This window comes from Arthrobacter sp. Y81, from assembly GCF_002929335.1.
In the GTDB taxonomy this organism is placed as follows: Bacteria; Actinomycetota; Actinomycetes; order Actinomycetales; family Micrococcaceae; genus Arthrobacter.
Genome location: NZ_PJIL01000008.1, coordinates 1 through 228,754, shown reverse-complemented (window position 1 = coordinate 228,754; position 228,754 = coordinate 1). Strand labels below are relative to the sequence as shown.

Sequence of the window (228,754 nt, the reverse complement as noted above, 5' to 3'; positions counted from 1 at the left end):
AGCGGAGAACTCGTCGATGTTGTGAACAGTCCGTGCAGTGCCGCATGCAGTACCCGGGCTCACCCCCGTACCAGTGAGGACGTCGCTTGAGATGTCCATTCGTTCCTTTCCCGTTCGGGCGCCAGATGTAACTTCCATGTCAGCCGGCCGCTTCCGCACCGCAGTCTACCCAGCCTCGACGTCAGGCCACGCTGCTGTAGGCAAAGAATTTTCCGGGCCGGTGTCGATCGGCCCTCGCGCCGTTCGACCTATGGGTGAGAAGGTCGAAGGGCGACCTTCCAAAACCTAGGAGATTGAAATGGCAAAGTACATGTTGATCATGCGTGGAACCGACGAGTCGTACGCCAACCTTGAGAAGGCCGACTTCAACGAAATGCTCGAGACCATGGGTAAGTTCAATGATGAACTCATCCGCGCCGGAGTCCTCCTGGCAGCCGAGGGCCTTGACGATCCGAAAGAGGGCGTCGTAGTGGACTTCACCGGCGAAACCCCGGTGGTCACCGACGGGCCCTACGGCGAAACCAAGGAGCTGTTCGGCGGCTACTACATCCTGGATGTCGCCTCGAAGCAGGAAGCCATCGAGTGGGCCAAACGCGCACCCATGACGGCTGGAACCAAAACGGAAATCCGCCGGGTACCTTCGATCGACGAGTTCCCGCAGGACAACGAATGGATCCAGAAGGAACGCGCCTGGCGCGAGCAGACCGGCCAGCTCTGAACCGGCCGGCTTAGATCCGCCAGTGAGCAGCAACGAGGCAAGGGCCGCCGTCGAAGCGGTGTGGCGCATTGAGTCCGCCCGCATCGTCGGCGCCCTTGCCCGCTATACGGGCGATTTCCCGCTGGCCGAGGACCTCGCACAGGAAGCGTTGGCCGAGGCCCTGGTCTCCTGGTCGGTGAACGGCGTCCCCGCCGAACCGGTGGGTTGGCTGCTGACCACCGGCCGGCGTCGTGCGATCGATACGTTCCGGCGCCGTGCCGCCCGGGACGAAAAGTACGCGCTCCTGGCCGCGGACCTCGCCGAGGACGCGCCGGGCGCGGATTCCCTGTTCGATCCCGCCGCGATCGACGACGACGTGCTGGCCCTGATGTTCATCTCCTGCCATCCGGTGCTGTCCAAGGAAGCGCGGATCGCGCTGACGCTGCGCGTTGTGGGCGGCATGGGCACCGACGAGATCGCCAAGGCGTTTCTGGTCCCCGTGCCCACCATCCAGGCACGCATCACCCGTGCCAAGAAGACACTGGCCGCCGCCCACGTTCCCTTCGCCGTCCCTGAACCGCACGAGAGACCGGAAAGGCTCGGCTCCGTCCTCCAGGTGGTCTATCTGATCTTCACGGAAGGCTCCTTCGCGTCCGGCGGCGACTCCTGGATGCGAACGGACCTGGCCAGCGAAGCCCGCCGTCTTGCCCGTGTGCTGGTGCGGCTGGCCCCCGAGCCTGAGGTTTTTGGCCTGCTGGCCCTGATGGAATTCACTGCGGCGCGTTTCCCGGCAAGGCTCGATTCGGCCGGACGGCCTGTCCTTCTGGAGGACCAGGACCGACGGCGGTGGGACCAGTCCGCGATTCGGCGCGGCCGCGGGGCGCTTTCGACGGCGGCAGCGGCCGGCCGCGGGCTGGGAGCCTACGGGCTGCAGGCTTCCATCGCCGAATGCCACGCGGTGGCACGGTCGGTTGCGGAAACGGACTGGCAGCGGATCGTCATCCTCTACGAGGCGCTGGGCCGGTTGTCGCCGTCGCCAATTGTCGAACTGAACCGCGCGGTGGCGGTGGCCATGGCCTCGGGTCCGGCAGCAGGGCTGGAACTGGTTGACGCGATCGTGTCCAGCGGCGAACTCAACGGCTCGCACCTGTTGCCGGCCGTGAGGGGCGAGATGCTGAGCAGGCTCGGCCGGCGTGATGAGGCGACATCGGCTCTACAGGAGGCAGTCGGCCTTTGCACGAATGCGGCCGAGCGGGCAGCACTGGAACGCAAGATCGACGGGCTTCAGAAGCCGGCGTAGGGTTTTCGTAGGGGGCGGACAAACCTGTCATCCCGTCCATGCGGGCCTGAAACGGCAGGCAACAACCTGGGTCAGTGCGCTGGCCGTGTTGGGCGCATGGCTCCCCGGAGCAATACCAATGATCCAGGTGGCCCGCACGTGCCCGGCTTCCGGACGGTGCGACATCGGAGCGCTTCCCGGAAGGTCAGTTCTGAGCCCGCTGGCGGTAGTTTCGGGGAGTTTCACCGGTGTCGTTGAGGAAGTGCCGGTTGAAATTGGACAGGTTCGAGAAGCCGACTTCGTAGCAGATGTCGGAAATGGCTTTGTCGCTGCTCTCGAGTAAACGCCGGGCGTGGGCCAGGCGGAGTTTGCGGACGAGGTCGCTGAAGTTCTGGCCGGTGGCCCGCTTGAAGTACTTCGAGAAGGTGGGTTCCGCCATTCCCACCAGGGCTGCGGCCTCGGACATCTTGATATTCCCGGCGTGGTTGCTGAAGACGTACTCCAGGATGATGTCGACCACGGCGGCGGCCTGGCCGTCCAACTGCGGCCTGAACCATTCCTCGGCTAGGAAGCGCCGTTCTTCCTGCGGCGCCTTGGCCAGGATTCCAAAGAGCTCAAACAGGTGTTGGAGCCGCTCCAGCCCGGTGGTGGTGCCCATCGCCTCAATGGATGCAGCTGCCGTCCGGGCTGAACGGCCCAGGAATTCGATACCGCGTGCCGACTGTTCCAGCAGGGGCTTAACCTCGGCCATCTCGGGGACGAGGGCTGCGGTCTGCTCGACCCATTTGCCGTCGAACTGGATGACGGCGTCCCGGTTCTTCAGTACTTCGCCGGGTTCAAGGTCGCTGACCCAGTCGTGGGGGAGGCCCGAACCGACGATGGACACGTGGCCGGCCTCAAAAGTGCCGATGTGGTCTCCGACGATGAATTTCCCGGTGCCCTTCCGAATGAGGTGGATCTCGTACTCGGGATGATAGTTCCACCGTGCCACCGGGCTGGGGTAGTCGTGTTGGTTCCACCGGACTGAGTGGTTGGGGTCGGGGGGGATGACCTCCCGGTTCGCGCGCATCCCCAGCAGTCTTTCGGCCAGTCTGGCGGTTGCTCCGTCGATGGGGTCCGCGGCAGTCATGGTGGTTCTCTCTGGATCGGTGTTATGACATATGGACAGCGCCCACGGCGCTTTACCCCAGAATAGCGCCTGTCGCAGGCAACGCGTGCGGAAAATAAGTATCAGAAATTGGCAACCACGGCGCTAGTTGTGACCTATGCCTCCCGCCTAATCTTGAGGAACATCAACGGAGCAACATCGGAAATTCCCGGTCACTTGCCTCACCCCAGTCCGGTAAGTCGACGCAGCAGTCGAAATCCGGTGACCGTGCACCCCTGAAGAACAAAGGAGTCCTTAATGCGCCCAAAAATGCGTGCTGCGACCCTGGCCGCCGGCGCTTTGTGCGTCGCGCTGAGCGCCTCGGCCTGTGCAGGTGCCGGCGGAGGCAATTCCGCCGGAGACCCGAAAAGCATCAATGTCCTGATGGTGAACAAACCCCCAGATGGAGGACCTGCAGCGGCTCACCGCGGATAATTTCACCAAGGAGACCGGCATCAGGGTCAACTACACGATCCTGCCGGAGAACGACGTCCGGGCAAAGATCAGCCAGGAGTTCTCCAGCCAGGCCGGCCAGTACGACGTCGCGTCGCTGTCCAACTACGAGATCCCCTTCTATTCCGCGAACGGCTGGCTCGCTCCGCTGGATAACGTGGCCCAGGACCCCTCGTTCGATCAGGACGACATCCTGCCCGCCTACACGGCATCCCTCACCGGTGCGGACGGCAAGCTTTACGGCGAACCGTTCTACGGCGAGTCCTCGTTCCTGATGTACCGCAAGGACATCCTGGAAGCCAAGGGCCTGACCATGCCGGCGAAGCCCACCTGGGATGAGGTGGCTGAGATTGCCGCCAAGGTCGACGGCGCAGCTCCGGGCATGAAGGGCATCTGCCTCCGCGGCCAGCCGGGCTGGGGCCAGGTCTTCGCGCCGCTGACCACCGTGGTGAACACGTACGGCGGGACCTGGTTCGACAAGGACTGGAACGCCCAGGTCAACTCCCCGGAGTTCACCGCAGCTGTCGAGTTCTACACCAAACTGGTCCGCGAGCACGGTGAAGCAGGCGCCGCGCAGGCCGGGTTCACCGAGTGCCTGAACAACATGAGCCAGAGCAAGGTGGCCATGTGGTACGACGCCACCTCGGCGGCCGGCGCCCTCGAAGCCGAAGCGTCCCCGGTGAAGGGGAAGATCGGCTATGCCCAGGCACCGGTCAAGGAAACCAAGTCCTCCGGCTGGCTGTGGACCTGGTCCTGGGCCTTGCAGGCCGCCTCCAAGAAGCAGGACGCAGCTGGAAAATTCATCGCCTGGGCGAGCTCGAGCGAATACGAGCAACTCGTGGCGTCAAAGCTGGGCTGGGCGAAGGTTCCCTCCGGCAAGCGCATCTCGACCTACGAGAACACGGAATTCCAGAAGGCCGCACCGTTTTTCGAGGCCGAACGCTTCGCCATCGAGAACGCCGACCCGAAGAATCCGGGCGCGCAGGAACGACCCGCCGTCGGAATCCAGTTTGTGGGCATCCCCGAGTTCGCTGCCTTGGGCACCAACGTCTCCCAGGGCGTCAGCGCCGCCATTGCCGGCCAGGGCACCGTGGCTGACGCTCTGGCCAAGGGCCAGGAAGCCGCCCAAAAAATCGGCAATAAGTACAAGTAGCAATGACCGAACCGCAGGAGAACATCATGACTACCGCAACGGCGCGCATCTCCCGCCCGGGACGCAGTGCAGCCAAACCTTCACGAGACAACCGGTCGCGGGAACGCGCCCTGGCCTGGGCGCGGCGTGCACCGCTGCTTCCTGCCCTGATCTTCCTTATCGTCGTCACCCAGCTCCCGTTCGTGGTGACGCTGATCATCTCGTTCCTGAACTGGAACAGCCTGAGCCCTGACAGGACCGCCTTCGCCGGCCTGGAGAACTACCTCACGGTCCTCACGGACCCGGACCTGCGCCAGGCGATCTTCACCACCATCCTCCTCACCGTCTCCGTGGTGCTGGCCAGCCTGCTGATCGGCCTGGGCCTGGCCCTGCTGCTGGACAAGAAGTTCATCGGCCGAGGACTGGCCCGGACCCTGCTGATCGCGCCATTCCTGGTGGTGCCCGTGGCCGCGGCCCTCATCTGGAAGCACGCACTGCTCAACCCCACGTACGGGCTGATCAACGGCATCCTGACCTGGGTCTGGTCCCTCTTCGGCAGCGCTACGGCGCCCCAGCTGGACCTGTTGTCCCAGGCACCGATGATGGCCGTCATCGTTTCGCTGGTCTGGCAGTGGACGCCGTTTATGATGCTCATCCTCCTAGCGGGCCTGCAGTCCCGCCCGATGGACACCGTGGAAGCGGCCCAGATGGACGGCGCCACGCCTTGGGCGATCTTCCGCCACCTGACGCTGCCGCACCTGCGCCAGTACCTGGAGCTGGGCGGCCTGCTCGGAGCCATCTACATCGTGCAGAACTTCGACGCCGTCTTCACCCTTACCGCCGGCGGACTGGGCACGGCCAACCTGCCGTACGCCATCTACCAGACGTTCTACTTCGCCAATGAATACGGCCTGGCGTCCGCCGCCGGCGTCGTGGTGGTCATCGGCACGATCATCGTGGCCACGTTCGCACTCCGCACCGTCTTTTCGCTCTTCAAGAAGGAGGCAGCACGATGAGCACGCTCACTCCTGCCGCACCACGCAAGTCGGGCCATGCCCGTTCAACATCACGTGCCAGTTCGACAACCGGACCACTCCGGCGCGGCAAGTCACGCATGGACCCCACGCGCAACAACACCGCCGCCGGACTCGCCGCCTGGCTGCTGGCCCTGCTGTTCGCCGCACCCGTCGTGTGGATGATCCTGACCTCCTTCCACTCGGAAACCGACGCAGCAACGAACCCGCCGTCCATCGCCGCGAACCTCACCCTAGACGCGTACAGGGAGTTCTTCGGGGAAACGTCCGGCGTGAGCCCGTGGCCGTCGATGATCAACTCCGCCACCGCTTCGATCCTGTCCACGGTCCTGGTGCTGGTCCTGGCCATCCCCGCTACGTACGCCCTTTCCATCCGGCCGGTGAAGAAGTGGACGGACGTGATGTTCTTCTTCCTCTCCACCAAGATGATGCCGGTGGTGGCTGCGATCCTGCCGCTCTACCTCTTTGCCAGGACCGTCGGAGCCCTGGACAACATCTGGTTCCTGATCCTGATGTACACGTCCATGAACCTCCCGATCGCGGTCTGGATGATGCGGTCATTCCTCGCCGAAGTACCGGTCGAAATGCTGGAAGCCGCCCAGATCGACGGCGCCAACCTCCTCCTGACGCTCCGCAAGATCATCGCCCCCGTCGCGATGCCCGGCATCGCCGCGACCGCCCTGATCTGCTTCATCTTCAGCTGGAACGAACTGCTCCTGGCCCGTGTCCTCACGGGCGTGGTGGCAGGCACCGCCCCGGTCTTCCTGACGGGCTTCGTCTCGGGCCAGGGCCTCTTCCTCGCCAAAGTCTGCGCGGCCGCCGTCGTGATCTCCCTCCCCGTCCTCTTTGCCGGCTTCGCTGCCCAGGACAAGCTCGTCCAGGGCCTCTCCCTTGGCGCCGTGAAGTAACCATGCCCGCTGCTTTCGAAAGGTTCGCTCCGATGACAACACCCACCACCCAGTCCACACCCCTGGCCACCGCCGACCTGCCAACCACCATGCGCGCCTCCATCCTGAAACGCCAGGGTGACATGGTTATGGAGACCCTGCCCCTGCCGCAGCTCGACGCCGACCAGGTCCTGATCCAGGTCGCCGCCGTCGGCGTCTGCGGCAGTGACGTCCACTATTACGAGCACGGCCGGATCGGCGACTACGTGGTGGACCACCCGCTGATCCTCGGCCACGAACTCTCCGGCCGGATCGCCGCCGTCGGAAGCGCCGTTGACCCTGCCCGCATCGGCAACCGGGTCGCCGTCGAACCCCAGCGTCCCTGCCGCACCTGCAAGCAGTGCAAGGCCGGCCGCTACAATCTGTGCCCGGACATCGAGTTCTACGCCACCCCGCCGATCGACGGCGCCTTCGCCGAATACGTCACCATCCAGAGCGACTTCGCCTACGAGATTCCCGACAGCGTCAGCGACGAGGCCGCCGCCCTCATCGAACCGCTCTCCGTCGGTCTCTGGGCCTGCGAGCGCGCCGACATCAAGCCCGGCAGCAGGGTCCTGATCGCAGGGGCCGGGCCCATCGGCATCATCGCCGCCCAAGCAGCGCGTGCCTTCGGCGCCACCGAAATTTACATCACGGACATCGCCGAGGACCGGCTCGCGTTCGCCCTGGAACACGGAGCCACACACGCGCTCAACGCCAGGACGGACAGTGCGGAAGGGCTCGACGTCGATGCGTTCATTGACGCCTCCGGCGCCCCTCAGGCGGTCCGTTCCGGGATCAAGGCCGTCGGACCCGCCGGCAGGGTCATCCTCGTGGGACTGGGCGCGGACGACGTCGAACTCCCCGTCTCCTTCATCCAGAACCGGGAGATCTGGCTCTCCGGCGTGTTCCGCTACACGAACACCTGGCCGCTGGCCATCCAGCTCATCGCGGACGGGAAGGTGGACCTGGACATCCTGGTGACCGGCAAGTTCGCCCTCGCCGAGTCCGAAGAAGCACTCAAAGCCGGCAAGCAGGCCGGGCAGCTGAAAGCAGTGGTCTACCCGGGCCGCTGAAAAGCGAGTGAAGTATTAGTACTGCAAGGAAGCAGCCATGCCATCAAAAGACGCCTCATCCGCCTCCGTCCAGGCTGTCGGGAACTCTGGAGCTGAAGCGCTGGAGGGTCAAGCCGGCCAAAGCAGCCTGCGCCACTCGGCTTGTTAGGCGTGGCGGCCCTGGGCGCCAACGAATGACGTGAGTGCCTCCACGACGAACTCGTGATCGGCCTTCTGCGGCAACCCGGAAACTGTCACGGTTGCTACTTGCCCGGTGCCTTTTACGTATACCGGGAAGGCACCGCCATGGGGCGCATAGCGTGTCTGGTCGAACCAGCCGTTGTCCTCCAAGGTTCCCCCGCCGAGCCTGCCTTTGAGACCGACCAGAAGCGACGGTTCGGCATACCGCTCCGCCGTCCTGCTCTTTTTCGCCACCCAGATTTCGTTGTCCGGTGTCGCGCCGGGCAGGGAGACGTGGAAGAGGATGTGCTCGTTCCGGCGGATGTCGATGGCGACCGGGAGCTTCCGCACTGTGGCCATCTCCACCAGCAACAGGCCAAGAGCGAGGGCGTCGGATTGGCTGAAACTGCCCAACTGTAAAGTGCGGACTTCACCTTCGATGCGTGCGATCAGCGACCGTAGCGCCGGCTCGGACTGCTTATCGGGGGAGTCCGGGTCGAATTCTGTCTCTGCTGTGGCCGAAGGAGCGGCGGGTTCGGGGACCATATGGATCATTTCCTGTCTGTTGGCCGTCCGGTCGGTTTCCGAAGGGGAATACCGCACGGCGTGGTTACGTCCGGGGCCGCCAGGTGGCCGTGGACGACCGGATCTTGAGCTGGGGCTGGATGAGAGTCTGTTGCGTTGGCATGTCTGCGTTCCCGTCGGAGAGGCGGGTCATCAGCATTTCGGTGCCTTTCGCCCCGATCTCCTGGGGGAATCCTGCCACGGATGTCATGGGCGGAACCTGGCTTGCGGCGATACGGGTGTCATCGAAGGATGCCACCGCGAGGTCTCGGCCGGGCTCCAGCCCGCGACGCCGCATCTCGTCGTAGACGCCTTGGGCGACGGCGTCGTTATAGGCGATGATCGCGTCGGGGAGTTTTCCCTGGTCGAAGAGCCGGCCCACGGCGGCGGCGCCCCCTTCGGGGGTGATGGGGCTGCGGAACTCGTCCGTGCTCCACACTTCGCAGCCATTGGGTTCAAGCGACGCCCGCAGGCCTTCCTCCCGTTCCGCGAGGGATGATGCCGCCAGGCCACCGAGGAATGCCACGCTCCGGCAGCCCAACGCCGAGAGGTGACCTCCGAGCATGGATGCCCCCTTGACGTTCTCACTGCCGACGTAATCGAAGCCGGCGAACCGGCGTGCGAGCAGCACCACCGGGACATTGGCGGCATTGACCTGCTTGGCGAGCTTTTCCGGGTCAGTGTCCGGCGCCGGCAGCAGGAGGATCCCGTCGACCTGGCGTTCGATCATGGACGAGATGATTTCATGCTGGCGGTCAGCGTGGTCACGGCTGTAACCGATGAAGATGGTGTAGCCGGAGTCATGGGTGATCTGGTCGACGGCCATCGCCAGCTCGGCGAAGTAGGGGTTGATGATCTCGGTGACGATGAGCCCGATGGTCATCGACCGGCTCTGCCGCAGGTTGGCGGCCTGCCGGTTGTACACGTAGCCCAGCTCGTTCATGGCTTCGCGTACCTTGGCGGCTGTGGACTCCGGGATGCGGGAGCTGCCGCGAACGACGAGGGAAGCCGTGGAACGGGAGACGCCGGCAGCCTTGCTCACGTCTTCGAGGGTGATGCGCGGGGCCATGCTGTAATCCTGCCGGTGGGTCGATAGGCGGAGAAGCGGCGCTCCCCGCGTCTCGACTTTATCAATCCTTTCCCGCGGAGAGCCGCTGGACGCCCGGGTCGCGGGTGGCGAGGATGGTGTCCGCGACCCGGAGGGCATTGGCCGCGATGGTCAGGGCCGGATTGAGGGCAGCGGATGAGGGGAAGAAGGAGCTGTCCACGATCCAGAGGTTGTCCAGATCATGGGCGCGGCAGTCCGGCCGGAGAACGCTGCTGGCGGGATCGTGTCCTGCCACGGCCGTTCCGCATTGGTGGGAGTTGGTTTCGATGCCCATGCGCTCACTGAAGATGACCGGATACCCGGCCTTCCGGACGGCCTTGCCGATCCGGCGGACCAGTTCCTTGTGGGGCCCGAGGTTGTTCGGCTCCCACCAGACGTGGATGTTTCCGTTGACCAGGCTGATGCCGTTGTTCTTTCGCGGCAGGTCCTCGGTGGTCAGGTAGATGTCGATGCTGCGGTCGGACAGGGCTTTCAGCAGCCAGGATGGCGCCCAGGGTCTGGCCATCTTGAGCATGCTGGCGCGCAGCTTTCCGAGCATCTGCAGGTTTCCCAGCGGGTATTTGTTGGTGGGTCCGGCTTCATACCAGTCATTGAGGCCCAGGGTTTTCTGCCACAGCGTCGGGTTGACCCTGAACGGGTTGATGCCGATGAAAAAGGTGCTGTTGTGCACCATGTAATTCCGGCCCACGAGTCCGGAGGAGTTGGCCAGGCCGCGGGGAAACTCAGGAGTGGCCGAGCCCAGCAGGAGCGCTGCCGAGTTCACGGCGCCTGCGGCGAGGATGAACTTGTCGGCTTCGATACGGATGACCTGGTCGTCGCGTTCAGCCAGGGCTGCGACGATGGTCCGCCCGTCAGGTCCGGGGATGAGGCGGAAGACCTTGGTGCCCGTCATGAGACCTACCCCAGCAGCAAGGGCCGGGTCAATGGCGATCTTTTCGGCGTCGGACTTCAGTCCGGCTTCGTTCGGGGCGCCGTCGCTGGTGGCGCAGAGGGCGCGCTTCTCAGGAGTGTCGGCGTCGAGGCCGTTGGCCATCCGGAACGGGTGCAGGCCTTGCCGGCGGAAGGAGCCGGCGAGGTCCTGGATGACCGGTTCGTGGTCCAGGGCCGGGAATGGGTAAGCCTCGGAATGGGCCGGCTCGGTTGGGTCTTCGCCGATCTGGCCACGGACCCGGAACAGCTTCTCGGCCCGCGCGTAGTAGGGCTCGAGGTCCTCGTAGCTGAACGGCCATGCCGGCGAGGTCCCGTCCTGGTGTGTCGTTTCTTCGAAGTCGCTGGCGCGGAAGCGCGGCAGGCAGGCGCCGTAGACCTTGGTGCAGCCTCCCACCCAGTAGTAGACGCCGGGCTTGAAGGCTTCGCCGGTGCGGCCGTTGTACCAGGTGTCGGCATTCTTGTACCGGCCTTTGAGGTACACCTCGTCCAGGTCGGAGTTCTGCGGCTCCGCAGGCAGGCGGTGGCCGCGTTCGATGATCAGGACCTTGGCGCCGGAGTCCTTGAGGGCGTACGCCATGGTGCCGCCGCTCATGCCTGATCCGATGATGGCGATGTCAGTCCGTATCACCTCGTCCGGAAGCACCGGTTCTGCCGGCGCTTCCGGACGGGGTGCCTCGTCGATGGTTGTCCGCGACACGGTGTTCACTGGCCCCTCCGGGCTTCGTCGAACTGCTGGATCTGGTCGATGGTGTCCAGGAACCAGTAGTCGCCCCACATCACGGATTCGTCGACGCCCAGGTCCTTGCCTTCATGGTAGCTGCCGTGCTTGAGCACGCCCTCCCAGTCCTCGCCCGGGCTGGCCAGGAAGTCGCCCCCGGTGAGGCGGCGCAGGATGTCCACCGCGTAGTCGGCGTAGATTTTGGCCTTGGTCCGGTCCTGGACGAGGCCGGCGAGCTGCCAGAAGCCTCCGGCTGCGGCTGCAGCTGCGGACGTTTCGTAGGCGCGGGCGGGGTTGGGTTCGTCCCAGTCGTTGGGCGGGACGAGGCGGTCGCCGGTTTTTTCGATGTAGAAGTCGGCGGCGGCAATGGCTGTTTCGAGGAAGCGCCGTTCACCGGTGAAGCGGTAGACGGTGCCGAAGCCGTAGAGGGCCCAGGCCTGTCCGCGGGCCCAGGATCCTTCGTCGGAGAATCCCTGCTGCGTGGTCTGCTTCAGGAAGGCGCCGGTTTCCAGGTCGAACATGCCTTCGTGGGAGGCGGAGCCGTCGCCGCGCATGAGGAAGCGGCGGGTGGTCAGGCAGTGGTCCACGGCTTTGCGGGCCATGTCCTGGTCACCGGTCTGCTGCGCGGCGTAGAGGGCCATGTGGATGTTCATCATGATGTCGATGAACAGGCTGTCGGGCTGGCGGAAACTGGGCATGTACCGGCCGGTTTCCCGGTAGCGGCTGGCGGTGGTGCGTCCGGCCTCGATGACGACGTCGCGCTTGGTGGTGTCGCCCGTGGCTTCGTACCAGCGCCGGTAGGTGGACCAGAAAAGGAAGCCCAGATCATGGACTGTGTCGTCGCTCTTCCGTTCTTCAATGAGCTCCGAGTAGTGTTCGGCGGCGCTGCGGAAGCGGGCGCGGTCGGCGTCACCGGCCCGGCGGGAGAGCATCCAGAGCTGGCCGCCGAGGAAGCCTTCGCACCAGTTGGTCCATGCCTCGCCGTCGACCACCCATTTGCCTTCCCCGGTGTACAGCGGGAACCGGTCCGGGTGCCGGGTGATCAGTCCGTCCAGTTTCGCTGAGGCGGTTTTCCAAGCCTTGGCGGCTGCCTCACGGAACGCTGCCGGCACTTCATACCCGGCAGGGAGGGTGAGGGGGAGCATGGTCGGCAGCACTTCCGCGGTGGCGTTCGCGGGGGCTGCGGTGGTTGTGGTTGTCATCTTCGTTTCTTTCAGGGGTTTGGGGTCTTAGCGGCGGGCGGCGTCGGGGGCATCGACCCAGCGGTTTTCGCGGATGCCGACCTGGAGCTGGATGGTTTTCAGTTCGCTGAACTCTGCGAGGGCCTGGCGCCCCAGTTCGCGGCCGATGCCGCTGTGTCCGTAGCCGCCGAACGGCACTTCGGGGTAGCCGTCCATCCAGCGGTTGACCCAGACGGTCCCGGCGCGCAGATCGCGGGCAGCGGTCAGGGCTTCGTTGATGTCGTTGCTCCAGATCCCCGCGGACAGGCCGAACGAGGTGGAGTTTGCGATCCCGATGGCCTCCTCCAGGGTGTCGTAGGGCAGGACGGACAGGACGGGTCCGAAGATCTCCTCGGTGGCGATGGACATCCGGGCGGTCACGTCCGTGAAGACGGTGGGCTGGAAGAAGCGGCCGTTGAGCCCGGTATCGAGGCGGTCGCCGCCGGTGAGCAGGTGGGCCCCGGCGTCGCGGCCTTCGGCCACGTAGCGTTCGACGACGGCGAGCTGGGCGTCGTTGACAAGGGAACCGACGAGGGTGTCTGCCTTGAGCGGGTCGCCCACGCGCATGTGCTTGGCCCGCTCGACGACGGCGGCGGCGAATTCGTCGGCCATGGAACGATGCACGATGAGGCGGCTGCCGGAATTGCAGCACTGGCCGACGTTGAAGTAGCCGCCGAAGACGCCGGCGTCGACTGCGGCGGTGAAGTCAGCGTTGGGCGTGATGATCTGCGGGTTCTTCCCGCCGAGTTCGAGTTCCACCTTCTTCAGGTCCCGGCCCGCCGCGGCGGCAATGCCCTTGCCCACACCGGTGGAGCCGGTAAAGCTGATCATGTCGATGCCGGGGTGATCCGCGATGGCCGCCCCGACCACGCGGTCGCCGGTGACAATGTTGACGACGCCGGCTGGGAAGCCCGCTTCGCGGATAAGCTGGCCCAGCATGACGGTGGTGGCTGACGTACTTTCACTGGGTTTGATCACGGCAGTGTTGCCCGCGGCCAGGGCGAACGGCAGTTTCTGGCTGATGATCAGCAGCGGGAAGTTCCACGGCGTGATCATGCCGACCACGCCAAGGGGTTCGTGGACCACCATGGCCAGCGTGTCCCGTCCGAGGGCGTTGTGGGCGTCGCCCTGGGTGTTGCGGGCCAGACTGGCGGCGTATTCCCACAGCTCGGCGGTGCCGGCGACTTCATTGCGGGACTGTGTGATCGGTTTGCCGGTCTCCAGGGTTTCGGCCAGCGCCAGCGCTTCGGCGTCGCGGCGGACGAGGTCGGCGACTTTCAGGAGCAGCTTGGACCTCTCGGATCCGCTGGACTGGCGCCAGCCGCGGTCCAGGGCTGTGCGGGCGGCGATGACCGCACGGTCAACGTCCTCCTGGCCGCCGCGCGGGAAGGAGGTGACCTCGACTTCATGGGCCGGGCTCAGCCGGGTGAAGGTCCGGCCGCTTTGTGCCTGGGCGTCTTCGCCGTCGATGATCATCGGGCGGTAGGTGGGCTCGACGTCGTCGAGAGTGTAGCTCTTGGTTTCCATGTCTGGTGTCCTTAGAAAGAGTTCTGTGTGCCGGGCTGCGTCAGTTGTCCGTGAAGTGCGCCGGGCGCTTTTCCCGGAAGGCCGCGACGCCCTCGGCGAGGTCGTCGGTGGCGGCGGCGAGGCCGCCGGCCAGGGCTTCGAGTACCCGGGACGGGGCGCCGTCGGCGGCTGCGTCGATCAGTTGCTTGCCCAGCTGCACCGCCAGCGGCGCCCCCGCCAGCAGGTCGGCGCTGAGCCGCGCCACCGCGCCTTCCAGCTCGTCTTTGGGTGCGACGGCGGTGGCCAGTCCCCAGGCGACGGCTTCCTCGCCGGAGAGCTGACGGCGGGTCAGGACGAGTTCCTTGGCCCGCGCCCTGCCGACAAGTTCAGTGGCCCGTTCGGTGCCGCCCCACCCCGGAACCGTGCCCAGGCCCGTTTCGGGCAGTGCCACCCGTGCGTCGGCGGCGATGACGCGGAAGTCGCAAGCCAAGGCAAGCTCCAGCCCGCCACCGAAGGCGAGGCCGTCGATCACGGCGATGCTGGGCTGCCGCAGCCCGGCGAGGGCATCGAAGGCGCGGTGCCCGGTGGCGATCCAGTCCCGCCACATCCCTGCCGCACCGAGACCTGCGAAGTGGTTGATGTCCGCACCGACGCAAAAGACCTTCTTACCCCCAGTGCGGACGACGACCAGCCGGGCCGACGACGCGGCAACCTCCCGGGCGGCAGCGGCAAGGTCGTCGAGGAGTTTAAGGGTCAGGGCGTTCAGCTTCGATGACCTGTCGATCACGATGATGGCCGTGTGGCCGTCTGCGGAGTAGCCGACGGTGACCTGTTCGGTGGCCTCACTGATGAGCTGTTCTGTCATGGGGGTGGTTTCGGTGCTCATGGCTGGTCCTTTCGGTGTCCGCCGAGTTCGCCGGCGAGGTGTTCGGCGGCGCGCATGACGATGGCCCAGATGGTCAGGGTGGGGTTGATGCCGGGGCAGCTGGGAAAAGCGGCACCGGAGTACATGTACAGGTTGCGGGTGTCGTGCACGGCGAGGTGCTCGTCCAGCACCGTGGCCTTCGGGTCGTGGCCGAAGCGTGCGCCGCCAAGGTCGTGGCTGGAGCCGACGCCGGTGAAGTACGGGCCCTGCCAGGTCTTGGTGGCACCCATGTCCCGGAGCAGGCCTGTTGCCTTGTCCGCCATCCAGGACGCCAGCCGCCGCTCGTTGTCGCGGAGCCGGTAGGTCACACGGACCAGCGGCATGCCAAGCCCGGAGGAGTCGCGGTGCCGGGGGTCGATCTCCAGCCGGTGCGAAGCATAGGGCAGCGCGTCGGGCTGGATTCGGATGACGCCCTGCTGGGACCAGAGCTTCAGGTGGTCGCGGTAGCCGGCACCCCAGCGGCGGACGTCCCTGGGCAGGGTTTCGCGGGCGATCTGCAGCGGCAAGGCCTGTTGTTCGGCGCCAAGGGTGGCGCCGCCGATGAAGCCGTGGTCCAGGGAGCGGAACCCGGGTGAGAGGAAGTCGTCCAGGACGACGCCCTGCGCGGCGGGGCCGGTGTGGCGGTTGAACTCAGTGCCGGGAAAGAGGGCGTCGACGTGGCCGAACATCTTGGTCATGTAGTGCATGCCCAGCTGGCCGGTGTTGTTACCGAGCCCGTTCTCGTGACGGGAGTCAGCCGAGAGGTACATCAGTCGCAGGTTCTCGTAGGTATAGGCCGACAGGATGACGGCGCGGGCGTACTGGCGGCGGACGCGGCCGAGGGGATCGACCCATTCGACGCCGCGGGCGGCACCGGAGTCGTCCATGATGATCCGGGTGACGCGGGAGTGGGTGCGCAGCTCAAAGTTCCCGGTTTCGATGGCGGCCGGCACCGGCCCCAGGCCCGGGTGCCAGCGGTCTCCCCGGAAGGAACCGAGGCCGTTGTTCCAGGCGCTGTAGCCGGTGGCGGGACGCCCGCCGTAGGATTCCGTCGTAAAGCCCACGGGCACGGGGTGCGGGTGCAGCCCGGCAGCTTTGGTCGTCTCGGTAAATTTGTTGCCCAGGATGAACGGGCGGGTCGGCGGCAGCGGGAGCGGCTTGCTGCGCTTGACGAACGGGTTGGACTCGTCCCCGGCAATGCCGATCAGGTGCTCGAGCCTGGTGTAGAACGGCTCCAGTTCCTCATAGGTGACAGGCCAGTCCGCCAGGGTGCAGTCCTCGGGCAGCGCGTCCGGTCCGTACAGCCCGTCGTAGTGGCTCTTCGGGGCGAACTGCCACGGGTGGAAGCGGCGCAGCCACGAACCGTAATGTCCCGCGGAACCGCCGACGCCGTTAACCATGCGGCCCAGCGAGAAGGTTGCCTCCCGGCTGTCCTCCTCGTCCGCGGTTTCGCGCCAGCGCGGGGTCTCCTGCTGGAACTTCGGGCCAAGCCCGCCCCGGGTGTAGTAGGCGTGTTCGAGTTCGTCGGGGAGGAACTCATCGAGGGGACGGAAGGGGCCCGCTTCGAGGCCGACGACACTCAGGCCGGCCTCGGCGAAGACCTGGGCGCTGAGTCCGCCCATGGCGCCCACCCCGACGAGCAGGACGTCCACTTCATCGGTCATTTGGGGGTTGACGGCGTTTTCGTAGCCGAGCTGCTTGAGCCGGTGGCCGTCGGCGTCGCGGGGGATTTCCTGCATCGCGTCGGCAAGGGTCTTGATGACCCCGCCCTTGGTCACATGCTCGGCGCTGAGGTTTTCTTCGGCCGAGTTTTCCAGCCAGACGCCGGGGTGCTTGAGGAACTTCCAGCCGACAGTGTCCTTGTTCCCGCCGTGGGCAGGGTCCGCGAAGAGACCTTCCTGCAGATGGGAGACAACCAGCCCGAAGAGATCCCGCTGTTCCGCCGCGGGGAGTTGTTCGGTCAGTTCCCCCTGCTCGAGCAGGATGAGCGTGTCCGTTCGTTCGTCAAGGGTGAGGGCCGCGAAGTTCCTGCCGTATTTGTTGTCCGCGTAGCGGTCCAGGGCGCCGAACAGCCACTGGTAGCGGGGGAGGTCCTTGCGTCCGTAGCCCTCCAGGGTGAGGTCCAGATATTCGGTGACTCCCGCGTCGCGGACGTCGGGGCTGTCACCGTTGGTGGGGAACATCGCCTCAAACAGGGCATCGGCGAGTTCGGATTCGTAGGGCGTGAGGATGCGGAGGCTGCTCATTGGAGGGTCCTTTCAGGCGTTTCGGCCGCGCGTCAGTGCGCGGCCAGCGAGGCGGTGCGCTGTTCGATCCGCTCGTGCAGCGGCAGCGTCGGAAGGTGGAGGCCGACGGGGGCGTCGGCGAACAGGGCGAGGTCCATGGTTCGCAGGTCCGCGGAGACGATGAGCGGGAATTCACAGCGGTCCAGGACGTCCTTTTGCAGGTCGACGCCGGGGGCAATTTCAGTGACGACGAGGCCGTCGGCGGTCAGTTCCAACACCGCGCGTTCGGTGATGTATTTGATCTTCTGGCCGCGGGCCAGGGCCCGGGGTCCCGAGAATGTCACGGCCGAGACATCGTTGACAAGCTTTGTGAAGGGCCCGTCGGCCCGGATGTCCAGGCCGTTCGCGCCGGCGGCTATGTCCCGGCGTCCGGCAGTGAAGGCGCCCATAAAGATGATCTCCGGGGCCGACGACGTGATGTCGGCGAAGCCGCCGACGCCCGCGGTGACGTGGCGCTTTTTGGGCAGGTGATGGACGTTGACGTTGCCGTGCCGGTCGATTTCCAGGAAGGAAAGCAGCGAACGGTGGAAGCCGCCGCCCTGCAGGAGGGTGAACTGGTCGATGCTGGGCATGATCGCGTCGGGGTTCTGGGCGCAGCCGAACGCGAAGTCCAGCAGCGGAACGCCGCCGACGGCGCCCTGTTCGATGACCCAGCTGACTTCCCGTCCCTGGTTTTCTTCGACCAGGACGTGCGGGACGAGGGCGGAAACGCCGAAGCCGAGGTTCACGATTTCGCCTGCTTTGAGCTCCTGGGCGGCGCGGCGGGCAGTGATTTTCTCCAGGGAGAAGCCGATGTGGGGGAGCGAGCTCAGGGGCCTGCGCAGCTGACCCGAGATCGCGGGATCGTTGGGGGTCAGGGTGGTCTGCAGCTGGTCTACGGCGATCACAATGGCGTCTACGAGGATGCCGGGAACCTTCACATGCTGCGGGTGGAGGCTGCCGGCCTCAGCCAGGCGCTTGACCTGGGCGATGACGACGCCGCCGTTGTTGTGCGCGGCGTAGGCCAGGTCCAGAGCACCGAGCGGGGATCCTTCGTCCTCGAAAGTCAGGTTGCCGTATTCATCGGCGGTGGTGGCGCGGATGATCGCGACGTTGGGGATGATGGACGGGAAGAACAGCCATTCCTTCCCGGCCAGAGCGGCGGTTTCCACCAGGCCTGCGGGTGTGGTGCCGTTCATCCGTCCGCCCTGGAGGCGCGGGTCGATAAAGGTATCCAGGCCCACTTGGGTGAAGACGCCAGGCTGCTTGGCCGCCGCGGTGCGGTGCATCTGGTAGATGACGCCGGACGGGAAGTTGTACGCCTCCACTTCGTCGCGCTCGATCATCTGCCAGATCAGCGGCGGCTCCGCGCTCGAGGGTCCGGAGGGGTAGGACCCGGCGATGACCTTGCGGAGCAGCCCCGGCCGGGCGATGTGGTCGATGCCCTTGACGCCGTACATGTCGCCGGCGGCGATCGGGTGCACGGAAGTCAGGTTGACCGGGTGGGAGGTTTCCTCGAACCGCTGGCCGATTCCAGCCAGGACGCTGTCCGGACAACCGAGGGCGCTGGAGGAGCTGACGGTGATGACGTCGTCGTCGTTGATGAGGTCCGCTGCTTCGCGGGCGGTGAGGATCTGTACCTTCTGCATGGTGTTCTTTCTGGCTGTTAGTTGATGTGGACGGTGCGTCCGGAGTTTGCGGATTCCTGGGCGGCGAGGGCGACCTTGAGGGCCATCAGGCCGTCCCGGCCGGTCGCCGCAGGGCGGCCCGTGCCATCCACTGCTGCGATGAAGGCTCGCAGGCCGATGACGTAGAGGTCTTCTGAGCAGTCGACGTCGACCGCCCGGCTGCCTGACCCGGTGGTCAGGATGACCTGGCCCGGGGTGTCCTGCGTCATGGCGTCGGTGACCCGGATGGTGCCTTCCGTTCCGTGGACTTCCAGGGAGGTCCCGGCGTATCCGACGGTGAACGAGTCATGGGTCTGGGCCAGAACCGGTGGCAGGTCGTCCCGCTCGTAGCGGATGACGGTCATGGCGGCATCTTCCTGTCCTCCGGTGTTCCAGCCGGCCTGTTGGACGGCCAAGGCGGTGACTGCCACCGGCGTGCCCAGCAGCGGGTTCAGCACCGAAGCGTCGTGGCAGGTGATGTCCAGGATCACTCCGCTCCCGGGGGTGCCTTTCCCGAGCCGCCAGCCGCGGAGCCGTTCCGGCAGGAGCACCGCGTGGGCGATCTTGGCCGAGAGGACTGTGCCGATGGCGCCGGCCGCGACGAGATCGCGCACTGTGGCGTGCAGGGGGCTGCCGGGAAGGTGGTGGTTGGCGGCGAGCACCAAGCCCCTCTCCTCTGCCAGTTCCACCATGGCCTCGGCCTGGCCGGCTTCAAGGGCGAGTGGCTTCTCGCAGAGGACATGCTTTCCGGCGGTGAGCGCGCTGGTTGCCTGCTCGAAGTGCAAGGCGTTCGTGGAGGAGATGTAGACGGCGTCGATGTCCCAGCCCAGCAGACCGTCCAGTTCTGTGGTGAAGTTGGGCAGCCCGTGGACCGCGGCGAAGTCCCTGGCCCGGTCTGCCGACCCGCTGAAGACGCCAACCGTGTCACCGCCGCTGGCCCGGATAGCGCCGATGACCCGGGTGGCAGCGATGTCGCTGGCGCCGATCAGGCCCCATTTCAGTGCTGGCATTCTGTTCTCCTACGTTCGGGGTCGCCATTGGGCGGTGGAGGCTCTGACTTTCAGGGCCGGTTCAATGAGGGAACGCTGTGGTTGCAGCGCCGGGTCGCGGATACGGTTCAGCAGCAGCTCGGCTGCCCTGCGTCCGATCAGTTCGGGGTAGGTGGACACCGAAGTCAGCGGCGGCAGCAGCAGTTCGGCCATGGTGATGTCGTCGAAGCTGGCCACCGAGACGTCGCGGCCCGGGTCGAGGTTTCGCCGGCGCAGTTCGGCGTAGATTCCAAGGGCGACCGCGTCACTGTAGGCGACGATGCAGTCAGGCCAGATCCCCTGGTCAAGGACGCGGGCCACGCCTTCGGACCCGCCCGCAGCGTTGTTCGTTGTCGCGGCCGACAGGGAAGCATCGAACGCCACGCCACTTCCCGTAAACCCGGTTTCCAGGCCCTTGATCCGTTCGGTACGTGCCGAAGAATGCTCCGGGCCGCCGACCAACACCGCCGTTGACGCCCCCAGGGAGGACACGTGCTGTGCCAGTTGCTGGCCGGCAGCGACGTTGTCGGGGCCCACATAGTCCAGTTCCTCCGAGAAGTACCGGGCCAGCTGGACAACCGGCACGGAGGAACGGTCAATGATGCCGCAGACCGGGGCCAGCTCGGACCCTGTGGCCGGAAGCAGGAAAATGCCGTCGACCTGCTGTTGGACCATGGTCTCCAGCTGCAGGTACTGCCGCTCCACATCGTCCCTGCTGTACCCGACGAAGAGGGTGTATCCGGCGTCGTGCGCGGCCTCCTCGATGGTCATGGTCAGGCCCGCAAAATAGGGGTTGCGGATGTCCGTCACGATCAGTCCCAGGGTCATGGATTCGCTGCGGCGCATGTTCGCGGCCTGCCGGTTGTAGACATAGCCGAGTTCGGCCATGGCCAGCCGCACGCGGTCTGACGTTGCCTCCGGAATCCGCGGGTTTCCCCGCAGCACGAGCGATGCAGTAGATCGCGATACTCCAGCGGCCCTGCTGACATCATTCAGAGTCACTTTCTTCATTGCCTGTCCACCTCCCTTCAGGCTCGGTCTAATATTTCTACCACGTTTCTGATGTAGTTGGTAGACCGATCTAATAGAAATCCACCAGGGTAAAACCCCGATATAGGAGGATGTGAAGCTCGTCGGGTTCACATTGCATTGGAATCCACGGAGTTCCTCAGGGCAGACATGAGATATGTATTGCATCGATCTACTTAACTATGTAATCTGAATCACAACGCAGGCTCCAGCCGGGCCTTATCCGGCGTCTGACAACCCAAAGGAGAGTAGTCATGCGTGCACCTAACAAGCTCAGGATTTCGCTGGTCGCAACGGCAGCAGCAAGCCTCATTGCAGTAACCGGATGTTCCGCCAACGCCCCCGCCGGAAGCTCCACCGGGGGAGGCTCGGACAAACTCGAAATCACGTCCTGGTGGACCTCCGGTTCAGAGGCGGATGCGCTCAACGTGCTGATCGACGGCGTGAAGAAGTCCTCACCCGGGTTGTCCGTGGACAATGCGGCGGTCTCCGGCGGTGGCGGCGCCAACGCGCGACAGGCCCTGGCCGCGAGGCTGCAGGCCGGCAGCCCGCCGGATGCCTGGCAGGTACATCCCGCCGGGCAGCTGAAGAGTTACGTCGACGGCGGGCAGGTCGCTGACCTGACGGATTTGTGGACCGAGGGCAACTGGGCGTCCCAGATGCCCAAGGACGTGGCCGAAGCCCAGCAGGTCGACGGCAAGTATTACACCGTTCCGATCGGTGTCCACCGCGGCAACGTCTTGTGGACCAACCCGTCCGTGCTGGCCAAGGCCAACGTCAGGATCGACGCCGCTGCCGGCGTCGACGGACTCATCAGCAGCCTCAAGCAGGTCCAGGCCAGCGGAACCACGCCGGTCTGCCTCGGAGACAAGGACATCTTCGCCTCGGCCCAGCTGCTGGAGTCCCTCATCATGTCCCGGGCGGGTGCAGACAACTGGACGAAGCTGTTCACCGACGAGTATTCCTTCAACGCCCCCGAAGTGAAGCAGGCTCTGGAGGACTACAAGGCCATCCTGGCCCTTGCCAACAAGGATCACTCGGCCATCACCTGGGATGAAGCCGCCAAGAAGATGGCCGACGGCGACTGCGCCGTCAACCTGATGGGGGACTGGGCGTACGGTGAGCTGCTCAACGCCGGAAAGAAGCCCGGCCAGGACTTCGCCTGGGTGAGCTTCCCCGGCAAGGAGGACATCTTCGACTACGTCGGTGACGGTTTCTCCATCCCGGCCAACAATATTCCGCATGCCGAAGCCGCCCGGACGTGGCTGAAGACCCTGATGGACCCGAAGATCCAGACGGAATTCGCCGCCAAGAAGGGGTCAATCCCGGCGGTGACCTCCGCCGACATCTCCGGGCTGTCCGCATACCAGCAGGAAGCTGCCAAGAGCCTGGCCTCAGGGGCAGTGGTGTCTTCCCTGGCACACGCCCAGGCCGCCGGAGCCGAATTCGCCCAGACGTACGCAGACGCAGTTTCCACCTTCAACGGCAGCAGCAACATCGATGCCTTCATCGCCAGCATGACGCAGGCCCAGAAGACCCAGCTGTAACAGCCGGTCAGCCAACCAAGTCGGAAAGGGTGTGGCTGCAGGTCACTGCAGCCACACCCCCGGACAGGAAACAGTTCACTCATGACAACCTCAACAGCTCTGCCACCGGCACCGCCCGGCCCCCGGCCGAAGAAGCAAGTGCCCCACAACGTCAAGACATCCCGCCGGGCGGCCTGGATCTTCGCACCCAGCCTGCTCGTCAGCTTCCTCTTCGTCTACGTCTTCATCGGCATCACGGTCTACATCTCCCTGTCGAACTGGAAGATCGGAACCAGCCCGAACCTGACACTGCGCCAGCCGTTCGGAGGGACCTACGCCGAAATCGTCCAGGAACAGCGGTTCCAGGCAGATATCCGCAATGTGGTGATTTTCACGATCATCTTCCTGGTCCTGGCCATCCTCGGCGGACTGATCGCCGCCTTGTTCATCCACCACGTCTCGGTCGGCAAGGGCCTGTTCCGGACAGTCTTCCTCCTGCCGTACGCGCTGTCCTTCATCGTCACCGGTGTTGCCTGGCGCTGGATCTTTGCTCCCTCCACCGGAGTCAACGAAATCCTGCGGAGCATGGGAATCGAGAATCCTCCGGGATGGACCACCGACACCACGATCCTCGGAGCCCTGAACCACCCCTCAGGAACGGACTTCCTCAAAGTCCAGTTCGGTATTCCGGTGGCGCTGCTGCCCATTATCTTCGCGGCCGCATGGCAGCTCGTCGGCTTCGCCATGGCCATGTACCTTGCCGGGCTGGCCTCCATCCCGGAAGAACACCTCGAAGCCGCAAACGTTGATGGAGCAAACGTGTGGCAGCGCCTCCGCTACATCGTGCTTCCCCAGCTATGGCCCTCCACCATCACCTGTTTTGTACTCCTGCTTCACGTGGCCCTGAAAATCTTCGACCTCGTCGTCGCCATGTCAGGCTCCGGCCCCGGATTCGTCACCGACGTGCCCGGCATTTACATCTACAACTACCTCACCAGCCGTTACGACAAAGCCTCGGCAATGGCGATCATCCTGCTCCTGCTGACCCTCGTGGTGATCGTCCCCTACCTCGTACGCGGATACCGGAAAGAGCGAAAGGCATAGAAATGGCCGTCGAAACACTCGAACCGACACCGTCCCGAACAGCCCAGGCACCACGCCGGCGCCCCGGCAAGCTGGCCCCCAAGCCGCGCTCCTGGAGCATCCCCAAGACCCCGGGCGGCTGGATTGTCCTGGCTTTCTGTACCCTCGCGACGCTCGGCATGCTCGTGCCTGTCTACGTCATCATCACCACGGCACTTTCAGGAAGCACCGGGGCGCCGAACTTCTTCCTCGCCTTCCCGGATGCACCGAGCCTTGATGCCTTCAAAGGCGCCTGGACAAAGCTTCATGGGTCGCTCGTGAATTCTTTGCAGATCACTGTCCCTGCTGCACTGATCTCCTGCCTTCTGGGCTCGATCAACGGCTACGTCCTGTCCAAGTTCCCGTTCCGGGGATCCAACGCCCTCTTCACGGTTCTGCTCGTGGGCATGTTCATCCCATTCCAGGCCGTGATCATCCCCGTCTTCCAGTTCCTGAACATGCTGCATCTCCAAGGAAGCATCATCGGCCTGATCCTGGTCCACATCATCTACGGCATCCCGATCACCACCCTGATCTTCCGCAACTACTACGAGGGCATCCCCAGCGCCATCATCGAGGCTGCCTCCATCGACGGGGCAGGGATCTGGAAGACCTACATCCGGGTGATGCTCCCGCTCTCCGTGCCGGGCTTCGTCGTCGCGGGAATCTTCCAGTGCACCAACATCTGGAACGACTTCCTGTTCGGCTTCATCCTGGCCTCGCCGGCAGCGTGGCCCGCCACTGTGACCCTGAACAACCTCATTGGAACCACCACCGTTGACTACTCCGAGCTGATGGCCGGTGCAGTGCTCGTCGCCGCGCCAACCGTCCTGCTCTACCTTGTCCTGGGCAGGTTCTTTGTCAGCGGCCTCACTGCAGGAGCCGTGAAATGACCTTCCTGGACGTGCTCTGCGTTGGTGAAACCATGGCTGTGGTCACCCCCGCCAGGTCCGAGTCACTCAGCGAGGCTGATGAATGCCTGCTGGGCTTCGGGGGAGCCGAATCCAACGTCGCGGCCCATCTGGCCGAATTCGGCTACCGGACCGGCTGGGCCAGCCGCGTCGGCGAGGACCCGTTCGGCCAACGCATCCTGGGAGGCCTGGCCGCCCGCGGAGTGGACGTCAGCTTCGTCACCCGTGACAGTACATGCCCCACCGGAGTGTATTTCAAGGAGCCGGATCTGGGCCACGGAGCCAGGACGCTGTACTACCGGGCCGGGTCCGCGGCCTCCCGCATGGCGCCGGCCGATTCCGACGCCTGGCAACTGGAACAAACCGGCTGGATCCATACCAGCGGCATCAACGCCGCGCTGTCAGCCGGCTGCTCGGCGCTGGCAGAGCATCTTCTCGTGGAGGCACAGGCGAAGGGATACAAGGTCTCCTTCGACGTCAACTACCGACCCGCGTTATGGAGTGCTGACGTTGCGGGCCCGCGACTTCTGGAGCTGGCCGGCATGTCCTCCGTCGTCCTCGTGGGCCTGGATGAAGCTGAAACGTTGTGGGGCTGCACTGCGGCGGAACAGGTATCGGATCTCCTGCCCGGCCCGCGGCACCTGGTAATCAAGGACTCGGCAACGGAAGCAGTGGAGTTCGTCCGGGAAGAAAACCGCGAGGAACGTGTCCACCGGATGCCCGCCCACCGCGTCGACGTGGTCGAGCCTGTCGGCGCGGGCGATGCGTTCGCGGCCGGCTTCCTTGCCGGGCTGCTTCGCGGAGACAAGCCCGCGGACCGGCTCGCCCTGGGCCACTCATTTGCCGCTTGGACACTGGGGACGCGAGCCGACTTCCGCCCCGGACACGGCACCAAACCACGCGTCTACGAACACGGCAACCACCGGGCGGCGTACAGCTGACAGCACTATCTGCAGAACACCGACCCGCGGCACAACCCCTGAAAGAGAACACCTTGGTACACACATTGCTCAATGACTGGTTCGATGACGGCTTCTTCCGGGTCCCCGTCATCGCCGTGCTCCGCGGCCTTACCCCCGGGGAAGCGGTGCGGTCCGCCACGAGGGCCTGGGACGCTGGCGTCCAGCACGTCGAAGTCACCATCGAAACCCCGGACGCCGTCAGGACGCTGGCCGCCGTGGCCGGCGCCGCCTCAGAACGAGGTGTTGCGGTCGGCGCAGGCACCATCATCAGAATCGAGCAACTGGACGCGGCAGAGTCGGCCAATGCGTCATTTACAGTTTCTCCGGGCCTGGATGATGGCGTCATCCGGGAAAGCATCCGGCGCGGCATTCCGCACCTCCCCGGCGTGGCCACCCCCAGTGAAATTCTCCGTGCCAAGGCCTTTGGCCTCACCTGGCTCAAGGCGTTTCCTGCTTCCCTTCTCGGCCCCGGGTGGGTCACAGCCATGAAAGGCCCCTTCCCCGACATGCAGTTCATCGCCACGGGCGGCATGAAAGCGGCCAGCGCCCGGGACTACCTGTCGGCAGGTGTCAGCGTCGTTGGCCTGAGTTCGGACTTCTCCTCCGACGCGGGGTCCGCAGCCGTCCGTGAACTGCTTGCCTCAGTCACCGTCTCCGCCGCAGAACTCCTCTATCAGTCAGCCCGCCCGGCAAGAGACCTTGCCATTCACGATAGGTAATTCATAGTGTCAATCTACGACGACGCCAACGCCCCCGCTGGTGGCACGCCGGTGACCCGTACAGATCTGCTCCGTGCAGCCTGGGCAAGTTCCTTGGGCAGCGCCCTCGAGTACTACGACTTTGCCCTCTACAGCCTGGCTTCTGCGCTCGTCTTCGGCCCGCTCTTCTTCCCCGGCAGCAACCCGTCAACAGGGCTGATCCTTAGCTTCGGCACGTATTTCCTCGGGTTCGCGGTACGCCCACTCGGTGGAATCATCTTCGGCCGCCTCGGGGACCGGGTCGGACGGAAGTTCGTGCTCCTTGCCACCGTCACACTGATGGGCGGCGCCAGCACCCTCATCGGCGTCCTCCCGACCTATAACGGGTCCGCCGGCGACTGGTACGGCGGGGGAGTGGGGATCATCGCCCCGATCCTGCTTATCGCGCTCCGGCTTCTTCAGGGGCTCGGTGCAGGCGCGGAGATGGCCGGAGCGTCGATTCTCATGACCGAGTACGCTCCCCGGAAGGAGCGCGGGTTCTACGCCTCCCTTCCGTTCCTGGGCGTGCAGGTCGGAACGGTCACCGCTGCCCTGGTGTACTTCGTCCTGCTCAATGCCAACCAGGCTGTCAGGATCACCGACACCTGGCTGTGGCGGATTCCGTTCCTTGCGAGCGTGGTCATTCTGTTTGTCGCCATCTTTATCCGCCTGAAGCTCAAGGAATCGCCGACCTTCTCCACGCTTGAGGCCCACGAAATGATCGTGGAGAAGCCACTCCGCACACTGGTCAAAACTTCCCACAGGACACTCCTGCGCGGCATCGGGCTGCGGCTTGCGGAAAATGGCTCATCCTCCATGTACCAGGCCCTCGCCATCGGCTACGTCACCAGCGCGGCAGTAGGAGTGACGGGACCCATCGGCGCCTTGTCCTTGGTCTTCGCCGCCAGCCTGGGCGCCATTGTTGTCCCCATCGCCGGCAAGCTCTCCGACCACTTCGGACGGGTCAAGACCTACCGCGGATTCGCCGTATTCCAGCTCATCGCTGCGTTTCCCATCTGGTACGTCCTGAGCCTCGGAGATACCATCCTGACCATTGTGGTTCTCTCCCTCGGCCTCGGAATCGGCACCTGGGGCATGTTCGGCTCGCAGTGCGCCTTTATGTCCGAACTCTTCGGCTCCCGCCAGCGGTACCTCGGAGTCTCCGTCGCACGCGAGATCTCCGCCGTTATCTCAGGAGGCGTCGCGCCTCTCATCGGTGCCTGGATCATCTCCCTGGTCGTTGCGTCCAACGGCGGACCCGACGCCGCTGAAGCCGGACTGGGAGCATGGCTGCCGATAGCCGGATACCTCGCTCTGCTGACCGCCATCACCATCGTCGCCACGTTCTTCACCCCGGAAACGATCGGCCGCGACCTGGATGGCAGCCGGGACGCTATTGACGACCCGTCAACAATCGAGGCACACCGAATTGCAGATTACGCCGGCCGGATCACAGCCTAGGGGGGGCTCAACGTGGCCTGTCCGTCACCGTGACTGTCCGCGGGGCCTGGAAGGACAGCAGCCGGATCCGTTCGGGCTTGTGGTCCCGCAGCCGGATTCCGGGCAGTGCTGCAGCGGTTTCCTGGATGGTGACGGCTGCCTCCAGTTCCGCGAGCTTGGCCCCGAGGCACCGGTGGATGCCGGAGCCGAACACCAGGCCGTAGGCCGTTGATTGTCCGTTCCCGTCGGGTGAAGTAATGGGATTGCCGCTCAGTTCGAGGAGGATTTCGGCGCCGGCAGGGATCGGGGCGTCACCGAGGTTGGTGTCGTGGGCTGCCACGCGGCGCCAGGTGGGGACGGACGATTCGGTGGTGAGTACGTGCCGGACCATGGTCCTGGAGCCTGTTTCGGTGGCGGCCTCGTTCCAGCCGACGGGCGCGGATCCTTCGAGGAGCCGGAACAGGGTGGTGCTGATCAGCTGGGTGGTGGTTTCCTGTCCGGCGATCAGCAGGAAGTAGCCCAGCGAGCACATCTCCGGCGTGGACAGCCCGTGGTCGGCCAGGGATTTGAACAGGTTGCGTCCGGGGGCCGTCAGGGATTCCTGAACGAGCTTCCGCAGCCAGACGTAGAAGCCTGCGGCGCTGTGGGCCAGTTCGAGTTGCCGGTCCTCGTCGGGCCAGCCCCAGAACAGCTCCATGGAGTCAAGGCCCCACCGCTTGAGGTCCGCAAGATCCCGGACGGGCAGTCCGAGGAGTTCGAGCATGACGACTGCCGGTGGAAACGCCGCGACCGTGTGCACGAGGTCCACGTGGCCGGAGGAGTCGAGCCGGTCCGCAGCGTTCCGTGCTGCTTCCCGGGCCAGTTCCCGGATCCGCGGCTCCATGGCGGCGACTGTGGCGGGGGTGAAATAGCCCGCCACGACCTTGCGGATCCCGGCGTGCGTGGCCGTGTCGTTGCTCGCCAGCACAGGCGGCAACGCAAAGCCCACGCGCTGCAGCACTCGCAGGGCCGGTCCTTCCAGTGGCGTGACCGCGACCAGGGCATTGCCGGGGCTGAAGTCGGCAGGACGGTGCAGCACCTCACGGACCGCGTCCGGGTCACGCACCACGAGGTACGGGCACCGCGCCTGGCCGGCGCCGGCAGTCTGTCCCGGGGCCTCCGTCACTGCCGGTCCCGCCGGCACCGGCGTCTCCGCGGGGCGGGCGGTCATCATCGCCGCGTTCATGCGGGCAGGCCGTTCAGCCAGGCAGCTGCGCCGGCGCGGAAATCCGCCGGGGACAGTCCCGAGGCCTGCTCGGGAAGGGCGCCGAGGAAGGGCACCCGCAGCGATCCGAGCACCTGCCGGTTGCTGTGGTGCACAACATCCGGAAAGGGCGGCCAGCTTCCGAGCACCACCCCAACGACCTGCAGGTCCCGGGCGTCCAGCGCCTCGAGGGTCAGGGCCGTGTGGTTCAGGGTGCCGAGGGCAGGCCGCGCGACGAGCACGAACGCGGCTGCCAGGAGCGATCCGAGGTCCGCCAGGGTGCCGCCGTCGGAATCCAGTTCCACCAGCAGGCCGCCTGCGCCCTCAACCAGGACGTGGTCGTGGGACGCGGCCAGCGCGCGGACCTTCGCGGCGTGGGCAGCCACGCTGGGGAGCGGTGTTCGTTCGACGGCGGCCGCCGCGACGGGCGCCAGGGGTTGCTGCAGGACGATCCCGGTTTCTGCTGTCACGGCCCCGGCGAGCCGGACAATTTCGGCCGCGTCGGAATCGCCGTCGGCGGCTCCTGACTGGCACGGTTTGTACACTGCGACGCTGTGCCCCGTTCCGTGGAGGACGGCGGCGAGGGCCGCCGTCGTCATCGTTTTACCGACGCCGGTGTCCGTTCCGGTGACCAGGATGATGCCGGGCAGGTTCATGGAAGTTCCTCCAAAATGCCGCGCAGCACTGCGCAGCTGTCTTCGATTTCCTCGGGTGTAAGGGTAGCGCGGGCGGTGAGCCGCAGCCGTGAAATTCCGTCGGGAACGGACAGCGGGCGGAAGCAGCCAACCCGGACGCCGGACGCACGTGCGGCACCGGCAGCCGCCAGCGCTGCTTCGGCGGACGGCATGGCAATGGACTGGACGGCCCCCGATGATTGCTCGACGGCGGCCCGGTCGACGGCAGTGCCGCTGGCCGCAAGGGCAGGGGCGAGCCCGGCGGCCAGCGCCGCAGCGTTGCTACGGACGGCTCCCGCCCGCCAGGGCTCGTCCCGGATGATCCGGACTGCGGCGAGGGCCGCTGCGGCAGCGGCGGGCGCCAGGCCGGTGTCGAAGATGAAGCTCCGGGCCCGGTTAACGAGGTGTTCCCGCAGGAGGGGGGATCCCAGGACCGCGCCGCCCTGGCTGCCCAAGGCCTTGGACAGCGTCGCCGTCACGATCACGTTCGGATGCCCGGCAAGGTCTGTCCCGGCCACCGAGCCGCGGCCCTGGAAGGTGCCGGTGCCGGTGACGCCGAGGCTGTGCGCTTCGTCGATGAGCAGCACGGCGTCGTGATCCTCGGCCAGGGCCAGCAGGGCGGCGAGCGGGGCTTCGTCGCCCAGGACGCTGTAGAGGGATTCGACGGCGATCAGTGCGCGCGGTTCCGGCCGGCCGGCAAGCAGCCGGCCGGCCTCCTCCACGCTGTTGTGGGTGAACGATTCGGTGCGGGAGCGGCTGAGCCTGAATCCGTCGATCATCGAGGCGTGGCAGTGTTCGTCCGCGACGATCAGGGTCCCGGGGCCCCCGAGCGCCGTGATCACGCCGATGTTGGCCAGATAGCCGGAGGAGAACACCAGCGCCGTCTCCATCCCGGCCAGCATGGCCAGTTCCTGCTCGAGGTCCAGATGCAGCCGCGTGGTTCCGGCCACCAGGCGCGAGGACGTGGCGCCCGCACCCCACTGCAGCACGGCCGCCGCCGCGGCCCCGGTGACCCGAGGGTCCGCGGCGAGTCCCAGATAGTCGTTGCTGGCCAGGTCGATGAACTCTTCGTCCGCCGCGCGGACGAGCGGGCGGCGAACCAGGCCCCTGCGATCGCGGACCGCGGCCTGCCGCTCCAGCCACTTGATCATCGACGCGCTCATCCCAGGCCCCTTGACTGCGCCGGGACGCGCTCATGGACTTCGGCGACGGCCGCCGTCATGCCTGCGGTGATCTGCTCAATGTCCGCTGCGGTGCTGACGTACGGGGGCATGGTGTAGACGAGGTTCCGGAACGGCCGGACCCAGACCCCGTGCCCGATGGCTGCGGCAGTGACCGCCGTGACGTCGACGGCGTCGTGCAGCTCGATGACTCCGACGGCACCGATGGTGCGGACCTCCCGGACAGCCTCAAGTTCCAGGGCGGAGGATAGCCCCGATTCGAGGCCGGCGCCGATCCGCGCGACGTCGGCCCGCCAGCCGCCGTCGTCAATGATGCCAAGGCTGGCATTGGCCACCGCACACGCCAGCGGGTTCCCCATAAAGGTGGGACCGTGCAGCAGCGCCCCGGCCTCGCCGTTGGAAACCGTCGACGCAATCTCCCCGGTGCAGAGCATGGCGGCCAGCGTCAGGTACCCGCCGGTCAGGGCCTTGCCGACGCACATGATGTCCGGCACCACGCCGGCATGATCGGCCGCGAACAGCTCCCCGGTACGCCCGAAGCCCGTTGCGATCTCATCGAAGATGAGGAGCAGCCCGTGCCGGTCCGCCACCTCCCGCAGTACTGTCAGGCATACGGCCGGGTAGGCGTGCATCCCGCCGGCACCCTGCAGGACCGGTTCGACGATGATCGCTGCCAGCTCCCCGGAATGCGCAGCCGCAATGTCCGCGAGGTCGGATGCCCACGCCTGCACGGTTTCCGGGGTCGCGGAAGCAGCGGCCGGGGGACGCGGAGCAAAGACATTGCCGGCCAGCAGCCCCGGGAACGCGGAGTGCATGCCGTCCACAGGATCGCAGACCCCCATCGCCGCGAAAGTGTCGCCGTGGTACCCGCCACGGATGCTCAGGAACCGCTGCCTGGTTGGCCTGCCTGACGCGGTCTGGAACTGCACCGCCAGCTTCAGCGCCACCTCAACGGCTACCGAGCCCGAGTCCGCAAGGAACACCCGCTCCAAACCCGGCCTCCCTGGCACAATCGGTGCCATACCCACGAGCCGCTCGGCCAATTCCACCGCCGGAGCGTGCGTGAGCCCGCCGAACATCACATGGCTGAAACTCTCCAGCTGCCGCCGCGCGGCGGCGTCGAGCACCGGGTGGCGGTAGCCGTGGATCACCGACCACCACGAGGACATCGCATCAACCGCCTCGTGGCGTGCGCCGTCCTCGCCCCTAAGCTGCAGCCGGACGCCGTCGGCTCCCTCGACCTCCCAGAGCGGTAGCTCCGGGGACGCCGGTGCGTACGGGTGCCACAACCGCGCGCGGTCCCGCTGGATCAGGCCCGGCATTTCCGAATCCTGCCTCATGGTGCAAGCACCCCGTGGCGGGAGCATTCCGCTGACCAACCTGTTGGTGTGACCTGGACTTTCATGCGCCGCCGGCAGGCGGCGCAGTACCGCGGCGGCTCCATCGCGAGATGCTCGCCGCAGCGGCGGTGAACGTCCGACGTCGGGCTGGCGCCGCCGTCGGACGGTTCCCCGCAGTGCCCGCAGAACTCGGTGGTTGAGTTCGTCGAAACCTGGTTCATAGTGTCTTCTGGAGTTCCTTGATGGGCATGTTCAGCTCGACGAGCAGGTTCAGGTCCGCGGTTGCCGGGCGGCCCAGGGTGGTGAGGTAGTTCCCGACGATGACGGCGTTGATGCCGCCCATGAGGCCTTCGCGGGTGCCGAGGTCCCCGAGGGTCAGTTCCCGGCCGCCGGCGTAGCGCAGCACGGTGCGGGGCATGGCCAGGCGGAACGCGGCGATCGCGCGGAGGGCGTCCTTGCCGTCCATGATGCCCTGGTTTTCCAGCGGGGTGCCGGGGCGGGGGTTGAGGAAGTTCAGCGGGACTTCGTGCGGTTCCAGGGCTGCGAGCTGGACGGCGAGTTCCGCGCGCTGCTCCAGGGATTCGCCCATCCCGATCAGGGCGCCGCAGCACAGTTCCATGCCGGCGGCCTTGACCATGTTGCAGGTCTCCAGGCGTTCTTCGTAGCTGTGCGTGGTGACGACGTCGGGGAAGTAGCTGCGGGCGGTTTCGAGGTTGTGGTTGTAGCGGTGCACGCCCCATTCGGCGAGCTGGTCCACCTGCCGCTGGGTGAGCATGCCCAGGGAACAGGCGATGTTGATCTCCACGGCTTCGTTGATGCGGTCGATCGCGAACTTGATCTGGTTCATCAGCTTGATGTCCGGTCCGCGGACCGCGGCGACGATGCAGAACTCGGTGGCGCCGGTGGCGGCCGTTTCCTTCGCGGCTTTGACAAGTTCGGGGATGTCCAGCCAGACGCCGCGGACGGGGGAGTCGAACAGGCCGGACTGGCTGCAGAAGTGGCAGTCCTCGGGGCAGCCGCCGGTCTTGATGGAGATGATGCCCTCGACTTCGACGTCCTCGCCGCAGTGCTTGAGCCGGACTTCGTGGGCCAGCTGCAGGGTCGCAGGCAGGGCGTCGTCCGGGAGCCGGAGCACTTCCTCGAGCTGCGCCTGGGTCAGGCCGATGCCGTCGTCGAGGACCTGCCGGCGGGCGGTTTCCAGGATCTCGTAGGTTGTGGGGAGGTTTGCCTGAATCGTCATTGACGGGTCCTTTGCGTTCGGGAAGTTGCGGATATTCCTCCGAACCGACGCTAGTTCCCCGTTGGAGGCAAGATTTTGTTGGGTCCCGACAATGAGGGGAACGTGACTTTAGACGGACCATCCTGCGGCCCGCCCGTGTGCGCCCGTCGGAGCCCTCCACCGGCCGAAGGTCAGGATTCGTCCAGCCAGGCAGGGAATACTGGGAGAAGTCGCGTGGTCTGGGGCCCGGACTCACAATTCATGTCAACAGGCAAGTGCCGGTTCTTGCCCTGATTCAGCTGACGTTGGAACCGGCCAGAGATAGCCACGGAGGCATATGACGTTGCTGGTTGGTGGAACCGTCGAGACGGCCGCCCGTAAGGGCGCAGGACAGAGCACCGGACAGAGCGCCGGACAAGCTCCGGTGCGGCAAAGGCTGGACGGCCTCGATGTCCTTCGCGGCGCTGCCGTCGGTGCGGTTCTGATGGGACATTCATGGCCGGGGGTATTTCAAGGAGCCGGCATCGTCGGCGTGATTGTCTTCTTCGTGCTGAGCGGTTACCTGATCACAGGTGTGCTGATCAGGGACGTCGAACAACATCGCAAAGTCCGTTACGGCCGCTTTTACGCGCACCGGGCCTTCCGCCTGTTGCCGGCACTTATGGCCTTCCTTGGTGTCTACGCCATCGTGGAACTGACGGCCGATGTGCTCGGGGACCGTTCCAAGGGAATCATCGGCTACACGCTCCTCGCCGGTTTCGGCTACCTCAAAGACCTGCCGCTGCCCTTCGACGTCAGCATGGCCATCGGACCGCTCTGGACGCTGGCGGTGGAAGAACAGTTCTACCTGATCTGGCCGGCGTTGCTGGTCATCGCCCTGCGGAGGAACCGCCAGGGACGGCTGATCGGCTGGTCCGCCGCCGTCGTCCTTTCACTGATGACTGCCAGTGTGCTGGCGATGCTGATCCTGGCACCGAACCTTCATTCCCTGGTCTACGCGCTTCCGACGACGTGGGGTCTGGGGCTGATCATCGGTTCGGCGCTGCGCCTCTACAGGGTCCGGATGTTCAGCTGGTTCTCCGGCCGCCGGCGCAGGGGGGTGGCCCTGCTGGGCTCGGTCCTTGTCCTGGCCGCGTTGGTGTTCTTCCCCAAGGCCAACGAATCGCCGGCCTTCTTCTTCGTTGGCGGCCCGCTGGCCATGGCTGCGGCCGCCGTCCTGGTGGTACTGGCCGCGTCCCGGACGCGCATCATGCCCAGGTGGACGCGTGCGTTGCAGCTCCTGGGCATGGTCTCCTACGCGGCGTACCTCTGGAACTACATCGTGATCCTTTGGCTCAATGGCGGATCAACGGCCGACCTGCCGCCCCTCGTGGCCGTGACGGCAATCCTGCTGACCCTGCTGCTGGCCGTCGTCAGCTGGCACACCGTCGAAAAGCTGGGACGCATCGGGCGCGACCGCTTCGACAAGTACTACGAGGCAAGGGCCGACGCCACTACTTTTCGTGGCTCGTAGCGATGTCGTGCGAGGCGGCCCATTCGCTGACGTCCCGGCGTTCGATCGCGGCGGCCATCAGCTCGGGAAACAGATCCGGGGTGCAGGCGAAGGCCGGGACGCCGATTCCGGCAAGGGCCGCGGCATGGTTGGAGTCGAACGAGGGATGACCGCTGTCACTCAGGGCCAGTAGGGCAATCAAAGTGGCTCCCGATCCGACGATTGCGCCGGCACGCCGCAGCATCTCCTCAACAATTCCGCCCTCGTAGAGATCGCTGATCAAGACCAGAATCGTCTCTGTCGGTTGGGTGATCTGAGACTGGCAGTAGGCGAGCGCCCGGTTGATGTCCGTGCCGCCGCCGAGTTGCACGCCGAAGAGCACATCCACCGGATCATCCATGTCGTCAGTCAGGTCCACCACCTCGGTGTCAAAGACCACCAGCCGGGTGCGCACGGACCGCAGCGAGCTGAGCACCGCCCCGAACACGCTGGAATACACCACAGATTCGGCCATCGAACCGGACTGGTCGATGCACAGGATGATCTCGCGCTGCACCTCGGTGCTGCGCCGGGCATAGCCGACCAGCCGCTCGGGCACCACGGTGCGATAGTCGGGCTGGTAGTTCTTAAGGTTCGCGCCGATGGTGCGGTTCCAGTCGATATCCCGATGCCGGGGCCGCCGGGTGCGTGCCGCACGGTTCAATGCCCCGGAGACGGCCTGAACCGTCTTGGCGCGCAGGCGATCCTCCAATTCGATGGTCACCTGCCGGACCACCGCCCTGGCGGTCTCGCGGGAATGCTCGGGGATAACACGGCCGAGACCGACGAGGGTGCTGACCAGGCCGATATCAGGCTGCACCGTGCGGAGCATCTCCGGTTCGAGGAGGAGCTGCCGCAAGCCGAGCCGGTCCATGGCGTCGGCCTGCATCACCTGGACCACCGTGGACGGGAAATAGCCGCGAATGTCCCCGAGCCATCGGGCCACCCGCGGGCTGGACGCGCCGAGGCCGCCCGGCCTCGATTTCGGGGCCCCGTATAGGTCCTCCAGCGCCTTGTCACGGCGGGCGTCAGCGGCCGAGAGCTCCACGCTTTGACCACCGTCCGTGACGACGCCGTCGGCTTCGTGCCCGCCGAGCACCAGCCGCCAGCGGCTGAGCCGGTCGCGGCCGTCACCTCGATCCGGGTTCGCGTCGGTCACGCTATCGCCTCCCATCCCAGATACCTGGCCATCGTGCGGATCGCAGGGCCCGCGCCCCTTATCTCAAGCGCGGCGGTGTCGGGGCTTTGCGCGGGCCCGCGTCCTCGGCTCACCTGCTCGCCGATCTCCCGCCGCTCCGGACGGCTGAAGGCGGAGAATGTCCTGCGCAGCAGGGGCAGGACGTCGTCGAAGACCTCGTCCCGCACACCGGCGACCCAGTCGTCGACGAGCTCCAGGAGGTGCTGATCATGAATCAGCAGCACTGCGTCGCCGGACAGCAGTCCGTCCAGCCAGGCGGCGGCCTCGGGCGCCGGCGTGGCGACCGAGAGCCGGCGGCTGAGCCGGGCCGCGACCTCATCCCGCTCCACCAGGCCCGCGTCCATCAGCAGGCGCGTGGCCCGTCCGGCGACGGACCCGTGGATCCGGTCTGAACCGGCGACGGCGGCCAAGGCCCGGTGCCAGTCGTCCAGGGGCAGCTCCGGCAGCAATGACAAGCCGTACTGCGCCGAGTCGATGGCGCGCCGCATGGCTGTCGCGGCGGCATCGTCCAGCCCGGCGCAGGCGGTAGGCAGGCCGACGCATGCCCGCACCACCGTCGCGTCGAGGATCCGCTGTACGCCGGTGACGTCCACACCGCGCACATTGCCATACCGGCAGGTCCGGGCGAGCGGGGCTATCGTTTCCAGCAGCGGGACCACATCCTGCTGCACGGCGGTTCGCTCGGCCAGTACCGACACCACGGCGCTGATTCCGTCCGGCAGGTCCGCGAGCAGGCAATTGGCAAGCAGTTCGCTGAGGTCGGCCAGGCTGCTTCCCGGGCCCTGGGCGTGTTCCGCCACCCACGTCGCCGCCGCCGTAGCGATGGTGGTGCCGTAGCGGCTGGCGTCCACCACTGCGACGGCGAGTTCCGGCTGCCAGAGGAGGGTCCATGCCTCCTTGAACGTGCCAGTGGTACGGCCGGTGTCGGCGGGTGTGCCCCAATCAACACCGAGCAGTGCCAGCCGGTGCAGCAGGACCGAACGGGCCAGCTGGTTCGGTTTGCGGAGGTCGATTGTCAGGAACTCTTCCAGCACGCTGGGCTGCAGGCGCAGGCGACGCTGGGTCGCGGCGAGGTCAGCGGCCAGCGGGACGGTGGGCGCTGACTCCGGCACGCTTCCCAGTTCGTTGCCGACGGTGAGCTCGCGGTGCACGAGTGCCAGTGGGAGCGGTGAACCGTCACAGAGAACAGCTTGCGCGGCATCGTCCAGCTCCGTCAGGCCCGGGCTGGGGCGGCCGCGGACGGCGGCCAGGGCGCTGGCCAGCCGGCTGGCCTCCACCACGGAAGCCGTCGAGGCGTCGAGGTTTTCCCGGCGCAGGGTTTGCGCGACCCGGACCAGCCACGTGGTGGCCACATCAGCCGTGGAGTCCCGGGCAGTCCAGTGGGCGAAGAGGTGCTGGTACCAGCCAGGCGCCGTGACGCCCGCCCCGTATCCGGTTTGCAGGCTGAGCCGACCCGACGTCCACGGCACCCACGTGACGGCGACCCTGATCTTGGGCAAACCGGCCAGCACCTTGTTGTCCGCCGCCGCCGGAGGAAAGTTCGCCGGAACCAGCGCGGGGGCGTGATAAGCCCCGCACACCACGGCGATCCGCGCGTGCCCGTCGCGGATGGCGGCACGCAGCAGCCGCCGCATCGCAGCTTCGCGCCGATTGTTCTCGGCGACGTCCGCGTGGTCGGCCGGCCGGTTGTCAACGGCGCGGATCTCCGCGATGGCTTCGGTAATGGCCGCGAACCTGTTGAGTGGGTCGGCAATGCGGTGCTCGACGGCGTCCTCCCACCAGCGCTCCGCGTCGCTGTACCCGGCTGCCTGGGCCAGCATCGCAATGGCATCCGGCCGGTAGGGCTGTTGCGGCGGAGCAGCGGGTTCGGCGTCGTCCACTGCTGTGTGCAGCGCGAAGCTGTTTGCTGCCGGCAGGTCAATCGTCCGCACAGGGGTTCCCGTCGACGCAGCCCAGCGGAACGCCACCCACTCCGGGGAAAATTCGGCCAAAGGGTAGAACGAGGCCAGCCTGGGCTGATCGGCCGCGTAGATGAGTGCCGCCACAGGCGGAACCATCGCCGGATCGGAGACCAGCGGGACTACCAGGTCGAGTTCGGGCGGGCCCTCGATCAGCACCAGGTCAGGCCGGAGGGTCGCCAGGGCCTCGGCCACCGAGCGCGCCGAACCGGGCCCATGGTGCCGGATCCCCAGGACGTGGACGTCTGTCATTGATCAGTTCGTGGACTCTAGGTCGCGGCAGGCCCGGTAGAGGTCCTTCCATTCCGGCCGGTTGCGGACCACGGTTTCCAGGTACTCCTGCCAGATCACCCGGTCCTGGACCGGATCCTTGACCACCGCGCCGACCAGGCTCGCCGCTACGTCCGCGGCGCGGACGCTGCCGTCACCGAAGTGGGCTGCCAGGGACAGGCCATTCGTCATGACAGAGATCGCTTCTGCCGTGGACAGGGTTGCCGATGGCGATTTGAGGGTGGTCCGCTGATCCTGGGTGAGGCCGGCGCGCAGTTCCCGCATCACCGTGACCACCCGGCGGATCTCAGAGAGTGCCGCAAGGTCGGCCGGGAGCTCTAGTGCTGCCCCAAGGCTCCGCACGCGGGTGGTGACGATCTCGACTTCCTGGTCGAGGCTGTCGGGCAGCGGCAGCACCACAGTGTTGAACCGGCGGCGCAGCGCCGATGACAGATCGTTGACGCCCTTGTCGCGGTTGTTCGCTGTGGCAATGACGTTGAATCCCTTGATCGCCTGCACCTCCGCGTTGAGTTCGGGGATGGGCAGGGTCTTCTCGCTCATGATCGTGATGAGGGAATCCTGCACGTCAGACGGGATCCGGGTGAGTTCTTCCACCCGCACCAGGCTGCCTGACTCCATGGCCCGCATCACCGGCCCGGCCACCAGGGCCGCCCGGGAAGGGCCGTCGGCGAGCAGCCGCGCGTAGTTCCAGCCGTACCGCAATGCCTCTTCCGGAGTGCCTGCGGTGCCCTGCACCACCAACGTGGAGGTGCCCGAGATCGCCGCCGCCAGATGCTCGCCCATCCAGGTCTTGGCAGTCCCCGGAACGCCGAGCAGCAACAGTCCCCGGTCAGTGGCAAGTGACGCCACGGCGATTTCCACCAGCCGGGACGATCCCAGGTACTTCGGGCTGACCTGCGTGCCGTCCGGCAGCGTGCCGCCAAGGATGTAAGTGGCGACCGCCCAGGGGGACAGCCGCCAGCTGGGCGGCCGGGGTCGATCGTCGACGGCGGCCAGGGCCTGGAGTTCGTCGGCGTAGGCGGTTTCCGCGTGGGCGCGGAGAATCTCCGGGGCAGCAGTCTGGGCATCGGTCATTGGAAGGCCTCCGTCAGCGATTGTCGGAACGATTGGTATTGCACGACGTCACGAAACACGCGGCGCCGAGGGGCGTCGTCGTCGGAACGTTGCAGCAGGCGGCGGCACTGATCTGCCGTGCCGGGCGGCAGGGCCATCGGCAGGAATCCCGACACCATTGCGGTGAGCTGGCCGCCGTTCTTTGCCGTGAGCAGCTCGAGAACTGCGGCGGCCAAGGGCGCGCCCCACGGCCTCGGCAGCTCGCGCAGCAAGGGGACCAGCGCCGTAGACTGTGCCGTGCCGCTACGGATGTGGCGCAGGACTGCGTCCTCCCGTGCGGCTGCCGGCAGGCAGCCCAGGAGCCGCGTATCGGTGCGGAGATCGAGCAGTGCGCGCACCCACTCGGTGTCGGTCCGGAGGGCGGCGGCGACGACTAGTGCGTCGATCACACGTGGTTCGCCGTCAAGCATTGCCAGAGTTGCTGCCGGGCTGCGGCCGGAGACAGTTGTCCAGACGTCGAGCGGGGCACCGCGGATGATCGTGTCCAGCCGGCCCAGCCGGTCGGGTTCGGCGGCGCGCGGGGCCTGGGCAATCCCGTCGCGCAGGGCTGCGGCGTCCGGATCCGGTGGCAGGTCAATCTCGAACTGCTTGCGCAGTAGCCCCTTGACGCGCAGCAGGGGCCTCAGGCGCGTTGCCATGCGGTTGGCGCGGGCGCTCGTGGGGAGCCGGCCAAGGAGGTCGGCGGCGAGGTCCCGCACGCTCTTTGCTTTGTCGTCCAGGGCATTTTCCAGCAGGTCTTCGTCGGCGGGTTCGAGGTTGATCGCGAACGCGGCCACATGGGCGGCGCGTTCCCGGGCACTGAGGGTGTCCCAGTGCGCGTGTAGCAGCTCGCGTGCGGTGGCCGGGTCGCTGCGCCGGAGCCGTTCCAGTTCGGCTGTGGCGCCAGCCGTCGTCAGCTCGGCCCAGTCGTACGTCGTCGCGGCGCGCTGTCCGGTATCCTGCGGACCGGATCCCTTGGGAGCGTGCCCCCTCGGCCCGGAACCCTGTTGCCTGAGGCCCTGAAGCCAGCGGCCCCGGGTTCCGATGACAAGTTGCATGTGCTCCGCCACGGCTGGCTTGGTGTCAGCCAGGGCGAGCAGTGCCGGGAGCAACCGGTGCGGAACCCGCCGTCCGGACGCAGCCGCGAACTGCAGCCAGTCTGTGACCAGCTGCGTCCGTAGTTCCGGGCCAACCGGAGGCTGGTTGAGTAGGAGGTCCAACAGCCGCACGGCGTCAGCGGAGGCCTGCGGGGCATCGTCCGGTGGAGCCGGATCAGGCAGTTGGGCAGTGTCCACGATGCCGGGGCGGCGGGCAGCCCGGGTGACGACATCGGCCACCGCCGCCTGGTCGAGCAGCAATTCCTCGCGCGACAGGCCATCGGGTGGGCGGAACTTCAACTCGGCAGCTGGAACGGGTACCGCGTGCCGCCCCGTGCCGACGAGCGCTGAGCTGCGGAGCTCCGCCAGCCACGTCATGGCGTGACCACCGCTCCATCGACGACGACGGACAGCGGCCGTACGCGGCCGTCCTCCAGTTCTCCAAACACGTGGATCGGATGGCTGCCGGTCAGCGCCAGCAGGGAGTCCGCGGGCGCGCCGACCAAAGGGAGGGCGTCGCCGGCACTGTCCAGCAGCCAGCCAGGCTCACCCGGACAGACACGCACCCCGGCGAAGAGCACGGGGTGGCGCCCGCGCCACGGCGAGAGCGCCACCGCAGCCGATTCCAAGTCCAACGCCTGGGCAATGCTGCAGCCCTCACCGAGGCCGTCGGCCAATCCCCGCGGGGCTATCGGACTGGTGAACATCGCCCGCTGCGGTGCGGAGCCGGGATACCGTGCGACGGCGACGTCCAACAGGGCGCCCGCGAGCTGGGGTGTCGCGAGGACTTCACCCTGGGCGGCAAAATCGAGCACCAGCACCACCGTTCCGTCGGGTCCGCGCAGCCAGGTACGTTGCTGCTGGAGCCGACCGTCATCACTGCGGTGGGCACCGAGCACCAGCCACGGACCGGGGAGGGCCTCCGAGGACTGGACCTCGGCCGACGCAGTTGCCCACCCTACTGCCACCCGAAGGTCGGCAAACTCAGCGGGAGTCAGTTCGTCCCGTATGCTCCAGGCTTTGGTCATGGCCCACCAGCGGCCGGATCGCAGGAGCAGGTGGTCAGCCCAATCGGCCCGGGCATGGACATCCGAACCCATTGCCCGCACTTGCTCGGCCAGACCCGGCAGCTGCGCGTCGACCAAGCGTCCTGCCACACCGTCCCACCAGGAATACGGTTGGTTGCGGGCGGAGGCCAGGCCGGTCCGTACAAGGTCCGTCAGCCAGCGGGCGAAGTCGGCGATCCCCGCATCCATCAGCGCCAGCCTGTCAGCGAGCCGCTTCGCCTGTGCTGCCGGATCCGTCTGCTGCTCCGACTGGCGGCGCTCCCGGGCGACCGCCCGGTCCGCCCGCTGGGCGGCCCATTCCTCAGCGAAGCCGGCAGTCTCCGAGCCGCCGTCGGCCAATTCCTCCCGGGCCCATAGAAGAAGCAGCGCCAGCGCGTGCTTGCACGGGAACTTCCGGCTCGGACACGAGCACCGGTATGCGGGAGCGGCGATGTCCACGCTCACCTGATAGGGAGTCTGTCCGCTGCCCTGGCACTTGCCCCAGACCAGGACGTCGTTGCTGCCTGTTTCGGACCATGGACCCGGACGGGTCAGCTTTCGGGCGGCTGCCAGGGAAGATGGGTCGGGCGCGGCGCTGATCACTTTCTCCTCGCTCCAACGCCCCATGTGGCACATTCTGCCTGACGTCCCCGGCTCCGCAACAGATGCACGGCGGTGTGGCGGCCGGGAGAAGCCGCGGCTGACCTGCACATGCCCGGTACGGCCCCGGCGTCGAACACAAAACCGCTGGGATCCAACGCGATCCGGTGCGGCCGTGTCAGGATCAGTTATGCCTCATCGCCTGATGCTTCTCGACACTGCGTCGCTGTACTTCCGCGCCTTCTATGGCGTGCCCGACACGATCCGCCGCGCCGACGGAACGCCGGTGAACGCCGTCCGCGGCCTGCTCGACATGATTGCGCGGCTCACGACCGATTACGAGGCGACGCATCTCATTGCGTGCTGGGACGATGATTGGCGTCCGCAATGGCGGGTGGACCTGATCCCCAGCTACAAGTCGCACCGGGTCGCCACGGTGGTGGCCGGTGCCGCCGATGTGGAAGTCGTGCCGGATGCGCTCGAGGTGCAGATTCCGATGATCCGACGCGTGCTCGACCTCGCCGGCATCGCCGTCGTGGGGGCCGCGGAGCATGAGGCCGACGACGTCGTCGGCACCTACGCCAGCCACGCCGGGCTTCCGGTCGACGTGGTGACGGGCGACCGCGACCTTTTCCAGATCGTCAGCGACGCCCGTCAGGTACGGGTGATCTACACCGCGCGCGGAATGAAGAATCTCGAAGTCGTGACCGACGTCGTTGTCGTCGGCAAGTACCGTGTGCTGCCTGAACAGTATGCCGATTACGCGACCCTCCGCGGCGATGCCTCCGACGGGTTGCCGGGCGTCGCCGGAATCGGCGAGAAGACTGCCGCGTCGCTGCTCGGCGAGCACGGCACCCTCGACCGGCTGCTCGCGGCGGCAGCGGATGCCGAAAGCGGGGTGCCCGCCTCCGTGCGGTCGAAGCTGGACGCGGCTGCGGACTACCTCGAGGTCGCGCCCAGGGTCGTGAAGGTCGTCCGCGACCTCGAGCTGCCGTCGCTCGACGAGGCAGGCGCGCAGCTGCACTCCGTGGTCGGCGAGTCGCGCGCCGAACTCGAACGTCTTGCCACCGAGTGGAACCTCGGCGGCTCGGTCAGGCGACTCCTTGACGCCCTTGACCATCGGGATCCATAGTCGTGAGGCGCAGCCGGAGCCAGGTTTCGGCGATGAACACCGCGATATTCAGAAGGCTCAGCGGGACCCGGCAGCCTCGAACAGCCCGGCGGGAGATGCGCTCAGGAAGCTACATCGAGCTTCTCAGCTGATGACCTTCGTAGCGTTCCCTGGATGGCATCCAGGGAGAGGGCCAGTTCGTCGGCGAGGGCAGCCACAATCATGAATGACGGTGTTGCGATCCGACCCGTCTCGATTTTCCGGAGTGTCTCAGGGGATATACCTGCACCAAGAGCGACTTGGACCAGTGTCCGTTCCCCCCGGGCGTGACGCAGCATCTCGCCGAGGAGCTGCCCTGCTCGGATGTCTTCTGGGCTTAGCGGGACTCTAACCATCCTCCAAGAGTAGTACCGTTATAATAATAACGGTACTACTTGGAGGAATCATTGATTGAGCTACTCACGCCTCGAGAAGTTGACGCGGCACGTCTCTCCGGCCAGTTCGTGGCGAAGACTCTGTCGGACTTGAGGGAGAGAATCGGGCCCGGGACGAATCTCCTGGAAATAAATGATTGGGCAGCTTCGATGATTCGGATGGCTGGAGCCCGCTCGTGTTATGTCAACTACGCCCCTTCATTTGGGCGCGGCCCCTTCGGAAAAGTCATCTGCACCTCCGTTAACGATGCCGTTTTGCACGGACTTCCTTATGACTACGTTCTGAGGGATGGGGATCTACTGACCCTTGATTTCGCAGCAAGCGTTAACGGGTGGGTCACTGATTCCGCCATCAGCTTCGTTGTGGGGGAGTCCCACGCGCCTGTGGACGGGCACATGATTGAAACCACGGAGAAGGCGCTTCTGGCCGGTATCCATGCCGCCCAGTCCGGAGCGCGTCTTGGAAATATTTCCCATGCGATTGGCTCAGTGCTCGAATCAGCAGGCTTTGAGGTCAACACCGAATTTGGCGGGCACGGTGTTGGAAGCACCATGCATCAGGACCCGCATATACCGAACATCGGTGCACCCGGACGCGGATACGTGCTTCGCCCCGGACTGCTTTTGGCAGTAGAACCCTGGGTCATGGACGGCACCAGCAAACTCGTTACAGCTCCTGACGGGTGGACCTTGCGCAGTTCCAATGGCCGCCGGACTGCGCACTCCGAGCACACGATCGCCATCACGGAATCCGGACCCGTCATTCTCACACAACTGGCCTGAAGAGCGAGCCTTAGACCGCAGGGGAGTGGCCCGCACCCGCGGCGTCCCACGCGCCGACTTCAGCGTCCGGGTACCCGCACACGGGGAAGCAGTATCACTGAGTCCCGTTCTGCAGAGCCAGCAGTCGAATTAGTTCTACTGGCACCTCTGCGTATCAGGTTCGGGTGTATTCGTTTGAGTATTTCCAGATGCTCCGTAGGATTGCCAACGTGTCACCAGCAACTTTGGACGGTCCGCCGCGCCCCCTGAGCGTCGGGGACGTCGTCGTCTGCCCGAACGACCTTCTTGGTGAGTGGGTCGCTGCCCAGGTCACGAACATCGACCCCGATTGGAAGAAGGTCGGCGTGCTCGAACTCGATTGGTCGGGTCCCGAGCCGTCCACAACGGATGACTTGGGTGAAGTTGAGCCGCTCCGGCTCACCCACCATTCCTGGAACGGGAGTTTGTCCCACGCCAACTGCGACTGGGTGCTCCCTCGGGGTTATCGAGTCCTCGGCAGGCTGCCACTGGTGCACGATCAGCGGTCGAATAGCTACACCAGCCGCTGGCGCGTGGGTGACCAACTTGCCCGACAACGCGCGTGGGACCGGGGCGAACGTGACTGGCAAGAAACAGGCGCGCTCGAACTGACCCCTGCGGAACTTGAGCAGGCCCTCGCCGATGGCGCACCATCCCAAAACGCGGTACGCAGCCTCAAGGCGACGGGTCTGTCCGAAGTAGACGGCGGCCGGCTCACAGCCATCTTCCCCAACCTGACAAGTCTGACGCTCGGCGGAAGCCTCGGGCAGTTCGCGAACGCGGGCAAACTCAACCGGCTCAGCTCGCTCAAGGGCCTTTTCATCTCCGACTTATTCGGCATGACGAAGGCGGACTGCGTGCTCCCGGCCGAAGTTCCCGATCTGGAATACCTCGACTTACATAGCGTGCCTCACGAGTATGCCCTTGCGATGCGGGCCCGGTGGCGGTCAGAGGTGGTTAACGGCACGAGCGTCAACATCTCGAAGGCACGCAAACCCGAGTGGGTGCAAGAGAATCTTGAGAACCCGCTTCGCGACTGGGACGGGCGCGAGCACATTACGGCAGCCCGCTTCAAGAAAGCTGTCGAACAATTCAAGAAGACGCGGCGCGAAGTTCTCGCTATGGTCGGCCCTCAGCCAGATGAGTCCACCTTGGCCCGTTTGATGGACCTCGGGCGCGAATATGCGCTAGCGTTCAATCGCCTCGATGGGCGGTCCCCGTTCATCGAGACGGAGGAGCGCGAGGAGTTGTTCGCCGCACTCAACACGGTTATAACTGAGCGGGAAGTGGAGCTGGGCCGTTCTCTCGTGGCCGAGCGATCGGCTCTTCTCTCCGGAGTTGAAGGCGCGCGGGACTGGTGAACCACCTTGGCTTCCAAATGCTCGCATTTTCGGTGCAATGAGCGTATTCGTGGGGGCAAAGTTCATTTACGGGTTCTTCGCGTCCGATTTCCGCCTCGGTTGAAAATCGGGTTGCTCGGTTCATTCGGGGTTCAGTCCGCTGGTCGACGTAGCGGGACCATGCGTCGCCGGCGGCGTCGGCGTGGAGGAACGCGACCTGGTAGCTGTAGCCGAGTGCGTCGGCGACCAGTGGTGCCGGTGTTACGGCGAGATGCTCGTCCAGGGCCGTGTTTCGTGCGCCGAGCAGTTCAATTCCGAGGCCGCGGAGCCGGAGCATGATGGTGTTCGGGTGGAGGTGCTGCCCTGCCCTGGTTCCGGGGAAGAGCCAGTGGCTTTCCGTGCCTGATGCTGTTCGGAGGTTGGGGCGGTTCCGGAGGTGCTGTCTGAGGAGTTCCGCGAAAGGCTGTGGGACGGCCACCGGATGCGTGCCAAGGGCGATAGTGATCGCGCCCGCGTCGATGATGACCGCGTCTGTGCGGAGCGCGGCCACCCGGACCAGTGGTTGGGCATAGAGGAGGAGCAGTGTCCCGGCGACTCTGTAGGGCAGGGACTCGCTCGTTCCGGTGAGCAGTTCCTTTAGCCAGGCAAGGTGTTGTTCCTGCGGGATGGCCGGCCGGCCTTTGGCGGAGTAGTGCCCGATTTCGACGCGCATGTTCGTGCCGGTCTTTTTCGCGAAGATGAAGAAGGTCCGGATGGCTTTTCTGGTGGTCGGTCCGGTCGTGAGCCAGGTGTCCACGTCCTGCTGGGTGCAGGTGGCGGCGGTGCGATGGTGGGTCTTCCAGAGCCAGTCGAGGAACTTGATGGTCTCAGTGATCTCCTGTTTGGCCGCGTGCACCGGGCTTTGGACCGTTTTGTCCGGCGTTGCCATGGCGCGGATGCGTCGGAGATGGTGCCATTTGGCGAAGTGCTCGACGGGTTTGGCAACTTCGGCCGGCAGGGGGCGCAGCTTGTCATCGATCCAGGCTTCGAAGCGGTTCAGGTAGGGGTCCTGGTGGGGGAGGAGCCCGTGATGCACGAGTCGCGCCCGGAGATGGTCGGCTGCCCGTCCTGCCGTTTCGCGGTGACTGTCGAGGCCGTCGTGGGTCAGGGGAGTCTTGCCGCTCGAGATGGAGGTCAGGAGCGTCTGGACTTTGGCGGAGCGTTTCCAGGTAATGATGCTTTCCGGTCGATCGGCCTGGCAGAGGACATCGATCAGGCGGTTGGCGGTTGTCGGATCGGCCGGGTTCGTGAGCAGCAAGGCGGTGAGGTCGTCCCGGAGTGCGCAGCGGGCGCAGATGCCGCGGCGGTAGAACTCACCTTCCTGGTTGCAGCGGGCGCAGTGGAAGTCGTGAAGGATGCCGGCGCACGGTGCGCACCGCGGTCCTCCATCCTGTGCGGGTGGGCCGGGGAGCAGCCTGTGCTGCCCGCATCCGGGGCAGGTGCCGTGGGTGCGGGTCGCCACGGTAAAGCAGGGACCGCAGATCTTGCCTTCCGGCCAGGTTGCCCTGGTCCTGCCGGCGTTGCGGCCGCAACGGGCGCACTGGACGGTTCCGGTTGTGCGGGGCCGGCCGCGGACGGTGTTGCGCGGGGTGAGTCCTTCCGGGTGTTCAGTGGTCATCGTCGATGATGCGGGCGCGGCGCGGGCGGACGCTGCGGTTGAGGTCCACGACATTGGGGGAGTTGGCGGTTCCGGTCTTGCGGGCGCGGACGTCGGCTGCGGTGACGGTGATGAGGTCTTCGGGGCCGCAGGAGAAGATGTCGCAGATCGCTGCGATGACCTGCAGGGCGACTCGTTCGGGCTTCTGGTTGACGATGCGGTAGACCTGGGGCCGGGACAGGATGATTCCGCGCTCGGCGAGCAGCGGGATGAGGTCGGTGGTGTTGTGAAGGCCCCGGGCCGCCATCAGCTCGGAGAGCCGCCACGTGTATTCGACTTCGCGCTTCATCGATGACCTCCCGCGTGTTTGCCGAGTGCCTGGTTCATCGTGCGGTCCAGGGACGCCCGCAGCGTGGTGCTGCGGAAGTCGTCGCTGACGAATTGGTAGATGCCGGTGGTGGAGGCGTACTCGTGACCCATTTGGTGTTGCACGAATCTAGGATCCCATCCGGCCTCCAACAGGTGCGTGGCATAGGAGCACCGCAGGGAATGCAGGTCGAGCCCGTCCGAAGGCATCCCCAGCTCGTTTAGATACCGGCGGAGGCGCCGCAGGAGCGTGGACTCGACGATCAGTCCGCCGCGTTCGCTGGGGAAGAGTACGAGGCTGTGAAGGGTTCCTCGGCCGTTGGCGAGCCAATCCTCGAGGACGCCGGCGGTCCAGTCGAAGACTGTCAGGACGCTGCGGGGCTTGGGCGGTGATGCTTTGCGGGACTTGCCGAACCGGACTTTGCAGACCCCGAACTTCCCGAACTTGCGCGCGTGCGGGTTGGTTGCGAAGTCGACGGTCTGCAGGTGCCGCAGCTCATTGAACCGAAGCCCGTAGGAGTAGGCCAATTTGAGCATGACCGCGTCGCGGTAGGCCGCCTGCCAACCGTTCTTGCCGGTGGCCTCAATGAGTTCGACCTCGTCGTCGGCGCGGTCGAAGAGCTTCTGGAGCTCCTCTTTGGTGAAGGGGCGCTTGGACGGGCGGCCTTCGAATTCCTGCACGTGCGGTGCGGTGTTCCACTCGTAGAAAACCTGGGCCGGATGGGTACCAAAGCGCTGTTCGCAGACCCGGTCCCAGCCATAATCAGGGTTGGCGACATAGGACGTGAAGTGACGCAGCGCGGACTGGTGGGCGCGCAAAGTCGAGTGACTCAAGTGTCGGATCGAGCGCAGATCCCCGAAATACTCCTCAACATGGGCCGGCGTCCAATGCCACGGAAATTCATTCACATGATCCATGAACCTGCGAACGTAACGGATGTGCTGGTCAATCGTGTCGAACTTCAGGTTGCGCGAGAGCTGCTGGTTGCGCCAGCCATCCAGCATCTGATCGAAGGTCTGCTGTTCGGGATGAAGCAGTTGGACGGAACCCAGAAGGTGCACCCGTCCTGATCCATCGACTGCCATTCCGCCTCCCAAACCTGTTCCAAAATCTGAATCAATGATTCATTAAATGCATCATCTCAGCAAATCCGCAGGTCAGGGGCGTCTTTTCTGTCATTCGGGGCTCAAGCTAGGCGCGCCCGGTCATGGCTGGGAACATCGATTGGACTCGGACAAAACCCCTGAACGCCGCGGCGCAGAGGGGCCTCGAACGCCTGACGAGGAACTCCGCGGGAGAGGGCCTGAATGATTCATCTGATGAGATACGCAGAGTACTACTTTACATAATGTAGATTATCGGCGTTCTAGGAATACCTGGAGAGGGCGGCGATAAATGTCATTCGAACCCCTCTGAAAACGCCAAGACGATCCGTGTTTTCCGCGGACTCCTCCCAGTCCATGTTCGTGCGGTTGAACTTGTTGTCGACAACCCGGAGTTCCCGGGCGACGCCAATAGTCGTGCGAACAGGCAGCGAGCCGCCCAGGCCAAGAAGGCTGAGCACGCTCCGCAGCCGAACTTAGTTGACATAACTCGGCGCGGTTTGGTCCCAGCCACCCCCATTTAGCCCACGCCTAGCCGCCGACGTAGGCCGCGAGGTGCTCGCCGGTCAGCGTGGAGCGTCCGGCCACAAGGTCCGCCGGTGTGCCCTCGAACACGATCCGTCCGCCGTCGTGGCCGGCGCCGGGGCCGAGGTCGATGATCCAGTCGGCGTGTGCCATCACTGCCTGGTGGTGCTCGATAACGATGACAGATTTTCCGGACTCCACGAGGCGGTCGAGAAGGCCCAGCAGGTTCTGGACATCGGCAAGGTGGAGGCCGGTGGTTGGTTCGTCGAGAACGTAGACGTCGCCTTTCTCGGCCATCTGGGTGGCGAGCTTGACGCGCTGACGCTCGCCGCCGGACAGCGTCGTGAGCGGCTGCCCAAGGGTGAGGTAGCCGAGTCCGACGTCCACGAGCCGGTCGAGGATCTTGTGGGCCGCCGGCGTGCGTGCCTCTCCTTCCCCGAAAAATCCCTCCGCTTCGGTCATCGACATGGCCAGCACTTCGGCGATGTTGCGGCCACCCAGCCTGTATTCCAGGACTGACGCCTGGAACCTCCTGCCCTCGCAGTCCTCGCAGGTGGACTCAACGGTGGCCATGACACCCAGTTCAGTGAAGATGACGCCCGCGCCGTTGCAGGTGGGACAGGCGCCTTCCGAGTTGGAGCTGAACAGCGCCGGCTTGACCCCGTTGGCCTTCGCGAACGCCTTGCGGATCGGCTCCAGCAGGCCGGTGTACGTCGCCGGGTTGCTGCGCCGGGACCCCTTGATGGCACCCTGGTCGACCACCACAACACCGTCGCGGCCGGCCACTGAACCGTGGATCAGGGAGCTCTTGCCCGAACCGGCGACACCGGTGACCACACAAAGCACGCCCAGCGGAACGTCGACGTCGACGTCCTTAAGGTTGTGCGTCGAGGCACCGCGCACGTCGAGGGTGCCGGACGGGGTACGCACGGATTCCTTGACCCTGGCCCGGTCGTCGAGGTGGCGGCCGGTGATGGTGTCGCTCCCCCGCAGCCCCTCGACGCTTCCCTCGAAGCAGACTCTGCCGCCCTCGGTGCCGGCCCCGGGGCCGAGGTCAACGACGTGGTCAGCGATGGCGATGGTCTCCGGCTTGTGCTCGACCACGAGCACGGTGTTGCCCTTGTCGCGCAACTGCAGCAACAGCTGGTTCATCCGTTCGATGTCATGCGGATGCAGGCCGATTGTCGGCTCGTCAAAGACGTAGGTGACGTCCGTGAGGGAAGAGCCGAGGTGCCTGATCATCTTCGTACGCTGGGCCTCTCCCCCGGACAGTGTGCCGGCCGGCCGGTCCAGTGAGAGGTAACCCAGCCCGATTTCGGCGAAGGAGTCGAGGAGGTGCCGCAGGCCCCTGAGAAGCGGCGCGACCGACGGCTCGTCGAGCACCCTGACCCAGTCAGCCAGGTCGCTGATCTGCATTTCGCACAGTTCGGCGATGTTTTTGCCCTGGATCCTGGAGGACCTGGCCTCCGGGCTGAGCCGCGTGCCGTCACACTCGGGGCAGGCCTGGAAGGTGATGGCGCGCTCAACGAAGGCCCGGATGTGGGGCTGCATCGCGTCGACGTCCTTGGAGAGCATCGACTTCTGGATCTTCGGGATCAGGCCCTCGTAGGTGAGGTTGATGCCCTCGACCTTGATCTTGGTCGGCTCCTTGTAGAGAAGGTCGTCCAACTCCCTCTTGGTGAACTTCGCGATCGGCTTGTCCATGTCGAAGCCGGCGCCGCTGAAGATGCGGCCGTACCAGCCGTCCATGCTGTAACCGGGAACGGTCAGGGCACCCTCGCCCAGCGACTTGCTGTCGTCGTAGAGCGCAGTGAGGTCGAAGTCGGAAACCGAGCCCATGCCTTCGCAGCGCGGACACATCCCGCCCAGGTACACAGCGCCGTGCACCACACTCTTCTCGACCCGGCCGCCTGCCTTCTCGGTGCTCATCACCCCGCTGGCCTTGCGCGTCGGGACGTTGAAGGAGAACGCCGTGGGCGGACCGACGTACGGCGTGCCGAGCCGGCTGAAGAGGATGCGGAGCATGGCGTTGGCGTCGGTGGCAGTGCCGACCGTGGAGCGGGGGTTCGCGCCCATCCGCTCCTGGTCCACGATGATCGCCGTCGTCAGCCCCTCAAGGAAGTCCACGTCAGGCCGCGCCAGATTCGGCATGAAGCCCTGCACGAAGGCGCTGTACGTTTCGTTGATCATCCGCTGCGACTCGGCGGCGATCGTGCTGAACACCAGCGAGCTCTTGCCGGAGCCGGAGACGCCGGTGAACACCGTCAGCCGGCGCTTCGGGATCTCCAAGCTGACGTCCTTGAGGTTGTTCTCGCGGGCGCCCTGCACGCGGATCAGGTCGTGGCTGTCGGCGATGTGCTCCGCGTGCAATTGCGAGTCCGCCTGGGTGGCCATGCTCATCGTGTCTCCATCCGTTATTCGGGGGCCGCCTTCCTGGCATGCGCCGGCGTCGCCTGCCCCAATCTAACCAGCATTGTCTTAACAGCAAAGCTCGCTGAGAATGAACCATGACGGTCTACATGAGGTCCCTGGAAACTGCTGTCCCGCCCACCGTACTCATTCAGTCTGAAGCCCGCGATGTATTTGCCGCCCAACCCGGCCTCACCAGGCTGGGTTCCCGGCTGGTGAGCACGTGCTTTGATTCCGCCGCCATCGACACCCGGTACACAGCTGTCACTGAACTTACCAAGGACAGCCGCGCGGACGAGCCGAAGTTCTTTGACCCGGACACCGGCCTGGTGCTGAGCCCCAGCACCAAGGTCCGGAACGACATCTTCGGCCGCGAAGCCACCAAGCTCTTCGTGCAATCCGCCCAGGCCGCGCTGGATGCCTGCCCCGGAATCGGTGCTCAGGACATCACCCATCTCGTGACGGTCTCGTGCACAGGCTTCTTCAACCCGGGCCCGGACTACAAAATTGTCCGCGCCCTCGGCCTGAATCCGGCAGTGCAGCGCTACCACCTTGGCTTCATGGGCTGCTACGCGGCTTTTCCGGCGCTGCGTGCCGCCAAGTCCTTCTGCGAGGCAGATCCCGACGCCGTTGTCCTGGTGGTCTGCGCCGAGCTCTGCTCGCTCCATGTCCGCACCTCCAACGATCCCGACACGATCATGGGCTCGGCATTGTTTGCCGACGGTGCAGCGGCGGCCATCATTTCCGCCAGGGACATTCCGGACGGAAACCCCCTGCTGCGGCTGGACCACTTCGAAACCGTACTCACTCCTGTCGGTGAGGAATCCATGGCGTGGAACATCGGCGACGAAGGCTTCGAAATGGTGCTGGGGAACTATGTTCCGCACATTATTGACGACCACATCATCGGCGCGCTTGAACCCCTGCTTTCCCGCGATGAATCCCTGCGCGGACTCCCCTACCGGGATATCACCCACTGGGCCATCCACCCCGGCGGCCGGAGCATCCTGGACAAGGTGCAGTCCAGGCTCGAACTCACGGACGAGCAACTGGTGCCCGCCCGGGAAACCCTCCGCAACTACGGAAACATGAGCAGCGCCACGGTGCTCTTTGTCCTCAAGCACATCGCCGGGCTCCCGCCGCAGGATGGCGATGAACGTATCTGTTCGATGGCGTTCGGACCAGGCCTGACAGTGGAATCGGCGATGTTCACCAAAGTGCGCGCACCGCTGACGGGAGGTTCGCCTGGGGCAGCCGCCCGGGACGCCTCCGCCGTGGCGGACGCCATACCGGACGCCACAGCGCGGACTGAGCCGTCACTGATTTGATGGCCAACCGGGGCCCGCTGCGCGACCGTGACGTCCATGCGGTGGAGGAGATGGACCGCCCCGGCTGCGACCCTGCACGCCTGAACCGCACGTACGCGCAGTTTGCCGTGGTCAACAGGGCCGTTGCCGGATGGCGCGGAATCTACCGGACGCACATCCGGCCCGTCCTGTCAGCCACCGCGGTGACAACCCTGTTGGACATCGGGTGCGGCGGCGGGGACGTGCCTGTCCTGCTGGCTGCGTGGGCGGCCCGCGACCGGCTGAAGCTGGAGGTCACAGCCATTGATCCGGACCGGCGTGCCTTCGACTTCGCCCGGCGCCGTAGGCACACCCCCGGGGTCACGTTCCGGCAGGCGTCCACGGCCGAACTGGCCGAACTGGCCGAGGAAGGGCAACGCTACGACGTCGTCGTGTCCAATCATGTCCTGCACCATCTGGGCACAGCTGAGTTGCCGCAATTCCTCGCCGAATCGGCGCTGCTGTCCCGCGGCACCGTCATCCACAACGACATCCGCCGCAGCCCCGCCGCGTACGCGCTGTTCTATGCGGCCTCGTGGCCGTTCCCCGGTTCCTTCATCAGGGAGGACGGGCTTACCTCGATCCGCCGGAGCTACACAACCTCGGAACTCCAGGCTGCCGCTCCCCCGGGCTGGACCGTGCTGGCCCGCCCGCCCTTCCGCAACCTGCTGACACTGAGCCGGAACACTCGCGGTGATTGACGTCGTCGTGGTGGGCGGCGGACCGGTGGGACTGTACCTGGCAGCCCGGCTGCTGCAGCAGGGTGTGTCAGTCCGCATCCTGGAGCAGCGCGCCGAGCCGAACACCCACTCCCGCGCCATCGGCATCCACCCCCCGTCGCTGGAAGCACTCGACGGCATTGGCGTCGCGTCCGGACTGGTGTCGGAGGGCGTGCAGATCCGACGCGGCGTTGCCATCGGGGGCGGCGTGGAAGTGGCGGGGATGTCCTTCCGCGCTGTTTCCCGCCGCTACCCGTTCGTGTTGTCGGTCCCGCAGGCGCGCACGGAAGCCGCCCTGGAACGGCGCGTCAGGGAGCTGGACGGCGGGTCGATGCTGCGCGGAGCTACCGTGACGGGACTGCACGACGACGGCGCGAGGGTTGCGTTGGACGTCGTCACGGCGGACGGGGAGTCCCGGATTCACGCCTCCCTGGCCGTGGCCGCGGACGGTGTCCGCTCCACGGTCCGGCAGCTGCTGGGCATTCCGGTGCGGCTCAAGGAGTACCCCGATTCCTACCTGATGGGAGACTTCGCCGACAGTACCGCGTTCGGCCCGGATGCGGCCCTGTTCCTGGAAGCCGCAGGGATCGTGGAGTCCTTTCCGCTGCCGGGACGCGTGCGACGCTGGGTGGCGAGAATGCCTGCATCCGGCGCAGACGCACCCACCGCCCGGTCCCTGGCCCGGATCGTGCAGGACCGAACCGGCGTAGCCGTCGAACCGGGCACCAATTCCATGCTGAGCAGTTTCGGGGTCCGTTCGCGCCTGGCGAAGAGTATGATCCACGGCCGCACGGCGCTCATCGGAGACGCCGCCCATGAAATCAGCCCGATCGGCGGCCAGGGAATGAACCTGGGCTGGCTGGATGCTGCTGAGCTGGTACCGCTGCTACTCAGCCGGCTTGCGCACGCGGAACTGGAGGGGGAACTGCAATGCTTTGAACGTCACCGGCTGCAGGCGGCCGCGAGGGCTGCCCGGCAGTCCGAAATCAACATGGCCCTTGGCCGGCCGCTGCCCCTTCCGCTGTGGCGTGCCCGGAACCTGCTGATCGGCTATGCAGCAAGCGTGCCGGCCATCAATTCACGCGTGGCCGCCCGGTTCACCATGCACTAAAGCACCGGCGTACCCCGCCCCTGTCTATTCCGCGTCCGCGTCATCGGTGAAGTAGCAGTCGTAACTGTCCTGGCTGGTAATCCGGCCGTCCCGGACCTCGAAGACCGACGTGGTCCGCGCCCGGATGGTCTCGCCGGCATCCCAGTAGCGGAGGTCCATCAGCAGCGTGGCCGACCAGTCGACTTCCAGCACCACACGGCTTCCTTCGCATGTGGTCCGCCGAACGTCGAAACGCTGGCCGGACACCACGTGGCGGCTCTGGTCAGCACCGGCGAGCACCTGGTCGCGGCTGCGGGTGGAACCTTCAGGCGCAAGAATGTGGGGCGCTTCGACCAGGGTGAAGTCTTCCGCAAGGAAGGTGTCCACCTCCGCCGCGCCGCCCCCGGCCTCAATGGCTCGTACAAATCCAAGGACACAATTGAGCGGCGTCTGTTCAGTCATGCACCGAGGGTAGCCCATCACCCGGCGACGCCGCGGAGCCCTGGCCTTAGACTGCTGGCATGAACGGCGTCCTGCAGGCGCGACGACGGCGGCACGCGGCGGCCGCCGTCGTTCTTGCTGTCCTGATGGCCGCTCCCGCCATGCAGGGCTGCAGCCCGGGAACGCCGGTCCCCGCGCCGCGCGGGCCGCTTGCTGCCGGGCTCAACCAGTTCCGGGACAACTACGGCACGCAGATCATCGAGATCCAGCTCAGCAACACATCGTCCGTGCGCGTGACGGTCCTTGCCGCCGACGTGTCGAGCACCCTGTTCCCCGCGGGGGCCGCCTGGCAGGCCGGGCCGGAAGGTACCGAAGTGCCGCCGGGCCAAACCAAGAGCCTGCCGGCCAGGCTCCCGGCCCCCTCCTGCCAAAGTCCTGCCGAGGACGCCGGCGCCCGCACGGTTCCGGCCGAGGCGACGGTCTCCGTCCGGCAGGGATCCAAAACCAGCACGGTGCAAATGGTGGCGGCGGATCCCTTCGGTGTCCTCGCACGGAACTATGAGGAGCTGTGCCTTGCCCGGGACGCCGGGAGTGTGGCCGTGTTCAGGCTGGCCCCGGATCTGGAGGTTGCGGCGGACGCCCGTACCGCCGTCGTCCGCCTGACGGTCACACCGAACGAAGCCGGAACCGGAACAATCCGCGAACTGACCATCGAACGCATTGATGGAACCACCCTCCTGGCCGCCCCGCCTGACAGCCCGTGGCCGAGCGGCGTGAGGGTTGCTGCCGGTACGGGTCCGGCGGAGTTCCGCCTCCGGGTCCGCCCCGCCCGCTGCGACCCCCACGCCGTCGCCGAGGACAAGGTGGGAACGCTGCTGCCCCTGCTCGTGAACGTCGGCGGCAGGGAAGGCACCCTGAAGGTTGCCGCCGGCCCCGCACTCAAAGGGCAGATCCACGACTTCGTCACCGCCGCCTGCGGGGCGCACTAGGCTTTTCCCATGCTTCAAGTCGCGAACCCCACGCCGTTCAGCACCGCACAGATCCACGAGACAGTTCAGGAGATCCTCGCCGCGGGCGTTCTTCCGCCCATTGTCCAGGCCGGCCATCCCGTGCTCCGGCAGCAGGCGGCCGTCTTCGACGGCCAGCTGGACAGCTCTGAACTCGCGGCGCTGATCGCACTGATGCGTGAGGTGATGCATGACGCACCCGGTGTCGGCCTCGCGGCGCCGCAACTGGGCATCCCCCTGCAGCTTGCGGTCCTCGAGGACCAGTACGACGTCGACGCCGAAACCTCCGCCGTCCGCGGCCGGTTACCGCTGGCGTTCTTCACGGTCATCAACCCGTCGTACCGCGCGGTGGGCACCGGCAGCGCGGCGTTTTACGAAGGCTGCCTCTCACTCCAGGGTCTGCAGGCCGTGGTGCCGCGCCACGAGTCCGTGCGCCTCGATTTCACCGATCCGTACGGAACAGCCCGGCAGCAGGAGTTTTCCGGCTGGCAGGCACGGATCGTGCAGCACGAAACCGACCACCTGCAGGGAATCCTGTACATCGACCGGGCGGAATTGCGCTCACTCAGCAACAACGCCGAATATGCTGCCCGCTGGGCGCATCCGGATATCGGCCTGGCCCGGCAGGAATTGGGCTTCCTGCCGGGCGCCGCCACGGACTAGCTGGGCGCCCCAGGGTTGGCCTTGGTGGGCACGTAGCGGGCCCACCACCGCAGGATCTCCTCGAAGCGCTGTTTCCGGTGGTGCGGGGTGCCCGACCGGGAAAGCTCGTGGTTTTCCCCTGGGAACACGAGGAACGCGGCGTCCACACCCTGCTGCTTCAGCGCGGTGAAGTAACGCTGGCCCTGTTCCACCGGGCAACGGAGGTCCTCTTCGCTGTGGATCACCAGCGAGGGCGTGCGCACGTTCCGGACCCTGGCCATGGGGCTTTGGGCTGCCATCTGCTCCGCTGAGCTGCCGGTGTACTCGCCGCCGAAGAACCAGCCGATATCGGAGGAGCCGACGAAGCTGACGGGATCCAGGAAGCCGCGCTCCACGATGGCCGCCCTGAAGCGGTGGTCCTGACTGATGGTCCACGCCGTGAGGTAGCCTCCGTAGGAGCCTCCCATGATCCCGAGGGCACCGCCGTCGAGCTCCTGGAACTTTGCCAGGGCGCCGTCAAGGAAGGACAGCACGTCCTGCATGTCCACCGTCCCCATCTTCTCCTTGATGGACCGCCCGTGGGCCTGGCCGTAGCCGGCGGAGCCCCGGGGGTTGCACATGAGTACCGCGTAGCCGGCGGCGGCGTAGACCTGGGCCTCGTCGAACAGGGCTGCCGTGTACTGCGAGAAGGGTCCGCCGTGGATGTTGAGCAGGACGGGGTGCGGCCCTTTACCGGGCGGCAGCACCAGCCAGCCGTGGACCGGATACCCGTCCGCCGCATCGAAGGTCAGCTCCTGCGGCTCGATGATTTCGGCTTGAAGCCGGAGTTCCGCCGAGAAATCGGTCAACAGCCTCAGCTGGCCGTCCTCCAGCGCGGCCAGGTCCCCGGCGGTAGCTGCATCGGAGAAGCTGACGAACATGGCACCGCCTGCCGACGCGGCACCGGTGACAACCCGGTCTCCGTGAACCAGCAATGAGTGGTTCCCCGTGGCTCCGAACTCCAGCAGCTCCACAGTGCCCTGGGCATTGTTCAGCAGCAGCACGGAATCGGGGCCGCCCAGCTCGAGGCCGGCCGCGGTACCGGAAACGTCCATGGTTTCCACGTCACTCAGAACAATGGCGTCGCCACCGTCCGAAGGCATCACGTAGAGGGCGGTGTTCCGCGCCACGAAGTCCTGGCCCGACTCGCCAAGCTCCTGGGCCGTGAAGAACAGCCATTTGCCGTTCCTGGACTGGCGTGCCGCCCCGACAGTCTGTCGGCCGCAATTGGCAGCATTGACGGGTTCGGGCTCTCCGCCGGCGACGGCCACACGGTACACGCCGGTCTCAAGATCCAGGTCGCGGCCCTCATGAAGCGCGGCCACGAAGTACACGAACCGCCCGTCCATGCTGAACGATTCACCGCTGTGGTCCGTCGCGGCAAACGTGAGCTGCCGTGCCGACGGAAGCAGGGCTTCGGCGGCCAGCGTGTCAGTGTCGGTTTCCGCCGCAGCACTCTCCGCGGCGGCCTTGAGGGCCTTGAGCGCGCGGCCCGCGGGCGCCACCCGCGGTTCGTCGTCCAGCCCGGGTACGTCCACGGTGTAGAGCTGGAGAGGTTTGTCGGCCGTGTAGCCGACGCCGTTCATCCTGTACTGGTAGTCGGTGATGAGCCGCGCATCCTCGGCCCCGGCGGACACGCCGTCAAGTGTGCCGTAGCGGCCGTCGTCGGGCGTTCTGGCGCCGAAGACAATGCTGTGCGAATCGGGCGACCATGCAAAAGACGAGACGCCGAGTTTGGCGTTGGTCAGGACCTGCGGTTCGCCGCCCGAGGCCTCCACAACATGAAGCTGGGGCTTGCCGTCGGCAGTTGCGCGGAGAAAAGCCAGCACCAGCCCGTCGGGCGAGAATGCCGGGGCCGTGTCGCGGAACCCGCGGGTCAGCCGGCGTGGCAGCTTTTCCGGGTCCAGCGGCACCGTCCACAACTGCCCCACATAGGTGTCGGCGTCGAAGTCGGGACGGATGACCGAGACCACCGCCCGGCTACCGTCCGGGCGGACGGCCGGGGCGGAAACGGACTTCAGCAGGGGCAGATGTTCTGGTTTCACGAGTGTGAGCCTAACGGCTCGCGCACGGCCTGTGAAATAACTCACTCGTCCCGCAGGGATCCCGGGGAAGCATCAGCGGGAGGGCAGCCGCCATGCCGGCCCTAGGATTGGATTTATGCTTCCCGACGCTGTCCGCTCCCTGCTGTGCCCCGTCTGCCGGAACGGCCTGATGCCGGGCGGCGGCCACCGGCTGGCCTGCCCTGGGGGTCATAGCTTTGACGCGGCCAGGCAGGGTTACTTCAATTTCCTGGTGGGCAAGGGAACCGTCTTCGAGGCCGATACTGCCGCCATGGTGGCTGCCCGGTTCGATTTTCTGTCCCGGGGCCACTACCAGCCCCTTGCCGACGGGATCGCCGAGCTTGCGGCGCCCGCGTTGCAAGGGCCGGAGGCCGCGGTGCTCGACGCCGGCACGGGAACCGGACATTACCTGCAGAGGCTGCTGGCGGCGGTTCCCGCGTCCGCCATCGGACTGGATATTTCCAAGTTCGCGTTGCGCCGCGCGGCCCGGTTGAATCCCGACGCCGTCAACCTGGTCAGCGACGTCTGGCAGCCGCTTCCCGTCAGGGACAACGCCGTCGACGTCGTCACGGTGGTCTTCGCGCCACGGAATGCCGCGGAGTTCGCCAGGGTGCTCCGCCCCGGCGGACGGCTGATCGTGGTGACGCCGCGGACCGGGCACCTTGCGGAGGTTGCGGGGCAGACCGGCATGCTCGGCATCGAGCCTGCAAAGGAGGAGCGGCTGGCCACTTCCCTCGACGCCCACTTTGAGTCCCATTCGGTCCGGGAGCTCGATCTGGAGCTGGGGCTTGAGCCCGCCGACGTCGGCAACCTGGCCCTGATGGGGCCGGCCGGCCACCACCTGGACCGTTCCGCGCTGGACGCCATCGTAGCCGGCCTGCCGCCGGTCACGAAGGTTTCGGCGCGGTTCCGAATCAGCGTGTTTGAACCCCGGAAGCAGCCGTCCGCATAACGACTTGGCTACTTTCGGAACGTGCCTGACTGCCCCCTCCTGCGTCCCTCGGCTTCGGTCTAGGATGGAAGGACAGTTACTGAGGGCCTGCTGCCGCAGCTCCGGGGACGAAGGGGGAACGCATGTTTGAATGGCTTGGCGAGAACTGGTGGGCATTGTGGCTCACTGTATTCCTGGCGTTTGCAGTGGTGGAGATGCTGACGCTGGACCTCTTTTTCATCATGCTCGGAGGCGGCGCGCTGGCCGGGCTGCTGGCTGATTTCGCCGGCGCCGATTTCTGGCTGCAGATCGTGGTCTTCTGTGTGGTTTCGCTCCTGATGGTCGTCTTCGTCCGGCCCGTTGCGCTGAAGCACCTGAAGAAGGGCCCCGCGGAGCAGCGGACCAACATCGACCGCCTGATTGGCGAATCCGCCCTTGTCATGGAGACCGTCAGCACGTCCTCCGGCCTGGTCAAGATCGGCGGTGACGTCTGGAGCGCCCGCTCGGAGCAGGGTGTGCTGAACGCCGGACAGCGCGTGGTGGTTTCGGCCATCGAAGGCGCAACCGCCGTCGTGGCGCCACAGCCCGAAACAGCCGTGCAGTAAGTCCAGCGACAATCAATTTTTCCGGCAGCCGCCACCGGCGCCGGGCTCGCGGCGGGACACCGCCGCAAAACATAGCAAGACCACAAAACTGGGGAATAGGTGATGTATGGATATCGCAGTCGCAATTGTGCTGCTGGTTCTCGTTGCGTTCGTAATTATCGTGCTGGTGCGTTCGGTGCGGATCGTGCCGCAGGCCCGTGCCGGCGTCGTGGAGCGGCTCGGGAAGTACCAGCGGACGCTGCTGCCCGGCCTTACCATCCTGATCCCGTTCGTTGACCGGCTCCTGCCGCTCCTGGACCTTCGCGAACAGGTGGTCTCGTTCCCGCCGCAGCCCGTCATCACCGAGGACAACCTCGTCGTCTCGATCGACACGGTGGTCTACTTCCAGGTCACTGACGCCAGGGCAGCCACCTACGAGATTGCCAACTACATCCAGGCAGTTGAACAGCTCACCACCACCACGCTCCGAAACGTCGTCGGCGGGCTGAACCTCGAAGAGGCCCTGACCTCCCGCGACCAGATCAACGGCCAGCTCCGCGGCGTACTGGACGAAGCCACGGGCCGCTGGGGCATCCGTGTCTCCCGCGTGGAGCTGAAGGCCATCGATCCGCCCCACTCCATCCAGGACTCGATGGAGAAGCAGATGCGCGCAGAGCGGGACCGCCGCGCTGCCATCCTCACCGCCGAGGGAACCAAGCAGTCGGCCATCCTCACTGCGGAGGGCCAGCGTCAGTCCTCGATCCTTAAGGCCGAAGGTGACGCCAAGGCAGCCATCCTCCGCGCTGACGGTGAGGCCCAGGCAATCCAGAAAGTGTTCGACGCAATCCATAAGGGCAACCCGGACCAGAAGCTCCTGGCTTACCAGTACCTGCAGACGCTCCCGAAGCTGGCCGAGGGTTCCTCCAACAAGCTCTGGATCATCCCGAGCGAAGTCGGTGAGGCCCTGAAGGGCATCGGGAACGCCCTGGGCGGAACCAATCCGGATCCCCGCACGGGTGGTCTGTTCGACGGCGACAAGGACTCCAAGCCGGCGGAAACCCAGCCGAACGACTCGAAGCAGCCGCTGTAGGACTGCACGGCTCAGCGGCTGGCAGGGGAGGTGTCCGCTATGCGGGTGCCTCCCCTGCTTTTGACCGCTTTTGCCCCCGGCTTTACGCGCCGGGAAGCTAACCCGTATAATGGGATATTTGTCCGGCTGGTTCAGACCGACTGGAACATAAAGGCTTAGCAAAGCGTTGCATCTATTGATGCAGGGCAATGCAAACAGTAGTCCGTGGCGTGAGCTGCCCCGGCTAGCGCGGAGCCTGACTCCGTGAACCGACCAAAGGGAGAAATCATGAGCGATCGCAGCCTCCGGGGCATGCGTCTTGGCGCACAGAGCATGGAGACCGAATCCGGTGTTGAGCCGGCTCCACGCCAGCGGGTTGAGTACCGTTGCGAGGACGGCGAGCAGGTCTTCGTAACCTTCTCCTCCGAAGCCGAGATTCCCCCGGTGTGGGTTTCGAAGACCGGCAAGGAAGCCTTGCTTGTTGACGGCGAACGCCCCATCAACAGCAACGAGAAGGCAGTGCGCACGCACTGGGACATGCTCCTGGAACGCCGCTCGCTGCCCGAGCTCGAGCAGATCCTCGAAGACCGTCTGACCATTCTGCGCGAACGGCGCGGCGAACGGCGTTCGGCTTAGTCCGAAAGCGTCGGCGGCACGAGTCGGCCCAACGGCCACGTGCCAGTCTGACAGCACAAAGGGCCGGGCCCGTAACCTCAATTCAAGGTTGCGGGCCCGGCCCTTTGCTGCCTCTGCCTAGGACGCGGCTGATCCCCGGCGCGTGAGCTTATTCCAGCGGGCGGTGAGCCCCCACTTGGTGACGTTGATCATGGCTTCCAGCACGATGTTGCCGCTCATTTTGGAGGCTCCGAGTTCGCGCTCCACGAAGGTGATGGGGCGTTCCACAATTTTCAGGCCCATCTTTGCCACCCGCCAGGCGAGGTCCACCTGGAATCCGTAGCCCACGGAGTCCACCTGGTCGAGGTTGATCTTCTCCAGGGTTGTGCGGCGGAAGGCGCGGTAGCCGCCGGTGACATCCTTGATCCTGACACCCAGCATGATCCGTGCGTAGGTGCTGCCGATCCGTGAGATTGCCTGCCGGTACAGCGGCCAGTTGACCACGCTGCCGCCGGGAACCCAGCGCGATCCCATGGCCAGGTCTGCGCCCTCCTCAACGGCATCCAGGAGCTGCTGCAGCTGCTCAGGCTTGTGTGAACCGTCGGCATCCATTTCCACCAGGACGTCGTATCCGGCTTCCAGGCCCCATTTGAAACCGGCGATGTAGGCGGCCCCCAGTCCGGCCTTGCCTTCGCGGTGCAGCACGTGCACCTGGCTGTCCTGTGCAGCGATGCCGTCCACCAGCTGTCCGGTGCCGTCCGGGCTGTTGTCGTCCACCACCAGCACATCGGAAGCCGGGACGGCTGCACGCAGGCGTGCGAGTGTCTTGGGCAACGATTCGAGCTCGTTGTAGGTGGGGATGATGGTGAGGACACGCACAGCGAGGCCCTTTCCTTGATGGGAGCGGTCAACGCGCCATGAAGCTGAGCATAGGTGCCGGCTTTAAGGCGCAAGTCACCATTATAGGGAGTTCAGGTGTGCCGGGCGCGTCACACGGGCAAGCCGCGGGCAGGTCCACATGCCTCGGGCCAGTTTCAGCCAGATGCGATGTGCACCGGCGGAACTGTTTTCTGCTGCGAAGTGGACCTGCCCCTGGGACTGCCACGGCCTGCCCGCCAGCAGGGCCGGGCTGGGGCAACCTGCTGGAGAGTGACGTGGCCAGACGGAGTCCCTTGAAGATGGATTCCGTCCGTTGCCACAATGGTACGGACAGCCTCTACAGTGTCAACCCGCGTTTGACGTGCGGTTTTAGCCATTACCGCAGGTCAGGAGCATACGGCGCGCCGGTGGCTTTCCGGACTATGACCGCAGGGAGCCGTTTGTGAACAGCTCCCGCCCATCGCGGACAGTCAGCAGGCAGACAGGATCGCTTCCCGTGTCCAGCGCCGGGAGCAGGGGGGTGCGGGCCCGGGGATCCGTGCTCCAGGACTGCACCCGTCCGTCCGCAACCTGGACCATGAGTTCCTCCACCTCCCAGACCGCAAAGCTGGCGGGCGCTCCCGGCACCAGCTGGCCCGCCATCGGATTGCTGTACTTGGCTGCGCGCCAGCCGGCCCTTGTGTGGCCGAGGAACGCGGCCCGCGCCGAGATGCGCTGGTCCGGGTTGCTGTGCTCGAGGCAGGCACGCACGCTCGCCCATGGGTTCAGCGGTGTCACCGGGCTGTCGCTGCCAAAGCAGATAGGAACGCCTGCGGCGTAGAAGGAGGCGAAGGCGTTCATCGCACGCTCCCGGTGCCCCAGCCGCTCCTGGTACAGGTGCCCCGGGCCGCCCCAGGCGGCGTCGAATACGGGCTGCATACTGACTGTTACCGAGTACTTGGCCAGCCGGCCGATGGCATCGGCATCGGCCATTTCAACATGTTCGAACCGGTGCCCGGCTGCCCTGACCCGCTGCTCCCCCACTTCCGCGGCTGCCCGGTCCAGCGCATCCAGCGCTGCGTCGAGTCCGGCGTCGCCGATGATGTGGAACCCGGCCTGGATTCCCAGCACTGAACAGGCAGCCAAGTGGGCCGCCGCTTCGTCCACGGACAGGTAGAGCCTGCCGCGCTCCCCCGGGGCGTCGCTGTAGTCCTCCCTCAGGGCCGCGGTGCGGGAGCCTATGGACCCGTCAATGTTCAGGTCGCCCGCGAGGCCCCGCACGCTGGCTCCAAGGCCATCGAGGATGCTCCGGGCATCGTCCGCGGACCCGGCCAGCTGGCCCCAATACGGAAGGACCTCAGGCACGTGCTTCGCGGAAGGATCCTGGCTGTTCCACCCTGCTGCGATCCGCAGGTCGGTGGTGCTGCCGATGTGCGGTGCCGCCATCTCGGCCACGGCCACGTACCCGTTTGCGGCCGATTCAGCCAGGGCGCGGCCCTGGTAGCTTCGCAGCACGCTGTCCGGCAGCTGCCTCGCGGCAAGCCTCGCCGACGTGTGCGCATGCCGTTTGACCTGGCCGCCGGACGAGAAGCCGTCCAGGCCTGCCAGGCCTGCCGCTTCGGCCAGTGAGGACGACACGAGGGCGGAGTGGGCGTCCACGCGCGAAAGATACACCCGCCTGCCGCCGGAGGCACGCTCCAGTTCCTCGCGGCCGGGCAGGGCCTGGTCATCCCAGCGGCTTTCGTCCCAGCCATGGCCAAGGACGGTGGCGTCAGCGTCCGAACCGGCAACGGCGGCGGCAACCGCGTCCAGGATTCCGGCCGCTGAACGCACGCCGCCCAGTTGCAGCGCGTCCAAGGCAATGCCCGTTTCGGTCAGGTGAACGTGTGAATCAACAAAACCGGGCGCCACCAGGGCGCCGTGCAGGTCGATGACCTCCATGGAGGCATCTGCGATCGACGTTGCCGCCTGCTCCGAACCGACCCAGGCCACGGTGTCCCCGTCCACCAGCATGGCAGTGGCAAACGGGTCGGCAGCGGTATAGACCGAACCGTTGCGGTACAGCGTCACTTTGCGTTCTCCGGCCGGCAGGTCCGCCCGTGCATCAGTCATGTTGTGTGGTGCTCCTAAGCAGCCTTGAAGGTTATGGATGGTGTGCTGTGGTGTGCAGAGCGTCGCGGGACCGGCGTGCGGTCACACCACCGTGGAGTATGCGACCACGCCGCGGCGCACCAGGATGATGGCCTCCGAGCACAGCCGTGAAAGCCGGGGATCCAGGCCGGGGATCTTCGCCAGCTGGTCGAGGAGGTCAATGACCTGTTTGACCCACCGGACGAAGTCGCCCGCTGCGAGGTCTGTCCCGCTCAGGACTTCCTGGAGGTGCCGGCCCTTGGCCCACTTGAATATCGGCCAGACGAGTCCGAGTTCCGGCTCCCCGGTCAACGGCAGTTTGTTCTCCTCCTCGGCGTCTTCCAGGACGGACCACTCACGGACGACAATATCGACGGCGGTCTCAAGCGACACGCTGGGCATCCTCGGCCGTAGCCCGCGTTCTTCCCGCTTGGCCTGGTAGACCAGCACGCTCGCGAGTGCGGCGACTTCCGTGGCGTCAAGGTCGCTGAATGCGCCCTGCCGGAGGGACTGGGAGATGAGGAGGTCTTTTTCACCGTAAATCCGGCGCAGCTTCTGGCCGTCGGCGTTGATGGTCACCTTCCCCGATTCTGAGGTTTCGAGGTAGCCGTAGCTGGAGAGGAGATCGCAGACCCTGTCGAATGTCTTGGCGATGGTGTTGGTCCGCCCCTGGATCTCACGGACCAGCACGTCGGTTTCGCGGCGCAGCTTCCACCAGCGCTCGGACCAGCGGGCGTGGTCCTCGCGTTCGCTGCAGCCGTGGCAGGGATGGGACCGCAGCGCCAGCCGAAGTTCGGTGATCTTCTTTTCCTGGTCCGGCAAGGCAGCGGACCGGCCGAAATCCGTGTTCCGGTTGCTGGCCGGCGACGGCGGCCGGTTTTCCCGGATCGCGTTCCGGACCGAGGATGCCAGGTCCTTGCGTGACTTGGGCACCTTCGCGTTGAACGACTTGGGTATCCGGACCCGGGTGACCGGGGTGATGGGCCCTTCGAGGTCCTGGATGCCAAGCCTGCGCAGCTGGTTGTCGAGGGTCAGCACGGCAGGCCGCGGCTCGCGTGAGTTATGGTCGGACCCCAGCACGACGGCGAAGCCAGGCGCCCTGCCCGTCGGCACGTCCACAACGTCCCCCGGCAGCAACCTGCTCAGCGAGTCCTCGGTAATGGACTTGCGCGCCCGTGAGGTGCTGCGGGAGGCGAGGTTTTCCGCGTCCGAGAGTTCCCGCCGCAGCCGTGAGTACTCGGTGAAGTCGCCCAGGTGGCACGTCATGGATTTCTGGAAACCGGCCAGGGATTCCTCCCTGCTGCGGACCTGTTTGGCAATGCCCACAACAGAACGGTCGGCCTGGAACTGGGCAAAGGAGGATTCGAGGATTTCCCGGGCACGCGGCCTGCCGAACTGGGCCAGCAGGTTGATGCTCATGTTGTACGTGGGACGGAAGCTGGAGTTCAACGGGTAGGTACGCCGTGAAGCGAGGCCAGCCACGGCGGTCGGGTCGGTTCCCGGCTGCCACAGGACCACTGCGTGGCCCTCGACATCGATGCCGCGGCGGCCTGCCCGGCCCGTGAGCTGGGTGTACTCGCCGGCGGTGATGCCAACGTGGGCTTCTCCGTTGAACTTGTCCAGCTTTTCGAGCACCACCGAGCGTGCCGGCATGTTGACGCCCAGCGCCAGGGTTTCGGTGGCGAACACCGCCTTGACCAGGCCCTCGACAAAGAGTTTCTCCACGACTTCCTTGAACGTGGGAAGCATCCCGGCGTGGTGGGCAGCCAGGCCCCGCAGGAGGCCATCCCGCCAGCTCCAGAAGCCGAGCACGTCAAGATCATCTGACGGAATGTCCTGGGCCGCTTCGTCAACACGGCGTGCGATGACCTGTTGTTCCCGTTCCGTGGTCAGCCATAATCCGGCCGAGACGCACTGTGCCACTGCTGCGTCGCAACCGGCCCGGGAAAAGATGAACGTGATGGACGGCAGGAGGTCCTGCCTGTCCAGGCTGGCGATGACCTGCGGGCGGCTGGCCTTGCGGACGGGGCTCTGCTGGCCTCCCTGGGAGCCGCGGGTGTCCCCGCCGCGCTGGCCCTGCTGGCGGCGCTGGCTGCGTCCGCCGTGCCCGAAGCGGGCCCGCGAATTCATCTGGCTTTCGGTGCGCGCCATTGCCAGGAGGTCGGGGTTTACCTCGAAGCCCCGTTCCAGTGCGATGTTGACTTTTACCGCAGTCGCGGCGGGATCCGATTCCCCGGCCGGGGCGATTTCGTCAAAGGTCGTTTCGCCGGCGAAGAGGTCGACGATTTCGCGTCCCACCATGACATGCTGCCAGAGCGGGACCGGACGGTGCTCGGAAACGATCACGTCCGTGTGGCCACGGACCGTGTCCAGCCAGGCACCGAATTCCTCGGCGTTGGAAACGGTGGCGCTCAGTGACGCCACCTGGACTTCGCTGGGCAGGTGGATGATCACTTCCTCCCAGACCGCGCCGCGGAAACGGTCAGCGAGGTAATGGACTTCATCCATGACCACGAAGCCAAGGTCGTCCAGGGTGTCCGAATCCGCGTAGAGCATGTTCCGCAGGACTTCGGTTGTCATCACTACCACCGGGGCTTCGCCGTTGATGCTGGTGTCCCCCGTGAGGAGCCCCACGTTCTCCGGGCCGTACTTGCCGGCCAGCTCCGCGTACTTCTGGTTGCTCAGGGCCTTGATGGGGGTCGTGTAGAAAGCTTTGAGGCCCCGTTGGAGGGCCAGGTAGATAGCGAACTCCCCCACGATGGTCTTCCCGGCTCCGGTGGGCGCCGCGACCAGGACTCCCTTCCCCTGCTGCAGGGAGCTGCAGGCCTGGCGCTGGAAATCGTCAAGTTCGAAATCCAGCGTCCGGACAAATGCGCCGAGGTAAGTGTTTGCTTCTGCGGTCCGTTCGGCACTGGCCCGATAAAGCTCGGACGGCGACTGTGGCCCGGTTGTGGAGGACATACTTCCAGCCTAGTGGGCTTGGGACTACAGTTTCCCCAGTTCGGAGCCGGGCGTTGCGACGTCGGCGGTCGCTTCAGTTTCGGCGGCGATCTTCGCGGCCTTCCGGTCCCGGCGCCGGTCATTGAAGATACAGAGGCCGATGGCGGCGAAAAAGAGTGCAAGCAGCGGGCCTGCGAGCAGGAACATGGACAGGGCATCCGCACCCGGCGCGGCGACGGCGGCAAGCACGAACACGAGGAAGACCGTGATGCGCCATGCCTTCAGGATGGTTTCACCCCTGATGATGCCGGCCATGTTGACCCCCACCAGGACCACCGGGACCAGGAAGGCGAGGCCAAGGAACAGGACCATGCGGGTGACGAAGTCGACGTAGTCACGGGCATCGATGAGGTTGGAAAACCCTGCAGGCGTGAACTGCGTCAGCGCCCGCACCACCTGCGGCGTCACCATCCATCCCACCCACACCCCGGCAAGGAACAGCGGCACGGCTGCGGCCATGTAGCCGAGCGTGTAGTGCCGCTCCTTCTTGGTGAGCCCGGGGGTGATGAAGGCCCACAGCTGGTAGATCCAGATGGGGCTCGAGATCACGGCGCCGATCAGCAGCGACAGCTGCAGTTTGAAGTCAAACGGCGAGGCGATGCTCGAGAAGTTGACTGAAGACGTGCCGCCGGTGTGCTCGGCGATCCGGTCGACAGGTTCCTTGAGGGCGCTCAATACGGGGTCGTAGAGGATCCAGCCACCGATCCCGCCGATGACAAGGCCAATGGCTGACTTAATGAGCCGGTTCTTGAGCTCCTTAAGGTGGTCCATCAGGGCCATCCGACCCTCGGGGTTGGATTTACGGCCCTTCGTCAGTGCCACTTCAGGTCAAACGCGGTTCGACGGCGGAACGTCGGTGCCGTCTGCGCTGCCCGTGCCGCTGGTTGAGTCACCGTTTTGCGGCCTGGACTGCGGGTGGTTGACGATCTTGCCCTCGACCGGGTCCGTGCCGTCCTTGGTCTCGGGTTTGCCGTCGTTCTTCATTTCCTTGACCTCGGATTTGATGATCCGCATGGACTGGCCGAGGCTGCGGGCCATGGCCGGAAGTTTGGGCGCGGCAAAAAGCAGCAGAGCCACGATGATAATAATCACGATGGGCCAAGGGCCCTCAAAGAGTCGTCCCACTGGAAGTCCTTTCCTCGAAATACATCCTACGTCTAACTGAATTCGATGTCGCGCAGCGCCTGTGGCTGGCCACGGTCCGCTTTGCGCTGAACGCGCCGCCGGCGGCGCTCTTCCCTGCGGGAGGATTTGGACGTGAGGTAATCATGTCTCATCTGCATCGGCGAGGCAAAAACTGCAGAACCTGGCACGGCGCGCTGCCCTTCCGGGGCCGTCCCCGGCTGCGGGGCCGGGTCGGTGATATCGGCGAGGGGTGCCCCGAACCGCTCGCCGGCAGCGCCCAGGTCCTTCATCGTGGCCATGAACTGGCGGAAAAGCCTGATCCCCAACAGCACATAAAAGAGCAGGGAAACGGCTACGAGCGCTATCCAAATCAGGATCCAAGACCACCAAGGCATGCTGAGAAGTCTAACCGCCGTAACGGGACAGTGCTGCGATGATCCATTCCTGCGCCGCGTCGGCCAGTTCCGCCGGCTCCAGGATACGGACGGCGCCGCCATGTTGGGCAACAAACATGGGCAGCCAGCTGGTGCTGCCGAACCTGATCTCGGCAATGAGTCCGCCGCCCGGTAGCGGTGCGGTCCGTTCGGCGTAATAGTCGTCTGCGAGGCCGGCGCCTTGGGGTGCCAGTTGCACCGTTACCAGGGTGTCGTCGTCGTTCGGGGTGAACAGCTTGACGGGGAAACCCTCGGCGGGTCTCGCCGCCTCCGTCACTGCCTGTCCGTTCGGCGCCAGCCCCTCGATGCGGTCCAGCCGGAAGTTCCGGAGGCCGCCGGCGCTGTGGCAGTACGCCTCGAAGTACCAGGTGTTGTCCAGGGAGTAGAGCCGCAAGGGATCGACGTCCCGCTCGGACATGGAGTCGCGCTGCGCTGAAAAGTAGGTGAGGTGCAGCTGGCGGCCGTCGGCAATGGCTTGCCGTATCGTCGCCAGATGCGCCGAGTTCGCCGGGCCGACTTGGGGGCCGGCAATAGAGCCGGCCTTCAGGCCTTCCTCCCCCGCGGCGGCCATCAGCTTCACCGTTACGGACTCCAGCGCGCTCCCCTCGGCGAGCTCAGGGAGCCCGTTGAGGGTCTCCAGCCCGGTCAGCAGGGCGCACGCCTCGTCCACTGTGAAACGGACGGGACGATTGAGGTCCAGGTCCTGCGTGATGAAGACGTGGTCGTCTTCCCACTGGATGTCCAGGAGATCATCCGGGTAGCCCTCGGGCAGGCCGGAACATATCAGGATCCGCAGGTCGTCCTCCAGCTCTTTCCGCGTCACGCCGAAACTGGAGGCGACCTCGCTGATATGCAGGCCCTGATTGTGGACCAGGAACGGGACGAGCTGAAGCATCCTCTTGAGCTGGTCCTCGGACGTTCGTTTGCGCGGACGCTTCGCCGGCACGGTGTCCGGAAAGGCGACGGCGGGAGCCGGGGAGGCGGAGAAATCAGCGGCGGCCTTCAGCCGTCTGCGGACAGCGGCTGCCAGCTCCGCCGGCGCAGAGACCACCACGTTCGGACCGTAGGAGGCCAGCTCCTCACCCAGTACCTCAGCGTCGCGGTACGGAACGCTGAGCCGGTCCCATCCGCCGTCGGGCATGCTGCCAGGCGCTTCGGGTGTGGGGGTTTCAGTGGCGCGCTTGCGCAGTCCCAGCAACTTGCCTGCAGCCACGTCCACCAGGGCGGACTGCACTGGCAGCTCAGGAAGCGAATCCAGTTCGCTGCGGACGTTGAAGCCGGCCGGGGGCGTGTAGCTGTCCTTGTCGAGGACCGTCACGGCCGACGTGAAGCGGGACAGCCGGAAGAAGCGCTTCGCGGCCCGGTCCCGGTCAAAACCCACCAGGTACCACTGGCCAAAGCGGCTGCCCAGGCCCCACGGTTCAACGGTACGGTTCTCCTCACGGCCGGTAGTGCCGGCAAGGTATGTGAAGCTAACGGGATGCTGGGCGTGCATCCCCGTGATCAGGTCCTCAAAGGCCTGCCCGGCCGGTTTGATCCGCGGCTGCACTCCGGCCGGCAGTTCAGCCTCAGCGAGCCCGCCGGCTGCCTGCAGCTTGCGCATGGCGTCCTGCGCCGCCGACCCCAGGGCGGCCCGCTCCCACAGCTGTGCCGCCAGGATGAGGACGGTGCATTCGGCGGAAGTGAGGCTTACATCCGGGAGCCGGTTGGACTCTTTGCCGATCCGGTAGCGCGTGGTGGCCGGGTCGTCGGAACTCCAGCCGTGGTCCATGACCGTCTCGACGTCAAAGCCGAACTGGCGGAGGTCGCTCTTGTCCCGCTCGAACATGCGTCCGAAGGCAGCCTCGGTGCTGCTCGTGTCGTGGTAGACCTTTGCGCGCAGATCACTGCGCCGCAGCCCGTAGCGGGTGTTGAGCAGCGCGATGAGCAGGTTCAGGAGGCGTTCTGTACGTAAGGCGGACACCTTGGCTACGTTACTAAAGCCGCTGAGGCTTAATGCCGAAAGCGCGGCAACAAACGGAAATTTCCTTCCGATTGTTACCGCGCTCCCTGTGGCTTGCCCGGCGGGCGCCGGGCATTCCTCCGCTTAGCGGACTCCGACGAGGTCCACTACGAAGATCAGCGCTTCGTTGGGGCCGATCGCTCCGCCGGCACCGCGGGATCCGTAGGCGAGTTCCGAGGGGATTTCGAGACGGCGTCGGCCGCCGACCTTCATGCCCAGCAGGCCCTGGTCCCAGCCCTGGATGACCTGGCCCACGCCGACCCGGAAGTCCAGGGGAGCTCCGCGGCCCCACGAGGCGTCGAACTCCTCGCCCGTGGACCAGGCGACTCCGACGTAGTGGGTGGAAACGGTGTCGCCCGGCTTGGCCTCGGCGCCGTCGCCCTCGATGAGGTCGGTGATGACCAGGTCGGTGGGGACGTCCCCCTCCGGGAAGTCAATTTCCGGCTTCTGGCGGTCGAAATTGCGCTGTCCAAATGACATGTTTGCTCCTTTTTCTTGGATTGGGATGGCTTACTTGACGCCGAGGATATCGACGACGAACACCAGATCGCCCTTGGCCTCGCCCTGGCCGGCATCACCGTAGGCAAGGTCCTTCGGGACGACCAGGAGGACACGCGAGCCCACGTTCTTGCCGGCAAGGCCCTGCGTCCAGCCCTTGATGACGCCGGTGAGCGGGAAGCTGGCCTTTTCGCCGCGGTCGAAGCTGGAGTCAAACTTGGTGCCACCGTTGAGGGTGACGCCGACGTAGTTGACGGTCAGCGTGTCGGTTTCCTTGACGGCCGGGCCGGTGCCCTTGATCAGGTCCTGCGAGACGAGGGCTGTCGGTGCCTTGACACCTTCGACGGAGATTTCCGGGATTCCCTTGTCGTTTTCCTTGACGGTCGGCAGTCCGGCGGGCGGCGTGACCGTTTCGCCTTCCGGCTTGTCGAGGACCTTCGGGGCGTCCTTGGCGGCCAGTACCTTAACCACCAGAAGCTGCGTGGGGCCAGCCTCGGCGCCTTCCTGGGCAGCCTGGCCTGGGACTGCAAGCGCAAGCTCCGAGCCGATCTTGGCGCCTACGAAGGCGTTGTAGATCACGGCGTTGCCGGTCTTGAGCGCATCGTTCAGCTCAAGGGGCTCGGGGTCCTTCGCGAAGGTGTCTTCGAGCGTGGTGCCGTCCTTGCCACTGACGGCGAGGATCGAGATGTCGGCGATCTGGTTCGCCTTGAGGCGCTCTCCGTCGCCCTCGTTAACCACCTTGACGGTGGGTTCCTTCACATCAAGGGGCTTATCGAATTCGACTCCGGGTGCCTTCTTGTCACCGTTGTCCGTAAGCTTCAGAGAGTCGAGCTTGGCGGTCTCGCCAGCAGACTGGCTGGTGGGCTCCGGGGCTGCAGGCGAGCCGCCGCAGGCGGTGATCAGCAGCAGTCCGGGAATGAGAATTGCTAGTAGTCGGCGCACGTAAGAACTTTCGTCGGGGCAAGATGGATGCGTTGCCGCCGATGAAGCGCGGCAACGCAGTCTGTGGCCGCGTAAACGGCCCCATCCAGAATAGCCCCTGAAGCTGGGTATCAGCCCATAGAGTCCAGGAGCGCATCGACGCGCTCGTCCACGTTCCGGAACGGATCCTTGCACAGGATCGTCTGGTGGGCGCGGTCGTTCAGCTTCAGGTGCACCCAGTCCACCGTATAGTCACGGCCCAGTTCCTGCGCGCGGCGGACGAAATCCCCGCGGAGTTTTGCCCGGGTTGTCTGCGGTGGCGCATCAACGGCGTCCTTGACTGCCGTGTCGTCCACCACGCGGCGCACGGCTCCCCTGGCTTGCAGCAGGTAGTAGAGACCGCGGGTCCGCGAGATGTCGTGGTACGTGAGGTCAAGCTGGGCAATACGCGGCGCATCCAGCCCGAGTCCGTGCCGGCTCCGGTAGCTGTCCATCAGTTTCTTCTTGATGGCCCAGTCGATCTCAGTGTCGATCGTGCTGGTGTCTCCGCTCTCAATGGCGGAAAGCGTCCGTTCCCACAGGTCCAGGATGAGGGGCACATGCTGGTTGTGCGCGCCGTGTTCGGCAATGAACGAGGTGACCTTGTTCAGGTACTCGCGCTGGATCTCCAGCGCCGTCAGCTGCCGGCCGTTGGCCAGACGGATGAGCGCCCTGCCACTGAGGTCGTGGGAGACCTCCCGGATGCTGCGGATGGGGTTCTCCATCCGCATGTCCCGCATGATCACGCCGGCCTCGATCATCCGGAGGATCAGGTCCACGGTGCCCACCTTCATCAGGGCCGTGGTTTCAGACATGTTGGAGTCACCCACGATCACGTGGAGACGGCGGTAGAACTCGGCGTCGGCGTGGGGTTCGTCCCGGGTGTTGATGATGGGCCGGGACCTGGTCGTGGCGGAGGAAACGCCTTCCCAGATGTGGTCCGCGCGCTGGGAGAATGCGAACGTGGCCCCGTGCGGGGTCTTCAGGATTTTCCCGGCACCGGCGATGAGCTGACGGGTCACCAGGAAGGGAATCAGGATTTCCGCCAGCCTGGAGAATTCGCCGCGACGGGGAATGAGGTAGTTTTCGTGGCTGCCGTAGGAATTGCCTGCGGAGTCCGTGTTGTTCTTGAAAAGATATACGGTGCCGTTGAACCCCTCGGCGGCCAGCCGTTCCTGCGCCTCGTCGACGAGGTCGTCCAGGATCAGCTCGCCCGCGCGGTCATGGGCGATCAGCTGTCCCAGATCATCGCATTCGGCGGTCGCATACTCGGGGTGGGAGCCCACGTCGAGGTAGAGCCGGGAACCGTTGGTCAGGAACACATTCGACGAGCGTCCCCAGCTGACCACTTTGCGGAAGAGGTAGCGTGCCACCTCCTCCGGGGCGAGCGGACGCGAGTCCGGGCTCGAGTAAGAGATGCCGAACTCGGTTTCGATGCCGAAAATGCGCTTGTCCATTTCAGTTCTCCTCAGACAGCAGGGCGGCGATTTCGTCGTCGCCAAGGCGTCGGAAAGCCCGCCGGGATCCCCGGGTGCCCTCCGAATTGCGGTCCAGTACGGCCACCTCAAGGGCTGTCGCGGGCAACTCGCCCGCTTCCTTGTCAGTGACCAGTCCCTTCATGGCGAGCCTGATTGCACCGGCGAAGTTCAGTTCCCGCTGCCACCCGCCGTCCACGGTCTCGGCCACTTTGTCTGCCTGCCCGCCCATCACAATGAAGCCCTTTTCGTCAGCGATCGAACCGTCGAACGTCAGCCGGTAAAGGTGGTCGTCGGCCGGGCTGCCGCCAACTTCCACCACTGCGAGTTCCACTTCGAACGGCTTCTGCTCGGCGGTAAATACGGCACCGAGGCTCTGCGCGTAGACGCTGGCCAATCCCCTGGCCGTGACGTCTTCCCGGTCGTAGGAGTACCCGCGGACGTCCGCGTACCGCACCCCCGCCTGCCGGAGACTTTCGAATTCGTTGTACTTGCCGACGGCGGCGAAGGCGATCTTGTCGTAGATCTCGCCGATCTTGTGCAATGACGGCGACGGATTCTCCGCGACGAGGGCGATTCCCTCCTCGCAGCTGACCACCACGACGGACCGGCCCCGGGCAATTCCCTTCCGTGCGAAATCCGCACGGTCCTTCATCAGCTGTTCGGGCGACACATAAAACTGTTGAGTCATATCAGGCCTCCCGCCGTGCTGCGGTTCTGGCCTCGATGATGGATGCGGCCACGGCAGCGAGATCATGGTCGGGGATGCGCCTGGCGCCGCTGCGGCCCACGGTGTAGACAACCGGCCACAACTGCCGGACCGGGTCCGGTCCGCCGGTTGCCGAGTCGTCATCCGCCGCATCATAAAGGGCTTCGACGGCGACGGCCACCGCCTCCTCTTCGTTAAGTCCCGGCCGCCAGAGCTTCTTGAGGGCTCCGCGGGCAAACATGGAACCCGAACCTACTGCGTGGTGTTCCTGCTCCTCGTACCGTCCGCCGGTGACATCGTACGAGAACAGGCGGCCGATGCCGGCAGGGAGGTCGAACCCGGCGAAGAGGGGCACAACGGCTAGGCCCTGCATGGCCATGGGCAGGTTACCGCGGATCATTGCGCCGAGCCGGTTGGCCTTGCCTTCGAGGCTCAGCAGCGTTCCCTCGATCTTTTCGTAGTGTTCCAGCTCCACCTGGAACAGCCGCGTGAGGTCGATGGCGATGCCCGCGGTGCCCGCGATTCCCAGGACCGAATAGCGGTCGGCCGGAAAGACCTTTTCAATGTGCCTGCTCGCGATGATGTTCCCCATCGTGGCGCGGCGGTCGCCGGCCATCAGCACTCCCCCGCCATAAGTCAGCGAGACGATGGTGGTGGCATGCGGCACCTGCAGCGGCTGAGAACCGGGGCCGGTGGGCGCCGTGGGGAACGGCTGATTGTATGGAAGTAGGCCGGGCCTGTTGCGTTGAAGGTGTTCAGTGAATGATGACGTCGCGTTGGCAGCTACCTGGTTGGCTGTTGTGTCCTGCACTGATGCACTCCTTCAACGTGGTGGGTCAACGTCTCTTCGACCGTCCGGGCTGCCGTCCTCCAATCAGGCGCTGGCAGCGTGAATCCTACTGGCCGCCTTTTTGAACGAAGGCCCGGACGAATTCTTCGGCGTTGGATTCGAGGACGCCGTCGATTTCGTCCAGGAGATCGTCCACGCCCTGGGTGGCTGCCGATGCCTGGGCATCCCCGGCTGCTGGTGGCGTTGCGGGGGCGTCGTCTTCGATTTCGCTTTCCCGCGACTGCGGCTGCTGTTGCTCCTGGCCTGCCATTTCCTTCTCCTTCTATCCGTCCCCGATGAGAGGGGACATCCTGTAAGCCCATATTGCCACGGCTTAAGCCGCGGTGGGGTGCTTTATGCCGGTGGCGGAGGCGGAGTTTGTCCGAGCAGTTCGGCCAGGAAGGATCCGGCGTCTTTGTGCCTGGCAAACAGGCCTCCTGTGAGGGCTTCGGTTCCCCTCAAAGGCTCACGGGTAGGCACCCGTTGCAGCCTTCCGTGGCCGGGGACGTCGAAGATGACCGAGTCCCAGCTGGCGCCCACCACATCCTTGCTGAAGCTGCTGACGCAGTGGCCGCGGAAAAAGGCGCGCGTGTCCGACGGCGGCTCCGTCATCGCCCGGGCGATTGTTTCGTCGTCGACGATCCTCTCCATCCGGCCGCGGGCAAGCATCCGGTGGTACAGCCCCTTTTCCGGCCGCACGTCCGCCCACTGGAGGTCCACGAGGCCCAGCCGGGCGTCGTTCCACTCCAGTCCGTCCCGCTGCCGGTAGCCTTCCAGCAGCGAGAGCTTGGCCAGCCACTCCACGGAGGATGCAGCGGCCGTGCGGTTACTGTCCAGGTCCGTCAGCGTCGCCGCCCAGCGGTCCAGGAGGGCGTGGGTGTGTCCGTCACCGTCCACGGCGTCGCCCACCCCGGTGTCCTGGGCCAGTTTGGCGGCGGCTTCGTGGTAAATCCACTGCAGGTCCAGGGCCGTGACCCGGCGCCCGTCGAGGAGCCGGAGCGTGGCGGTCAGCGAGGTGTCGTGGCTGACGGCCTGCAGGGCTGCCACGGGCTCGTGGACCTCCACTCGGGGAGCCAGGCCCGCCTCAATCAGGCTGAGCACGATTGCCGTTGTCCCGAACTTGAGGTAATTGGCGGCCTGGCTGAGGTTCGCGTCCCCGATGATCACGTGCAGCCGGCGGTATTTGTCCGCCGTGGCGTGAGGCTCGTCGCGCGTGTTGATGATCGGCCGCCGGATGGTCGTTTCCAGGCCCACCTCCGCCTCGAAGAAATCCGCGCGCTGGCTGATCTGGTACCCCGGCCGGGAGCTGTCCTGCCCAAGGCCCACCCGCCCGGCGCCGCACATGATCTGGCGGGTGATGAAAAACGGGGTCAGGCCCCGGACTATGTCGCCGAAGGGCACCGCACGGGGCATCAGGTAGTTCTCGTGCGAACCGTACGACACCGATTTGTTGTCCGTGTTGTTCTTGTAGAGGTTCACTGGCGGCAGCTGCGGATCCGCGGCCATGCGGCGGACCGCCGAAAGCGCCACGACGTCGCCCGCGGCGTCCCAGGCGACGGCGTCGCGCGGATTGGTGACTTCCGGGCTTGAGTACTCCGGATGCGCATGGTCCACGTAAAGGCGTGCGCCGTTACCCAGGACCATGTTCATGAGGAGCGACCCTGATTCGTCCTCGCCGTCCTGCTCCAGCTCTTCGCGTCCGTAGGCCAGCGCCACGGCTTCGGCGTCAAGCACCGGCGGCTGGTCGGTCAGCTGGCTGGGGTCTGCCTGGTTCCGTTCCAGGGTCCAGCCCCGCGCATCGTGCAGCGGTTCTTCATCCGTGTAATCCCAGCGCGTTTCCGCTCCGCCGGCGGCACGCTGTCGCGTCAGCTGGGCGTACGCCTGGATGACCCGGGCGGACATCATGGTCGCGTTCGCACCCGGAGCCGACGGCGCGTGGATGCCGTATTCGGTCTCCGATCCCATCACCCGCATAACGCCGCCGACCGGCAGCGGACCTCCTGGTACCGCTCCGCTGCGCGGCGTCACAGGTACTGGCCCGTGTTGGGCATTGTCTCGATGGATTTCCCAGGTTCCTGTCCTGCCTTGCCCTGGACGATGGTGCGGATGTATGTGATTCGCTCACCCTTCTTGCCGGAGATACGGGCCCAGTCATCCGGGTTGGTGGTGTTGGGCATATCCTCGTGTTCGCGGAACTCGTCGACGACGGCGCGCAGCAGATGGTCTATGCGAAGACCCTTCTGCTGCGTAGTCAGCAGGTCCTTGATGGCGTACTTCTTGGCACGGTCCACCACGTTCTGGACGACGGCACCGGAGTTGAAGTCCTTGAAGTACAGCATCTCGGTGTCCCCGTTGGCATAGGTCACCTCAAGGTATTCGTTGGACTTTTCGGTGGAGTACATTGCTTCGACGGTGCGCTGGATCATGGCATCGACGGTCGCCTGGACGTCGCCGCCGTGCTCCGCGAGGTCGGATTCGTGGAACGGCAGGTCCGTGGTGACGTACTTGTAGAAAATATCGGCGGCGGCCTCTGCGTCCGGCCGCTGGATCTTGACCTTGACGTCCAGCCGGCCCGGGCGAAGGATGGCCGGGTCAATCATGTCCTCACGGTTCGACGCACCGATGACAATGACGTTGTCCAGGCGTTCGACGCCGTCGATCTCGCTGAGGAGCTGGGGCACGATCGTTGTTTCGACGTCGGAGGAGATGCCGGTGCCGCGGGTGCGGAACAGCGAATCCATCTCGTCGAAGAACACCACCACGGGGCTGCCGTCCGAGGCCTTCTCCCGTGCACGGGAGAAGATCAGGCGGATGTGCCGTTCCGTTTCGCCGACGTACTTGTCCAGGAGTTCCGGGCCCTTGATGTTGAGGAAGTAGCTCTTCAGGTCAACGTTCCCGGTGCGCTCGGCAGCCCTGGCGGCCAGGGAATTCGCCACAGCCTTGGCGATCAGTGTCTTGCCGCATCCCGGAGGGCCGTACAGGAGGATGCCCTTGGGAGCCTTGAGGCCGTGTTCACGATAAAGGTCGGGGTGCAGGAAAGGCAGCTCCACGGCATCCCGGATCTGCTCAATCTGCGGCCCCAGGCCGCCGATGTCCTCGTAGGTGATGTCCGGAACCTCTTCAAGCACAAGGTTCTCCACTTCGGAGCGCGGAACCTTCTCCAGGGCGTAGCCCGTCCGGGAGTCGATGGAGAGGGCGTCGCCGACGCGAAGCTTTTCCGACATCAGGGCCCCGGAAAGGCGGATGACGCGTTCCTCATCCGCGCGTCCCACCACGAGGGCGCGGTCCGTGCCCAGCATTTCCTTGAGCGTGACCAGTTCGCCGGCGCGTTCATAGCCGAGGCCGGCCACCACCAGGAGTGCTTCGTTAAGAAGGACTTCCTGGCCGACGGCGAGCTGGTTCATGTTCACCAGCGGGCTCACCCCGACGCGCATCTTCCGGCCGGCGTTGAAGATGTCCACGGATTCCTCCGTGGCCGCCTGCCCGCTGTTACCGGCGGTGGGCTGCCGTTTGGGGTTCAACTGCAGAATGGTGCCAAAGCTGTAGGGTGGCTGGCCCTCCTGGTCCAGGGCGTTCTTGAGCCGCAGGATTTCCGCTTTCGCGGTTTCCAGCATGCCTACCAGCTTTGAATTGTTCTGCGTCGCGGCCGCAAGCTGGCGGTCGATGTGCCGCAGTTTGTCCCGGAGGATGTTCACCTGCCGGTCCGCAACTGAGAGTTCGTTGGCCACATAGCGGGCGTTCTCAGGTTCCACTGCCCCCGTGGTTTCGTCCGGTGTCCGTGAGGAGTCGTTGTTCGGAGTCTCCATCATGCATCAGCCCCTTCCTGCGCTTCTATTAAGACCTTAGCCCCAAGAAGCCGGGTACTGCTGGAGACATCCGAAATACGGACTAGTTCGTGACCTCCGGGTCATCCTTCACGTTGGTTCCGGCGATGGCATCGCGTGCGGCGCGGCGGAGTTTCTTATCGGATACGAGGCGCTCACCCACGGCGCCGGGCGTCCAGGCGTTGACGTCCTCTTCGTTGAAGTCAGTCTTGGAGGGACGGCGCTTCACGGAGATGCCGGTGACCCCGTCCGCGAGCCTGCGCGTGACCAGCAGGAAGCCCGTGTGGGCGACCATGCGGTGGTCCGGACGCACGGCCAGTCCTTCCAGGTGCCAGCCGCGGACCATGGATTCCCAGGCATCGGGCTCGGTAAAGCGGCCGTCGGCCCGGATGGCCTCCGCCGTCCGGGACAGCTGGGTCACGGTGGCCACGTAGTTGATCCACACGCCGCCGGGGGCAAGCACGGTGGCTACAGCGTCGAGGCATTCCCACGGTGCGAGCATGTCCAGGACCACGCGGTCCACGGAACCGGGAGCCTCGCTGCGGACCACTTCCTCCTGGAAGTCGCCGAGGGAAATCTTCCATGCAGGGTGCGGACCGCCGAAAATGGTTTCCACGTTGCCGCGGGCAATGTCCGCGAATTCCTCGCGCCGTTCAAAGGAGTGCAGGTAGCCGTTGTCTCCGACTGCACGCAGCAGCGAGATCGACAATGCACCCGAACCCACGCCGGCCTCCACCACGCGGGCGCCGGGGAAGATGTCCGCCATGGTGACGATCTGGCCGGCGTCCTTGGGGTAAACCACAGCCGCGCCTCGGGGCATGGACAGGACGAAGTCCGAGAGCAGCGGACGGAGGGTCTGGTACTGCTGGCCCACGTTGTTGATGACAACGGACCCGTCCACCTTGCCGATGATTTCGTCATGGTTCAGGAAACCGCGGTGGGTATGGAATGCTCCGCCGACCTCCAGGGTGATCGTGTTCATCCGGCCGCGCTCGTCAGTCAGCTGTACCCGCTCGCCTTCCCGGAACGGACCTCGACGACGGGCGGCGCCGACCGGCAAAGCGCCGGTGGTGCCGGCGATGTCGGCGGTGTCGCCAGGCGTGATGTTGTTGGCGGCAGTTTCGCTGCTCATGGAATATTCCTCGCTTTTGTAAACCTGTGTGGCCGTGCATCAAGACGGCCGGGCACCAGTCGCCGGCCCGGGCGCCGATATTTCACGACCGGCAGGTAACTCTACCGGTTCCGGACCTTCGCGCGCCCGCTGCGGCGCATTTCCTTGCCTGTAATGGCCGTCACCACGGCGGACTGCCGGAGAAGGCCGGTCACTTTCCCGTGGTGATCTACCACTGCGTACTCGCGGCCTTCGAGCTGGGCCAGGTACTGCACCAGCTCCTGGCCCTGGGACCATTCCGGCACGTAGGCTCCGGCGCTGAGGGCGTGCGAAACCGCAGTGGCCGGCGTTGCTGCTGCGGCCTCGGCCGGAACGGAAGCGACGGCGGCGTCGTCCACGATTCCTGCGGGCCGGCCGTCCGGTCCGCACAGAATGATGGCCGTTGCGCCGTCCGCAGCGTGCCGGCGGACATCGGCCACCGTGGAGGATTCCGGTATTCCAACGGCGGGTTCAGCCAGTGCCGCGGCGTTGACGAGGTGCAGCCGACTGCGGAGGCGCCCGTGCTGGATGGAGGCGGAAGCCCCCATCCAGAGGAAGCTGCCTACCAGCACTGTGATGAGCATGAGCGAAACGTCCGGGCGGTCACCCCGCAACAGCGGAAGCAGGACGAACCAGGCGGCCAAGGCGATGACGATGATCCGGCCGGCCCAGCCTGCTGCCACCGTGCCCTTTTCCTGGCTGCCGGTGGCCTTCCAGACGGCGGATTCCACGAGGCGGCCGCCGTCCAGGGGAAGGCCCGGAAGGACGTTGAAGATACCGATCAGCAAGTTCGCCCAGACAAAAATGTTGGACAGGATCCCCGCCACGCCGGAAGGGTCCGTTGCCAGGATGAGCAACCAGCCCGCACCGGCCAGGAGGAAATTGGCTGCCGGACCGGCCAGGGCAACCAGGACGGAGCGGCCCGGCGTGGCGGTAAACCCCTCGAACTGGGTGTGCCCGCCCCACAGGTTCAAAACGATCTTCTCCGTGGGCCAGTGGAAAATCTTGGCCGTCAGGGCGTGAGCGAGCTCGTGAACCAGCACTGAGATGAGCAGCAGCAACGCGTAGGCGAAGGCCACGTAGTAGGCGGCAACGCCCATGTCCGGGTACTGGCCCTCCAGTACGGGTCCGTACACGATCACCGTGAACGCTGCAATGATGAACCACGAATACGCCAGCACAACCCGGATGCCGGCGATGCGGCCCAGCGAGATGCCTTCCCGGCGGCCGTTGGCGGCCTTCTGGTCCCCGCCGCTTGCTGGCTCAGTCAAGGCTGTGGCTCCGAACCGCTGCTTCTTCCAGCCCGAAGTCCCCCGCCGGGGATTCGTTGCGCCGGACCACCAGTTCGTGCAGGTCCGCCACGGTGCGTCCATCGAGGGAATGCCACGTAGCCCGGGCCGGATCGTGGGGCAGCGGGACGATGTGCGGGATAGCCACGGTCACCACTCCGGACGCCATCGCGGCAGCGACGCCCGGCGCCGAGTCCTCAAGGGCAACGCATTCGTGGATGCTGAGGTGTGGGTCCTCCTGCCGCAGCAGGGCGACCGCCTTGAGGTACGCCTCGGGGTGGGGCTTGCCGTTGGTGACGGTGTCCCCGGTGACCAGGAACTCGAAGTAGGGTCTTGGAAGGCTCGCCACGATTTCGCGCGCCAGCGGCGCCTCGGACATTGTCACCAGGGCGCACCGGACGCCTGCCTCGTGGAGCTGGTCCAGCAGTTCGCGCGCACCAGGCCGCCACGGAACGGAGGTGCGGACCTTACTGATGACCTGGGCCGTGAGTGTGTCGATGATTTCCCGTGACTCCAGCTTCACGCCGGCCTGCTGGAGAATGCCGGCCGAGAACACCAGGGACTGCCCCACCAGCTGCATGGCCTGGGCGTGGGACCACTGGCCGCCGTGGGCAGCAACGAGCGCGTGCTCGGCTTCGATCCAATACGGTTCGGTATCGACGATGGTGCCATCCATATCCCATAAAGCGGCTTTGAGAAGTGGCTGGGAGGCTGAGGATCGCATGGATCCAAGTCTACGGTGCAGCAATCGGGCGCAGGCCTGCACTACGCCCTTGGCGAATATCCTCCAGGATGCTGCGGAGTTGTCGCGGCGTCGCCGCAGTGTGGAAGCGGAATCGCTGCGGCTCGGCCAAGATTAGTGGCGCTTCATTTCATGCAACCGGCGGGGTCTTGGACGTAGGGTGAAGAAATGAATAGCTTCGAGGGAGACACCAGCGAACCGGGTGCCACGCCCGAGCCGGAGCGGCTGCTGCAGCCCGTGCCCGAAGGCCAGCGCATCACAGTGATGCTCGCCGCTTTTGAAGGCTGGAACGATGCCGGCGAAGCAGCGAGCGATGCCCTCCGGTACCTGAACAAACTTTGGGGCGGCAAGAAAGTGGCCTCGATTGACGCCGACGAATACTACGACTTCCAGTTCACCAGGCCCACCATCCGCCGGACGTCGTCCGGGGAACGCAAAATCAAATGGCCGTCCACGCGCATCTATAAGGCCAGTGCCCCGGAGGCGAATGTCGATGTGATCTTCGTCCAGGGCACGGAGCCGTCCTACAAGTGGCGGGCCTACACCGCTGAGTTGCTGGTCCACGCCGAGGCCCTGCACGTTGACTACGTCATCCTCGTGGGTGCGCTGCTGGCGGACGTGCCCCATAGCCGGCCCATTCCGGTGAGCACATCGACGGACGACAGCGCCCTGCGGGAACGGATGAACCTGGAGGCGTCACAGTACGAGGGGCCGGTGGGAATCGTCGGCGTGCTGTCTGAAGTGGCGCTACTGGCAGGCCTGCCCACCGTGTCCCTCTGGGCGGCCGTCCCGCACTACGTGGCCCAGGCCCCCTCGCCTAAGGCCCAGCTCGCCCTCCTGCACAGGATTGAGGAGCTGCTCCAGGTCCCGCTGGACACGCACGATCTGGCGGAAGAAGCGGATGCCTGGGAGCGGGGAGTGGATGAGCTCGCCACCGAGGACCCTGAGATTGCTGCCTATGTCCGGCAGCTGGAAGAAGCGAAGGACACCGCCGATCTTCCCGAAGCAAGCGGCGAGTCCATTGCCCGCGAGTTCGAGCGCTACCTCAAGCGCCGCGGCAAGGATAAGCAGTAAGGCGCAGGGCGTACAAGGAAAGCTCCGGAGTCCGGCGAAGATCGCCGGACTCCGGAGCTTTTTCCGAAAAAGGCTAGAGTTCGACGCCGAGCAGGGAGTTCACGGCGTCACTGACCAGTGCCTCGTCCATGGCCGACGCGGCCACCGCCTGCTTCCGTGCCTCGGCGGCCCAGCGGTCCACGGCCGCGAGGGCGCCGGGGGCATTGAGGTCGTCTGCCAGTTCGGTCCGCATTTCGGCGACAAGGGCGGCTGCCGAGCCTTCCGGGGCCATGGCAAGCGCGCTGCGCCAGTCTTCGAGCCTGGCTTTGGCCTCGGCGAAGCCAGCGTCCGTCCAGGACCAGTCACTGCGGTAGTGGTGGGCGAGGATAGCCAGGCGGATGGCTGCAGGGTCCTCGCCGTCGGCCCGCAGTTTGGACACGAGCACCAGGTTTCCCTTGGACTTGCTCATTTTTTCGCCGTCGAGCCCCACCATCCCGGCGTGGGCAAAGTGCCGGGCCAATGGAACGCCGGACAGTGAATACGCGTGACCGGCACCCATCTCATGATGCGGGAAAACCAGGTCGGAACCGCCACCCTGGAGGGTAAACGGTGCCGGCAGGTACTTCTGCGCGATCACCGTGCACTCAATGTGCCAGCCGGGCCGGCCCTCCCCCAGTTCCCCGCCGGGCCAGCTGGGTTCACCATCGCGGGCAACACGCCAAAGAAGCGGGTCCAGCGCCTGGCGTTTGCCGCCGCGGCCCGGGTCGCCGCCGCGTTCCGCAAAGAGTTCGAGCATTTCGGTTTCGGAAAGCCCGGACACCGAGCCCAGGGTCCACGCCCCGGCGTCGGTTGATTGCTTGCTGGCGGCTTCGACGTCGTAGTAGACGTCGCCGTCGGGCTCACCGGCAGTTCCGGCGACACGGTAGGCCAGGCCGAGCTGCAGGAGCCGCTCGATTGCGGGAACAATTTCCGGGATGGATTCGACCGCCCCGACGTAGTGGTCGGGCGCCAGGACATTGAGTGCTGCCATGTCGGTTTGGAAGAGTTCGATTTGGCTTGCCGCGAGCTCGCGCCAGTCCACGCCTGTGGCCGTGGCCCGCTCGAGGAGGGGATCATCGATGTCGGTCACGTTCTGCACGTAGGCAACGCGCTGGCCGCCGTCACGCCACGCACGGTTCAAAAGGTCGAACGCTACATAGCTCGCGGCGTGGCCCATATGCGTGGCGTCGTACGGGGTGATTCCGCAGACGTACAGTGATTGTTCGCCCGCGGCCTCAAGGGTGCTGTAGGCCCCCTCGACGGTGTCGAAAATTCGAACGGCGGGCATGCGGCCCGGGAGCTGAGGAACAGGGCGGGAGATCCAGGATTTCACAGGCCAAGCCTAGTGCTAGGCGCTGATGACATTGAAACCGAGCAGCAAATACAACGCCATGCCGAGGAAAATGCGGTACCAGACGAAGAGCCGGTAGCTGCGCGTGGAGACGAACTTCAGGAACCATCCGATGATGACGTAGCCCACCACGAAGGCGATCACCGTGGCCATTGCCGTTTCCGGCAGGCCGTACGGACCGGTGATGCCGTCCTTGGAGACCACTTTGTACAGCTGGTAGAGCCCGCTGCCGAATACTGCAGGAATGGCCAGCAGGAAGGAATACCGGGCTGCGGCTTCCCGGGTGTAACCCATCAGCAGGCCGGCCGTGATGGTTCCCCCGGACCGCGACACGCCGGGAATGAGGGCCATGGCCTGCGCCAGGCCGTACAGGATGCCGTGCTTGTAGGTGAGGTTGGTAAGTTCCCGTTCCTGGCGGCCCACCGTGTCCGCCACGGCGAGGATCAGGCCGAAGACGATCAGCGTGGTGGCCACGATCCACAGGCTGCGCAGCACGGACTCGATCTGGTCCTGGAAGATCAGGCCGAGAACGATGATGGGAAGGCTGCCCAGGATCACCAGCCAGCCCATGCGGGCGTCGGGGTCGTTCGACGGCACGCGACGCGTCATTGAACCGGACCATGCCTTGATGATGCGCACAATGTCCCGCCAGAAGTAGACGATGACTGCTGTCTCGGTTCCGAGCTGGGTGATGGCGGTAAACGCCGCCCCCGGGTCCGCCGCATTCGGCAGGAACGAACCGACGATGCGCAGGTGGGCGCTTGAGGAAATCGGGAGGAATTCAGTCAGCCCTTGTACAAGACCCAGCAGGGCCGCTTCAAACCAGTTCACGTTTATAGACCCTACGTCATGAAGCAGGGTGAATCCCCGTAAGCTAACAGCTATGCAGCAGCGTTATGTCGGCAACAGTGGGTTGCGCGTGTCCTCACTCTCCCTAGGCACCATGTCGTGGGCACGGGAGACCGATGAGCAGGACGCATCGGAACTGCTGCGCACGTTCGTCGACGCAGGCGGAACCCTGATCGATACCGCCGCCTCCTATGCCGACGGCCAGGCGGAGGCCCTCCTGGGAGCCATGCTGGGTGACGTCGTCTCCCGCTCCGAAGTCGTGATTTCCACGAAAGCGGGGATCTCGACGTCGGACGGCCGGCGGAGCGTCGATACCTCGCGGAACGGCATGTTGTCCGGCTTGGACGCCAGCCTCGCCCGGCTCGGCACGGACTATGTCGATATCTGGTTTGCGCAGGCATGGGATGCCAATGTCCCACTGGAGGAGACGCTGTCCTCCCTTGAGTTTGCAGTGCGCACAGGCCGCGCCCGGTATGCGGGTGTGTCGAACTTCACAGGCTGGCAGACCGCCAAGGCCGCGGCGATAGCCGGCTTCCCCCTGGTCGCCAGCCAGTCGGAGTACTCGCTGCTGCAGCGCAGGCCGGAAGCCGAGGTCATCCCGGCTGTCGAAGACGCCGGGCTTGGCCTGTTTGCCTGGGCACCGTTGGGCCGCGGTGTGCTGACCGGCAAGTACCGCGGGCACATTCCGGCGGATTCGAGGGCGGCGCAGAAGAGGCTTGCCAGCTATGTGGAGCCCTACCTGGAGCAGCCCGCGTCCCGGATCGTGGAGGCGGTTGCGATGGCCGCGCGCGGACTCGGGCGGTCATCGATCGATGTTGCCCTGAGCTGGCTGCTGTCTCAGCACGGTGTGGCCACGGCGATTGTGGGCGCCAGGTCCCCCGTGCAGCTCAAGGAGATTTTGGATTCGCAGCTGGCGCCGGTGCCGGCGGAAATCGCGCGGGCACTGGAAGACGTTTCTGCGGTGGAGTAGGGGCCCGGCCGGCGCCGGGACCCCGGTCAGTCCTGGACGATTTCCAGGTCCTCGTCGTCTTCGGCGTCCTCTTCATCGTCGTCGTCATCCACGTCGTCGATGACCTCCAGCGGAGTAACCTCCCCGTAGGCCTCGTAGAGGGAATCGTCATAGACTTCGAAGGCATCAGCTACGGCAAAGAACGCCGCTTCGACCGTTGGGTCTCCCTCGCCCCGGCGTGCGGAGGCAGCGATCAGGTGTTCTTCCAGGGCTGTGGTCAGGGACTGAAGCGCGACACGCGGATCGATGCTCATGACTTCACGTTAGTCGGAAATGGACGAAAATGGAGAGCAATGAAAGAACATTTTCTGAGCAGTTCAGTCCAGCGGGAGCGGGACTACGCGAGGCAGTACGAGTACCTGGTACTGACGGTCGGCCCTGAGGATTCGCTGCCGGAGGCGCGCCGGCGCCTTGTTGAACACTCCGAATACGGCAAGTGGGAGCTGGAGCGCAGCCGTCTCTACGTGGGCGGCGGCAGGCGCTTCTGGCTCCGCCGCAAAGTCATCCAAGTCCAGCGGACTGTTTAGCGGCGCCCGGCGGACCGTTTAGCGAAGCCCCGGGGAAGGTGCAGCCTCCCCCTGCCCAGCGGCTGCTACGGCGTCTCCAGCGGCCCCAGCCAGGCGTTGGCCACGGTGTTGTGCGCTGACTCGTCATCGGAGGGGTGGAACATCCCGGCGAGCACGTCACGGTAGAGGCGTTCCAGTTCGGTTCCCCGGAAATAGCTTGATCCCCCAGATACGCGGATTGCCAGGTCGACCACTGTCCGCGCCGTTTCAGTGGCCCGGACCTTGAGGCCCACGAGCCTGGGAAACCACTGGCTGCCGTGGTCCACCAGCGCGTCAATGTCACGCGACAGCTCGGCAAGCTGCGGGTACAGGGCGTCCATTGCCATGGCGGCCTCCGCCACCTTCCACCGGATATCGGGGTCCTGGGCGTAGCTGCGCCCCTCGTTTTTGAAGGATGTACGCCGTTTGGCCGCCTCCACTCCCAAAGCCAGTGCCCGTTCGCCGATGCCGGTGTAGACAGCGGCCAGCAATGTCTCGAAGCAGGCAAAGATCGCGAAGATCAGCGGATCGGCGTTCGGCCCTACCGGGAGCTTTCGGAAGATGCGGTCAGCGGGCACAACGGTGCCGTCCAGCACGGTGGTGTTCGACTGGCTGGCCCGCATGCCCAGGGTGTCCCAATCGTTGAGGATTTCATAGCCGGCAGCGTCCCTGGTGATGAAACCGTGAATCAGTTCGCCTTCGCCGTGCCGGGCGGAGCTGTCCTTGCCGAAAATCCCGAGCCTGGTCCAGGCAGGAGACAGGCTGGTGAAGATCTTCCGTCCCGTGAAGCCGTAACTGCCGTCAGCGTGCGGTGTGGCAACGGTCCGCGAATCGAAAAGCACGGAGTCGTTGCCGGCCTCCGAGTTTCCGAACGCGAAAATTTCCCCCTGCGCCGCCTCCCGGAGGACGAAGTCGAGCGAGGAATCACCGCGCGCGGCCAGGACCTGCGCGACGCCGGTCCACACCAGGTGCATGTTGATCGCCAGCGCGGTGGCCGGGGCCGCCGTCGCCAGCCTCCTTTGCAGCTGAGCTGCCGCTGCAAGGCCCAGCCCCAGTCCGCCGTCGGACGCCGGCACAAAGATCTTGAGGTAGCCCGCCGCGGCAAGTTCCTCCAGATCTTCGGTGAAGAAGCTGTTCTCCTGGTCGTAGCGGCCGGCACGGCCGCGGATCCGCTCCAGCAGCGGCTCGGTGAGGATCTGGTCCGGCGTCATGGTCTGGCTTTCATGGGCTTCGGCGACGGGGGGCTCAGTAGTTGGTCAGCAGCCTGTCCAGCACCCTGGCCCCGAACTTGAGGGAATCTGCCGGTACGCGCTCATCCACGCCGTGGAACATCCCGGTGAAATCCAGTTCATCCGGGAGCTGGAGCGGGGCGAAGCCGTAGCCGGTAATGCCGAGCCGGCTGAGGGACTTGTTGTCCGTGCCGCCGGACAGGGTGTACGGAAGCACCTTGGCGCCGGGGTCTTCGGAATGCAAGGCATCGATCATGGAGTCCACCAGGTTTCCGGCAAACGGGACCTCGAGTGAGACGTCGTTGTGGACGTAGGAAACATCGACGCCGGTACCCGCGAGTTCCCTGACGATTTCCAGGACCTGCTGCTCCTGGCCTGGCAGCGTCCGGCAATCGACCAACGCCTCGGCGGATTCGGGGATGACGTTGTGCTTGTACCCGCCTTTGAGGAGGGTCGGGTTGGTGGTGTTCTGCAGCGTGGCGCCAACGAACCGCGCCACGGTTCCCAGCTCCTTGAGGAGCGTGTCCGGATCGTCCGGATCGAATTCGACGCCTGTGAGTTCCGTCACGCCGTCCAGGAACTGCCGGGTGGTGGGTGTCAGCTCCACCGGCCACTGGTACTCGCCGATGCGGGAGACCGCGCTGGCGAGGCGGGTGACGGCATTGTCAGTGTTGATCTGCGACCCGTGGCCTGCGCGGCCGTGGGCCACCAGCCGCAGCCAGGAGAGTCCCTTTTCCGCGGTCTGCAGGAGATAGGTGCGCTGGCCGCCGATGGTGGCCGAGAAGCCGCCCACCTCGGAGATCGCTTCGGTGGCTCCGTCGAAGAGTTCCCGCCGGTTTTCGACGGCGTAACGGGCGCCGTAGGTGCCCCCCGCCTCTTCGTCGGCGAAGAATGCGAAAATCAGGTCGCGCTTGGGTTTACGCCCCGTCCGGGCAAAGTTCCGCATGACGGAGAGGATCATGGCGTCCATGTCCTTCATGTCTACGGCTCCGCGGCCCCAGATGAGGCCGTCCTTGAGCTCTGCGCCGAAGGGGTCAACTGACCACTGCTCCCGGACGGCGGGCACAACGTCCAGGTGCCCGTGCACCACCAGGGCGCTGGCCGAGGGGTCCTCCCCCGCAATTCGGGTGACGACGTTGGCACGGCCCGGCGCTGATTCGAAAATCTCTGCCTCGAGACCCACTTCGGTGATGAGCCCGGCCGTGTATTCCGCCGCCGCACGTTCCCCTGGTCCTGTTCCGTCACCGTAGTTCGAAGTGTCGATCCGGATCAGTTCCTGGCAGATCCTGACAACTTCATCCTCGGGGCGTACTTCAGTCATGTTTCACTCCTCGTGGGGGCGGCTTGATTGCTGGTTTCAGCCTACCCACAAGCCCCCTGCAACCCCCGATTATTTGTTTCCGGAAAAGTCGTGCTAGAGTCTTTCTCGCTGCTTCGGAGAAATCCAAAACGCTGAAAGGCGGAACGGATCCCCGAAATACCACCTGCGCGGGTGGCGGAATGGCAGACGCGCTAGCTTGAGGTGCTAGTCCTCGAAAGGGGGTGGGGGTTCAAGTCCCCCTCCGCGCACAAGGGAAAACCCCTGGAATCCACGGATTCCAGGGGTTTTTTTCTGTCTCCACGCATGCGGCGGCAGGTTCCAAATTCGCAGGTACTGACGTTACCGTCCGGTGACGAGCCGGCGCCGGCCCCGCAAGCTGGTCTCCGCGGTGGAGGACCGCCACTTGGCGGTTAGACACGAGTCCTTTGCGAGTTGCTGGCGGTTCACGCCGTATCCCACCAGGAGCGGACAATCCCTGGCCCTGACGGCGCTCCGGACCTCATTGTTTCATCTTCACCAGGACCGATCGTGTCCCCGGCGGACCGGGGATCTATCACACGCATGGCGGTGGCATGGTAATCGGCGGCCGCTTCCTCGGGGCGGACATGCTCATTGAGTGGTAGAGCTCATGGACGCCGTTGCGGTGTCGGCTGAGTACCGTCTGGCCCCCGAAAATCCCGACCCTGCACCTGTGGAGGATTGCTATGCGGGCCTCGTCTGGACGGCCGGGCATGCGGAAGAGCTCGGCTTCGACCCGGAGCGCCTGATCATCGCCGGCGCGAGTGCCGGCGGTGGGCTCGCCGCCGGGGTGGCCCTCTTGGCGCGGGACAGAGGCGGGCCGACCCTGGCAGGCCAGGTTCTGATCTGCCCCATGCTCGACGACCGCAACGAAACGGTCTCCAGCTACCAGATTGATGGCTTCGGGTTGTGGGACCGTACCACGTCTTGACGATCTCATGGAGTTGGTAGAGCCGCTCCTTCCACGGGCGTTTAACGAACTGGGCGAACCGGCGAAGGCCAAGTTCTTGGAGCTGCGCGAGAGATACTGGGAGCTGGGAGCCACTGCGATGATGTTTACGACGTACTTCAAAATGATTCATCCTGACGTCCCTGACCTTCCTCTACGAGATCGGGTGAGCTCCGATGCCACCGGGATGCCGGATGCGCTACTCGATGCCACGGCTTATGGAGACTTTTTGGACACCCTTATACCGTTCGGAGAGCAGGCGGCCGCGGAGCTCAGAGCAGCTCTGCATCCTGAAGCAACACCTTTTTCAGATTCCGAATAGACGTCCGAATGGACAGGATGATGCGGACCGAACCGTTCCCGGTGAGGGATCCTTTCCGTACGGAGCATTTGCTTGGCGTTGTAATCAACTGGCTCTCGGTGTGGCCTGAGCGGTGACTCCTCCGCGCCGTGCTGGTCTGTACAACGAATTCCGACCCACGGGAGACTGACACCATGCGCAATCTGACCTTCGGCATTAATCTGAGCGTGGACGGCTACATCCCCGCGCCCGACGACGACCTCGGCTGGAGTGTACCGAGCGATGAGCTGTTCCAGTGGTGGTCCGACCGGGTGGGGGCGACGGGTCTTCCGTCTGCGATGCAACCAACGGGTGTAGCGATTCGAGCGAAGGTGCCGGATGACGCACGCGCTCATATAGTCTGAAAACATGTCGCCCGGTCCGCTGAGAATCGTTGTCCTCCTTTTCCCAAGGGTCACCCAGCTTGATTTCACCGGGCCCGCTCAGGTTTTCTCCAAGTTCCCGGACACCGAAGTTTACCTAGCTTGGCATGACCTGGATCCCGTCGCCACCGACGCCGGATGGTGCATTGTGCCGACTACGACCCTTGACGACTGCCCCCAGGCGGACGTCCTCTTTGTTCCCGGAGGCGCAGGGGCATTCGACATGTTTGACGACCCTGAGGCTCTGGAGTTTCTCCGGGTGCAGGCAAGGAACGCCCGTTGGATCACCTCCGTTTGCACAGGATCATTCACCCTTGCTGCGGCGGGTCTCCTCACCGGCTATAGAGCCACCAGCCACTGGGCCTCCCTGCAGATGCTCGAACACTTCGGCGTCGAACCGACGTCTGAAAGAGTCGTCCGCGACAGAAACCGGATTACAGGTGCTGGCGTAACCTCGGGGATTGATTTTGCATTCACGCTGGCGGCGGAACTCTTCGGTGACGATGAAGCCCGGAAGATTCAGCTGGCCATCGAATACGACCCGGAGCCCCCGTTCGACCACGGCTCGCCAAGCAAAGCAGATCCCGAAACAGTAAAGAGCATCATCGCCGCCACCGAGAACCTCCGCATGGCCGGGGTCCGAACCTCTGCCAGCGCCCTGGCGACCGCGCAGCGCTCCGCGTAACCGAAGCTTTGCGGAAGGTCCACAAACACGCCGTCATCTCGGTGCAAATCGGGCGCAGTCAATGCCCGTCTTGGACGTTGTCCAGGACGCATACGCCCCGGCATCTAGACATTGAACGCGATGGACTAGAGATATCGGTCGTTTTTGCGGCTAACGGACGGCATCGCCTTTGCGCACGCTCCAGGTCGGCCTTCCAAGCGATGTCGGCGTAACAAGGCAAGAGGCTCGTATGAGCAAGTTGAACCATGAATGGGCGATCAAAGAGATTGACCAGTTCCTACGCGTCACCGACCAAGTCGGCTACGACAATAGCGGCGGTGGAGTCGTAGTGCTTGGAACACACATGCGCGGGTCACAGACTGAAGCATCACAGCGTGCCCACGTGGTGGAGCAGATTCTTGATCGTGTTCTGCCTGGTTGGAGACAGGATCGGCCAGAGAAGGATACGAAATTTGTTTGGCTTCGGGACCAAGCTTCAAGAGCCAAGGCTGCGATGCAAAGGGCGGCGGAGCTTGCTGAGAATCTAGGGGATAACGCCCCAGATATGGATGCGGCCAATCTTCACCCATGGGTTTGGGAAAACGGGCGATCCTACTGGAACACAGGGCATTATCACCAGGCCGTGATGCAGGCCGCTATCCGCGTCAACGCCGAGACGCAAGCGAAGCTGGAGCGCATGGATGTATCTGAGACAGCGCTTTTCAATGAGGCGTTCTCAATGGATGCGCCAAAGGAAGGTGCGCCGCGACTCAGGCTGACAGAAGATGACGGGGGCAAAACATATCAGAACCTTCACCGGGGCGCTCGATCCTTTGCGGATGGGCTTTACACAGCGATCCGTAATCCTGGCATGCATAAGCCGCAGGAAAGTCGCGGAGGCGAGGAGCAGCTTGCCCTAGAACAACTGGCAGCCTTCAGCTTGCTGGCCCGTTGGATCGACCAGGCCAAAGTCCACCGGATATGAGTTTCAGATCGCGATCGGCTATCGGGCAGCGGGATATCGCGGCAAACTTCGCCTGACATGCTCCTGGCGTGCCGCCGGATCAATCACGGACATTGAGCGGTAGAGCAAGTTCATCGGAAAGGTGATCCAACTCGGCGAGACCAGGTGTGTCGACTCGAAGCGACTCGAGCACCCACGAGGCGAACATCGTCGCCATCGCTGTGAAATGCGCCGTTTGGCGCTCATAAGGGTCAGTTGCCTCGCTCAGGACTATGAACTGCTTTTCGTCGTCCAGGTCTAAGAAGGCGGTTACCGTCTCGCCTGTTACATGAATGATCTGCGACTGCTGCATGTACGCGGGCCTGAACGTTGCGTTGAAGTCGATCTGATTAATCATGTCTGTGACGCGGAGCAGCCGTTTTCCCTTGCTCGTCATCGAGTCGAGCGCCGCGTCGATCTCATCCTGTGGCGTGTTGAGGTACTCCGTGACAGCTAGGAACGCGCGTTGACGGGAATGGTGGTAGCCCTCAATCAGCTGGTCAGGGCCGCTTTCGTCGAAGTGTGCCCATTGTGCCGTCAAGGCATGCTCAAGGGCCTGCCGGGCGACGGCCACAGCCTCGCGAGAGCGCCCGGCGCGGTACAGGACCACGTATGCGCCCGCATAGCGTATCGCCTGCGCACAGATGCCGTACACAGTTTGGAACTCCACTTGGTGTTCTACAGCGACCTCGAATGAGTCTGCATCATGCAGCCGTCGCTCATGCTCTTCAATGAATTCCAGCCACGCCTCGATGGTGGGCGGAGTCGAGTGTGGTGTGGTCACCAACCAAGTATGCGGCTTGTGGGGTTTCTCAGCGCAGCCAGCCTCTGAGAGTCCTCAGTTGGAGGTTGTGCGCCGGTAAAGGACGCTTGCGTGCTGCACTAAGCGCCAAATAGCGCCGTGAAAAAACCGCCATTTATCGCCAAAAGTCACAGAGATGCGGCCACGAAAGCCTTGTCTGGGTGCGCAAGGACCAGTAGCGTTCTGCACAGTGAGCCTGCGGACCGCTGGCCCCCTTCGAGAGGACGCGCCATGCCAACCGTGATCGGCCACCACGATGTGAAGGACAAGGATCATTGGCTTGCCTCACCGAAACGCGAAGAGGTCTTCGGACCCCTCGGCGTCACCAACATCCGGACGTTCGTCAACCCACAGAACCCGACGCAAGTGGCGGTGCTGATGGACGTTCCCGACATGGAAGCCGTCATGGCCCTGATGCAATCCGAGGCAGGGGCCGAGGCGATGGCGTATGACGGCGTGCTGCCCGAGACCTTGGTGATTCTCGTCGAGGCGTAGTTTCTTTTCTCGGAAGGGCGGGTTCGCGAAAACTGCTTATCGGCCGTGAACGGCCTCACGTCGTGTCGCGACGGACGATCGGCGTCAGGTCGAATCGCGTGGAATCAGAGGTGCCAGCGATGGTGCTTTCCCCGGGCTGCGAAAGCGCTCGGGCACCGTGTCGTTCAGTGAGAAAGGGCCCCACGCGTCGCTCTTAGGCAGGGTCTCGTCGATTTCATGCCACCGCTCCCATGCCGCTTGGCGCGTGACCCCGAGAGCGGTGGCGATCTCTGCCCAGGACAGGCCCGCCTTCCGTGCGTACTTCACGGTCGTGAGTTCGGTTTGGTCGCACGTCTGGCGGACCTGCTGGATAGCCCTCAGCGTGGCGGTTACCTCTGCCGTCCAGCTCTGGGGGCTCGACATCGACGCTCCCGTCGATCGTGGCCCCTTCATCGCCCTATGGACGGTTGGCCCGCCGCTGTATCTCGCCATAACGTCAGCGTGTCCTTACGACGGCGCCCTGTCAAGGCACCTTGGCAACAAAGTCCCATAAGGTCCGGCACCGCCCGTGTCTGGAGCGCCCGGTAAGGATGCGCTTGTGGGGGTACCTTCGGTCCAATCGCCCCCGGCGCTGGGTGCCGGCCAGGAAGATGCAGCCGGCTAGAGGTTACTGTCGGGCCGGGAAGTGTTCCCTGCGTCTAGTTCTGACTCAGTCTGTTGGATGCCAACCCCTCTCGCAGGTCCCGCTTCCGCAACAGTTCAACGCCTTGCTCCTCGCTCGCATCGATGAATGGAACGACACGGCACGCGCGGAAAGGTGTCCTGGAAGTCTGATGCCGTGGCCCTGGACTCAGTTACGTCGTTCCGGAGATGCATATGTCTAGCGTGAGCGGGGTGAGTAGTCCGGGACGGAGCGCTCCATGGCGGTGACGGCCGACGGCTTCCCTTGCGAGTCTTGCCCCGCCGGTGCCCTTGGCGCTGGCCACGGCCGTTCCCCGAATCCCCTCCGGCGCCCTGCCTTCACTCGGGCCTGCTGGTGGCCCGATGAAGTCATCCTTAGACCTGAGAATGGCGTCGTCGATCACGTGGCCGGCCGTGCGCACCACGAAGACGTCGCCGAGGCCGACGTCGAAGATGATCTCCGCGGCGAGACGGGAGTCCGCGCAGCCAAAGATGACGGCGAACGGATTCTGGGTGTTCACCAGTTCGCTCCGCCGGGAGGCGTTCTGGTTCGGGTGCAGCGAATCTCCCGAGACGAAACGCTCGTTGCCGTCAAGCAGGCGGTGCCATGCCTCGTACGTGCTGATTCTGCTGCTCACCCTCCTTACTGTAAGGGAGCGTACCGTCGCCCATAGGGAGATATCGCTATCCATCCGCCGTCGACGTCGACGTGCCGGCACGCGTAGTCGGCACTGGTGGTTGGCACTCCGTCCGCCCCTGCGCATTGCTCGAGCTGGCCACGACGCGTACCTCCGGAATTCCGGCGTGAAACTAAGTTTCACTTGACCTGACACTGAGTTTCACTGTAGAACGGTGTTATGGTTCCTGACACTGTCGTAGAAACTAGCCAAACCGCCATTCAACCGGCCAGCGCATATGCCGCCGCGCTCCTGGACGCTGAACGGCGCCGGCCGGCGGGGGCTCGCGGAGTAGATCCCCGCCCCGTCCGCAGCGTTGGAGTGATCGGCGCTGGGCTCATGGCCAGCCAGCTCGCCCTGGTTTTTGCCAAACAGCTTGGCGTTCCGGTCCTGATCACGGATCTTTCCCAGGCAAAGGTGGATGGCGCGCTCGGCTGGATCGCCGCGCACCTGGAGAAGCTCGTGAACCGGGGGCAACTCAGCGAAACGGCGGCCCGGGACCTGGGCAATCTTGTCCGCGGCACGGTGGATAAGCGCGAGTACCGGGACTGCGATGTGGTCATCGAGGCGGTGTTCGAGGAGTTGGCCGTCAAACGCGCCGTTTTCGCGGAAATCGAGCCCCTGCTGCGCACTGATGCGCTGCTCCTGACGAATACGTCGTCCCTTTCCGTGACGGCGATGGGCCACGGCCTGGCCCATCCGGAACGCCTGATGGGACTGCATTTCTTCAATCCCGTGGCCGTGCTGCCGCTCGTGGAAATCATCAGCACTGAAAACAACGACGACGTCACCGTCGCCACCGCTTGTTCGCTTGCCCGGCTTCTGGGCAAGACTGCGGTTCTGGTAACGGACACGCCGGGCTTTGTGGTGAACCGGATCCTGACCCGGCTGTTCTGCGAACTGCTGCAGGTCATTGATGACGGGACGGACATCGAACTGGCGGACCATGCCCTGGACCCGCTGGGGCTACCCATGACCCCGCTGACGCTGCTGGGTTTCATCGGACCCGCAGTCCAGCTGCACATCTGCGAGACCATGCACGCCGCCTACCCCGACCGGTTCTATGTCAGCACCAGCCTGACCGCCATTGCGGATGCACGGCTGCGCGGCTACCTGGCTAAGTCCGGCACGGTACTTCCCGAGGCGGCCGCCCTGCTGCCGGCTGCCGACGCCGGAGCTTCGGTGCCGGCACCGGACGCGGGGGCCATCAGGGCAGGGATACTTGACGCCCTGGCCGAGGAGGTGGGCCTGATGCTCGCCGAAAAGGTGGTGGCCGGTCCCGCGGAAGTGGATTTGTGCATGATGCTGGGCGCCAACTTCCCCCAGCATCAGGGGGGCCTCACCCCGCTGCTAGACCAAAGCGGCGCCTCCCGGCGGGTGTGGGGTAGGGATTTCCACCCCGGGTCCGGCTTCGCAGCATAGCCAGGGGCGCGCGGCCCGCCCAAACAAGCGCCGCTACCTCCGCGCCATTCTTCAATTCCTCCCCAAAAAAGGATGCAAGCCCATGCCCGACTACGACGTCGCCGAACCGCTGGACACGGACTACTACTCCGTCTTCGCCAACATCTCCGCACCCGACCGCGAAGCATGGAGGCGTGCCCGGGATTTCACCGCGGAGGCCCTGCCGCAGATGAACGACTACTGGGAACGGGCCGAGTTCCCCGCCCACCTGGCCAAGCGGATGGGCACCATGAACCTGCTGACCGATGGCATTGACGTACAGGGCCTGGAGCCCATGTCCGCGCTGGCCGCCGGCCTGGTCAACATGGAGGTCTCCCGCGGGGACGGTTCCCTGGGCACGGTGATCGCAGTCCAGGGCGGCCTGGTACTGCGGACGATTGCCCTTTTTGGCTCCGACGCCCAGCGCAGGACCTGGCTGGGTCCGCTGGCCCGCGGCGAAAAGCTCGGCGCCTTCGCCCTGACGGAACCGGACCACGGCTCCGATTCCGTGGCTTTGGAAACCACCGCCTCGCTCGACGGGGAGGACTACGTCCTCAATGGCGAGAAGAAGTGGATCGGCAACGGCTCCGTAGGCGATGTCACGGTTGTCTGGGCACGCGATGACGACGGCGACGTCCGTGGTTTCCTGGTGGAACAGGACCGAGAGGGTTACGAGGCTGAGACAATCACCGGAAAGGCCTCGCTGCGCGCAATACACCAAGCCCGAATCAAGCTCAATAACGTCCGCGTTCCAAAAGCCAATCTTCTTCCCGGTGCCCGCACTTTCAAGGACACGTCCGAAGTCCTTGTTGCGACCCGCCTGGGGGTGGCCTGGTCCGCCCTCGGCCACGCCACCGCCGTCTACGAGGCCGCGTTGAACTATGCCACGCAGCGGACACAGTTCGGCAAGCCTCTGGCAAAGTTCCAACTTGTCCAGGAGCGACTGGCATACATGCTCTCGGAGCTGACCAGCATGCAGCTGCACTGTATCCACCTCGCGGGGCTTGATGCGGCCGGCCAGATGCGCCCCACCCAGGCCTCGATGGCGAAGTACCACAACACCCGCAAGGCCCGCGAGCTGGCATCCATTGCCCGCGACATGTTGGGCGGCAATGGCATCCTGCTGGAAAACCACGTGATCCGGCACCTTCTGGACATCGAATCCATCCATACCTACGAAGGCACGCAAAGCATTCAGACCCTATTGATCGGCCGCGATGTCACCGGACAAAGCGCCTTCGCCTAAGGATTCGCCATGACCACAATTGAACTTCCCAATGAAACCGCGCTGAGCCCCCTGCGGTTCCTGCAGCGCTCCGCGGAGGTGTTCGGGCAGAAGACGGCGATCATCCACGGTGACCGCTCCTATACTTACCGGGACTTCGCTGACGAAGCCCAGGGGCTGGCCAAAGCGATCAAGGGCAGGATCCAGCCCGGCGACCGGGTGGCCTTCCTGTGTCCTAATGTGCCGGAGCTGCTGATTGCCCATTACGCCGTCCCCCTGGCCGGGGGCGTCCTGGTTGCCCTGAACTCGCGGATGTCCGCCCGGGAACTCCAATTCATCCTGGAGCATTCCGAAGCCAGGCTGCTGTTTGCCGATTCGGAACTGCTGGCCACGGTGGCGGACATGGACCTGGGCCTGACACAGGTGGCTGAGGTGATCGAAGTGCCTGACAGCACCATCCCGTATCCGGAAGTCCCGGCAGGCATGGGAACGACGCAGTACGCGGACTTCCTCGCCGCATCCGGACACCAGGACGCAGATCTTCCGTGGAGTGTAGAGGACGAACGCGCCCCGATCACCCTGAACTACACCTCCGGCACCACGGGCAAGCCCAAGGGCGTGCTGTATTCGCATCGCGGTGCTTACCTGAACTCGCTCGGGGAAACCTTCCACAATCACTTCACCGGCGAAACACGCTACCTCTGGACCCTTCCGATGTTCCACTGCAATGGCTGGTGCACCACTTGGGCCGTGACGGCGGCCGCAGGCGTCCACATCTGCCTGCGGGCTGTGCGCGCGGACGCCGTCTGGGACGCCATCGACACTCTCGGCGTCACCAACCTCTGCGGCGCCCCCACGGTGTGCAGCATTATTGCCGAGGCGCCCCAGGCCCACAAGCTGAAGGGGCCGCTGCGGATCACGACGGCAGGCGCGCCGCCGTCGCCCGCGATCATCACGTCCCTGGAGTCAATCGGGATCAGTGTGGTCCACGTTTATGGGTTGACCGAGGTGTATGGCCCGTACACGATCTGTGAGCATCAACCCGAGTGGGATGATCTTTCCACCCAGGACAGGGCCGTCAAGATCTCCCGCCAGGGAGTGGGAATGCTGCAGGCCGAGACGGCGCGCATCGTGGACCTGGACATGCTCGATGTCCCGGCCGACGGCGCAACGCTGGGCGAAATCGTGCTGCGTGGCAACAACGTGATGCTCGGCTATTTCAAGGATCCCGAGGCCACGGCCGACGCCTTCCGCGGGGGCTGGTTCCATACCGGAGACCTCGGCGTCATGCATCCCGACGGCTACATCCAGCTCAAGGACCGGGCCAAGGACATCATCATCTCCGGCGGAGAAAACATCTCCACCATTGAGGTGGAGCAGGCCATTAGCAGCCACCCGGCCGTGCTGAACGTGGCCGTGATCGGCGTCCCGCACGAGAAATGGGGCGAACGCCCGGTGGCCTTTGTCATCCGCAGCAGCCCCAGCTCGGTCACGGCCGAGCAGATCCGCTCGCACGTCAAGGGCCTGCTCTCAGGATTCAAGGTTCCGGACAGGATCCTTTTCCCCGAAGTGCTCCCCCACAACTCCACCGGCAAGGTCCTGAAGTCGCGGTTACGTGCCCTGGACCTCAGCGCCCCAGCCCCCAGCAAGGAACCCACCAAATGAGCAGCAAGGACATAGTCGTTGTGGGCGCGGCCCGCACCCCTCAGGGAAAGCTGGTGGGCCAGCTGGCTTCACAAAGCGCTGTGCAGCTTGGCGCCGCGGCCATCGCCGCGGCCCTGGAACGCTCAGGGGTTGGGCCGGCCGCCGTCGATGCGGTCATCGTGGGCCAGGTCCTGACGGCCGGCGCCGGCCAGAACCCCGCGCGCCAAAGCGCCGTCGCGGCAGGAATACCGCTCAGAGCCCCCGCCGTCACCGTCAATAAGGTCTGCCTCTCCGGGCTGAGTGCCATCATCCAGGGCGTCAGGCTGCTCAAACTGGGCGAGGCGGATGTGGTGGTCGCCGGCGGCCAGGAATCCATGAGCCAGGCGCCGCACCTGCTCACCGGCTCGCGCGCCGGCTACCTCTACGGCGGCATCACGGCCGTGGACTCGGCTGGCCATGATGGGCTCACGGATGCCTTTGACCAGGAACTCATGGGTATTGCCACAGACCGCGCCAACGCGGACCTTCAGGTCTCCCGCGAAGCGCAGGACAATATCGCGGCGCTGTCCCACCAGCGGGCGGCCGCGGCCCGGGCCGAGGGAAGATTCAGCTCCGAAATCACCCCTGTTTCGGTGCCGCAGAAACGTGGCGCGCCCGTGCTGGTGAGCGATGACGAGGGCGTACGCCCGCAATCCACGCAGGAGGTGCTGGCGGGGCTGAAGCCGGCCTTCACCGCGGAGGGTACAGTCACCGCCGGAAATGCTTCGCCGCTGAGCGACGGCGCCGCCGCCGTCGTGCTGGTGACCCGCGCGTACGCCGATGCCCACGGGCTCGAGGTGCTGGCCGTCGTCGGGCCCGCCGGGCAGATCGCCGGGCCGGACACAACACTTCCGGACAAGCCGGCACAGGCAATCACGGCTGCCCTGGCCCGCGCCGGCTGGACGGCCGGAGACCTTGACTTCGTGGAGATCAACGAGGCCTTCGCCTCGGTGGTGGTGCACTCCGCAGCGGCCCTGGGCCTCGGTTTGGACAAGGTTAACGTCAACGGCGGTGCCATCGCCATCGGACATCCGATCGGCGCCTCCGGAGCGCGGCTGGTGGTCTCGGCCGTCCACGAGCTGATGCGGCGCGGAAGCGGCAAATCCGCTGTCGCGCTTTGTGGCGGCGGCGGACAGGGTGACGCGCTGCTACTGTACCGGGATGGCATCAGTGGCTAATTTCCGTTCCGGCGTGGCCGAAGCCGCGCTGGATCTGTTCACCGACAATGGCTACGACCCGACCAGCGTGGACGATATTGCCCTGGCTGCCGGAATCTCCCGCAGCACCTTCTTCCGTCAGTTCCGCGCCAAGGAAGACGTGATCTTTGCGGACCACGAAGCCCTGCTCGCTGAGCTGACCGTCTACCTGGCAGCCAGCCATCCCGATCCGTGGGAGGCTGTGTGCCAGGCCGCAGAGCAGGTCTTCGTGAAATTTTCCGAACGCCGCAAATTATCCCAAAAACGCTACCACGTGGTGCAGGCGGTCCCCGCGCTGCGGGACCGGGAAACGATCATGGTCTCCCGATATGAACGGCTTTTCTCGGACTACCTCCGCCAGGCACTGCCGGGTATATCAACGCTTGATGCAATCCGGTTCGCCGCTGCCGTCACCTCAACCCATAACTATGTGCTGCGCGAAATGATGCTGGACTCCTCCCGCGGTTCCCTCCAGAACCTGGAACACGAGCTGTTGGCGGTGCGCCGTATGTTCGGGGTACTGCCGCAGGGTGACCCCGCATCCCTCCCGGCCGGGGACGACCTGGTCGTGGCCGTTTTTCCCCGCTCTACACCCACTGCTGAGCTGGCGCGGCGCATCCAGGACAAGCTCGACGGCCGCTCCGTCTGACTGGGGAAGGGCCCCATGACCGCGCGTTACAACGACGTCTACCGTCCGAGCGACCGCGACCTGTTGAAGCGGACGATCCGGGAAACCGCAGCCCGGACTGGCTCAGCTGTGTTCTTCGCAGGCCTCGTAAACCGCACCGAGCTCACCATCACCGAGTTCTTCGGCACGACGACGCACGGCCTGAAGAACCTCAGCGTGCAGCCCGGTGAGGGGGTGGGCGGGCGGGCCCTCTCCCAGGCGCGTACCGTCGGGGTGGCCGATTACTTTGACTCGGACAGCATCACCCATCATCACGACGACGCCGTGCGCATCGAGGGGCTACGGACGATGGTGGCGCTCCCCATCCTCGTGGACGGCCGTGCCCGGTGCATCCTCTACGCGGCAACGCGGGAGCGCACATCGATCGGCGAGTGCGTGGTGACCGAACTCAGCGCCGGCGCCTCGAGGATCTCGCGGGAACTGGCCATTCGGGACGAGGTGGACCACCGGGTCTCGATTCTCCGGGTCGTCCAAAGCCTGGCCGCGGAGCCACCGGACCGGAACCTCATCGAGACCGTCCGGCTTGCGCATGCCGAGCTCCTCTCGGTGGCCAGCACCACGACTGATCCCGAACTCGCCCAGCGCATCCTTGCCGTGACCGCGCGGTTGGAGGGCTCCGAGGCTGCGTCAGCCGGCGCCCCGCACCTCACCCGTCGGGAGACGGATGTGCTCGCCCAAGTGGCGCTCGGCTGTTCCTATGCCGAAACCGGTAAACGGCTCTCGCTCAAGGCAGTTACCGTGAAGAGCTACATGCAGTCGATCATGGTGAAACTGGACGTGCACAGCCGTGCGGAGGCCGTAGTGGCCGCGCGCAGGCTCCGCCTTTTGCCCTGACCGGTGGCGCGAAAACACCTCCATCGGGAGGTGGTGGCGCACGCACGGCGCTGGCACGATGACATCTTCGCGTCGAAGCAATCATCGTTTCGACGACCGATGTCAAAGGAGATATCGCATGCTCGAAAGCCTCGCACCGGTTGCCAACCGGTCCGGTCCGCGCCCCACCTCGATGGCCAGGGTCGCCGTCGCCAGCTCGATGGGCAGCATCATCGAGTTCTACGACTTCCTCATCTACGGTACGGCTGCGGCCCTCGTCTTCCCCCAGGTCTTCTTCCCGGCGCTCGGCCCGGCCGCCGGAACTCTCGCCTCATTCGGAACCTTTGCCGTGGCCTTCGTCTCGCGCCCCCTCGGTGCTGTCCTCTTCGGCCACTTTGGTGACAGGCTGGGGCGCAAGAAGACGCTCGTCAGCACACTGCTCATCATGGGCATCGCGACCGTCACCATCGGACTGCTGCCCGACGCCAGCGTCATCGGGATCGCCGCGCCGATCATCCTCGTTGTCCTTCGCTTTCTTCAGGGATTCGCTGTCGGCGGCGAATGGGCCGGTGCGGCACTGATGGCCGCAGAGTACGCCCCGCCCAAACACCGGGGTCTCTTCGCAGCCTTCCCCCAGCTGGGCCCGTCGATTGGCTTCGCCCTCGCGAGTGCAACCTTCCTCATCATCAACCTGTCACTCGGCGACAAGTCGGAGGCCTTCCTCACGTACGGGTGGCGCATTCCGTTCATCGGAAGTGCCGTGCTCGTTATGATCGGTCTCTACATCCGCCTCAGGATCGAAGAGACTCCCGTCTTCAAGCAGGCCAGCGACGAGAGCGCCGTCCCGACGGGGCCGCGCAAGCTGCCCGTGTGGGAGTCGGTGCGAAACCAGCCACGCCAGATCCTCCTGGGCGGCGCCTCCACCATGATGCTCTTCGCCTTCTTCTACATCGGCACAGCCTTTCTCAGCAGCTATGGCACAAGTGCCGAGGGCCTTGGCCACAGCCGGCCCACCATCCTCTCGCTGGGAATCGTCGGCGCGATGTTCTTCGCTGCCGGAACTATTGGCAGCGCAATGCTCTCCGACCGGATCGGCCGCCGAGCCGTGATCGTCGGCTCGTGCGTCGTGGCGATCCCCTGGTCGCTCCTGCTCTTCCCAATCCTCGACTTCGGCACCACCTGGTCGTTTGCCATCGGGCTCTCCGGCACGCTGCTGATCGTCGCCGGAATCTACGGTCCGGTGGGCGCCTTCCTGCCGGAGCTCTTCGCCACCCGCTACCGCTACACCGGTGCCGGAATGGCCTACAACCTCGGAGCGCTCGTCGGCGGCGGCATCACGCCGCTGGTGGCGGCATCGCTCGGCGCCAGCCTGGGGAGTCCGGCCATCGGCCTGCTTCTGGCCGGCGTGAGCCTGGTGAGCTTATTCGCCACCTTCGGCCTCCCGGAGACCCGCGGCATCGACCTCGCAACCTCCGGGAACACAGCCGCTCGGTGACTCTCCAGTCCGTCACCCGGGCCGCTGGCCGAGTGAATGCTGCCGGCACGCCAGAAGGGCCCGTTCAGGAACGGGCCCTTCTGCGTTGGTGATTCAGCCAGATGCTGGCCAGGGTTTTGCGCCCTAGGCGCTGGCTGGCTGGTCGAACCGCTGGCCGGCCGGGTTTGAGCCCAGGATCATGAACACCAGCAGTGCCAGGGCACCCAGGAACGGAACCAGGACGATGAGCACCAGCCAGCCGCTGAAGTTGCCGTCGTGCAGGCGGCGGACTACGAGGGCAAGCGACGGAACGATAGTGGCCAGCGCCCAGATGGCGAGCAGGATGTAACCGACAACGGCACCAGGACCGGGAGCTGTCTGGCTCGTGAGCGTGGATGCCGAAGTCGTTGCGGCGGCCCCGGCTCCGATGATGATGTTCAGGATGGTGCTCACAGCAACGGAGACGAGTGTCCACCACCAGTATTCGCTGCGGCTGGCCCGCCCGGAGAACGTGGCGTACTTCTTGAAGAACCGTTTGACCGCTGCCGGGAACGGGGCACCGTAATACGGCGCCCAGAGCGGCGGTTCGCCGCCCTGCCAGGTCTGCTGCGGCATCTGCTGTTGCGGGTACTGCGAATAGCTCAAGGTGTTCCCCCATGGTTTTGGATTGACGAGACGAGCCCATCGTACGGGCCAGCGGGGGCCGATTAGCCATTCGATGGATAAAATTTACTTCGATTTACGGCAGGTTGCGCTCTCGTCGATGGAGAACCGCTTCGCGGTTCCCTCCATCGCGCGGACGCTGTCCCACCGATGAACGTGGCGAACTCGTCATTGAGACTGCCTGAACACGCGCCGGCGCCTACGTGCAGGAGGTCAGGATGCCTTCGATCGCATCGTGTTCCGGCCGGGTGACCCACAGCTTGTACTTGGCCTTCACCGCCGTCATACGGGCAGCGTACTCGCACCGGAAGGCCTTGTTCGGTGGCAGCCAAGTGGCGGCGTCCTTGTCGGACTTAGCCATATTGGAAGGACCGTCGGCGGCCATGAGGTTCAGAGGATCATTGGCGAATTGCTTACGGTTGTCTTCGCTTATTAGCTGGGCACCGGTCTGCCACGCCAGTGACAACGGAACGATGTGGTCTATCTGGACCGCCGAGCTTGTGTCCGCGCCGCGGACGAACTTGATTGTTTTACCGGTGTATTTGTCAGCCAGCGTACCGGCAGCCACCACGCAGTCGTGCGTGCCGGGTTTGAAGGTCTCCCCTGTCAGGTCGCGGGCCAAAATGTCATTCCGTGTGTCGCAGCCGTTGTGGTCCACGTCCGCCCAGGCGGCGCCGAACTGATCGCGGCTATAGCCGGTCTTCGGCGCACGGCCCTTCACCGGAATACTGGCGAGCCGGGCAATTGCGGCGGCCACTTCATCCGGGTTCGCTGCCGGATCTTCCGCGGGCGTGGACGGCGCTGCGCCGCGGGCGGCCTTCGCGATCGCCGTGCCCGGGGAGGCTGCGGCGTCACAGCCTGCCAGACCTCCAAGCAGCAGAGCGGCGGTCAGGAGGGTCAGTGCTTTGGAACGGCGGCGTGAGATCGTCTTGTCCTTCATTGATACGGCGGTCCCGCTCAGGCTATCCTCGTCGCGGGTCCGGGCCTTGCAGGCCAAACGATGGCGCCGGTCACAGTGGTGCCCGCCGGCGCACGGGCCGCCACAACCCGCACGCCTCGAAATGAGCCTAGAGCGTTTCCTTCCCGGCGCGGGCACCGTAAAGGTAGGCGAGGTCATTGAGTGTCTGCAGGGTCAGCTCCTGCGCTTGGGCAATCCTTGACCACCGTCCCGGAGAACCGGCAGGGTCATCCTGCCCGGACGGCAGCGGCTCTACGGAAACCGGTTCAGCGCCGTAAAGCGCCTTGAGGTACTCAAACTGCAGGCGGCCGCGGACGCCGTCGGCTTTTGACTGGACGTCAGCCACCGCCATGAGCGCAAAGGCGACGTGCCGGCGCTCGCCCCACAGCCCAGCCCTCAGTGCCAGCCCGAAGAGTCCATCCAGTTCCTGCCCGGCGGACGCCTTTGCCCTGCCGACGAAGATTTCTGCTGCCGCGCCGGACTTTGACTCCGTCCACCGGTAACCCACGGGCACACGGCGTCCTCTTTTGGACAGGTAGAAGGCCGAGGCCGTCAGGAGCATCTGCCCGCCGCCCAGCACCGTATAGCCCAGCGTGATGTCGCTCAGCTTCTCGTGCCGGCAGGCAATGATGAACTCCTGCACGTCCTTGTCCCACAGCCGGTCCGTTACGCCGCTTTCCATTTCCATGCACCCCCGAAATAACGGTACCGGTCAAGGGCGCGCCGGGTCAGGAGACTCGCTGCTGCGGCTCCCTAAATGCCGTACCTGCAAGCAGGCAACGCCTAGTCTTGGTCTGTGACGTTGTCCCCTGGCCCTTTTGAACTTGCTGTTGCTGCCCCTGCCGAATGGTGGCAGATCGTGGCTGCGCTGGGGCCGCTTGCGGTTCTGGCCGGCGCTGTCCTCGCTGCATTCATCGGGTGGCGGACTCTGCGGCAAAAAGCAGTGGCGGACGCCCAGGCACTGAAGCAAAGAACCCGGGCTGATGACCGCGCCGAATGGTGGAAGCGCACACAGTGGGCCCTCGACAAAGCCCTGGACGCCGACGGGGACGCCAAGGCCCTTGGGCTGGCATCCCTGGCAGTCCTGGCGCGGAGCGACCTTGCCCGCGAAGAGGAACTGGAACTGCTGGACATTGCGTGGCAATCGGTGACGGAGGCCAACGGCGACGAGGGTACCTGGGACGAGGACGTCGAAGCCGTGGACTCCGGGGAACCAATCGGCGACAATGGAACCACGAGCACCGACGGTACGGAGGAGGGAAAGCCATGAGCACCAGCACACCGGAACAGAAAAAGTCCCGGACGCCCCGTCACGTCTCCACTTCCCGCGGCAGGCAGCTGACCCCCTCAGAACACAGAGTCCAGGTTGCGGCAGCCAGGCTCCGTGTGGCCCTCGACGAACGTTTGGGCCGCCCTACCCCGGCAGAGACCAAGGCGCTGTCCAAGGAAGATCTCTAACGCAATCCAGATACTCATGGCAAAGGCCCCGCACTGCGGGGCCTTTGCCATGATTCGTTATCGGAGTTCCCTTAGACCTTCTCGGGCGTGCGGTCCACAACCGGTTCCGAACCCGTGAACTTCCGTTCCCGGCGGGGGAAGGCCCAGAACTTGAAGTCCTTTGCTTCCACACGGGGTTCCGGCTGCTTTTCAGGTTCCCGCGACTCCTCTTTCCGAATGTCCCTCCGGTAATCCTTGTTATACGGATAGCACATCACTGACCTCCTCATAGTGAATGCCCCTTAATCCTCCTCCCAATTCCCCCGGCGGTCGACACGTTTTTTGGGACGGCAGGTCCGGGGTGTCGTTCGGCCCAAGACACAGGCGGGGGTTGCACCATAGATTGAACAACTACAGGTGCGTGGGCACGGGCAGAGCGCACCCGCAGCAATGAGATGAGGATCTGGCAGGCAGCAGGATCAGTTGGACGAAAGGCAGTGCACATGACGAAGACAACAGGTGTGGCACCAAGGCTGGCGGAAGCGCTTGCCATCGTTTTGGGCACCAAAGGGATCCCGCTCCGGCTTCGCGCCTGGGACGGCTCGGAAGCAGGTCCGGAAGGCGCACCGGTTCTCGAGTTCCACTCCCGGCGCGCACTGCGGCGCATGCTTTGGTCGCCCGGGCAGCTGGGCATCAGCCGGGCTTATGTATCCGGGGAAATCGATGCCCCCGGCGATGTATTCGCCAGCTTCGCCGCGCTCAGCTCGGCGGGAAAGTTCGCCGAGCCCGGGCCGTTCCCGCCGCTCACCGCGCGGGAAGCATGGACTCTGCTCAAGACCGCGGTCCGGGTCGGCGCAATCGGTCCGAACCCTGCTCCCCCGCCGGAGGAATCAAAGGTGCACCGGATCGGCGGCCGCCATTCCAAGACCCGGGATGCCGCGGCGATCTCGCATCACTACGACGTCGGCAACGACTTCTACGCCATGGTCCTTGGTCCATCGATGGTCTACTCCTGCGCTGTCTGGAACCACCACGGGGACGGGAACGGCGGACCAGACAGCCTGGAGGCCGCCCAGACGGCCAAAATCGACCTGGTCTGCCGCAAGCTGGGGCTCCAGCCGGGCATGCGGGTACTGGACGTCGGCTGCGGCTGGGGCAGCTTCGCCCTGCACGCCGCCCAGCGTTACGGCGTCGACGTCGTCGGGGTCACGCTCTCAAACGAGCAGGCGGGACTGGCCCGCAAACGCGTGGCCGAAGCCGGTCTGACCGATCGCGTCGACATCCGGGTCCAGGACTACCGCGACGTGGACGACGGGCCGTTCGATGCGATCAGCTCCATCGGCATGTCCGAGCACGTGGGCCGCGAGCAGATTTCACGCTACGTCTCCCAGCTGCACGGCCTGCTGCGTCCCGGCGGCAGGCTACTCAACCACGCAATTTCCTGGAACGCGGGACCGACCAAAGAAGACCCCGACTCCTTCATTCCCCGCTACGTCTTCCCGGACGGCGAAATGCTTAGCCTCGCCGACATGGTCGGGGCGCTTGAGTCCGGCGGGTTCGAAGTGCTCGACGTCGAAGCGCTGCGGCGGCACTATGCGCTGACGCTCCGCGCCTGGGTGCGCAACCTGGAGCAGCACTGGGATGATGCAGTCAGCGCCAGCAGCCCCGGACGGGCCCGCGTCTGGCGGATCTACATGGCCGCCAGCGCACTGGGCTTCGAGGACGGACTCACGGGCGTCAACCAGGTGCTCGTGCAACGCTCCGGCGGAACCGAACCGCCGCTACGGCGGACCGCATGGATTTGATGGCCCGCGAATCATCGGCAAGCAGGCAGGGGCGCCCGGGGCGATGGCTGAGCGCATAGGCATCATTGGCGGCGGCATCGTCGGAATCGCAGTGGCGCGAGCCCTTAGCACCCGCGGACTTGCGGACGTCACTGTCCTGGAAAAGGAACAGCGTGTTGCCATGCACCAGACGGGGCACAATTCCGGGGTGGTGCACGCGGGGCTTTACTATGCGCCGGCCTCGCTGAAGGCCCGGCTGTGCCAAAGGGGCCGGGTACTCACGCGTGACTACTGCCGGGAGCGGAATCTGCCGTACCGGGAACTGGGCAAGCTCGTCGTTGCCCTCACGGACGATGAACTCCCAGCCCTGGCAAACATTGAAAGCCGCTCCGTCGCGAATCGCGTGCCCGGGCTGCGCCGGCTCAATGCCGGCGCGATGCGCGAGGTCGAACCGCACGTCGCAGGGGTGGCGGCGCTTCATTCGCCGCATACCGCCGTCGTGGATTTTGTGGCCATCACAGAAGCCATGGCCGAGGATATCCGGTCCGCGGGCGGGCAGATCCTGTTCGGGCATGAAGCCGTTGCCATCACCACCGAGCGCGGTAAGGTCCGTGTCACCACCAGCCACGCGGGGTTCATGTTCGATCGCCTGATCGTCTGCGCCGGCCTGCAGTCCGACGTCGTTGCCGGACTTGTGGGCGCTTCCGCGGCTCCCAAAATCCTTCCCTTCCGCGGCGAATACTGGGGCTTGTCCGCAGCGAAGCAACATTTCGTCAAAGGCATGATTTATCCGGTTCCGGATCCGCGTTTCCCTTTCCTGGGAGTGCACTTCACCCGCGGCGTGTACGACACTATCCACGTAGGACCGAATGCGGTTCCTGCCCTGGCCCGGGAGGGCTACAGCTGGGGCAACGTGTCTGTCAAGGACACTGCCGCGTCGATCATGTGGCCGGGTGCCGGCGCCCTGGCCAGGAAACATTGGCGGATGGGCGCGAAGGAGATCGCGGCATCGCTGGTCAAGCCCCTGTATTTCCAGCAGGCCCGCAGGTTCATCCCTGAGCTGCAGATGGACGACCTAACGGCGAAGACTGCCGCCGGCGTCCGGGCCCAGGCATGGTCCCTGGACGGTAGCCTCCTCGATGACTTCGCAATCGAGAAGATGGGGCCGGTGACGCTCCTGCGGAACGCACCCTCCCCGGCGGCAACCTCCGCAATGGCCATTGCCGAGCATCTCCTGGAGCACCATGTCCTCCCCCGCAATTGAGGGGCAGCTCATGCTGCGTGGTTGATGGACAACGGTGGTCCGTCCCGTTAGATTGACGCCGGGGCAGGTTTCCCGGCCGGGAAACGCCGGGGGAAGATTGCAGCCGTCCGGCTGCGCCGAGTACTGTCCCTTGGGGGAGCCAATGACAAACAACACGGAGGCCAACGTCTGTGTGGTCCGCGTACGCCAAGGAATATCGCGCATTACCTTGCGGCCCAGCGCCCGGATCACGGAGGAGGACGGGGTCCGCACCCGGGAACAGCTGCTGGCTCTGACCGGGGGCTCCCGCGGTGGCGTGTTGCTGGAAATCACAGGAGTGGGCTCAGTCAGCAGGGAAGCGATCGGCGTCTACAGCTCGGCCGTGACAGTCAGCGCCTTCGCCATCCTTGGCAGCACTCCCGTGGACCGCGTCATCGCCCACGGTTTGCTGGGGCTCCCGCTGCCGGCCTGTCCGAGCGAATACTTCACCGACGAGGACGAAGCGCTGAACTGGCTCCAAACCGTCAGCGAATGAATTTCCCCACCGCACGGACCCGCGTGTCCGACGGACTGAAGCACTGAAAGAATGGGCACATGACAGCCATCTTCCTGGTGTGGAACCCGGACCGCTGGAATGACTGGAACTACACGTCCGTCGTCGAACAGGTTCGCGAGACCGGGCAGTTCCACGGCCGGTGGGATGTTGCCCGCCCCGCAGGCATCCCGGCCGGCGGGGATGCCTGGCTGCTGTTGCGGGGCAAGCATGGGAGGGGCCTGCTCGGACACGGCACGGTGATCCCGCTGCAGCCCTGCGCAGGGGCGCCCGCCGCGGCTGCCGGTACGGCATCCACTCAGTTGATCGTCGCCTTCGATTCACTCCTTCCCCTCGGCGACCAGGTGGCGACCGAGGTTCTGATGGACAACGTTCCGGAGGTGCATTGGAACGTTGTCCGCAGCGGCCAGGCCATAGCGCCGTCCGCGGAGGCCAGCATCCGTGACTTATGGCAGGTGGAAGGCCCGGCGCCAATCCCGGAGTCCGCGTTGCCGGTGCCCGGGACCTACCCCGCCTGGGCGGTCAGCACAGTTGGAATGAACCGCTATGAACGGAACCCGGAGGCGCGGCGTGCCTGCATCGCTCACTACGGAACCACCTGTGCTGCCTGCGGTTTTTCCTTCGAAATCGCCTACGGTGAAACCGGCAGGGACTTCATCGATGTGCACCACACGGTGCCGGCTTCGCAGCTCGACAGCAACTACCGGCTGGATCCGGTCACGGATCTGGTGCCGCTCTGTGCGAACTGCCACGCCATGGCCCACATCGGTGCGACCACGCCGCGGTCCCTCTCCGAACTGCGCCAGCTCCTGGCCGGCGCCGGCTTCATGCGCGGGCGCACGCTTAGCCCCGGGGAACTGGAGTCCCAACACGAGGCCCAGCGGATCCTCGGCCCTGCTCAGGCTGAGCCCGGGTATCCGCCGGTTCCCGGGCGGTAAAGATCGCGCAGCGGGGCAACGCCGCTTCAGCTTGAGGCCTTCAGCGCGTCGCGGACTACCCCGACCAGGGAATTGAATCTGTCGTTCGCCGGCAGGTCGTCAATGAGGACGGGCCCCTCGGGGCCCGCAAGCGGGATGCGCCAGTTAGGGTGTTCCGCGTCCGTTCCGGGCTGGTTTTGGGTGCGCGTTTCCCCCACGGCGTCAACGAGGGCGACGCCCAGCAGGGCGGACGGCGTCAGGGCAGTGAAGGCATAGAGCGCCTCCACTGTGCGCTGAACGTCACCTGGCGCGTCGGTCAGCAGACCCCGTTCACGCACCAGGGCAAGCACGGCCTCCTGCTCGGCCGCCGCTTCGGCCCGTTCCTCCTCGACGGGACGCAGCAGCAGTCCCAGTGATTCGCGGAGGGTGACGTGCTCCCCTGCGAGATACCCCGCCGTCGGGGGAAGGTCGTGGGTGTTGACGCTGGTCAGGCACTGTTGCCGGTATTCCTCGGGCGAAAGGGGTCCGGCTTCCCCGTGTTCGAACCACAGGATGGAGGTGCCAAGGATGCCCCGCTCCGTCAGGTAGTCACGGACCCAGGGCTCGAACACGCCAAGGTCTTCCCCGACCACTGTTGCGCCCGCCCGCTGGGCCTCCAGGGCGAGGATGCCGATCAGGGCTTCATGGTCGTAGTAGACATACGTGCCTTCAGCCGGTCCGGCGCCTTCCGGAATCCACCACAGGCGGAAAAGACCCAGGATATGGTCGACCCTGACGCCGCCTGCATGACGGAGTATGGTCCGGAGCATGTCTCGGTAAGGCCTGTACCCTGAAGCCGCCAGGCGGCCAGGATGCCACGGCGGCTGGGTCCAGTTCTGTCCCTGCTGGTTAAAAACGTCGGGCGGGGCGCCGACCGTGACGCCCGGGGCGAGCACGCCGTGGAGCATCCAGGCGTCCGCGCCGTCCGTCTTGACGCCAACTGCAAGATCATGGACGATCCCGATGGCCATCCCGCACGCCTTGGCCGCCCGCTGCGCTGTGGCCAGTTGTTCGTCGCAGATCCACTGCATCCATCGATAGAACTCCAGCCGGTCCGCCAATGCCTCCCGCATGGTGTCGCAGTACGGCGTGTCCGGTGACGACGCCTCGCCGCGCCATTCGGGTGCGGTGGACGGAAGCCGCTCCGCGAGGGCGCACCACAGCGCGAAGTCATCCAGTCCCTTACCTTCCGCCGCGCAAAAATTCTTGAACATGAGGGCCCGGCCGGGGCTGCGGCGGACCTTGAAAATGAGCTCGAGCGCGGCGAGTTTGGCTTCGTAGCTGGAATTTCGGTCCAACAGGCCGTCGGCCGTATTGGCGGAGTGCAGGCCCACCGCGCTGTTCCCGATCGCGGCCCTGGACGCAGGATCGAGGTAACTGTACTCCGGCACGTCCTCAACGCGGATATAGAGCGGATTGAAGAAACGGCGCGTCGTGGGCAGGTACGGTGAATCTTCAATGGGCGGCCGGGGCTCCCCCGCATGCAGTGGATTGACCAGGACGAAACCTGCACCGTCGTTGCCTGCAATCGCGGCAAGGTCAACAAGGTCTGAAAAGTCGCCGATGCCCCACGACCGAGACGACCGCACCGAATACAACTGGGCGGTAAGGCCCCAATGGCGCTCGGACGCCAAGCGCCGGGTAGTCTCCAGCCGTTCGGGTGTGATGATCAGCGCACACTCTGCCCGCTCCCCGTCGGCGTCGGCATGCAGGGTGTGCCAGCCCAGGGGCAATCCGCCAGGAATGGCGAAAGCAGCCCTCCCTGTAAGGACGCCGCGCACGTCCCTCGGCGCCTGCCAGTGTTCACGCTGCTCCGCGTCCACGCGGTTCCCGTCCTCAGTCACTGCCCACACATTGACGCCGGTACCGTGCGGCACATGAACGGCAACATGGATTTCCCTGCCTTCCCTGGCAACGAGCGACGGCGGCAGCACGCGCGTCCACGGCTCCAGTTCCGCTTCATGCAGGGCGCCTTGAAGGTCCTCCAACGTCTCGGTCCGATCCCCCAAAGCGGTCAGCACGCTGCGCAGCGTGCTGGCCGCAACGGGATGTGCAACGCCGTCCCAGCCGCGGAAGGAGGTGCTCACGCCGCGGGCTGCCGCCAGTTTCCGGAGCAGTTCGTCGTCAATTTCCATGTGGTCCTGTGCCGTTACATCCGCCATGGCCCTACTCTATGGGCTTGCCGGGCCGCTTTCGACTCGCTGCCTGGACCGGGCTAGCCTTGGACACTATGATCGACGTCGAGAAGTTCAGGATGCTGCTGGAAGAGGAGCGTGCCCGGAAGGCTCTTTTGCTGCCGGCCCTCCGTGCGGACATTAGCTCCGCCAACGCTGCACGCCAGGACTCAAACGTCGACGACGAACATGATCCCGAGGGCTCCACCATCGCCTTTGAGCTCTCCCAGGCCGCCGCACTGATGCAGCAAAGCAGCGCCACGCTCGTGCAGGTCGAAGCGGCATTGGGACGGATCGCAGACGGCAGCTACGGCTACTGCGAAATCTGCGGGGCACCCATAGCCGAAGGCAGGCTCGAAGCCCGCCCCTGGACGCCGTACTGCATCGACCATGCCGGCGGAACGTTGGGCCGGAAAGCATGACGGACGTTGCCGGTTCGCTGTGGCAGCGGATTCTGTCGGGATTTTCGCAGTCCCCGTCCCCCCAGGTGACGGCCATGGAACTGATGCTGGTCATCCTGGTTGCCACGGCCTTATCCCTCCCCAAGGGGTCCTGGCGGTACTTCGGGCTGCTGGCCACCGTCACCCATGAACTCGGCCATGCCTTCGCCGCCCTCATGACCGGGCAACGCCTGGGAGGCATCAGGCTGAGCCTGGACCACTCCGGGACAACCACCACGTACAGCAGGGGCCGCTTCCCGGCCGTCTGGTCGACGTTCTGGGGATATCCGGTGCCCGGAGTCGTGGGAGCCGCCATGGTGTGGTCTGGTTTCAACGGCTGGGGACCGGCGGCGATGTCTGTCGGCACCCTGATCCTGCTGGGCTCCTTCCTGTTCATCCGCAACGCCATGGGACTCCTGATCACGTCTGCGGCCGTCCTTGGCTCAGCGCTCCTGGTGCTGTTCGTTCCGCCTGAATTCACCGCCCACGTGGTAATCTCCCTGGGGCTCGCCCTGCTCGTGGCCGCCGTCCGTGACCTCGCCAAACTCTCCAACGTCCATCTGCGGCGCCGGGACAGGCTGCCCACGTCAGACGCCCACCTCCTCTACCGTGCCACGTCCGTGCCCTCAGCCATCTGGATTCTGCTCTTCGCCGCTGTCGTTGCCGGTTCCTGGTGGGTGGCCTGGCAGCCGATGGCCCAAGTGCTGACGGCACTGCCGGGGCCGGCGCGGCAATAGGGTGGAAGCATGACTTCCGATTCCCGCGCTGCAGCCGAACATCGATCCGACCCCGGGTCCAGCACCAGAGGGTCCTACGTCACCGGCGGAGAAGAATTCACCCGGGACACCAACTACATCGAGGACCGGATAACCCGCCACGGCACCCCCGGCCCCAACGGCGAACCCGGCTGGCCGGTGGAGGCGGGCAGGTACCGCCTCATCGCAGCCCGTGCCTGCCCGTGGGCGAACAGGACGGTAATCGTCCGGCGGCTGCTGGGGCTCGAGGACGCCATTTCCCTCGGGCAGCCCGGTCCCACTCATGACGCACGGTCGTGGACATTCGACCTGGACCCGGACGGCGTCGACCCGGTGCTGGGGATCCAGCGGATCCAGGACGCCTACCTCCGGAGGTTCCCCGATTACCCCCGCGGAATCACCGTGCCCGCGATCGTGGATGTCCGGTCAGGTGAGGTGGTCACCAACAACTTCCCCCAGATCACCCTCGACTTCGCCACGGAGTGGACAGCCTTCCACCGTCCCGGGGCCCCCGATCTCTACCCGGAGCATCTGCGCCCGGAAATCGACGAAGTCAACAGAAGAGTGTTTACCGAAATCAACAACGGCGTGTACCGGTGCGGCTTCGCCGGTTCCCAGCACGCCTACGCCGCCGCCTACGCACGCCTCTGGACTGCCCTGGACTGGGCCGAAGAGCGGCTTGCCGGGCAACGCTACCTAGTGGGCGACACGATCACCGAAGCGGACGTCCGCCTGTTCACAACCCTCGTCCGGTTCGATGCCGTTTACCATGGCCACTTCAAGTGCAACCGCCAGAAGCTAAGCGAGATGCCGGTCCTGTGGGGTTACGCCCGGGACCTGTTCCAAACGCCGGGTTTTGGCGACACCATCGATTTTGTCCAGATCAAACAGCATTACTACATCGTTCACGAGGACATCAACCCCACCGGGATCGTGCCGCAGGGACCAGATCTTTCCGGCTGGCTGACCCGGCACGGCCGGGAGGCGCTTGGCGGCCGTCCCTTCGGAGACGGCACCGCGCCCGGCGCCGTCCGCAGCGGCGAAGCAGTTGCCGCGGGACACGGCGCACGCTGATCGCCGCCGTCCTCCGCACGCCCCGCTAATGTTGAGCCATGCCACTCTCGTCAGGATTTGCCGCGCCCGAATACCAAGCGGTCCGGGCCCTTTTTGAATCGTTCCTCGGGGATGATCCGGAATACAGTGCCCAGCTTGCCGTCTACCAGTCAGGAAGCAAGGTGCTGGACCTCAGCGGCGGCCCGCACCTGGCTTCAGATTCCATCACGGGAGCCTATTCCTGCACCAAGGGTGTGGCTGCGTTCGTCATCGGCCTCCTGGTCCAGGACGGACTACTTGACCTTGACCGCCCGGTGGCGCACTACTGGCCGGAGTTCGCGGCCCACGGAAAAGGAGCAATCACCGTCCGGCATGCGCTCTCCCACCGCGCAGGGCTGCTTGGCGTGGAAGGCGGATTCGCACTCAGTGAATTCACGACGGCGGACGCGGCCCGCAGGCTCGCGGCAACCGCTCCCCTGTGGCGTCCCGGTGCCACATTCGGTTACCACGCCCTGACCATTGGGATTCTCATGGAGGAGCTCTGCCGCCGCGTCACCGGCAGAACACTGCAGGAACTGTACGATGCCCGCATCCGCGTGCCCTTCGGCGTCGACTTCTTCCTGGGACTGCCGGAGGACCAGGAACCCCGCTACCGGGACGTGCTGTACGACGTCGACCCCCTCCAGCCGTGGCTGGATCCGCTGGGACTCGATGGCCTGAATGGCAACGCCGCTGTCAGCACGGTCATGGAACTCCCCAACCACAGGGTCATCCGCGAGCACGGCATGAGCAGCGCCGGAGGCGTGGGATCCGCCGACGGCCTCGCACGCCTGTATGCTGCCGCCACAACCGGCCTCGACGGCGGCGACGCCTTCCTTTCGGCAGAAACCGTCCGGACAATGTCCGAGGAACAGGTGTGGGGCCTGGACCGTGCGTCGGGCCTCGACAACGCTTTTGCCATTGTGTTTATGAAGCCGCATCCCAGCCGGAATTTCGGCAGCCACCGTGCGTTCGGCCATGAAGGCGCCAACGCCGCGCTTGGCTTCGCCGACCCCGCCTACGGTCTCGCTTACGGCTACATTCCCGGAAGGCAGGAGGAAGGCCGCACCCCGGGCCGGGCACACCGTTTGGCCCACGCGGTGCGGCAGGCAGCAGGCACGGCCCGGCACGTGCCGGCGGCCGGCACATACTCGTGAGTAGGTTTGTCCACTTGTAGCACCATCAGGACCCGCTTAGGGTGAGGCCAAATGGAAATCGCAAAACGGCAGGATGAGGCCGCCCCATCGCGGGCTGGCAGGATATGGCAGTCCGTGCGGGACAGCGTGGCCGCTGCCCTCTCAGGCCCTCGGCTGCAGCTGGCATCCAAGGCAGGCCTCGCGGCGGGCCTGGCGTTCCTCATTGCACCGCTGATGCCCGGAGCCGCAGCCCAGTACCCGTACTACGCCCCGCTGGGCGCCCTCGTGGCGATGTACGAGAACGTTTCCGGCTCCATGAAGCAGGGTGTGCAGACGCTGGTGGGGCTGGGGCTCGGAATTGGCCTGGCCTTCATGCTGGTCAGCGTCAGCGACCCCTCCCCGGTGACGGTGGCCGTCGTTATGGGGCTGGGGGTCCTGCTGGCCGGTTTGCCGCGCCTCGGAGTTGGCCGCGACTGGATTCCGACGGCGGCACTGCTGGTCCTCCTGGTGGGGGGAGACAACCCGGATGATTTCTCCTTCGGCTACCTCCTGCAGATGGGCGTGGGAGTGGTAGTGGGCATCGCCGTCAACATGTTGGTCTTCCCCCCTCTCCACTTCAAGGCGGCAGCGCTCAGCCTCGCTGAACTCCGGTGGGCGCTGGCCAAGCAGCTCTCGGACATGGGGGCGGCCATGCGCGAAACCTGGCCGCCCGAACACGAGGACTGGGCGGTGCGTTCGGAGGCGCTCGCCCAATCGGCGCGGGCCGTCAGGGCTGCCGTCCAGAAGGCTGATGCCAGCCGGCAGGCCAATCCCCGCCGCCGTCTCCACGCCCACAACCTGGACCGGGACTACAACGACCTTCGCGGCCTCGAGAGCGTGACCTTCCATATCCAGGACATGACGGAGGTCCTGTCGGATGTCATATGGGAAAAGGATGCGCCCTTTGTGATCCCCCTCCCGTACAGCGAACCGCTGGCCGAGGCACTGGTTGCGGTCAGCGAGGTTCTGCGGTCCATGGAGGACGAGCATCCCGACAAGCAGAACGAGCTGATTGCCGCGGCCAAAGCCGCCGTGGACGCACTGGCCGATCGGATGGCTTCCGATGACGTCAACCCGCATGCCCCGAGCGCGGCCGAATCGATTGTCCTGAACCTGCACCGTATCCTCCGCGTGGTCAGGGCCGGGCAGCCCTGAGTCGCGGCGGTAGGGATCTTCAGGATTAGCCACCGCGTTAATTACGACGCCGGAGGTCACCGTGCGAGGTGACCACCGGCGTCGTGATTTCGGCGGTGTTGCCGGACCGTGGCGCTACAGCGCCGCCACGGAACCGCTGAAGTGCCGCCGGCCTGACCGCGGATTCCACGCAACGTACTCGGAGTGCTGCCAGGCGCCGGCCGGAGCATGGACCGAACTGATGTCCAATGCCACGCGGGCCGGCAGGAACACCGGCGCTTCAAAGGCAACATCCCAGCGGAAGGAATCCCCCTTCACGGCCCCGACGTCGGCGAGTGCCCGCGAGGCCAGATACATGCCATGCGCGATGGAGCGCCGCATGCCCAGGGCCTTGGCCGAGAGCACACTCAGGTGGATGGGGTTGAAGTCGCCGGACACCGCAGCATAAGCCCTGCCGGTGTCGACGCCCAGCTGCCAGAGTGCCGTCGGGTCGGGCGCCGCGAACATTGTCGACGTGGCGGGTGCCGAGGGCTTGTCGATCCCGGGGAGGAAGATGCCTTTTGCCAGGTAGGTGGAGGTTCCCTTCCAGCGGACCTGGGCTTCCCCCGTGCGGCGGACCTCCGCAACGATGTCCACCTGAGTGCCGGCACGGTGTCCGCGCAAGTTCTCGGCCCAGGATGTGATGTCCAATGCCTCAGTGAACAGGACCGTTTCGTGTTGCTCCACGCTGTTGTAGAGGTGCACCATTCCCAGCAACGGCAGCGGGAAATCGTCACGGTTCATCACGCTCATTGACACAGGGAACGTAAGGGCATGAATGAATCCGGCCGGCAGGACGTCGCTTGCGGTCTCGCCCACAAGGTGCTGGTAGGCGGTGAGGTTACCCACTTGCGCTTTTACGCCCCTGACCTCATGCCCGCAGGGGGGCAGTGCGATCCCCGCATCGGTACCAAGGATGCGGCGCCTTGCCGCAGTGGCGGCCGCATTGACGTACAGCTTGGACAGGGACGGCATGTCCCCGAGGATTACGGGCTGGGCACCGGTCATGCGCCCACCATGTTCTGTCCGCACACCCGCAGCACCTCGCCTGTGATGCCGCCGGCGGCGTCGCTGGCCAGGAACGCAATGGCCTCGGCGACGTCACCGGGCTGCCCGCCCTGCTGCAGGGAGTTGAGGCGCCGTGCTATTTCACGCGTCGCAAACGGAATCCGTGCAGTCATTTCAGTTTCGATGAAGCCCGGGGCAACTGCGTTGATGGAACCGTGGCGTTCCGCCAGGAGCGGTGCCGTGGCGCGCACCATGCCCATCACGCCGCCCTTGGACGCCGCGTAGTTCGTCTGCCCGCGGTTGCCGGCAATGCCGCTGGTGGACGCGACCGACACAATCCGCGGTGCGTTCCGGAAGTGTTCGGACGCCAGCAGCGCCTCATTGATGCGAAGCTGCGCCGCGATGTTGACGGCAATCACCGAATTCCAGCGGCCCTGGTCCATGTTGGCCAGCAGTTTGTCCCGGGTGATGCCTGCGTTGTGGATGACGATGTCCAGCCGGCCGTGCCTTCCCACCGCATGGTCGATGATCCGCTGGCCGGCGTCTTCCCGGCTGATGTCCAGCTGCAGGGCAGTCCCCCGGACTTCGTTTGCCACCGCTGCCAGGTGGTCTCCGGCGGCAGGGATGTCGACGACCACCAGGGTGGCGCCGTCCCGGTGGAGCGTGCGGGCAATTGCCGCGCCGATTCCCCGGGCGGCGCCGGTCACGACTGCGACTTTGCCGGCGAGCGGCTTTTCCGGATCGGCGGGGAGCTGCCCTTCCCCTGTTGCGACGGTGAGGAGCTGCCCGTCGACAAAGGCGGAGCGGCCGGACAGGAAGAAGCGCAGGGCGCCGAGAGCGCTGGGGCTCGCGGTGGTTACCCCCTCGGCCAGTACGATGCCGTTTGCCGTGGCGCCGGCGCGCAACTCCTTGGCGAGGGAGCGCAGCAGGCCGTCCACGCCTTGGCGCGCGGCAGCGGCCGCCGGGCCCTGCGCGCTCGCCGGGGTGCGGGACAACGTGACGACGCGGCCGTTGGGCGCCAGATCCCTGACGGACGATGCCGCCGAGAGAACCGGCTTTTCAAGGTCCTCCGGGCGATCGAGTTCGTCCAGGACCAGGACGATCGCGCCCAGCTTCTCCCGTGGCACTGCATGCCGGCGGACGTCCAGGTCCCAGGACAGGAGGGTGGCGGCCAGTTCGTCAGCGCCCCCGCTGGATCCCTGGACCAGGATCGGGCCGGGAACGAGGGACTGTCCCGGCTGGTAGCGCCTGAGCACTACCGGCTGCGGCAGGCCAAGCTTCCTGGCAACATCCTTGCCGATTCCGCGGCTTACGAATTGTGTGTACTTGTCTGTCACGCCGGCCTCCCTAGAGTGCTTCCAGAATGGCGACGACCCCTTGGCCGCCGGCAGCGCAGATGGAAATCAGGCCCCGGGCCGGACGGCCGTCCACCTGGCCCTTTTCGTGAAGCATCTTGGCCAGTGAGGCCACAATCCGGCCACCGGTGGCGGCAAAGGGGTGCCCCGACGCCAACGAGGAGCCGTTGATATTCAGCTTGGAACGGTCAATGCTGCCCAATGCGCCGTCCAGGCCCAGCCGCGTGCGCCCGAACTCTTCGTCCTCCCACGCGGCCAGGGTGCTGAGGACCGTTCCGGCGAACGCCTCGTGGATCTCGAAGAGATCGATGTCATCAAGTGTCAGGCCGTTGCGGGCCAGCAGCCGGGGCACCGCGAAGGCGGGCGCCATCAGCAGGCCGTCCTTGCCATGGACGAAGTCGACCGCGGCCGCCTCGCCGTCCACGACGGCTGCAAGCTTCGGCAGCTCGTGCGCGTCCGCCCATTCCTCCGAGGCCAGCAGCACGGTGGACGCGCCATCGGTCAGCGGCGTGGAGTTGCCGGCGGTCATGGTTGCCTCAGCGCCGAGGTTCTTACCGAAGACGGGCTTCAGCGTGGCCAGCTTTTCCAGGGTTGTGTCAGGGCGGAGGTTCGAATCCCGGTTCAGGCCGCGGTAGGGCGTGAGCAGGTCGTCGAAGAACCCGGCATCATAGGCGGCTGCAAGATTGCGGTGGCTGTTGTAGGCCAGCTCGTCCTGCGCTTCGCGTGCGATCTTCCACTGTGCCGTGGTGAGAGCCTGGTGTTCGCCCATGGAAAGGCCCGTCCGGGGCTCCCCCGTGTTCGGTGCGTCGGGTGCCAGGTCTTTCGGCCGGAGGCGGCTCAGGACCTGAAGCCGCTGGGGCAGGGACTTGGCACGGTTGAGGTCCAGCAACACCTCCCGCAGGCCCTCGCTCACGGCGATCGGCGCATCGGAGGCGGAATCGACGCCGCCCGCAATGGCCGAATCGATCTGGCCCAGCTTGATCTTGTTAGCCAGGCCGAGGACCGTTTCGAGCCCTGTGGCACAGGCCTGCTGCAGGTCGTAGGCGGGCGTTTCGGCGGAGAGGGCCGAGCCCAGCACCGCCTCGCGGGTGAGGTTGAAGTCGCGGGAGTGCTTAAGGACTGCGCCTGCGGCAACCTCGCCGATCCGCTCGTCCTGAAGGCCGAAGCGGGCAATCAGGCCGTCCAGGGCGGCCGTCAGCATGTCCTGGTTGGAAGACCTCGTGTAGGCCCCGCCTGTCCGCGCGAACGGAATCCGGTTGCCGCCTACCACCACGGCTTTGCGCACCAAGCCCGCAGCAGGTGTTGATGAGCGGGTGGTGGATGATTCGTCTGGTCCGGTTGCGGACTGTCCGGTAAAGGACATGTGATGTCTCCTCTTGATCAACGCTGGTTACCGATACCCAGCGTACCTGATACGCTGGGTATCGTGAACATCCTCCACGTTGAACTTCCCGCGCCTTCAGGCGGTAGCGCTTCCGGCGGCACCGCGGCGGGCGGGGCCGCTTCAGGCAGTGACCCCTCGAGCGGCACTGTCGACGGGCGCGCCGCCCGCTGGCAGTCACACCGGGAGGAACGCCGGCGTGAACTCATCAAGTCCGCGCGGAAAGCCGTCCACGCGCTGGGCAGCGATGCTTCCATGGAGGACATTGCCGCCGCCGCAGGAACGTCAAAGTCCGTGTTTTACCGCTATTTTGGCGACAAAGCCGGACTGCAGCAGGCAGTGGGCGAAGTGGTGCTCAGCCAGATGCAGCGCCGCATCCAGGAGGCTGCCCAGAGCGCACAGACACCCCGGGAGGGGCTCCTCGCCATGGTTTCGGCCTATCTCCAAATGGCCGAAACCAGCCCTAACGTCTATACGTTCGTCACCACCTACTCTTCGGGCGAGCCAGGGGCAGCTAACGCGGGCATGGCAGTAGCCGGAGCCCTCGGCCACTTCTTCGAAGAAGTGCGCGACATGATTGCCCGGCCCATGCGCGCCCACCTGGGCACCGGCAAGGAAGCCGTGATCGGTTACTGGCCCACTGCGGCGATCGGGCTAGTGCGGAACGCCGGGGAGCAGTGGCTGGGCACTCCCGAGTCCGCTGCCAAACCGTCGCAGGAAGCCATGGCCCGCCAGATCACTGCCTGGCTGTGCGTCGGGATAGCCCCGGAACTGGAAACTGTGGACCCCCAGACCCCAAACCCTTAGTGAATTGTCAGAACCAAAGAAGGAATCGACATGACTGACGTAGTTGACCGACCCTCCGGCCAGGCCAGCCGACCCGCCGGCCGTACAAAACAACCTGCCGACGGGCAGCCCGCCGTCGACGTCGCCGCCCTGGGCGAGCAGCTCCTGGGCAAGTGGGCGCACATCCGCCGGCACTCGCGCGAGCTTTCGGGCCGTCCCGAACTGCATAAGACCGAGGGCCTCACCCACACCGAGCACCGGACGCGCACGTTCGGCCAGCTGAAATACCTGGTCGAGAACAAGGCCGTCCACCGGGCTTTTCCCGCAGCACTGGGCGGTTCCGACGATCACGGCGGCAACATCGCCGGGTTCGAGGAACTGGTCACGGCCGATCCGTCGCTCCAGATCAAGGCAGGGGTCCAATGGGGGCTCTTCGGCTCAGCCGTGATGCACCTGGGCACCGAGGAGCACCACGCCAAGTGGCTGCCCGGCATCATGAACCTGGACATCCCCGGCTGCTTCGCCATGACGGAAACCGGGCACGGCTCCGATGTGGCCAGCATTGCCACCACGGCCACGTTCGACCCTGCCACACAGGAGTTCGTGATCCACACACCCTTCCGCGCCGCCTGGAAGGACTACATCGGCAACGCCGCAATTGACGGGCTCGGCGCCGTGGTCTTCGCCCAGCTCGTGACGAACGGCGTAAATCACGGAGTGCACGCGTTCTACGTTGACCTGCGGGATCCGGAGACCAAGGAATTCCTGCCGGGCATCGGCGGTGAGGATGACGGCGTCAAGGGTGGGCTCAATGGCATCGACAACGGCCGGCTGCACTTCAGCAATGTCCGCATCCCGCGCACCAACCTGCTCAACCGCTACGGCAATGTTGATGCCGGCGGCGCCTACACCTCCCCCATCGCCAGCCCGGGCCGCCGCTTCTTCACCATGCTGGGCACCCTGGTCCAGGGCCGCGTGTCACTGGACGGTGCCGCAGTGGCGGCCAGCAAGCTCGCCCTCAAGACCGCCATCCAGTACGCCGCCGAGCGCCGCCAGTTCAATGCTTCCTCTCACACTGACGAGGAAGTACTGCTTGACTACCAGCGCCACCAACGGCGGCTGTTTACCCGGCTCGCCACAACCTATGCCGCCGGCTTCGCCCACGAGCAGCTCCTGCAGAAGTTCGACGACGTCTTCTCCGGCGCACACGATACGGACGAGGACCGCCAGGACCTGGAGACCCTCGCCGCCGCACTCAAGCCGCTGAGCACATGGCACGCCCTGGATACCCTCCAGGAATGCCGGGAAGCCTGCGGCGGTGCCGGGTTCCTGATTGAGAACCGCTTCGCATCACTGCGCGCAGACCTGGATGTGTACGTCACCTTCGAGGGCGACAACACCGTGCTGCTCCAGCTGGTGGCCAAACGCCTCCTCGCCGACTACGCCAAGGAGTTCCGCACCGTCGGCGTCGGCGTGCTGGCACGCTACGTCGTGAGCCAGGCCGCCGGAGTCGCAGTGCACCGGACGGGCCTGCGCCAAGTCGCCCAGTTCGTTGCCGACACGGGGTCGGTGCAGAAGGCGGCAATCGCGCTCAGGGACGAAGACACCCAGCGGCTGCTGCTGACCGACCGGGTACAGACCATGGTGGCCGAGGTCGGAGCCGAGCTGAAGGGCACCAACAAGATGCCCCAGCACCAGGCGGCCGCCGTCTTCAACGAGCACCAGCATGAACTGATCGAGGCAGCGCAGGCCCATGCGGAGCTCCTGCAGTGGGAGGCCTTCACGGAGGCGCTGGCCAATGTGGCTGACCCGGGTACCCGGCGCGTGCTGACCTGGCTCCGGGATCTGTTCGGGCTCTCGCTCATCGAGAAAAACCTGTCCTGGTACCTCATGAACGGGCGGCTTTCGATGCAGCGCGGACGTACTGTGGGTGACTACATCAACCGGCTGCTGGCCAAGATCCGCCCGCATGCCCTGGACCTCGTGGATGCCTTCGGGTACGGGCCGGAGCACCTTCGTGCGGCCATCGCCACCGGGGCCGAGCAGATCCGCCAGGACGAGGCACGTGCGTACTTCCGGGCGCAGCGCGCCGACGGACAGGCGCCGGTGGATGAAAAGGTCCTGCTGGCCCGCCAGGTCCGGGCAGCCAAGGCTCCCCGGCGCTAGCTTCGCCGGATTTCCGTAGGAAACTGCGGAAACCACGACGGCGCCGCCCCTTAACTGGAGGCGGCGCCGTCGTCTTTTGCCCGCTACCGATTACCCGTGGCGATTGGCAGCGGCCGTCTGTTCCGGTTCAGGCAAGGACCGAGCGGTAAACCTCAAGTGTCGTTTCCGTGATGGACTCCCACGAGAAGTGCTCCTCCGCTCGGCGCCGGCCTGCCTGCCCCATGGCGCGGGCCCGCTCGGGATCTGACACCACTTCGGTCAGGGCAGCCGCAAATTCGGTGACGAACTTCTCGGGATCAAGCGGAGTGCCCGTCCCGTCGGTGACCTGTTCGATGTCCACAAGCAGACCGGTTTCGCCATGCTGGACAACTTCGGGAATGCCGCCGGTGGCGCTGGCCACTACGGCAGCGCCGCAGGCCATGGCTTCCAGGTTCACGATGCCGAGCGGCTCGTAGATGGACGGGCAGGCAAAGGCGGTGGCGTGGCTGAGCACCTGAATGAGTTCATTGCGGGGCAGCATCCGCTCAATGAGGATCACGCCGCTGCGCTGGCTCTGAAGTTCCTCGATCAGCCGTGCGGTTTCCGCAGCGAGTTCGGGCGTGTCCGCTGCGCCGAGGCACAGCACCACCTGGACGTCTGCCGGCAGCTTTGCCGCTGCACGGAGCAGGTACGGGACACCCTTCTGGCGGGTGTTCCGGCCTACGAAGACCACGCTGGGAAGTTCCGGGTCGATGCCCAGCGCCCTAATGGCGTCATCGCCCTCGTCACGCGTCCAGAGTTCGACGTCGATGCCGTTGTGCACCACGCGGACCTTGGCGGGGTCGACGTCCGGGTAGCTGCGCAGAATGTCCTGCCGCATCCCCTCGGAGACGGCGATGATTGCTGCGGCGGCCTCGTAGGCGGTCTTCTCCACCCAGGAGGACAGCGCGTAGCCGCCACCAAGCTGTTCGGCCTTCCACGGGCGCAGCGGCTCGAGGCTGTGGGCGCTCAGCACGTGCGGGATGCCGTGGAGCAGCGACGCCAGGTGGCCGGCCATGTTGGCATACCACGTGTGCGAATGGACCAGGTCCGCTCCTGCAATGTCCGGAACGATCCGCAGGTCCACGCCCAGGGTCTGGACGGCGGCATTGGCCGCACCCAGGTCCTCCGGAACCGAGTAGGACGTCACTTTGGCCCCGTGATAGTCGGGATCCCGGGGCGCACCGAAGGCGCGCACCTGCAAATCCACATGTTTGGCCAGGACGCGGCTTAATTCAGCCACGTGGACGCCGGCGCCACCGTAGATCTCGGGCGGGAACTCTTTAGTCACAATGTCTATTCGCACGTTACCCAAGGTAGTCCTTCCGGCGTATCTGTTCTAGTGTGAAGGGGTCCGGGCATGCCGGACTTTTTGGGGTAGTTACGAAGGCGTACAGGAGCGACCATAATGCCGTTGAATAAGAAAGTCCTGGCTATTGTCCTCGCCGGAGGCGAGGGAAACCGTCTTATGCCATTGACGGCTGACAGGGCTAAACCCGGCGTGCCGTTTGCCGGGAGTTACCGGCTAATCGACTTCGCGCTGTCAAATCTCGTAAATTCGCGCTATCTCCAGATAGTTGTCCTCACGCAATATAAATCGCATAGCCTGGACCGCCATATTTCCGAGACGTGGCGGATGTCCACGCAGCTTGGCAATTATGTTGCATCGGTTCCGGCGCAGCAGCGTGTCGGCAAGAGCTGGTTCCTTGGCAGCGCCAACGCCATCTATCAGTCCCTGAACCTGATCCACGATGCCAACCCGGACATTGTGGTGGTGGTTGGCGCGGACCACGTTTACCGGATGGACTTCGCCCAGATGGTGGAACAGCATGTGGCCAGCGGGGCGAAGGCAACCGTGGCTGCAGTGCGGCAGCCCCTGAGCATGGCCGACCAGTTCGGTGTCATCGAAGTGGACCAGAACGATCCGCAGAAGATCGCCGCTTTCGTGGAGAAGCCTTCCTCGACGCCGGGCCTGGCAGCCGATCCCACACAGTTCCTGGCGTCCATGGGGAACTATGTCTTCAACGCCGACGCCCTGGTGGAGGCCCTGCACGTCGACGCCGAACGCCTCGACACCAAGCACGACATGGGCGGGGACATCATCCCTTACTTTGTCAGCCAGGGCGAAGCGGGCGTTTATGACTTCACGCTGAACGATATTCCGGGTTCCACCGAGCGGGACCGCACGTACTGGCGCGACGTCGGCACGATCGACTCCTTCTACGACGCCCACATGGACCTGATCTCGCCGCTTCCGGTGTTCAACCTGTACAACTCCGAATGGCCCATCTACACGCGCCAGAGCATTTCTCCGCCGGCCAAATTCGTCCGCGGCGACCACAACACCGTGGGAACCGCCCTGGATTCCATCGTGGCGAGCGGCGTTGTCATCTCCGGCGGCATCGTGGAAGGTTCCGTCCTGTCCAACGACGTCTACGTGGGTACGGCCAGCCGCGTGGTGGATTCCGTGCTGATGGACAAGGTGCAGATCGGCGAGGGTGCCGTGGTCAACCGCGCCATCATCGACAAGAACGTCAAGGTGCCCGCGGGGGCCGCGATCGGCCTCGATCCGGAACGCGACCGCGCCCGCGGATTCAAGGTGACGGACTCCGGCATCACGGTACTGTCCAAGGGCCAGCACGTCCCTGAGCCGGACGCAGCGGAACGGGAGCTTTCAGCGGCCAACCTGCACCTCGTTCCCAACGCGGTGAAGGCAGCAACGCAGAATTCCCCGTTTGCCAGGGACTCCGTGGAGAAGGCCGGGGAGGCCCACTCCGCGGCCGTCCGCGTGCCTGCCACCGACTAGGAGACGATCAGCAACAATCCCTTAACCCTGACGGCAGGCCGGACGCCTCCCAGGCTGTAAAATCGGAACAATGAACTCCCCCGATTTGACGCCTGAGGACATCCAGGCCTGCCTCAAGGTTTTAAGCACCATCCATGCCTACGACGAGGAACACCCTGACTACGTCTCGGTTCGCCGCGCCACCGGCAAGATGTTCAAGGCTGTCAAACGCCACCGCCGGGTCACCAAACGCGACCTGATCGCCGAATCGGACCGCGCCGTCATCGCGCAGACGGCCACCGCGGCGCCGGACCGGATCGATGACGAGACCCGCGGGAACAAGCTGGAACCCTCGGCGACCGGCAAAGTGGCAGGGCACCTCATCAGGTCCCGCCCCTGCTACATCTGCAAGAAGCACTACACGCAGGTTGATGCCTTCTACCATCAGCTGTGCCCTGAGTGTGCCGCGTTCAGCCACAGCAAGCGCGATGCACGCACAGACCTTACGGGCCGGCGCGCACTGCTTACTGGCGGGCGCGCCAAAATCGGCATGTACATCGCGCTCCGGCTGCTTCGGGACGGCGCCCACACCACCATCACCACGCGCTTCCCGAAGGACGCAGCTCGTCGTTTCGCGGCGATGGAGGACAGCGGGGACTGGCTCCACCGGCTGAGGATTGTGGGCATCGACCTCCGCGATCCCTCCCAGGTGATGGCCCTGACCGATTCGCTCGACGCGGCAGGCCCGCTGGACATCATCATCAACAACGCAGCCCAGACCGTCCGCCGGTCCGGCAACGCGTACAAACCGCTGGTTGATGCCGAGGGCGAGCCCCTGCCGGCAGCACTCGAACCCGCCAATGGGGGTCCCGAACTGGTGACGTTCGGCCACGCCCACGACAAGCACCCCCTGGCCCTCGCCAGCAGCGTCACGGAGCATCCCGTCCTCGCCGGAGATGCCATCACGTCGCTCGCCCTCTCCACGGGGTCGGCATCGCTGGAACGGATTGCGTCCGGAACGGCCATCGACGCCGGCGGGCTGGTCCCGGATTTGGCCGCGATCAACAGCTGGACCCAGGTGGTGGATGAAGTGGACCCCCTGGAAATGCTCGAGGTTCAGCTCTGCAACGTGACTGCACCGTTCTTGCTGGTGAGCCGGCTGCGCGGGGCCATGAAACGCTCCACCGCGCACCGGAAGTACATCGTGAACGTCTCCGCCATGGAGGGGCAGTTCTCACGCGCCTATAAGGGCCCGGGCCACCCCCATACGAACATGGCCAAAGCGGCGCTGAACATGATGACGCGCACCAGTGCGCAGGAAATGCTGGATTCCGACGGAATCCTGATGACGGCGGTGGACACCGGTTGGATCACGGATGAGCGCCCCCACTACACCAAAGTCCGGCTCATGGAGGAAGGCTTCCACGCACCGCTGGACCTGGTTGACGGCGCCGCGAGGGTCTACGATCCCATCGTCATGGGTGAAAGCGGCGAAGACCAGTACGGCGTCTTCCTCAAGGACTACAAACCTAGCCCGTGGTAGCAGGAACTCCGCAACCACTCGCATAGCAGCGGCTGCCGGAGCGCCGGGCAAGGGCCATATGGCCCTAATGGGCGTGCCGGCGGGACCGTAACGTTGGTCAACATGAACACGACGACGCCGCCCGAGGGCCAGCTGTCCATTGACCAGTGCTGGGTTATGCTCGACACCGAGACGGTCGGGAGGATCGCGCTCATTGTCGATGGCCATCCGGAGATCTTCCCGGTGAATTTCGTTCTCCAACGCCGGAACATCGTCTTCCGGACAGCCGGCGGAACCAAACTCTGGGCGGCCATGACGTCCAAACCGGTGGCTTTCGAAATTGACGGCTATGACGCCCATGAAGAGATGGCCTGGAGCGTGGTTGCCCGCGGCGAATCCGAACTGATTGAGAGCCAGGAAGAGAAGGAGCAGGTGGACGCCCTGTTCCTGGAGCCATGGCAGCCCGGTGAGAAGGACTACTACGTCCGGCTCGCGCCCAAGGCGCTGACCGGTCGGCGCTTCAAGGTCAAGAAGCCGGACCTGTGGAACACCCGGCTGTCCGATCCCCGGCGCGCCGCATTCGAGTAGGGATCCGTTTACTTTTCAGGCGTGTGGACTACAAGAACAGGGCAATGAGCGTGGGCAACGCAGGCTGAACTCACGGAGCCCAGCAGCAGCCCTCCGAAGCCGCCGTGGCCGCGTCTTCCGACCACCAGCATGTCGGCGGTCCGGCTGGCATCAATGAGGGTGTGCCGTGGGCGCCCCTGGACCAGCCGGGTCTCAATGTTAGCGGGCGTTTCCGACCCAAAGGCCTTGGCTACTGACTCCTGGAGGATCTCCCCGGCACGCACGTCGAAGTCGTTGATCCCCATGGCCACATAGCCGTCGTACACCGGCGGGTAATCCCAGCATGCCAGCGCCACAACGTGTGCGCCGAGGCCCACCGCGAGACCCTGGGCGTGTTTCAGCGCTTCCACCGAAGCTTCGGAGCCGTCCACTCCGACAACTATCGTACGGACGTCCCTGGCCTCGTTCATTTATTCCTCTTTCGCATCCGGCTCCCGCCGGCCGGAGCCCGGTGGGATCCGGCGGGTGTTCTTCAAGGATGTGTGCCGGCAGCGCGGGCAGGTAGGGCCTAAAGTCATGCCCCGGGGGTCCAAGGACCCTTGTCGCACTTATGGCCGTGAACGAGAATGGCAGAGCCGGATGACCGAAACCGGGTCCGGACAGACATAATGGGACTTGCACCGTACCGGCACGCCGGTTGCGGACCGACAGTGGCAGCTCCGGCCGCCGGACAGGAGGACCATGATTCCCAGGGCAGACCAGGGTCCCTCCGCGCAGGAAATGCATACTGACCTGATCCGCGTGTTCATCCTCGATGACCACGAACTTGTCAGGCGGGGGTTGCAGGAGCTTCTCGAAGGCGAGGGCTTCCACGTTGTGGGCAGTTCGGGTTCCGCGGTTGAGGCGACGCGGCGCATTCCCGCCCTGCACCCGGACGTAAGCGTGCTCGACGCCCGCCTTCCCGACGGAACGGGCATCGAAGTCTGCAGGGATGTCCGGTCGGTGGATCCGAACCTGAATTGCCTCATCCTGACGAGTTTTGACGATGAGCAGGCCTTGCGGGGGGCGGTACTCGCCGGTGCCCGCGGATACGTCCTGAAGGAGATTGGCGGCACGGACCTGATCGGCGCAATGCGCCGTGCCGCTGCAGGAGAGTCACTGTTCGACGACGGCGTGGCGGCAAGCATCGTCGAAAGCCTCGTCGCTCCCCAGCAGGTGGATCCAAGGATTGCGGGGCTTACCCCACAGGAACGGCGGGTGCTGGAACTCGTAGGCGGTGGCCTCACCAACCGGCAGATCGCGGCTGAAATGTTCCTGGCGGAGAAGACCGTGAAGAACTATGTGTCCTCGCTCCTGGCGAAGCTGGGCTTCGAACGGCGCACGCAGGCTGCGGTGTACATCGCCAACAACGCAAAGCCGGCCCCGTTCGCCTCGGGGCACTCCGGTCCGGCCCATTCCACCGCCGCCCACTCCCCGGGCACCGATTCTGACGGCCACCGGCGCTAAAGCGGGACTGACCACTCCAGGCTGGTTCCGGCGTCGGGGGCGCTGGTGATGGTGCAGGTGCCTTCAAGTATCCTGGCGCGCTCCTCCATGTTGTTGAGCCCGTTGCGCTTCGCCGAGTCCCTGAACCCGCGGCCGTTGTCGGTGACCAGGACGGTCATCCTGCCCTTCAGCGCCGAAACGGATACCTCGATCAAGTCTGCGCCCGAGTGGCGGATGGCGTTGCTCAGGCCTTCGGAAACAACAGCCACCACGTGGTTGGCCGTGTCCGGCAGGACGGAGTCGACAGGGCCTTCCAGGTTCAGCCCCGGCGTGAAGGCCATGGACTTGGATGCGCTGCGCGTGACACGCCGCAGCCTTCCGCTGAGAAGCTCGGTGCCCCCGTTGCCGGTCCGGAGCGAGTAGATGGTGTCCCGCAGGCTGCGGATTGCCTCATCCAGTTCCCCGGTGATCGCGCCGATCCGTTCCAGCGCCAGCCCCTCCTTGGTGAAGCGGGTCAGGCTCTGGACGCTCAGGCCCGCGGCGAATAGCCGCTGGATCACGAGGTCGTGAAGGTCGCGGGCAATGCGGTCCCGGTCGGTGAAGACCAGCAGTTCTTCCCGCAGGCGGTGGACCCTGGCTAGTTCAAGCGCCAAAGCGACGTGGGACCCAAAAACAGCCCCCATCTCCACGTCCGTGCGGCCGTAGGCGCCTACCCCGGCGTCACGGACCAGAAGGAGCAGTCCGTGATGGGCGCCCTGGGTGCTGAGAGCCACCGCGAGGAGCGGACCGGCCACGGTCCCCTCCAGCATGCCCAGAACATCCGCGGCATTGTCCACGAGAAGCGGCTCACCTCCGGCGAGAACCGCCTGCAGGGATTCCGACTCCAGGGAGAGCGGCAGGCCCGAGAACAAGTCCGCGTCTTTGCCGGCGGCCCCGGCCACAACGTAGCCGATGCCATCCGCAGACGGTGCCACGATCAGGGCCAGCCTGGACCCGGATTCCCGCAGCGCCCTTCCGGCAATGGGATCAAGGCCCTCTGACGAGGATGCTGGATCACTCCCCAGCATCAGCCCGGAGACATCCATGCAGGCCTCAAGCCACTGTGCGCGGCGCCGGGCGTCGTCGTACAGCCGCGCGTTCTCAATGGCTACACCTGCCGCCGCAGCCAGGGCAACGGCAAGCTCCTCGTCCTCGACGGTGAAATCGCCGCCGCCCTCCTTTTCCGTCAGGTACAGGTTGCCAAAAACGACATCGCGGACCCGCACCGGAACACCGAGGAATGACTGCATGGGCGGGTGGTGTTTGGGAAAGCCGTAGGCCTCAGGGTGGCGACGAAGGTCATGGAGCCGCAGCGGCCTGGGATCGGAGATCAGCAATCCCAAGACGCCATGGCCGGTTGGGAGGGGGCCAATCCGCTTGGCCAGTTCGCCGTCGATCCCGACGGTGATGAAGTGGCTAAGGGCGCGGTCATCACCAATAACACCCAAGGCTCCGTAGCGGGCGTGCAGCAGCTGGCAGGCGGACTGGACAACACGCTCCAGGACGGCGTCCAGGCTCAAATCCTCCGCGACCGCCACGACGGCTTCGAGCAGGCCGCCCATGCGCTCCTGGAATTGGAGGAGTTCACCGGCCCGTGAAACGAAATCCTTGAGCAGGTCTTCGATCCTCAGGCTGCCCGCTGTTGTATACCGTTCGGGACCGTCGCCATTGGCATGCATATCCACAACCCGACTCCTGACTGTGTCCGTTCGCTCCGGCGGCGTGAGGCCAGAATACCGTTAACCCTCAATTCCCGGGGGCGGACAGTGCGTTGCGGCGGCATGGGGCCATTGTGCCCTAGCTTGCCTGGTGTTTCTTGCCTAGGCTCAGCGTCATGAGCACAGATCCTAAACCGGGCGCTGACCATCCGCACGAAGTCGAAAACCTTGACAATCACGAATGCTGGCGCTTGCTGCGGAGCGTCTCAGTGGGCCGGCTGGCAGTCTGGGTCGACGACCACCCGGACATCTTCCCCATCAACTACAAGGTGGACCACGGAACTCTCGTCTTCCGTACGGCCGATGGCACCAAGCTGCAGGCAGCCACCGGCGACACTCCTGTTGCCGTGGAGGCAGACGGCGTGGATGCGGACAATGGCATCGCCTGGAGCGTGGTGATCAAGGGGCAGGCCGCCCCGGTCAAGAACCAGCAGGAGGTTCTGGACACTGTGGGACTGCTGCTTTTCCCCTGGCAGGCCGGCAAGAAAGAGCACTTCGTCCGGATTACGCCGGACACAGTCACGGGCCGGCGTTTCAAGGTCACTCCCCCGTTGACCTGGTGGACGCCGCTCGATGACGCCACCCGGTCCGGGTACGAATAGGCCTGCCAAGGCCGCCTGCCTACGCCAGGCGTGTGATTTCCACGCTGACGTTCAGCGCGGAACCACCGCCGCCCGACAGGATGCCCTTGAGCGGCGGCACATCGCGGTAGTCGCGGCCACGGGCCACCGTGACATGGAAGTCACCGGCCGGTTTGTGGTTGGTCGGATCCCAGCTGCGCCATTCACCGTCCCACCACTCCAGCCACGCGTGGGACTGGCCGGCCACCGTCTCGCCGATGTCCGCCGTCGAACGCGGGTGAAGGTAACCGGAAACGTACCGGGCGGGAATCCCGCAGCTGCGCAGCGCTCCGACAGCGAGATGCGCCAGGTCCTGGCAGACGCCCTGGCGCTGGCCCCAGGCCTGCGCCGCGTTGGTGGTGACCCCGGTGGAGCCCTTCATGTAGGTCATCTCCCCGCGCATCCATTCGAAGATGGCCATTGCGGCCCCGTGCGGGTTCCGGCCTTCAACGATACCCGGAATGATGCCGAGGACCTCGTCTCCCGGACCACTCAGGCGGGACTGCGGGATCCAGTCGCTGAACTGGTTGAGCGTCTCGGACGCCTGCAGCACGTCCCAGGAGACGATGTCGGCTTCAGCGGGGACGCGTTCACCGCGGTGGACTTCAACCGTGGTGGTGGCGACTACCTCAAGGTACTCATGCGGCATCTGCATGTCGAAGGCAGTAACACGCGTACCCCAGTAGTCGCGGTAGCTGCTAACGGCGGCCTGCGACGGCGCAACTTTCATGGACGATTCCAGCACCACCTGCTGCGGATCCGTCAGCGGCGTCATGCGGGCTTCGTTGTACGAGAGCGTGACGCGCTTGTTGTACTTGTAGCCGGTCTTGTGAATGATGCTCAGCCGGGTCATGAAACTTCTCCCACCCAGGCCAGTTCGTCCGCCTGATTGAAGTACTTACGGGAAATTGCGTCGGAAGCCTGCGACACAGCCTTCTGGACGCGCTCCATGTGCTCCGGCAGTTCGGACATGAGGTCGTCCGTGCGGTGGAACTCAAGGAAGGTGCGGGCCTGGCCCACGATCCGGCGGGCGTCGTTGATGAAGCCGACGCGCTGCGCGGACGGATCGAGCTTGGCCAGGCAGTCGTCCGCATCCCGCAGGGCATAGACGATGGAGCGCGGGAACAGCCGGTCCAGCAGCAGGAACTCGGCGGCATGCTGGTCACCGAACGCCGCACGCCGGGTCCGCAGGAAGGACTCATAGGCCCCGGCGCAACGGAGCATGTTCACCCACGACATGCCGGCGGAGAGCACATCGCGGGTCGACAGCATGCGGGCCGTCATATCGGCACGCTCCAGGGAGCGTCCCAGGGCCAGGAACAGCCAGCTGTCGTCGTGGCTGACGGTGGTGTCCGCCAGCCCGCTCACCATGGCCGTGCGTTCCAGCACCCAGTGGCAGAACCGGTAGGTGCCCACCACGTCCTTGCGGTGCTGGTTCAGCCCGTAGTACGTGGTGTTCAGGCTCTCCCAGAGCCCGGACGAAACCGTTTCGCGGGCACGGCGGGCGTTCTCGCGGGCAGCGCCCAACGAACCCGCAATGGACGTGGCGCTCTGCTTGTCGTAGGCGAGGGCGTGCAGCAGCTCCTCGAGGCCGAACTCGTCGCTCTCGGGCCGGGCCCCCATGACGGCCAGGAGTTCCCGCGCAACGTTGTCCCGCTCCTCCGTGGGCAGGTGGTTGAGCCGCTCCAGGTGGACATCCAGGATGCGGGCGGTGCCATCCGCCCGCTCCACATAGCGGCCGATCCAGAATAGGGACTCGGCAATACGGCTAAGCATTTGCGGCTACCTCCTGCGGGTCCGAAATCTGCATGAACATGAACTGTGAAAATGGGGCGGGCTGCACCGGACGGCGGCGGCTCACTGCTGCTGCTCCGTCTGGCGGTCGCGCCAGTTGCTTTCGACCGGCCACACCGAAACCCGCTCGCGGACGGTGATGGACGGCCTTGGCAGGAGTTCCACTGGAACCTCGGGAGAGTCAGACAGCACCCAGGTGTCCTTGGACCCGCCGCCCTGGCTGGAATTGACGATCAGCGAGCCCTCCTTGAGGGCCACACGGGTCAGTCCGCCGGGGAGCACCCACACGTCGTCGCCGTCGTTGACGGCAAACGGCCGCAGGTCGACGTGCCGAGGGCCAAACTTATCACCGCTGAGGGTAGGAACCGTAGACAGCTGCAGGACCGGCTGCGCAATCCAGCCGCGGGGATCGGCGATGACGCGCTTGCGCAGCGCCTCGAGTTCGTCCTTGGTCGCGTCGGGCCCGATGACCAGGCCCTTCCCGCCCGAGCCGTCCACCGGTTTGACCACCAGTTCATCCAGCCTGTCCAGGACGTGCTCGCGCGCCTCCTTTTCCTCCAGCCGGAACGTGTCAACATTCGCAATCACGGGCTCTTCGCTGAGGTAATAGCGGATGAGGTCGGGCACGTAGCTGTACACGAGCTTGTCGTCAGCCACGCCGTTGCCCACGGCATTGGCGATGGTTACGCCGCCGGCGCGGGCGGCGTTCACCAGGCCGGGGCAGCCCAGCATGGAATCGGCACGGAACTGCAGCGGATCGAGGAAGTCGTCGTCAATCCGCTTGTAGATGACATCGACGCGCTGCTCGCCGGCGGTGGTCCGCATGTACACGCGGTTGCCGCGGCAGATGAGGTCACGGCCCTCCACGAGCTCCACGCCCATCAGGCCCGCCAGCAGGGTGTGCTCGAAGTACGCGCTGTTGAACACGCCGGGGGTAAGGACCACCACTGTGGGGTCGTCGACGCCGGAGGGTGCCGTCTTGCGGAGCGCGGACAGCAGCCGGCGCGGGTACTCTTCGACCGGACGGATCAGTTGCTGGCCGAAAGCTTCGGGCAGGCCCTTGGCCATGGCCCGGCGGTTTTCCAGTACGTAACTGACGCCCGATGGCACCCGCACGTTGTCTTCCAGCACCCGGAAGGTTCCCGCCGCGTCACGAACGACGTCGATCCCGGAAATGTGAACGCGGACTCCGCCGGCCGGCTCAAAGCCGTGGACCTGGCGGTGAAAGTGGGCGCTCGTGGTGACAAGCTGGCGCGGAATGACGCCGTCGGCAACGACGGTCATCTTGTCGTAGACGTCGTTGAGGAAGGCTTCCAGCGCCCGGACCCGCTGCGCAACTCCCCTTTCGAGGACGCTCCATTCGTCGGCCGGGATCACCCGGGGCACGATGTCCAGCGGAAACGGCCGTTCCTCCCCTGCGAAGTCGAAGGTGACGCCGCGGTCCAGGAACGTCCGCGCCATCGAGTCGGCACGGGCGGTGACGTCGGCGAGGGAAAGCTCACGGAGAGCCCCTGCGACCTGCCCGTAGGACTTCCTGGCTTGTTGGCCGGGGGTAAACATCTCGTCGTAGGCACCGGTGCGGCCGGCAGCCTCGGAGTAATCCTGGAATAGGTCAGACATGGTCATTAGCCAACCACCTTTTTGTTTCGAATTCATTACTGGTGCCCATTGTGGCGTGTTGGAGCCACCCCCTCCGGTTCGTGTTTTTCCGCACATGTCCGGCAAGGTAGGTGAGTGCCACTGCCCAGATTCCCCGCCGCCCCCCTGGGGCGGATCTCCGCACGGATCCCACCCATCGTGCCGGGACTTCTCACTGCCGTTTTCGCCGTCGGGGTGGCCTTTACCGTACACGCAATGGTGCCGGTCCTGCCTGCCATGACCGTCGCCGTGGTGCTGGGACTGCTTGCCGCCAACCTGCCGGGCACCGGAACGTGGGTTGCAGGCGGGGCACGCAGCGGGCTCGACTTCGCCGGGAAGCACCTGATGAGGGCCGGCATTGTGGTCCTCGGCCTGAAAGTCAGCGTCATGGACGTCCTTGGGCTCGGCTGGCAGTCGCTGCTGCTCATCACCGGGGTGGTCCTGGTGAGTTTCGCAGGGACCTACGGGATATCGCGGATGTTCCGGCTGACCCGTGACGCGTCGCTGCTGATTGCCACGGGCTTCTCCATCTGTGGCGCCTCGGCCATCGGTGCCATGGCCGCGGTCCGCCGGATCCGGCATGTGGACACCGTCCTGCCGGTGGCGCTGGTAACCCTGTGCGGCACGCTGGCCATCGGCGTCCTGCCGCTCCTCCTGCACCCGCTGCAGCTCACGCCCGAGGTGTTCGGCGCATGGACCGGCGCATCGGTGCACGACGTCGGCCAGGTGGTGGCCACAGCGCAGACCGCAGGAACCGGAGCCCTGGCGATCGCCGTCGTCGTCAAGCTGACCAGGGTGATCCTGCTTGCCCCCATAGTGGCCGCCGCCGGCGTCCACCAGCGGACGATCATCAGCCGGGACGCGCGTAACGGGGCAGCGCTGACGGGAACCGTTGAAAACGGGGCCGGCCTGGGCCGGACCGCCGGAGGCGTGGCAGGCGATCCGGACACCGACGGCGCGGAACTCCGGCTGCCGCCGGTTGTTCCCCTGTTTGTCATCGGCTTTGTGGCCATGGTGGGCCTGCGCTCCACGGGCTGGCTGTCCCCCGGGTTGCTGGAGTCGGCGGCCGCAATACAGGACCTGCTGCTGGGCACGGCGCTGTTCGGCCTGGGCTCGGCGGTCCGCGTGCAGACCCTGCTGCATACCGGGGCGAGGGCGCTGCTGGCCGCCCTCGCGGCGTGGCTGCTGATCGCGCTCCTGGGCCTCGGGGCCGCAGTGCTGATCGTCCAGCCCTACTGACTGCCCGCGTTGACTGCCCGCGCGCGGATGCCGGGGCAGGGCTCGTGATTCAATAGCTTGGTGTCGAATGAGAACCTGCACCGCGATGAAGCGGCAATACGCTCAGCCCTGATCACCACCCACAGCTACGACGTTTCGCTTGACGTCCGCCTGGCGCAGGATCCGGAGGTCCGCGGATACACCAGCCGCAGCGTCATCAACTTTTCGGCGCAGGAACCGGGCGCGTCCACCTTCCTGGACTTCATCAGCAGCGACGTGCACAGCGTTTTCCTGAACGGAAAAGGGCTCGCCGTCAAGGACGTAGTGGACGGATCCCGCATCCGGCTGGACAACCTCCAGGCGGACAACCAGGTAACCGTCACCGGCACGGCGCTCTACAGCACCTCCGGCGAGGGCATGCACCGCTTCTTCGATCCGGCGGACGGCCAGTGCTACCTCTACACCCAATACGAGCCTGCCGATGCCCGCCGCGTGTTTGCGAACTTTGAGCAGCCGGACCTCAAGGCGGAGTTCACCTTCCACGTGATGGCGCCGTCGGACTGGCAGGTCGCCTCCAACGGTGCCGAAGCCGGCCGCACCCAGCTCACCAGCGATCCGGCAACCAGCCGGTGGGACTTCGCGCCCACGGGGCGGATGTCCACCTACATCACCACCGTCCTGGCCGGGCCGTACTTCAGGGCGGAGGACCACTGGAGCGGAACCCTCGACGACGGGACCGCCCTGGAGGTCCCCCTGGCGCTGTACTGCCGCGCATCCATGGCCGGGTCCTTCGACACCGACCACCTGTTTCAGCTCACCAAGCAGGGACTCGGGTTCTTCAACAACCTGTTCGACTATCCGTATCCCTGGGGCAAGTACGACCAGGCCTTCGTGCCCGAATACAACCTCGGTGCCATGGAAAACCCCGGGCTGGTCACCTTCACCGAAAACTACGTCTTTACGTCGCGGGCGGCCGACTCCCAGTACCAGGGACGGGCGAACACCCTCATGCACGAAATGGCGCACATGTGGTTCGGCGACCTCGTGACCATGCAATGGTGGGACGACCTCTGGCTCAAGGAATCCTTTGCCGACTACATGGGCACACTGGGCGTGGACCGCGCCACGGACTGGGATACGGCGTGGGTGAACTTCGCCAACAACCGCAAGGCCTGGGCCTATGTCCAGGACCAGCTGCCCACCACCCACCCGATTGTTGCCGACATTCCGGACCTGGAGGCAGCCAAGCAGAATTTCGACGGCATCACGTATGCCAAGGGCGCGTCCGTGCTGAAGCAACTCGTGTCCTATGTCGGTTTTGAGGCGTTCATCGCCGGTTCGCGCCGGTATTTCCGGGACCACGCCTACGGCAACACCACCCTGGCTGACCTGCTGGCCGCCCTGGGCGAGGCGTCGGGCCGGGACCTGACCCTGTGGGCCCGCCAATGGCTGCAGACCTCGGGGATCTCCACCGTCACTGCCGAAATCGAAGAGCACGACGGCGTGCTCGGCAGCGTTGCCCTCGTCCAGGACGCGGTGGACCCCACCACGGGACGCCAGGAACTGCGGCCGCACCGGCTTCGGATCGGGCTCTACGATTTCAAGGCCGACGGCGCGCTGGTCAGGGTGGACAGCGTGGAGACGGACCTGACCGGCGGCCGCACTGTCGTGACGGAGCTCGCGGGCAGGCCGGTACCGGCGCTCCTCCTGGTCAACGACGACGACCTCAGCTACGTGAAGGTCCGCTTTGATCCCCGCTCGGAAGCGACCGCGCGGGCGTCCCTTGGCGCCCTGCAGGATCCGATGGCACGGGCGCTCTGCTGGACGGCCCTCTGGGACGCAGCGCGTGACGCCGTGGCACCCGCGGACCGCTATGTTGCGGCGGTGGAAAAATTCGGCCCTGCCGAACAGGGCATCGGCGTGCTGCTGAATGTCCTGGGCAACGCGACCACTGCCATCGACCGCTATGTCCCTGCTCCGGAACGGGCTGCGGCACGGAACAGTTTCCTCGACGCTGCTGCCCGCGAACTCGTGGCGGCCGAACCCGGGTCGGACCACCAGCTGGCCTGGGCGAGGGCACTCGCCACCACAAGCAGGCAGGCCACGGGCAGGCTGGACCTCGTGCGGGGGATTTTGGACGGGACAACGGTGGTCGAAGGCCTGGCCGTTGACCCGGAGCTCCGCTGGAGCCTGTGGCACGCCCTGGCAGCCAACGGGCAGGCGTCCGAGGCCGAGTTGGCTGCCGAACTGGCCCGCGACACCACAGCGTCTGGCCGGGCCGGCCACGCCACGGCGCTGGCTGCCCGGCCGGACGCCGCCGTCAAAACCGCTGCGTGGGACGCGGCCGTCAACGGCACCGCTCTCTCCAACCAGCTCCTCAGCGCCACGATTGCCGGCTTCAACACCGCGCCGGACACGCTGCTGGACCCGTTCGTTGAGCCGTACTTCGATTGCCTGGAGAAAGTCTGGGCGGAGCGCAGCATCGAGATTGCCAGCCGGATCGTTCGCGGCCTGTTCCCCGCAGGGCAGGACCTCGCCGGCGGACTGCCCGAGGAGCACCCGGTCCTGGTCCGCGCCGATGACTGGCTCGCACAGCATCCCGCGGCACCGCGGGCGCTGCGCCGCATCATCATCGAGCAGCGGAGCCACCTGCACCGTGCCCTCAAAGCCCAGGCCGCAGCGCTGCAGGCCGCCGTGTCCTAGGAGACCCGGTTCACTCAGGGCACCCGGTGTAGCCATTCCTCGGTTCCGAACTTGGTTGCGACACGGTCCCTGGCGGCGGCAAGCTCCGCATCGCTCAGGACCGACGGTGTTGCCCCGTACCGGCCGCTGAAGACATCCATCATGGCCTCGACGATTTCCGCCCGGGCAAGGCCCGTCTGCCGGCGCAGCGGATCCACCCGCTTCTTCGCGCTGGTGGTGCCCTTGTCCGAGAGCTTTTCCTTGCCGATCCTCAGGACCTCCACCATCTTGTCGGCGTCGATGTCGTAGCTCATGGTCACGTGGTGCAGCATGCCGCCGTTGGCCAGGCGCTTCTGCGCCGCACCGCCGATCTTGCCCTGTTCCGTGGCGATGTCGTTGAGGGGCACATAGAAGGCGCTGATGCCCAGTTTCTCCAGTGCGGCCATGACCCAGGCGTCAAGGAACGCGTAGGAGTCGGCGAAGCTGATGCCGTCCACGAGGGTCTGGGGCAGGTACAGCGAATAGGTGATGCAGTTGCCCGCTTCCATGAACATCGCTCCCCCGCCGCTGATCCGGCGCACCACGGTGATGCCGTGGCGGGCGACGCCGTCGGGATGGATCTCGTTGCGCACGGACTGGAAGCTGCCGATCACCACGGAGGGCTCCTCCCAGTCCCAGAACCTGAGCGTGGGATTGCGGCGTCCGGCACCCACCTCCTCGGTGAGGACCTCGTCCAGGGCGACGTTGACGTGCGTCGGCAGCACCGACGGGGCTATGACATTCCAGTGGTGGTCCGCCCAGCCGGTGGCTTTCGCCAGCGCCCTGCGGACCGCGACGGATACGGCGTCGGCGGAGAACCCGAACAGGACGGCATCGTCGGGGAGCGCGGCGGTGACGGCCGCGGAGATGTCCGCCGCAGCCGTTGTCTCCGGGAGCCCGGTCAGGGCGCGGTTGATGTCCAGGAGCGCTTCGTCGGGTTCCAGGAAGAAGTCACCGCTGACGGAGACATGCGCGAGGTGCCCGCCGACGACGTCGAAATCCACCATAACCAGCTTGCCGCCCGGGACCTTGTACTCACCGTGGCGCCGGCCGCCGTCGTCGTGCGTGCCGTCCGCCGGGCCGGTCTCAAAAGGAGGGAATGTCATGCATTCCATCCTGCCCCACGAACGCAAAAGCCCGCACCGTTGCCGGTGCGGGCTTTTCCAATAGACCTTGGGGAGAAGTTGTTACTTCTTGCCGCCGAAGCCCTTGAAGCGAGCGTTGAAGCGCTCGACGCGGCCTGCAGAGTCCATGATGCGCTGCTTGCCCGTGTAGAACGGGTGGGACTCGGAGGAGATTTCGACGTCGATGACCGGGTAGGTGTTTCCGTCTTCCCACTCGATGGTCTTCTTGGAAGACACGGTGGACTTGGTCAGGAACTTGACGCCGGAAGCCAGGTCGTTGAATACAACAGCTTCGTACTTCGGGTGGGTATTGGACTTCATAATTGGACCTTTGTTCGTACAACTGGATTTTGCCAGTTGCCAGGTATGAATGGGATGCGGGTCGCGGAACAACGTCAAAAAACGTCAGGTGCCCGGACCAACACTCAATCCTAGCCTAAACACGCTCAACGCACGAACCGGCAGGGGCGCCCGACGGAAGCGTCCGACAGGCGGGGGCGCGGCCTTCCGGGAGTCAGTCCCGGGGCCGCAGTTCCCAGAAAGCGACGGCGGACGCCGCCGCGACGTTGAGCGAATCGACGCCTGCGCGCATCGGAATCTTGACGGCGAGGTCGACGGCGGCGAGGGTCTCGGCGCTCATTCCGGCGCCTTCCGTGCCCAGGACCAGCGCCAGCTTGTCCGGATTCCGGGCGGCCAGCTCGTCGAGGTCCACGGCGTCGCCGGTGAGCTCCATCGCCGCGACCGTGAACCCCTGCCCGCGCAGCACCTCAAGATCGGCCGGCCAGGACTCCAGGCGCGCCCAGGGAACCTGGAACACGGTGCCCATGCTCACCCGGACGCTGCGCCGGTAGAGCGGGTCGCCGCACCGGGGCGAGACCAGCACCGCGTCCACGCCCAAGGCAGCCGCGGACCGGAAGATGGCACCGACGTTCGTGTGGTCCACGATGTCCTCAAGGACGGCCACCCTGCGGGCACCGGCCAGCAGTTCCGGCAGCGGGACGGGTGCCGGACGGTGCATGGCCGCCATTGCGCCGCGGTGCAGGTGGAAGCCCGTGATGTCCTCCAGCAGGGCGGCACTGCCGATGTAGACCGGCACGTCCGGGAAGTCGCTGAACACATCGGCCAGGTCCTCAAGCCACTTCTCCGCGAGGAAGAAGGACCGGGGCCGGTGGCCGGCAGCGAGGGCCCGGCGGAGGACCCGCGATGATTCCGCGATGTACATCCCTTCCGCGGGCTCCCGGACTTTGCGGAGGTGGACATCCGTCAGCCGGGTGTAATCGGACACGCGCGGATCGTCAGAGGATTCGAGGTAGTGGAGGGTCACCGGAAGGTCATTTCTACAGGCATTTTGGGCGGGTCATTTGAGGAGGTTGGCGATCATGAAACCTAGGGCCACGAGGCCAAGGGTAAAGATGACACCTCGGAGGACCGGCGGGGAGAGCCTGCGGCCTACCTTGGACCCTATGACGCCGCCAATGAGGGAACTGACCGCGATGATCCCCACCACGGCCCAGTTAATACGGCCGAACGCGAACAGCAGGTAGGACGCCGCCGCCACGATGTTCACGCCCAGCACCAGGATGTTCTTCATGGCGTTGGCGTTCTGGATGGTTCCCGTCATAAAGACGCCCAGGATGCCCACCAGCAGGATGCCCTGCGCCGCCACGAAGTAGCCGCCGTAAACGCCGGCCAGGAACACCAACACGATCAGGAGCACGCCGTGCCGTTTGTCCCGGATGGCATGCTCCGGGTTCTCCTCCCGGTCCCTCACCCACTGCTGGAGCCGGGGCTGGAACACCACCATCAGCAGGGCCAGCACAATCAGGGCGGGGGCGGCGTAGTGGAAGACCTTTTCCGGGAGGTGCAACAGCAGCCAGGCACCGCTGATGCCACCCAGAAGGGATGCAGGCAGGAGCCGGAGAAGCTGCTGGCCGCGCCCTGCAAGTTCTTTCCTGTACCCCCAGGCACCGGCGGCGTTGCCGGCCACGAGCCCCATGGCATTGCTGATGGAGGCAGTTACCGGCGCAGTTCCCAGGGCAATGAGGACGGGAAAGGTGACCAGGGTGCCCGAGCCCACCACGCTGTTGATGGTTCCGGCCCACAGCCCGGCAAAAAAGACGAAGACGCCGCTGAGTAAGTCCACGCTAGGCTGGCCGCGCGATTAGCGGCGTGCGGTGGCGGCGTAGCGTCCCGCGTTGACCGTGACGTCGAGGGGCAGGCCGAAGGTCTCGCTGAGGTGCTCCGATGTCAGGACCTCAGCAATGGGTCCGGCTGCCACAACGCCGGCGTCGCGCATCAGCATGGCGTGGGTGAAGCCCGGCGGGACCTCCTCAAGGTGGTGCGTCACAAGCACAATGGCCGGGGCCGTGTCGTCCAGCGCCAGTTCGCTGAGGCGGTGCACCAGGTCTTCACGGCCGCCAAGATCCAGCCCTGCGGCAGGCTCGTCCAGAAGGAGCAGTTCCGGGTCCGTCATGAGGGCACGGGCAATCTGGACGCGTTTGCGTTCGCCTTCGGACAGGGACGCGAACGCGCGGTTCAGGAGCGGGCCCATGCCCCACTCATTGAGGAGCCGGAACGCGCGGCGTTCGTCGTCCTTCTCGTAACCCTCGCGCCAGCGTCCGGTCACGCCGTAGGCCGCCGTCACCACCACGTTGAGCACTTTCTCGTGCTCGGGAATCTGGTTGGCCAGCGCGGCGGAAGACAGGCCGATGCGGGGCCGGAGTTCGAAGACGTCAACAGCCCCCAGCATTTCTTCCAGGATCCCGGCCATACCGCTCGTGGGGTGGAGCCGCGCCGCCGCAATCTGGAGCAGAGTGGTCTTGCCGGCGCCGTTGGGTCCAAGGATTACCCAGCGTTCGCCTTCTTTGACCTGCCAGTTCACTTTGTTGAGGAGCGTTTTAGCTCCGCGGACAACGCTGACGGCAGCCATTTCAAGAACATCACTCATAGAAGTAGACACTAGGACAAAACAGCGTGTGACTGATAACTGGAACATTCCGTGCGGAACCGGCCGCAGGGCGGGACGAAACGAATTCGGGCGGCGGGATGGCGCTGGCTAAGATTGCAGCCATGAGTTCGAACGTGACTGCGGTCAGCTACGGCGTGAAATTGTCCCCTGCGGAACTGGAGCACCTCCGTTCCCTGCTGACCGGGTCAGGCGCGTCTTTCGCCGTCGAATCCCGCACCGGCGACGAGCGTTTCGAGGTGTATACGGTGGACTTCTCCGTGGCGTCCGGGACCGCCGCCGAGATCGGCGCGCTGCGGCAGGACGTGGCCGCAGCAGGCTTCAGCGGAATGGACACGGCGATCGTTCCCGCGGCCCTGCGGACGGCGCCCCGCAAATTCCTCATCATGGACGTGGATTCCACGCTGATCCAGCAGGAAGTCATTGAACTCCTGGCCGCGTATGCAGGGAAGAAGGAAGAGGTCACCGCGGTTACCGAGGCGGCCATGCGCGGCGAGCTCGACTTCGCCCAGAGCCTCCATGCGCGGGTGGCCGTCCTCGCCGGACTGCCGGCCGACGTCGTCGATTCCGTCCGGGCCGAGGTGAAACTCAGCGAAGGGGCCGCGGAGCTTGTGGCGGCGTTCAAGGCGGCCGGCCACGCCGTGGCAGTGGTATCCGGCGGTTTCAACCAGATCCTCCGCCCCATCGCGGAGGACCTCGGGATGGATTACTGGATCGCCAACGAGCTGGAAATTGTCGACGGCGCGCTGACCGGCAAGGTGCTCGGTGCGGTGATCGACCGTGCGGCGAAGGAGAAGTACCTCCGCGAGTGGGCCGCTGCCGAAGGTATCCCCATGGAGCACACCATTGCCGTGGGCGACGGCGCCAATGACCTTGACATGCTCAGTGCCGCCGGGATCGGCGTGGCCTTCAACGCCAAGCCCGCCGTGCGCGCGGCAGCGGACGCAGCCGTCAATATGCCATACCTGGATGCCGTGCGGCACATCGCCGGGGTCTGACACGAGGGCCGCGCTGGCCGCGCTGGCATTGCCAGCGCCCTGATGAAAGAGCGCAAAGGAAAGGCCGGGCATTCGCCCGGCCTTTCCTTTGTGGATCGTGGTGCGGAAGCGTCAGCCTGCCTGGCCGGCGCTCTTGCCGAAGTAGTCGGCACCGCCGGCGTACTCGGTGTGGCCGGTTTCGACGTCGGCCGTGACCATCTTGGCGATCTCCGCGGCGAATTCCGCAACGGAATACAGCTTGCCGGCCTCCGCGCGGCGGGCTTCGATGGCGCCCGGGTTGGACCGGTCAAGCAGCGTGGCCGTAACGGTTCCTTCGATCATGTCGCCGGAAACCACCACCAGCGAGATTCCCTTGTCCGCAAGGTTCGGGATCAGGGCGCGCAGGGCATCCTCGCCGGCGCGCTTGCTGCGTGCCACGGGCTCATATTCCGGCATGGTGGGCACGGAGCCGATGAAGTGGGCCTGGTGGCTCGTGATGAACACCACGCGGGAGCCTTCGCGCATCAGCGGCACGGCGGCGTTGAGCATGTTGACCTGGGCATCGCGGTTCAGCTTCAGGGCGTAGCCCTCTTCCATGCCCGATTCCATGCCGCCGGAAGCGTTCAGGACCAGGACGTCGAGCGAGCCGAAGTTCTCCATGGCCGCGCTGGCCAGGGCCTGGACACCTTCCTGCGTGGTGAGGTCGGCTCCGACCGCCGCCGCACGGCCGCCGGCCGCCTCGATTTCGGCCACAACCTTGTTGGCGCGCGGGGCCTTCTGGCGGTAATTCACCACAACGGCGGCACCTTCGGCCGCGAGGAGCTTGGCAACATCGGCGCCGATCCCCCTCGACGAACCGGTCACAATGGCAGTCTTGTTGTCCAGCAATCCCATTCGAGCTCCTTTGTTCCAAACGTCCAAAATCTGTGGGTCTGCCATCCATCATGCCAGCGCAGGAGAAGAATTCAGTTGTTTGACGTCAACAAAGAAGCGGGCTCGGGATAGTTCCCGGCGGGCTGGGGATAGTTCCCGGCGGGCTGGGGCCGCTGTCGGCCAGCGGCGCCCCTGGTTCGCGGAGCGGCCATTGTTGGGCAGGGCTGCACGGCGTAGGCTCACGGCCATGAAACTGCGGGGCGAGTCATCCGGAGCCGTGCCGTGAGCCGGGGCGCTGCCGAGGAGTCCACTCCGGAGGAGGTCTTCAGCGGTTCACCGCAGGGGCTGGAACTGTTTCGGGGCGTCCAGCGCATACTGGCTGGCTTCCCGCCGTCGACGGTGAAGGCAACCAAAAGCCAGGTGGCATTCCGCGGGCGGCGGGGGTTTGCCTACATGTGGTGGCCCGCCCGGTATATCAAGTCGGACGTTCCCGCCGTCCTGTCCATTGCCCTGCGCCGGCCGCTCGCTTCGGGACGGTTCAAGGAGGTGGTCAACCCGTCCAAGGGCGTGTGGATGCATCACCTGGAGCTGCGATCGATGGCCGACCTCGACGACGAAGTTGCCAGCTGGCTTGGGGAAGCACGCAAGGAAGCGGGCTGACGACGGAGCGGACCGGGTTCCGTCGTCAGCCCGTCCCAAGGTTTGTGGCGGTGATTCCGAACGTCCCTAGCTGCGGTTCACCGGGATCTTGCGCTTCTCGGTGGCTGGTGCCTGCTCAGGTGCCGGCGCGCGCACTTCCAGGACACCGTCCTTGTACGTGGCCGTGACGTCTTCCTCGCGGGCACCGGGCGGCAGGGAGACACTTCGCGAGAATGCGCCGTAGCGGAATTCCGAGCGGTAGCCGTTCTTGTCCTGATGCTCGGATTTTTCCTCGCGCTCCGCCTTAAGGTGCAGCATCCCGTCGGCCACCGAGACGTCCACGTCAGTCTCGGGATCAATGCCGGGCAGTTCCGCACGCACCACCAGGGTGCTGCCGTCCAGGAACTGCTCCACGCGGATTGACGACTGTGTCAGGTCCCCGTCAAGGAACCGCCGGAACGGCTCCAGAAACTCAGATGGCGTCCATTTATTGAGATCGGCCATGATAGCTCCCTAGTCTTGTTTCCCCACGGATGCGGCCGGCCGTGGCGTGGACCGGTCCGTATGCCCATTACACACCCGGCCGCGGGGCGTGTAATGGGCATAAGGTCCCGTCGTGCACGCGGACCTTGGAGCGGGCGGAGGGAGTGCGGGAGGGGCTAGTGCCCCATGCCCAGGCCGCCGTCCACCGGGATGACTGCACCGGAGATGTAGGACGCCTCATCGCTGGAGATCCAGCGCACCACGTTCGCCACCTCTGCGGCTTCGGCGAAACGGCCCGCGGGAACCTTGGACAGGTAGTCCTTCTGCGTGGCTTCCGGCAGTTCCGCCGTCATGTCCGTGTTGATGAACCCCGGTGCCACGACGTTGGCGGTAATCCCGCGGCCGCCGAGTTCGCGCGTCAGCGAACGGGCAATCCCCACAAGTCCGGCCTTGGAGGCGGAGTAGTTGATCTGGCCGGGGGCGCCGTACAGTCCGGACACCGAGGAAATCAGCACAACCCGGCCCTTGCGCATGCGGATCATGCCCTTGGAGGCCCGCTTGATAACCCGGAAGGCACCGGTCAGGTTGGTGTCGATGACCGAGGTGAAATCGTCTTCGCTCATGCGCATCAGCAGTGTGTCCTTGGTGATGCCGGCGTTCGCCACCAAGACCTCCACCGGTCCGTGCGCAGCTTCAACCTCTGCAAAGGCAGCGTCAACGGAAGCCTCATCGGTCACATCGGCCTTGACGCCAAGGATTCCTTCCGGAAGCGCCGACTCGCTGCGGTACGTCACCGCGACTTTGTCGCCGTTGGCCTGGAAGGCCTCGGCAATGGCCAGTCCGATGCCTCGGTTGCCGCCGGTGATCAGAACGCTGCGGCCGGTTGATGCTGCTTCAGTCATAGTTTGCTCCGGGATTCTGCGGCATGGGGTACCGCGGTGAGGGGCGGGATTTTTACTGCCTCCGATCTTAGCCCGCGTTTGGGCGGCACTGTTGAGGGTGAGAGAATTGGGTTAAGCCTTGGGAGCGTGATGAAACAGCCGTGACACTTGCAAAACGACCCGGACATTCGATGCCCGGTGAACCGGACGCCGTCTCTGGTGACGCCCAGGTGCACAGCATTACGGATGCCGCCTCTGCCCACTCGGAAGAGATGCGCGGGCGGATGATCAAGTACGCCGTGGCCATGGGCATCCGCATGGTTTGCCTGATCCTGGTGTTCGTCGTTGACGGCTGGTTCAAGGTTGTCCCGATTGCCGGTGCGGTGTTCCTGCCTTGGATTGCAGTGGTCATTGCCAACGGGAGCGACAAGGCGGAGATTCACAGCGATTACCTGCTCGATTCCGCCCCGCTGGCGGAGCTCGAAGCGCCGGAAGCACCGGCAGCTGCAGAAGACGAAGGTCCAACGGTTCTCCAGGGCGAACTCATCGAGGACGAAGACGACAGCGACGGCCAGGAACGGGCAGCTTCATGAACATTTTTGACCTGGCGGGAGGCGGCGCTGCGCCTGCCGAAGCGGCTGCGCCCATGTGCTCCAGGAAGGCCTGCCGGTCCGGTGCCGCCTGGCAGCTGCTGTGGAACAACCCCAAGATCCACACGCCCGAACGCCGCAAGATCTGGCTCGCCTGCGACGAGCACCGGCTGTGGCTGGAAGATTACCTGCAGACCCGTGGCCTCTGGAAAGAAACGGTGCCGCTGGACCTGGCAACCGCGTCAGGCAGGGAAAGCTGAATGTACCGCTTCCTGTTTTCCAGCAAGTGGCTGGGCTATCTGCTGCTGGCTGCGATCTTTGCCACAGCCTGCGTGTTCCTGGGCCGCTGGCAGATGGACCGCAGGGCCGAGACCCTCGCGGAGATCAACCGGGTCACGTCCAACTACTCGGCCACTCCCCTGCCGTTCGCCGAAGCAGAGGAGCAGTTTTCCCGGCTGGAGGCAGACAAGGAGTGGACCCAGGTTGAGTTGAAGGGCAGCTACGACGTCGACGGCCAGAGGGTTGTACGGAACCGCCCGCTCAACGGGCAGCCAGGCTACGAAGTGGTGGTTCCCTTCAAGATCAACAGCGGACAGACGGTTGTGGTGGACCGCGGCTGGCTCCCGATCGGCAACAACACCCCGGGCCGCCCCGATTCCGTTCCTGAGCCGCCCTCCGGCGAAGTCACGGTGATCGTGCGCCTGAAACCGGGTGAACCTGAACTTCAGCGTGGCGCCCCGGACGGACAGCTTGCTTCCATCGACCTCCCGGCCTACGCCGCCCAGCTGGGCTACCCCGTGCTGACGGGCGCCTACGGGCAGCTCGCCTCCGAAACGCCGGCCGCCGCCGCAATGCCGTACCCGTTCCCGAAGCCTTCGGTGGAAGAGGGAACCCACCTGTCCTATTCGCTGCAGTGGTTCGCCTTCGGCGTGCTGATGTTCATCGGGTTCGGCTACGCGGCCCGCCAACAGGCGAGGAACGCGGAGATCGATGCGCAGGACGCCACGGCGGACAGTGCGCCCGAGTATGCCATGGCCGCGAACCGCCGCCGCCCCGCTCCCCGGAAGCGGAAACAGCCGACGGCGGAGGAAGAGGAAGACGCGATTCTGGACGCCCAGGGGTACTGACCGATGACCCTTGATGCCTTTCCCGAACCGGTGGCAAACGTGAAACGCACCCTCACTGCACTGGGTGCCGAAGACACCGTGACGGTGTTCGACTCGAAAGTTCCGACGGCGGCAGCGGCGGCCGCCGCGCTCGGCTGCGACGTCGCGGCAATCACCAACAGCCTGGTGTTCAACCTGGAGGGTGTTCCGCTGCTGATCCTGGCCAGCGGTGCAGCCAAGGTGGACGTCCACAAAGTTGCCGCGCAACTGGGCACCGGCAGGATCCGCCGCGCCTCCCCCGAGTTCGTCCTGGAACACACGGGCCAGGAAGTCGGCGGAGTGGCCCCCGTCGGGCACCCGGAGAAACTTAGGACCCTGCTGGACGAGTCGCTCAAAGACCACGACGTCCTCTGGGCAGGAGCCGGAGACCACAACTCGATGTTTTCCATCACCTACGAGGACCTGCACAGGATCACCGGCGCAGAAGAACTCCAGGTACGTTAGCGAAGGCGCCGCATTGGCGGTGACAAAACGGCGCCTACGTAACGCGGCCTACGCCAGCGTAATCAGGTCCAGGTAGTCTTCGTTCCAGTGGTCTTCGATGCCATCGGGCAGCAGCACAACGCGCTCGGGGTTCAGCGCCGCGACGGCACCCTCGTCGTGGCTCACCAGCACAACGGCGCCGGTGTAGTTACTCAGGGCACCGAGAATTTCGGCGCGGCTGGCCGGGTCGAGGTTGTTCGTGGGCTCATCGAGGAGCAGCACATTCGCGCTTGAGGCCACGATTGTGGCCAAGGCGAGGCGCGTCTTCTCGCCACCGGACAGCACACCGGCCGGCTTGTCGACGTCGTCGCCGGAGAACAGGAACGAGCCCAGGATGTTGCGTACTTCCGCGTCATTCATGTCCGGGGCGGAGGAGCGCATGTTCTGCAGGACGGAACGGTCCACGTCGAGCGTCTCGTGCTCCTGGGCGTAGTAGCCCACCTTCAGCCCGTGGCCAGCAACGACTTCGCCGGTGTCCGGCTTGTCGACGCCAGCCAGCATGCGCAGCAGGGTGGTCTTACCGGCGCCGTTGAGGCCCAGGATGACCACCTTGGAACCGCGGTCGATGGCCAGGTCCACGTCGGTGAAGATTTCCAGCGAGCCGTAGGACTTGCTGAGGCCGTCCGCAGTGAGCGGAGTCTTGCCGCAGGGTGACGGATCCGGGAATCGCAGGGCTGCCACGCGGTCGGTCGCGCGCACGGCTTCCAACCCGCCCAGCAGACGCTCGGCACGCTTGGCCATGTTCTGCGCGGCGACGGCCTTGGTGGCTTTGGCGCGCATCTTGTTGGCCTGGTCGAAGAGGACCTGGGCCTTCTTTTCCGCGTTCGCGCGCTCCCGCTTGCGGGCGCGCTCGTCCGTTTCGCGCTGCTGCAAGTAGCGCTTCCAGTCCATGTTGTAGAAGTCGATCTGGGCGCGGTTGGGATCCAGCAGGAAGACTTTGTTCACAGTGGCTTCAAGCAGTTCCGTGTCGTGGCTGATCACGATCAGGCCGCCCTGGTGGTTCTTCAGGAACTCGCGCAGCCAGGAGATGGAGTCGGCGTCGAGGTGGTTGGTGGGCTCATCCAGGAGCATGGTCTCCGCGTCCGAGTACAGGATGCGGGCGAGTTCCACACGGCGCCGCTGCCCACCGGACAGGGTTTTGAGCGGCTGGTTCAGCAGGCGGTCGGGCAGGGCGAGGTTCGAGCAGATCGCTGCGGCCTCGGCTTCGGCAGCGTAGCCGCCGGCGGCCAGGAATTCGGATTCCAGCCGGTCATAGCGGTTCATCGCCTTGCGCTGGACGGCGGCGTCCTCGCTGGCCATCTCTTCATGGGCCAGCCGGAGCTTGCCGACGGCGATGTCCAGTCCGCGGACGGAGAGGATCCGGTCGCGGGCGAGCTGTTCCATGTCCGGTGTGCGGGGGTCCTGGGGAAGGTAGCCGATCTCGCCACTGCGGGTCACCTTGCCGCCGGCAGGCAGGCCTTCGCCGGCGAGGACCCGGGTAAGCGTGGTCTTGCCTGCACCGTTACGGCCGACAAGGCCGATCTTGTCTCCCTTGTCGATCCGGAAGCTCACCTGGTCCATAAGGAGGCGGGCGCCGGCGCGCAGTTCGAGATCCTGGACGGTAATCAATGCAGCTAAGGCCTTTCACAACAGGGAACGCCACGGCACAACGGATGGAGTCTGGGCAGGGCCGGGGCAGTGTGGCCGAGAGAACGGCCTTTACCAGTCTACCGGCACCACTCCCCCCGGATTACCTCGGCACCGGGGCCCGTGGATGTCATCTTTTGGGTACCCTGTCCAGAGCCGGCGCCCTCCGTTAGTGGATCCCCTACAAAATATGGCCGCGGCCGGAGACGTATCGTCGGAATGGAGGGGGAAGCGTCTGCACGCGGGCGGCTGCCCCCATCCCAGTTGCCTTGCATCTGCACTAACCGACAGGACCTCCCATGACCAAGACTGACAGTGGCGCCACCAGCCAGACCGCCTCCGGCGTTAAGTCAGGCAGTAAACCCGGCCGGAAGCGCTGGAACGCGACGGATCTCGGCCTCATCGCCGTCTTCGCCGCGCTCGTGGCCGGCTCCGCGCTCATTGCGGCCATCCCCGTGGGCGGACTCGGCGTCCCCATTACCCTGCAGACACTCGCCGTGATGCTGACAGGTCTGGCCTTGGGTCCCGGCCGGGCGTTCGCCGCCGTCGGCCTGTACACCCTGCTGGGGCTGGCCGGCCTGCCGATCTTCAGCGGCGGCAGGAGCGGGCTCGGGATCCTCGCCGGCCCCTCCGCCGGCTACATCATCGCCTTTCCGCTCGCTGCCCTGACGGTCGGCTGGCTAACCACCATTGTGCTCCGCCGCTCCTTGAAGTACCGGGGGCTGTTCCTCTTCGCCGCGGCCATGGCCACGAGCATTGTGCTGGTCCACGGCCTGGGCGTGCTGGGCATGATGGTTAACGCCAAGCTGGACCTTTCCAAGGCATTCCTCCTGGACCTCGCCTACTACCCGGGAGACATCATCAAGAACATCCTGGCCGTCAGCATCGCCCTCGCCCTGCACAAGGCATTCCCGGATCTCCTGATCCGCCGCGCCGGCGTCCGGAACTCCGGAGCGGGCCAGGCAGCCAATTAGCATGGGCGGCATCCGTCTGGACGGAGTCGAGGTCCGGGTGGCGGTGGACGGCAGCCCGCAGCCCAAGACACTCCTGCGCGGCATCTCGCTGAATCTTACGGAACGGCGGATCGGCGTCATCGGAGCCAACGGGTCCGGGAAGTCCACGCTCCTGCGGCTCCTCAACGGTCTCGTGGCACCGAGTGTGGGAACCGTGACCGTTGACGGCGACGATACCGTCAGGTCCGTGCGTGCCGTGCGCCGGAAGGTCGGGTTTGTTTTCACGGATCCCCTGTCCCAGCTCGTAATGCCCACCGGCCGGGAGGATGTTGAGCTGTCCCTGCGCCGGTCCGTCCGGAACACCATGGAGCGCCGGTTGGCTGCCGAGGCGATCCTCAACCGCTTCGGGCTGATGCCGCTGGCGGACCAAAGCATTTACGAGCTCTCGGGCGGCGAACGGCAGCTGATGGCCCTGGCCGCCGTGCTCGCCGTCGAACCTGCAGTCCTGGTGCTGGATGAGCCGTCCACGCTGCTGGACCTGCGCAACCGCGAACTGCTGCGGCGGACCATTTCGGGCCTCAGCCAGCAGATTGTTATGTCCACGCACGACCTGGAGCTAGTCCGGGACATGGACCGCGTCCTGGTGGTGGAATCCGGACAGGTGGTGTTCGACGGCGGTGCTGCCGCCGCCGTCGAGCACTACCGGGAGCTGTCAGCTGCCGGCCTCCCGCCGGTCAGCGCCACCGTACCGCCGCGGCGTCCGGAGGTCAGGTGAGCGGCAAGGCATTCCTGCTGGTGAACTACGTTCCCGGCACGTCACCTGTCCACCGGGCGCCGCTCTGGCTGAAGTTCCTGGTGGTGGTGGGCTGCGGCATGGGATCGTTCCTGGTGGTGGACTGGGCGGTCGCCGCGGCGGTGCTGGGGCTCATGTGTGCCCTGTTCCTGCTCAGCGGCGCCGGTCCCGCGCGCCTGTACAAGGCAGTCCGACCCATTCTGCCGGTGCTGCTTGCCATCGGCCTGTTCCAGTGGTGGCAGCTGGGAGGTCCTGTTGCGGCGCGGATCGTCCTTAACGTCCTGGTCTGCGTCGTTGCGGCGTCTATTCTGACCGCCACCACGCCGATGCAGCGGCTCCTCGACGGCGTCGTCTCGCTGGCTGTGCCGTTCCGGCGCTTCGGCGCGGACCCCGAGCGCTTCGCCCTGACCATCGCGATCATGCTCCGGAGCATTCCGTTCATCGCCGGGGCATACTCGGAAGTGCGGGATTCGGCACGGGCGCGCGGCCTGGAACGGAACCCGAGGGCACTGGTCCTGCCGGTCTTCATCACTACGGTGGCCTATGCCCGCCAGACCGGCGATGCCCTGGCTGCCCGCGGGCTGGGAGAACCCGACGATGACGACTACCCGCGCCAGGGAGACCGCTAAGACGTTGCGGCCATCCGGTCGAGACGTTCGTACCTGAAGAGGGCCGCGGTTCCCATGCCGCCGGCAATGCTGATCATGGCCAGTGCCAGCTGTCCGGCCGCACCATCCCCTCCCCTATGAACCGCGCCCCCGCGCCCCTGGGCAGCGTCGCTGCGCGCCTTGGCGAGGAGCCTCGTCACCAGGACAGCACCGGACGCGCCGTACGCGTGGCCCAGGGCCAGCGCACCGCCGTCGAGGTTTGCCCGCTCGGGGTCAATGCCGAGGGCGTCCAGGCAGGCGAGGGTCTGTGAGGCGAAGGCCTCGTTGAATTCCACCAAGCCAATGTCCGCGGCCCGAACACCGTGCCGGGCCAGGAGCCGCTCCGCCGCAGCGGCGGCACCCATGCCCAGAACCCGCGGGTCCACACCTGCCGTGTCGGTGCCGAGCACCAGGAAGCCGTCGGCGGCCCCCAGTTCCCGCGCCCGCTGCAGCGAAGTGATCACGACGGCGGACGCGCCGTCGGCATCGAAACAGGAATTCCCGGCGGTGACAGTACCGCCCTCCGTGAACGCCGGCGGGAACCGCGACATCAGGGCGGCCGTCAGGCTGGCCCGCGGACCGTCGTCTGACTCCACGTTCCCGGACGCCGCCGGCAGCGGGATGATTTCGCCGGTGTACGTTCCGGATGCTGCTGCCGCCAGGGCCCGCACGTGGCTCTGCAACGCGAACCGGTCCTGCCGCTCGCGGCTGATCCCGAAGGCCTCGGCGACGTTGTCCGCCGCGGTTCCCATGTCCGGATCGCCGTAGCTGAGCGGCACGAACTGCGCCCGGCGGAAGAATTCGGGGCTGCCGTCGGCTGCCCTGTTGGCGCGGAGGGGAGCCGTGCTGATGCTTTCAACCCCGCCGGCAAGATACGCCCCGTTTCCCCCGGCTGCCACCAGCCGCGAGGCGAGCACAATGGCGTCGAGCCCGGAGCCGCATTGCCTGTCCACGGTGACCCCGGGAACGCTGACCGGCAGTCCGGCCTCCAGGGCGGCCAGGCGGGCAACATTGCCGCCGGCTCCCACGGCATTGCCGATCACCACGTCCGTAACGGCCGCCGCCGGCAGGCCGGTCCCTTCCAGGAGGCCGCGAAGGACGGGCGCCAGGAGCTCGTGCGCGCGGAGGTCCTTGAACGCCCCGTTGACCCGTCGGATGGGCGTGCGCAGGGCCGCGATGACCACCGGCTGGCGGTCAGGCGGCAGCGCCGTATTACCGGCGCGGACGCCGGCCTGTCCAGGAACCGTCTCCGGCAGCGGCTCAGGCAAGGCGGCGGATCCTGGCGTCGCCGGTTTCAACCCAGTCCAGCAGCAGCTGCCGGCTGACTTTCCCGCGGTCCGTCACTGGCAGCTCCGCCAAGGCAAAGTACTGCAGAGGCCGCTTGTCCCTGGGCAGGACACCGTCCAGCCCGGCCTTAAGCTGCGTGGCCGTGATGCCGCCGTGGGAGGGGACGACGCCGGCCACCACCCTCTGGCCGCGGACGTCATCGGCCATGCCCGCAGCCACGGCAGCCGCGACACCGGGGACGGAGGCCAGGGCCAGTTCCACCTCATGCGGATAGACATTCTTGCCGGCAGTGATGATCATGTCGGAGCGCCGGCCCAGGATGTGAAGCTCGCCGTCCTGCAGGTACCCCTGGTCCCCCACCGTGTACCAGCCGTCGAAGCAGCGAAGCGCCTGCCCGTCGTCTCCCCACAAATAGCCGTTGCTGACCATGCCGCTGCGGACGCAGATGTTGCCATCCGTGCCGTCGGGAAGCCGTTCGCCGTCGTCGCCCAGGATCCGGACGTCCACGCCGGGGAAGGGTTTCCCGATGCCCGTTCCGCCGGCGTCCAGCGGCTTGCCGGCGCGCAGGCCCGCACCGGAAACGAAGCTCAGTTCGGACGCGCCGTAGTACTCGAAGATGGTGGCCTTGGGCGCCCACCGGCGGGCGGCCTCGAGGGTGCGGGCATCCAGCTTGGACCCGGCGCAAATGATGGAGGTAATGCCTGACGCGTCCACGCCGCCGGCCAGTCCCCGCTCGCTGAGCAGCCGGAGCATGGTGGGGACCAGGACCAGCCGGGTGATGCCGTCATGCGTGATGGCGGCGTGCACGTCACCGACGTCGAACGACTCCAGGGTATGGAACTCGGAGCCGGCGTACAGGCACTCGGAGAGGGCGTACAGGTTGAGGCTGGCTGCCAGCGGACCCGGGGCGAGCGTCTTGTCCTGCTTTGTGAGTCCGAAGAACTCGATGGACGCCTGGAAGGAAAGCTGCCACGAACGCCTCGACCTCGTGAACGCCTTGGGCACGGAGGTGGTGCCGGACGTCAGGCCGATCAGGAAGGGAGATTCCGGTGGCCCGTCATGGAGTTCCGTGCGTAGGGCCGGGCCGGCTTGGGCCGGTGCAACTTCCGGCTGCACAGGCATCGGAGTGCCGACGGTGGCGTCCAGCCGGGCCGCAATGTCAGCCTTGAGCTGCCCTGGCCAGGTGGGATCGAGGACGGCGCATTGCCGGTCCCCTGCCACGGCAGCGGCGAAGGACACGGCGAAGTCCACGGAGTTGGCCTCGGCGAGCACGCTCACCGCTCCGGCCTCCGGAATCCGCGCCGCGGCGGCGTCCCGAAGGGCGGCCCAGCTGAGGTGCCGGCCGGCCACGACGACGGCGGTATCGTCGGGGCGGTCATCGGCCCAGCGTTGAAGTCTGTTGAGGAAAGGCATCGGATCAACTTTACCGGCCGGGCACGGGTCCCGGCCTGTCCGCGAAGGCTATTGTGACAATATGAGTTTCAATGACAACGTCCAGCTGGATCCGTCCCAGGTCCAGGACCGGCGCGGCATGGGTCGTGGGACTAAAATCGGTGGCGGAATCGGGGGCGGAATCATCCTTCTGCTGGCCGCCCTGTTTGGGGTCAACCCGCAATTGCTGGAAGGCCTGACGGGGACGGCGCCGGACCCGCAGAGCCAGGGAAGTGCACCGGCCTGCGAGAGCGGTGCCGACGCCGACGCCCGCCTCGACTGCCGCATCACGGGAACGGTCAACAGCCTCAATGCATTCTGGCCGGCGTATCTGGCCCAGTACAACACGGAGTATCCGCGCCCCACGACAGTGATCTTCAGCCGGGCCACCAATACCGGCTGCGGCGGCGCAACCTCCGATGTTGGTCCGTTTTACTGCCCCGCCGACACCACCGCCTACTTCGACCCGGGCTTCTTCCAGGACCTGGTGGACCGCTTCGGCTCTTCCGGCGGGCCACTTGCCCAGGAATACGTGGTGGCGCATGAATTCGGCCACCACGTCCAGAACGTCCTGGGCAACCTCGACCGGGCCCAGCAGGATCCGCAGGGCCCCGAATCGGGCGCCGTCCGGGTGGAGCTGCAGGCCGACTGCTATGCCGGGCTCTGGGTCCGGTACGCCACAACGCAGCAGGATCCCAAGACCGGCCAGCCCTATCTTGAACCGCTCACCCAGCAGGACCTGAACGATGCGCTGTCCGCGGCATCGGCCGTCGGTGACGACCGCATCCAGGAAGCAGCCACCGGCCGGGTCTCACCGGAGGCGTGGACCCACGGCTCCAGCGCCCAGCGGCAGAAGTGGTTCTACCAGGGCTACCAGACCGGCGACATCAACCAGTGCGACACGTTCAGCGCCTCCACGCTGTAGCTCTATCGGCTGCTGGCAATCGCTTAAAGTACGACGGCGCCGGGTCGCCTTCCTTGGGAAGGTGACCCAGCGCCGTCGTATATCAACAAGGTATGTCTACCGGGCGGGCAGGGCTCAGATGTTGAAGCCGAGTGCCCGCATCTGGTCGCGTCCGTCTTCGGTGATCCGCTCGGGACCCCATGGCGGCATCCAGACCCAGTTCAGCCGCCAGTCATCCACGACGCCGTCGAGGGCCTTGCCCACCTGCTCCTCGATGACGTCCGTGAGCGGGCAGGCCGCCGTGGTGAGCGTCATGTCGATCAGCAGGGCGCCGTCGTCGTCGGAGTACTTCAGGCCGTAGAGCAGGCCCAGGTCAACGATGTTGACTCCGAGCTCGGGGTCAATGACGTCCTTGAGTGCCTCTTCGACATCTTCGAGGCCCGTACGGGCCGCTTTGATTTCGGTCATGGCGGTGTCCTAACTAGGCCTGTGCCACAGCGCTGGCCGCAGCGATGGTGGCTGCACCTGCGCCCGTGGCGTAACGGTCGTAGCCTTCTTCTTCGAGTCGGTCGGCCAGTTCCGGGCCGCCCTCTTCGACAACCTGTCCGTCGACGAACACGTGCACGAAGTCCGGCTTGATGTAGCGCAGGATGCGGGTGTAGTGCGTGATGAGCAGCGTGCCCATCTTGCCCTCGGCGTGCGCGCGGTTGACGCCCTCGGAAACAACCTTGAGTGCGTCCACGTCGAGGCCGGAGTCAGTCTCGTCCAGGATGGCGAACTTCGGCTTGAAGAGCTCGAGCTGGAGGATCTCCACGCGCTTCTTCTCGCCGCCGGAGAAGCCTTCGTTGACGTTGCGCTGGGCGAAGTCGGCGTCGATGCGCAGCTGCTGCATGGCGGCCTTGACGTCCTTGGTCCAGGTGCGCAGCTTGGGTGCTTCGCCATCGATGGCCGTCTTGGCGGTCCGCAGGAAGTTGGTCATGGAGACGCCCGGAACCTCAACGGGGTACTGCATGGCCAGGAACACACCCGCGCGGGCGCGCTCGTCCACGCTCATGGCCAGGACGTCTTCGCCGTCCAGCGTGATGGAACCGCTGGTGACGTTGTAACGCGGGTGGCCGGCGATGGTGGACGCCAGGGTGGACTTGCCTGAACCGTTCGGGCCCATGATGGCGTGGGTCTGGCCGGTCTTAATGGTCAGGCTGACGCCCTTAAGGATCTCCTTGGTGCCCTGCTCCGTCTCAATGCTGACGTGCAGGTCCTTGATCTCAAGAGTAGACATGTGTCTTGTTCTCCTCTGCACCGTGCCCTCCGGCGGCGGTGCGGTTTCTCGGCTGAAAAGTTTTCTAAAGCGGGGTGCGGACGGCGTTGAGCGCTGTCAGCTGAAGTTCGGGACTTCGGCACCGTTCACAACGTTGGTGACGTCCACGTAGACGTCGTCGCCGTGAACGGCCACGGCAAAAACAGGAACGGGGTCATAGGCCGGCAGCTGGAGCGGCTGGCCGCTGCGGAGGTCGAACTGGGAGCCGTGGCCCCAGCATTCGATCTTGCAGCCTTCGATCTCCCCTTCGGAGAGTGAGATATCCGCGTGCGAGCACGTGTCACCGATGGCGTGGATTTCGCCCATGGAGTCCTTCACGATGGCTACGGGGTAGTCATCGATCAGGATCCGCAGCGCCTGCTTGAGCTGTATCTCGCTGGCGTTGCAGACAAGCTCGCCTTTTGGCTGGTCAGTCATCTGGTGTAGTCCTGTGTTCTCTGGTGCTGCGCATTAGTTGTTCGTTGCCGCGAGTTCGCGCTCAACGGATGCGATGAGGCGCTCTTCGATGGCCGGCACCTTGATGTGCTGGATGATTTCGTGCAGGAATCCACGGACCACGAGGCGGCGTGCCACGTCTTCCGGAATACCGCGCGCCATCAGGTAGAACAGGTGCTCGTCGTCCAGGCGGCCGGTGGCGCTGGCGTGGCCGGCACCCTTGATCAGGCCGGTCTCGATTTCGAGGTTCGGAACGGAGTCCGCCCGTGCGCCGTCGGTGAGCAGCAGGTTGCGGTTCGCCTCGTAGCTGTCGGTGCCCTCTGCCTCCTTGCGGATCAGGACGTCACCAACCCAGACGGCGTGGGCGTTGCGGCCCTGGAGTGCGCCCTTGTAGAGGACGTTCGACTTGCAGTTGGCCACTGCGTGGTCAACGAACAGGCGCTGCTCAAGGTGCTGGCCGGCGTCGGCGAAGTACAGGCCGAGCATTTCAACTTCGCCGCCCGGGGCGGTGAACCGTGCCGACGGGGTGACGCGGACCAAGTCGCCGCCGAGGCTGACCACGATGTGCTTGAACTTGGCGTCGCGGCCGATTTTGGCCTGCTGCGACGAGGCGTGCACGGCGTCTTCGTTCCATTCCTGGAGCGAGATGACGGACAGTTCCGCGCCGTCCTCAACCACGATTTCCACGTTCTCGGAAACGACGGCGCTGCCGTGGTGGTCCAGGACCACTACGGACTTGGAGAACTTCCGGGCAACGATCACGAGGTGCTGCGCGGACGCGTCCGTTCCCTGACCGGTCAGGACAACGTTGATTTCACCGTCAGCCTCGAACTCCGCCGGAACGGTGATGACCGTCGCCTCGCTGAAGTTTTCCCAGGCGTTGGCGGACACGCGGTCCTCGGGGATGGCCGCGGTGCCGATGCGCTTGTCATCGCGGCCAACAGTTTCAACAGTGACGGCGTCCGGTGCGGTAACGCTGACCGAAGGAGCCGTGCCGTTGAGGACAGCCGAGTGGAGTCCGCGGAGGCGCTTGAGCGGCGTGAACCGCCAGTCCTCCTCCATACCGGTCAGCGGCTTGAAGTCCGCCAGCTTGTAGGAAGTCAGGCGGCCGGCGCGTGAGCTGTCCGGAATGCCGACGCCGCCACCGTGGGAGTGGCTCTTGACGGCCTCTCCCGCGAGCGGGGACTTGGACTCGGCGAAGTTGATGGGCGAAAGGCTTTCGCCTTCCTCGGTGAAGCCGTTGATGAACGGCTGGGCTGAGGGCGCGCCGATGCGGGCCTTTTCAGTAGTGATGTCAGTCATTAACCGACCGATCCTTCCATCTGCAGTTCAATCAGTCGGTTCAGCTCGAGGGCGTATTCCATCGGCAGTTCACGGGCAATCGGCTCGATGAACCCGCGGACGATCATCGCCATTGCCTCGTCTTCGCGCATGCCGCGGGACATCAGGTAGAACAGCTGCTCTTCGCTGACGCGCGAAACAGTCGCCTCGTGTCCCATGACCACGTCATCCTCGCGGATGTCGATGTACGGGTAGGTGTCCGAACGGCTGATGGTATCCACCAGCAGGGCGTCACAGCGGACCGTGTTGGCCGAGTGCTTGGCGCCTTCGCGGACCTGGACCAGGCCGCGGTAGGCGGCACGGCCGCCGCCGCGGGCAACCGACTTGGAGATGATGGAGCTCTTCGTGTTCGGTGCGATGTGCACCATCTTGGAGCCCGTGTCCTGGTGCTGGCCTTCGCCGGCGAACGCGATGGACAGGGTTTCACCCTTGGCGTGCTCGCCCACGAGGTAGACGGCCGGGTACTTCATGGTGACCTTGGAGCCGATGTTGCCATCGATCCATTCCATGGTGGCGCCCTCTTCGCAGATGGCGCGCTTGGTGACCAGGTTGTACACGTTGGTGGACCAGTTCTGGATGGTCGTGTAGCGGACGCGGGCGCCCTTCTTCACGATGATCTCCACAACGGCGGAGTGCAGCGAGTCCGAGGTGTAGATCGGGGCCGTGCAGCCTTCGATGTAGTGGACGTAGGAGTCCTCGTCGGCGATGATCAGCGTGCGCTCGAACTGGCCCATGTTTTCCGTGTTAATACGGAAGTAGGCCTGCAGCGGAATATCCACGTGGACGCCCTTGGGAACGTACACGAAGGAACCGCCGGACCAGACGGCCGTGTTCAGCGAAGCGAACTTGTTGTCGCCCACCGGGATGATGGTGCCGAAGTACTCCTGGAAGATCTCCGGGTGTTCGCGCAGTGCGGTGTCGGTGTCCAGGAAGATGACGCCCTGGGCTTCGAGGTCCTCGCGGATCTGGTGGTACACAACCTCGGATTCGTACTGTGCGGCGACGCCGGAGACCAGGCGGCTGCGCTCGGCTTCCGGGATGCCCAGCTTCTCGTACGTGTTCCGGATGTCCTCGGGGAGGTCTTCCCAGGTAGCGGCCTGCTTCTCAGTGGACCGCACGAAGTACTTGATGTTGTCGAAGTCGATGCCGGAGAGGTCTGCACCCCAGGTGGGCATAGGCTTGCGGTCGAAGTACTTCAGGCCCTTGAGGCGAAGGTCGAGCATCCATTCCGGCTCGTTCTTCTTGGCCGAAATGTCCCGGACGACTTCGTCGTTGATGCCACGACGTGCGTTGGCGCCGACATCGTTCTTGTCGGCCCAGCCGTATTCATAGGTGCCAATACCGTGAAGCTCGGGATTCTTCTCCAGAATCTCCGAAATCACAGTAGTTTCAGCAACCTTGTTCTCTGATAGTTGGTCCGTCATCACGGCCTTTCTTGCAGATGGTTGGATACTTCGCCCAGGCTGTCCGTGGTGTGTCCGGGACCGTCGGGCCCCTTGGCGGCCGGACGGCCTGTAGGAATGTGGGTGGTGCAGACGTGACCGCCGCGTGCCAGCGTGGACAGCCTGCGCACGTCAACGCCGACGAGCCGTGAGAACAGCTCGGTTTCGACGTCGCAGAACACCGGGAACTTGGTGGCCAGCTGCTGGATGGGGCAGTGCCCCTGGCACAGCTGGACGCTGGAGAGCGCTGCCGGGAGCGGCGCTTTGGCTTCAATGGAGGCTGCGGAGGCCACGAACCCGTCACGGCTCAACGCTGCGGACAGTGCCTGCGCCCGTGCGGTGATATCCGGTCCGGCGGCGTCGATCTCCGGTGCGTAGCGGCGTTCCATATCGGCGAAGCGCTCGACGGCGAATTCCCGGACCGCGTCGGGTCCGGCGATCTCGCCAAGGCGCTGCAGGGCCAAGCCGGCAATATCAAGGTAGTCATCGCCGAGCGATGACTGGCCCTGGGAGCTGAGGACGTAGCGCCGCGCCGGGCGTCCGGCGCCGGCACCTGCCCTTGCTACGCGTTTGACTTCGATCACGCCGGTGCGCGACAAATGGTCCAGGTGGCGGCGGACGGCTGCGGGGGTGAAGCCCAGCAGGTCACCGAGCTCGGCGGCGCTGACCGGCCCGTGCTCCAGCACGGCGCTCAGGACACGGTCCCGCGTGCGCTCGTCCGAGTCAACAGCGGCCACGTGCGGTGCCGACGTCGACGGCCGGAACGAACCGGCGGCGCCAGCGGGCGCGTCGGACCCGGTTCGGGGCGCAGAAAGTCGAGTGCTCATGGAATACACAACACAATCATGTCGTAATTTACTCCCCCGTACCAGTAAGGCGAGGCTGACCTACAGTCACATCCGGGGCGGGTGTCGCGCGTACTACATCGCGTAGAATGCTTTGGTGCGATCTCCCGATTCCCCCGTCCTGTCCATCACAGGACTCATTAAGGACGTTGGCCCGCTCGCCTCCCTCGACGGCAAGATGCTCCGGGTGGTCAGCGGAGTCTCCCTCGCCGCCGAACGCGGACAGGTCACCGCCCTGCTGGGAGCCAACGGCGCCGGCAAGACTACCACCATTGAATGCGCGCAGGGACTCCAGCGGCGGTCCGGGGGCTCGGTCTCGTTGCTGGGCCAGGACCCGGACACCGCAGGCGCCGAGCTCCGTTCCCGCGTCGGCGTCATGCTCCAAGACGGCGGGCTGCCGCCGTCGGCCCGTCCCATTCCGCTGCTGAAACATATCGCCGGAATGTACCGGCATCCGTGGCCCGTCGATGAACTGATCGAGCGCCTCGGCATTGACACCTTTAGCCGGACCACAGTCCGGCGGCTCTCGGGCGGCCAGCGGCAGCGACTGGCCCTTGCAGCAGCACTGGCGGGGAACCCCGAAGTGCTGTTCCTTGACGAACCCAGCGCTGGCCTGGACCCGCAGTCGCGGCAACTGGTTTTCCAGCTGATTTCCGAACTGCGGGACGCCGGCATGGGAATCGTCCTGACAACGCACCTGATGGACGACGCCCAGCGGCTGGCTGACTATGTCTACATCATCGACGCCGGCCGGAACGTCGCCGAAGGCACGGTGGCGCAACTGCTGCAGCGAAACATCAGCGCGGACTCCGGCCAGGAACATGTCCGGACGCTGCTCTTCGAGTCGCGGCCGGGCCTTGACTTTACGGGCGTCCTGCCCGCCACCGTCGACGTTCGGGAGGCGCGCGCCGGGAGCTACGCCGTTACCGGGGCGCTCACGCCGGAAGACCTGGCCGCGCTGACAGCCTGGTGGGCCGCGCACGGCATTATGCCCGGCTCGATGAGCCTGGAGGCCCGGAGCCTGGAAGACGTATTTTTGGATATTTCGGGAAGGGAGATCCGATGAGCCGGGTTCTCGGCAGCGCCCCCGCCCCGCTGCTCCGCCGCATTCTGCTCCAGGGCAAATACGAAGCGCTGACGATGCTGCGGAACGGTGAACAGCTCATCCTCGCCATCGTCCTGCCCCTGATGGCCCTGGTCGGCCTGACCGTCACCCCGCTGCTTGACGGCCTCGGCGGCAGCCGGGTTGATGTTGCTGTGCCCGGCATCCTCGCCCTGTGCGCCATGTCCACCGCCTTCACCGGCCAGGGCATCTCCACCGGCTTCGACCGCCGCTACGGCGTGCTGCGCTTCCTGTCCACCACTCCCCTGGGCCGGACCGGACTGATCGCAGGCAAGATTCTGGCCGTTCTTGCCGTTCTGCTCCTTCAGGTCCTGGTGGTCGGCGCGGTGGCTTTCATTCTCGGCTGGCATCCGACGACGGCGGGCTGGGCTCCGGCGCTGGTGCTCCTGGTCTTGGGGGCGGCAGCCTTTACTGCACTGGGACTCCTGGTCGCGGGAACGGTCCGTCCGGAAGCGACCCTGGCCATCACCAACCTGCTCTGGATCCTGCTCGGGGCCCTTGGCGGCATCGTGATCCCTGCCGAACGGCTGCCCGGGCCGGCCCGGGAACTGGTCCACTTCCTGCCCTCCGGGGCGCTGGGCGAGGCCCTGCGGGATGCCTTCCTAGCGGGCACCTTCAATGGGGGCGCCACCCTTATCCTGCTGCTCTGGACGGCCTTCGCCGGCGCAGCAGCCATCCGTTGGTTCAAGTGGAATTGAGAAAACCGTGAGTACGGCATCGCGCCTCCCCCAGATTCTCGGACGGATGACGTCCAAGCTGCCCGTAACGGTTGATGCGACTGTTCGCCGGCTGGCCGTCCTGTCGCTCATCGGGCAGACGGTGCTCGTTGTGACCGGCGGGGCCGTCCGCCTCACCGCGTCCGGACTCGGGTGCCCCACCTGGCCCCGCTGCACGGACGTATCCCTGGTCAATACTCCCGAAATGGGCATCCACGGCTTCATTGAGTTCGGAAACCGGCTCCTGACGTTTGCCTTGGCGGCCATTGCGGCCCTCATGCTGGTCTACTTGTGGAACCTCCGCAAAGAGCGCAGGGACCTCTTCCTCCTGGCGCTGGGCCTGCTGGCGAGCATCCCGGCGCAGGCCGTCATCGGCGGCATTACGGTACTCACCCAGCTCAATCCCTGGGTCGTGGGACTCCATTTCCTGGTATCAATGGCCCTCGTCGTGTTTGCGACCCTGCTGGTGAACCGCGCCTACGGCCGAACTGGCAGGTTCCCCGCCGTCGTTCTTCCTGCCGTGCCGGGCGCCGCACGGCCGGTGATGGCCGCCGTCGCACTCTTTTCCGCCCTGGCCGTGACCCTCGGCGTCGTGGTTACCGGGGCCGGCCCGCACGCGGGCGACGCCGACGCCCCCAGGAACGGACTGGACTGGGACCTCTTCTCCCACATCCACGCCGTGCCCGCCTACCTCGTAACAGCGGGCGCCCTCTTCGGCGTGTTCCTCGTGATCCGGGACCGGATCAAGGGGCCGTTCCGTACAGCCGTCCTGTTGCTGCTGGGAGTCACGCTGCTGCAGGCGGCCATCGGCTTCACCCAGTACTACAACGGCATTCCCGCACTCCTGGTGGGTGCCCACATGCTGGGCGCCGCGCTGCTCATGAGCGCAGCCACGAACGCCGCCGACGTCGCACGATTCAGCCCCGTCAGGTAGGACGAGGCCGTGAAGGACGTTAGCCGCTAAGTACGACGGGTTCCGTCAAGCAATAAAGCCCCGAGACACGCACCCCGGCCCGCAAGGACCGGGGTGCTTCTCTTTGCACGGCCAACGCTCTCTCAGATCCTGCGCGCTTTCCACCGACGCTCTCTCAGATCCTGCGGGCCAAAAGGAAACGCTCCTTCACGGCGTGAAGGAGCGTTTCAGGAAACGCTGCGAAAGCTGAGAGAGCGTTGCCGGTTTTGCCGCAAGAAGTGAGAGAGCGTCCTGAGGGACGGGGGGCTGAGGGGCTGAGGGGCTGAGGGGCGGTTGGTGTTAGCCCATGATGGCCGAGCCCACGAAGGGATCGACCGCCAGCGCGATGAAGAGCAGGGTCAGGTAGCTGATGGAGCCGTGGAAGACCTTCATGGCGCCCTTGTTGGAGACGTCGCCACCCTGGGCCCGGTTGTAGAGGGCATGCGATTCGTAAAGGAACCAGGCGCCGGCCAGGACGGCGGTGGCGGTGTAGACCCAGCCCGCTCCGCCGGCGGGTACCAACAGCAGCGAGCATGCCACCATGGCCCAGGCGTAGAGAACAACCTGAACGGAAACAACCTTCGCGCCGGCGATCGCGCCCAGCATCGGCACGTTGGCATTCCGGTAGTCTTCGCCGTAGCGCATGGACAGCGGCCAGTAGTGCGGCGGGGTCCACAGGAAGATCACCATGAACAGTACGATGGCGGGCCATTCCACAGTGTTGGTGACGGCGGCCCAGGCGATCAGTACGGGGAAGCATCCTGCCGCTCCGCCCCAGACGATGTTCTGCGCCGTGCGGCGCTTCAGGATCATGGTGTAGATGACGACGTAGAAAACGATGGCGCCGAGGCCAAGCCACGCAGACAGCGGGTTCGCGCCGAACCAGAGGATGGCGATGGCGGCGGCACCCAGCAGCCAGGAGAACACGAGCGCTTCGCGCGGGGTGACCTCGCCGGTGACGAGGGGGCGTTTTTCCGTGCGGTGCATCAGCTTGTCGATGTCACGGTCGATGTAGCAGTTGAACGCGCCGGCACTGCCCGCGGCGAAGGCTCCACCCACGAGGGTTGCCAGGATCAGCCCGATGGAGGGGAATCCGCGTTCGGCGTAGATCATGGTGGGTAGCGTGCTCACGAGGAGCAGCTCAATGACCCGCGGTTTCGTGAGGGCAAGGTACGCCTTGGCTTTGCGGGCTATCCCAATCTTTCCGGGGAGCCGGGAGGCGTTCAGCGGCGTATCTGTTGTGCTCACGGTGGCAGTCACTCTGTTCTGTCTGGCTGTTCAGTCCGGCTGGTTCTCGCAGCGGCGGGGGCCCAAAGCGGGCCCGCTCCCTCCGGCGGTGGCCTCCGAATATCATACCGTGGCTCTCCGGCCGCCAAAGCATCCACAATTCCGGCAGGTTAACCGATCCTCACAGCAGCCGCACGACTCCGTGATTCATATAAGAAAATTCAGTCCACTTAGTGAGATACACGCTGACCAGCCCTTGGAATGGGGCTAAGCTATCTGCAGATCAGCACGCAAGGAATGCCCCTGGAATGCGCATTCCCGGATTCTCAAACGCGACTGAATGATAGATCAACGTTTCAATGGTGAACGGCTGGTACACACCGCAGCGGCGCCATTAAGCGCGCCTCCGCTGCGGCCTGTCCGTACCACCTGCCGTCAGTACAGAGAGGGGCCCGGTTTTCGTGCCACATTTGGAAGAGCAAGAACTGTCATGGACCAGTTTGGACCAGCGCGCCGTTGACACGGTCCGTATTTTGGCCGCGGATTCGGTCGAAAAAGTAGGGAACGGCCACCCGGGCACCGCGATGAGCCTCGCCCCGGCTGCGTACCTTCTCTTCCAGAAGCTGATGCGCCATGACCCGCGGAACCCTGACTGGATCGGCCGTGACCGGTTCATCCTGTCCCCGGGCCACACGTCCCTGACGCTGTACATCCAGCTGTTCCTCTCCGGTTACGGCCTGGAGCTGAAGGACCTTGAGGCGCTGCGGACCTGGGGTTCGCTGACACCGGGACACCCGGAGTACAAGCACACCGCCGGTGTGGAAATCACCACCGGCCCGCTGGGCCAGGGCCTGGCGTCCTCGGTCGGGTTCGCGTACTCCCAGCGCCGCCAACGCGGCCTGTTCGACGCCGATGCTCCCGCCGGCGAGTCCCCGTTCGACCACACCATCTGGGTCATCGCCTCCGACGGCGACCTGCAGGAAGGCGTCACGGCTGAGGCTTCCTCGCTGGCCGGCCACCAGGAACTCGGCAACCTCGTGGTGGTGTACGACGAGAACCACATCTCCATCGAAGACGACACCGACATCTCCTTCACTGAGGATGTCCTCAAGCGCTACGAGGCTTACGGCTGGCACACCCAGCGCGTGGACTGGACCAAGACCGGCGAGTACGTCGAAGACGTGCAGGAACTGTACTCCGCACTGCTCGCGGCCAAGGCCGAGACGTCCAAACCCTCGATCATCTCGCTGCGCACCATCATCGGCTACCCGGCGCCGAAGAAGCAGAACACCGGCAAGATCCACGGCTCGGCCCTGGGCTCCGAGGAAGTCGCCGCGCTGAAGAACGTGCTGGGCTTCGACCCCGCCAAGTCCTTCGACGTTGACCAGGAAGTCCTGGCCCACGCCCGCTCCGTGGTGGACCGCGGTGCCGCGGCCCGCAAGGAATGGGAAGAGTCCTTCAACGCCTGGCAGGCAGCCAACCCGGAGGCCGCTGAACTCCTGCAGCGCGTCGAAGCACGCGAACTGCCCGAGGGCCTGGACGCGGCACTGCCGGTCTTCCCCGCCGGCAAGGATGTCTCCACCCGCGCCGCCTCCGGCAAGGTCCTGAACGCGCTGGGCCCGGTCATGCCCGAACTCTGGGGCGGTTCAGCCGACCTCGCCGAATCCAACAACACCACCATCGAAGGCTCCCCGTCGTTCGTGCCTGCCTCCAAGCAGACCGACGCCTGGAAGGGCAACCCCTACGGCCGGGTGCTGCACTTCGGTATCCGTGAGCACGCCGCGGCCTCGATCGTGAACGGCATCGCCCTGCACGGGAACACCCGGGCGTTTTCCGGCACGTTCCTGATCTTCTCCGACTACCAGCGGCCGGCGATCCGGCTCGGCGCCCTGATGGGTGTCCCGTCGCTGTATGTGTGGACGCACGACTCCATCGGCCTGGGCGAAGACGGCCCCACCCACCAGCCGGTGGAACAGCTGGCCTCCCTGCGCGCCATCGTGGGCCTGGACGTTGTCCGCCCAGGTGACGCCAACGAGGTCGCTGCGGCATGGAAGACCATGCTGGAGAACCACGAGAACCCGGCCGGCATCGTGCTGACCCGCCAGAACATCCCCACCTACGCCCGCGGTGAAAGCGAAGCCGACGGCGACACGTTCGGTTCCGTTGCCGGCGTCGCGAAGGGCGGCTACGTCCTGGCCGAAGCGTCCAAGGACGGTGCTACCGTTCCGGCCGACGTCATCCTGATCGGAACCGGCTCCGAGGTCCAGCTGGCCGTCCAGGCCCGCGAAGCCCTCCAGGCCGAAGGCATCGCCGCCCGCGTTGTCTCCATGCCGTGTGTCGAGTGGTTCACCAAGCAGGACGCCGCCTACCGCGAGTCCGTGCTCCCCGCCGCCGTCAAGGCCCGGGTATCCGTGGAAGCCGGGCTGGCCCTGGGCTGGAGGGAATTCGTCGGCGACGCCGGCCGTTCCATCAGCCTCGAGCACTACGGCGCTTCCGCTGACTACAAGCGCCTTTTCCAGGAGTTCGGCATCACCGCGGAGGCTGTCGCCGCCGCCGCCAAGGACTCCCTCGCTGGCCTGCAGGCCTGAACCCGATTCCAGGAGATACAAAAAATGACTACCCCCACACAGCAGCTCTCCGACGCCGGCGTCTCGATCTGGCTCGATGACCTCTCCCGCGGCCGCCTGGAAACCGGCACGCTGCGCAAGCTCATCGAAGAGAAGAACGTTGTTGGTGTCACCACCAACCCCTCCATCTTCCACGCCGCCATCACCACCGGCCACGACTACGACACTGTCATCGCAGCCCAGGCAGCAGCCGGCGCCACCGTTGAAGAGACCGTCTTCGAAATCACCACCACCGACGTGGCCGACGCCTGCGACCTGTTCGCCCCCGTCGCCGCGGCATCCAAGGGTGTTGACGGCCGCGTTTCCATCGAGGTGGACCCCCGCCTCGCCTGGGACACCGCCGGCACCATCGCCGAAGCCAAGCACCTGTACAAGAAGGTCGCCAAGGACAACGTCCTGATCAAGATCCCGGCAACCCTTGAAGGCCTCGAAGCCATCACGGCGACCCTGGCCGAGGGCATCAGCGTCAACGTGACCCTGATCTTCTCGCTGGAACGCTACCGCGCCGTGATCAACGCCTTCCAGTCCGGCCTGGAGCAGGCCAAGGGCAACGGCCACGATCTGTCCAAGATCCACTCCGTCGCGTCCTTCTTCGTCTCCCGCGTGGATGCCGAAATCGACAAGCGCCTCGACGCCATCGGCACCGACGAAGCCAAGGCACTCAAGGGCAAGGCCGGCCTGGCCAACGCCCGCCTGGCCTACCAGGTCTACGAGGAGCTCTTCTCCACCGAACGCTGGGCACTGCTCGCCGAAGCCGGCGCGCTCCCGCAGCGCCCGCTGTGGGCCTCCACCGGCGTGAAGGACCCGGCCTACCCGGACACCCTCTACGTCACCGAACTCGTTGCCCCCGGCGTGGTCAACACCATGCCGGAAAAGACCCTCGACGCCACGTTCGACCACGGCACCGTCACCGGCGACACCGTCACCGGCACCTACGCCGATGCCAACGCGACCCTCGACGCCCTGGAGGCGCTCGGCGTTTCCTACAACGACGTCGTGGCCCTGCTTGAGTCCGAGGGGCTGGACAAGTTTGTGGCCAGCTGGAAGGAACTGCTGGGTGACGTCGAAGGCGCCCTGGCCTCTGCACGGAAGGCTTCCTAACCCATCATGAGCACACTCAGCTACGACGCCACCGGCGCAGCCCGCCAGGCACTTGAGCAGCACCTCCCCGCCCTGCTGGAAGACCGGGTTGCCACCCGGATCTTCGCGAAGGACCACACCCTGTGGGGTCCGGACGCCGAGCAGGAATCCGCTATCCGGCTGGGCTGGGTCGAGGCGGCCACCGTCTCCCAGCCCCTGGTTGGCGACATCCTGGAGCTCCGCGATGCGCTGAAGGCCGAAGGCGTTACGCGCATCGTCCTCTGCGGGATGGGCGGCTCCTCGCTGGCGCCTGAAGTCATTGCGGGCACCGCTGGCGTCGAGCTGACTGTGCTTGACAGCACCGACCCTGAACAGGTCGGTGCCGCGCTGATGGACCGCCTGGCCGAGACAGCAATCGTTGTGTCGTCCAAGTCCGGCTCCACCGTGGAAACCGATTCGCAGCGCCGGATCTTCGAGCAGGCTTTCACCGATGCCGGGGTGGATGCGAAGAGCCGCATCATTATCGTCACCGACCCGGGTTCACCGTTGGACAAGGCTTCCAGGGAGGCCGGCTACCGCGCCGTGTTCAACGCCGACCCCAACGTCGGCGGCCGTTTCTCGGCGCTGACCGCCTTCGGCCTGGTCCCCTGCGGGCTGGCCGGTGTGGACATTCAGGCTTTCCTGGATGAGGCCGAGGAAGCAGCCGAGGTCCTCAACGAGGACGCCCCGGAAAACATTGGCCTTGCCCTTGGCACGGCCCTCGGCGGCACCAACCCGCTGCGCAACAAGATCGTCATCGCGGAGGACGGGTCCGGCATCGTCGGCTTCGCCGACTGGGCCGAGCAGCTCATCGCCGAATCCACCGGCAAGCTGGGCACCGGAGTTCTGCCGGTCGTGGCCGGTCCGTCCGCACCGGAGGTCACCTCCGGTGCAGCGGACGTCCTGGTGGTGCGGCTGGTAGCGGCCGACGCCGACGACGTGCAGCTCGGCGAGAACGAGGTCGCCATTGCCGGCGGCCTGGCCACGCAGATGATGGTGTGGGAATTCGCGACGGTAGTAGCCGGCCGGCTCCTGGGCATCAACCCCTATGACCAGCCCGACGTCGAGGCCGCCAAGGTGGCCGCCCGCGGCCTGCTGGACGCACAGCCGGAACCGACCCCCGCGAACTTCGTCGACGGCGCCATCGAGGTCCGAGGCGGCGACTGGCTGGGAGATGCCGCCACGGCCTCTGCCGCCGTGTCCGCCCTGCTCTCGCAGCTCGCTGACGACAGCTACCTCAGTGTCCAGGCCTACTTCGACCGCTTGGCGTACGCCCCGTTCGAAAACGTCCGCGACCAGCTCGCCGCCGTCAGCGGACGCCCGGTGACGTTTGGCTGGGGCCCACGCTTCCTCCACTCCACCGGCCAGTTCCACAAGGGCGGACCCGCTATCGGCGTGTTCCTGCAGGTGACGGCATCATCCGCCACGGACCTGTCCATCCCGGAGCGGCCGTTCACGTTCGGTGAGCTGATCTCGGCACAGGCCACCGGCGACGCCCAGGTCCTCAGCGAACACGGACGTCCAGTCCTCCGCCTGCACCTCACGGACCGCGCCGCCGGCGTCAAGCAGCTGCAGGACATCATTTCAGCGCTTGCCGGCCAGGCAGCATCCCACACTGAAAGCTAAGGCACCGAAGCAACCATGCCAGAAACTGAAAACGGCAGCAGGAAGTCAGCAGGGCGGGGCCGCAACCCGTTGAGGGACCCGCGGGACCGCCGGCTGAACCGCATTGCCGGCCCCTCATCGCTGGTCCTCTTCGGGGTGACCGGCGACCTTGCCCGCAAGAAGCTCATGCCTGCCGTGTATGACCTGGCCAATCGTGGCCTGCTGCCGCCGAGCTTTGCCCTGGTGGGCTTTGGCCGGCGGCAGTGGGACAACGAGGACTTTGCCGCCGAAGTGAAGTCATCGGTCCAGGCGTACGCCCGAACCCCGTTCGACGAGGCCGTCTGGAACCAGCTGTCCGAGGGCATCCGGTTTGTCCAGGGAGAGTTCGACGACGACGACGCTTTTGAGCGGCTCGGCGACACGATCGATGAACTGGACGAGCAGCGCGGAACGCGCGGTAACCACGCGTTCTACCTGTCGATTCCGCCGAAGGCGTTCGAGCAGGTCTGCCGGCAGCTGTCCAAGCACGGCCTGGCGCAGGCCGAGGGTGACAAGTGGCGCCGTGTGGTCATCGAGAAGCCGTTCGGTCACGACCTTGAGTCGGCCCGGCAGCTTAACGACATCGTGGAGTCGGTCTTCCCGCCGGACGCCGTGTTCCGGATCGACCACTACCTTGGCAAGGAAACGGTCCAGAACATCCTGGCGCTACGCTTTGCCAACCAGCTGTTCGAGCCGCTGTGGAACGCGAACTATGTGGACCACGTCCAGATCACCATGGCCGAGGACATCGGCACCGGCGGCCGCGCAGGCTACTACGACGGTGTGGGCGCGGCCCGGGACGTGATCCAGAACCACCTGCTCCAGCTCCTGGCCCTGACGGCCATGGAGGAACCCATTTCCTTCAACGCGGACGACCTCCGTGCCGAGAAGGAAAAGGTCCTGGCTGCGGTCAAGCTCCCCGATGACCTGTCCACGCATTCGGCCCGGGGGCAGTTTGCCGGCGGCTGGCAGGGCGGCGAGGAAGTGCAGGGATACCTGGAGGAAGAGGGCATTCCGGCTCATTCCACCACGGAGACCTACGCGGCCATCCGCGTGGACATCCACACCCGGCGCTGGGCCGGTGTGCCGTTCTACCTGCGCGCCGGCAAGCGGCTGGGACGCCGCGTGACGGAAATTGCCGTGGTGTTCAAGCGCGCGCCCAACCTTTTGTTCCGGGATCACGCCGACGACGACTTCGGCCAGAACGCCGTGGTGATCCGGGTCCAGCCCGATGAGGGCGCCACCATCCGGTTCGGCTCGAAGGTCCCTGGCACGCAGATGGAAGTCCGCGACGTGACCATGGACTTCGGCTACGGGCACTCGTTCACCGAGTCCAGCCCGGAGGCCTACGAACGGCTCATCCTCGATGTGCTGCTGGGCGAGCCGCCGCTGTTCCCCCGGCACGCCGAAGTGGAACTGTCCTGGAAGATCCTGGACCCCTTTGAAGACTACTGGGCAAGCCTCGGTGAACAGCCCGAGCCCTACGCGCCCGGAAGCTGGGGCCCCGCCTCCGCCGACGAGCTCCTTGCCCGCGACGGACGAACCTGGAGAAGGCCATGATCGTAGATCTTCCCGACACCACCACCTCGAAAATATCCAAGAAGATCATGTCCCTGCGCGAGCAGGGCGGCGTGATCGCCCTGGGCCGGGTCCTGACCCTCGTGGTGGTCACCAAGTCCGGGCTGGAAGAGGAAGCCATCGAAGCGGCCAACGACGCCAGCCGGGAACACCCCTGCCGGATCATCGTCCTGGCCGACGCCGGCGCCAAGGCACCCACCCGACTCGACGCCCAGATCCGTGTGGGCGGTGACGCCGGCGCCTCCGAGGTCATCGTGCTCCGCGGCTACGGGGAACTGGCTGAGGAAAGTGAGTCCCTGGTCGCCGCGCTGCTGCTCCCCGATGCGCCGATCGTGGCCTGGTGGCCGCACGGAGCGCCCAAGAGCGCCTGCGAGACCTCCATCGGCCGGATCGCCCACCGCCGGATCACCGACTCGGCCAACGAGGAGGACCCGCAGCGGGCCCTGGACAACATCCGCAACACGTACAAGGCAGGCGACACCGACCTCGCCTGGACCCGGCTGACCAACTGGCGGATCCAGCTGGCCGCGGTCCTCGACCAAGTCGATTCCTCGCCCGTCACCGCCGTCGCCGTCGAAGGCGCCTCGGACTCCCCCAGCACCCTGCTCCTGGCAGCATGGCTGACCCTGTCCCTGGACGCCCCCGTCACCATCGTGGCCGACCCGGCTGGCACCGGCATCCGCCGCGTCCGGCTGAGCCGTGCCAGCGGCGACGTCCAGCTGTTCCGTCCGGGACTGTCCGTGGCCGAACTGACCCAGCCCGGACAGCCTGCGCAGCGCATCTCGCTGCCGCGCCGCAGCCTCCGCGACTGCCTCGCCGAAGAACTCCGCCGTTTGGATCCCGACGAAGTCTTCGGTGAAGTGATTACTATTGGACTGCCCCGTACAAATCTAAGGAGTGTCCGTCCCAGTGAGCGCTGATCCCCGAGTAAGCATCCACCCTGACTCATCCGTCCTGATGGCAGCCATTGCGGCGCGGCTCATCACCAAACTCGTGGATGTCCAGGACAAACACGGTGAGGCGACGGTGGTGCTCACGGGCGGGACTGTGGGCATCGGAACCCTCAAGGCGGTTGCTGACTCCGCGGCGGCGCCGGCCGTGAACTGGTCGAAGGTCAACTTCTGGTGGGGCGACGAGCGCTTCGTTGGCAGCAGCGACACCGACCGCAACACCCTCCAGGCCCACGGGGCGCTGCTGTCCCGTATTCCGGTGGAGCCGGAACGGGTGCACCAGCCGGGGTCCACGGACGACTTCGACAGCCCGGAGGAGGCTGCGGCGGACTACGCGCGCCGCCTGGCCGAGGCGGCAGCCGCGGAGCACGCGGCGGACATGTCCGATGACCGTCCGGAGAACCCGGGCACGCTTCCCAGGTTCGATGTCGTTCTGCTCGGTGTGGGCCCGGATGCCCATGTGGCCTCGCTGTTCCCCGAGCAGGCGGGCATCCGCGAGAAGGAGCTCACTGTTGTGGGTGTCCGGAATTCGCCCAAGCCGCCCCCGGAACGGATTTCCCTCACCCTGCCCGCGATCAACACCGCCAGTGAAGTCTGGATGGTTGTTGCAGGCGAGGACAAGGCCGGTGCCGTCGGACTGGCCTTGGCGGGCGCAAACCCCGTTCAGGTCCCGGCGGCAGGACCGACCGGACGCTCACGGACCCTGTGGCTCATCGACGAGAACGCCGCTTCAAGGGTTCCCGAGCAGCTAGTCCGAAAAGGTCCCGCGGGCTCTTAGCCGTTCCAGCGCTCCAGCCAGTACGTCTTCGGCGTCCTGGCTGGAGCGTCGTTCTTTAACGTACTCAAGGTGGCTCTTGTAGCCCTCGTCGGGATGGTGTGGAAGCTCCGCCGGGGACTCGTCCCGCGTAGCGGTACCTCCGCAGCGGCGGCAGTCCCACACGACCGGGATCTGGTCTTCCGGGAGCTTAATGAAAACAGGCCGCGTCTCGTGTCCCTTGGCGCACCAATAGGAAACACGAATACGCGGCAACCGCTCACCGACAAAATCATTTGGCTGGATTTTGGGGGCGGACCCCTCTGTTACACCCACGCGGGTTCCCCGAAACCCTGAAGTAGCATGCACCATCGGGAACTCCTGGCTACTCGACTGACGGACTGTTGCAAGCAACAGCCACAGTTTAGTGCGGAGTTCCCGACGGCGGCAGGGCCGTTAGTACCGGTCGTGTAAATTCCCGGGAAATTCCGGGCCCGGTGTGTTTCCGGCAGAACCTGCTACGAGTCCCCGCCCGAGGAAAAGCGCATCAGCAGGCCGAGGGCGATAATAACAACACCCCATGTGATCCCGAGGATAACCGTGAACCTGTTCAGGTTCCGTTCCGCCACACCTGACGAGCTGAGGCCCGAGCTCATGCCGCCGCCGAACATGTCCGACAGACCGCCGCCCCGTCCCTTGTGGAGCAGGATGAGCAGCGTCAGCAGGAGGCTGGTGATGCCCAGGAGGATCTGCAGAATGACATGAAGAACGTCCACGACGGCCTTTCAGAAGTTGATGATTGCGGAGGTCAAGCCTTGTGTCCGGACTAATCCGTCAGCAGGTGACTCTCGAACCTGACAATATTAGCAAACTCAGCGGGATCGAGGCTGGCCCCGCCAACCAACACGCCGTCGACGTCGCGTTCGTCCAGGATGGCCGCTACGTTGTTGGCCTTGACCGAACCGCCGTAGAGCAGGCGGACCTTCGCAGCAACTTCGTCGCCGAACAGGGTGGTCAGTTCAGCGCGGATGGCTGCGCACATTTCCTGCGCGTCCTCCGGGCCTGCCACCTCGCCGGTGCCGATGGCCCAGACGGGTTCGTAGGCAACCACGAGGGCCGCTGCTTCTTCGGCTCCGAGCCCCTCGACGTTGGCGCGCAGCTGGTCCAGCGTGTGCTGGACGTGCGTGCCGGCCTGCCGGATCTCGAGGCCCTCGCCGACGCAAAGCACCGGTGTGACCCCGTGGCGGTAGGCGGCCTTGACCTTGGCGTTGAGGACGTCGTCCGACTCGTTGTGGATGGTGCGGCGTTCGCTGTGGCCCACCAGGACGTACTTGCAGCCCAGCTTGTTCAGGAACTGGCCCGAGATGTCACCGGTGTAGGCGCCGGAATCGAACTGCGACAGGTCCTGGCCACCGTAGACAACTTCCAGCTCATCGCCCTGGACCAGGGTCTGGACGCCGCGAAGGTCGGTGAACGGGGGGAAAACAGCAACTTCAACGCGGCTGTAATCGTGCTTGGCATCGGACAGGGTCCAGGCCAGTTTCTGCAGCAGCGTGATGCCCTGGACGTGGTCCATGTTCATCTTCCAGTTGCCGGCAATGAGGGGCGTGCGGTCGAACTTGCCATTCGTTGACGTTGTCACGTGTTCTCCAAAAAGTGCTTGTCATGTGAACAGCCGGCAGGGCGCCCGAGATTTTCGGTAGGGCGCCCTGCCGGCTGGAGGATCTAGCGGTCCAGGACGCTGAGGCCCGGCAGTTCCTTGCCTTCGAGGTACTCCAGGCTGGCGCCGCCACCCGTGGAGATGTGACCGAACTGGTCGTCGGCGAAGCCCAAGGTACGGACAGCAGCTGCGGAGTCGCCGCCGCCAACCACCGTGAAGGCATCCGCTTCCGTGAGAGCCTGGGCGATGGCACGGGTGCCGCCGGCAAAGGCTTCGAATTCGAAGACGCCCATGGGGCCGTTCCAGAACACCGTCTTGGCGCCCTTGATCCGGCTGGCGAACGCGGCGGCCGAGTCGGGCCCGATATCAAGCCCGATACCCTGGGCACCGAAACTGCTGCCTTCGATGCCGTCGGCGGGGACGGTCTCGTGGTCTGCGTCAGCGGCGAACTTGCCCGCCACTTCAACGTCGGTGGGCACGATGAACTCGGTGCCGGCGTCGGCCGCCCGCTTCAGGTAGTCCTGTACCACGGGGATCTGGTCTTCTTCCAGCAGGCTGCCTGCCACCTTGTGGCCGGCCGCAGCGAGGAAGGTGAACAGCATGCCGCCGCCGACCAGGATGGTATCGGCCTTACCGATCAGGTTGTCGATGACCGCAAGCTTGTCCGAGACCTTGGAGCCGCCGAGGACCACAACGTAGGGCCGCTGGGTGTCGGTGGTGAGCTTGCGCAGCACCTCGACCTCCGTGTGCACGAGGTCGCCCTGGTACGACGGCAGCCGGGTGGCGACGTCGTACACGCTGGCGTGCTTGCGGTGGACGGCGCCAAAGGCGTCATCCACGTAGGCGCCGTTGTCTCGGGTCAGCGCAACCAGTTCATCCGCGAAGGCGCCGCGCTCGGCGTCATCCTTGCTGGTCTCACGGGCATCGAACCGGACGTTTTCAAGGACCAGCGCTTCGCCGTCCTGCAGCGAAGCGGCAAGCTCCTTTGCCGAGGCACCGACGGTGTCCCCGGCAAGGGTGACCTTGAAGGAGGCCAGTTCGGCCAGCCGCGTCGCGGCCGGCTTGAGGGAGTATTTTTCCTCCGGGGCGCCCTTGGGGCGTCCGAGGTGGGCTGTGACCAGCACGCGGGCACCGGCGTCCGTGAGCTTCGTCAGTACTGGCAGGGAGGCCTTGATGCGGCCGTCGTCAGTCACTTCAGAGCCGTCGAGCGGCACATTCAGGTCACTTCTGACCAGAATGTACCGCCCGCGGACACCATCAGCGATCAGTTCGTTGAGGGTGTGGAATGTCATGTGTCTAACCCTAGCCCAGCTTGGATGCGACGAGCTCCGTGAGGTCGACGAGCCGGTTCGAGTAGCCCCATTCGTTGTCATACCAGGAAACAACCTTGACCTGGTTGCCAATGACCTTGGTCAGACCTGAGTCGAAGATGGAGGAAGCGGGGTCGCCGACGATGTCCGAGGAGACGATCGGCTCATCCGTGTAGGTCAGGAAGCCCTGGAGTGCCTCGGACTCAGACGCCTTCTTCAGGGCCGCGTTGACTTCCTCAACGGTGGTCTCGCGCGAAACGGTGACCGTAAGGTCGGTTGCGGAGCCGGTGGGGACCGGTACGCGGATGGCGTAGCCGTCCAGCTTGCCCTTGAGCTCCGGGAGGACCAGGCCGATGGCCTTGGCCGCACCGGTGGAGGTGGGGACCATGTTGATTGCGGCGGCGCGGGCGCGGCGGAGGTCGTTGTGCGGGCCGTCCTGCAGGTTCTGGTCGGCCGTGTAGGCGTGAATCGTGGTCATCAGGCCGCGTTCGATGCCGAACTCGTCGTTGATGACCTTGGCCAGGGGGCCGAGGCAGTTCGTGGTGCAGGAGGCGTTGGAGATGATGTTGTGGGCTGCGGAGTCGTACAGCTCGTGGTTCACGCCCATCACGATGGTGATGTCCTCGTCGGAGGCGGGGGCGGAGATCAGGACCTTCTTGGCGCCGGCGTCGATGTGCTTCTGTGCTGCGGCGGCCTTCGTGAAGAAGCCGGTGGACTCGATGACGATGTCAACACCGAGCTCGCCCCACGGGAGGTTTGCGGGATCGCGCTCGGCCAGGACCTTGATGACGTTGCCGTTGACAACGATGTTGCCGTCCTTGACCTCGACGGTTTCCTTCAGGCGGCCGCCGACGGAGTCGTACTTGAGCAAGTGGGCCAGCGCTTCGGGGCTGGTGAGATCGTTGACGGCAACGATTTCAAGGTCCGCACCCTGTGCGAGTGCAGCGCGGAAGTAATTGCGGCCAATGCGGCCAAAGCCGTTGATACCAATACGGGTCGTCACTTTTTTAGTCTCCTTGGTGCTTGTAGAAGCACAACTAGTTAAGCGGGCGTTCAAGCCAACTAACAGATCCCGCACGCCATTGGGCAGAGATGATTACCAGATCGGAGGGCGACCAGCCACATTGCTGAAGGCTAACCGCCTTCCGTGATCCATCTTACGTTTAAGAAGGTCCACCCCCGCAAGTGCGGGGGCAGACCGTCCACGATTCGGCCCGAAACGGCCCAAATGTGAACTTTGTTACATGTGGATGTCTTCCACATCACACCTGAACCGCATTACAGGGTAATGAGGCCCGTTGCGTTCTTACGTGCACCTTCGAAGCGCTTGGCGACGTCGGCCCAGTTCACGATGTTCCAGAAAGCCTTGACGTAGTCGGCCTTGACGTTGACGTAGTCCAGGTAGAAGGCGTGCTCCCACATGTCGAGCATCAGCAGCGGGGTGGTGCCGAGCGCCACGTTGCCCTGCTGATCGTAAAGCTGCTCGATGACCAGGTTTCCGCCGATGGGCTCGTAGGCCAGGAAGCCCCAGCCGGAGCCCTGCAGGCCGAGCGCTGCGGCGCTGAACTGCGCGCGGAACGCGTCAAAGGAACCGAAGGCGTCGTCGATGGCTGCTGCCAGCTCGCCCTCGGGCTTGTCGCCGCCGTCCGGGGACAGGTTGTTCCAGAACACGGAGTGGTTGACGTGGCCGCCGGTGTGGAAGGCCAGGTCCTTAGAAAGGCGGTTGATGTTGGCGAAGTCGCCCTTTTCGCGTGCCTCGGCCAGCTGCGCCAGCGCGTTGTTGGCGCCGGCCACGTAGGCAGCGTGGTGCTTGCTGTGGTGCAGCTCCATGATGCGTGCGGAGATGTGGGGCTCCAGCGCTGCGTAGTCGTAGCTGAGTTCAGGCAGTACGTACTCGGTCACAAAATCCTCCAATGTCGTGGACAGGTTGTCCGGTTTGGTAACTCTCGGATTGTGCATCCGGATGACAGGTCACCCGGAAATCTGTGGGGACGGAATCCGGCGGGGGTCCGGCAGGCCATGGCTCCCAGGGGGCACAACCGCCGAACGCCGCGAGGTATTTCCGTCACCCGGACTCGATTCTAGGGGCGCCGTTACTCGTCCAGCATTTCCGGCGTCACATTGGCCTCGGTCCCGGGAATCCCCAGGTCCAGGGCACGTTTGTCCGCCATTGCCAGCAGCCTGCGGATCCTGCCGGCGATGGCGTCCTTGGTCATGGGTGGATCAGCGAGACGGCCGAGTTCGTCAAGGCTTGCCTGCTTGTGGGCCACGCGGAGCTCACCGGCATATTTGAGGTGATCCGGGACGTCGTCTCCGAGGATCTCCAGGGCGCGGTCCACCCTGGCCCCGGCGGCAACGGCGGCCTGGGCAGAGCGGCGCAGGTTGGCGTCGTCGAAGTTGGCCAGCCTGTTGGCCGTAGCCCGCACCTCTTTGCGCATGCGGCGTTCTTCCCACACCATCAGCGCGTCGTGGGCCCCCATCCGCGTGAGCAGGGCGGCGATGGTGTCCCCGTCCCGGATGACCACCCGGTCCACTCCCCTGACCTCGCGTGCCTTGGCCTGGATGCCGAGCCGGCGGGCAGCGCCCACTAGTGCAAGGGCAGATTCAGGACCGGGGCACGTAACCTCCATGGCCGACGACCTCCCTGGCTCGGTCAGGGACCCGTGGGCCAGGAACGCGCCGCGCCACACGGCCTCGGCGTCGGCGGCCGAGCCGTTGACCACCGCCGAAGGCAGGCCCCGGACGGGGCGGCCGCGCGCGTCCAGCAGCCCTGTCTGGCGTGCCAGGGCCTCACCGTCGCGCACCACCCGCACCACGTACCGGTTGCCGCGGCGGAGACCGCCGCCGGAGACCACGATGATCTCGCTCTGGTGGCCGTATACCTCGGCGATGGCGGCACGCAGCCGGCGCGCCGTGGAGGCGAGATCGACCTCGGCCTCAATGACGATCCGGCCCGAGATAATGTGCAGGCCGCCGGCGAAGCGCAGCATTGCGGAGACTTCAGCCTTGCGGACCGAGGACTTCTTTATGTCCAGGCGGGACAGTTCTTCCTTGACTGATGATGTCAGTGCCATGGCACCTTCCTAACTGTTCCCGAAAATATCGTGGTACGCCGTTGCCAGACGCAGGGGGTCGTGGATCGGACGGCGGCTCGACGCCCCTACTTTACCCAACACCACCTCGGCACCGAGCATCCCCGCGGCCCGTTTGAACTCCTCGACGTCCGGTACGGACACCGGGTCCGCAAGCACGACGTCGATGCTGAAGTCGGGCGCGTAGTTTCGCAGCACATGCAGGTGGTCGGCAGCGGTCATCCCGGACGTTTCCTTGGTGTCCGTGGCCAGGTTCATGGTCAGGCACCGCTTCGCCGGAGTGTCCGACAGCGCCTGGCGCATTTCCGGCAGCAGGAGGTGCGGCAGCACGGACGTGTACCAGGAGCCCGGACCGAGGATGACCCAGTCCGCCAGCTCGATGGCCGTCAGGGCTTCAGTGCAGGCCGGCGCCGACTCCGGCAGGAGCCGGACGCTCTCCAGCGAGCCCGCCACAGCGCATTTGGCCTGGCCCCTGACGGTCTCCAAGGTGAAGCTGCCGTCCGGTCCGGGCACCCGGACATCACCTTCGATGGTCAGCGGCTCACTGGACATGGGAAGGACCTGCCCGCGGGCGCCCAGGAGGGCGCCGGCCCACTTCAGGCCGCCCACGGTGTCGCCCAGGAGTTCCCAGAGCGTGACGATCAGCAGGTTGCCCATGGCGTGGTCGTCGAGTGAGCCGCCACGGCCTGCCCCGGGCTGGAAGCGGTGCTGCATGACGTCCCGCCAGGTCCGGCCCCAGTCGGTGTCGTCACACAGTGCGGTGAGCGCCATCCGGAGGTCGCCGGGCGGGAGGACACCGTACTCCTCGCGCAGGCGCCCGGAAGACCCGCCGTCGTCCGCTACGGTGACGATGGCGGTCAGCTCGGAGGTCAGCAGTCTGAGGGCGGACAGCGAAGCTGACAGTCCGTGGCCGCCGCCGAGGGCGACGACGGACGGACCTTTGTCCAGCTGCGCGCCGCCGGTGCCGCCCGCCGGCGGCACAAGGGGCAGCGGCCCGGTAAGCAGCCCCATTATTCGCGGCCCAGGTCCCGATGAGTGGTGGTCACGGTGACGCGGGGGTACTGTGCCAGCTTCTTGGACAGTTCCATGGCGACGGCCACCGAACGGTGCTTGCCGCCCGTGCAGCCCACGGCGATGGTGGCATAGTGCTTGTTTTCCCGGCGGTAGCCGTCCAGCACAGGCTCGATGGCCAGCACGTAGCGGTCCACGAAGCTCTTGACCCCTTCGGCTTCGAGGACGTAGTCGCTGACGTCCTTGTCCAGGCCGGTGTGCGGGCGCAACTGCGGAACCCAGTGCGGATTCGGGATGAAGCGGGCATCGACCACAAAGTTCGCGTCCACCGGCAGCCCGTACTTGAAGCCGAAGCTCATGACATTAAGCCGCAGGGCCACGGGACCGGTTTCGCTAAAGAGTTCCGTGATGGCCGTGGCGAGGGCGTGGACGTTGAACTCGGACGTGTCCAGCACGATATCCGAGGAATCGCGCAGTTCATGCAGCAGCTCCCGCTCCGCGGCGATGCCGTCGAGGATCCGCCCGCCTTCCTGGAGGGGGTGCGGCCGGCGGCCCTGCTCGAAGCGGCGCACCAGGACATCGTCATTGGCGTCCAGGAACAGGACGCGGAACATCACACCGCTGGCCTCAAGGGTTTTCAGCGCCGTGCGGATGTCCGTGAAGAGCGCCTTGCTGCGGACGTCAACCACCACAGCGAGCTTGGGAATGGACTGCGGTGCGTGAGACACGAGTTCGGCCAAAGTACCGAGCATCTGCGGCGGCAGGTTCTCAACGACGTACCAGCCATGGTCTTCGAGGGCATCCGCGGCGGTACTGCGACCTGCCCCGGACATTCCCGTCACCACGAGCAGTTCCGCTTCAACGGGTTTGACGGGCGTCATGCCGTCCTGTTCCGCTTCGGATCCTGCCGTTGACTCTGCCATGAGTAAAGCCCCATTCCTGCTGTGTAATTCGACGCAACCGCGCGTTCCGCTTCCGGTCCTTACCCTAGCTAAGTTTCAATGATTTCGCCGGTCGTCATATTGATGGCCGGCACGTCCTCACCGTTGGCTGCGCCGCCGTTGCCGAAATGGCTGATGATCGCATCCGCCAGCGACGGTCCGATGCCCTTGGCGGTGGTCAGTTCGGCGGCGCTGGCGGTCCGGATGCTCTTGACCGAGCCGAACTGCGCCAGCAGGGCCTTGCACTTGGCCTCGCCCAGTCCCGGAACGCCGTCCAGGGCCGAAACGGTCATGGCCTTGCCGCGCTTCTGCCGGTGGAAAGTGATGGCGAAGCGGTGTGCCTCATCGCGGATGCGCTGGAGAAGGTAAAGACCCTCGGAGGTCCGCGGCAGGATCACCGGGAAATCACTGTCCGGCAGCCATACTTCCTCCAGGCGCTTGGCCAGGCCGACGACGTAGACGTCCTCGATGCCGAGTTCCGCCAGGGCGCGCGACGCGGCGTTGACCTGGGGCTTGCCGCCGTCAACCACCACCAGGTTTGGCGGGTAAGCGAACTTCGCGCGGGGTGCCGGCGTGGTGGTGTCCTGCACGGAGGCGACCGCAATGGCTTCGAGCGCGGCCTGATGCCCGGGCAGCTGAGCCGCTTCGGCCTGCGCCGACTTCTCCTGCAGGTAATTCCGGAATCGCCGCGTGAGGACGTCGTGCATCGCTGCGGTGTCATCCACGGCTGCGGCGCCGGTGATGGAGAACTTTCGGTAGTCGGACTTCTTGGGAAGACCGTCTTCCACCACCACCATGGACGCCACCACGTTCGTTCCCTGCACGTGGGAGATGTCGAAGCACTCGATGCGGAGCAGCGCCACGGGCAGGTCCAGGGCTTCCTGGAGTTCCTGCAGCGCGAGGGACCGGTTGGTCAGGTCGCCAGCACGGCGCGACTTGTGGAGTTGCAGTGCGTGCTCGGCGTTTTCCCGGACGGTGGACATCAGCGCTGCTTTGTCCCCGCGGCGCGGAACCCGGACGTCCACCTTGGCGCCGCGCAGGCCGGAGAGCCACTGCGTCAGTTCGGCAGCGTTGCTCGGCTCTTCAGGAACCAGGACTTCCCGGGGCATCCGGCCCTGGGTGTCGCCCTCCTCGCCGTAGACCTGCTGGAGCAGGTGCTCGACGAGGTCCGGAGTGGTTGAATCCTCGACCTTTTCCACCACCCAGCCGCGCTGGCCCCGGACGCGGCCGCCCCGGACGTGGAACACCTGGACGGCTGCCTCCAGCTCATCCTCGTGCAGGGCGAACACATCGGCGTCGGTGTCCTCGGCCAGGACCACGGCATTGCGTTCGAAGACTTTCCGCAGGGCGATGATGTTGTCCCGGACCCGGGCGGCGCGCTCGTAGTCGAGTTCGGCAACCGCCGCGGCCATGTCCTTCTCCAGCCGTGCGATGAAGCGTTTGGCTTCGCCTCCCATGAACGCACAGAAGTCCTCCGCCAGCGCCCGGTGCTCCTCCGGCGTCACCCGGCCAACACACGGTGCGGAGCATTTGTCGATGTAGCCGAGCAGGCACGGCCTCCCGCTGGCCTGGGCCCGCTTCAGGACACCTGGACTGCAGCTGCGGACGGGAAAGACGCGCAGCAGGGTATCCATCGTTTCGCGGATGGCCCCGGCCGTGTACGGGCCAAAGTAGCGGGTGCCTTTCCGTCGCTCTCCGCGGAGCACCTGGACCCGCGGGAACTTCTCCCCCATGGTCACGGCAAGGTACGGGTAGGTTTTGTCGTCCCGGAAGACCACATTGAACCGTGGCTTGAATTCCTTGATCCAGGTGTATTCCAGCTGGAGAGACTCCAGTTCGCTCCCGACGACGGTCCACTCCACGCTGCTGGCCGCGTGGACCATGGCGTAGGTCTTGGGCAGCAGGCCCCCGGGGTTGGCGAAATACGAATTCAGCCGGGACCGCAGGCTCTTGGCCTTGCCGACGTAAATGACGCGGCCGTGCGGATCCCGGAATCGGTACACGCCGGGGTTGGTTGGAATTTCACCGGTTTGGGGTCGGTAACTAGCTGGATCTGCCACGATTCAAGTCTACTGAGGATGCAGGGGCGTCCCTGACGCTACTCCGCTGCCTTGCCCTGGTTGTAGCTGGTGGAGCGCTCCTGGCCGCTGAGCTCGGCGATGGCGTCCATGATCCGGTCCGTGACCTGGCGGCGGGCAGGCAGTGAGTGGTCGGGACCGGTCTTTTCGAAGTACAGCGGCTCGCCCACCTTCATGGTGAAGTGCTGCGGCTTCACGCCGTTCTGGCCCGCCGGCTGGAGGTTTTCGGTACCGATGAGACCGACGGGAATGACCGGGGCACCGGTGGTCAGCGCAAGCCAGCCGACGCCGGTGCGGCCACGGTACAGGATCCCGTCCCGGGAGCGGGTTCCCTCGGGATAGATCCCGATTCCCTTGCCTGCCTCGAGGATGTCAAGCAGTGTCTTGAGGGCGGCGACGCTGGCCGCCTGCTCGCCGCGTTCCACGGGAATGGAACCTACTGACTCGAAGAAGGACTTCATGACCTTCCCCTTCACACCGCCCGTGGTGAAGTATTCGGCCTTGGCGAAGAACGCCACCGGCCGGGGCATCAGGGCCTGCACAATCACGCTGTCCAGGAATGACAGGTGGTTGGGCGCGACGATGAAAGGCCCGTCCTTGGGAACGTTCTCCAGCCCGATGACCGTCGGCCGGCAGGTTCCGGAGATCAGCGTGCGGGTGGTCCATCGGATCGCATCAAACAATGCCATCGTCGTGCACCTCACTCATGGCTGCGGTCCGGACGGCGTCCATGTTGTCGATGGCTACCGCGAGGCCCCTGGTGGAGTCCACGATCGCGACGGCGCCGGCCTCGTGGAGCTCGCCGTCGGGAGCAAATCCCCAGCTGACGCCGATGCAGTCAAGGCCGTTGGCCATGGCGCCGGCCACGTCCTGGGCGCGGTCCCCCACCATCACGGCGTGCTGCGTGCGCAGGTCGGACAGCGCAGCCGCCACAATTTCAGTTTTGCCAAGCGGGGCGGTGGCGCCGGCAGCCTCGTCGGCGGCCGAACCGCGGATGAAGCGGAAGGAGCCGGAGATGCCGTGGTGCTCGAGCACAATCTTTGCGAGTCCTTCAGGTTTCTGCGTCGCCACCGCAATGGGGCGTCCTGAGGCGGCGTAGCCTTCCACGAGTTCCCGGATACCCGGATACAGCCGGCTCTGGGCGATGCCGGTTTCAAGGTAGTAGGCCCGGTAGATCCGGACGACCTCGGCAAGCTGTTCAGGCGGAACGCCGGCGATGTTCAGGAGGGAATCGCTGAGTTTCGGGCCGATCATCGCGTCCAGTAGGGCCGGGGCCGGGACCCTGATGCCGAGTTGGGTAAGGGCCGCGGAGATTCCGCCCGTTATTCCCCCCGCCGGATCGACAAGAGTGCCGTCCAGGTCGAAGATCACGGGCACTGTTGAAAGGGTCACCGGCTTAGTTTCTCACGAGGACGCGAATGGCTGAAACTCGCATTCCCGGACAGGAATACTTCTTCCCGCCGGATCAGCAAGCTCCAGCCATTCGGTACGCCGGGGTCCGGGCTAGGCCAGAATCTCCGCCAGGAACGTTGCCGTGTAACTCTTAGTGGACTTCGCGACCTGTTCCGGAGTGCCCGTTGCGATGATCTGGCCGCCGCCGGAGCCGCCGTCGGGCCCAAGATCCACGATCCAGTCCGCGCTCTTGATGACGTCGAGGTTGTGCTCGATGGTGATCACGGTGTTGCCCTTGTCCACCAGCCCCTGCAGGACCATAAGCAGCTTGCGGATGTCCTCGAAGTGCAGGCCGGTGGTGGGTTCGTCCAGGACGTAGATGCTCCGGCCGTTGGACCGCTTCTGCAGTTCCGCAGCCAGCTTTACGCGCTGCGCCTCGCCGCCGGACAGCGTGGTGGCCGGCTGCCCCAGCCGCACGTAGCCCAGACCGACGTCGACGAGCGTGCGCAGGTGGCGCGCAATCGGCGAGAAGGCGGCAAAGAACTCCGCGCCCTCCTCGATGGGCATGTTGAGCACGTCCGCGATGGTCTTGCCCTTGTAGTGGACTTCCAGGGTTTCCCGGTTGTACCGCGCACCGTGGCAGACCTCGCAGGGCACGTAGACGTCCGGCAGGAAGTTCATCTCGATCTTCAGCGTGCCGTCGCCGGAACATGCTTCGCAGCGCCCGCCCTTGACGTTGAACGAGAACCGGCCCGGCTGGTAGCCGCGGACCTTGGCCTCGGTGGTCTCGGCGAAAAGCTTCCGGATGTTGTCGAACACGCCGGTGTAGGTGGCCGGGTTGGACCGCGGCGTCCGGCCGATGGGGCTCTGGTCGACGTGAACCACCTTGTCCAGGTGCTCGAGGCCCTGGATCAATTTGTGCCTGCCGGCCACCTGCTTGGCGCCGTTGAGCTTGTTGGCCAGCACCTTGTAGAGAATCTCGTTGACCAGCGTGGACTTGCCGGAGCCGCTGACGCCGGTCACAGCCGTCAGCAGTCCCAGTGGGAAGGCGGCGTCCACGTTGACGAGGTTGTTTTCCCGGGCGCCGATGACCTTCAGCTCGCGCTTCTTGTCGTACTTGCGCCGCTTCTTGGGGATCTCGATCTTCTTCCGGCCGGAAAGGTAGTCGCCGGTCAGCGATTCGGTGTTTTCCAGGAGTTCCTTGTAGGACCCGGAGTGCACCACCTGGCCACCGTGCTCGCCGGCGCCCGGTCCGATGTCCACAACCCAGTCAGCTTCCTGGATGGTGTCTTCGTCGTGCTCCACCACAATGAGGGTGTTCCCGAGGTCCCGCAGCCGGGTGAGCGTTTCGATCAGCCGGCGGTTGTCGCGCTGGTGCAGGCCGATGGAGGGTTCGTCGAGGACGTAAAGGACGCCGACCAGGCCTGAACCGATCTGCGTCGCCAGCCGGATTCGCTGCGCTTCGCCGCCGGACAGGGTGCCGGAGGGACGCTCCAGGTTCAGGTACTCCAGGCCGACGTCGAGGAGGAAGGTGAGGCGGGCCTGGATTTCCTTGAGGACCTGGTGGGCGATCTGGGCCTCGCGGCCGGTGAGCACCAGGGTGTCCAGGAAGTGGGCGCATTCACGCATCGGCATGGCTGCCACTTCGGCGATGGACTTGCCGTTGATCAGCACCGAGAGCGAGGCCGGGTTCAGGCGGGCGCCATTGCAGGCCGGGCAGGGAATCTGCCGCATGTACTCTTCGTACCGGTCCCTGGCCGAGTCTGAATCGGTTTCCAGGTGCTTGCGGTGGACGTACTGGACGACGCCCTCGAAGCCGGTGCTGTACTTGCGCTCCCGGCCGAAGCGGTTGCGGTACTGCACCACCACCTTGTGGTCCTTGCCGTGCAGGACGGTCTGCCGGATGTCATTGGGAAGCTTCTGCCACGCCGTCTTCATCGAGAAGTCGAGTTCCTTCGCGAGCCCGGACAGCAGCCTGTTCCAGTACTCGCTGGTGGCCGTACCCAGCGACCAGGGCGCGATGGCGCCCTCGCCGAGGGAGAGCTCAGGGTTCGGGATGATGAGTTCCTCATCCACTTCCAGCTTGGTGCCGATGCCGCTGCAGGCGGAACAGGCGCCGAAGGGGTTGTTGAACGAGAACGAGCGGGGCTCGATTTCATCGATGGCGAGGGGATGCTCGTTGGGGCAGGCCAGGTGCTCGGAGAATGCCCGGATCCGTTCCGCATCATCCGCTTCGAGATCGACGAATTCGGCCAGCACGCGGCCTTCAGCCAGACCAAGCGCGGTTTCGACCGAGTCGGTCAGGCGCTGGCTGATGCCTTCCTTGACCACGAGCCGGTCAACCACCACTTCGATGGTGTGCTTGAACTGCTTGCCGAGCTTGGGAGGATCGCTCAGCTGGATGAGGTCCCCGTCCACGCGCGCACGCGAGTAGCCCTTGGCCGTCAGTTCCTTGAAGAGGTCGACGAATTCGCCCTTGCGCCCGCGGACGACGGGAGCGAGGACCTGGAAGCGTGTGCCGGCCGGCAGTTCAAGCAGCTGGTCCACGATCTGCTGCGGCGTCTGCTTCGCCACCTGCTCGCCGCAGATGGGGCAGTGCGGACGGCCCACGCGGGCCCAGAGCAGGCGCATGTAGTCGTAGATCTCGGTGATGGTGCCCACGGTGGACCGGGGGTTCTTGCTGGTGGACTTCTGGTCGATGGAAACGGCCGGGGACAAGCCCTCGATGAAGTCCACATCCGGCTTGTCCACCTGTCCCAGGAACTGGCGGGCGTATGCGGACAGCGATTCCACGTAGCGGCGTTGGCCCTCCGCGAAGATCGTGTCGAACGCCAGGGATGACTTTCCGGACCCGGACAGTCCGGTGAAAACGATCATGGAGTCCCGCGGCAGGTCCAGGTCCACGTTGCGCAGATTGTGCTCCCGTGCCCCCTTCACCACAAGGCGGGAAAGGTCCGGGCGCGCCGGTTTCCCTTGGTTTAGGGGTACGACAGCGGAGCGGGCATCAACGGCTGGTTCTTCAGCTACGGCTTTAGGCACCCACTAATGCTAATCGAAAACTTCTTCGAATTTCCATGTCGGCGCCTATTCGGCGTCGTAGGCCGCCGCCAGCAGCTGTACTGCCTCCGCAAAGCTTGCGCCCTGGGCCTTTGCCGCGGTGGCGAAATCGGCAGCAGCCGCAGTCAGCGAGGTCCATGCCGCGTCCCTGGCGCAGACGGTGGTTCCGTGCCGGCCGCGGGTGGCTACAATCCCTGCCGCTTCCAGCTCCTTGTAGGCGCGGGCCACGGTGTGCGGGGCGACGCCCAGCGCGGTTGCAAGGGCGCGCACGGCGGGCAGGCGCGTGCCGGGGGCCAGGGCACCACTGTCCGCCCGTTCGATGATGTTCAGCCGCAACTGTTCAAAGAGCGGGACCGAACTGCCCTGGTTCGGCTTCCAGGTCCCCGGAAACTCATTTACGCCGCTCACTGCCCTGATTCCCCTGCGCGCAGCGCATCTGCCCTACCGGAGAACTGGGCATCGTAAAGCCTGCTGTAGTGCCCGTTGGCTGCCAGCAGCTGTTGGTGGTTGCCGTGTTCGACGATTCGTCCGTGGTCCATGACGAGAATTAGATCAGCGTCCCGCACCGTGGACAAACGGTGGGCAATCACGAAGCTCGTCCTGCCCTGCCGGAGCCGCTGCATCGCCTGCCGGATCTGCACTTCAGTGCGCGTGTCGACGGAACTTGTCGCCTCGTCCAGGACGAGGATGCTGCGGCCCGCGAGCTGGGCCCTGGCGATGGTGATCAGCTGCCGCTGCCCCTGGCTGAGGGAGTCGCCGTCGTTGCCCAATAGTGTGCCGTAGCCGTCAGGGAGGGCGCGCACGAAGTGGTCCACGTGCGTGGCTTCGGCGGCGGAGAGAATGTCGGTGTCGCTGGCGCCGGGCCGCCCGTACTCGATGTTCTCCCTGATGGAGCCGGTGAACACCCAGGCGTCCTGCAGCACCATGCCGATCATGGAACGCAGCTCGTCACGGCCGCGCCCTGCGATGTCCACGCCGTCGACGGTGATCCGGCCGGAATCGAGCTCGTAGAACCGCATGAGCAGGTTCACCATGGTGGTTTTACCGGCCCCGGTATGCCCGACGATGGCCACGGTCTGCCCGGGCTCAGCGGTAAAGGACAGCTCCCGGACCACGGGCGGACCGCTGTTGTAGCCGAAGGTGACGGCGTCGAACACCACCCGGCCGCCGGTGACTGCTGCCCCCTCCGCGCCGGCCGGCTCCCTTCCGGCCAACTCCCCGGCCTGCTCCGTGCCGTCGCGCGGAATTTCCGCGGCATCCAGGAGGGCGAACACACGTTCAGCCGACGCGAGGCAGGACTGCATCACGGTCAGCATGCCGCCAATCTGCCCGATCGGCTGGCTGAAGAGCCTGCTGAACTGGATGAAGGCCTGGACCCCGCCGATGGTCATGGCACCGGCGGTGACCTGCAGCGCGCCCACCACAGCCACGGCAATGTAGTTGAGGTTGGACACGAAAACCAGGAGCGGCTGGACGGCGCCGGAAACGTACTGGGCGCGCGCGCTGGTCCGGGAGAGCCTGTCGTTGCTGGTGGTGAACACCTCGGTGGCCATGCCCTGCCGGCCGAAGGCCTTGAGCACCTCGTGGCCCGTGATGTACTCCTCGAGGTGTGCGTTGAGTTCGCCGGTGGTCCTCCACTGCTCGGTAAAGTGCGCCTGGGACTTCCGGGCGACGAGGACAGTGACCACGGTCGAAAACGGCACGGTCACCAAGGCAATGACCGCCAGGAGCGGGGAGAGCCACAGCATCATGGCGAGGGCGCCGAGCAGCATGAGCACCGACAGGATCAGCTGGTTCAGCAGCTGGTTCAGTGCCTGGGAGATGTTGTCGACGTCGTTGGTGGCCCGGCTGAGGACGTCCCCGCGCCGCTGCTCGTCAAAATGCGCGGACGGCAGCCGGTGCAGTTTGTCCTCCACGGAGGCCCGCAGCCGGTAGCTCACGTGTTGCACGGCGGTGGCGGTGACAGCTCCCTGTACCCAGCTGAAGAGAGAAGCGCCGATGTACATCACCGCCACGAGCAGGAGCAGGGTGGCAAGTTTCCGTTCGTTGAAGGTCCCTCCAAAAACACCTTCAACCACGACGTCGGTTGCGTCGCCCAGCAGCTTGGGGGCCGACACGTTGAGCGCCACAAACGCGCAGGTGGCGGCAACGGCACCGAGCATCCTCCACCTGACGGGGCCCAGCAGTCCCAGAAGGCGCCTGCTGGTGGCCCAGGCGGCACCCGGGGCGGCGACCGCCGTCGTCGTTGTGGGTTCGGCTGCGATCATACCCTGCCTCCGAGCGCAAGCTGTGACGCGGCAATTTCCTGGTAGACCGTCGACGTACGCATCAGTTCGCTGTGCGTGCCCTGGGCGACGAGCCTGCCGTTGTCCAGCACCAGGATGAGGCCGGCGTCGAGGATCGTCGCGATGCGTTCGGCCACGATGATCACCGTGGACCGGCGGGTGAGCGGGGTAAGCGCCTCGCGGAGGCGCGCGTCCGTTGCATGGTCCAGCGCTGAGAGGCTGTCGTCAAAAAGGTACACCGGGGCGTCGCGGAGCAGTGCGCGGGCGATGCACAGCCGCTGGCGCTGGCCGCCGGAAAAATTCGTGCCGCCCTGGCTCACCGGGGTGTGGAGACCGTGGGGCAGGTCGCGCACAAACTCCTCCGCCTGGGCGGTACGGAGCGCTCGGAGGAGGTCGTCGTCGCTGGCGTCGGGCGCCGCAATCCGCAGGTTCTCGGCAACAGTACCGGAGAAGAGGTAGGCGCGCTGGGGCACCAGCGACAGGCTGTTCCGCAGGAAATGAAGCGGAAGTGATTTCACGTTGTGGCCGCCGATCAGGACCTCCCCCGACGTGGCGTCCAGGAAACGGGGCAGCAGGTTGAGCAGTGTCGACTTTCCGCTGCCCGTCGAGCCGATGATGGCGGTGAACGTGCCCGGCGCCGCAGTGAAGCTGATGCGGTCCAGGACCGGCGCCTCCGCCCCGGGGTAGGCGAAGGTGACGTCGCGGAATTCCACTGTGCCGCCTGCGGTGCGCTGTGCGTGCGGCAGCCCGGCCCGCGAGATCGCCGGATCGGCGATGGCGGGGCGGGTGTCCAGCACCGCCTGGATCCGTTCTGCGCAGGCCGCCGCGCGGGGAGCCGTCATCAGGACGTACATCGCCATCATGATGGCGATGAGGATCTGGAGGATGTAGGCGATGAAGGCCGTCAGCGCGCCAAGCTTCATGTCCCCTGCCTGGATTCTGTGGCCGCCGAACCACACCACTGCCACCGATGACAGGTTCACCACGATCATGATCAGCGGCAGCATCCCGGCCACCAGCAGCGCGGACTGCAGGTTGTTGCGGGTCAGCTCACGGTTGACGACGGCGAAGCGGCGCGCTTCGTGCGCCTGGCGGACGAACGCCCGGATGACATTGGCCCCGATGATCTGCTCCCGCAGCACCCTGCTGATGCGGTCGATCAGGATCTGGCCTTCCCGGTAGAGGGGCACGAGCCGGCGCACGATCAGGTACATGATGACCACCAGTACGGGCACGATGGCCACCACGATGCCAGAGAGGACCACATCCTGGTTCAGGGCCAGGACGATGCCGCCGATGCCCATTGCGGGCGCCGCCACGAGCATGGTGAAGACCAGCACGGCCAGCGCCTGGATCTGCTGGACGTCGTTGGTGGCCCGTGTCACCAGGCTGGGCACGCCGAATGACCCCACCTCCTGGGAGGACAGGGACTGAACCTTCGCGAAGAGCTCCTGGCGCAGCTGGCGGCCAAGCTTCATGGCCACGTTGGCACTGAAGTAGCCGGCCGCGAGTGCCGTGGCAACCTGGACGGCGGCAATTCCTGCCATCAAGCCGCCCAGCCGAAGGATGAGGTCCGTGTTCCCCATGACGATTCCGTCGTCAATGATGGCGGCATTGAGGGTGGGCAGGAGGAGGTTGGCCGTGGTCTGCAGGAGCTGCAGGACCACGATAGCCAGGACCGCCGGCTTATGCACGGCGAGCAGCCGCATCATCATGCCCGGGAGCATCGAACCTCCCTCCGCCGCGATGGCATGGTCAGCCCCGTTTCCGCGCGACTGCGAAAATCCTCCGGAACGGAAAAAAAGTGCCGTGTGAAGTGGCAGGGTAGGCGTCGTTGAGCAGCGCCGAATACTCCGCCTCGAATTCCGCAGCGTCCGCCGGCGGGAGCGCTGACAGCACAGGCCGCAGTCCGGCTCCCCTGACCCACTGCAGGACCGGATCCGGTCCGTGCAGAACCTGCTGGTAGGTGGTTTCCCAGGCATCCGCGTCGCAGCCGGCGTCGAGCATGATGTTGAGGTACTCGGCGGGTTCAGCGACGGCGTCATCGTGCCGCAGGACGCCGTCGAGGGCGTCCGTCCAGCGGCCGGACTCCGCGAGTTGCCGCATCAGCACATGCGACGGGGAACCGAAATTCCCCGGGACCTGCAGGGCGAACCAGGCGCCGGGCCTGAGGGCCTCCAGCCAGCCGGCCAGGAGGGCCGGGTGGCCGGGGACCCACTGCAGGGCCGCATTGGTCACCACCACGTCGGTCCGGTCCGACGGCATCCACCGGGCGATGTCCGTCAGTGCGAAGGAGAGGTTGGCCGACCGCGCGGCGTGGGTTCCCCCCTTCTGCAGCATTTCGGCGGACGAGTCGATCCCCAGCACTTCGGCGCCGGGCCAGCGCTCCGCGAGGGTCGCCGTGAGATTGCCGGGCCCGCAGCCGAGGTCCACCACATGGCGCGGATGGTCCGCGTGGATACGCGCGGTGAGGTCAAAATATGGCCGGTCGCGGTGGTTTCCGAACTCCACGTACTTAGCGGGATCCCATTTCAAGGACGTCCTCCAATGGCTCGAGCGGTTGCCGTCAGGCCGAGCCTAGTCCGGGCCGGCCCCGCGACCAAGGACGAACCACCCATTGGCTGCGGGCACTAAGCTTGAAAGCAATGAAACTCGTTGAGCAGCTCCCTGTCCCGGCCGAACGTACCTCCAGCGGGGCGGACCACGATCCGGATGAGCTCTACACCCGTTTCGTTGAGTGGACGGAAAGCCGCGGGCTGTCCCTCTACGCCGCACAGGACGAGGCCATCATGGAACTCGCCTCCGGGGACAACGTCATTCTGACCACTCCGACGGGGTCCGGCAAGTCCCTGGTCGCCATTGCCGCGCACTTCCAGGCCATGGCCCGGGGGGACCGAAGCTACTACACGGCACCCATCAAGGCCCTCGTATCGGAGAAATTCTTCGCCCTGTGCGAGATCTTCGGTGCCGAAAACGTGGGAATGATCACCGGCGACTCCGGCGTCAACCAGGACGCACCCATCATCTGCTGCACCGCCGAAATCCTGGCCAACATCGCACTTAGGGAAGGCGCCGGGGCGGACCTGGGTGCGGTGATCATGGACGAGTTCCATTTCTACTCCGACCCGCAGCGCGGCTGGGCCTGGCAGGTGCCGCTGCTGGAGCTTCCGCAGGCGCAGTTCCTGCTGATGTCCGCGACCCTGGGTGACGTCAGCCGCTTTGAGGCCGGCCTCACCGATCTGACGGGACGCCCGACGACGACCGTCAGTTCCGCTGAACGCCCGATCCCGCTGCACTACTACTACGAGCAGACGCCTGTCCACGAGACCCTCGAGGAGCTGCTCTCCACCAAACAGGTCCCCGTCTATGTGGTCCACTTCAGCCAGCTTGAGGCAATCGACCGGGCGCAGAACCTGATGAGCATCAACGTCTGCACCCGCGAGGAGAAGGACAAGATCGCCGAGCTGATTGCCGGCTTCCGCTTTGCGGCAGGCTTCGGCAAGACCCTCAACCGGCTGGTCCGCCACGGCATCGGCGTTCACCATGCCGGCATGCTGCCGAAGTACCGGCGGCTGGTGGAGCAGTTGGCACAGGCCGGCCTGCTCAAGGTCATCTGCGGCACCGACACGCTGGGCGTGGGCATCAACGTGCCCATCCGCACGGTCCTGCTCACGGCCCTCAGCAAGTACGACGGCGTCCGTACCCGGCTGCTGAACTCACGCGAGTTCCACCAGATCGCCGGCCGTGCAGGGCGGGCCGGGTACGACACCGCCGGCACCGTGGTGGTGCAGGCCCCCGAACATGTGACCGAGAACGTCAAGGCGATGGCCAAGGCCACCGCCAAGTTCGGCGACGACCAGAAGAAGCTCCGCCAGGTGGTCAAGCGGAAGCCGCCCGAGGGCTTCGTGTCGTGGGGCGAACCCACCTATAACCGGTTGGTGGGCTCCGTCCCCGATCCGCTGACCTCCAGCTTCACCGTGACGCACGCCATGCTGATGAACCTGATGGAGCGGCCCGGCGACCCCTTCAAGGCGGCCCGCCGGCTGCTCACGGACAACCACGAACCCCGCACTTCGCAGCTGCAGCTGATGAAGAAAGCCCTGGGCATCTACCGGGAACTGCTGGCCGCAGGTGTTGTGGAGCGGATCCCGCCCGAGGAACAGGGCCCGGACGGCAGGACCGTCAGGCTCACTGTCCACCTGCAGGCCAACTTTGCGCTGAACCAGCCGCTCTCGCCGTTTGCACTGGCGGCGCTGGAACTCCTTGATCCGGAGTCGCCGTCGTACGCCCTGGACGTGGTGTCCGTCATCGAATCCACGCTGGAAAAGCCCCGGCAGATCCTGTCGGCCCAGCAGAAGAAGGCCCGCGGCGAAGCCATCGCCGCCATGAAGGCCGACGGCATCGAGTATGACCAGCGCATGGCCATGCTTGAGGACGTCACCTACCCCCAGCCGCTGGCGGAAATCCTGGGGGAGGCCTTCGATGTCTACCGCAAGGCTGCGCCCTGGATTGGCGACTTCGAGCTTGCCCCCAAGTCCGTGGTCCGGGACATGTACGAGCGGGCCATGAACTTCGGTGAATTCGTCCAGTTCTACGGCCTGGCTCGCTCCGAGGGCATTGTGCTGCGGTACCTCGCCGACGGCTTTAAGGCGCTCCGCCAGACGGTCCCGCAGGACTCCCTCCGGGAAGACCTTGAGGACCTGATCGCCTGGCTGGGTGAGCTGGTCCGGCAGGTCGATTCCAGCCTGCTGGATGAATGGGAGGAGCTGACCTCCGGAGCCGCTCCGACCCCGCACGACGCTCCCCCGCCGCCGCCGCCGTCGCTGACGTCCAACATCAGGGCGTTCCGGGTGATGGTCCGGAACGAAATGTTCCGGCGCGTGGAGCTTTTCGCCGACGAGGCGGCCACGGAACTCGGCGAGCTCGACGGCGGCACCGGCTGGGATGCCGACCGCTGGGAAGATGTCCTGGATGACTACTTCGACGAACACAATGACATCGGCACCGGACCGGACGCCCGTGGCCCGGGGCTGCTGATCATCACGGAAGAGCCCGGCATGTGGAAAGTCCGGCAGATTTTCGACGACCCCGCCAGCAACCACGACTGGGGAATCTCCGCAGAGGTGGACCTGGCGGCGTCGGACGAAACCGGCACGGCCGTGGTGCGGGTGACCGACGTCAGCAGGCTGTGACCGGGCTCCGGCCGTCAGCCCAGGGCAGCACCCATCGTGTCTGCCCACAGACGTTGTCCCGCGGAATTCGGGTGCACATCGTCTGTGAGTAGTCCCGGCAGGCCCCCGCGTGCCCGGAACGCTGCGTTAACGTCAATGGCCGGATAGCCGGCACCTGGCGCCCAGTCCCGAAGCGCAGCCACGCTGCCGGCTGTATGCTCCTCCCACATCCCCAGCGACGGGTTCTGCAGCACAATCGCTGCGGGAACCCGTGCGGACCACTTGGCGTCAGCGGCGGCCAGCAGCTCCGCCGCGCCTTTGTCCGCCCGCTCCGGGGCCGGGTTGTGCCCGAAGTTGAGCACGGTGAGCGAAGGTTTTGAAGGCTGGATGCGGTCCAGGTGCTCAAGCGGATAGGCATAGCTGGCGCCTGAACGGGAACCGTTCCAGACGGTGATGGGGCGGTCCGGGCCCGGGTACACGGTCGGGTGCGCTTTCCAGTCACCGGTGGCCCCGTCCCAGAAGTGCAGTGTCACGGTTCCGCGCTTCGACAGATCCCGCGCCCATAAGTCGACCCATTCACCCGGTTCGTCGCCTGTGGAGTCCCCCAGGACGCTGATGGTCAGCGTGTCACGACTGCTGATGATTGTCCGCAGATCCCCGACTGTCACGGCGCCTTCAGGAGCGGCATCAGGCGGGTCCGCGGCGGACACCGACGATGTCCCGGCCGGGGACACCGGTGAGGGACGGGCGTCCATCAACTGCAGCAGCGTTATGCCGGCAAGCGCGGCCAATCCAACTGCCAACACGACGATGAGGAGGCCTATCCCCCGGGTGCGCCGCCGCGTCTGGTCGTTCATTGCTCCCCGCCGGTCGGTCGTTGTTCGGACACCGCCTGGATCCCACGGCGTCGAGCAGCAGGGCGGCGGAATTCAGTAGAGTGGACATCAAGCCCGAGTTTCAAGACACCCCTCCAGCAGGGAGAGATGAGAACCCAATCATGAGTGTAATCCGGCCAGCCACCGTAGATGACGTTCCCGTCATCCTGCAGATGATCCACGACCTGGCCATCTACGAAAAAGAACCCCACGCGGTCCGGAACACCCCGGAAATGCTGACGGACGTGCTGTTCGACGAGAACCCCAGGGTTTACGCCACGATGGCCGAAAACGCGGCGGGCGAGGTCCAGGGATTCGCCCTCTGGTTCCTCAACTACTCGACGTGGGAAGGTGTCCACGGCATCTACCTCGAGGATCTCTACGTGACTCCGGCGGCCCGCGGCGAAGGCCACGGCAAGGCCCTGCTGCAGCACCTGGCGGCCACCGCCGTCGAACGCGGTTATGCGCGCGTGGAGTGGAGCGTACTGGACTGGAACGAACCGTCCATCAATTTCTACAAGAGGCTGGGCGCATTCCCCATGGAGGAGTGGTCCACCTTCCGCCTGACCGGGGAAGCCCTGGAGGCCTTCGGCGCTGCCCGCGAGGCACACGCCCGTGGCTGACCTGCCCATGACCGGGCTCGCCGCCGTGGCAATGCTGGAGGCTACGGCCAGCCTTGCCAAGACCGTTCCGCACTCCATCAAGGCACGGCATGAGTACCGCGGGATGCGCACGGCCGAACACTATTTCGAGGTGCCCCTGGACCACTTCAATGGCGGCGCCGGGAAGATCACCGTGTTTGCGCGCGAGTACGTCTCCACGGACCACAGCGAGGAGGAAGCCACCCAGCTGCCTTGGCTGCTGTACCTGCAGGGAGGCCCCGGCGGACGGGGCAACCGGCTCGCCGCCCTCGGCGGCTGGACCAAAGCTGCCGCCAGGGACTTCCGCATCCTGATGCTTGACCAGCGCGGCACCGGGCTGTCCACTCCCATCGACCGCAACACGCTTCCCCTGCGGGGAACCGAGACGGAGCAGCTGGACTACCTGACGCATTTCCGGGCCGACTCGATCGTCGCGGACGCCGAGGCCATCAGGCATGCGCTGAGATCCGGTCCGTGGTCCATCTACGGGCAGAGCTATGGCGGCTTCTGCGCGCTCAGCTATCTTTCCTTCGCCCCGGAGGGCCTGCGTGAGGCACTCATCACCGGCGGGCTCGCGCCGCTGGACGGCCCCGCGGACAGGGTGTACCAGGCCACCTTCCGCCGGGTCGCCGCCCGCAACTCCGAATACTTCGCCTCCTATCCCGAGGACCGCGCCGCTGTCAGCCGGATTGCCCGGCACCTGCGCGAGACTGATGAGTACCTGCCCGACGGCGAGCGGCTCACCGTGGAGCGGTTCCAGATGGTGGGGTCGTTCCTGGGCGGCAACACCAGGGTGGACACACTGCACCATCTGCTGGAGGACGCCTTCGTGGAAACGCCCGGCGGCGAACGCCTGTCGGACGCGTTCCTGGAGCAGGTCCGCGGCATTGTCTCGCGTGCCGCCAACCCTCTGTATGCCCTCATGCACGAATCCATCTACGGCCAGGGCGGGGCGACCGACTGGGCAGCACAGCGGGTGCTTCAGGACTTCCCGGAGTTCAGCCCCGATGCCGCCGAGCCACTCCTGACCGGCGAGATGGTCTACCCCTGGTACTTCGAACAGGACGCAGCGCTCCGCCCGCTGCGGAACGTTGCCCGGCTCCTGGCCGGGAAGCCCGACTGGAAGCCCCTGTACGACCCGGAACGGCTGGCGTCGAACAGCGTGCCCGTGGCCGCTGCGGTGTACAGCGAGGACATCTACGTTGACCGGGATCTGTCCCTGGAAACGGCCTCGGCCGTGCGCGGGCTCCAGGTCTGGGAAACCTCGGACTTCCACCATGACGGGATCGCAGACGACGGTGAAGGCATCTTCTCGCGGTTGCTGGGAATGGTGCGCTCAGTCCGCCGCTGAGCGCCCTCCCGCCCCGCCGAACAACGTCGCCGTTCCGTCTCCTGCCCTGGTCGGCAGGAGGGCGATGACCGCCGCGGCAAGAACAACTACAGCTACCAGGCCGCCTGCCAGGTTGAGCCCCGGGTAACCGGCCCAACTGAGGATGAGGCCCGAGAAGGCGCCGCCCACCGCGCCGGCCGCACCCATCAGCATGTCCGAAACGCCCTGGACCATAACGCGGTCCTCCTGGCGCACGCTTTCGGCCAGGAGCGTGGATCCCGCGATGGTGGCGGCGGACCACCCGAGCCCCAGAAGCACCAGCCCCACGGTCACCGCGACGGTTGACCGCTGGCCGAAGCCCGCCACGGTCACCGCTGCTACCAGTATGGCGAATCCCAGGACAATGGTCTGCCTGCGTCCGGTCTTGTCCGTCAGCCACCCCATCACGGGTGAGAACGCGAACATCCCGGCAATATGCAGCGAGATGGTGAAGCCAATGATCACCAGGACGTCGCCGGCGGCGGTGTGACTGGCGTGGGCGGCGCTGCCGGGCCCGGCCACCAGTTCCTGCAGGTGCAGCGGCGTCACGGACATGACACCCACCATTACGGCGTGGGCGCCGACGACGGCGGCCAGCGCCAGGATGGCGGACGGTGAATGGCGGGCGGCCAGGAGTCCGCGGCGAAGGGCGCCGCCCCGCGAGGCTGGCGGCTGCTGCCCGCCCACACGGACCCCGGCGGCAGCGGCGCTCTCCGGTGCCGGATTGTCCGGGCGGCCCGGCCCCGCAACCCCGGCGGCGTCCGCCGCGAGCTGCCGCGCGAACAGCAGCGGGTCCGGGCGCAGCCCCGTCAGCAGCAGGGCGCAGGCCAGCACCAGTCCGACGGCGGAAATGACGAAGGGACCGGCAATGGGCGGCAGGCCGACGGCCTGGCCGACCACGGCGCCCGGTTGGATGAGGTTGGGTCCCGCCACTGCGCCGATAGTGATGGCCCACACGACGGCTGACAAGGCCCGTCCGCGGTGTTCATCATCGGCGAGGTCCACGGCAGCAAACCGCGCCTGCAGGCTGGATGCCGTGCCGATGCCCACACCGGCGGTCCCCAGGAGCAGCAGCACAAAGATCCCGGACACCACGGAACCCACGATCAGCACCACGCCGGCGAGGGCTGCGGCGAGACCGGTCACGAGGCCGGCCCGGCGGCCGCGGCGGTGCGCCAGCGAGGCCAGCGGCAGCGCCGAGAGGGCCGCGGCGAGAGTCATGACGGTGGCCACGGAGCCGGCCCAGGCGCTCGAGCCGGAAAGGTCCACTGCCAGCAGCGAGCCGATGGAAACGGTGGCCCCCGTACCGATTCCGCTGAGCAGCTGTGCCGAACCGAGGAGCACAACCGTTCGGCGCTGGACGGCATGGCGTTGCAGGGCGCGCCGCGGGACGTGGCGCACACCGGGCTCCGCCCCGGATGTGTTTGCCATCCTCAGAGCATAGCGCCGCGGGTGTCCGGGAAAACAGGGCTGCCGGATTGGTAAATGGACTCGTTTGGGGCCGCCTGGGCCGGGAAACCGCCTGATGAATGCAGACAACCCCGGCCAACGATGTGGCCGGGGTTGTCTGGAGCGTGCTTGAAGCGGTGGGGGTGCCTACTCCGCTTCGCTCATGCTCTTGCGTGAGTCCTCTTCGAGGCGGGCATCCACCTTCGCCTGGGCGGCTTTCGAGCTCAGCAGGCTGGCGATGACGGCGACGATGATGGTGCCCACAATGACAGCCAGGGACACGAACGTCGGGATCTCGGGAGCCCATTCGATGTGGTGGCCGCCGTTGATGAACGGAAGTTCGTTGACGTGCATCGCGTGGAGAACCAGCTTGACGCCAATGAACGCCAGGATGAAGGACAGTGCGTGCTTCAGGTAGATCAGGCGGTTCATCAGCCCACCCAGCAGGAAGTACAGCTGGCGCAGGCCCATGAGGGCGAAAAGGTTCGCGGTGAAGACAATGAACGGGCTCTGCGTCAGGCCGAAGATCGCCGGAATGGAGTCAACGGCGAAGAGCAGGTCGGTCAGGCCGATGGTGACGAAGACGATCAGCATCGGGGTGAAAACCTTCTTGCCGTCCACCATGGTGCGCAGCTTGCCGCCGTCAAACTTCTCCGACATCGGGATCACCTTGCGGAGCTTGGCGATCAGCGGGTTTTCCTTGTCCTCTTCGTCCTCGCCCTCGTCCTGGGCCTGCTTCCAGGCGGTCCAGAGCAGGAAGGCGCCGAAGATGTAGAAAACCCAGCTGAACTGCTCGATCACGATGGCGCCGAGCAGGATGAAGATGCCGCGCAGGATCAGCGCGATGATGATGCCCACCATCAGCACTTCCTGCTGATACTTACGGGGCACCGAGAAGCGCGCCATGATGATGATGAAGACAAACAGGTTGTCGATGCTGAGGCTGTATTCCGTCACCCAGCCGGCAACGAATTGCCCGCCGAACTCCGGGCCGGTGAAGGCGAACATCGCGCCGGCGAACACCAGGGCCAGAGTGACGTAGAACGCCACCCACAGGCCGGCTTCCTTCATGGAGGGTTCGTGGGGACGCCGGATAACCAGAAGAAGGTCGATGGCGAGGATCAGGCCGAGGACGACAAAGGAGCCGATCTCGAACCACACGGGCAAATCGAGCACAGGATGGCCTTTCGCAGGGTACGGAACAGTGTTGTAAGTCTCTCCGGCAAGCCTGTGCACTTTGTGCTGAATTGGCAGCCCGCTACGCCCGGCAGGGCATCAGTGCCGTGCGTGTTGACGATCGTAGCGCTTGGGATACTCCCCTACGTGACATCAACCTTACCCTAGGCGTGGCCCGCGGCCTGCATCTGGCGCAGTTCCTTCTTCAGGTCCCCCACTTCGTCGCGCAACCGGGCAGCCAGTTCAAACTGCAGTTCGCCGGCTGCGGCGTGCATTTGTTCGGTCAGCTGTTCGATGAGGCCCACGAGGTCCTCCGCCGGTGCGGCCGCAAGTCCGTCCGCCCGCACAGTGGACGCGCCCTTGCCCTTGCCGCGCGTCTTCCCCGCCGTGGCGAGCAGTTCGCGGGTGTCCGCGTCCTCCTTGGCCAGCTGGTCCGTGATGTCCGCAATCTTCTTCCGCAGGGGCTGCGGGTCGACACCGTTCTCCGTGTTGTACGCCACCTGAATTGCGCGGCGCCTGTTTGTTTCGTCGATGGCGTGCGCCATTGAGTCGGTGATGCGGTCCGCGTACATGTGAACCTGCCCGGAGACGTTACGGGCTGCGCGGCCGATGGTCTGGATCAGCGAAGTGGACGAACGGAGGAAGCCCTCCTTGTCCGCATCCAGGATGCTGACCAGGGACACCTCGGGCAGGTCGAGGCCTTCGCGGAGCAGGTTGATGCCCACCAGGACGTCGAAGGTGCCCATCCGCAGTTCACGGAGCAGTTCCACCCGGCGGAGGGTGTCCACGTCCGAGTGCAGGTACTCCACTTTGACGCCGTGGCCCAGCAAATAGTCGGTGAGGTCCTCGGCCATTCTCTTGGTGAGGGTGGTCACGAGGATGCGTTCGTTCTTCGCTGTCCGGGTGCGGATCTCGCCCAGCAGGTCATCGATCTGGCCCTTGGTGGGTTTGACCACGATCTCGGGATCGATCAGGCCGGTGGGACGGATGATCTGCTGCACGAAGCCGTCCGCCTTGCCCAGTTCGTACTTGCCGGGAGTGGCGGACAGGTAGACGGTCTGGCCCACGCGGTCAAGGAATTCGTCCCATTTGAGAGGTCGGTTATCCATGGCCGAGGGCAAGCGGAAGCCGAAGTCCACGAGATTCCGCTTGCGGGACATGTCGCCCTCGTACATGGCGCCGATCTGCGGCACGGTGACGTGGGATTCATCGATGACGAGCAGGAAGTCGTCGGGGAAGTAGTCGATAAGGCAGTGCGGAGCGGTTCCGCGGGCGCGGCCGTCAATGTGCGACGAGTAGTTTTCGATGCCGTTGCAGAAGCCCATCTGCTGCATCATCTCAAGGTCGTAGGTGGTGCGCATCCGGAGCCGCTGGGCTTCCACGAGTTTGTTCTGGCTTTCCAGCACCTGGAGCCGTTCGGCGAGTTCGTCCTCGATCCGCTTGATTGCCCGTGCCATCCGCTCGGGCCCGGCCACATAGTGCGAGGCGGGGAAGACGTACATTTCCTCTTCGTCCCGGATCACCTCGCCGGTCAGCGGGTGCAGGGTATGGATGTTCTCAATCTCATCCCCGAAAAATTCGATCCGGATGGCCAGTTCCTCATACATCGGGATGATTTCCACGGTATCGCCGCGGACCCGGAACGTGCCGCGGTGGAAGTCCATGTCGTTGCGCGCGTACTGCATGGCTACGAATTTCCGGAGCAGGTCGTCGCGGTTCATCTCCGCCCCCTTACGGAGCGTCACCATGCCGGCAATGTATTCCTCCGGTGTGCCCAGGCCGTAGATGCAGGACACCGTCGCAACGACGATGACGTCGCGACGGGTTAGCAGGGCGTTGGTGGCGGAGTGGCGGAGCCGTTCGACTTCCTCGTTGATGGAGGAGTCCTTCTCGATGAAGGTGTCCGTCTGCGCAACGTATGCCTCAGGCTGGTAGTAGTCGTAATACGACACGAAGTACTCCACCGCGTTGTTGGGCAGAAGTTCGCGGAACTCGTTGGCCAGCTGCGCGGCCAGGGTTTTGTTCTGCACCATCACCAGGGTGGGCCGCTGGATCTGTTCAATCAGCCAGGCGGTGGTGGCGCTTTTTCCTGTACCGGTGGCGCCGAGCAGGACCACGTCCTTTTCACCATTCTTGATCCGTTCAGTGAGATCAGCGATGGCGGCCGGCTGGTCGCCGGCCGGCTTGAACTCGCTGATGACCTCGAAGGGCGCCACGACACGGTTGATTTCCTGGGCAAGGCTCATGAATATAATCTACCGCCGGGCACTGACATCGTGGCCTCATTCAGCTTTGGGCGGTACCGGCGGCACTTTCGGCCGCGGCCCCGGCGGCAGTTCCAGCGGCACGGACTGCCGCATACGGCGGAGGGCGCCAGCCGGTGCGCTGTACCCATGCCTCCATCCGGACGGCGGCATATTCGGTGAACCACGCCTCCTTGTCCGCGGCGTAGCCCGCCGTCGACTTGTCCACGCTGTGGAGGGCGGCGACCCTGCGCTTCTCCGCGAGATAGTCTCTCCTCGTTGCCGCGTCATCGCGCAGCCAGTCCCGGAAGCACAGGGCAAACCGACACCCGGGCGATCCCGCGGGCCGGACGTGCAGGTTCACCGGCCGGCCGGGGTCGGCGTTCGCGTGCAGGCGCTTGGCCCAGTCGGCCGGGTCGGGGTGCGAGGGTTTCGGATTGTCCGCGAGCACACCGGGCCACAGCGGGAACCCGGCCGCGGCCAGCAGCGGCGCGATCCGGTCCGCCGTCGCCAGGTCCGCAACAATCAGTTGGAGGTCGATGATGTCCTTGGCGTCCAGTCCCGGAACGGCGGTGGATCCGATGTGGTCCACGGCAAGGATGCCTGCCGGGGCCGCCGCCTCGAGGCGGGCGGCCAGCCTGGCTGCCTGGGCCTCCCACGTCGGGTCGGCAGGGGCCAGCACGGGCCCGCCCTTGCGGGGTGCCGCCCGTTCATGGGTGATGTTATTCGCATACGGTGCCAGCCGGCGGCTCCACAGGGCGTCCACCGAGTCCCTCAGTTCCTGAACGGTGCCGGAGTTGTCCAGCACGACGTCCGCCGCGGCAAGGCGGACGTCCCTCGGGGCCTGCGCCGCCATCCTGGACAGGGCCTGCTCTTCGGTCATCTTCCGGTGCTGCACCATGCGCTGCACCCGCACATCGTCCGGGGCGTCCACCACCAGCACGAGGTGAAAACTGCTGCCCTGGCCTGTTTCCACCAGCAGTGGAATGTCCTGAACGACGACGGCGCCAACGGGGGCGGCGGCGATCACCGCCGCGGCCCGCTCCCGGACGAGGGGATGAACGATGCCGTTGAGGGCCGTGAGCCTGTCGGGGTCGCCGAACACCAGGGCGCCAAGCTTCGCCCGGTCGAGTCCGCCGTCGGCTCCCAGCATTTCCTCCCCGAAGGCCTCCACCACCTGCGCAAGGCCGGCGGTGCCCGGCTCCACCACTTCACGGGCGAGTGCGTCGGCATCGACCAGTACGGCCCCCAACTCCCGCAAACGCGATGCGACAACTGACTTCCCCGAGGCGATGCCGCCCGTCAACCCGATCTTCAGCACCCCACCAGACTAGTCCCCACCGCCCCCCTGACCTCGCTCCGCTCGCCCAGGGAACCCTGACGGCGTGGGCCCACCCACCGCCCCCTGACCTCGCTCCGCTCGCCCAGGGAACCCTGACGGCGTGGGCCCACCCACCGCCCCCTGACCTCGTGCGCCCATGCCCGGACTAGACTTGGGCGGTGCAAGAGCTAGAAAGCAGGGCCACTGCCTACACCACCCTTGCTGCCGGGTCGGACTTCCGCCACGAGCTGGAGGTCAAGCGGTCACGGTTCATCACCGTGATCCGGCGCACCGGGGACGAGGACGGCGCGAGGGCGCTGGTGGCCGGACTGCGCAAGGAATTCCACGATGCCCGGCACCACTGCTCAGCCTTCATCCTGGGTCCGGACCGTGACATCCAGCGTTCCAGCGACGATGGCGAACCGTCCGGAACCGCAGGTATCCCGATGCTGGAAGCCCTCATCCGGCGGGAGACGGCGCCCGGGGTGACGGACCTCAGCGATGTCAGCGCCGTCGTCGTCCGCTATTTCGGCGGGATCCTCCTCGGGGCCGGCGGACTGGTGCGTGCGTATTCGGAATCGGTGTCCTCCGCACTGGACCTCGCCCCGCTGGTCCGGCGCAGCCGGCTGCGGATCTGCTCCGTTGAGGTGCCGCATTCGGCGGCCGGCAGGCTGGAAAACGACCTCCGTGCAGCCGGCTACGTGATGGCGGAAACCGGTTACGGGGCGCTGAACGCCGTCCTCCGGATTGCCCTGGCGGACCAGGCAGATGAACTTGCCCGGGCAGCCGAACGGCTCGCCGCCATGACGGCCGGCAGCGCCGTCCTCGTGCCGGGGGAAACGGAGTGGATTGATGTCGCCTTCTGACCACGCCCTACCGGCGGGCCGCGTGCAGCTGCTCGACGTCACCGCCGGCATCCTCGAGAAGCTGATCGACGTCGCCCTCTCCGACGCAGCGCCCGACGACGTCACTCCCCCGCTGGGGGAAACTGACGGCTGGAACGCGGAACGGATCGGCTGGTTCCGCGACTATCACCGGGCCGCTGCTGCAGGATTGGACGGCCCGGCTGCCCAGAAGACGTGGGCGATCAGCTGCGACGGGCAGATTGCGGGATCCATCCGGCTGAGGCGTCCCGGAGCGGCCCCGTCGGAGGGCGGTCCGCTGGAGACCGGGCTGTGGCTCGGCCGCAGCTTCCGTGGCCAGGGAATCGGCCGGGAGGCTCTCACGCTTGTCCGGGCCGTGGCATTACGCGCCGGCGCGTCCATGCTGCAGGCCGAAACAACCGCCGAAAATGCGGCCGCCCAGGTGCTGCTGCGCTCAGCGGGAGCCGAACTGGCCGGAGACGGTGTGAGTTCACCGGTAACGGCGCGGATCAGCCTTCGCTGACACGAACGGGAGCGACATCGCTGGGTGGCAAGCATCACCGCAACTGTGGATCCCTCAGGGCGAATCCCGCAGCCGCGAGTAGACGTACATTTCTTTGCGTTCGCCGCCGACATCCTGCCAGCTCCGAAGCAAGCCCTCCCGGGCGAAGCCGCTCCGCTCCGCGGTTCGCCAGGACGCCTCGTTCCACGGTTCCACGTGCAGCTCCAGCCGGTGGATGCCAGGCTGCTGGAGGGCCCAGGCCGAAACGGCACCAAGGGCGCTGGACGCGGCACCCCTCCCCCGGTGGCCGGGCGCGATCCAGTAGCCGACGCTGGCCCGGCCGTGCTGGTGGTTCTTCAGCCACAACCCGATCTGGCCCACGGCCCTGCCGGACGCCGCGTCAGCGATCGCGAAAGAGTATCCGGATCCCTCGGACAGCCGCCGGTGCTGCCGCTCAATGAAGGCCAGTGCCGCGGATTCGGTTCCGCAGGCCGGGACCGTGGTGACGTGAAGGCCTCGTCAGGCGGCGGGGCCGGTGGTTGGATGGACATGTCCAGCTGAGACGTGGGGGAAGCCGATGGAAGATCCTTTCGACCTTGAGCGGTTCGTGGTGGCCCAGGAGGCCGGCCGGACATACCAGCAGGCCCTGGAGGAGCTTCGCAACGGGGAGAAGCAGTCCCATTGGATGTGGTTCGTCTTTCCCCAGGTCGCAGGCCTCGGCCAAAGCCCCACCTCCCGGAAATACGCCATCACGTCACTGGCGGAAGCGCAGGCCTACCTGCGGCACCCTCTACTCGGTCCGCGGCTGGTGGAGAGCGCCAACGCTGTTGCCGCCCACACCGGGCTCAGCGCAGTGCGGATATTCGGCGGGATCGACGCGCAGAAGCTGAGGTCATCCATGACGCTGTTCCTGCGCGCCGCTCCGGAGGAGCCCGCGTTCCAGGAAGTCCTTGACCGGTACTTCGACGGCAGCCCCGACCCAACGACCGACCGGCTGCTGGAGTGAACAAAAAAGGTGGCCGCCCCCTTTCGGGGACGGCCACCTTCAGCGTGCTAACTGCCTGGGTCCTTGGGGGAATGCACCCTCAGGGACAACTGGGCAATTAGTTGCCGGTCAGCTTCTCGCGCAGTGCTGCAAGAGCCTCGTCCGAAGCAAGCGTGCCTGCACCGGTCTCGGCTGCAGCCGGCTCGGAGGAGTAGCTGGTGGTGCCGGAATCGCTGTCACCGGACGTTGCAGCTGCAGCGTCGTCGGCAGCGTGCTGGGCAACCTGCTTCTTGTGTGCTTCCCAGCGGGTCTGGGCGTCAGCGTACTGCTGCTCCCAGGCTGCGCGCTGGTTCTCGTAGCCTTCAAGCCACTCGTTGGACTCCGGGTCGAAGCCCTCCGGGTACTTGTAGTTGCCCTCTTCGTCGTACTCAGCGGCCATGCCGTAGAGAGCCGGATCGAATTCGGTGCTGTCGGCGTCAACGCCCTCGTTAGCCTGCTTGAGGGAGAGGGAGATGCGGCGGCGCTCGAGGTCGATGTCGATGACCTTGACGAACAGCTCGTCACCAACGGAGACAACCTGCTCAGCCAGCTCCACGTGGCGGACTGCCAGCTCGGAGATGTGAACGAGGCCTTCAATGCCGTCTTCGACGCGTACGAACGCACCGAACGGAACGAGCTTGGTGACCTTACCCGGAACAACCTGCCCGAGGGCGTGGGTGCGGGCGAAGGTCTGCCACGGATCTTCCTGCGTAGCCTTGAGCGACAGGGAAACACGCTCACGGTCCAGGTCGACTTCGAGAACCTCGACGGTGACTTCCTGGCCAACTTCGACAACCTCGGACGGGTGGTCGATGTGCTTCCAGGACAGCTCGGAAACGTGAACCAGGCCGTCTACGCCGCCCAGGTCCACGAATGCACCGAAGTTGACGATGGAGGAAACAACGCCGGGACGAACCTGGCCCTTTTCCAGCTTGTTGAGGAACGTGGAGCGGACCTCGGACTGGGTCTGCTCGAGCCATGCACGACGGGACAGCACAACGTTGTTGCGGTTCTTGTCCAGCTCGATGATCTTGGCTTCGATCTGCTGACCGATGTACGGAGCAAGGTCGCGCACACGGCGCATCTCGACGAGGGATGCGGGCAGGAAGCCGCGCAGACCGATGTCGAGGATAAGACCACCCTTGACAACCTCGATGACGGTACCGGTAACGACACCGTCTTCTTCCTTGACCTTCTCGATGTCGCCCCAGGCGCGCTCGTACTGAGCGCGCTTCTTGGAGAGGATCAGGCGGCCTTCTTTGTCTTCCTTGGTGAGCACCAGGGCTTCGACCTGATCACCAACGGAGACGACGTCTCCGGGATCAACGTCGTGCTTGATGGACAGCTCGCGGGAGGGGATGACACCTTCGGTCTTGTAACCGATGTCGAGCAGAACTTCGTCGCGGTCGACCTTGACGACGGTACCTTCGACGAGGTCTCCGTCGTTGAAGTACTTGATGGTGGCGTCGACTGCTGCGAGGAAGTCCTCAGCGGTACCGATGTCGTTAATCGCGACTACGGGGGTACCGGGCTTCTCGGTGGAGGTGATGGTCATGTAGTAGGGGCTCCGTTGTGGATAGTTAGTCGGTCAGGCGGACCGCCGCACACCCGTATGGACGGGGGCGCGAGTGATGGCAGACCACATGGACCTGCCAGGTTCATCCTGATTTTGTGGATTCTAGATACGTGCACGTAGTACACGCCCGTTTATTCTAGTCGTACCCTCCAACGCCGGTCAAAGCGGCCGGCGCCGGACTGAGGGCCCGAAACGGCTCAGAAATGCGTCAGGCAGTGGGGCACGCGTTCGACGGCGAACATCAGGGCGGCGCGGAACGCAGCGTCCGGCGTGCGCTCGAGGATGCGTCCCGAGTCAACCAACGTCACCGGATGCACACCACCCAAGTACATCGAGGACAATGCCGCCACATCCAATTCAAGGTCCGCCGGGCTGGCCCCCGCGTCCGTGACCACCGCGGATCCTCCGCTCACGTCGAGGGCGAACGCGCCGTCCGTCAGGCCCAGCGAATCGGCAACTTTCAGCACAAGCCGTCCGTCGGCCGGGTAGTGGCGGGCTTCCAGGGCCTGCTTCACATCCAGGATCCGCAGCCAGAGCATGTCCCGGGCAGCCGAGGCCTCGACACAGCGGGCGTCCTCGAGCGCCCAGCTGAGCGCGTCGTCCACCGGGGCTTCCTCGCAGGAAACCTGTTCAACCAGGTCAATGGCCCCCAGGTACTGCCACAGTTCCAGGTACGCCGGACCCGTCGCCGCCACCAGGTCAAGCACTTCCATGGTGTAGGGCTTGCTGGACCAGCCGGAAAACTTATAGGAGACGTAGCCATCCACCCCGCCGTCGGGCCCGTAATGCAGCGCGACCTTCACCTTCGGGTCCTCGCCGCCGTCTCGGCTGATGGATCCCGAAATGAACTCCCGGTAGAACTCGTGGCGGTCGATTGACCCGGGCGTGAGGCGGTGCTTCCGGTCAAAAACCACCGGGGCCAAGTCCAGGAGGACTTTGGGGTCGGCCACTTCGACGCTTCCCACAGGAGTGTGGTTCAGCTTGAATCTTGTGGTGGTGTCCACTTTGATGGATTGCTCGGAGGTGGCCACGCCAAATCCGAACCGACCGTAGATCGACGCCTCGGAGGCCGTGAGTGCGGCCATGGCCAGGCCGTCCTGGCGGGCCTGCGCCAGGTCTTCGACCATCATGCGGCGCAGCAGCCCGCGGCGGCGGTGGGAAGTCCGGACGGTCACCGCGGTCACCAGCCGGGTGGGCAGCAGCCTGCCTGAGCCGATGTTCAGGGTCTTGACCAAGGTTCCGAAGGTGGCGACAGGTACGTCGGCACCCAACGAATGGCCCGCGACAGATCCCGTTTGGTAGACGCCGGTCATCACGCGCCTGTCGGCGCGCTGCATCTCGATGCCTTTGTCCACCCGCTCATCGGTGCGGCGGGCATCGTGGAAGCCGAAGGCCACGGCCCGCATCCATGCAACCGACTGCGGGTACGCCGGATCGTCTTTGGCTGCCGGCTCAAACCGCCGGATTTCATAGTCCGCACTCAAATTAGGCACAGTACCGAGCCTAGCCAATCCTGCCGCCGGTCCGGTACCCGGCACGCCGCTGGCGCGCCGGTACCGGACGCAGGACCCGCTAACCCTAGTGGCCGGCGTCGTACCAGCTGGGACCGACGCCGATCTGGACATCCAGCGGAACGCTCAGGTCCGCGGCGGCTGCCATTTGTTCGGTGACAAGTTTCTCCACGGCCGCACGCTCCCCCGCCGCGACCTCCAACACCAGTTCGTCGTGGACCTGCAGGAGCATCCGCGACTTCAGGCCCTGGGCCGCCAGTTCGGCGTGCACGCCCAGCATGGCCCGCTTGATGATGTCTGCCGCCGAGCCCTGGATGGGCGAATTCAGCGCAATGCGTTCCGCGTTCTCGCGCAGCTGGCGGTCCGTGCTCGTGAGGTCCGGGAGGTACCGGCGGCGCCCTTCGATGGTGGCGGTGTAGCCGTCGATCCGGGCCTGGTCCACAACACCCCGGAGGTAGTCGCGGACGGCGCCGAACCGGTCGAAGTATTCCTTCATGAGGGTCCGCGCCTCGTCAACAGAAATCTCCAGCTGCTTGGAGAGGCCGAACGAGGTGAGGCCATAAGCCAGGCCGTAGGACATGGCCTTGACCTTGGAGCGCATGGCACTGGTCACCTGGTCGGTGGGCACATGGAAGATGTTGGAGCCCACGAACCGGTGCAGGTCTTCGCCGTCCTTGTACGCCTGGATCAGGCCGGCGTCCCCCGAGAGGTGGGCCATGATGCGCATTTCGATCTGCGAGTAGTCCGCGGAAAGCAGGCAGTCATAGCCATCGCTGACCACAAAGATGCCGCGGACGCGCCGGCCCTCCTCGCTGCGGATGGGGATGTTCTGCAGGTTGGGGTTGTTGGAGGAGATCCGGCCCGTGGCCGCGACGTTCTGCGCGTACGTGGTGTGGATCCGGCCGTCTTCCGTGACGGACTTCTTGAGCGTTTCCAACATCTGGCGCAGCTTCGACGACTCGCGGTGCGCCATCAGCTGGACCAGGAATTCGTGCCCGGTCTTTTCCAGCAGGTTCTTGAGTGACGCGGCGTCGGTGGTGTAGCCGGACTTGATTTTCTTGGTCTTCGGCAATTGGAGTTCGTCGAACAGGACGGTCTGCAGCTGCTTGGGCGATCCCAAGTTGACCTCGTGGCCGATCGCCGCGAAGGCAAGCTCCTGGGCGTTGTCGATCACCTTGGCGAGGTCCGCCAGCTGGTCGTCCATGCGCGGCATGTCGATGGCGATTCCCGCGAGTTCCATGTCGGCGAGAACCCGGCTGACGGGCAGCTCCAGGGTGGTCAGCAGGTCCGCGGCCTTGCGTTCCGTCAGTTCCGATTCGAAGTATCGGCTCAGGGTCTGGACCACGGCGGCCACCCGGACCAGCTCGCCGGCAGCCGCGGCGTCGTCGCCGTCGAACGACAGCTCAAGCTGGCCCGCCTTGGCGGTCTCGGGCGAGATGCTGATGTTGAGGTGGTGCTGGGCCAGCTCGGCGAGCTCGTACGTGCGGCGGTCCGGCTGGATGAGGTACCCGGAGATTGAGGTGTCATCCACCACCCCTTCCAGGCCCAGGCCACGGCTGGACAGGGCCTTGAGGGCCGCCTTGTAGCCGTGCATCACCTTCGGCGATTCCCCATCCCGCAGCCAGTCCGCCAGGACGTTTTCGGCTGCGGCGTCCTGCGCTGCGAGGTCGATGTACACGGCGGCGTCGTCACGGACAATGGCCAGTGCCGCGGCGTCTTCGCCGATCCGGCCGGGCACCAGGTCGACGGCGACTGCCGACCTCTTGCCGGCCCCCGCCGCCAGGAAGGCGCCCAGCTCGGCAGCATCCGCGGGGATCACATAATCCGGGGTGTCGATGCTCTCCCGCTCAGCGGATTCCACGTCCTCGCTGCTGTAAAGGGCAAACAGCCGGGTACGGATGGTCTTGAATTCAAGGTCGTCGAAGAGCTGCTCCAAGGCGGCCTCGTCCGGCCGCGGTTCCGCGAGTTCGTCCAGCGTAACCGGGAGTTCCAGGTCCGTGTGGAGCCTGTTCAGCCGCCGGTTGCGCTTGACGTCCTCAACGTTCTCGCGCAGCGAGTCCCCCACCTTCCCGCCGATCGCATCGAGGTGCTCCAGGACCCCCTCCAGGCCGCCGTATAGGTTGATCCACTTTGCGGCGGTTTTCGGGCCGACGCCGGGAACGCCGGGGAGGTTGTCCGCAGTTTCCCCCACCAGGGCGGCGAGGTCCGAGTACTGCGGCGGCGTCACAAAGTACTTCTCCTGGATGGCTGCGGCGTCCAACCGGGGAATGTCGCTGACGCCCTTCCGCGGGTACAGCACAAACACGTTGTCGGTGATGAGCTGGAAGGCGTCACGGTCACCGGTCACGAGGAGCACCTCGTAACCGGCCTTCTCCCCCATGGCGGCCAGCGTTGCCAGGATGTCGTCAGCTTCATAGCCAGGCATTTTGATGGTCTTGATGCCCCATGCCTGCATGACCTTGTCGATGAGGTCGATCTGGCCGCTCATCTCCCGGGGCGTTTCGTTCCGACCGCCCTTGTAGTCGCTGTACTCGGCCTTGCGGTGGGTGGTTTCATCCGACACATCGAAGGCCACGGCAACGTGGGTGGGCTTCTGTTCCTTGATCAGGTTGATGAGCATGGACGTGAATCCATGGATCGCGTTGGTGTGTTGCCCGTTCGCGGTGGAGAACTTGTCCGCCGGCAAGGCGAAGAAGGCGCGGAACGCCATGGAGTGTCCGTCCAGGACAAGGAGGCGTGGCTGGTCCGTGATGGGAATCACGGGAGCCTCGGTGGCGGAAACCGGCTCCGCGGTACGTGTGGTTTTCCGGGCGGGCTTGGCCGCAGTCACTGATTCGGAGTCAGGAGCCGGGAGGATGTCTGCTGCAGTGTCTGCCGAAAGGGGGGCAAGGGCCGGTTTGGTAGTTTCGCTCACAGGTGCCAGCCTAGTTCCCATGATGGACAATTTCACGCCCGGCCAGTTCGCGGACGAACTGATGGCCGCCGGAATCCCGGAAGAAATGCATGAATGGCTCGGTGGGTACGGTGTCGGCGCACTGGTGGTGAAGATGGGCATCCACTTCCTCGAAATGAGCCCGGAACGCACCGTTGCCACCATGCCGGTCGAAGGCAACACGCAGGTGGCCGGGATCCTGCACGGCGGCGCCCATGTGGTGCTGGCCGAGACGCTCGGCTCGTTCGCCGCCGGGATGCACGCCGGCCCGGGACGGCAGGCGCTCGGTATCGAGGTGGGAGCAACGCATCACCGCGCCATCGCCGCCGGCACGGTGACAGGAACCTGCACGGCCATCCACCTGGGCAGGACCCTGACCACCCACGAAATCGTGATGACGGATGAAAAGGGCCGCCGGCTGTCCACCGCCCGCATCACCAACCTGATCCGGGACATCTGACCCTGGCGATCCCGTCCTGACGGCGGCTTGACGACGATGGCCGGACCGTCCCTGGGCTCAGCCCGACGCTGCGCCCTGGGAGGCTGCACCCTGCGACGGCGCGCCGCCGAGCCGGTACCGCAGCTCCACAATTCCCCTGCCCATGGCGTTGGACGCCACCAGTTCCATCGGACGCATGGGACCGTCCTTGATCGGCAGCACGGGCTTACCGGCACCGAGCACCACCGGGATGATGGAAATGATGATTTCGTCCAGCAGGCCGGCCTCGGCGAACTGGGCCGCGAGCTCTCCGCCGCCCACCAGCCAGACGTTCTTCGCCCCCGCCTCCGCAGTGAAGTCATCCATGAACTCGCGGACGTCGCCCCGCACGAAGGTGATGTTGGCTCCCCGCGGCGCGGAGTGTTCGTGGTGCGTAAAGACCCAGCACGGGGTGTCAGGATAGGGCCAGTTGCCGGGCTCGTGCTCCATCAGCCAGGCGTAGGTCTCCCCGCCCATCACAATGCAGCCGACATCGGCCATGAACGCTTCGTAACTTTCCCGGCCGCCCTCGAATCCGTCGAACTCGAGGAGCCATGCCAGGTTGTCATCGGGCGTGGCAATGAATCCGTCAACGGACGAGGCCACGAAGTACTGAAGACTGGACATGGGCCAAGCCTAGTCATTTCGACTCGGGGTTCCCATACTCCACGCGCATGCCGGGATCGTCACGCAGCACCACGACCTTGCCGCTCCGGAGCGTCCAGCCCTCATTGAGCAGGAAGATGCGTCCGCCGCTGACCACGAGCAGCCGGAGGCCGGTGTACTGGTACACGGGATGATCTGCCGTGCCGCTGGACTGTTCGCGCACGTTGGGCGCACTGATACCCAGCCGGTCCTTGCTGTAGACAACGGCGGTGGGCAGGAGCATGGACCGCTGCTCATAGCTCACCGCCAGTCCCCGGCCGAGCGCCTGGGCGTAGTCTGAGGTGCCCCAGAAGAGCAGCAGGCTCACCAGGCAGAAGATGAGCGGCTTTTCGGATCCGCGGGAAAGTGCGGCAATGCTGCGTCCGGGCCCTTCCGTGGAACGCCGCCACAGGCTCAGGCCCCACGCGGCCAGCAGCACCCCTGCAGCCATGATGTAGGGGACGAACAGCACGGTCCGTTCCGGCTGGAGGATCACCACCAGCCACATGGCCGCGGCACAGGCCACCCCGGCAAACAGGATCACTGCGGCAAGCCGCCGGATGCCGGCGACGCGGCCGGCCGTGATGTGTCCGGCCAGGAACCGGTCCACGGCAAGCCAGAGGACGGCCAGAATCAGCACCCAGACCAGCGGGATGAACAGGGACGGGATACTCCTGAGGACGAAATCCTGCACGGTGTACCCGAAGAGGCTTACGTCCAGCCCCATTGCCTTCGCCTGGGCATCCGTCCGCGCCCAGCCAAAGTAGACCAGCAGGGCCGTCGAAATGGTCAACGGCGGGCCGATGACCGCCAGCATATCGACCGCGCGTTTCCAGCGGGGATCCCCCTCCGGTTCGCCGCTCATGACGGCGGCAGCAGCGGGGCTTCGGCTGCCGGGGGCCCGACTGTCGGAAGCCCGGTTCCCGGCGGCTCCGGCGGCGCCGTCGTGGTCGGCTCTGTTGGTGTGGGACCGGGCGACGTCGGGTCAGCATAGAACAGGACGGCTTCACCGTTCACCGGAGGTGTCGCCGCCACCGTCACACGCGCGGACTCGATGCCGTTTGCGGGCGGGGCGTAAAACACGAAGGGGCCGAACTGCGGGCCTTCGAATTCAACCGGATTGCCGTTCACTAAAACGTTGTCCACGTTCACGAAGAATCCCTCGAGCCGCACCGGCGTTCCCCCGCCCGCGGGGACGGTGGGAGCGGCCGCACCGGCATCGGGCCCGTCGAGGACCGTCAGTCCTGTCAGCCGGCGGGGGCAGTCGTCGCCTGCGCCTGCGGCATCCACGAGGAGTTGGATCCCCTGGTGTGCGGTCCGGAGATCCACGGCCTGCTGCAGGGATTCCGTGACCTTGATTTCCCAGCACCTTCCGGGTGGCAGGCTGGGGACACCGGCCAGCGCAGTCCGTGCCCGCTGCCAGTCCTGAGGCAGGTCTGTGGCCAGCGCAAGGCAGGTAGCCTCAGCAGCGGTCCACACGGCAGGAAAGGCCGTGTTGAGGGTGGAGTCCCGCAAACCTGCGCAGTCCCTGTGGCGGAGGAGTTCGTAAAGCGTTCCCTCCGGCGGGTCGGTGGGGGCGGCGGGGCCGATGGGGATCCAGCGGATGACGGGTGCGGCCTCTGGCGGCGGGCCATCGCCCGGTCCCGGCAACGGCGAAGCTGTTGGTTCTCCGTTGGTGGAGGCACTGCCCGAAGGTTCCGTGGCGGACGGGGATGCCGCCGTCGTCGTACTCTCCGTAGGTGACGGGGACGGCGGAGCGAAGCATCCACTGGTGAGGAGCAGCAGGCAGACGGCCACCGCGGTTCTTGCTGCTCGGGCAGTCGCCCCGGTTTGACTGTGCATGACAGACCCACCTGCTTGCGGTTCCCGGCAGGGGAACCGGCCTGGATAGAACCCTTCGGGAAGATTCCCGGCATCGGCCGGCGGCGGAGCCGGACCAAACACGCTGAAACAGTGTTAACTATTCCCCCGATGGGCAATATCCGCCAGAGCAGCCCCTTGCACTCCAGCCGTAACGCCTCAAGGACCGGCGCCTCCCGGGCGTCGGACCTGAGTGGAAGCGGCAGTTATTTGCTGAAGTACGGAATGATCAGATAGAGGCCAAACAGCACCGCGATGCCGCACAGGCCGAAGCAGGCGTAGGCCAGCGATTTCATCCACCGGGGCGTGGCCTGCTCGGGATCACCGGCGATGGCGGTGAAGCGGACTCCGACGGAGTAAAGTACAACCACCGTCACTGCGGCAATAAGCGTGGCGCCGGCAACCTGAATGAGTTCCAACCAGTGCATTTACTTGGCATCCTTCGACTTGTTGGCGCGGCTGGCGGCCATTGCCTTCTTCTTGCGGAAGCGGACCGCTTGTCCGGCCTCTTCGACTTCCACGGCATTGTGGTGGCCCACGTGGGATTTGCGGGACTGGATGAACATAAACAGGACTGCGCTGGTGCCGGCTACGGCAGCGATCAAAACGCCCACGACGCCGGTCTTGACCAACATGGCGGTGAGGGCGCCGACGATCCCGGCGGCGGGGAGCGTAAAGAGCCAGCCGATGGCGATGCGGCCGGCAGTGCCCCAGCGCACCGAGGTGCCCTTGCGGCCCAGACCGGACCCGATCACGGATCCGGAGGCCACCTGCGTGGTGGACAGCGCGAAGCCCAGGTGTGAGGAAGCGAGAATGGCTGAGGCGGTGCTGCTTTCCGCTGCGAAGCCCTGGGCCGGTTTGACGTCCGTGAGGCCCGAGCCCATGGTGCGGATGATCCGCCAGCCGCCGGCATAGGTGCCGATCGCGATGGCGAACGCGCAGGCTGCAATCACCCAGAACTGCGGGCCGGATCCCGGCTTCTGCGTTCCGGCAGCGATCAGCACCAGGGTGATGATGCCCATGGTCTTTTGCGCATCATTGGTTCCGTGCGCGAGTGCCACCAGGCTGGACGTGAAGATCTGGCCGGTGCGGAAGCCGCCGCGCTTCTGGGTGAGCTTGCTGCCGGTCTCCGGATCGTGCCTGGAGGTCAGCGCGTACGCCAGGCGGGTGCAGATGTAGGCCGCGCCGCCGGCGATGACCGGAGCGAAGATGGCAGGGAGGATGACCTTTTGCATGAGGGAATCGAAGTTCACCGATTGGATGCCGATTCCGGCGATCGCTGCGCCGATCAGGCCGCCAAAAAGGGCGTGCGACGAACTGGAAGGGAGCCCTTTCAGCCATGTGATCATGTTCCAGAGGATGGCGCCCATCAGCCCGGCAAAGATGATGTCCGGGGTGATCTGGATGCCGTCGGCCCCTTCCTTGATGATGCCGCCGGATACTGTCTTTGCCACTTCCGTAGAAAGGAACGCTCCGACCAGGTTCAGGACCGCTGCCAGGGCAACTGCCGTCTTGGGTTTAATGGCACCGGTGGCAATAGGCGTGGCCATTGCGTTGGCGGTGTCATGAAAGCCGTTGGTGAAGTCGAAAAAAAGTGCCAGCGCTATTACCAGCGCCACCATGAAGGTGATATCCACCTGTTGCCCAATCTGCAGAGTCGACGGTCAGCAGTTCCACTTTCCCCGTGCCCCGGCCGCACGCAGGATTGTTCCAGATGTTTTCTGGAAATTCATACGGTGTTGTTCGGAAGGGGCTTGAAACCCTAACGATCGTACGCGTCAACGCCGTGAGGACAAAACACCATGCGCTCAAAGGAAAGCACGCACGGCGTCCAGCTCGGCACGGGACAATCCCCGCCTGGGATGCGGGGAAATCAACAGCAGGCGGGTACCAACGATGGATGCCCAGGCGCGGGCCTCCGCTTCATAGTCGAGCTGGTCATCAATCCACACCGCACGGTCCGGCGCTGACGCCTCGATGTCCCGCTGCAGGGCCTGGAGTTTCCACCAGCTTTCGCCGCCGCCCAGTCCATCACTGGCAAGGACGGGCCATTCCTGCCCCGCGAGGCCGATCGCCGGGCAGAGATATTCAGGCGCCATCTCCTCCCAGCTGGTAAGCCAAACACACCGGAGACCGGGTCTCCTGGAGAGCGTGTTGAGGGACTCGACGAGCTCCCCGGCGTAGGCCACTTCCAGCAGGCCGGCGGCGGAAATCTGCCACCTGCTCCCCCAGTCCGTGGTACCTGCTGCCCCGAAAGGGCAGATCACGCCGTCCACGTCGAGGTACAGGGAGACATTCATCACGGCGTCGTCCCTCCTCCCCGGTGCAGAACGGGTGCAGTGCTGTCAGCGCAGCTGGATGTCGGTTGCCTCGCCGGCGCCGAGCACCCGTGCGACCTTTGCTTCCAGTGCAGCGATGGTCGGCCCCGGCAGGACGATCAGGCCTTCCAGCTCACGGCGGGCCCGCTTGTAGGCGGTCTGCCGTTCCGCCGGGGTCGCGGCCTCATCCTCGGCGATCCTCAGCAGCTTCCGTGCCTTGGCGAGGCGTTCGCGTTCCGGTCCTGAAAAGTTCCGGTCCTTGATGCGCCTGGCCTCCCGTTCGGCGACGTCGAAAGCGATCTGGAAACCGTTCACCGCGGCCCGGTACTCATCCATCCGGGCCTTGCTCGTGATGTCCCCCGGCGCCACCGGCCGCAAGCCGTCGGCCTCCCGCTTGGCGCGCAGGAAGGCTACCGTAAGCGGTTCGCGGACATCGGTCATCACCGGGTAGTCGATGAGTTTCCCGACGTCCAGTTCGTAGTCCAGCCAGCGCTTGTTGATGTCCGCATGGGTGTCCATCAGCAGCTGGACCTCCGCGGTGGTGGCCTGTTCCGCCTGAACGGCCTGGTGCTTGAGCTTGTACAGCTCCACTTTGCGCTGGTGCCGGCGCTCGCTCGCCTTCGACAATGCACGCAACCAGCCCCCGGCCATGCCGCTGAGCGGGAACACCAACCACCAATAGTGGGCGAAGAAATCCAGGAGGGGCTGCACGCTTCCATCCTCGCATCGCCTGCAGCCCGCCTCAATAGGATCGGGGAGCCGCTTCCCCGGCCCGGGGCGCTGGGATGTCCGCAGCGTCCCGGCGGGTATGGCTGGGCCTGCTAATCCTCGTGCTTGACCTTGTGGACCCTGGTGACCACCGTGGGGCACGGAACACGCAGCAGAACCGCATGCGCCGTGGAGCCAAGGACAAGGCGGCTGAATCCCCCGCGTCCGCGGCTGCCGATAACCAGGAGGCGCGCATTTTCAGCGGCCTCCACGAGGGCCTTGGCCGGATCTGTGTCCTTGTCCAGCAACTGGTTCACCACCAGGTCGGGGTACTTGTCCCGCAGCCCGGCCACCGATTCCGCGAGCACAATCTTGTCCTCTTCCTCAATGACTTCCGCCAGCCCGCTGGCCGGCATCCCGCTCTGCACCCAGCGGGCGGGGCGCCGGAAAGCCAGCACGGCTGTTAGTTCATCCCCCTCGCGGTCTGCTTCCGCCGCGGCGAAGGCTACGGCCTGCAGGGACTCCTCCGAGCCGTCCACGCCGACCACCACGCCGCGGCCCTCCGGCCCCTGATCCTGCGGAATAACCGCCACCGGGCTGTCCGACGCAGTAACGACCTGAAGCGCCCGGTCCGTCATAGGTCCTCCGTCGGCCCAATGGCGGTGGTGTGATCCGATGACCACCATGGAAGCGTCCTTGGACATTTCCTTCAGGGCTGAGCCGGCGCTGCCGTGCCGCAACTGCACGTCCACCACTACGTCGGGTTCCTTCTTCGCGGCATCCTCCTGCACCTGCCTCAGCAGCTCCATGCCTGATTCCCGGATCAGTTCGTGATACTGAAAGTCCGGGGACATCCACCGGTCATCCACGGCGTGGATGGCGATCACCGGGAGCTTGAGCCTGGCCGCCCGGTGCAGGGCCCACGACATTGCGGCCTCACTTCCCGTGGAGCCATTGATGCCGACGACGATTGGTTTGCTCATGCTGAATCCTGCTCTTCTCCATCGCTTTTTCGGATCAGCACGCCGAAGGCCGCTGACACCTTCAGTGTGCCCCGGGGCCGACGCCCGGGTTAGGGCCTTAAGCCCCTCAGCCGGCACGGTCGCGGAGGGCACCGTGCCGGGACTTGCCCAGGTGCACGTGCACCGGAGCGACTGCACGGGCTCCGCATGAACTGGAAGGCAGCTCAGAAGCCCGTGGGTTCCGTTTCGAACTCCGGCTCACTTGGCGGAGCCTCGTGATGGAGCGGACGAAGCGCTGAGGTCTGTTCCATCCAGATGAGGGCGTCGTAACGCCCACCCATCCGGGTGGGAACATAGTTACCGAATTCCCTGGCCGGGCGGTAGACAACCCCGATGGCCCGGTGACCCAGCCAGGCTGACAGCCACGGCCCGGACCTGTCCCTGCCGAATTCCAACAACGCCGGCGCGCCAAGGGCCCTGTGCAGCAGGTCCTCATGACTGCCGGTCCGGGCTTCCGGCACAGTGAGCACCCGTTCGGGGGAACCCCAGGCGTCCGCAGCCATCACTGTTCCCCGGTGCGATCCGAAACCCACCAGGGTCACGCCTTCGGAACCGTGGCGCTCGCGGAGCAACTGGCCCACGTTCACCAGCCCGTCCCGCGACATGTCCGTGGCCCGGGCATCGCCCACATGCGTGTTGTGCTCCCAGATAATCCCTTTGGACGCAGGGCCCAGATGCGCACTCAGCCGGTCCACCGTGTCCGCCATGTGACGGTCCCGGACGTTCCAGGACTCGCGGCTCCCCTGGACCATGATGCGGTAGTAATGCTCGGCATTGGCGGCAACCACGGCATTCTGCACCGCGTCGAACGCCTCCTCGCTTTCGGCGCGCGGTTCGTGGTTCCGCAGTGCAAGTGCCCGGTTCCGCACCTCAGTGAGCAGTGCAACCACATCAGCCTCGCACGATTCGGGGACCAGCCGGGTGCTCCAGGCGTATTCGTGCGGGTCCTCGTGATGGGGAAGGAAACACTGCCATGCCCGCATTGCAGCGGGAACGGCGTCGGGCTCGTTTTCCCCGAGCCAGCCGATGATTTCCCGAAGGGAATCCCACAGCGAGTAGACATCCAGGCCGTAGAAGCCCACCCGCTCCTCCGTGGGACGTTCCAGGTTCCAGCCGCGCAGCCAGTCAAGGAAGCCTGCCACTTCCTCGTTTGCCCACATCCAGGTGGGCCAACGCCCGAACCCCGCGAGCATGGTGTGCACGCCCATATCCTGCCCGCCTTGGCCCCGGACCCAGCGGTTGATCCGCCAGCAGTCGGGCCAGTCGCCTTCGACTCCGATCCAGCCGTAACCCTGCTCTTCGATCAACCGCATGCTCAGGCGGGCACGCATGGTGTAGTACTCGTGCGTGCCGTGGGATGCTTCGCCGATGGCCACAAAGCGTCCGGCGCCGGACGTGTGGACCAGCCGGTCAAGGTCCCGGATTCCATTGAGGGGCCGGGCCAGGGTACGGATCTCGTCGAGCATGCTCAGGACTGCACGGTTTCCGTTGGTCATGTCGGGTCCTCGAGCGAGATGCCTTCAAGGTATTCCGGAACGCGCACCCGCCAGCCGAGTTCGCGCTTGATGCGGATCCGGAGCGCATCGGACGCCTCCGGCTCGCCATGGGTGATGTAAGTCATCCGCGGTTCCCGCTCGGCGGCCCTCATCCACTCGATCAGCCCGTCGGAGTCCGCATGCGCGGACAGGCTTTCCATCTGGATCACTTCGGCGCGGATGCGAACGTCCTCTCCATAGATGCGGAGTTGCCGCACGCCGGCTGCGAGCGCGGCACCGCGGGTTCCGCCGGCCTGGTAGCCGCTGAGGATGATGGCGTTCTTCGGGTCGGGTCCGTATTCGGCGATGTGGTGCAGGATCCTGCCTCCGGTGAGCATTCCACTGGCGGAAATTATCACCATTGGCCCGCCGCGGAGGTTGAGCAGCTTCGAATCGTCCACCGTTCGGGTCATCTTGGCCACTTTGTACATGTCCTCGTACTCCCGCTGCTTCAGCCGGTGTTCATTGGGGTGGCGCTGGTACATCCCGGACGCGTCAATGGCCATGGGGCTGTTCAGGTACACGGGGATGTCCGGAATCGCGTTCTTGCGGCGGAGGCGGGACAGATGCAGCATCAGTGTCTCCGCCCGTCCGACGGCGAACGCGGCAATCATGATCACGCCGTTCTTCTTCGCCACACGGGTGATGATCTCCCCCAACTGCAGTTCAGGATCCAGGCTCGAGTGTTTGCGGTTTCCGTACGTGGATTCGGTAACGAGAATCTCAGTGGCGCCAAGTCCGCGGGGCGGAAACATCAACGGATCATCGTTGCGCCCCAGGTCGCCGGTGAAATGGACGGAATGTTGGCCCACGCCGAGCCTGATCTGGGCGGCCCCTAGAATGTGGCCGGCCGGCAGGAACGTCGCCGAGATGCCCCCTCCCAGCTCCAGCGGAGTGTCGAAGCCCTGTTCCCGGAAACTGTCGAGCGACCGGACCGCGTCCGCAGCCGTATAGAGCGGAACCGGCGGGCTGTGCCTGGCCGATCCGTGCTCGTAGGCGTACTTGGCTTCCTCTTCCTGCAGGTGCCCGCTGTCCGGCAGGAGCAGGGTGCACAGTTCGGTGGTGCCTTCCGTGGCATATACCGGCCCGCTGAAGCCGTCCCGGACCAGGGCGGGAACGTAGCCGGTGTGGTCAAGGTGCGCATGGGTCAGCAGGACGGCGTCGATAGAGCGTGGCTGGACCTGGAAGGGGATCCGGTTGCGGTCGCGGAGCACCTTGTAGCCCTGGAACAGCCCGCAGTCCACGAGGATGCGTTTCCCGCCGGCCTCAATCAGGTACCTGGATCCGGTCACGCTGTCTGTGGCTCCGAGGAACCGGAGTTGCGGGTGTCCGTGTTTCATGGTGCCCCCTGTTCCCGTCGGGCAGCGTTCCCGTTGAAGAGATGTACGTCCTAGCTTCCGCCTCTTCCGGGAGTCCCCGTAGGGCCGAAAGTCATGGCTGCCCGCGCGCTCCACCCGCCTTCCGGGAAGTCGCACCCGGCAGTACGCTGGAACCACCTCTTGGAGACGACGTATGGCAGAGCAGGACTTGATCACCAGCGCCCGCGCGGCGTTCGCCCGCAGGGACTGGCCCGCGGCAAGGCTTGGACTGTTGACCGCCAGAACCACCACTGACCTGGAGCTTCAGGACCTGGATGCCCTGGCCGAAGCCACATGGTGGTTGGGCAACATTCCCGAATCGCTGTCGGTTGCCGAGGAGCTGTACCGGGGCCTCACCGCGGGCGGAGACCGGCCCGCCGCAGCAATGAAGGCAATCGTCCTGTCACTGCAGTGGGGCATGCGCGGGGATCTTATGGTTGCCTCGGGCTGGCTCAACCGGGCACGGCGGCTGCTGCAGGACCTGCCGGAACGGCCCGAGCACGGCTACCTGCTCTATCTCGAAAGTGCCATGTCCCTGGATCTGGAGGAAGATCCCGGACCGGCGCAGGCGGCCGCTGACCAACTCGACTCCCTGGCCCGGCGCCTCGCGGACCCCACCCTGGGCTGCTTTGCCCGCGTGCTGGCAGGCCTGGCCGGCGTCCGTGCCGGGCGGACCGAGGACGGGTTCAGCGACCTGGACGAGGCCATGCTGCCGGTCCTGGCCGGCGACGTTGCACCCGTGTGGTCAGGGGACATCTACTGCACGGTCATCCACCTCTGCCATCAGCTCGGGGACCTTGCCCGAATGCGCGCCTGGACCGATGCCCTGGAGCACTGGACCGCGGGCCAGTCAGCCAACTTTGTGTACACCGGCGTGGCCCGGGTCCACGAACTGCAGCTGGTCAGCGCCGAAGGCGGCTGGGATGCGGTGGAAAGGGAACTAGGTGTATTGTCCACGGACGTTAGGAACGTGCGGCGTGGTTAGGTGACAAAAAGAAGACCTCCGAGTGGAGTGGGGCTTG

At 65.6% G+C, this 228,754-nt stretch carries 205 protein-coding genes, 1 tRNA gene and 4 pseudogenes (1 of these 210 cut by a window edge); 89 read left to right on the top strand and 121 right to left on the bottom strand.

Translation table 11 applies throughout. The annotated features are described in order from the left end of the window. A protein-coding gene (locus tag CXQ91_RS13050; RefSeq protein ID WP_258073962.1) for a PEP-utilizing enzyme crosses the window boundary here: on the bottom strand, window positions 1-99 show its 5' portion. Its footprint begins 258 nt before the window's first position; 99 of the gene's 357 nt are visible here — the first part of the coding sequence; it begins with the start codon at window positions 97-99; its stop codon lies off the left edge, out of view. Between the two features lie 199 nt (window positions 100-298). Here CXQ91_RS13050 and CXQ91_RS13045 point away from each other — a divergent pair, with 199 nt between their 5' ends. Further along, entirely contained in the window at window positions 299-718 is a 420-nt protein-coding gene (locus tag CXQ91_RS13045) for a YciI family protein (RefSeq protein WP_056626880.1), read from the top strand. 22 nt (window positions 719-740) lie between these two features. After that, entirely contained in the window at window positions 741-1,997 is a 1,257-nt protein-coding gene (locus CXQ91_RS13040; RefSeq protein ID WP_104174331.1) for an RNA polymerase sigma factor, read from the top strand. Between the two features lie 184 nt (window positions 1,998-2,181). Here the strand turns inward: CXQ91_RS13040 and CXQ91_RS13035 are convergent, their stop codons facing one another. After that, window positions 2,182-3,105 (bottom strand): AraC family transcriptional regulator, encoded by a 924-nt coding sequence (locus CXQ91_RS13035; RefSeq protein WP_104174330.1) that lies wholly within the window; start codon window positions 3,103-3,105, stop codon window positions 2,182-2,184. Between the two features lie 276 nt (window positions 3,106-3,381). Here CXQ91_RS13035 and CXQ91_RS13030 point away from each other — a divergent pair. The 4 genes and pseudogenes from CXQ91_RS13030 to CXQ91_RS13015 all read left to right on the top strand — a co-directional run bounded on the left by CXQ91_RS13030 (window position 3,382) and on the right by CXQ91_RS13015 (window position 7,744). After that, window positions 3,382-4,729 (top strand): annotated as a pseudogene (locus CXQ91_RS13030) (ABC transporter substrate-binding protein). A gap of 26 nt (window positions 4,730-4,755) precedes the next feature. Next, window positions 4,756-5,724, top strand: a complete 969-nt coding sequence (locus tag CXQ91_RS13025; RefSeq protein WP_104174356.1) for a carbohydrate ABC transporter permease — start codon at window positions 4,756-4,758, stop codon at window positions 5,722-5,724. Further along, entirely contained in the window at window positions 5,721-6,650 is a 930-nt protein-coding gene (locus CXQ91_RS13020; protein WP_104174329.1) for a carbohydrate ABC transporter permease, read from the top strand. Before CXQ91_RS13025 ends, CXQ91_RS13020 begins: the two co-directional genes overlap by 4 nt. A gap of 32 nt (window positions 6,651-6,682) precedes the next feature. Then, entirely contained in the window at window positions 6,683-7,744 is a 1,062-nt protein-coding gene (locus CXQ91_RS13015) for an NAD(P)-dependent alcohol dehydrogenase (RefSeq protein ID WP_104174355.1), read from the top strand. Window positions 7,745-7,888: 144 nt separating this feature from the next. Here the strand turns inward: CXQ91_RS13015 and CXQ91_RS13010 are convergent, their stop codons facing one another. From CXQ91_RS13010 to CXQ91_RS12965, 10 genes are all read right to left on the bottom strand, one after another. Continuing rightward, a complete protein-coding gene (locus CXQ91_RS13010; protein WP_308471404.1) occupies window positions 7,889-8,458 on the bottom strand; it encodes a heme-degrading domain-containing protein in 570 nt (189 codons plus the stop codon). Window positions 8,459-8,513: 55 nt separating this feature from the next. Beyond that, a complete protein-coding gene (locus CXQ91_RS13005; RefSeq protein WP_104174327.1) occupies window positions 8,514-9,536 on the bottom strand; it encodes a LacI family DNA-binding transcriptional regulator in 1,023 nt (340 codons plus the stop codon). A 61-nt stretch (window positions 9,537-9,597) separates the two neighbouring features. Then, window positions 9,598-11,211 (bottom strand): GMC oxidoreductase, encoded by a 1,614-nt coding sequence (locus CXQ91_RS13000; protein WP_258073961.1) that lies wholly within the window; start codon window positions 11,209-11,211, stop codon window positions 9,598-9,600. Then, window positions 11,208-12,425 (bottom strand): glycoside hydrolase family 88 protein, encoded by a 1,218-nt coding sequence (locus CXQ91_RS12995; RefSeq protein WP_104174326.1) that lies wholly within the window; start codon window positions 12,423-12,425, stop codon window positions 11,208-11,210. Before CXQ91_RS12995 ends, CXQ91_RS13000 begins: the two co-directional genes overlap by 4 nt. 27 nt (window positions 12,426-12,452) lie before the next feature. Beyond that, window positions 12,453-13,970 (bottom strand): aldehyde dehydrogenase family protein, encoded by a 1,518-nt coding sequence (locus tag CXQ91_RS12990; protein WP_104174325.1) that lies wholly within the window; start codon window positions 13,968-13,970, stop codon window positions 12,453-12,455. A gap of 40 nt (window positions 13,971-14,010) precedes the next feature. Then, window positions 14,011-14,835: an enoyl-CoA hydratase/isomerase family protein gene (locus CXQ91_RS12985; RefSeq protein ID WP_104174324.1), complete on the bottom strand. Its 825-nt coding sequence runs from the start codon at window positions 14,833-14,835 to the stop codon at window positions 14,011-14,013. Beyond that, window positions 14,832-17,099: a GMC family oxidoreductase gene (locus CXQ91_RS12980; protein ID WP_104174323.1), complete on the bottom strand. Its 2,268-nt coding sequence runs from the start codon at window positions 17,097-17,099 to the stop codon at window positions 14,832-14,834. The genes CXQ91_RS12985 and CXQ91_RS12980 overlap by 4 nt, the downstream gene beginning before the upstream one ends. 32 nt (window positions 17,100-17,131) lie before the next feature. Beyond that, entirely contained in the window at window positions 17,132-18,766 is a 1,635-nt protein-coding gene (locus tag CXQ91_RS12975; protein WP_104174322.1) for an acyl CoA:acetate/3-ketoacid CoA transferase, read from the bottom strand. 17 nt (window positions 18,767-18,783) lie between these two features. After that, window positions 18,784-19,794, bottom strand: a complete 1,011-nt coding sequence (locus CXQ91_RS12970) for a Gfo/Idh/MocA family protein (RefSeq protein WP_104174321.1) — start codon at window positions 19,792-19,794, stop codon at window positions 18,784-18,786. Window positions 19,795-19,803: 9 nt separating this feature from the next. Further along, window positions 19,804-20,823 carry a LacI family DNA-binding transcriptional regulator gene (locus tag CXQ91_RS12965; RefSeq protein ID WP_104174320.1) on the bottom strand — a complete coding sequence of 340 codons (1,020 nt, stop codon included), beginning with the start codon at window positions 20,821-20,823 and terminating at the stop codon, window positions 19,804-19,806. Window positions 20,824-21,095: 272 nt separating this feature from the next. Between CXQ91_RS12965 and CXQ91_RS12960 the strand changes: the two genes are divergently transcribed. The 6 genes from CXQ91_RS12960 to CXQ91_RS12935 all read left to right on the top strand — a co-directional run bounded on the left by CXQ91_RS12960 (window position 21,096) and on the right by CXQ91_RS12935 (window position 27,560). Continuing rightward, a complete protein-coding gene (locus tag CXQ91_RS12960) occupies window positions 21,096-22,388 on the top strand; it encodes an ABC transporter substrate-binding protein (RefSeq protein WP_104174319.1) in 1,293 nt (430 codons plus the stop codon). Window positions 22,389-22,469: 81 nt separating this feature from the next. Next, window positions 22,470-23,471: a carbohydrate ABC transporter permease gene (locus CXQ91_RS12955; RefSeq protein ID WP_104174318.1), complete on the top strand. Its 1,002-nt coding sequence runs from the start codon at window positions 22,470-22,472 to the stop codon at window positions 23,469-23,471. A gap of 2 nt (window positions 23,472-23,473) precedes the next feature. Then, on the top strand, window positions 23,474-24,382 hold the full coding sequence (locus CXQ91_RS12950; RefSeq protein WP_104174317.1) for a carbohydrate ABC transporter permease: 909 nt from the start codon (window positions 23,474-23,476) through the stop codon (window positions 24,380-24,382). Next, on the top strand, window positions 24,379-25,341 hold the full coding sequence (locus CXQ91_RS12945; RefSeq protein WP_104174316.1) for a sugar kinase: 963 nt from the start codon (window positions 24,379-24,381) through the stop codon (window positions 25,339-25,341). The genes CXQ91_RS12950 and CXQ91_RS12945 overlap by 4 nt, the downstream gene beginning before the upstream one ends. A gap of 53 nt (window positions 25,342-25,394) precedes the next feature. Further along, a complete protein-coding gene (locus CXQ91_RS12940; RefSeq protein ID WP_104174315.1) occupies window positions 25,395-26,081 on the top strand; it encodes a bifunctional 4-hydroxy-2-oxoglutarate aldolase/2-dehydro-3-deoxy-phosphogluconate aldolase in 687 nt (228 codons plus the stop codon). Window positions 26,082-26,087: 6 nt separating this feature from the next. Then, window positions 26,088-27,560, top strand: coding sequence for an MFS transporter (locus CXQ91_RS12935; protein ID WP_258073960.1), 1,473 nt, complete (start codon window positions 26,088-26,090; stop codon window positions 27,558-27,560). Between the two features lie 7 nt (window positions 27,561-27,567). Here the strand turns inward: CXQ91_RS12935 and CXQ91_RS12930 are convergent, their stop codons facing one another. From CXQ91_RS12930 to bioB, 5 genes are all read right to left on the bottom strand, one after another. Beyond that, entirely contained in the window at window positions 27,568-28,764 is a 1,197-nt protein-coding gene (locus CXQ91_RS12930; RefSeq protein ID WP_258073959.1) for a cytochrome P450, read from the bottom strand. Beyond that, a complete protein-coding gene (bioD, locus tag CXQ91_RS12925) occupies window positions 28,761-29,438 on the bottom strand; it encodes a dethiobiotin synthase (protein WP_104174313.1) in 678 nt (225 codons plus the stop codon). The genes CXQ91_RS12930 and bioD overlap by 4 nt, the downstream gene beginning before the upstream one ends. Next, window positions 29,435-30,607 (bottom strand): 8-amino-7-oxononanoate synthase, encoded by a 1,173-nt coding sequence (locus CXQ91_RS12920; protein WP_104174312.1) that lies wholly within the window; start codon window positions 30,605-30,607, stop codon window positions 29,435-29,437. Before CXQ91_RS12920 ends, bioD begins: the two co-directional genes overlap by 4 nt. Before the next feature lie 8 nt (window positions 30,608-30,615). Beyond that, complete coding sequence (locus CXQ91_RS12915; RefSeq protein WP_258073957.1) at window positions 30,616-31,977, bottom strand: adenosylmethionine--8-amino-7-oxononanoate transaminase; 1,362 nt, start codon at window positions 31,975-31,977, stop codon at window positions 30,616-30,618. A 217-nt stretch (window positions 31,978-32,194) separates the two neighbouring features. Next, a complete protein-coding gene (gene bioB / locus CXQ91_RS12905; RefSeq protein ID WP_104174309.1) occupies window positions 32,195-33,217 on the bottom strand; it encodes a biotin synthase BioB in 1,023 nt (340 codons plus the stop codon). Window positions 33,218-33,533: 316 nt separating this feature from the next. On the opposite strand from bioB, the gene CXQ91_RS12900 reads away from it, so the two are divergent. Then, the gene (locus CXQ91_RS12900; protein WP_258073956.1) at window positions 33,534-34,709 is read left to right on the top strand and encodes an acyltransferase; all 1,176 of its coding nucleotides are present in this window, start codon (window positions 33,534-33,536) and stop codon (window positions 34,707-34,709) included. Here CXQ91_RS12900 and CXQ91_RS12895 read toward each other — a convergent pair. Genes CXQ91_RS12895 through CXQ91_RS12875 form a run of 5 tightly spaced genes read right to left on the bottom strand, consistent with a single transcriptional unit; the run spans window position 34,690 to window position 42,036 of the window. Further along, window positions 34,690-35,886, bottom strand: coding sequence for a VWA domain-containing protein (locus CXQ91_RS12895; protein ID WP_258073955.1), 1,197 nt, complete (start codon window positions 35,884-35,886; stop codon window positions 34,690-34,692). The two genes, CXQ91_RS12900 and CXQ91_RS12895, sit on opposite strands and share 20 nt — an antisense overlap. Continuing rightward, window positions 35,883-38,135: a DUF5682 family protein gene (locus CXQ91_RS12890; RefSeq protein ID WP_104174307.1), complete on the bottom strand. Its 2,253-nt coding sequence runs from the start codon at window positions 38,133-38,135 to the stop codon at window positions 35,883-35,885. The genes CXQ91_RS12895 and CXQ91_RS12890 overlap by 4 nt, the downstream gene beginning before the upstream one ends. A gap of 3 nt (window positions 38,136-38,138) precedes the next feature. Then, window positions 38,139-39,248, bottom strand: coding sequence for an AAA family ATPase (locus CXQ91_RS12885; RefSeq protein WP_104174306.1), 1,110 nt, complete (start codon window positions 39,246-39,248; stop codon window positions 38,139-38,141). Continuing rightward, window positions 39,245-40,741 carry a DUF5691 domain-containing protein gene (locus CXQ91_RS12880; RefSeq protein ID WP_104174305.1) on the bottom strand — a complete coding sequence of 499 codons (1,497 nt, stop codon included), beginning with the start codon at window positions 40,739-40,741 and terminating at the stop codon, window positions 39,245-39,247. The genes CXQ91_RS12885 and CXQ91_RS12880 overlap by 4 nt, the downstream gene beginning before the upstream one ends. Next, window positions 40,738-42,036, bottom strand: a complete 1,299-nt coding sequence (locus tag CXQ91_RS12875; RefSeq protein ID WP_104174304.1) for an SWIM zinc finger family protein — start codon at window positions 42,034-42,036, stop codon at window positions 40,738-40,740. Before CXQ91_RS12875 ends, CXQ91_RS12880 begins: the two co-directional genes overlap by 4 nt. A gap of 163 nt (window positions 42,037-42,199) precedes the next feature. On the opposite strand from CXQ91_RS12875, the gene CXQ91_RS12870 reads away from it, so the two are divergent. Next, window positions 42,200-43,141: a 5'-3' exonuclease gene (locus CXQ91_RS12870; RefSeq protein ID WP_181038872.1), complete on the top strand. Its 942-nt coding sequence runs from the start codon at window positions 42,200-42,202 to the stop codon at window positions 43,139-43,141. A 101-nt stretch (window positions 43,142-43,242) separates the two neighbouring features. Here the strand turns inward: CXQ91_RS12870 and CXQ91_RS12865 are convergent, their stop codons facing one another. Then, window positions 43,243-43,458 (bottom strand): helix-turn-helix transcriptional regulator, encoded by a 216-nt coding sequence (locus CXQ91_RS12865; RefSeq protein ID WP_308471405.1) that lies wholly within the window; start codon window positions 43,456-43,458, stop codon window positions 43,243-43,245. Window positions 43,459-43,566: 108 nt separating this feature from the next. On the opposite strand from CXQ91_RS12865, the gene map reads away from it, so the two are divergent. Both map and CXQ91_RS12855 read left to right on the top strand, forming a co-directional pair. After that, window positions 43,567-44,337 carry a type I methionyl aminopeptidase gene (gene map, locus CXQ91_RS12860; RefSeq protein ID WP_104174301.1) on the top strand — a complete coding sequence of 257 codons (771 nt, stop codon included), beginning with the start codon at window positions 43,567-43,569 and terminating at the stop codon, window positions 44,335-44,337. Window positions 44,338-44,546: 209 nt separating this feature from the next. Beyond that, window positions 44,547-45,716: a hypothetical protein gene (locus CXQ91_RS12855; RefSeq protein WP_258073954.1), complete on the top strand. Its 1,170-nt coding sequence runs from the start codon at window positions 44,547-44,549 to the stop codon at window positions 45,714-45,716. Here CXQ91_RS12855 and CXQ91_RS12850 read toward each other — a convergent pair. The 4 genes from CXQ91_RS12850 to CXQ91_RS12830 form a co-directional block, all read right to left on the bottom strand. After that, window positions 45,625-47,352: a recombinase XerD gene (locus tag CXQ91_RS12850; protein WP_258073953.1), complete on the bottom strand. Its 1,728-nt coding sequence runs from the start codon at window positions 47,350-47,352 to the stop codon at window positions 45,625-45,627. The two genes, CXQ91_RS12855 and CXQ91_RS12850, sit on opposite strands and share 92 nt — an antisense overlap. After that, the gene (locus CXQ91_RS12845; protein ID WP_104174300.1) at window positions 47,342-47,680 is read right to left on the bottom strand and encodes a helix-turn-helix transcriptional regulator; all 339 of its coding nucleotides are present in this window, start codon (window positions 47,678-47,680) and stop codon (window positions 47,342-47,344) included. The genes CXQ91_RS12850 and CXQ91_RS12845 overlap by 11 nt, the downstream gene beginning before the upstream one ends. Further along, window positions 47,677-48,783 (bottom strand): tyrosine-type recombinase/integrase, encoded by a 1,107-nt coding sequence (locus tag CXQ91_RS12840; RefSeq protein WP_104174299.1) that lies wholly within the window; start codon window positions 48,781-48,783, stop codon window positions 47,677-47,679. Before CXQ91_RS12840 ends, CXQ91_RS12845 begins: the two co-directional genes overlap by 4 nt. Before the next feature lie 549 nt (window positions 48,784-49,332). Next, entirely contained in the window at window positions 49,333-51,726 is a 2,394-nt protein-coding gene (locus CXQ91_RS12830; RefSeq protein ID WP_104174297.1) for an excinuclease ABC subunit UvrA, read from the bottom strand. Window positions 51,727-51,833: 107 nt separating this feature from the next. On the opposite strand from CXQ91_RS12830, the gene CXQ91_RS12825 reads away from it, so the two are divergent. Genes CXQ91_RS12825 through CXQ91_RS12815 form a run of 3 tightly spaced genes read left to right on the top strand, consistent with a single transcriptional unit; the run spans window position 51,834 to window position 54,911 of the window. Then, complete coding sequence (locus CXQ91_RS12825) at window positions 51,834-53,063, top strand: type III polyketide synthase (protein WP_104174296.1); 1,230 nt, start codon at window positions 51,834-51,836, stop codon at window positions 53,061-53,063. Then, window positions 53,063-53,782 (top strand): class I SAM-dependent methyltransferase, encoded by a 720-nt coding sequence (locus CXQ91_RS12820; protein ID WP_104174295.1) that lies wholly within the window; start codon window positions 53,063-53,065, stop codon window positions 53,780-53,782. The genes CXQ91_RS12825 and CXQ91_RS12820 overlap by 1 nt, the downstream gene beginning before the upstream one ends. Next, window positions 53,775-54,911, top strand: coding sequence for an NAD(P)/FAD-dependent oxidoreductase (locus CXQ91_RS12815; protein WP_104174294.1), 1,137 nt, complete (start codon window positions 53,775-53,777; stop codon window positions 54,909-54,911). The genes CXQ91_RS12820 and CXQ91_RS12815 overlap by 8 nt, the downstream gene beginning before the upstream one ends. 24 nt (window positions 54,912-54,935) lie before the next feature. Here the strand turns inward: CXQ91_RS12815 and CXQ91_RS12810 are convergent, their stop codons facing one another. Continuing rightward, the gene (locus CXQ91_RS12810; RefSeq protein ID WP_104174293.1) at window positions 54,936-55,352 is read right to left on the bottom strand and encodes a nuclear transport factor 2 family protein; all 417 of its coding nucleotides are present in this window, start codon (window positions 55,350-55,352) and stop codon (window positions 54,936-54,938) included. 59 nt (window positions 55,353-55,411) lie between these two features. Between CXQ91_RS12810 and CXQ91_RS12805 the strand changes: the two genes are divergently transcribed. Continuing rightward, window positions 55,412-56,320, top strand: a complete 909-nt coding sequence (locus CXQ91_RS12805) for a hypothetical protein (protein ID WP_258073952.1) — start codon at window positions 55,412-55,414, stop codon at window positions 56,318-56,320. Window positions 56,321-56,329: 9 nt separating this feature from the next. Then, window positions 56,330-57,001, top strand: a complete 672-nt coding sequence (locus CXQ91_RS12800) for a peptide deformylase (RefSeq protein WP_104174292.1) — start codon at window positions 56,330-56,332, stop codon at window positions 56,999-57,001. On the opposite strand, the gene CXQ91_RS12795 is transcribed toward CXQ91_RS12800, so the two are convergent. Then, window positions 56,998-59,064 carry a S9 family peptidase gene (locus CXQ91_RS12795; RefSeq protein ID WP_104174291.1) on the bottom strand — a complete coding sequence of 689 codons (2,067 nt, stop codon included), beginning with the start codon at window positions 59,062-59,064 and terminating at the stop codon, window positions 56,998-57,000. The two genes, CXQ91_RS12800 and CXQ91_RS12795, sit on opposite strands and share 4 nt — an antisense overlap. A 115-nt stretch (window positions 59,065-59,179) precedes the next feature. Between CXQ91_RS12795 and CXQ91_RS12790 the strand changes: the two genes are divergently transcribed. From CXQ91_RS12790 to CXQ91_RS12775, 4 genes are all read left to right on the top strand, one after another. Continuing rightward, window positions 59,180-60,034, top strand: a complete 855-nt coding sequence (locus CXQ91_RS12790) for a methyltransferase domain-containing protein (protein ID WP_104174290.1) — start codon at window positions 59,180-59,182, stop codon at window positions 60,032-60,034. 122 nt (window positions 60,035-60,156) lie between these two features. Continuing rightward, window positions 60,157-60,618, top strand: coding sequence for an NfeD family protein (locus tag CXQ91_RS12785; protein WP_104174289.1), 462 nt, complete (start codon window positions 60,157-60,159; stop codon window positions 60,616-60,618). A 106-nt stretch (window positions 60,619-60,724) separates the two neighbouring features. After that, entirely contained in the window at window positions 60,725-61,687 is a 963-nt protein-coding gene (locus CXQ91_RS12780) for an SPFH domain-containing protein (RefSeq protein ID WP_104174288.1), read from the top strand. Between the two features lie 267 nt (window positions 61,688-61,954). Continuing rightward, a complete protein-coding gene (locus tag CXQ91_RS12775; protein ID WP_011692034.1) occupies window positions 61,955-62,302 on the top strand; it encodes an RNA polymerase-binding protein RbpA in 348 nt (115 codons plus the stop codon). Window positions 62,303-62,419: 117 nt separating this feature from the next. Here CXQ91_RS12775 and CXQ91_RS12770 read toward each other — a convergent pair whose 3' ends face one another. From CXQ91_RS12770 to CXQ91_RS12685, 18 genes are all read right to left on the bottom strand, one after another. Next, window positions 62,420-63,160: a polyprenol monophosphomannose synthase gene (locus CXQ91_RS12770; protein ID WP_104174287.1), complete on the bottom strand. Its 741-nt coding sequence runs from the start codon at window positions 63,158-63,160 to the stop codon at window positions 62,420-62,422. Window positions 63,161-63,580: 420 nt separating this feature from the next. Then, complete coding sequence (locus CXQ91_RS12765; RefSeq protein ID WP_104174286.1) at window positions 63,581-65,251, bottom strand: amidohydrolase; 1,671 nt, start codon at window positions 65,249-65,251, stop codon at window positions 63,581-63,583. Window positions 65,252-65,332: 81 nt separating this feature from the next. Then, complete coding sequence (locus CXQ91_RS12760) at window positions 65,333-68,230, bottom strand: RNA helicase (protein ID WP_104174285.1); 2,898 nt, start codon at window positions 68,228-68,230, stop codon at window positions 65,333-65,335. Window positions 68,231-68,254: 24 nt separating this feature from the next. Next, the gene (gene tatC / locus CXQ91_RS12755) at window positions 68,255-69,049 is read right to left on the bottom strand and encodes a twin-arginine translocase subunit TatC (protein ID WP_104174284.1); all 795 of its coding nucleotides are present in this window, start codon (window positions 69,047-69,049) and stop codon (window positions 68,255-68,257) included. A gap of 48 nt (window positions 69,050-69,097) precedes the next feature. Beyond that, window positions 69,098-69,394 carry a Sec-independent protein translocase subunit TatA gene (tatA, locus tag CXQ91_RS12750; protein WP_104174283.1) on the bottom strand — a complete coding sequence of 99 codons (297 nt, stop codon included), beginning with the start codon at window positions 69,392-69,394 and terminating at the stop codon, window positions 69,098-69,100. 32 nt (window positions 69,395-69,426) lie between these two features. Beyond that, window positions 69,427-69,789, bottom strand: coding sequence for a hypothetical protein (locus CXQ91_RS12745; protein ID WP_104174282.1), 363 nt, complete (start codon window positions 69,787-69,789; stop codon window positions 69,427-69,429). A gap of 10 nt (window positions 69,790-69,799) precedes the next feature. Next, window positions 69,800-71,791, bottom strand: a complete 1,992-nt coding sequence (locus CXQ91_RS12740) for a YafY family protein (protein WP_104174281.1) — start codon at window positions 71,789-71,791, stop codon at window positions 69,800-69,802. Window positions 71,792-71,914: 123 nt separating this feature from the next. Beyond that, window positions 71,915-72,310: an FKBP-type peptidyl-prolyl cis-trans isomerase gene (locus tag CXQ91_RS12735; protein ID WP_104174280.1), complete on the bottom strand. Its 396-nt coding sequence runs from the start codon at window positions 72,308-72,310 to the stop codon at window positions 71,915-71,917. Between the two features lie 30 nt (window positions 72,311-72,340). Beyond that, a complete protein-coding gene (locus tag CXQ91_RS12730) occupies window positions 72,341-73,270 on the bottom strand; it encodes an FKBP-type peptidyl-prolyl cis-trans isomerase (RefSeq protein WP_104174279.1) in 930 nt (309 codons plus the stop codon). Between the two features lie 110 nt (window positions 73,271-73,380). Beyond that, window positions 73,381-74,745: a Pup--protein ligase gene (pafA, locus tag CXQ91_RS12725; protein ID WP_104174278.1), complete on the bottom strand. Its 1,365-nt coding sequence runs from the start codon at window positions 74,743-74,745 to the stop codon at window positions 73,381-73,383. 1 nt (window position 74,746) lies between these two features. After that, the gene (gene prcA / locus CXQ91_RS12720; RefSeq protein WP_104174277.1) at window positions 74,747-75,454 is read right to left on the bottom strand and encodes a proteasome subunit alpha; all 708 of its coding nucleotides are present in this window, start codon (window positions 75,452-75,454) and stop codon (window positions 74,747-74,749) included. A 1-nt stretch (window position 75,455) separates the two neighbouring features. Further along, window positions 75,456-76,283: a proteasome subunit beta gene (gene prcB, locus CXQ91_RS12715; protein ID WP_104174276.1), complete on the bottom strand. Its 828-nt coding sequence runs from the start codon at window positions 76,281-76,283 to the stop codon at window positions 75,456-75,458. Between the two features lie 85 nt (window positions 76,284-76,368). Beyond that, entirely contained in the window at window positions 76,369-76,572 is a 204-nt protein-coding gene (locus CXQ91_RS12710) for a ubiquitin-like protein Pup (RefSeq protein WP_104174275.1), read from the bottom strand. Window positions 76,573-76,655: 83 nt separating this feature from the next. Further along, on the bottom strand, window positions 76,656-78,275 hold the full coding sequence (dop, locus tag CXQ91_RS12705) for a depupylase/deamidase Dop (protein WP_104174274.1): 1,620 nt from the start codon (window positions 78,273-78,275) through the stop codon (window positions 76,656-76,658). A 50-nt stretch (window positions 78,276-78,325) separates the two neighbouring features. Continuing rightward, entirely contained in the window at window positions 78,326-80,107 is a 1,782-nt protein-coding gene (gene arc, locus CXQ91_RS12700; protein ID WP_104174349.1) for a proteasome ATPase, read from the bottom strand. A gap of 82 nt (window positions 80,108-80,189) precedes the next feature. Continuing rightward, the gene (locus CXQ91_RS12695; RefSeq protein WP_104174273.1) at window positions 80,190-81,257 is read right to left on the bottom strand and encodes a tRNA (adenine-N1)-methyltransferase; all 1,068 of its coding nucleotides are present in this window, start codon (window positions 81,255-81,257) and stop codon (window positions 80,190-80,192) included. A 101-nt stretch (window positions 81,258-81,358) separates the two neighbouring features. Further along, window positions 81,359-82,546: a site-2 protease family protein gene (locus CXQ91_RS12690; protein WP_104174272.1), complete on the bottom strand. Its 1,188-nt coding sequence runs from the start codon at window positions 82,544-82,546 to the stop codon at window positions 81,359-81,361. Then, window positions 82,539-83,288, bottom strand: a complete 750-nt coding sequence (locus CXQ91_RS12685) for an HAD family phosphatase (protein ID WP_181038871.1) — start codon at window positions 83,286-83,288, stop codon at window positions 82,539-82,541. The genes CXQ91_RS12690 and CXQ91_RS12685 overlap by 8 nt, the downstream gene beginning before the upstream one ends. Window positions 83,289-83,474: 186 nt before the next feature. Between CXQ91_RS12685 and CXQ91_RS12680 the strand changes: the two genes are divergently transcribed. After that, window positions 83,475-84,380, top strand: coding sequence for a PAC2 family protein (locus tag CXQ91_RS12680; RefSeq protein ID WP_104174270.1), 906 nt, complete (start codon window positions 83,475-83,477; stop codon window positions 84,378-84,380). 73 nt (window positions 84,381-84,453) lie between these two features. Here the strand turns inward: CXQ91_RS12680 and mshC are convergent, their stop codons facing one another. Together mshC and CXQ91_RS12670 are read right to left on the bottom strand one after the other, a co-directional pair. Continuing rightward, window positions 84,454-85,731 (bottom strand): cysteine--1-D-myo-inosityl 2-amino-2-deoxy-alpha-D-glucopyranoside ligase, encoded by a 1,278-nt coding sequence (mshC, locus tag CXQ91_RS12675; protein WP_104174269.1) that lies wholly within the window; start codon window positions 85,729-85,731, stop codon window positions 84,454-84,456. 15 nt (window positions 85,732-85,746) lie between these two features. Beyond that, the gene (locus CXQ91_RS12670; protein WP_104174268.1) at window positions 85,747-86,580 is read right to left on the bottom strand and encodes an undecaprenyl-diphosphate phosphatase; all 834 of its coding nucleotides are present in this window, start codon (window positions 86,578-86,580) and stop codon (window positions 85,747-85,749) included. Window positions 86,581-86,632: 52 nt separating this feature from the next. On the opposite strand from CXQ91_RS12670, the gene CXQ91_RS12665 reads away from it, so the two are divergent. Further along, window positions 86,633-87,568 carry an aldo/keto reductase gene (locus CXQ91_RS12665; RefSeq protein WP_104174267.1) on the top strand — a complete coding sequence of 312 codons (936 nt, stop codon included), beginning with the start codon at window positions 86,633-86,635 and terminating at the stop codon, window positions 87,566-87,568. A 26-nt stretch (window positions 87,569-87,594) separates the two neighbouring features. On the opposite strand, the gene CXQ91_RS12660 is transcribed toward CXQ91_RS12665, so the two are convergent. Beyond that, entirely contained in the window at window positions 87,595-87,861 is a 267-nt protein-coding gene (locus tag CXQ91_RS12660; RefSeq protein ID WP_104174266.1) for a hypothetical protein, read from the bottom strand. 39 nt (window positions 87,862-87,900) lie between these two features. Between CXQ91_RS12660 and CXQ91_RS12655 the strand changes: the two genes are divergently transcribed. Next, a complete protein-coding gene (locus CXQ91_RS12655) occupies window positions 87,901-88,134 on the top strand; it encodes a DUF5703 family protein (protein WP_011692010.1) in 234 nt (77 codons plus the stop codon). 65 nt (window positions 88,135-88,199) lie between these two features. On the opposite strand, the gene CXQ91_RS12650 is transcribed toward CXQ91_RS12655, so the two are convergent. Both CXQ91_RS12650 and CXQ91_RS12645 read right to left on the bottom strand, forming a co-directional pair. Continuing rightward, window positions 88,200-89,363, bottom strand: coding sequence for an acyl-CoA dehydrogenase family protein (locus CXQ91_RS12650; protein ID WP_104174265.1), 1,164 nt, complete (start codon window positions 89,361-89,363; stop codon window positions 88,200-88,202). A 34-nt stretch (window positions 89,364-89,397) separates the two neighbouring features. Further along, window positions 89,398-90,702, bottom strand: coding sequence for a M20/M25/M40 family metallo-hydrolase (locus CXQ91_RS12645; protein ID WP_104174264.1), 1,305 nt, complete (start codon window positions 90,700-90,702; stop codon window positions 89,398-89,400). Between the two features lie 165 nt (window positions 90,703-90,867). Here CXQ91_RS12645 and CXQ91_RS12640 point away from each other — a divergent pair. The 6 genes and pseudogenes from CXQ91_RS12640 to CXQ91_RS12615 all read left to right on the top strand — a co-directional run bounded on the left by CXQ91_RS12640 (window position 90,868) and on the right by CXQ91_RS12615 (window position 94,041). Next, window positions 90,868-90,950 (top strand) — tRNA-Leu (locus CXQ91_RS12640). A 368-nt stretch (window positions 90,951-91,318) separates the two neighbouring features. Further along, window positions 91,319-91,651 (top strand): alpha/beta hydrolase fold domain-containing protein, encoded by a 333-nt coding sequence (locus tag CXQ91_RS12635; protein ID WP_374953658.1) that lies wholly within the window; start codon window positions 91,319-91,321, stop codon window positions 91,649-91,651. A 7-nt stretch (window positions 91,652-91,658) separates the two neighbouring features. Next, entirely contained in the window at window positions 91,659-91,991 is a 333-nt protein-coding gene (locus tag CXQ91_RS12630; protein WP_104174263.1) for a hypothetical protein, read from the top strand. Window positions 91,992-92,164: 173 nt separating this feature from the next. Next, window positions 92,165-92,299 (top strand): annotated as a pseudogene (locus CXQ91_RS12625) (dihydrofolate reductase); the annotation flags it as partial. Between the two features lie 79 nt (window positions 92,300-92,378). Beyond that, window positions 92,379-93,077: a DJ-1/PfpI family protein gene (locus tag CXQ91_RS12620; protein WP_104174262.1), complete on the top strand. Its 699-nt coding sequence runs from the start codon at window positions 92,379-92,381 to the stop codon at window positions 93,075-93,077. A 229-nt stretch (window positions 93,078-93,306) separates the two neighbouring features. Continuing rightward, window positions 93,307-94,041 carry a TIGR02391 family protein gene (locus tag CXQ91_RS12615; protein WP_104174261.1) on the top strand — a complete coding sequence of 245 codons (735 nt, stop codon included), beginning with the start codon at window positions 93,307-93,309 and terminating at the stop codon, window positions 94,039-94,041. Window positions 94,042-94,120: 79 nt separating this feature from the next. Here CXQ91_RS12615 and CXQ91_RS12610 read toward each other — a convergent pair whose 3' ends face one another. Further along, on the bottom strand, window positions 94,121-94,843 hold the full coding sequence (locus tag CXQ91_RS12610) for a DUF5677 domain-containing protein (protein ID WP_104174260.1): 723 nt from the start codon (window positions 94,841-94,843) through the stop codon (window positions 94,121-94,123). Window positions 94,844-95,092: 249 nt separating this feature from the next. On the opposite strand from CXQ91_RS12610, the gene CXQ91_RS12605 reads away from it, so the two are divergent. Further along, entirely contained in the window at window positions 95,093-95,356 is a 264-nt protein-coding gene (locus tag CXQ91_RS12605) for a hypothetical protein (protein ID WP_104174259.1), read from the top strand. Between the two features lie 1,019 nt (window positions 95,357-96,375). Here CXQ91_RS12605 and CXQ91_RS12595 read toward each other — a convergent pair. Then, window positions 96,376-96,708: pseudogene (locus CXQ91_RS12595) on the bottom strand (carbonic anhydrase); the annotation flags it as partial. 165 nt (window positions 96,709-96,873) lie between these two features. Between CXQ91_RS12595 and CXQ91_RS12590 the strand changes: the two are divergent. The 7 genes from CXQ91_RS12590 (at window position 96,874) to CXQ91_RS12560 (ending at window position 105,233) form a co-directional block, all read left to right on the top strand. Then, complete coding sequence (locus CXQ91_RS12590) at window positions 96,874-98,115, top strand: 3-hydroxyacyl-CoA dehydrogenase family protein (protein ID WP_104174257.1); 1,242 nt, start codon at window positions 96,874-96,876, stop codon at window positions 98,113-98,115. Window positions 98,116-98,197: 82 nt separating this feature from the next. Then, on the top strand, window positions 98,198-99,379 hold the full coding sequence (locus CXQ91_RS12585) for an acyl-CoA dehydrogenase family protein (RefSeq protein WP_104174256.1): 1,182 nt from the start codon (window positions 98,198-98,200) through the stop codon (window positions 99,377-99,379). A 9-nt stretch (window positions 99,380-99,388) separates the two neighbouring features. Beyond that, window positions 99,389-101,023, top strand: a complete 1,635-nt coding sequence (locus tag CXQ91_RS12580) for an AMP-binding protein (protein ID WP_104174255.1) — start codon at window positions 99,389-99,391, stop codon at window positions 101,021-101,023. After that, window positions 101,020-102,219, top strand: coding sequence for an acetyl-CoA C-acetyltransferase (locus CXQ91_RS12575; RefSeq protein WP_104174254.1), 1,200 nt, complete (start codon window positions 101,020-101,022; stop codon window positions 102,217-102,219). The genes CXQ91_RS12580 and CXQ91_RS12575 overlap by 4 nt, the downstream gene beginning before the upstream one ends. Further along, entirely contained in the window at window positions 102,203-102,886 is a 684-nt protein-coding gene (locus CXQ91_RS12570) for a TetR/AcrR family transcriptional regulator (protein ID WP_104174253.1), read from the top strand. The genes CXQ91_RS12575 and CXQ91_RS12570 overlap by 17 nt, the downstream gene beginning before the upstream one ends. 15 nt (window positions 102,887-102,901) lie before the next feature. Further along, window positions 102,902-103,759, top strand: coding sequence for a LuxR C-terminal-related transcriptional regulator (locus CXQ91_RS12565; RefSeq protein ID WP_104174252.1), 858 nt, complete (start codon window positions 102,902-102,904; stop codon window positions 103,757-103,759). A 118-nt stretch (window positions 103,760-103,877) separates the two neighbouring features. Continuing rightward, complete coding sequence (locus CXQ91_RS12560) at window positions 103,878-105,233, top strand: MFS transporter (RefSeq protein WP_104174251.1); 1,356 nt, start codon at window positions 103,878-103,880, stop codon at window positions 105,231-105,233. Between the two features lie 123 nt (window positions 105,234-105,356). Here the strand turns inward: CXQ91_RS12560 and CXQ91_RS12555 are convergent, their stop codons facing one another. The 3 genes from CXQ91_RS12555 to CXQ91_RS12545 all read right to left on the bottom strand — a co-directional run bounded on the left by CXQ91_RS12555 (window position 105,357) and on the right by CXQ91_RS12545 (window position 107,521). Further along, window positions 105,357-105,857, bottom strand: coding sequence for a DUF805 domain-containing protein (locus CXQ91_RS12555; RefSeq protein ID WP_258073951.1), 501 nt, complete (start codon window positions 105,855-105,857; stop codon window positions 105,357-105,359). A gap of 217 nt (window positions 105,858-106,074) precedes the next feature. Beyond that, entirely contained in the window at window positions 106,075-106,815 is a 741-nt protein-coding gene (locus CXQ91_RS12550) for an HNH endonuclease family protein (RefSeq protein ID WP_104174249.1), read from the bottom strand. A 127-nt stretch (window positions 106,816-106,942) separates the two neighbouring features. Further along, window positions 106,943-107,521: a hypothetical protein gene (locus tag CXQ91_RS12545; RefSeq protein WP_146072333.1), complete on the bottom strand. Its 579-nt coding sequence runs from the start codon at window positions 107,519-107,521 to the stop codon at window positions 106,943-106,945. 108 nt (window positions 107,522-107,629) lie between these two features. Here CXQ91_RS12545 and CXQ91_RS12540 point away from each other — a divergent pair, with 108 nt between their 5' ends. The 6 genes from CXQ91_RS12540 (at window position 107,630) to CXQ91_RS12510 (ending at window position 112,788) form a co-directional block, all read left to right on the top strand. Then, complete coding sequence (locus CXQ91_RS12540) at window positions 107,630-108,103, top strand: hypothetical protein (RefSeq protein WP_104174247.1); 474 nt, start codon at window positions 107,630-107,632, stop codon at window positions 108,101-108,103. Continuing rightward, window positions 108,100-108,291 (top strand): hypothetical protein, encoded by a 192-nt coding sequence (locus CXQ91_RS12535; RefSeq protein WP_104174246.1) that lies wholly within the window; start codon window positions 108,100-108,102, stop codon window positions 108,289-108,291. The genes CXQ91_RS12540 and CXQ91_RS12535 overlap by 4 nt, the downstream gene beginning before the upstream one ends. Window positions 108,292-108,773: 482 nt before the next feature. Beyond that, entirely contained in the window at window positions 108,774-110,075 is a 1,302-nt protein-coding gene (locus tag CXQ91_RS12525; RefSeq protein ID WP_104174244.1) for a cyclopropane-fatty-acyl-phospholipid synthase family protein, read from the top strand. Between the two features lie 43 nt (window positions 110,076-110,118). Then, the gene (lhgO, locus tag CXQ91_RS12520) at window positions 110,119-111,318 is read left to right on the top strand and encodes an L-2-hydroxyglutarate oxidase (RefSeq protein WP_104174243.1); all 1,200 of its coding nucleotides are present in this window, start codon (window positions 110,119-110,121) and stop codon (window positions 111,316-111,318) included. A 142-nt stretch (window positions 111,319-111,460) separates the two neighbouring features. Next, window positions 111,461-111,832, top strand: a complete 372-nt coding sequence (locus CXQ91_RS12515) for an STAS/SEC14 domain-containing protein (protein ID WP_146072332.1) — start codon at window positions 111,461-111,463, stop codon at window positions 111,830-111,832. A gap of 59 nt (window positions 111,833-111,891) precedes the next feature. Next, window positions 111,892-112,788: an HNH endonuclease gene (locus tag CXQ91_RS12510; RefSeq protein WP_104174241.1), complete on the top strand. Its 897-nt coding sequence runs from the start codon at window positions 111,892-111,894 to the stop codon at window positions 112,786-112,788. A gap of 26 nt (window positions 112,789-112,814) precedes the next feature. Here the strand turns inward: CXQ91_RS12510 and malQ are convergent, their stop codons facing one another. Further along, window positions 112,815-114,968 carry a 4-alpha-glucanotransferase gene (gene malQ, locus CXQ91_RS12505; RefSeq protein WP_104174240.1) on the bottom strand — a complete coding sequence of 718 codons (2,154 nt, stop codon included), beginning with the start codon at window positions 114,966-114,968 and terminating at the stop codon, window positions 112,815-112,817. A 68-nt stretch (window positions 114,969-115,036) separates the two neighbouring features. Here malQ and CXQ91_RS12500 point away from each other — a divergent pair, with 68 nt between their 5' ends. The 5 genes from CXQ91_RS12500 to CXQ91_RS12480 are packed head-to-tail and all read left to right on the top strand — an operon-like array spanning window position 115,037 to window position 119,597. Beyond that, on the top strand, window positions 115,037-115,402 hold the full coding sequence (locus CXQ91_RS12500) for a TraR/DksA family transcriptional regulator (protein WP_104174239.1): 366 nt from the start codon (window positions 115,037-115,039) through the stop codon (window positions 115,400-115,402). Continuing rightward, the gene (locus tag CXQ91_RS12495; protein WP_104174238.1) at window positions 115,399-116,157 is read left to right on the top strand and encodes a M50 family metallopeptidase; all 759 of its coding nucleotides are present in this window, start codon (window positions 115,399-115,401) and stop codon (window positions 116,155-116,157) included. The genes CXQ91_RS12500 and CXQ91_RS12495 overlap by 4 nt, the downstream gene beginning before the upstream one ends. A gap of 9 nt (window positions 116,158-116,166) precedes the next feature. Continuing rightward, the gene (locus CXQ91_RS12490; RefSeq protein WP_104174237.1) at window positions 116,167-117,249 is read left to right on the top strand and encodes a glutathione S-transferase family protein; all 1,083 of its coding nucleotides are present in this window, start codon (window positions 116,167-116,169) and stop codon (window positions 117,247-117,249) included. Window positions 117,250-117,287: 38 nt separating this feature from the next. After that, window positions 117,288-118,424, top strand: coding sequence for a serine hydrolase domain-containing protein (locus CXQ91_RS12485; RefSeq protein WP_104174236.1), 1,137 nt, complete (start codon window positions 117,288-117,290; stop codon window positions 118,422-118,424). Between the two features lie 51 nt (window positions 118,425-118,475). Further along, window positions 118,476-119,597: an aromatic acid exporter family protein gene (locus CXQ91_RS12480; protein WP_104174235.1), complete on the top strand. Its 1,122-nt coding sequence runs from the start codon at window positions 118,476-118,478 to the stop codon at window positions 119,595-119,597. Between the two features lie 114 nt (window positions 119,598-119,711). Here the strand turns inward: CXQ91_RS12480 and CXQ91_RS12475 are convergent, their stop codons facing one another. From CXQ91_RS12475 to CXQ91_RS12465, 3 genes are read right to left on the bottom strand one after another with little or no spacing between them, the layout of a single operon-like run. Further along, window positions 119,712-120,623 (bottom strand): MaoC/PaaZ C-terminal domain-containing protein, encoded by a 912-nt coding sequence (locus CXQ91_RS12475; RefSeq protein WP_104174234.1) that lies wholly within the window; start codon window positions 120,621-120,623, stop codon window positions 119,712-119,714. Next, complete coding sequence (locus CXQ91_RS12470) at window positions 120,620-121,960, bottom strand: 3-oxoacyl-ACP reductase (RefSeq protein WP_104174233.1); 1,341 nt, start codon at window positions 121,958-121,960, stop codon at window positions 120,620-120,622. Before CXQ91_RS12470 ends, CXQ91_RS12475 begins: the two co-directional genes overlap by 4 nt. A 10-nt stretch (window positions 121,961-121,970) precedes the next feature. Beyond that, a complete protein-coding gene (locus tag CXQ91_RS12465; RefSeq protein ID WP_104174232.1) occupies window positions 121,971-123,341 on the bottom strand; it encodes an acetyl-CoA C-acetyltransferase in 1,371 nt (456 codons plus the stop codon). A 63-nt stretch (window positions 123,342-123,404) separates the two neighbouring features. Between CXQ91_RS12465 and CXQ91_RS12460 the strand changes: the two genes are divergently transcribed. Both CXQ91_RS12460 and CXQ91_RS12455 read left to right on the top strand, forming a co-directional pair. Then, on the top strand, window positions 123,405-124,166 hold the full coding sequence (locus tag CXQ91_RS12460; RefSeq protein WP_374953657.1) for a TetR/AcrR family transcriptional regulator: 762 nt from the start codon (window positions 123,405-123,407) through the stop codon (window positions 124,164-124,166). A 30-nt stretch (window positions 124,167-124,196) separates the two neighbouring features. Further along, a complete protein-coding gene (locus tag CXQ91_RS12455) occupies window positions 124,197-126,311 on the top strand; it encodes an acyl-CoA dehydrogenase (RefSeq protein WP_104174230.1) in 2,115 nt (704 codons plus the stop codon). Window positions 126,312-126,438: 127 nt separating this feature from the next. On the opposite strand, the gene glgA is transcribed toward CXQ91_RS12455, so the two are convergent. Then, window positions 126,439-127,635, bottom strand: a complete 1,197-nt coding sequence (gene glgA / locus CXQ91_RS12450; RefSeq protein ID WP_104174229.1) for a glycogen synthase — start codon at window positions 127,633-127,635, stop codon at window positions 126,439-126,441. A gap of 102 nt (window positions 127,636-127,737) precedes the next feature. Between glgA and glgC the strand changes: the two genes are divergently transcribed. The 3 genes from glgC (at window position 127,738) to CXQ91_RS12435 (ending at window position 131,224) form a co-directional block, all read left to right on the top strand. Next, entirely contained in the window at window positions 127,738-129,135 is a 1,398-nt protein-coding gene (gene glgC, locus CXQ91_RS12445; protein WP_104174228.1) for a glucose-1-phosphate adenylyltransferase, read from the top strand. Between the two features lie 70 nt (window positions 129,136-129,205). After that, window positions 129,206-130,657: an SDR family oxidoreductase gene (locus CXQ91_RS12440; protein WP_104174227.1), complete on the top strand. Its 1,452-nt coding sequence runs from the start codon at window positions 129,206-129,208 to the stop codon at window positions 130,655-130,657. Window positions 130,658-130,759: 102 nt separating this feature from the next. Continuing rightward, the gene (locus CXQ91_RS12435; RefSeq protein ID WP_104174348.1) at window positions 130,760-131,224 is read left to right on the top strand and encodes a pyridoxamine 5'-phosphate oxidase family protein; all 465 of its coding nucleotides are present in this window, start codon (window positions 130,760-130,762) and stop codon (window positions 131,222-131,224) included. 8 nt (window positions 131,225-131,232) lie between these two features. On the opposite strand, the gene CXQ91_RS12430 is transcribed toward CXQ91_RS12435, so the two are convergent. Beyond that, window positions 131,233-131,673 (bottom strand): universal stress protein, encoded by a 441-nt coding sequence (locus tag CXQ91_RS12430; RefSeq protein WP_104174226.1) that lies wholly within the window; start codon window positions 131,671-131,673, stop codon window positions 131,233-131,235. Between the two features lie 271 nt (window positions 131,674-131,944). Here CXQ91_RS12430 and CXQ91_RS12425 point away from each other — a divergent pair, with 271 nt between their 5' ends. Continuing rightward, a complete protein-coding gene (locus CXQ91_RS12425) occupies window positions 131,945-132,709 on the top strand; it encodes a response regulator transcription factor (RefSeq protein ID WP_104174225.1) in 765 nt (254 codons plus the stop codon). Here CXQ91_RS12425 and CXQ91_RS12420 read toward each other — a convergent pair. Continuing rightward, window positions 132,706-134,406 (bottom strand): GAF domain-containing sensor histidine kinase, encoded by a 1,701-nt coding sequence (locus CXQ91_RS12420; RefSeq protein ID WP_104174224.1) that lies wholly within the window; start codon window positions 134,404-134,406, stop codon window positions 132,706-132,708. The two genes, CXQ91_RS12425 and CXQ91_RS12420, sit on opposite strands and share 4 nt — an antisense overlap. Window positions 134,407-134,561: 155 nt before the next feature. On the opposite strand from CXQ91_RS12420, the gene CXQ91_RS12415 reads away from it, so the two are divergent. Continuing rightward, window positions 134,562-135,047, top strand: a complete 486-nt coding sequence (locus tag CXQ91_RS12415) for a pyridoxamine 5'-phosphate oxidase family protein (RefSeq protein WP_104174223.1) — start codon at window positions 134,562-134,564, stop codon at window positions 135,045-135,047. A 19-nt stretch (window positions 135,048-135,066) separates the two neighbouring features. Here the strand turns inward: CXQ91_RS12415 and CXQ91_RS12410 are convergent, their stop codons facing one another. From CXQ91_RS12410 to CXQ91_RS12400, 3 genes are all read right to left on the bottom strand, one after another. After that, window positions 135,067-135,918 (bottom strand): transglutaminase family protein, encoded by an 852-nt coding sequence (locus tag CXQ91_RS12410; protein WP_104174222.1) that lies wholly within the window; start codon window positions 135,916-135,918, stop codon window positions 135,067-135,069. Beyond that, entirely contained in the window at window positions 135,915-136,841 is a 927-nt protein-coding gene (locus tag CXQ91_RS12405) for an alpha-E domain-containing protein (protein WP_104174221.1), read from the bottom strand. The genes CXQ91_RS12410 and CXQ91_RS12405 overlap by 4 nt, the downstream gene beginning before the upstream one ends. 81 nt (window positions 136,842-136,922) lie before the next feature. Beyond that, window positions 136,923-138,479 carry a circularly permuted type 2 ATP-grasp protein gene (locus tag CXQ91_RS12400; RefSeq protein ID WP_104174347.1) on the bottom strand — a complete coding sequence of 519 codons (1,557 nt, stop codon included), beginning with the start codon at window positions 138,477-138,479 and terminating at the stop codon, window positions 136,923-136,925. Between the two features lie 120 nt (window positions 138,480-138,599). Between CXQ91_RS12400 and CXQ91_RS12395 the strand changes: the two genes are divergently transcribed. Both CXQ91_RS12395 and pepN read left to right on the top strand, forming a co-directional pair. Beyond that, complete coding sequence (locus CXQ91_RS12395; protein ID WP_104174346.1) at window positions 138,600-139,736, top strand: YeiH family protein; 1,137 nt, start codon at window positions 138,600-138,602, stop codon at window positions 139,734-139,736. A gap of 60 nt (window positions 139,737-139,796) precedes the next feature. Continuing rightward, the gene (gene pepN, locus CXQ91_RS12390) at window positions 139,797-142,418 is read left to right on the top strand and encodes an aminopeptidase N (RefSeq protein WP_104174220.1); all 2,622 of its coding nucleotides are present in this window, start codon (window positions 139,797-139,799) and stop codon (window positions 142,416-142,418) included. Window positions 142,419-142,432: 14 nt separating this feature from the next. Here the strand turns inward: pepN and CXQ91_RS12385 are convergent, their stop codons facing one another. The 5 genes from CXQ91_RS12385 to CXQ91_RS12365 form a co-directional block, all read right to left on the bottom strand. After that, window positions 142,433-143,542, bottom strand: coding sequence for a biotin/lipoate A/B protein ligase family protein (locus CXQ91_RS12385; protein WP_181038868.1), 1,110 nt, complete (start codon window positions 143,540-143,542; stop codon window positions 142,433-142,435). An 81-nt stretch (window positions 143,543-143,623) separates the two neighbouring features. Further along, window positions 143,624-143,881: a type B 50S ribosomal protein L31 gene (locus CXQ91_RS12380; RefSeq protein WP_011691973.1), complete on the bottom strand. Its 258-nt coding sequence runs from the start codon at window positions 143,879-143,881 to the stop codon at window positions 143,624-143,626. A 193-nt stretch (window positions 143,882-144,074) separates the two neighbouring features. Continuing rightward, entirely contained in the window at window positions 144,075-144,884 is an 810-nt protein-coding gene (locus tag CXQ91_RS12375; RefSeq protein WP_104174218.1) for an RNA methyltransferase, read from the bottom strand. A 33-nt stretch (window positions 144,885-144,917) separates the two neighbouring features. Continuing rightward, window positions 144,918-145,703 (bottom strand): sulfite exporter TauE/SafE family protein, encoded by a 786-nt coding sequence (locus CXQ91_RS12370; RefSeq protein WP_104174217.1) that lies wholly within the window; start codon window positions 145,701-145,703, stop codon window positions 144,918-144,920. An 18-nt stretch (window positions 145,704-145,721) separates the two neighbouring features. Further along, window positions 145,722-146,507: an ABC transporter ATP-binding protein gene (locus tag CXQ91_RS12365; RefSeq protein ID WP_104174216.1), complete on the bottom strand. Its 786-nt coding sequence runs from the start codon at window positions 146,505-146,507 to the stop codon at window positions 145,722-145,724. A gap of 122 nt (window positions 146,508-146,629) precedes the next feature. Here CXQ91_RS12365 and serB point away from each other — a divergent pair, with 122 nt between their 5' ends. After that, on the top strand, window positions 146,630-147,523 hold the full coding sequence (serB, locus tag CXQ91_RS12360) for a phosphoserine phosphatase SerB (protein ID WP_104174345.1): 894 nt from the start codon (window positions 146,630-146,632) through the stop codon (window positions 147,521-147,523). 111 nt (window positions 147,524-147,634) lie between these two features. Here the strand turns inward: serB and CXQ91_RS12355 are convergent, their stop codons facing one another. After that, complete coding sequence (locus CXQ91_RS12355) at window positions 147,635-148,396, bottom strand: SDR family oxidoreductase (RefSeq protein WP_104174215.1); 762 nt, start codon at window positions 148,394-148,396, stop codon at window positions 147,635-147,637. A 261-nt stretch (window positions 148,397-148,657) separates the two neighbouring features. Here CXQ91_RS12355 and CXQ91_RS12350 point away from each other — a divergent pair, with 261 nt between their 5' ends. Beyond that, window positions 148,658-149,035, top strand: coding sequence for a DUF5655 domain-containing protein (locus CXQ91_RS12350; protein ID WP_219816518.1), 378 nt, complete (start codon window positions 148,658-148,660; stop codon window positions 149,033-149,035). A gap of 66 nt (window positions 149,036-149,101) precedes the next feature. Here the strand turns inward: CXQ91_RS12350 and CXQ91_RS12345 are convergent, their stop codons facing one another. Both CXQ91_RS12345 and CXQ91_RS12340 read right to left on the bottom strand, forming a co-directional pair. Then, entirely contained in the window at window positions 149,102-149,518 is a 417-nt protein-coding gene (locus CXQ91_RS12345) for an Hsp20/alpha crystallin family protein (RefSeq protein WP_104174214.1), read from the bottom strand. A gap of 155 nt (window positions 149,519-149,673) precedes the next feature. Beyond that, window positions 149,674-150,399: a beta-ketoacyl-ACP reductase gene (locus CXQ91_RS12340; RefSeq protein ID WP_104174213.1), complete on the bottom strand. Its 726-nt coding sequence runs from the start codon at window positions 150,397-150,399 to the stop codon at window positions 149,674-149,676. A 140-nt stretch (window positions 150,400-150,539) separates the two neighbouring features. Between CXQ91_RS12340 and CXQ91_RS12335 the strand changes: the two genes are divergently transcribed. The 4 genes from CXQ91_RS12335 to CXQ91_RS12320 are packed head-to-tail and all read left to right on the top strand — an operon-like array spanning window position 150,540 to window position 152,578. Then, a complete protein-coding gene (locus CXQ91_RS12335; RefSeq protein WP_374953656.1) occupies window positions 150,540-150,971 on the top strand; it encodes a DUF3099 domain-containing protein in 432 nt (143 codons plus the stop codon). Further along, the gene (locus CXQ91_RS12330; RefSeq protein ID WP_104174211.1) at window positions 150,968-151,228 is read left to right on the top strand and encodes a hypothetical protein; all 261 of its coding nucleotides are present in this window, start codon (window positions 150,968-150,970) and stop codon (window positions 151,226-151,228) included. The genes CXQ91_RS12335 and CXQ91_RS12330 overlap by 4 nt, the downstream gene beginning before the upstream one ends. Continuing rightward, on the top strand, window positions 151,229-152,095 hold the full coding sequence (locus CXQ91_RS12325) for an SURF1 family protein (RefSeq protein ID WP_104174210.1): 867 nt from the start codon (window positions 151,229-151,231) through the stop codon (window positions 152,093-152,095). It begins immediately after the preceding gene. A 3-nt stretch (window positions 152,096-152,098) separates the two neighbouring features. Beyond that, window positions 152,099-152,578, top strand: a complete 480-nt coding sequence (locus tag CXQ91_RS12320) for a YbaK/EbsC family protein (protein ID WP_104174209.1) — start codon at window positions 152,099-152,101, stop codon at window positions 152,576-152,578. Window positions 152,579-152,626: 48 nt separating this feature from the next. On the opposite strand, the gene CXQ91_RS12315 is transcribed toward CXQ91_RS12320, so the two are convergent. Next, window positions 152,627-154,225 (bottom strand): ABC-F family ATP-binding cassette domain-containing protein, encoded by a 1,599-nt coding sequence (locus tag CXQ91_RS12315; protein ID WP_104174208.1) that lies wholly within the window; start codon window positions 154,223-154,225, stop codon window positions 152,627-152,629. A gap of 317 nt (window positions 154,226-154,542) precedes the next feature. On the opposite strand from CXQ91_RS12315, the gene CXQ91_RS12310 reads away from it, so the two are divergent. From CXQ91_RS12310 to CXQ91_RS12300, 3 genes are read left to right on the top strand one after another with little or no spacing between them, the layout of a single operon-like run. Further along, complete coding sequence (locus CXQ91_RS12310) at window positions 154,543-155,217, top strand: biotin transporter BioY (protein WP_104174207.1); 675 nt, start codon at window positions 154,543-154,545, stop codon at window positions 155,215-155,217. 1 nt (window position 155,218) lies between these two features. Further along, on the top strand, window positions 155,219-155,971 hold the full coding sequence (locus CXQ91_RS12305; protein WP_104174206.1) for an energy-coupling factor ABC transporter ATP-binding protein: 753 nt from the start codon (window positions 155,219-155,221) through the stop codon (window positions 155,969-155,971). After that, window positions 155,968-156,618, top strand: coding sequence for an energy-coupling factor transporter transmembrane protein EcfT (locus tag CXQ91_RS12300; protein WP_104174205.1), 651 nt, complete (start codon window positions 155,968-155,970; stop codon window positions 156,616-156,618). The genes CXQ91_RS12305 and CXQ91_RS12300 overlap by 4 nt, the downstream gene beginning before the upstream one ends. Here the strand turns inward: CXQ91_RS12300 and CXQ91_RS12295 are convergent. After that, window positions 156,615-157,892: a thiolase family protein gene (locus tag CXQ91_RS12295; protein WP_374953660.1), complete on the bottom strand. Its 1,278-nt coding sequence runs from the start codon at window positions 157,890-157,892 to the stop codon at window positions 156,615-156,617. The genes CXQ91_RS12300 and CXQ91_RS12295 overlap by 4 nt on opposite strands. Before the next feature lie 4 nt (window positions 157,893-157,896). Continuing rightward, complete coding sequence (locus CXQ91_RS12290) at window positions 157,897-159,336, bottom strand: class I adenylate-forming enzyme family protein (RefSeq protein WP_104174204.1); 1,440 nt, start codon at window positions 159,334-159,336, stop codon at window positions 157,897-157,899. A gap of 61 nt (window positions 159,337-159,397) precedes the next feature. Here CXQ91_RS12290 and CXQ91_RS12285 point away from each other — a divergent pair, with 61 nt between their 5' ends. Next, the gene (locus CXQ91_RS12285) at window positions 159,398-160,279 is read left to right on the top strand and encodes a neutral zinc metallopeptidase (RefSeq protein WP_104174203.1); all 882 of its coding nucleotides are present in this window, start codon (window positions 159,398-159,400) and stop codon (window positions 160,277-160,279) included. A 114-nt stretch (window positions 160,280-160,393) separates the two neighbouring features. On the opposite strand, the gene CXQ91_RS12280 is transcribed toward CXQ91_RS12285, so the two are convergent. The 6 genes from CXQ91_RS12280 to CXQ91_RS12255 form a co-directional block, all read right to left on the bottom strand. Then, window positions 160,394-160,726, bottom strand: coding sequence for a metal-sulfur cluster assembly factor (locus tag CXQ91_RS12280; protein WP_011691953.1), 333 nt, complete (start codon window positions 160,724-160,726; stop codon window positions 160,394-160,396). A 13-nt stretch (window positions 160,727-160,739) separates the two neighbouring features. Then, window positions 160,740-161,537 carry a Fe-S cluster assembly ATPase SufC gene (sufC, locus tag CXQ91_RS12275; protein ID WP_104174202.1) on the bottom strand — a complete coding sequence of 266 codons (798 nt, stop codon included), beginning with the start codon at window positions 161,535-161,537 and terminating at the stop codon, window positions 160,740-160,742. Between the two features lie 96 nt (window positions 161,538-161,633). Beyond that, window positions 161,634-161,993 (bottom strand): non-heme iron oxygenase ferredoxin subunit, encoded by a 360-nt coding sequence (locus tag CXQ91_RS12270; protein WP_104174201.1) that lies wholly within the window; start codon window positions 161,991-161,993, stop codon window positions 161,634-161,636. Between the two features lie 33 nt (window positions 161,994-162,026). Beyond that, window positions 162,027-163,313, bottom strand: coding sequence for a Fe-S cluster assembly protein SufD (gene sufD / locus CXQ91_RS12265; RefSeq protein ID WP_104174200.1), 1,287 nt, complete (start codon window positions 163,311-163,313; stop codon window positions 162,027-162,029). Further along, complete coding sequence (gene sufB, locus CXQ91_RS12260) at window positions 163,313-164,776, bottom strand: Fe-S cluster assembly protein SufB (RefSeq protein WP_104174199.1); 1,464 nt, start codon at window positions 164,774-164,776, stop codon at window positions 163,313-163,315. Before sufB ends, sufD begins: the two co-directional genes overlap by 1 nt. Continuing rightward, the gene (locus CXQ91_RS12255) at window positions 164,776-165,621 is read right to left on the bottom strand and encodes a metalloregulator ArsR/SmtB family transcription factor (RefSeq protein WP_104174342.1); all 846 of its coding nucleotides are present in this window, start codon (window positions 165,619-165,621) and stop codon (window positions 164,776-164,778) included. Before CXQ91_RS12255 ends, sufB begins: the two co-directional genes overlap by 1 nt. A gap of 115 nt (window positions 165,622-165,736) precedes the next feature. Here CXQ91_RS12255 and CXQ91_RS12250 point away from each other — a divergent pair, with 115 nt between their 5' ends. From CXQ91_RS12250 to CXQ91_RS12240, 3 genes are read left to right on the top strand one after another with little or no spacing between them, the layout of a single operon-like run. Next, complete coding sequence (locus tag CXQ91_RS12250; protein ID WP_104174198.1) at window positions 165,737-166,705, top strand: ABC transporter ATP-binding protein; 969 nt, start codon at window positions 165,737-165,739, stop codon at window positions 166,703-166,705. Next, window positions 166,702-167,460 (top strand): ABC transporter permease, encoded by a 759-nt coding sequence (locus tag CXQ91_RS12245; protein ID WP_104174197.1) that lies wholly within the window; start codon window positions 166,702-166,704, stop codon window positions 167,458-167,460. The genes CXQ91_RS12250 and CXQ91_RS12245 overlap by 4 nt, the downstream gene beginning before the upstream one ends. Window positions 167,461-167,467: 7 nt before the next feature. Beyond that, window positions 167,468-168,412: a heme A synthase gene (locus tag CXQ91_RS12240; protein WP_104174196.1), complete on the top strand. Its 945-nt coding sequence runs from the start codon at window positions 167,468-167,470 to the stop codon at window positions 168,410-168,412. Between the two features lie 318 nt (window positions 168,413-168,730). Here the strand turns inward: CXQ91_RS12240 and CXQ91_RS12235 are convergent, their stop codons facing one another. Then, complete coding sequence (locus CXQ91_RS12235) at window positions 168,731-169,690, bottom strand: heme o synthase (RefSeq protein ID WP_104174195.1); 960 nt, start codon at window positions 169,688-169,690, stop codon at window positions 168,731-168,733. Between the two features lie 437 nt (window positions 169,691-170,127). On the opposite strand from CXQ91_RS12235, the gene tkt reads away from it, so the two are divergent. The 6 genes from tkt to pgl are packed head-to-tail and all read left to right on the top strand — an operon-like array spanning window position 170,128 to window position 178,353. Continuing rightward, window positions 170,128-172,245 (top strand): transketolase, encoded by a 2,118-nt coding sequence (tkt, locus tag CXQ91_RS12230; RefSeq protein WP_104174194.1) that lies wholly within the window; start codon window positions 170,128-170,130, stop codon window positions 172,243-172,245. A gap of 24 nt (window positions 172,246-172,269) precedes the next feature. After that, a complete protein-coding gene (gene tal, locus CXQ91_RS12225; RefSeq protein WP_104174193.1) occupies window positions 172,270-173,385 on the top strand; it encodes a transaldolase in 1,116 nt (371 codons plus the stop codon). A gap of 6 nt (window positions 173,386-173,391) precedes the next feature. Continuing rightward, window positions 173,392-175,029, top strand: coding sequence for a glucose-6-phosphate isomerase (locus tag CXQ91_RS12220; protein ID WP_104174192.1), 1,638 nt, complete (start codon window positions 173,392-173,394; stop codon window positions 175,027-175,029). 15 nt (window positions 175,030-175,044) lie between these two features. After that, entirely contained in the window at window positions 175,045-176,607 is a 1,563-nt protein-coding gene (zwf, locus tag CXQ91_RS12215) for a glucose-6-phosphate dehydrogenase (protein WP_104174191.1), read from the top strand. Further along, on the top strand, window positions 176,604-177,545 hold the full coding sequence (locus tag CXQ91_RS12210) for a glucose-6-phosphate dehydrogenase assembly protein OpcA (protein ID WP_104174190.1): 942 nt from the start codon (window positions 176,604-176,606) through the stop codon (window positions 177,543-177,545). The genes zwf and CXQ91_RS12210 overlap by 4 nt, the downstream gene beginning before the upstream one ends. After that, complete coding sequence (gene pgl, locus CXQ91_RS12205; RefSeq protein WP_104174189.1) at window positions 177,535-178,353, top strand: 6-phosphogluconolactonase; 819 nt, start codon at window positions 177,535-177,537, stop codon at window positions 178,351-178,353. The genes CXQ91_RS12210 and pgl overlap by 11 nt, the downstream gene beginning before the upstream one ends. Here the strand turns inward: pgl and CXQ91_RS12200 are convergent. The 17 genes from CXQ91_RS12200 to CXQ91_RS12120 form a co-directional block, all read right to left on the bottom strand. Next, window positions 178,324-178,701 (bottom strand): RNA polymerase-binding protein RbpA, encoded by a 378-nt coding sequence (locus tag CXQ91_RS12200; RefSeq protein ID WP_104174188.1) that lies wholly within the window; start codon window positions 178,699-178,701, stop codon window positions 178,324-178,326. The genes pgl and CXQ91_RS12200 overlap by 30 nt on opposite strands. A 146-nt stretch (window positions 178,702-178,847) precedes the next feature. Then, window positions 178,848-179,105: a preprotein translocase subunit SecG gene (gene secG, locus CXQ91_RS12195; RefSeq protein WP_104174187.1), complete on the bottom strand. Its 258-nt coding sequence runs from the start codon at window positions 179,103-179,105 to the stop codon at window positions 178,848-178,850. 50 nt (window positions 179,106-179,155) lie between these two features. Then, window positions 179,156-179,971, bottom strand: coding sequence for a triose-phosphate isomerase (gene tpiA / locus CXQ91_RS12190; protein ID WP_104174186.1), 816 nt, complete (start codon window positions 179,969-179,971; stop codon window positions 179,156-179,158). An 83-nt stretch (window positions 179,972-180,054) separates the two neighbouring features. Continuing rightward, window positions 180,055-181,281, bottom strand: a complete 1,227-nt coding sequence (locus CXQ91_RS12185) for a phosphoglycerate kinase (RefSeq protein ID WP_104174185.1) — start codon at window positions 181,279-181,281, stop codon at window positions 180,055-180,057. A gap of 10 nt (window positions 181,282-181,291) precedes the next feature. Further along, a complete protein-coding gene (gap, locus tag CXQ91_RS12180) occupies window positions 181,292-182,302 on the bottom strand; it encodes a type I glyceraldehyde-3-phosphate dehydrogenase (RefSeq protein WP_104174184.1) in 1,011 nt (336 codons plus the stop codon). 275 nt (window positions 182,303-182,577) lie between these two features. Further along, window positions 182,578-183,201 carry a superoxide dismutase gene (locus tag CXQ91_RS12175; RefSeq protein ID WP_104174183.1) on the bottom strand — a complete coding sequence of 208 codons (624 nt, stop codon included), beginning with the start codon at window positions 183,199-183,201 and terminating at the stop codon, window positions 182,578-182,580. 191 nt (window positions 183,202-183,392) lie between these two features. Beyond that, window positions 183,393-184,373, bottom strand: coding sequence for a DNA-binding protein WhiA (gene whiA, locus CXQ91_RS12170; protein WP_011691931.1), 981 nt, complete (start codon window positions 184,371-184,373; stop codon window positions 183,393-183,395). Window positions 184,374-184,382: 9 nt separating this feature from the next. Further along, window positions 184,383-185,402 carry a uridine diphosphate-N-acetylglucosamine-binding protein YvcK gene (gene yvcK, locus CXQ91_RS12165; RefSeq protein ID WP_104174182.1) on the bottom strand — a complete coding sequence of 340 codons (1,020 nt, stop codon included), beginning with the start codon at window positions 185,400-185,402 and terminating at the stop codon, window positions 184,383-184,385. Then, the gene (rapZ, locus tag CXQ91_RS12160; protein ID WP_104174181.1) at window positions 185,402-186,325 is read right to left on the bottom strand and encodes an RNase adapter RapZ; all 924 of its coding nucleotides are present in this window, start codon (window positions 186,323-186,325) and stop codon (window positions 185,402-185,404) included. The genes yvcK and rapZ overlap by 1 nt, the downstream gene beginning before the upstream one ends. A gap of 68 nt (window positions 186,326-186,393) precedes the next feature. Next, a complete protein-coding gene (uvrC, locus tag CXQ91_RS12155) occupies window positions 186,394-188,403 on the bottom strand; it encodes an excinuclease ABC subunit UvrC (RefSeq protein WP_104174180.1) in 2,010 nt (669 codons plus the stop codon). Window positions 188,404-188,441: 38 nt separating this feature from the next. Beyond that, window positions 188,442-189,110 (bottom strand): 1-acyl-sn-glycerol-3-phosphate acyltransferase, encoded by a 669-nt coding sequence (locus tag CXQ91_RS12150; protein WP_104174179.1) that lies wholly within the window; start codon window positions 189,108-189,110, stop codon window positions 188,442-188,444. Continuing rightward, window positions 189,097-189,813 carry an HAD hydrolase-like protein gene (locus CXQ91_RS12145; RefSeq protein ID WP_104174178.1) on the bottom strand — a complete coding sequence of 239 codons (717 nt, stop codon included), beginning with the start codon at window positions 189,811-189,813 and terminating at the stop codon, window positions 189,097-189,099. Before CXQ91_RS12145 ends, CXQ91_RS12150 begins: the two co-directional genes overlap by 14 nt. Window positions 189,814-189,924: 111 nt before the next feature. Continuing rightward, window positions 189,925-192,852, bottom strand: coding sequence for an excinuclease ABC subunit UvrA (uvrA, locus tag CXQ91_RS12140; RefSeq protein WP_104174177.1), 2,928 nt, complete (start codon window positions 192,850-192,852; stop codon window positions 189,925-189,927). 45 nt (window positions 192,853-192,897) lie between these two features. Then, window positions 192,898-193,278: a GntR family transcriptional regulator gene (locus CXQ91_RS12135; RefSeq protein ID WP_104174176.1), complete on the bottom strand. Its 381-nt coding sequence runs from the start codon at window positions 193,276-193,278 to the stop codon at window positions 192,898-192,900. Then, a complete protein-coding gene (locus CXQ91_RS12130) occupies window positions 193,275-195,137 on the bottom strand; it encodes an ABC transporter ATP-binding protein (protein ID WP_104174175.1) in 1,863 nt (620 codons plus the stop codon). Before CXQ91_RS12130 ends, CXQ91_RS12135 begins: the two co-directional genes overlap by 4 nt. Further along, complete coding sequence (locus CXQ91_RS12125) at window positions 195,134-196,882, bottom strand: ABC transporter ATP-binding protein (protein WP_181038867.1); 1,749 nt, start codon at window positions 196,880-196,882, stop codon at window positions 195,134-195,136. The genes CXQ91_RS12130 and CXQ91_RS12125 overlap by 4 nt, the downstream gene beginning before the upstream one ends. 28 nt (window positions 196,883-196,910) lie before the next feature. Beyond that, complete coding sequence (locus CXQ91_RS12120; protein WP_104174174.1) at window positions 196,911-197,690, bottom strand: trans-aconitate 2-methyltransferase; 780 nt, start codon at window positions 197,688-197,690, stop codon at window positions 196,911-196,913. 110 nt (window positions 197,691-197,800) lie between these two features. Here CXQ91_RS12120 and CXQ91_RS12115 point away from each other — a divergent pair, with 110 nt between their 5' ends. Next, window positions 197,801-200,347, top strand: a complete 2,547-nt coding sequence (locus CXQ91_RS12115; protein WP_104174173.1) for an RNA helicase — start codon at window positions 197,801-197,803, stop codon at window positions 200,345-200,347. Window positions 200,348-200,361: 14 nt separating this feature from the next. On the opposite strand, the gene CXQ91_RS12110 is transcribed toward CXQ91_RS12115, so the two are convergent. Further along, window positions 200,362-201,183 carry an SGNH/GDSL hydrolase family protein gene (locus tag CXQ91_RS12110; protein ID WP_104174172.1) on the bottom strand — a complete coding sequence of 274 codons (822 nt, stop codon included), beginning with the start codon at window positions 201,181-201,183 and terminating at the stop codon, window positions 200,362-200,364. A 140-nt stretch (window positions 201,184-201,323) separates the two neighbouring features. Here CXQ91_RS12110 and CXQ91_RS12105 point away from each other — a divergent pair, with 140 nt between their 5' ends. After that, the gene (locus tag CXQ91_RS12105) at window positions 201,324-201,824 is read left to right on the top strand and encodes a GNAT family N-acetyltransferase (RefSeq protein ID WP_104174171.1); all 501 of its coding nucleotides are present in this window, start codon (window positions 201,324-201,326) and stop codon (window positions 201,822-201,824) included. A gap of 31 nt (window positions 201,825-201,855) precedes the next feature. Then, window positions 201,856-203,193, top strand: coding sequence for an alpha/beta fold hydrolase (locus CXQ91_RS12100; protein WP_104174340.1), 1,338 nt, complete (start codon window positions 201,856-201,858; stop codon window positions 203,191-203,193). Here CXQ91_RS12100 and CXQ91_RS12095 read toward each other — a convergent pair. From CXQ91_RS12095 to coaE, 4 genes are all read right to left on the bottom strand, one after another. Further along, window positions 203,179-204,642, bottom strand: a complete 1,464-nt coding sequence (locus CXQ91_RS12095) for an MFS transporter (protein WP_104174170.1) — start codon at window positions 204,640-204,642, stop codon at window positions 203,179-203,181. The genes CXQ91_RS12100 and CXQ91_RS12095 overlap by 15 nt on opposite strands. Before the next feature lie 165 nt (window positions 204,643-204,807). After that, window positions 204,808-205,836 carry a TerC family protein gene (locus tag CXQ91_RS12090; protein ID WP_104174169.1) on the bottom strand — a complete coding sequence of 343 codons (1,029 nt, stop codon included), beginning with the start codon at window positions 205,834-205,836 and terminating at the stop codon, window positions 204,808-204,810. A gap of 164 nt (window positions 205,837-206,000) precedes the next feature. Next, the gene (uvrB, locus tag CXQ91_RS12085; protein WP_104174168.1) at window positions 206,001-208,082 is read right to left on the bottom strand and encodes an excinuclease ABC subunit UvrB; all 2,082 of its coding nucleotides are present in this window, start codon (window positions 208,080-208,082) and stop codon (window positions 206,001-206,003) included. Between the two features lie 40 nt (window positions 208,083-208,122). Then, window positions 208,123-209,400, bottom strand: coding sequence for a dephospho-CoA kinase (coaE, locus tag CXQ91_RS12080; protein WP_104174167.1), 1,278 nt, complete (start codon window positions 209,398-209,400; stop codon window positions 208,123-208,125). Window positions 209,401-209,579: 179 nt separating this feature from the next. Between coaE and CXQ91_RS12075 the strand changes: the two genes are divergently transcribed. Both CXQ91_RS12075 and CXQ91_RS12070 read left to right on the top strand, forming a co-directional pair. Continuing rightward, entirely contained in the window at window positions 209,580-210,266 is a 687-nt protein-coding gene (locus CXQ91_RS12075; RefSeq protein ID WP_104174166.1) for a YigZ family protein, read from the top strand. Further along, complete coding sequence (locus CXQ91_RS12070) at window positions 210,253-210,786, top strand: GNAT family N-acetyltransferase (RefSeq protein WP_104174165.1); 534 nt, start codon at window positions 210,253-210,255, stop codon at window positions 210,784-210,786. The genes CXQ91_RS12075 and CXQ91_RS12070 overlap by 14 nt, the downstream gene beginning before the upstream one ends. Before the next feature lie 54 nt (window positions 210,787-210,840). Here CXQ91_RS12070 and CXQ91_RS12065 read toward each other — a convergent pair. Continuing rightward, window positions 210,841-211,251 (bottom strand): annotated as a pseudogene (locus tag CXQ91_RS12065) (GNAT family N-acetyltransferase); the annotation flags it as partial. A 91-nt stretch (window positions 211,252-211,342) separates the two neighbouring features. Here CXQ91_RS12065 and CXQ91_RS12060 point away from each other — a divergent pair. Beyond that, window positions 211,343-211,771: a DUF1810 domain-containing protein gene (locus CXQ91_RS12060; RefSeq protein WP_104174163.1), complete on the top strand. Its 429-nt coding sequence runs from the start codon at window positions 211,343-211,345 to the stop codon at window positions 211,769-211,771. A 97-nt stretch (window positions 211,772-211,868) separates the two neighbouring features. Here the strand turns inward: CXQ91_RS12060 and rpsA are convergent, their stop codons facing one another. From rpsA to polA, 3 genes are all read right to left on the bottom strand, one after another. Continuing rightward, entirely contained in the window at window positions 211,869-213,344 is a 1,476-nt protein-coding gene (gene rpsA, locus CXQ91_RS12055; RefSeq protein ID WP_011691911.1) for a 30S ribosomal protein S1, read from the bottom strand. A gap of 218 nt (window positions 213,345-213,562) precedes the next feature. Then, complete coding sequence (locus CXQ91_RS12050) at window positions 213,563-214,849, bottom strand: GNAT family N-acetyltransferase (RefSeq protein ID WP_104174162.1); 1,287 nt, start codon at window positions 214,847-214,849, stop codon at window positions 213,563-213,565. A gap of 94 nt (window positions 214,850-214,943) precedes the next feature. Next, complete coding sequence (gene polA, locus CXQ91_RS12045) at window positions 214,944-217,586, bottom strand: DNA polymerase I (RefSeq protein ID WP_374953659.1); 2,643 nt, start codon at window positions 217,584-217,586, stop codon at window positions 214,944-214,946. 223 nt (window positions 217,587-217,809) lie between these two features. Here polA and CXQ91_RS12040 point away from each other — a divergent pair, with 223 nt between their 5' ends. Continuing rightward, on the top strand, window positions 217,810-218,268 hold the full coding sequence (locus CXQ91_RS12040; RefSeq protein ID WP_104174160.1) for a hotdog fold thioesterase: 459 nt from the start codon (window positions 217,810-217,812) through the stop codon (window positions 218,266-218,268). Window positions 218,269-218,325: 57 nt separating this feature from the next. On the opposite strand, the gene CXQ91_RS12035 is transcribed toward CXQ91_RS12040, so the two are convergent. The 10 genes from CXQ91_RS12035 to CXQ91_RS11990 all read right to left on the bottom strand — a co-directional run bounded on the left by CXQ91_RS12035 (window position 218,326) and on the right by CXQ91_RS11990 (window position 227,714). Further along, entirely contained in the window at window positions 218,326-218,913 is a 588-nt protein-coding gene (locus tag CXQ91_RS12035; protein ID WP_104174159.1) for a dihydrofolate reductase family protein, read from the bottom strand. A 13-nt stretch (window positions 218,914-218,926) separates the two neighbouring features. Further along, window positions 218,927-219,796, bottom strand: a complete 870-nt coding sequence (locus CXQ91_RS12030) for a hypothetical protein (protein WP_104174158.1) — start codon at window positions 219,794-219,796, stop codon at window positions 218,927-218,929. Beyond that, on the bottom strand, window positions 219,793-220,773 hold the full coding sequence (locus CXQ91_RS12025) for a hypothetical protein (RefSeq protein ID WP_146072331.1): 981 nt from the start codon (window positions 220,771-220,773) through the stop codon (window positions 219,793-219,795). The genes CXQ91_RS12030 and CXQ91_RS12025 overlap by 4 nt, the downstream gene beginning before the upstream one ends. Before the next feature lie 224 nt (window positions 220,774-220,997). Next, entirely contained in the window at window positions 220,998-221,219 is a 222-nt protein-coding gene (locus CXQ91_RS12020; RefSeq protein ID WP_104174156.1) for a hypothetical protein, read from the bottom strand. After that, window positions 221,220-222,428, bottom strand: a complete 1,209-nt coding sequence (locus CXQ91_RS12015) for an inorganic phosphate transporter (protein WP_104174155.1) — start codon at window positions 222,426-222,428, stop codon at window positions 221,220-221,222. 171 nt (window positions 222,429-222,599) lie between these two features. Further along, window positions 222,600-223,091 (bottom strand): HAD domain-containing protein, encoded by a 492-nt coding sequence (locus tag CXQ91_RS12010; RefSeq protein WP_104174154.1) that lies wholly within the window; start codon window positions 223,089-223,091, stop codon window positions 222,600-222,602. A 45-nt stretch (window positions 223,092-223,136) separates the two neighbouring features. Further along, a complete protein-coding gene (locus CXQ91_RS12005) occupies window positions 223,137-223,820 on the bottom strand; it encodes a hypothetical protein (RefSeq protein ID WP_104174153.1) in 684 nt (227 codons plus the stop codon). Between the two features lie 110 nt (window positions 223,821-223,930). Continuing rightward, the gene (locus CXQ91_RS12000; protein ID WP_104174152.1) at window positions 223,931-224,800 is read right to left on the bottom strand and encodes a universal stress protein; all 870 of its coding nucleotides are present in this window, start codon (window positions 224,798-224,800) and stop codon (window positions 223,931-223,933) included. 203 nt (window positions 224,801-225,003) lie between these two features. Continuing rightward, entirely contained in the window at window positions 225,004-226,335 is a 1,332-nt protein-coding gene (locus tag CXQ91_RS11995; RefSeq protein ID WP_104174151.1) for an erythromycin esterase family protein, read from the bottom strand. Next, a complete protein-coding gene (locus CXQ91_RS11990) occupies window positions 226,332-227,714 on the bottom strand; it encodes an MBL fold metallo-hydrolase RNA specificity domain-containing protein (RefSeq protein ID WP_104174150.1) in 1,383 nt (460 codons plus the stop codon). The genes CXQ91_RS11995 and CXQ91_RS11990 overlap by 4 nt, the downstream gene beginning before the upstream one ends. Window positions 227,715-227,886: 172 nt before the next feature. Between CXQ91_RS11990 and CXQ91_RS11985 the strand changes: the two genes are divergently transcribed. Next, window positions 227,887-228,717: a hypothetical protein gene (locus tag CXQ91_RS11985; protein ID WP_181038865.1), complete on the top strand. Its 831-nt coding sequence runs from the start codon at window positions 227,887-227,889 to the stop codon at window positions 228,715-228,717. The last annotated feature ends 37 nt before the right edge of the window (window positions 228,718-228,754 follow it).

Bases quoted from the DNA above. Each gene is read 5' to 3' on its own strand.
- bioD (WP_104174313.1), bottom strand. From the start codon at position 29,438: ATGAACCTGCCCGGCATCATCCTGGTCACCGGAACGGACACCGGCGTC.
- CXQ91_RS12960 (WP_104174319.1), top strand. From the start codon at position 21,096: ATGCGTGCACCTAACAAGCTCAGGATTTCGCTGGTCGCAACGGCAGCA.
- CXQ91_RS12405 (WP_104174221.1), bottom strand. From the start codon at position 136,841: ATGCTTAGCCGTATTGCCGAGTCCCTATTCTGGATCGGCCGCTATGTG.
- CXQ91_RS11985 (WP_181038865.1), top strand. From the start codon at position 227,887: ATGGCAGAGCAGGACTTGATCACCAGCGCCCGCGCGGCGTTCGCCCGC.
- CXQ91_RS12500 (WP_104174239.1), top strand. From the start codon at position 115,037: ATGATCGACGTCGAGAAGTTCAGGATGCTGCTGGAAGAGGAGCGTGCC.
- CXQ91_RS12030 (WP_104174158.1), bottom strand. From the start codon at position 219,796: ATGAGCGGCGAACCGGAGGGGGATCCCCGCTGGAAACGCGCGGTCGAT.
- CXQ91_RS12650 (WP_104174265.1), bottom strand. From the start codon at position 89,363: ATGACGCCGGACCAGATCCTCACCGAGCCGCTGCTGGAGCGGATCCGC.
- CXQ91_RS12200 (WP_104174188.1), bottom strand. From the start codon at position 178,701: ATGGTGCATGCTACTTCAGGGTTTCGGGGAACCCGCGTGGGTGTAACA.
- rapZ (WP_104174181.1), bottom strand. From the start codon at position 186,325: ATGGCAGAGTCAACGGCAGGATCCGAAGCGGAACAGGACGGCATGACG.
- sufD (WP_104174200.1), bottom strand. From the start codon at position 163,313: ATGACTGACATCACTACTGAAAAGGCCCGCATCGGCGCGCCCTCAGCC.
- polA (WP_374953659.1), bottom strand. From the start codon at position 217,586: ATGGCGTTCCGCGCCTTCTTCGCCTTGCCGGCGGACAAGTTCTCCACC.
- CXQ91_RS12630 (WP_104174263.1), top strand. From the start codon at position 91,659: ATGGAGTTGGTAGAGCCGCTCCTTCCACGGGCGTTTAACGAACTGGGC.
- CXQ91_RS12775 (WP_011692034.1), top strand. From the start codon at position 61,955: ATGAGCGATCGCAGCCTCCGGGGCATGCGTCTTGGCGCACAGAGCATG.
- zwf (WP_104174191.1), top strand. From the start codon at position 175,045: ATGCCAGAAACTGAAAACGGCAGCAGGAAGTCAGCAGGGCGGGGCCGC.
- CXQ91_RS12615 (WP_104174261.1), top strand. From the start codon at position 93,307: ATGAGCAAGTTGAACCATGAATGGGCGATCAAAGAGATTGACCAGTTC.
- CXQ91_RS12125 (WP_181038867.1), bottom strand. From the start codon at position 196,882: ATGCTCCCGGGCATGATGATGCGGCTGCTCGCCGTGCATAAGCCGGCG.
- CXQ91_RS12525 (WP_104174244.1), top strand. From the start codon at position 108,774: ATGACGAAGACAACAGGTGTGGCACCAAGGCTGGCGGAAGCGCTTGCC.
- dop (WP_104174274.1), bottom strand. From the start codon at position 78,275: ATGCGGGTGATGGGATCGGAGACCGAATACGGCATCCACGCGCCGTCG.
- CXQ91_RS12455 (WP_104174230.1), top strand. From the start codon at position 124,197: ATGACTGACGTAGTTGACCGACCCTCCGGCCAGGCCAGCCGACCCGCC.
- CXQ91_RS13035 (WP_104174330.1), bottom strand. From the start codon at position 3,105: ATGACTGCCGCGGACCCCATCGACGGAGCAACCGCCAGACTGGCCGAA.
- CXQ91_RS12485 (WP_104174236.1), top strand. From the start codon at position 117,288: ATGCCACTCTCGTCAGGATTTGCCGCGCCCGAATACCAAGCGGTCCGG.
- CXQ91_RS12655 (WP_011692010.1), top strand. From the start codon at position 87,901: ATGAAAGAACATTTTCTGAGCAGTTCAGTCCAGCGGGAGCGGGACTAC.
- CXQ91_RS12975 (WP_104174322.1), bottom strand. From the start codon at position 18,766: ATGCAGAAGGTACAGATCCTCACCGCCCGCGAAGCAGCGGACCTCATC.
- CXQ91_RS12875 (WP_104174304.1), bottom strand. From the start codon at position 42,036: ATGGGGCGTTGGAGCGAGGAGAAAGTGATCAGCGCCGCGCCCGACCCA.
- whiA (WP_011691931.1), bottom strand. From the start codon at position 184,373: ATGGCACTGACATCATCAGTCAAGGAAGAACTGTCCCGCCTGGACATA.
- yvcK (WP_104174182.1), bottom strand. From the start codon at position 185,402: ATGGGGCTGCTTACCGGGCCGCTGCCCCTTGTGCCGCCGGCGGGCGGC.
- CXQ91_RS12210 (WP_104174190.1), top strand. From the start codon at position 176,604: ATGATCGTAGATCTTCCCGACACCACCACCTCGAAAATATCCAAGAAG.
- CXQ91_RS12865 (WP_308471405.1), bottom strand. From the start codon at position 43,458: ATGCTGCGTCACGCCCGGGGGGAACGGACACTGGTCCAAGTCGCTCTT.
- CXQ91_RS12495 (WP_104174238.1), top strand. From the start codon at position 115,399: ATGACGGACGTTGCCGGTTCGCTGTGGCAGCGGATTCTGTCGGGATTT.
- CXQ91_RS12320 (WP_104174209.1), top strand. From the start codon at position 152,099: ATGACCCTTGATGCCTTTCCCGAACCGGTGGCAAACGTGAAACGCACC.
- CXQ91_RS12110 (WP_104174172.1), bottom strand. From the start codon at position 201,183: ATGAACGACCAGACGCGGCGGCGCACCCGGGGGATAGGCCTCCTCATC.
- CXQ91_RS13015 (WP_104174355.1), top strand. From the start codon at position 6,683: ATGACAACACCCACCACCCAGTCCACACCCCTGGCCACCGCCGACCTG.
- CXQ91_RS12465 (WP_104174232.1), bottom strand. From the start codon at position 123,341: ATGTCCTTTACCGGACAGTCCGCAACCGGACCAGACGAATCATCCACC.
- CXQ91_RS12585 (WP_104174256.1), top strand. From the start codon at position 98,198: ATGCCCGACTACGACGTCGCCGAACCGCTGGACACGGACTACTACTCC.
- CXQ91_RS12570 (WP_104174253.1), top strand. From the start codon at position 102,203: ATGGCATCAGTGGCTAATTTCCGTTCCGGCGTGGCCGAAGCCGCGCTG.
- CXQ91_RS12095 (WP_104174170.1), bottom strand. From the start codon at position 204,642: ATGGCAAACACATCCGGGGCGGAGCCCGGTGTGCGCCACGTCCCGCGG.
- arc (WP_104174349.1), bottom strand. From the start codon at position 80,107: ATGGAGACTCCGAACAACGACTCCTCACGGACACCGGACGAAACCACG.
- CXQ91_RS12560 (WP_104174251.1), top strand. From the start codon at position 103,878: ATGCTCGAAAGCCTCGCACCGGTTGCCAACCGGTCCGGTCCGCGCCCC.
- CXQ91_RS12605 (WP_104174259.1), top strand. From the start codon at position 95,093: ATGCCAACCGTGATCGGCCACCACGATGTGAAGGACAAGGATCATTGG.
- CXQ91_RS12255 (WP_104174342.1), bottom strand. From the start codon at position 165,621: ATGAGCACTCGACTTTCTGCGCCCCGAACCGGGTCCGACGCGCCCGCT.
- CXQ91_RS12310 (WP_104174207.1), top strand. From the start codon at position 154,543: ATGACCAAGACTGACAGTGGCGCCACCAGCCAGACCGCCTCCGGCGTT.
- serB (WP_104174345.1), top strand. From the start codon at position 146,630: ATGAGTTCGAACGTGACTGCGGTCAGCTACGGCGTGAAATTGTCCCCT.
- CXQ91_RS12900 (WP_258073956.1), top strand. From the start codon at position 33,534: ATGACGTTGCTGGTTGGTGGAACCGTCGAGACGGCCGCCCGTAAGGGC.
- CXQ91_RS11990 (WP_104174150.1), bottom strand. From the start codon at position 227,714: ATGAAACACGGACACCCGCAACTCCGGTTCCTCGGAGCCACAGACAGC.
- CXQ91_RS12920 (WP_104174312.1), bottom strand. From the start codon at position 30,607: ATGATCAAGTGGCTGGAGCGGCAGGCCGCGGTCCGCGATCGCAGGGGC.
- CXQ91_RS12995 (WP_104174326.1), bottom strand. From the start codon at position 12,425: ATGACAACCACAACCACCGCAGCCCCCGCGAACGCCACCGCGGAAGTG.
- CXQ91_RS12930 (WP_258073959.1), bottom strand. From the start codon at position 28,764: ATGAACGCGGCGATGATGACCGCCCGCCCCGCGGAGACGCCGGTGCCG.
- CXQ91_RS12415 (WP_104174223.1), top strand. From the start codon at position 134,562: ATGAGCACAGATCCTAAACCGGGCGCTGACCATCCGCACGAAGTCGAA.
- CXQ91_RS12590 (WP_104174257.1), top strand. From the start codon at position 96,874: ATGGTTCCTGACACTGTCGTAGAAACTAGCCAAACCGCCATTCAACCG.
- CXQ91_RS12130 (WP_104174175.1), bottom strand. From the start codon at position 195,137: ATGATCGCAGCCGAACCCACAACGACGACGGCGGTCGCCGCCCCGGGT.
- CXQ91_RS12550 (WP_104174249.1), bottom strand. From the start codon at position 106,815: ATGAAGGACAAGACGATCTCACGCCGCCGTTCCAAAGCACTGACCCTC.
- CXQ91_RS12115 (WP_104174173.1), top strand. From the start codon at position 197,801: ATGAAACTCGTTGAGCAGCTCCCTGTCCCGGCCGAACGTACCTCCAGC.
- glgC (WP_104174228.1), top strand. From the start codon at position 127,738: ATGCCGTTGAATAAGAAAGTCCTGGCTATTGTCCTCGCCGGAGGCGAG.
- CXQ91_RS13010 (WP_308471404.1), bottom strand. From the start codon at position 8,458: ATGATCCATATGGTCCCCGAACCCGCCGCTCCTTCGGCCACAGCAGAG.
- CXQ91_RS12745 (WP_104174282.1), bottom strand. From the start codon at position 69,789: ATGCCTTGGTGGTCTTGGATCCTGATTTGGATAGCGCTCGTAGCCGTT.
- CXQ91_RS12410 (WP_104174222.1), bottom strand. From the start codon at position 135,918: ATGACCCGGCTGAGCATCATTCACAAGACCGGCTACAAGTACAACAAG.
- CXQ91_RS12810 (WP_104174293.1), bottom strand. From the start codon at position 55,352: ATGACTGAACAGACGCCGCTCAATTGTGTCCTTGGATTTGTACGAGCC.
- rpsA (WP_011691911.1), bottom strand. From the start codon at position 213,344: ATGACCATCACCTCCACCGAGAAGCCCGGTACCCCCGTAGTCGCGATT.
- CXQ91_RS12150 (WP_104174179.1), bottom strand. From the start codon at position 189,110: ATGGCATTGTTTGATGCGATCCGATGGACCACCCGCACGCTGATCTCC.
- CXQ91_RS12420 (WP_104174224.1), bottom strand. From the start codon at position 134,406: ATGCATGCCAATGGCGACGGTCCCGAACGGTATACAACAGCGGGCAGC.
- CXQ91_RS12660 (WP_104174266.1), bottom strand. From the start codon at position 87,861: ATGAGCATCGATCCGCGTGTCGCGCTTCAGTCCCTGACCACAGCCCTG.
- CXQ91_RS12440 (WP_104174227.1), top strand. From the start codon at position 129,206: ATGAACTCCCCCGATTTGACGCCTGAGGACATCCAGGCCTGCCTCAAG.
- CXQ91_RS12965 (WP_104174320.1), bottom strand. From the start codon at position 20,823: ATGAAGAAAGTGACTCTGAATGATGTCAGCAGGGCCGCTGGAGTATCG.
- CXQ91_RS12290 (WP_104174204.1), bottom strand. From the start codon at position 159,336: ATGCCTTTCCTCAACAGACTTCAACGCTGGGCCGATGACCGCCCCGAC.
- CXQ91_RS12425 (WP_104174225.1), top strand. From the start codon at position 131,945: ATGATTCCCAGGGCAGACCAGGGTCCCTCCGCGCAGGAAATGCATACT.
- CXQ91_RS12185 (WP_104174185.1), bottom strand. From the start codon at position 181,281: ATGACATTCCACACCCTCAACGAACTGATCGCTGATGGTGTCCGCGGG.
- CXQ91_RS12545 (WP_146072333.1), bottom strand. From the start codon at position 107,521: ATGGAAATGGAAAGCGGCGTAACGGACCGGCTGTGGGACAAGGACGTG.
- CXQ91_RS12580 (WP_104174255.1), top strand. From the start codon at position 99,389: ATGACCACAATTGAACTTCCCAATGAAACCGCGCTGAGCCCCCTGCGG.
- CXQ91_RS12435 (WP_104174348.1), top strand. From the start codon at position 130,760: ATGAACACGACGACGCCGCCCGAGGGCCAGCTGTCCATTGACCAGTGC.
- CXQ91_RS12695 (WP_104174273.1), bottom strand. From the start codon at position 81,257: ATGAGCAGCGAAACTGCCGCCAACAACATCACGCCTGGCGACACCGCC.
- CXQ91_RS12890 (WP_104174307.1), bottom strand. From the start codon at position 38,135: ATGACAGACGTCCACGTCCTGGGGATCCGGCACCATGGGCCCGGTTCG.
- CXQ91_RS12490 (WP_104174237.1), top strand. From the start codon at position 116,167: ATGACTTCCGATTCCCGCGCTGCAGCCGAACATCGATCCGACCCCGGG.
- CXQ91_RS12220 (WP_104174192.1), top strand. From the start codon at position 173,392: ATGAGCACACTCAGCTACGACGCCACCGGCGCAGCCCGCCAGGCACTT.
- CXQ91_RS12970 (WP_104174321.1), bottom strand. From the start codon at position 19,794: ATGCCAGCACTGAAATGGGGCCTGATCGGCGCCAGCGACATCGCTGCC.
- CXQ91_RS12245 (WP_104174197.1), top strand. From the start codon at position 166,702: ATGAGCCGGGTTCTCGGCAGCGCCCCCGCCCCGCTGCTCCGCCGCATT.
- CXQ91_RS12355 (WP_104174215.1), bottom strand. From the start codon at position 148,396: ATGGGATTGCTGGACAACAAGACTGCCATTGTGACCGGTTCGTCGAGG.
- CXQ91_RS12990 (WP_104174325.1), bottom strand. From the start codon at position 13,970: ATGGAAACCAAGAGCTACACTCTCGACGACGTCGAGCCCACCTACCGC.
- CXQ91_RS12380 (WP_011691973.1), bottom strand. From the start codon at position 143,881: ATGAAGTCCAATACCCACCCGAAGTACGAAGCTGTTGTATTCAACGAC.
- CXQ91_RS12340 (WP_104174213.1), bottom strand. From the start codon at position 150,399: ATGACTGAAGCAGCATCAACCGGCCGCAGCGTTCTGATCACCGGCGGC.
- sufB (WP_104174199.1), bottom strand. From the start codon at position 164,776: ATGACGGACCAACTATCAGAGAACAAGGTTGCTGAAACTACTGTGATT.
- CXQ91_RS12885 (WP_104174306.1), bottom strand. From the start codon at position 39,248: ATGACCGATGCCCAGACTGCTGCCCCGGAGATTCTCCGCGCCCACGCG.
- CXQ91_RS12385 (WP_181038868.1), bottom strand. From the start codon at position 143,542: ATGACATTCCCTCCTTTTGAGACCGGCCCGGCGGACGGCACGCACGAC.
- tatC (WP_104174284.1), bottom strand. From the start codon at position 69,049: ATGGCCCTGATGGACCACCTTAAGGAGCTCAAGAACCGGCTCATTAAG.
- CXQ91_RS12790 (WP_104174290.1), top strand. From the start codon at position 59,180: ATGCTTCCCGACGCTGTCCGCTCCCTGCTGTGCCCCGTCTGCCGGAAC.
- CXQ91_RS13005 (WP_104174327.1), bottom strand. From the start codon at position 9,536: ATGGCCCCGCGCATCACCCTCGAAGACGTGAGCAAGGCTGCCGGCGTC.
- CXQ91_RS12880 (WP_104174305.1), bottom strand. From the start codon at position 40,741: ATGACGTGGCTGGCGGAGCTCCGCAGCTCAGCGCTCGTCGGCACGGGG.
- CXQ91_RS12400 (WP_104174347.1), bottom strand. From the start codon at position 138,479: ATGTCTGACCTATTCCAGGATTACTCCGAGGCTGCCGGCCGCACCGGT.
- CXQ91_RS12285 (WP_104174203.1), top strand. From the start codon at position 159,398: ATGAGTTTCAATGACAACGTCCAGCTGGATCCGTCCCAGGTCCAGGAC.
- CXQ91_RS12765 (WP_104174286.1), bottom strand. From the start codon at position 65,251: ATGACTGATGCACGGGCGGACCTGCCGGCCGGAGAACGCAAAGTGACG.
- CXQ91_RS12365 (WP_104174216.1), bottom strand. From the start codon at position 146,507: ATGAGTGATGTTCTTGAAATGGCTGCCGTCAGCGTTGTCCGCGGAGCT.
- CXQ91_RS12710 (WP_104174275.1), bottom strand. From the start codon at position 76,572: ATGGCAGGCCAGGAGCAACAGCAGCCGCAGTCGCGGGAAAGCGAAATC.
- CXQ91_RS12645 (WP_104174264.1), bottom strand. From the start codon at position 90,702: ATGACTGAAGTACGCCCCGAGGATGAAGTTGTCAGGATCTGCCAGGAA.
- CXQ91_RS12680 (WP_104174270.1), top strand. From the start codon at position 83,475: ATGAATAGCTTCGAGGGAGACACCAGCGAACCGGGTGCCACGCCCGAG.
- lhgO (WP_104174243.1), top strand. From the start codon at position 110,119: ATGGCTGAGCGCATAGGCATCATTGGCGGCGGCATCGTCGGAATCGCA.
- CXQ91_RS12105 (WP_104174171.1), top strand. From the start codon at position 201,324: ATGAGTGTAATCCGGCCAGCCACCGTAGATGACGTTCCCGTCATCCTG.
- CXQ91_RS12305 (WP_104174206.1), top strand. From the start codon at position 155,219: ATGGGCGGCATCCGTCTGGACGGAGTCGAGGTCCGGGTGGCGGTGGAC.
- CXQ91_RS13045 (WP_056626880.1), top strand. From the start codon at position 299: ATGGCAAAGTACATGTTGATCATGCGTGGAACCGACGAGTCGTACGCC.
- CXQ91_RS12025 (WP_146072331.1), bottom strand. From the start codon at position 220,773: ATGCACAGTCAAACCGGGGCGACTGCCCGAGCAGCAAGAACCGCGGTG.
- prcA (WP_104174277.1), bottom strand. From the start codon at position 75,454: ATGACTCAACAGTTTTATGTGTCGCCCGAACAGCTGATGAAGGACCGT.
- CXQ91_RS12000 (WP_104174152.1), bottom strand. From the start codon at position 224,800: ATGAGCAAACCAATCGTCGTCGGCATCAATGGCTCCACGGGAAGTGAG.
- CXQ91_RS12850 (WP_258073953.1), bottom strand. From the start codon at position 47,352: ATGACCACTGAACACCCGGAAGGACTCACCCCGCGCAACACCGTCCGC.
- CXQ91_RS12805 (WP_258073952.1), top strand. From the start codon at position 55,412: ATGAACGGCGTCCTGCAGGCGCGACGACGGCGGCACGCGGCGGCCGCC.
- CXQ91_RS12040 (WP_104174160.1), top strand. From the start codon at position 217,810: ATGATGGACAATTTCACGCCCGGCCAGTTCGCGGACGAACTGATGGCC.
- CXQ91_RS12950 (WP_104174317.1), top strand. From the start codon at position 23,474: ATGGCCGTCGAAACACTCGAACCGACACCGTCCCGAACAGCCCAGGCA.
- uvrB (WP_104174168.1), bottom strand. From the start codon at position 208,082: ATGAGCCTTGCCCAGGAAATCAACCGTGTCGTGGCGCCCTTCGAGGTC.
- CXQ91_RS12060 (WP_104174163.1), top strand. From the start codon at position 211,343: ATGGAAGATCCTTTCGACCTTGAGCGGTTCGTGGTGGCCCAGGAGGCC.
- CXQ91_RS12915 (WP_258073957.1), bottom strand. From the start codon at position 31,977: ATGAGGCAGGATTCGGAAATGCCGGGCCTGATCCAGCGGGACCGCGCG.
- CXQ91_RS12020 (WP_104174156.1), bottom strand. From the start codon at position 221,219: ATGCACTGGTTGGAACTCATTCAGGTTGCCGGCGCCACGCTTATTGCC.
- CXQ91_RS12955 (WP_104174318.1), top strand. From the start codon at position 22,470: ATGACAACCTCAACAGCTCTGCCACCGGCACCGCCCGGCCCCCGGCCG.
- CXQ91_RS12565 (WP_104174252.1), top strand. From the start codon at position 102,902: ATGACCGCGCGTTACAACGACGTCTACCGTCCGAGCGACCGCGACCTG.
- CXQ91_RS12840 (WP_104174299.1), bottom strand. From the start codon at position 48,783: ATGGCAGTCGATGGATCAGGACGGGTGCACCTTCTGGGTTCCGTCCAA.
- CXQ91_RS12800 (WP_104174292.1), top strand. From the start codon at position 56,330: ATGCTTCAAGTCGCGAACCCCACGCCGTTCAGCACCGCACAGATCCAC.
- CXQ91_RS11995 (WP_104174151.1), bottom strand. From the start codon at position 226,335: ATGACCAACGGAAACCGTGCAGTCCTGAGCATGCTCGACGAGATCCGT.
- CXQ91_RS12575 (WP_104174254.1), top strand. From the start codon at position 101,020: ATGAGCAGCAAGGACATAGTCGTTGTGGGCGCGGCCCGCACCCCTCAG.
- CXQ91_RS12945 (WP_104174316.1), top strand. From the start codon at position 24,379: ATGACCTTCCTGGACGTGCTCTGCGTTGGTGAAACCATGGCTGTGGTC.
- CXQ91_RS12280 (WP_011691953.1), bottom strand. From the start codon at position 160,726: ATGACCGAAATCAAAGCGGCCCGTACGGGCCTCGAAGATGTCGAAGAG.
- CXQ91_RS12535 (WP_104174246.1), top strand. From the start codon at position 108,100: ATGAGCACCAGCACACCGGAACAGAAAAAGTCCCGGACGCCCCGTCAC.
- CXQ91_RS12515 (WP_146072332.1), top strand. From the start codon at position 111,461: ATGACAAACAACACGGAGGCCAACGTCTGTGTGGTCCGCGTACGCCAA.
- sufC (WP_104174202.1), bottom strand. From the start codon at position 161,537: ATGTCTACTCTTGAGATCAAGGACCTGCACGTCAGCATTGAGACGGAG.
- CXQ91_RS12345 (WP_104174214.1), bottom strand. From the start codon at position 149,518: ATGGCCGATCTCAATAAATGGACGCCATCTGAGTTTCTGGAGCCGTTC.
- CXQ91_RS12825 (WP_104174296.1), top strand. From the start codon at position 51,834: ATGACGGTCTACATGAGGTCCCTGGAAACTGCTGTCCCGCCCACCGTA.
- CXQ91_RS12010 (WP_104174154.1), bottom strand. From the start codon at position 223,091: ATGAATGTCTCCCTGTACCTCGACGTGGACGGCGTGATCTGCCCTTTC.
- CXQ91_RS12780 (WP_104174288.1), top strand. From the start codon at position 60,725: ATGGATATCGCAGTCGCAATTGTGCTGCTGGTTCTCGTTGCGTTCGTA.
- CXQ91_RS12735 (WP_104174280.1), bottom strand. From the start codon at position 72,310: ATGTCATTTGGACAGCGCAATTTCGACCGCCAGAAGCCGGAAATTGAC.
- CXQ91_RS12475 (WP_104174234.1), bottom strand. From the start codon at position 120,623: ATGACCGGTGCCCAGCCCGTAATCCTCGGGGACATGCCGTCCCTGTCC.
- CXQ91_RS12480 (WP_104174235.1), top strand. From the start codon at position 118,476: ATGGAAATCGCAAAACGGCAGGATGAGGCCGCCCCATCGCGGGCTGGC.
- CXQ91_RS12070 (WP_104174165.1), top strand. From the start codon at position 210,253: ATGTCGCCTTCTGACCACGCCCTACCGGCGGGCCGCGTGCAGCTGCTC.
- tal (WP_104174193.1), top strand. From the start codon at position 172,270: ATGACTACCCCCACACAGCAGCTCTCCGACGCCGGCGTCTCGATCTGG.
- CXQ91_RS12100 (WP_104174340.1), top strand. From the start codon at position 201,856: ATGCTGGAGGCTACGGCCAGCCTTGCCAAGACCGTTCCGCACTCCATC.
- CXQ91_RS12270 (WP_104174201.1), bottom strand. From the start codon at position 161,993: ATGACTGACCAGCCAAAAGGCGAGCTTGTCTGCAACGCCAGCGAGATA.
- CXQ91_RS12665 (WP_104174267.1), top strand. From the start codon at position 86,633: ATGCAGCAGCGTTATGTCGGCAACAGTGGGTTGCGCGTGTCCTCACTC.
- CXQ91_RS12985 (WP_104174324.1), bottom strand. From the start codon at position 14,835: ATGAGCACCGAAACCACCCCCATGACAGAACAGCTCATCAGTGAGGCC.
- CXQ91_RS12685 (WP_181038871.1), bottom strand. From the start codon at position 83,288: ATGCGATCCTCAGCCTCCCAGCCACTTCTCAAAGCCGCTTTATGGGAT.
- CXQ91_RS12510 (WP_104174241.1), top strand. From the start codon at position 111,892: ATGACAGCCATCTTCCTGGTGTGGAACCCGGACCGCTGGAATGACTGG.
- CXQ91_RS12325 (WP_104174210.1), top strand. From the start codon at position 151,229: ATGTACCGCTTCCTGTTTTCCAGCAAGTGGCTGGGCTATCTGCTGCTG.
- CXQ91_RS12330 (WP_104174211.1), top strand. From the start codon at position 150,968: ATGAACATTTTTGACCTGGCGGGAGGCGGCGCTGCGCCTGCCGAAGCG.
- bioB (WP_104174309.1), bottom strand. From the start codon at position 33,217: ATGACGATTCAGGCAAACCTCCCCACAACCTACGAGATCCTGGAAACC.
- CXQ91_RS12760 (WP_104174285.1), bottom strand. From the start codon at position 68,230: ATGTCCTCCACAACCGGGCCACAGTCGCCGTCCGAGCTTTATCGGGCC.
- pafA (WP_104174278.1), bottom strand. From the start codon at position 74,745: ATGGACAAGCGCATTTTCGGCATCGAAACCGAGTTCGGCATCTCTTAC.
- CXQ91_RS12870 (WP_181038872.1), top strand. From the start codon at position 42,200: ATGCCTCATCGCCTGATGCTTCTCGACACTGCGTCGCTGTACTTCCGC.
- CXQ91_RS12830 (WP_104174297.1), bottom strand. From the start codon at position 51,726: ATGAGCATGGCCACCCAGGCGGACTCGCAATTGCACGCGGAGCACATC.
- CXQ91_RS12980 (WP_104174323.1), bottom strand. From the start codon at position 17,099: ATGAGCAGCCTCCGCATCCTCACGCCCTACGAATCCGAACTCGCCGAT.
- CXQ91_RS13025 (WP_104174356.1), top strand. From the start codon at position 4,756: ATGACTACCGCAACGGCGCGCATCTCCCGCCCGGGACGCAGTGCAGCC.
- CXQ91_RS12430 (WP_104174226.1), bottom strand. From the start codon at position 131,673: ATGAACGAGGCCAGGGACGTCCGTACGATAGTTGTCGGAGTGGACGGC.
- CXQ91_RS12820 (WP_104174295.1), top strand. From the start codon at position 53,063: ATGGCCAACCGGGGCCCGCTGCGCGACCGTGACGTCCATGCGGTGGAG.
- CXQ91_RS13020 (WP_104174329.1), top strand. From the start codon at position 5,721: ATGAGCACGCTCACTCCTGCCGCACCACGCAAGTCGGGCCATGCCCGT.
- CXQ91_RS12785 (WP_104174289.1), top strand. From the start codon at position 60,157: ATGTTTGAATGGCTTGGCGAGAACTGGTGGGCATTGTGGCTCACTGTA.
- CXQ91_RS12035 (WP_104174159.1), bottom strand. From the start codon at position 218,913: ATGTCCAGTCTTCAGTACTTCGTGGCCTCGTCCGTTGACGGATTCATT.
- CXQ91_RS12620 (WP_104174262.1), top strand. From the start codon at position 92,379: ATGTCGCCCGGTCCGCTGAGAATCGTTGTCCTCCTTTTCCCAAGGGTC.
- malQ (WP_104174240.1), bottom strand. From the start codon at position 114,968: ATGGCGGATGTAACGGCACAGGACCACATGGAAATTGACGACGAACTG.
- CXQ91_RS12845 (WP_104174300.1), bottom strand. From the start codon at position 47,680: ATGAAGCGCGAAGTCGAATACACGTGGCGGCTCTCCGAGCTGATGGCG.